We start from the raw sequence: 220952 nt of genomic DNA, 5'->3' as shown, positions 1-220952 counted from the left end.
CCGACCTTGCCGAGGAAGCCCTTGCGCGAGGTGCCGAGGAGCACCGGGCGGCCGAGCGCGACGACGCGCTCGAGGCCGGCGAGGAGCTCCCAGTTGTGCTCGGCGGTCTTCGCGAAGCCGATGCCGGGGTCGAGGACGAGCTGGTGCTCGCCGAGACCGGCCGCGAGGAGGACCTCGACGCGCTGCTCGAGCTCGGTGCACACCTCGCCGACGACGTCGTCGTAGCTCGCCGCCGCGTACATGTCGGTCGAGTGGCCCCGCCAGTGCATGACGACGAAGGGGATGTCGCTCCCGGCGACGACGGAGGCGATCTCGGGCTCGGCGAGCCCGCCGCTCACGTCGTTGATGACCGCGGCACCGGCCTCGACCGCAGCAGCCGCGACCCGCGTGCGCATGGTGTCGACCGAGACCGCGACGCCCTCGTCGGCGAGGCGGCGCACGACGGGCACGACGCGGCGCACCTCCTCGTCCTCGTCCGGGCGGTGCGCGCCCGGACGGGTGGACTCACCGCCCACGTCGACGAGCGTCGCGCCCTGCGCGACGAGCTCGAGCCCGTGCGCGACCGCGGCGTCCTCGTCGTACCACCGTCCCCCGTCGCTGAAGGAGTCCGGGGTGACGTTGACGATCCCCATGATCGCGGGGCGCTCGCCTCGCTGCAGGAGCACGGTCAGCGAGCCCCCATGAGCAGGGACATCGCCTCTGCACGGGTCGCGGGGTCGCGCAGCTGGCCGCGCACCGCCGAGGTGAGGGTGCGCGCACCCGGCTTGCGCACGCCGCGCATCGACATGCACAGGTGCTCGGCCTCGACGACGACGATGACGCCGGTGACGTCGAGGCACTCGACGAGCGCGTCGGCGACCTGCGAGGTGAGGCGCTCCTGCACCTGGGGGCGGCGCGCGTAGACGTCGACGAGCCGGGCGAGCTTGGACAGCCCGGTCACCTGGCCGCTGCGCCCGGGGACGTACCCGACGTGGGCGACCCCGTGGAAGGGCACGAGGTGGTGCTCGCACGTCGAGTACAGCGGGATGTCACGGACCATGACGAGCTCGTCGTGGTCGATGTCGAAGGTCGTCGCGAGGATCTCGGCCGGGTCCTGGTGCAGCCCGGCGAAGGTCTCCGCGTAGGCCCGGGCGACCCGCGCGGGGGTCTCGAGGAGCCCCTCGCGGTCGGGGTCCTCCCCAACCGCGATGAGGATCTCGCGCACCGCGGCCTCGATCCGCGGCAGGTCCATCGCCGCGGCGACCGGGCCGGTGCCCGCCCCGGCCTCGAGGGCCTCGGCCTCGTGCTGGCTCATCGTCACCTCAGTGACGGCCGTCGGGGTCGACCTGGCCGCCGTCGGGCACCTCGCGGACCTCGGCCGCCGGGTGCTCCTCCGGGTAGGGGGTAGCCCCCTCCTCCGCCGCCTTGTCGATGGCGGCCGCCGTGCCCGGGTCGCCCGGCTGGGCGCCGACACCGGCCGGCGGGGCGCCGGTCGGGCTCGGGGCCGGTGCCGAGCCGTTCGAGCGGGCCGCGAGTGCGGCCTCCTCGGCGGGCGTGAGGACCGGGGGCTTGTCGGAGATCGTGCGGTTCTCCGCGGAGAGCCACGTGGGGCGGCGCGGGCGCTTGCGCACGTCGGCGAAGACCGCCGCGATCTCCTTCGGGCCGAGCGACTCGTGCTCGAGCAGCTCGAGGACGAGACGGTCGAGGACGTCGCGGTTGTCGTTGATCGCGTGCCAGGCCTCGTCGTGGGCGGCCTCGATGAAGCGGCGCACCTCGTCGTCGACGACGCTCGCGATCTCCTCCGAGTAGTCGCGCTGGTGACCCATGTCGCGGCCGAGGAAGACCTCGCCCTGGCTCTGGCCGAGCTTGACCGCACCGATGCGCTCGCTCATGCCGAACTCCGTGACCATCTTGCGGGCCATCGCGGTGGCCTTCTCGATGTCGTTGGCCGCGCCGGTCGTCGGGTCGTGGAAGATGATCTCCTCCGCGACGCGGCCGCCGAGCGCGTAGGCGAGCTGGTCGAGGATCTCGTTGCGTGACGTCGAGTACTTGTCGTCGGTCGGCAGCACCATCGTGTAGCCGAGCGCGCGACCGCGGGGCAGGATCGTCACCTTCGCGACGGGGTCGGTGTGGTTCATCGCCGCGGCGACGAGCGCGTGACCGCCCTCGTGGTACGCGGTGACCTTGCGCTCCTGGGCGCTCATGATCCGGGTGCGCTTCTGCGGACCGGCGATGACGCGGTCGATCGCCTCGTCGAGGACGTGGTCGTCGATGAACTGACCGCCCCCTCGGGCGGTGAGCAGCGCCGCCTCGTTGAGCACGTTGGCCAGGTCGGCGCCGGTCATGCCGGGGGTGCGACGGGCGACGGCGAGCAGGTCGACGTCGGGGGCCATGGGCTTGCCGGCCGAGTGCACCTCGAGGATGCGGTGGCGGCCGATCATGTCGGGGTTCTCGACCCCGATCTGGCGGTCGAAGCGGCCCGGTCGCAGCAACGCCGGGTCGAGGATGTCGGGGCGGTTGGTCGCCGCGATGAGGATGACGTTGGTCTTGACGTCGAAGCCGTCCATCTCGACGAGCAGCTGGTTGAGCGTCTGCTCGCGCTCGTCGTGACCGCCGCCGAGACCCGCACCGCGGTGGCGACCCACGGCGTCGATCTCGTCGACGAAGACGATGGCGGGCGCGTTGGTCTTGGCCTGCTCGAAGAGGTCGCGCACGCGCGAGGCACCGACACCGACGAACATCTCGACGAAGTCCGAGCCGGAGATCGAGTAGAAGGGCACGCCCGCCTCGCCGGCGACGGCGCGCGCGAGGAGGGTCTTGCCGGTACCGGGCTGGCCGTAGAGCAGCACGCCCTTGGGGATCTTCGCGCCGACCGCGAGGAACTTGCTCGGCTCCTTGAGGAACTCGACGATCTCGTGCAGCTCCTCGACGGCCTCGTCGGCACCGGCGACGTCGGAGAAGGTGACCTTCGGCGCCTCCTTGCTCGCGAGCTTGGCCTTGGACTTGCCGAACTGCATGACGCGGTTGCCGCCCTGGGCCTGGCTCATCATGAACCAGAAGAGGCCGACGAGCAGGAGCAGCGGGAGCAGCGAGAAGAGCAGCGAGCCCCAGATGCTCGGCTCCTCGATCGTGTCGTTGATCGTGCCCGGGACCTTCTCGTCGACGAGGGTCACCATGTGCTCGGCACGCGCCTCGACGAACTCCGTCTCGACCTGCTTGGCGTCCGTGACCGCGTCGCCGTCGGAGTAGGTCTGCCCGTCCTTGAGGTCGAGCTGGAGGGTGTTGTCGCTCGTGAAGTGCGCCTCCTGCACCTTGCCGTCGTCGATGAGCTTCTCGGCGGCGGAGGTGTCGATGCGGGCGTAGTCACCCCCGCTGCCCAGCTGGAAGACGAGCATGAAGATGACGAGCAGTGCGAGCGCCCAGAAGAGCGGGGCGCGGAAGAGCTTCTTGGCGTTCATGCGGCTTCGGGTCTGCCCGATCTTCCTGGTCGACGACGGCCGCCCCTCGGGCGGCAGGATCAAGAGACGAAACTACCCGACCACGAGGTCAGGATCCGTCCCACCTCCAGGGCCAACGCGCGGGCCGACGGGGGTGTTCCCCACCCCCTCGCCGTCCCCCTTCGCCGGAGGTCAGCTGTAGACGTGCGGCGCGAGGGTGGCGACCTCGCGCAGGCCGCGGTAGCCCTCGGCGTAGTCGAGGCCGTAGCCGACGACGAACTCGTTGGGGATGTCGAAGCCGACCCAGCGGGTCTCGACCTCGACCTTCGCGGCGTCGGGCTTGCGCAGCAGCGTGAGGACCTCGACCGACGCGGGCGAGCGCGAGAGGAGGTTGGTGCGGATCCACGACAGCGTCAGGCCCGAGTCGATGATGTCCTCGACGATGAGCACGTGCTTGCCGGTGATGTCGGCGTCGAGGTCCTTGAGGATCCGCACGACGCCCGAGGACTTCGTGCCGGAGCCGTAGGAGCTCACCGCCATCCAGTCCATCGGCGCGGAGCCGGGCAGGTGGCGCATGAAGTCGGCCATGACCATGACCGCCCCCTTGAGCACCCCGACGAGGAGGAGGTCCTCGCCCTCGTAGTGCTCCCAGACCTCCTGGGCCAGCTCGGCCAGGCGCTCCTGGATCTGCTCCTCGGTGCACAGCACCCGTACGAGATCGGCCTCGATGCTCTTGGCGTCCACGGGGCTATCAGACCAGACCTGCACCGGTGATGGACAGCCGGGCCTGCCGACCGGTGCCCAGCCGGGTGACCTCGACCCCCGGCAGGTGCAGCGGGCCACGACCGCGCGGAGCGGTGACGAGGGCGTCGACCGCGGCCAGATGAGCGGCGGAGAGGTCGCCCGGGCGGGCGCCACCGGCGAGCAGGAGCCGGCGCAGGACGCGGGTGCGCAGAGCCGTCGGCAGGGCGGCGAGGTCGGCGGTGCGCGGCTCGGCGACGGCGGCGAAGGGGGCGGACGCCTCGTCGGCGAGGGCGTCGAGGTGGTCGGCGTCGGCGCGCAGGAGGTCGGCGGTGCGGGCGAGCGCCTCGGGCAGACCGGGCCCGAGGTCCTCGGCGAGGGTCGCGAGGACCGCTCGCGCCCGGGAGCGGGCGAAGGCGGGGTCGACGTTCGTCGGGTCGTGCCAGGGGTCGAGGCCGGCGGCGGCGCACGCCGCGCGGGTCGTCGCCCGGTCGACCTGAAGGAGCGGGCGGGCGAAGGGGACGCCCCCTCGCGTCGTCGTCGCGGGCATGCCGGCGAGGGAGCGGGCGCCGGAGCCGCGCAGGAGTCCCAGGAGGACCTGCTCGGCCTGGTCGTCGCGGGTGTGGCCGAGCAGCACGAGGGCGGCGTCGAGGTCGCCGGCCGCGGCGGCGAGCGCGGCGTAGCGGGCCTCGCGGGCGTCGGCCTCGGGGCCGGCGCCGGTGCTCGCGACGCGGACCCGGCGCACGTCGACGACCTCGTGGGCGCGACCGTCGGGGGTGCGCATCGCCCGGCACTGCTCGGCGGCACGCGCGGCGACCTCGGCCGACCCGGGCTGCAGGTCGTGGTCGACGACGACGACTCCGGTGCGGGCGGGTCCCCCTTCGTGCAGGAGGGCATGGGCGAGGGCGAGGGAGTCCGCTCCCCCGCTGACGGCCGCGAGGACGAGGGTGTTCGGGGCTTCGGTAGCGTCGTGCCCGGCCACGCAGGTGCGCACCGCACGTCGGAGCGCTGCCTGCGCCGGATGTCCTGCTGCCACCGCCCCATGATGACCCGTCACAGTGAAGGCCTGCCGATGCGCGTCCGTCCCCCCTTCGTCCTCGTCCTCGCCGCTCTCGCCCTCGCGGGCTGCGGCACGGACGACCCGGCCCCCGCCGCGACGGGCTCGTCGAGCAGCAGCTCGACGACCTCGGCGTCGAGCAGCTCGTCCCCCGCGGCCGACGAGGACCACGAGGGCGAGGAGGGCCACGAGCACGAGGGCGAGGACGGCCACGAGCACGAGGGCGAGGACGGCCACGAGCACGAGGGCGAGGAGGGCCACGAGCACGAGGGCGAGGACGGCCACGAGCACGAGGCCGACGACCACCTCGACGTCGCGTGCGAGGCGGAGCTGTCGCAGATGCAGGGCGAGGAGGGCTCGGGGCAGGTGCTGTCGGCCTCGGTGGAGCCCGATCTCACCTGCGCGCAGGCGGTGCCCGTGGTGACCGCGATCAACGCGCTGCACCCCGTCGGCGAGGCCCCCGCGACGCTCACGGCGCAGGGCTTCGAGTGCGAGGTCGAGCAGGACGACCCCGACGGGATGCAGGTCGAGGTCTTCCGCTGCACCGACGACCGCGGTGTCGTCGTCTGGGCCCGCACCGCCTGATCCCGCCGCCTCAGCTTTCCCGCCCAGGGCGGGAAAGCTCGACCTCGGGAAAGAAATGTTCCTTCCCGAGGTCGCATGTTCCCGCCCTGGGCGGGAAAGTGGAGACAGGGGCGAAGGGGGTCAGCCGTGGACGCGGCGGACCCAGGCCCCGGGGTCGGTGATCTCGGCGGCGCGCGGGAGGGTGTCGGGCGAGGTCCAGATCGCGTTGAAGCCCTCGACGCCGACGCGCTCCTGCACCCCCCGCACGAAGGCTGCGCCGTCGCGGTACTGGCGCATCTTGGCCTCGAGCCCGAGCAGCCGGCGCAGGACGCGGTCCACCGACCCGGCGCCCTGCCGGCGCACGTCGAACTTGCGGCGGATCTCCTCGACGCTCGGCACGTGCTCCGGGCCCACGTCGTCCATGACGACGTCGGCATGCCCCTCGAGCAAGGACATCACCGCGGTGAGCTCGGCCATCTCGGCCCGCTGCTCCGGGGTGGCGAAGACGTCGGTCAGCCCCGCGCCGTCCCCGCGGAAGGCACGCGGCAGCTCCTTGGCGAGCTGCTCCAGGCGGGTGCGCACCGAGTCGACGTCGGGCACCATGTCGCTCGCCAGCGCCTGAGCACGCTGGACGACGTGGTCGCGCAGCCACGGCACGGCCGTGAACTGCACCCGGTGGGTCTCCTCGTGCAGGCACACCCAGAAGCGGAAGTCGGTCGGGTCGACGCCGAGCTCGCGCTCGGTGTGGACGAGGTTCGGGGCGACGAGCAGCAGCGACGGGGTGCCGCCCGGCGCGAGGTCGTACTGGCCGAGGACCTTCGTGCTGAGGAAGGCGAGCAGCCCGCCCGCCTCGGCACCGGTGACCTTGCTGCCGATCGCCTGCGCGACCGGGCCCGGCGCCTGCTTCTGCCGGGCGCTGATCCGGGCGACGACGGGGTCGAGCATCGCCGACATGGAGTCCGCGTTGACCGCGATCCACGTGGGGCGGTCGACGACGACGGGCGGCGGGGCGTCACCGGGCGCGCGCAGCCGGGATGTCTCGGCCACCGGCTCGACCGCCCGGGCGGCCAGCGAGCGGATCTGCTCGACGATCTCGACGGCCTCGGCCGCGGAGACGTCGGGCCCGGAGGGCGCGAGGCGGGCCCCCGTGCTCGTCGCGAAGCTCCAGTCGACGTACTGGGTCATCAGTGGCCCTTCCGTGGTGGGGACGTGGCGGTGCCGCGTCGGTCAGCGGCACCCGCACGTCGTGAGGGTGCCGACGATCTCGTCCAACACCGCGCGGGCCCCGAGAGTTCCCGTCGTGCTCGGCACCTGGTCGGCGAGCAGGACGTAGGTGAGCACGCGGCCGTCGGCGGTCGTCGTCGTCCCGGCGAGACCGGACACCCCGGTGAGGGTGCCGGTCTTGGCCCGCGCGACGCCGACGGCGGGCACGGCCTCGGGCTCGGTGAAGCGCTCGTGCAGCGTGCCGGTGAAGCCGGCGACGGGCAGGCCGAGGAGCACGCCGCGCAGGCTCTTCGCGCTGCCGGTGATGCCCAGCTGCATGACCTCGCTGATCGTGTCGGCCGGCACCCGCTGACCGCGGCTCAGCCCGGAGGCGTCGAGCAGCCGCGTGCCGGACATGTCGACGCCGGCGTCGGTGAGGGTCGAGCGCACCCACCGCGCGACGTCCTTCGCGTCACCGCTGCGCGCGCCGTCGGCGAGCGCCGCCTGACGGGTGAGGTTCTCGGTGAGGGCGTTGTCGCTGCTCGACAGCGCCTCGGCGAGCACCTCGCCGAGCGGCGCCGACTCGACCGAGCCGAGCTCCGTGGCGCCCTCGGGCGCGGCCGTGCGCCAGGTCGACGCGCTGTCGTCGACGCGCACGTCGAGACCGGCGCGCGTCAGCTCGGCGCGCAGCGCGGAGAGGGCGGAGCGCTCGGGGTAACGGGGCGAGGGCTGGTAGGGCTCGGGGCGCTCCCCCGCCAGGCCGATCATCGTCACGGCCTGGGTGAAGCCGTTCGTCACGTCGGTCGGGTCCCACGTCGAGGGGACGCGAGGTCCGGCCGCGTAGGTCGCGTCGAGGCGAAGGGTGAGCCGCTCCCCCTTCGCCTCCGGGCCGAGCGAGCGGGCGACCTGACGGGCGAGGTCGCGCATGCCGGCGCGGCCCTCGACCGCGGTCGGGTCGCCCGCCCCCTTCGCGATCATCGTGTCGCCCCCGGCGACGAGGACGACCTCGTCGGCCGAGGCGCCGGTGACGACGCGGGTCGTCATCGTGCTCGACAGGTCGCTCGTCTCCGCGACGGCGGCGCCGGCGAGGATCTTCTGCGTCGAGGCGGGCACCATCGGCGCGCTGCCCCGGTGGTCGTAGAGCACCTCGCCGGTGAGCGCGTCCCGGACGACGACGCCGGCGCGGCGGCCCAGCCAGGCGTCCTCCACGAGGGGGTCGAGCTCGCGGGCGAGTGTGCCCGCCGACGGGCGGGGGGCCTTCGTCGAGGCGGCAGGGGCGACCGCGCCCACCGGGCCGGGCTGCGGGCCGGGGGTGATCTGGGCCACGTCGGCGGCCACGTCACGGGTGAGCACACCGGGCACGACGTCGGCCACATCGGCTGCGCCGTAGGCGATCGCGCCGACGACGACGACGCCGGCGGCCGCAGCGAGTCGGCGCACGTTGACTCCCCCTGGTGCCGGAGCGGTCGGTGATGGTGGAAACTGATCCCCGAGCCTAGGTCATCCACGTGAAGGGGCAGTTCATGGAGTTCGACGTCACCATCGAGATCCCGAAGGGTCATCGCAACAAGTACGAGGTCGACCACGAGACGGGTCGCATCCGTCTCGACCGCCTCCTCTTCACCGCGATGTCGTACCCGAGCGACTACGGGTACATCGAGGACAGCCTCGGCGAGGACGGCGACCCGCTCGACGCGCTCGTGCTCCTCGACGAGCCCACGTGGCCCGGCTGCCTCGTGCGCGCGCGGCCGATCGGCATGTTCCACATGCGAGACGAGGCCGGCGGCGACGACAAGATCCTGTGCATCCCCGCGGGCGACCCGCGCAAGGACCACATCAAGGAGCTCGAGGACATCTCCGAGTTCGACCGCCTCGAGATCCAGCACTTCTTCGAGACCTACAAGGACCTCGAGCCCGGCAAGTCCGTCGAGGGCGCCCACTGGGCCGGCCGCGTCGAGGCCGAGGCGACGATCGACGAGGCCATCCAGCGCGCGACCGACGCCGGCATGAGCACCGCGCGCTGGAAGGCGCCCTTCAGCGCCGCCGCCCAGAGCGTCGCCCGCTCCGAGGAGGACCACGCGGTCGCCTCGCAGCGCGCGCGCGAGGAGCTCGCGACGAAGGACAAGCCGCTCTCCGACGACTGAGACGTCCGCCGCGGGCCACCGCGGGACGACGAAGGGGTGCCGACCAGCTGGTCGGCACCCCTTCGCGCGTCGGTCGGCAGGTCGTCAGGCGGCGAGGTACTCGCCCAGCCCCCGCGCCCCGCCGCGCATCATCGCATCGTGGTTGGCCCGGATGACGCGGACCCCGAGGACGGGGACCGCGGCGACGAGCTTGAAGAAGGGGTGCGCGATCGAGACCTCTTGCGTGTACGCCACGCGGCACCCGCCGGGGACGGCGGCCACGTGCCACTGGCTCCACCCCCGCAGGTCGCCCTGCACCCGCACGCGCAGCAGCCCGATCTCGGGCAGCTCGGCCTCGCGGGTGATCGTCATGCGCAGGCTGATCGGGATGCTCGAGCACACCCGCAGCTGGCCGTGCTCGGCGTCGACGCGCTCGATCTCCTTGATCTGGGGCCACCACCGCATGTACGAGTCGACGTCCGCGAGCACGCGCAGGACCTCGTCGGCGGGGTGCTCCATCTCCCAGGCGTCGGTGAAGGCCAGGCGGGAGATCATGAGGGCAAGGGTGCCTCACGCGAGGGCCGATCTGTACGTTGAGCGGGTGCGCTACTTCTCCCGTGACGGGCTGACCTTCGACCTCGACGACTCGGCCGGCGACGACGCCGGTGCCGTGACCGACGGCCAGGAGGTCGTCGTCCTGCTCCACGGCTGGCCGCAGGACCGTCGCGCCTGGCGGGGCATCACGCCGGCGCTCGCCGACGCCGGCCTGCGCGTCCTCGCCCCTGACCTGCGGGGATACTCCCCCGGCGCCCGTCCTCCTCGGGCCGCCGACTACGTCATCGGCGAGTCCGTGGCCGACGTCATCGCCCTCGCCGACGCCGTGGGCGCGCAACGCGTGCACGTCGTCGGTCACGACTGGGGCGGCGCGCTCGCGTGGACCGTCGCGTCGCGACACCCCGACCGCGTGGCCAGCCTCACGGTGCTCTCGACGCCGCACCCGACCGCGATGGCGTGGGCCTTCAAGCACGGCGACCAGGCTCGGCGCAGCGCCTACATGGCCTTCTTCGCGCTGCCCGTCGTGCCGGCTGCTCTCTTCCGCCGGCTCACCCGGCCCTTCCTCGTGCGCACCGGCCTCCCGGAGGACCTCGCGCAGCAGTACGCCGACCGGATGGCCCAGCCTGGCGCGGCGCAGGCGAGCCTCAACTGGTACCGCGCCGCGCTGCCCCTCAAGCACATGGTCGCCGAGCGGGTCCGCGGGTCGAAGAGCCCGGCTCGCCCCGAGCGCGTGCGCACCGCGGCCGACGTCGTCCCCACGACCTTCGTGTGGGGCTCGCGCGACGCCGCGCTCGGGCGGGCCGCGGCAGAGCGCACCGGCGTCGTCGTGCGCCGGGCCGCGGAGAAGGCCGGCGTCGACCCCGGCGCGGCGTACCGCTTCGTCGAGGTGAGCGCCGGGCACTGGCTGCCCGAGAAGCGGCCGCAGGAGGTCACCGAGGCGATCCTGTCGCGGGTGCGCTCGGTCTCGTCCTGACGAGCCCTTGTCAGGCCCTGCCCGATCGAGCACCCTTCGGGCCATGAGCCTCATGCGCAGCAGCACGATCGACGGTGTCGTCCGACGCAGCGCCCGCGCCTTCGGCGACCGGGTGGCCCTCGTCTTCGGCGAGCGGGAGTGGACCTACCGCGAGCTCGAGGAGGCGACGAGCCGGGCGGCCGCGGCGCTGCTCGCGCAGGGCCTGACGAAGGGGGATCGCGTCGCCGCCTTCGGGCGCAACAGCGACGCGTACCTGCTCGGCTTCCTCGCGTGCGCCCGCGCCGGGCTCGTCCACGTGCCGCTCAACTACAACCTCACCGGCTACGAGCTCGAGTACCTCGTGACGCAGTCCGGCAGCTCGCTCGTCCTCGCCGACCCCGACCTCGTGCCCCGGCTCGACGGCCTCGAGGCGCCGGTGCCCTCGCTCCCCCTTCGCGACGCCGAGGGCTCGCTGCTCGACGCGGCCCGCTCCGGCGAGGTGCCGGAGGTCGACGTCGAGGTCGCCGACGACGACCTCGCCCAGCTGCTCTACACCTCGGGCACGACGTCGCGGCCCAAGGGCGCGATGATGACGCACCGCTCCCTCGTCGCCGAGTACCTCAGCTGCGTCGTCGCGCTCGACCTCGCGCCGGACGACGAGCCGCTGCACGTCATGCCGCTCTACCACTCGGCGCAGATGCACGTCTTCCTCCTGCCGTGGCTCGCGGTCGGCGCCCGGAGCACGCTGCTCGAGGTGCCCGACCCCGGCGAGATCCTCGCGCGCATCGAGCGCGACGGGCACCGGGCCTTCTTCGCCGCCCCGACGCTGTGGGTGGCGATGACGAACCACGCCGACTTCGCCGGGCGCGACCTGGCCTCGCTGCGCAAGGCCTACTACGGCGCGTCGATCATGCCCGGCCCGGTCGTCGAGCGGCTCCAGGCGAAGATGCCCGACCTCGGCCTGTACAACTGCTTCGGTCAGTCCGAGATGGGACCGCTGTGCACCGTGCTGCGGCCCGAGGAGCACACCGAGCGACCGGACTCGGCGGGGCGCCCGGTGCTGCTCACCGAGATGCGCGTCGTCGACGGCGAGGGGCGCGACGTGGCGCCGGGCGAGATGGGCGAGGTCGTCTACCGCTCCCCCCAGCTGTGCCTGGGCTACTGGGACAAGCCGCAGGAGACGGCAGAGGCCTTCGTCGACGGGTGGTTCCACTCCGGCGACCTCGTGCGAGTCGACGAGCAGGGGTACATCACCGTCGTCGACCGGATCAAGGACGTCATCAACTCCGGCGGCGTCCTCATCGCCTCGCGCGAGGTCGAGGACGCGCTCTTCAGCCACCCCGCCGTCGCCGAGGCCGCCGTCATCGGCACCCCGGACGAGCGCTGGGTCGAGGCGGTGACCGCGGTCGTCGTGCTGCAGGACGAGGTGAGCACCGCCGACCTGCTCGAGCACGCCCGCACGAGGCTCGCGGGCTTCAAGGTGCCGAAGTCCGTGCACGTCGTCGACGCGCTGCCGAAGAACACCTCCGGCAAGATCCTCAAGCGTCAGCTGCGCGACGAGCTGGCCTGACCGAGGCTACCCGGCAGCAACGGGACTCCCGGGTCGTCGCCCGGCATATACGGGGGCAGCGCCTCCACGGGTCCCGTCGGTGCCGGCGGCCGCATCAGATCCGGACCTGAGCCCGCCGCTGGCCGTGCGCCACGGCGGCGGCGACGAGGCCGGCGGCGACCGGGACGAGCAGCCCGGCCCGCAGGCTGGTGAGGTCGGCCACGGACCCGATGGCCGGGGAGGTGACGAGGAAGCCGATCCGCATGAGCCACCCGAGGACGGCGATGCCGGTGCCCTCCGGCAGCCCCGGGACCCGTCCCGCGGCGGCGAAGGCTGCCGGCACGAGGGTCGCGCTGCCGAACCCGGCGACCGCGAAGCCGCCGAGCGCGACGACGTACGTCGGGGCGAGGACGACGAGCAACGAGCCCGACGCCACGAGCAGACCGCCTGCGCGAGCCACGGCGATGCGGCCCCACCGGTCGGTCATCGGGTCTCCGAGGACGCGGCCGACGAACTGCGCGCCGAGGGCGGCGCTCAGCCCGAGCCCGGCGACCGCGGTCGGCGCGGCGACGACGTCACCGAGGTAGAGGACGGCCCAGTTGTTCGCGACGTCCTCGACGAGGGTGCCGCAGATGGCGAGCACGACGAAGGGGACGAGCAGGCGCCAGGCGTGCCGACGCACCGAGGAGGACCGGCCCGCCGCGGCATCGGCATCGGGGGCGGCCTCTGCAGCGCGCAGCTGCGAGCGCACGTGCTCCGGCACCACCGCGAGACGGCACGCGACGAGCGCCACGACCACCCAGACGGCCCCGTTGACCACCATCTGCGTCGAGATCGAGACCCCGGCGGCAGCCGCCGTCGCGCCGACGAGACCACCGGTCGTGGCTCCGACCGACCACAGGGCGTGGAAGGAGTTCATCGCCGACCGACCACGCCACTGCTCGACGAGGACCCCCTGGACGTTCTGGGCCGCGTCGACGAGGGCGTCGACCGCGCCCGCGAGGAGCAGCATGGCGGCGAAGGACCACACCGAGCCGCTCGCCGCCGCGATCGCCAGTGCGACGGCGAGGAGCACCGAGCCGACCGCGTTCGTGCGCAGGACGCCGAGCCGGCGGATGACCCGCCCTCCGAGACCGGCGGCGACGAGCGCCCCCATGGGGAAGGCGACGACGAACAGCCCGAACTGGCTGTTGGTGAGGTCGAACGCCGCCTTGATCTCCGGGTATCGGGGCAGGAGGGCGCTGAAGAGCACGCCGTTGGTGAGGAACATCAGCGAGACGCCGGTACGGGCACGCGCCGGCGAGGCGGGACGGAGCAGGAGGCTGGGCACGGCGGTGACCGTAGGTGCTTGGATGATCACGTGCAACGATCACGACGACACTGGATGATCATCCGGGCGGTCGAGTCCGGGGCGACCATGTCCGTCGAGGCCCTCAGCGAGCTGACCGGCGCATCCGCCGTCACCGTCCGCCGGGACCTCGCCCAGCTCGACGCGCAGGACGCGGTGCGGCGTGTGCGGGGCGGGGTCACCCGGGCGCACGCCCGGGGCGCGCCCATGCCCTTCGCCGTCCGACTCGACGAGGACCGCGACCGCAAGGCCGCCCTGGCCGCGGTGGCCGCGTCCCTCGTCGAGGACGGCTCCTCCCTCGTGCTCGACAACGGCACGACGTGCTACGCCGTCGCGACGCACCTCGCCGGGCGCCCGGTGACGGCGCTGGCCCTGTCGTTGCACGCGGCCGCGGCGATGGCGACGCTGCCCGGCGCCTCCGTCGTCGTGCCCGGCGGGCCGGTCGAGAACGACACGCTCGCCTTCACCGGCCACCCGCCGGTGCGGGCCCTCGAGGACACGCACGTCGACGTCTCGATCATCGGCACGTGCTCCGCGCGCCCCGGCTTCGGGCTGACCTCGACGACGTACGAGGACGCCCAGGTCAAGCGGGCCTGCCTGGCCGCGGGCGCGCGCCGGGTCCTCGTCATCACCCCCGAGAAGCTCTCCCGGACCTCGACCTTCCGCTTCGGCGAGATCGCCGACCTCACCGATCTCGTGACGACGGCGGACGCCGACGGCGCGGCGCTCGCCCAGGTCCGCGCCGAAGGGGTGAGCGTCCACCTCGTCGAGACCGGCCCCGCCCCGCCGGCGCAGACGTGACAGCGACCCCACCCGACCGGAGACCCAGACTCACAAGACCCTGCTGGCTGTCTCTTGATGTGCCAGGACCCCTTCGAAAGGCACCTGGCACGACGAAGGGCAGCCAGCAGGGTCTTGTACGACCCCGGGGCAGCACGAAGGCCCCCGGCCGGAGCCGGGGGCCTTCGTCGTGCTGTCCTGCGTGGAGCCGCCTGTCGGAGTCGAACCGACGACCTATTCATTACGAGTGAATCGCTCTAGCCGACTGAGCTAAGGCGGCGGGTGCGCCATGGGATCGCCAGGACGCGAGTGCGAGTATACGGACGGCCCCCGGCCGCGCGAAATCAGGAGCAGGTGATGTCCTGCTCGGGCAGCTCGCCCGTGAGCCAGAAGTCGTCGACGGCCGAGTCCACGCACGAGTTCTGCCGCATGTACGCGGTGTGCCCGTCGCCCTCGTGGGTGACGAGACGGCTCTCGTCGAGCTGGTCGTGCAGCCGCTCCGCCCACTCGTACGGCGTCGCCGGGTCGCGGGTCGTGCCGATGACGAGGATCGGGGCGGCCCCCTTCGCCGAGATCGTGTGCGGCTCGACGACGGGCTCGTAGGGCCAGCTCGCGCACGGGCCGGACCCGCCGGCGATGACCTCTCCCCAGATCGGGGCGTCCTTCTTCGCCTGCTCGATCATCTGCTCGCGTTCGTCGCCCTCGGGTTCGGGGTGGTCGAGGCAGTTGACCGCGTAGATGACCTCCATGATGTTGCCGGCGTACTGCCCGTCGGCGTTGCGGTCGGCGTACTGGAAGGCGAGCTGCATGAGGTCCTTGCCGTCGCCGCTCTGCACCGCGACGAGCGCGTCGGTCAGCGTGCTCCACGCGCCCTGGTCGTACATCGCCTGGGCGATGCCGAGGCTGGCCCAGCCCTCGGTGAGCTCGAGGTCACCGGCGCCGGGGATCGGGGACTCGTCGAGGTCGTCGAGGATGCCCTGCATCGTCTCGATCACCTCGTCCTCGGTGCTGCCGAGGGCGCAGTCGTCCTCGGCGCACGAGCGGGCCCATGCCCGCGTCGCGGTGTCGAAGCCCTTCGCCTGGCCGATGTTCATCTCCGCCGTCGTGAGGTCGGGGGCCACGACGCCGTCGAGGACGAAGCGGCCGACCTTGTCGGGGAAGAGCTCGGCGTAGGTCGCGCCGAGGTAGGTGCCGTACGACTTGCCGAGGTAGGTCAGCTGGCTCTCGCCGAGCGCGGCCCGCAGCACGTCCATGTCACGAGCCGCCTCGGGGGTCGACACGTGCGGGGCCACGGTCCCGGACTTCTGCTCGCAGCCCTGGCCCATGGCCTTGCCCGAGTCGACGAGGGCCTGCTCCTCGGCGGCGTCGTCCGGCGTCGGGTCCTGACCGAGGAAGTCGTCGAGCGCGCCGTCGTCGAGGCAGTCGACCGGCGCCGAGCGCCCCACGCCACGCGGGTCGAAGCCGACGACGTCGAAGCGGTCGCGCACGTCGCCGCTCACGACGTAGTCGGCATAGCTGGCGTACTCGGTCCCCGACCCGCCGGGACCGCCCGGGTTGACGACGAGGCTGCCCTGCTTCTTGCCCTTCGCCGCCACCTTGAGCACCGCGATCTTCAGCGTCTCGCCCTCGGGGTCCTTGTAGTCGACGGGCACCTCGAGCTCGGCGCACTCCCCCTCGGCCCCGCCCTCGCAGTCGCCCCACGACAGGTCCTGCTCGTAGTAGCGGGCGAGGTCCTCCTGCCCCTGCGGCGGCACGGTCGCGCTCGGGTCTGCCGCCGTGGGCTCGTCCTGGCCGGGCAGGAAGGAGCAGCCCGACAGGAGCAGCGCGGACGCGGCGCCCGTGGCGACGAGACGGGCGAGGAGGGGGCGGCTCATGCGAGCACGCTACCTAAGGCAGCGTGAGGTCGATCGCCATGGCCTCGAGCGCGAGCAGGGGCGCGACGTTGGCCTCGATCCGCCGGCGGGCGACGCCGATCGCGTCCATCGCGAGGAGCAGCCGCTCGGCGCTCAGCGCCCGCGCGACGTCCTCGACGACCTCGCGCGAGTCCTCGTTGACGAGCGCGACGGCCTCACCGGTGCGCAGGACGAGCGCGTCGCGGTAGACCGAGAGGAGGTCGGTGAGCGAGCGGTCGATCATGTCGCGGGTGAAGCGGGTGGCTCGCGTCTTCTGCGACTTCTCCAGACCGGAGATCTGCGAGCGGACGTGCGGGGGCTGGGTGCGCGCCCCCGCCTCGGCGCCCAGGGTGGCGAGCAGCTTGGCCTTCTCCTCGGCGTGCCGGTCGACGAGCACCTTGTCGCGCTCCTCCTCGGCGATGCGCACGAGGTCGGCGGCCGCCGAGACGGCGTCGGCGACCCCGCGGATCCGGGTCGTCAGCGAAATCGTGTCGTACCGGCGGGTCCGGGTGCCCTCGTCGGTCGCGAGCCGGCGAGCCATGCCGATGTGGCTCTGGGCCGCTCGGGCGGCGTGGACCGCGGCCTGGCGCTCGACGCCGTCTCGGCGCACGAGCAGGTCGGCGACGTCCTCGACCGACGGGGTGCGCAGACGCACGTGCCGGGCACGCGAGCGCACGGTGACGAGCACGTCGTCGGTCGCCGGCGCGCACAGCAGCCACACCGTGCGCGGCGTCGGCTCCTCGAGCGCCTTGAGCAGGGCGTTGCCGGACTGCTCGGTGAGCCGGTCGGCGTCCTCGACGAGGATGACCCGCCAGCGCCCGACCGAGGGCGAGCGCCCGGCGAGCTGGACGAGCTCACGGGCCTGGGCGACACCGATCGACAGCGCCTCGGTGGCGAGCACGTCGACGTCGGCGTGGGTGCCGTCGAGCGCCGTGCGGCACTCGCGGCACTCCCCGCACCCGCCGGCGGCGCACATGAGCGCCCCGGCGAAGGCGCGGGCGGCGACGGATCGTCCCGACCCGGGCGGCCCGGTGAAGAGCCAGGCGTGCGTCATCGCCGCGTCGTCCGAGACGGCCCGGCGCAGGACCTCGAGCGCCGGCTCCTGCCCGACGACGTCGCGCCACACCCCGGGCGCCGCCCCGGTCGTCACGCTCACGCCGTCACCAGCCCGACGGCCAGCCCGCGCTGCTCGAGCGCGGCGAGCACCTCGCCGTGGACGTCCTGCGGGTCCTGCCCGCCGTCGACGACGACGTAGCGCTCGGGCTCGCCCTGCGCCATGGCGAGGAAGTGCGCGCGCACCGCCTCGTGGAAGGCGTCGCCCTCTGACTCGAGCCGGTCGTGCACCTCGCCGCGTCGAGCCCTGCCCTGCTCGGCGGTGACGTCGACGACGACGGTGAGATCGGGCAGGAGGTCGCCGACGGCCCACATCTGCACGGCGTGGACCTCGTCGTGCCGCAGCTCGCGCCCAGCCCCCTGGTAGGCGACGGAGGAGTCGGTGTAGCGGTCGGTGACGACGACCTCGCCCCGCTCGAGGGCCGGACGGACCACCTCGGCGATGTGCTGGGCCTTGTCGGCGGCGAAGATCAGCGCCTCGGCACGGGCGGCCATCGCCGAGCCGTGGAGCACGAGGTCGCGCAGCTGGGAGCCGAGCGCCGTGCCCCCGGGCTGACGGGTCGTCACGACCTCCCGGCCGGCGGCACGCAGCGCCTCGGCGAGCAGCGCGACCTGCGTCGACTTGCCGGCCCCGTCTCCCCCTTCGAAGGCGATGAAGAGGCCAGGTCGGGTGGGGTCGCTCACCCGGCCGAGCCTAGGCCACGGGGCCGACGGCCCACGGATACCGTGGCGCCATGCCCTTCGCCGACACCACCGCCCGCTCGCTCGACCTGCTCGCCCACGACGCCCAGCGCGACGGGCGCGTGCCCGGGCTGGCCGCCGGGGTGGCGCGCGCCGGGCAGCTGCAGTGGTTCCGCGGCATCGGCACCACCGACCTCGAGCAGCCCGACGCGACGCCCGACGAGGACACCCAGTACCCCGTGGCGAGCAACAGCAAGACCTTCACCGCGGTCGCCGTCATGGCGCTGCGCGACGAGGGCCGGCTCGACCTCGACGACACGGTCGACGCGCACGTGCCCGGCAGCACCCACGAGCGGGTGACGATCCGCCAGCTCCTCTCGCACACCTCGGGGATGCAGCGCGAGCCCGTCGGCGGCGTCTTCGACACGATGGTCATGCCCGAGCGCGACGAGCTCGTCGCGGGCTGGAGCCAGGCCGAGCGCGTCGGCCGCCCGCACGACCGCTGGCACTACTCGAACCTCGGCTACTCGCTGCTCGGAGAGATCGTCGCCCGGCTCGACGGCTGCGAGTGGCACGAGGCGATCCAGCGCCGCATCCTCGACCCCCTCGAGATGCGCCGCACCTCCACGCGCGGCAGCGGCCGCCGGGCGAAGGGGTACTACGTGCCGCCCTTCACCGACGTGCCGCTGCCCGAGCCCGACTTCGACGCGAAGGCCCTCGACCCCGCCGGCGGGCTGCGCTCGACGGCCGCCGACCTCGCCCTCTGGGGCGGCTTCGTCGCCGACCCCGTCGAGGAGGTGCTCTCCCCCGACACGATGGAGGAGATGTGCCAGCCGCAGACGATGGCCGACCCCCGCGGCTGGACCCTCGCGTGGGGCCTGGGCTGGATCCTCCAGCGCCACGAGGGGCGCACGTGGGTCGGTCACACGGGCGGCTGGCCGGGCTCGGTCACCGGGGTCTTCACCGAGCGCGAGAGCGCGACGACCGGCGTCGTCCTCATGAACAACACCGCCCCGGTCTCGCCCTCGGTCGCCGCGATCGGCATGGGCACCCGGGCGGTCGAGCTCGAGCCGGTGGCCCCGAAGGCGTGGGTGCCCAGCACGAGCGTGCCCGAGCAGCTCCTCCCGCTCCTCGGCCACTGGTTCTCCGAGGGCAGCGGCTTCGTCCTCTCGGTCCGCGAGGGGGCGCTCGAGGCCCAGGCCGTGGGCGCGCCGAAGGGGACCCCGCCCTCGGTCTTCGAGCCCGCCGGCGAGGACTCCTACCGGACCGTCTCGGGCCGCGAGCGCGGCGAGCGCCTGCACGTCCACCGCGACGCGTCCGGCGGCGTCAGCCACCTCACGTGGGCGACCTACCGCTTCACCCGCGAGCCCCTCGCCTTCGGGCAGTGGCTCTGACCGCTCGCCCGAGCGAGGCATGACGAAGGGGGCCGTCGCGACGGCCCCCTTCGCGCACCCCCGGCTCAGACGAGGGCGGGCATCTCGCTCTCTCGCGAGTCCAGCCCGATGCGCAGGCGAGACCAGTCACCACGGGTGAAGTCCGGGACGGTCACGGGGTCTCCGCCGGCCTCGAGCGAGCGCACGCTGAGCGGCACCGGTGCGCACCACGTCACCGAGTCGTACACGTCGATGTCGGGCACCAGCCCCGCGCGCATCTGCTGGATGATGCGCCACTGGAGGATGTAGTCCATCCCGCCGTGACCACCGTTGGCCTCGGCGTCATCACCGACCTTCTGCCACAGCCAGTGGTCGTACTTCTTCAGGTACGGCGCGAAGTCCGCCCACGCGTGCCCGCCGTGGTCGGGCTCGAGGTAGACCCGGGTCGGGTAGTCCTCCATGATCCCGCGCGAGCCGGCGATGCTGTTGATCCGGCTGTACGGGCGCGGCGAGCTGACGTCGTGCTCGGCGCGGATGACCCGACCCTTGTCGGTGTCGATGAGGCAGGTGACGAGATCGCCGTTGACGTAGGTCTCGCGCCAGCTGGGGTGGCCGGCGGGCATGTGCCGCTTGCGGTAGTCGGCCAGCCCCTTCGCCGCGGTCGCGGTTGCCCGCAGGGTCGTGAAGCGGTCTCCGCGGTTGATGTCCATCGCGGCGGCGATTGGGGCAAGACCATGCATCGCGTAGAAGCTCGCGGTGCTGCGGGTGTGCCACTTCCGCCGCCACGAGTCGGTGTAGTACGTGTCGCTGAAGAGCAGCTCGCGCAGGTCGTGCAGGTAGCCGCCGTGCCCGTTGGTGATGTCGCCGAAGACGCCGTCGTGCGCCATCCTCAGCATCGCCAGCTCGTTGCGCCCGTAGCTGCAGTTCTCCATGAGGAAGCAGTGCCGGCGCGTCTTCTCCGAGACGTCGACGAGCGACCACAGCTCCGCGAGCTCGGTGGCGACCGGCAGCTCGATCCCGACGTGGGCTCCGGCGAGCATCGCGGCCCGACCCTGGCGGTAGTGGAACTCCCACGGCGTCGCGATGTAGACGAGGTCGAGGTCGGCCTGCTCGAGCATCTGCAGGTAGGAGTCGCGCGACCCGCCGAACTCGGCCGGGCGACGCCTGCCCTTCGCGACCGCGCGGTCGGCCGCCCAGGTGGCGCGGTCTGCGCGGACGTCGCAGACCGCGGCGACCTCCGTGCCGGGCACGGCAAGCCAGCCGTCGAGCATGCCCTTGCCGCGGTTGCCCAGGCCGATGAGGCCGATCCGGACGACGGAGTGCTTCTTGAAGGGGACGCCCATCATCGACGAGGCCCCCCGAGGCCGCTTCGGGTCGGGCTTCCCGGGCGGTCCCGGCCGTGCCTGGGCCCCCGTCGGGACTGCCGCGACGAGTCCCGCTGCCGCGCTCGAAGTGAGGAGGGTTCGACGTGTCGTGCCGCTCATCCGGATGTCTCCTTTGACGTGTGGACGGTGCGCCGACCGTAACCACACCCCATCCGACCCGCAACATATGAGCGATATTGAGCGGTTTCGTGCACAAACGCGCACCGTTCCCGCGCCACAGGCCCTGGGCGCCCGGGATCGAGGTATCCGGCGTCGCCGGGGCGTGCGTCATCACCTCGACCCGAGAGAGCGAGGACCGGAGGGCGTGGCTCAGGCGAGGCGCTCGCGCAGCTCGCGCGCCAGGACCTTGCCGGTGGCGTTGCGCGGCAGCTCGTCGACGAGCACGACGTCGCGCGGCACGCAGTGGCGGGCCCGCTCGGCGCGCACCATGGCCCTGACCTCGTCGGCGTCGATCGAGTGGCCCGGCCGCACGGCGACGAAGGCGGCCAGGCGCTGGCCGAAGTCGGGGTCGGGCACCCCGACGACCGCGACCTCGCGCACCGCCGGGTGCTGGACGAGGAGCGACTCGACCTCGCTGGGGTAGACGTTCTCGCCGCCGCTGACGATCATGTCGTCGTCTCGCCCCGCCACGAAGTAGAGCCCGTCCCTCACCGAGCCCATGTCGCCGGTGGAGACGAGGCCGTGGAGGCGCTCCTTGGTGCGGCCGTCCGTGTAGCCGTCGAAGACGAGCTCGTTGCCGGCGAAGATCCGCCCCGTCTCCCCCGGCGCCACCTCGCGGCCGTCGTCGTCGAGGACGAGGACACGGGTGCCCAGCGGCGGGGTGCCGGCCGTGTCGGGGTCGCGGCGCAGGTCCTGCGGGGTCGCGATGCACACCCACGAGGCCTCGGTCGACCCGTAGAGGTTGTAGAGGACGTCGCCGTACTCGTCCATGAAGGTCGTCGTGAAGCCGCTGGGGTAGGCCGACCCCGACGTCGCGACGACCCGCAGCCGCCGACGCTCGCGGGCCCCGGGGTCGGGCGGCAGCTCCATCATCCGCTGGAGCATCACCGGCACGGCGAACATCGCGTCGACCTCGTGCTCCTCGAGGGCGGCGCGGGCCGCCTGCGGGTCGAAGCAGCGCTGGAGGACGATCGTCGCCCGCATCGCGACGGAGAGCTGCATCGCGGCGTAGCCCCACGTGTGGAAGAGCGGCGCGGAGACGAGGATGCGGTCACGCGCCCGCAGCGGGATGCGCTCGATGATCGAGATGAGCGGGCCGAAGCCGCCCGGGGTCTTGCGGGCCGCTCCCTTCGGCGTCCCGGTCGTGCCCGAGGTGAGGATGATCGTGCGGCCGCCACGCGCCGGCGGACGAAGGGGGGCCGGCTGCGGCGTGCGCTCGACGAGCGCCTCGAGCTCGGACTCGCCGATCCGCTCGACCTCGGCGCCGAGCCCCGTGACGCACTCTGCGAGGTCGTCGTCGTGCACCACCCCCCGCACGTCCTGCTGGCCGGCGACGAGCGCGAGCTGCTGCGGGGGCAGGCCGGTGTTGCCGAGGACGACGTCGACCCCGATGGCGGCGGTCGCGCACATGACCTCGATGGCCCCGACGTGGTTGCGCGCCAGGAGGAGCAGCCGGTCGCCGGGCCCGTAGCCGCGGTCGAGCAGCACCGCGGCGACGCGCTCGGAGCGGGCGAGCAGCTCGGCGTAGGTCACCGCCCCGCGGCCCTCGTCGACGACCGCGACGACCTTCGGGCTGCGCGCGGCGGCCTGGCGCAGCTCGCCGGCCAGGCCGAAGCCCCAGCGCCGCAGCGCCGCGAGCTGGGCCACCTGGTGGTGAGGCGGCCCCGGCGCGAGCATGCGGCGGCGGGCCATCGTGCTGACAACGGTCAGGGAATTCATCGGTTCACCTTCGAGTCGACGACCGGGCCGACCTTACCGGCCGGTAGCCGGCTCACCCCTCGCCCGTAGCGAGCATCACGCCTTCTTCGCGGTCGCCTTCGTGCGGGTCGACGTCTTCTTCGCGGCGGTCTTCTTCGTCGCCGCCTTCTTCGTCGTCGCCTTCTTCGTCGTCTTCTTGGCCGCCGACTTCTTGCGGGTCGTCGGCCCCTTCGCCCGCTTCTCCGCGAGCAGCTCGAAGGCGCGCTCCTGGGTGATCGTCTCCGGCTCGTCGTCGCGGCGCAGCGTCGCGTTCGTCTCGCCGTCGGTGACGTACGGGCCGAAACGACCCTCCTTGACGACGACCTTCTTGCCGCTCGCCGGGTCCTCGGCGAACTCGCGCAGCGGGGGCTTCGCGGCCGCCCGGCCACGCTGCTTGGGCTGGGCGTAGATCGCCTCGGCCTCGGCGAGCGTGATGTCGAAGAGCTGCTGCTCGCTCGTCAACGAACGGCTGTCCGTCCCCTTCTTGAGGTACGGGCCGTAGCGGCCGTTCTGCGCGGTGATCTCGACCTGCTGCTCCGAGGTCGAGCCGTCGTCACCGGTCACCGTCTCGGTGACCGTCCCGACGACGCGCGGCAGCGAGAGCAGGCGAAGGGCGGTCGGCAGCTCGATCGTCGCGATGTCCATGTCGGCGAAGAGCGAGGCGGTGCGCGGCTTGACCTTCGCCTTGCCCTTGAGCTCGGCCTCCTCGTCGGTGAGGACCTCGGTGACGTAGGGCCCGTAGCGCCCGGCCTTGGCGACGACGACGCGACCCGACTCGGGGTTCGTGCCGAGCTCTCGGCCGTCCTCGGCGGACTGGGCGAGCAGCTCGCGCCCCTTCTGCGGGGTCATCTCGTCGGGGGCGATGTCCTCGGGGACGTTCGCGCGCCGGGGCTTGTCCGCCTCGCCGTCGGGCAGGCTCGCACCCTCGGCGACCTCGCCGGTGCTCGGGTCGACGCCCTGCGGCGCGACCTCCTCGACGTACGGGCCGTAGCGACCGACACGCACGACGACGCCGTCGCCGATCTCAATCGTGCTGATCCCCTTCGCGTCGATCTCACCGAGGTCCTCGACCATCTGACGCAGGCCCTCGGCGTCGCCGTCGCCGTCGTAGAAGCGGGCGAGCCAGGCGACGCGGTCGGCCTGGCCGGCCGCGATCTGGTCGAGGTCCTCCTCCATGCGGGCGGTGAAGTCGTAGTCGACGAGACGGGGGAAGTGCACCTCCATGAGGCGCGTCACGGCGAAGGCGAGCCACGTCGCGACGAGTGCGGAGCCGACCTTGCGCACGTAGCCGCGGTCCTGGATCGTCGCGACCGTCGCGGCGTACGTCGAGGGCCGGCCGATGCCGAGCTCCTCCATCCGCTTGACGAGGCTGGCCTCCGTGTAGCGCGGGGGCGGCGAGGTCTCGTGGCCGGCGGCCACGGCGTCGAGGACGTCGAGGGCGACGCCCTCGGACAGGCGCGGCAGACGACGCTCCTCGTCCTCCGCGGCGCCGCGGCTCTCGTCGCGACCCTCCTCGTAGGCGGCGAGGAAGCCCTTGAAGGTGATGACGGTGCCGGAGGCCGTGTACTCGGCGCTGCTGCCCGCGGGGCAGCCGGTGATGTCGGCGACGATCTTGATCGTCGCGGTCGACCCCTTCGCGTCGGCCATCTGCGAGGCGATGGTGCGCTTCCAGATGAGCTCGTAGAGACGGAACTCGTCGCCGCGCAGCTCGCCCTGGACCTGCGCCGGGGTGCGGAAGCGGTCGCCGGCGGGGCGGATCGCCTCGTGCGCCTCCTGGGCGCCCTTGGCCTTCTTGCCGTAGACGCGGGGCGACTCGGGCACGTAGTCCGCGCCGTACATGTCACGCGCCTGGCCGCGGGCGGCGCTCACGGCCGACTGCGACAGGCTGGTGCTGTCGGTGCGCATGTAGGTGATGTAGCCGTTCTCGTACAGCCGCTGGGCCACGCGCATCGCCTCGCGGCTGCCCAGGCGCAGCTTGCGCGAGGCCTCCTGCTGAAGCGTCGAGGTGGTGAAGGGGGCGTACGGGCGGCGGGTGTACGGCTTCTCGCTCACCGAGGCCACGCTCGCGCTGGCGGCGCTCGTCGCGCCCGCGACGGCCGTCGCGGCGGCCTCGTCGAGGTGGACGACGTCGCTGCGGCGCAGCGTGCCGTCGTCGGCGAAGTCGCGACCGCTCGCGACGCGCGAGCCGTCGACCGCCGAGAGCCGCGCGGAGAAGTCCTCGCGCGAGCTCGTCGGGGTGAAGCTGCCGGTGACGTCCCAGTAGCTCGCGGAGCGGAAGGCCATCCGCTCGCGCTCGCGCTCGACGACGACGCGGGTCGCGACGCTCTGCACGCGGCCGGCGGACAGGCCCTGCTTGATCTTGCGCCACAGCACGGGGCTGATGTCGAAGCCGTAGAGACGGTCGAGGATGCGCCGCCCCTCCTGGGCGTCGACGAGGTCCATGTCGATGTCGCGGGTCGACTGCACCGCGCGCTGGATGGCCTCCTTGGTGATCTCGTGGAAGACCATCCGCTTGACGGGGACCTTGGGCTTGAGCGCCTCGAGGAGGTGCCACGCGATGGCCTCGCCCTCGCGGTCCTCGTCCGTGGCGAGGTAGAGGGTCTCGGCGTCCTTGAGCAGACGCTTGAGCTCGGTGACCTTCTTCTTCTTGTCCGCGTCGATGACGTAGTACGGCTCGAAGGAGCGGTCCTCGACGTTGACGCCGAAGCGGCCGAAGGGGCCCTTCTTCATGTCGGCGGGCAGCTCGCGCGGCTGCGGGATGTCGCGGATGTGACCGACCGAGGCCTCGACGACGTAGTCGGGGCCGAGGTAGCCGGCGATGGTCTTGGCCTTGGCCGGCGACTCGACGATGACGAGGTTGGGGGCGCTCATGGGGGACTCCTTGCCTCGCGCCCCGTGCCGCGGATTCGTCGCGGCTCTCGGCGGGGTGCGCGATCCGAACCGTAGCCCACGGCGGGGACGGGCCCGCAGCCGAGGTCACGGCGCGGGACAGGGTTGTTGTTTTAACTTGATGGGTCAACTATTCTGCCGTCATGACCGCTCCCGTCCTCTACCTCAGCCACGGCGCCCCTCCCCTGGCCGACGACGCCCGCTGGACCCAGCAGCTCGCCGACTGGTCCTCGAGCTTCACGAAGCCGACGAGCATCCTCATGATCTCGGCGCACTGGGAGGACGTGCCGGTGACGGTGAGCCCGACCCAGCGCCAGGTGCCGCTCACCTACGACTTCTACGGCTTCCCGCAGCACTACTACGAGGTCGAGTACGCGCCCCCGCTCGCCCCTGCTCTCGCCGACGAGGTGACCGGCCTGCTCGGCGGCCGTGGCCTGGAGGTGCGCCGCGACGAGACGCGCGGCCTCGACCACGGGGCCTACGTGCCGCTCGTGGAGATGTACCCCGACGCGGACGTCCCCGTGCTGCAGATGTCGATGCCGACCCTCGACCCGACGACCCTCTTCGAGATCGGGCGCACGCTCGCCCCCCTTCGCGACCAGGGCACGCTCGTCGTCGGCTCGGGCTTCACGACGCACAACCTGCGGTGGTTCGACCCCCGGGCCGGCGCCGACGCGCCCCCGCCGGCCGCCTCCGCCGAGTTCGACCACTGGGCCCAGGAGGCGGTCGAGGCGCAGGACGTCGACGCCCTCGTCAACATGCTCGACGTCGCCCCCGCCGCCCACGAGGCGCACCCGCGCACCGAGCACTGGGCGCCGCTCTACCTCGCCCTCGGCGCGGCGCACGCCTCCGGCGCGACGGACGTCGAGAGCACGGTCGACGGCTTCTGGTACGGCCTGAGCAAGCGGTCCTTCACCTTCAGCTGAGCCGCCGCGGGAATGACGAAGGGGGACCCCGTCCGGGGTCCCCCTTCGCGCTGCCGGCTCGGCGGCCGGCTAGTGGTCGCGCTGCTTGCGCCGCGGTGCGGGCCGGGTCGGGTCGTCCCCGGCCGGCTCGACGTGCTCCGGCACGATGATCGGACGCAACCGCGCCCAGCTGATGAAGGCGATGCCGATCGCGAGGAGGGCGAGCCCGGTCCAGAGGTTGGCGTTGATGCCACCCGTCTTCTCGAGCTCCTTGTCCCCGAAGATCCCCATGAGGGTGAGGATGAGGCCGTACAGCCCGAGCAGGGAGCCGATGAAGGTCCGGATGTCGAAGGCGCCGGCGGTCTTGCGGCCTGCGGTGTCTGCCATGACGATCAGCGCTCCTTAGAAGGCGAAGTTGAGGACGACGACGATGAGCAGCGCGATCCCGGCGAGCGGGACGGTGCGCTGGTAGAAGGGACGACCGGCCTCGTGCGGGTCGACGAGGTCCTCCTTCGGCGTCTCCGAGTAGACCAGGCCCTTGAGCTCGCTGGCCGGCTTGGGCTTGGTCACCATCGTCACCGCGACGCTGACGACGACGTCGACGACGAAGGCGGTGCTCGCGGCGGCGAAAGCCAGGCCCTGCCCCGGCAGCTCGAAGAGGGCGAGCATGTCGGGGTTGCCGCAGACCCACAGCGCGACGGCCGAGAGGGTGCCCGCGACGAGACCGGTCCAGCCGGCCGTCGGGGTCATCCGCTTCCAGAACATGCCGAGGATGAAGGTCGCGAAGAGCGGTGCGTTGAAGAACCCGAAGAGCGTCTGCAGGTAGTCCATGATGTTGGAGAAGCCACCCGCGATGGACGCCGTGAAGATCGCGATGATCGTTGCCGCGACGGTGGCCAGACGCCCGATCCGCAGGTAGTAGTCGTCGCTGCGGTCCTTGCGGACGTAGCGCTCCCAGATGTCGTAGCTGAAGACGGTGTTGAAGGCCGAGATGTTGGCCGCCATGCCGGCCATGAAGGCCGCGAGCAGACCCGCGATCGCCAGGCCGAGCAGACCGTTGGGCAGCACGTCGCGCATGAGGAGCAGGAGCGCGTCGTTGTACTTGACGTCGCCGCTCGCCCCGCCGGTCGGCGTGCCGCCGTTCTTGAGGTCGATCATCTCGGTGACGAGCACCGCCGAGACCATGCCGGGGATGATGACGATGAAGGGGATGAACATCTTCGGGAAGGCGCCGATGATCGGCGTCTTGCGGGCCGAGGAGATCGAGTCCGAGGCGAGCGCGCGCTGCACCTCGACGAAGTTCGTCGTCCAGTAGCCGAAGGAGAGCACGAAGCCCAGGCCGAAGACGATGCCGATGACCGACAGGATCGGCGAGTCGAAGCCGGACAGCGCCTGGCCGGGCCACGAGTCGAGCTGCTGGCTCGCGGAGGCGACACCGGCGTCGGACGGCGCGTTCTGCGCGGCCGCCGTGATCTTGTCGTTGAGCCCGCCCCAGCCGCCGACGCGGTGCAGGCCGATGAGGGTCAGCGGGAGCAGCGCGGCGACGATGACGAAGAACTGCAGGACCTCGTTGTAGATCGCCGCCGACAGCCCGCCGAGGGTGATGTAGGACAGGACGATCGCGGCCGCGACGATGAGCGCCACCCACAGCGGCCAGCCGAGCAGGGCCTGGACGATCGAGCCGAGCAGGTAGAGGTTGACGCCCGCGATGAGCAGCTGGGCCAGCGCGAAGGAAAAGGCGTTGACGACGTGCGCACCGGTGCCGAAGCGGCGGTACATGAACTCGGGGACCGAGCGGACCTTCGAGCCGTAGTAGAAGGGCATCATCACCACGCCGAGGAAGAGCATGGCGGGGACCGCGCCGACCCAGAAGTAGTGGAAGGTCGGCATGCCGATCTCGGCGCCGTTGGCCGACATGCCCATGATCTCGACGGCACCGAGGTTGGCCGAGATGAAGGCCAGGCCGGTCACCCAGGCCGGCAACGAGCGGCCCGAGAGGAAGAAGTCGACGGAGTCGCTCACCGAGCGACGGGCCATGATGCCGACGCCGAGGACGAAGGCGAAGTACAGGGCGACGAGCAGGTAGTCGACGGCGTTCGCGTCGATGAGGGTGTCTGCAGCCGGCGGCATGAGCGCCGGCAGTGACGTCAGTGGCGGCGTCATGGGTCTCCTTCCAGGTCGCGTCCCCGGGGGGACGGCCCTGGCAACCTACGCCCATGACCCGGTCCCGGCGACCGGGGAGTCCTCCCCAGTTACCGCGGGCCGGATCGTGGCTATCCTCGCCGCAGACCGGCCGCCGTGGCCGGTGACGAGACAGGGGTATGACAGCGATGACCAAGACGATGATGACCGCCGGCCTCGGTGCCGTGCTCGCCCTCGGCCTCAGCGCCTGCGGCAGCGGCGACGGCCCGGAGGACGCGGTCGAGGAGTTCGCGAACGCCGCGGCGGACAAGGACTACTCGAAGGTCTGCGAGATGCTCGACCCCGAGTTCGTCAAGACGGTCGAGTCGGCCGGCGAGGGCGACTGCGCCGAGACGATGAAGAAGTCCGTCGAGGAGGGCGGCGGCGGCGACGAGCTCGTCGCCGACCCCGACAAGCTCGACATCGGTGACGCCACCGTCTCCGAGGACGGCAACAGCGCGACGGTCAAGACGACCTACGACGGCAAGGACAGCGACGTCAAGCTTATCAAGGTCGACGACGCCTGGAAGATCACGCTCGGCATGTGAGCGACCGGTGGGCGTCGGCACCGCGGGTCAGACCACGGAGCCGGCGCCCACTGCTGCGTCCGGGTCGACCGCCCCGGAGAACTGCGCCGCGTAGAGCGCCGCGAAGGCGCCGCCGGCGGCGAGCAGCTCGGCGTGCGAGCCCTGCTCGACGATGCGCCCCTCCTCCATGACGAGGATGAGGTCGGCGTCGCGGATCGTCGAGAGACGGTGGGCGATGACGAAGCTCGTCCGGTCGCTGCGCAGCGCGGCCATCGCCTGCTGCACGAGCAGCTCGGTGCGCGTGTCGACCGAGCTCGTCGCCTCGTCGAGGATGAGCAGCGAGGGCTGGGCGAGGAAGGCCCGCGCGATGGTGACGAGCTGGCGCTCCCCCGCGCTGAGGTTGCCGGCCTCGGCGTTGAGGACCGTGTCGTAGCCGTCGGGCAGCGCGTGCACGAAGCGGTCGACGAAGGTGGCCCGGGCCGCCTCGAGGACCTCCTCGTCGCTCGCCCCCGGGCGCCCGTAGGCGATGTTCTCGCGGATGGTCCCGGCGAAGAGCCAGGTGTCCTGGAGCACCATGCCGATCCGGCTGCGCAGGCCCGTGCGCGTCAGCTCGGTGATGTCGACGCCGTCGAGGGTGATCCGCCCGCCGTCGAGCTCGTAGAAGCGCAGGACGAGGTTGACGAGGGTCGTCTTGCCCGCGCCCGTGGGGCCGACGATGGCGACGGTCTGCCCCGGCTCGACGACGAGGTCGAGGTGCTCGATGAGCGGGCTGCCCGCGGTGTAGGAGAAGGACACGTCCTCGAAGGCGACCCGGCCGTGCGGGTCCTCGATGCTCGTCGGCGTCCGCGCCTCGGGCTCCTGCTCGGGCGCGTCGAGCACCGCGAAGACGCGCTCGGCGGACGCGACCCCGCTCTGCATGAGGTTGGCCATCGAGGCGACCTGGGTGAGCGGCTGGGTGAACTGGCGCGAGTACTGGATGAAGGCCTGCACGTCGCCCAGGCTCATCGTGCCGCTGGCCACCCGCAGCCCGCCGACGACGGCGATCGCGACGTAGTTGAGGTTCCCGATGAACATCATCGTCGGCATGATGACGCCGCTGATGAAGGAGGCCCGGAAGCTCGCGTGGTGCAGCTCGTCGTTCTTCACGGCGAAGTCGCGTGCCGACTGCTCCTGACGACCGAAGACCTTGACGAGCTCGTGCCCGGTGAAGGTCTCCTCGACGACGGCGTTGACCTCGCCCGTGCTCTTCCACTGCTGGACGAAGTGTCGCTGGCTGCGCTTGCCGATGGCGGCGGTGACGAGCATCGTCACCGGGATCGTCACGAGCGCGATGAGCGCGAGCAGCGGCGAGATCCACAGCATCATCGACACGACGGCGACGACGGTGAGGAGCGAGGTGAGCAGCTGGCTGAGGGTCTGCTGCAGGCTCTGCGCGACGTTGTCGATGTCGTTGGTCACCCGGCTCAGCAGCTCGCCGCGGGGCTGGCCGTCGAAGTACGGCAGCGGCAGCCGGTGCAGCTTGTCCTCGACGTCCTCGCGCAGCCGGTAGATGGTGCGGTTGACCGCCCCGGTGAGCAGCCGGCCCTGGACGAGCTGGAGCGCGGCCGCGACGACGTAGATCGCGAGGACGCCGAGCAGCACCCGGCCGAGCGCTCCCGTGTCGACGCCCTGCCCGGGCACGACGTGGTCCATCGCGGCGAGCACGTCGGCGACGCGGTCCTCGCCACGGGCCCGGAGCTGCTCGACGGCCTGCTCCTGGCTGACCCCGGCCGGGATCTGCCGCCCGAAGGACCCGGCGAAGACGAGGTCGGTCGCGCGGCCGAGGACCTTCGGCCCGATCGCGTTGAGCACGACGCTGCCCACGGCGAGGACGACGGTGGTCCACACGACGAGCCGCTCGGGACGCAGCAGCCCCAGGATCCTCCGGGCGCCCGCGACGAAGTCCTGCGAGGTGTCGGTCGGGACGCCGATCGCGGCGTGCGGGGGGCCGCCGCGGTGGGCCGACCCCGGTCCGCGCCGCTCCTTGGCCGCCCGCTCCTCCGCGGTGCCGAGCTCGCTCATGCTGCCTCCTGCGTCGCCTGCTGGCTCGAGACGATCTCGACGTACGTCGGGCACGAGCCGAGCAGCTCGTCGTGCGTGCCCTGCCCGACGACGACCCCGGCGTCGAGGACGACGATCGAGTCGGCGTCGACGATGCTCGACACGCGCTGCGCGACGACGAGGACGGTCGCCTCCCGGGTGACCGGGCGGAGGGCGGCGCGCAGGCGGGCGTCGGTCGCGACGTCGAGGGCCGAGAAGGAGTCGTCGAAGAGGTAGACCGACGGGCGGCGCACGAGCGCGCGGGCGATCGCCAGGCGCTGGCGCTGGCCACCGCTGACGTTCGTGCCGCCCTGGGCGATCGGGGCGTCGAGGCCCTCGGGCAGCGCCCGGACGAAGTCCTCCGCCTGGGCGACGCGCAGCGCCTGCCACAGGTCGTCGTCGGTGGCGTCGGGGTCGCCGTGCCGCAGGTTGCTCGCCACGGTGCCGGTGAAGAGGTAGGGGCGCTGGGGCACGAGGCCGAGCCGGCTCCACAGGTCCTCGGGGTCGGCGTCGCGCACGTCGACCCCGCCGACGAGCACCTGGCCCCCGGTGACGTCGTGCAGCCGGGGCACCAGGCCGACGAGAGTCGTCTTGCCGGCGCCCGTCGAGCCGACGACGGCGGTCGTCGTGCCGGGTCGGGCGACGACGCTGATCTCGCGCAGCACGGGCTCCTGCGCCCCCGGGTAGGCGAAGCTCACGCCGCGCAGCTCGACCCCGACCGGCCCTGCGGGCAGCGCCACCGGCTCGTCCGGGGCGCGCACCGTGGGCTCGGTCTCGAGGACCTCGGTGATGCGCCCGGCCGAGACCGCGGCGCGCGGCACCATCATCGCCATGAAGGTCGCCATCATCACCGACATGAGGATCTGGATGAGGTAGGCCATGAAGGCGGTGAGCGCCCCGACCTGCATCTGACCGCTGTCGACCCGCATGGCGCCGAACCAGATGACGGCGACCGTCGAGGCGTTGAAGATCACCATGACGAGGGGGAAGGCGAGCGCCATGAGCCGCCCGACCGCGAGCGCCGTGCCCGTGTACGTCTCGTTGGCCCGCGCGAAGCGATCTCGCTCGACGTCCTCGCGCACGAAGGCCCGCACGACCCGCACGCCGGTGATCTGCTCGCGCAGGATGCGGTTGACCGAGTCGACGGCCCGCTGCATCGCCTGGAAGTGCGGGATCATCCTCGCGATGATGACGCCGATGGCGACGGCGAGCGCCGGCACGGCGACCGCGACGAGCCAGGACAGCCCGGCGTCCTCGCGCAGCGCCATGATGATGCCGCCGACCATCGTCAGCGGTGCCGTGACCATCATCGCCAGCGCCATGTAGACGACCTGCTGCACCTGGGTGACGTCGTTGGTGCTGCGGCTGATGAGCGTCGGCGCCCCGAAGCGCGAGAGCTCCTGGGCGGAGAAGGCGCCGACCCGGGCGAAGACCGAGGCTCGCACGTCACGCCCGAGCGAGGCCGCGGTCTGCGCGCCGATGCGGGTGGCCCCGATCGTCGCGACGACCTGGACGAGCGAGACGACGAGCATCGCCGTGCCGGCGGCGAGGATGAAGCCGGTGTCGCCGACGGCGACGCCCTCGTCGATGATCCGGCCGTTGAGGCTCGGCAGGTAGAGCGAGGCGAGGGTGCCGGCGAGCTGGAGGCCGAGGAGGAGCACGAGCACCGCGGCGTAGGGCCGCAGGTGGGTGCGCACGAGGCGGACGAGCGTCACGAGGACCTCCGGGTGCCGTCGAGGACGACGTCGACGATCTCGGCCGCGTCGAGGCGCCGGGCCGACATCAGCGGGTGGACGCTCGACAGCGCGAGCAGCTGGAGCAGCCCGACGACCTCGTCGACGGGCTTGCGCAGGGCGCCGGCGTCGTCGCCGACGAGAGCGGTGAAGGCCGCGTCGAGGGCCGGGTCGCCCGGCCCGCGGTGCCGGGCCTTGTCCACCGGCGGCACGACACCGGCGTGGTGGAGGACGGAGATGAGCGCGACGACCTGCTCGACGTGGCGCTGCACGACGGCCACGCCGGCGACGAGCCGGTCGTCGAGCGGCAGCGACGGGTCGACCTCGCCGAGCTCGGCGACCGCTGCCGCCGGGTCGAGGACGGCCGTCGCGCAGGCCTGGACGAGCTCGTCCTTGCTGCCGAAGGCGCGGAAGAGCGTGCCCTCGGCGATGCCGGCCGCCTCGGCGACCTGCCGGGTCGTCAGACCCGGGCCGTGCTCGCGCAGCAGGGGGATGGCGACGTCGACGATGGCCGCCCGCCGGTCGTCGGGGCTCATCGCGGGGGCACGGGGGGTCACCCGGTCGACGATAGATGAGTGAGTGCTCACTCACAAGCGTCGAGCCCACGGCGGTCAGCGCACGAGCAGCCCGTCCGCCACCGCCTCGCGCACGAAGGGCACGACCTCCGCGCGCACCGCGTCGGGGTCGAGGTCGAGCAGCCCGGCGATCGCCCCCGCGGCGACCCCGGCGGTGAGCTCGCCGTCGCACACCGACACGAGCGCCGCGGTCACCGTGCTCAGCTGCATGACCCGCCCCAGACCGCCGCCCTGGCGCAGGACGATGACCGTCGGGTCCGCCTCGCCCGGCCGGGTGTGCCGCTCCTCGGTGACATCGGTCGGGCAGCTCCACGCGACGTCGAGGACGGCGGCGTCGTCGTGCTCGGCGAGCCAGGTCCGGGCCCGCATCCCGGCGAGCACCGACGCACCCATGGGCGTCGCGACGGGTCCGCGGTGGTCGACGAGGTCGCGGAAGGTCGGACGCTCCCCCACCGGCCGCTGGAGGGTGATGACGCCGAAGCCGACCCGCTCGACCCCCCGGGCCGCGAAGTCCTCGAGCCAGGCCAGGCTCATCCCTTCGTGCTCGGGCGTGCCCGCACGCTGCCCGCCGTCGCGCGACCACGTCGCGGCGTACTCGGCGGGGTCCTGCTCCTCGCGCTGGACGACCCAGGCGTCGACGGGATGACCGGCCGCCTCGGCGGCGTCGAGCCAGCCACCGACGACGTCGCGCCAGTCCTGCCCCTCGCGCACCTCCCAGTTGCCGAGCAGCTGGGCCAGGCCCCCCGGCTCGAGGTGCACGCCGAGGTCGCGCACGAGCGAGGCGACGACCTCGTCGCCGACCGCCCCGCCGTCGCGGTACTCGTAGAGCGGCACGTCGGCACGTCGGGGGGTGATGACGAAGGGGGGGTTGCTCACGACGAGGTCGAAGCGCTCCCCCGTCACCGGCTCGAGCATCGAGCCCGCCCGCAGGTCGAGGTCGAGCCCGGCGAGCGCGGCGTTGACCGCGGCGTACCCGAGGGCCCGCTGCGACAGGTCGGTCGCGACGACCTCGTCCACGTGGGTCGACAGGTGGAGCGACTGCACGCCGCAGCCGGTGCCGAGGTCGAGGGCACGGCGCACCTCCGGCCGAGGGGTCCACGCGGCCAGGGTCGTCGACGCGCCACCGATGCCGAGGACGTGGTCGACGGGCAGCGAGGTCCCCAGCGCCGTCTCGCCGTGGTCGGACAGGACGTACCAGGTCCGGCTCTCGTCGCCGTAGGGGCGCACCTCGGCGGTCGAGCGCAGCGAGGTCCCGTCCTCCCGGGCCAGACCGAGCTCGACGAGACCGGCGGCGGTGAGGGTCGGCAGCAGCTCGTCGACCTCGGCGGGGTCGACCGGGTCGCCGAGGGTGAAGAGGCGCACGAAGGTCGCGAGCGAGCCGTCGACCTCGCGCAGCCGCCACCGGGCGGGCAGCGGGTCCTCGCGGTGCAGCGCGCCGGAGGCGACCGGCCCGAGCAGCTCCTCGAGGGCGTCGACGTCGACGCCCGCCTGGTCGAGGTCGGCGCGCAGCCGGCCGAGCAGCTCGGGGTCGAGGGCGGGCGCGGGGTGGTCGGGGGTCATCGGCGCGGCGGACGTCACGACGACCCAGCCTACGGGCGCGGCGGGCGCTCCCCCTTCGCCGCGGGACCGGGCGAAGGGGGACCCGCTCAGGCCTGCGTGGGAGCGGCGTAGACCTCGCGGCCGTCGTCGTCCGGGGCGTCGTCGCCGGCGATGGCCAGGTCGCGCCGCTTGGTGATCATCAGCGCGACGACGATGATCGCCAGCGCGACCCCGGCGATGAGCAGGCGCGCCCACGTCATCGGCTCCTCGCGCACGGTGAGCACGACGATCGCGGGGGCGATGAGCACCGAGACGAGGTTCATCACCTTGATGAGGGGGTTGATCGCCGGTCCGGCGGTGTCCTTGAAGGGGTCGCCGACGGTGTCGCCGATGACGGCGGCCGCGTGGGCGTCGGAGCCCTTGCCGCCGTGGTGCCCGTCCTCGACGATCTTCTTCGCGTTGTCCCACGCCCCGCCGGAGTTGGCGAGGAAGACCGCCATGAGCGCGCCGCACGCGATGGCGCCGGCGAGGAAGCCGGCGAGCGCCCCGATGCCGAGGCCGAAGCCGACGACGACGGGGGTGAGGGCGGCGAGCAGGCCGGGGGTCGCGAGCTCGCGCAGCGAGTCCTTGGTGCAGATGTCGACGACCCGCGCGTACTCGGGCTTCTCCGTGCCCGCCATGATGCCGGGGTGCTCGCGGAACTGACGGCGCACCTCGAAGACGATGGCACCGGCGGCGCGGGTCACCGCATTGATGGCCAGGCCGGAGAAGAGGAAGACGACCGCCGCGCCGAGGAGCAGCCCGACGAGCGTGTGGGGGCTGACGATCTCGGAGGCGGCACTGACGTTGAAGTCGTCGATGCTCTGCTGGATGCCGGGGATGGCGCCGGCGTCGATGGACCCCTGGGAGATCTCGTCGCCGAGCGCGGTCGCGGTGGTCTCCAGCTGAGCGCTCCAGGCGTCGGTGTAGGACCCGAAGAGAGCCGTGGCGGCGAAGACCGCGGTGGCGATGGCGATGCCCTTGGTGATCGCCTTCGTCGTGTTGCCGACGGCGTCGAGCTCGGTGAGCACCTGGGCGCCCTCCGCGTCGACGTCCCCCGACATCTCCGCGATGCCCTGGGCGTTGTCCGAGACCGGGCCGAAGGTGTCCATCGCGACGATCACGCCGACCGTCGTGAGGATGCCGCAGCCGGCGAGCGCGATGAAGAAGAGCGAGAGCGTCACCGACCCGCCGCCGAGGAGGAAGACGAGGTAGATGGCGATGGCCATCGTGGTGACCTTGTAGACCGCCGACTCGAGGCCGAGCCCGATGCCGGAGAGAACGACCGTCGCGGCGCCGGTGAGCGTCGTACGGGCGACGTCCTTCGTCGGGCGCTTGTCGGTGCCGGTGTAGTAGCCGGTGAGCCACAGGATGACGGCGGCCAGGACGATGCCGAGGAGCACCGCGAGGAGCGCGGCGAGCCGGGGGTCTCCGGACATCGCGGCGATGTCCTGGTTGCGGCTCCCGAGCTCGGCGTAGCTGCTCGGCAGGTAGACGAAGGCGACGACCGCGGTGAGCACGGCGGAGATCGCGGCGGTGATGTAGAAGCTGCGGTTGATCGCCGCGAGGGCGTCGCCCCCGGGTGCCGCCCTGGTGATGAAGACGCCGAGCAGCGCGGTGAGGGCGCCGACGGCGGGGATGAGCAGCGGGAAGACGAGCCCGCTCTCGCCGAAGGCCGCCGAGCCGAGGATGAGGGCGGCGACGAGCATGACGGCGTAGGACTCGAAGAGGTCCGCGGCCATGCCCGCGCAGTCGCCGACGTTGTCGCCCACGTTGTCGGCGATCGTCGCGGCGTTGCGCGGGTCGTCCTCGGGGATGCCGGCCTCGACCTTGCCGACGAGGTCGGCGCCGACGTCGGCGGCCTTGGTGAAGATGCCGCCACCGACGCGCATGAACATCGCGAGGAGCGCGGCGCCGAAGCCGAAGCCCTCGAGGACCTTCGGGGCGTCACCCTGGTAGGCCATGACGACGACGGCCGCGCCGAGCAGGCCGAGCCCGACGGTGAACATGCCGACGACGCCGCCGGTGCGGAAGGCGATCCGCATGCCCTCGTCGCGCCCGGAGGTCCGGGCGGCCTCGGCGACGCGGACGTTGGCCTTCACCGCCAGGGACATCCCGAGGTAGCCGATCGCGGCGGAGAAGCCGGCGCCGAGGAGGAAGAATCCGGAGCGCCCCCAGCGCACCCCCGCGGAGTCCGCGGGCAGGGCGAGCAGGAGCACGAAGACGATGACGACGAAGACGCCGAGGGTGCGGAACTGCCGGCGCAGGTAGGCGTGGGCGCCCTCCTCGACGGCGGCGCCGATCTCGCGCATGCGCTCGGTGCCGGGGTCGGCGGCGAGCACCTGGGAGCGGAAGACCAGCCCCATCGCGATGCACACGACGCCGATGAGGGCGACGCCGGCGGTCAGGTAGAGGTTGCCGCTCGACAGGTCGAGCGTGTCAGCTGCTACGGCGTAGGGGTAGACCGCCATCCCATCCTCCTCGATGGTTCGCGCGCACGAGCGCCCACCGGCTGAGGTGGGCGAGTGGCCGTCACCCTACTCCGAGGTCACCCCGTCGTCTCGGCGGCGGCGCGAGCCGCGTCGGCGGGGTCGCGGTAGAGCACGAAGACCTTGTCGAGACCGGTGATCTCGAAGACCCGGCGCACCCGCTCGGCGGTCGCGGCGATGGTCAGCGTGCCGCCCTCGCGGCGCAGCGTCTTCAGCCGGCCGACGACGACGCCGAGACCGGTCGAGTCCATGAAGCTCACGCCGGTCATGTCGATGGCGACGCTGCGGCTGCCGCCGAGGATGACCTGCTGGACCGCGTCGCGCAGCTGGGACGCGGTGGACACGTCGATCTCGCCGGTGCAGTGCACGACGACCGCTCCATTGCTGTTGCTGGTGCTGATCGTCAGAGCCACTGGTACCGCCTCCTGGCCAGGGCGCCCGGGTGGGCGCCTCACGTACGGACGTCTGCGCAGGTCGCGCGGGGTGTCGGTCCCGCCCTGCTCGTCCGCGCTTACCGTAGACCACCGTGAGCGGCAGCACCGAGCCCAGAGCGCAGACGGGCGGCCCCTGTCCAGGGCGAAGGGGGACCGCGCCCGGTCCCGCCGACGTCGGCGCGGCCCGGCAGGACGGGCGTCTGCGTGCCCTGGAGAGCCGGCTGCCCGGACGGGTCCGCCATGCGGAGCACCTGCCGGCCCGGGCGGCCCAGCACGCACCGATGCCGGAGTGGGTCGCGCCGGCCGTGCGCGGGGCGCTCGCGAGCGCCGGGGTCGAGCAGCTGTGGTCGCACCAGGAGCAGGTCGCCCAGCTCGCGCACGCCGGTCACGACGTCGTCGTCTCGACGGGCACGGCCTCGGGCAAGTCGCTCGGCTACCTGCTGCCGGCGCTCACCGCCGCGATCGAGGGACCGCCGAGCGGGCGGCACTCGATCCGCGGGGGGACGACCCTCTACCTCGCGCCGACGAAGGCGCTCGCCGCCGACCAGCTGGCCCGGGTCGAGGCGATGGCGGTGCCCGGTGTGCGGGCGGCGACCTACGACGGCGACACCCCGACCGACGAGCGGCGCTGGATCAGGGAGCACGCCCAGATCGTGCTCACCAACCCCGACCTCGTGCACCACTCGATGCTGCCCGGGCACCGCGGGTGGGCGCCCTTCTTCCGGTCCCTGTCCTACGTCGTCGTCGACGAGTGCCACGCCTACCGCGGGGTCTTCGGCACCCATGTCTCGCTCGTCCTGCGGCGCCTGCTGCGCGTGGCCGAGCGCTACGGGGCGCACCCGAGCGTCGTCCTCGCCTCGGCGACCGTCGCCGAGCCCGCCCGGCACGCGCACGCCCTCGTCGGTCGCGAGGTCGTCGCCGTGACCCACGACGGCTCCCCGCGCGCCGGCCGCACCTGCGTCCTGTGGGAGCCGCCGGAGCAGGCCGACGGGTCGCGCCGCTCGCTCACCGCGGAGGCGGCCGACGTCGTCGCGGCCCTCGTCGGCGACGACGTGCAGACCCTCGCCTTCGCCCGCTCGCGGGCCGGCGTGGAGTCGCTCGCCGCGCAGGTCAGCGACCGTCTCGAGCTCGCCCGCCCCGACCTCGCCGGGCGGGTGGCGGCCTACCGCGGCGGGTACCTGCCGGAGGAGCGCCGCGAGCTCGAGCAGCGGATGCGCTCGCGCGACCTCATGGCGGTCGCCGCGACGAACGCGCTCGAGCTCGGCGTCGACATCACCGGCCTCGACGCCGTCGTCGTCGCCGGCTGGCCGGGGCGCCGGGCCTCGTGGTGGCAGCAGGCCGGACGAGCAGGACGCGACGGGGGCGGCGCCGGGCGCGACGCGCTCGTCGTCTCGGTCGCCGCCGACGACCCCCTGGACAGCTGGGTGCTCCAGCACCCCGAGTACGTCTTCGGCGACCCGGTCGAGGCGATCGTCATGGACCCGGGCAACGTCCACGTGCTCGCGCCGCACGTGGCCGCGGCCGCCGCCGAGGTGCCGGTCACCCTCGAGGACGAGCGGTGGTTCGGGCCCGGTCTCGCGGGCGTGCTCGAGGTGCTCACGGACCGCAAGGTGCTCCGCCGCAGACCCGCGGGATGGTTCTGGGCCCGGGAGGACCGCCCGGGCGACCACCTCTCGCTGCGCGGTGCCGGCCCGGTCGTCAGCGTCGTCGAGGGGCGCACGGGCCGGGTCGTCGGCACGGTGGACGCAGCCGCCGCGCACACCTCCGTGCACACCGGCGCGGTGCACGTGCACCAGGGGCAGACCTACGTCGTCACCGATCTCGACCTCGACGGCTCGACCGCCACCGTGGTGCGGGGCGACCCGGGCTGGTCGACGACGGCGCAGTCCCGCTCCTCCTTCGACATCGTCCGCGAGGAGTCCTCGGCGGCCTACGGCCGGATGCGGCTGTGCCGCGGGGTCGTGCGGGTGCGCCGCCAGGTCACCTCCTTCGTGCGGCGGCTCCCCGGCGGCGAGATCATCGGCACTCACCAGCTCGAGCTGCCCGAGCAGGTCCTCACGACGCGCGGCGTGTGGTGGACGATGACGCCCGACCTGCTCGCCGAGGCAGGGGTCGACGAGGCCGACGTCCCCGGCGCCGCCCACGCGGCAGAGCACGCCGCGATCGCGACCCTGCCCCTGCTCGCGACGTGCGACCGGTGGGACATCGGCGGGGTCTCGACCGACGTCCACCCCGACACGGGGCTGCCGACGGTGCTCGTCTACGACGGGTACCCCGGGGGCGCGGGCTTCGCGCACCGGGCGCACGACATGGCGCCGACGTGGTGGCGCACCACCCTCGAGCTGGTGCGTGACTGCCCGTGCGAGCGGGGCTGCCCGCGGTGCGTGCAGTCGCCCAAGTGCGGCAACGGCAACGAGCCCCTGGACAAGGATGCTGCCGTCGCGCTCCTGGGCGCGATCCTTGCCGAGCGGGGCTAGTGTGCTCGACGCACCGCCCGCACGACGGCCCCCGGTCCCGGGAGGCCGACGCCTCCCCCGAACGGAGCTCTCGTCATGGTCGTCCTGGGTCTGATCATCCTCGTCGTCGCGATCCTCGTCGGTGTCGTCCTCGTCATGGGCACGGGCTCGCCCGACGTCGCCGGCCAGAAGGTCGACATCTCGCTGCTCGACACCGTCACCGTCTCGCTCAACCCGCTCGCGCTCGTCGTCGCCGGCATGGCCGTGATGTTCCTCGCCTGGCTCGGTCTGGTCCTCATGCGCTCGGCCCTCGCCCGCAAGGCGCGGCTGCGGCGCGAGCGCAAGGACCTCGAGCGCGAGGCCCAGCAGCGTCGCGCCGAGGACGAGGCCGCCCGGGTGCGCGAGCGCGAGGAGCTCGACCGTCAGCACGAGCGCGAGCTGCACGACCAGCACCTGGCGACCGAGACGGCGCGCGAGCGTGCCGCGGTCGCCGAGGAGGACGCCCGCCGCGGCCGGCCCGACGGCGGGCTGCCGCCCCGCGCCTGAGCACGGGGCGCAGGACGTCGTCACCGCTGCCCCTGCGCCGGGCCGGCTCTGGCCCGTCCCGGCATCGTGCGTGGCGTGACCCCCGCGACGTGGAGAGGGACGGCGACGACGACCTCGACGTCCACCACACCGTCGGGCCCCACCACGCACGACCGCAGCGTCGCGCCGTTGACGCGCGCGAGGTCTGCGGCCACCCCGCAGGCCGCTGCCGACGACGCCCCGTCGACCGCCTCGCCCGCGGCCGCGAGCGCGCTGAGGTCGGCCGCCCCGCGTGCGTGGTGGGCCGCCGTGAGCGCGCCGGCGAGGACGAGGGTCGCGGTGAGCACGACGAGCACCGCGGCGACCATGCCGAGGACGAGGACGCTCCCTGAGCCCCGCTCCCCCGCACCGCGACGCCCCTGCATCAGGTGACCTCCTCGACCCGCGCCGTCGACGAGCACCGCGGCCCGGACCCCACCCCGATGCTGCGCAGGGCGGACGGCGGCGGGACGCTCACGACGACGACGACCTGGTCGCCCGACCGGCTGGCCGTCACGCTCGACCCCCGTGGCAGCGCCCGCCGGGCGTCGGAGACGGCCCGCTGCTCGCTCTCGCCGCGGGCGAGCTCGCGCGCGCCGACGCGGGCTGCGTCGTGGCAGCGCACGGAGTCGGCGCCGAGGGCGATGCCGGACAGCGCGAGCGAGAGGACGAGGACGACGGCCGGGACGGCGACCGCGATCTCCGCGGTGACCGTCCCGGCGGCGCCCCGCCACCGCTCAGCGCAGGCCCAGCGCCTCGGTGATGACACCGGCGAGCCCGGACTTCACCGCGCCGGACTTCACCACGGCGAGCAGGACGAGGGCGAAGGTCACCGCCGCCAGGGTCCCCACCGCGTACTCCGCGGTGGTCATGCCGGCCTCGCAGGCCAGCCGTCCGCGCCGCACGGCGCGGGTCAGTGTCGCTCTCATGTCTCCTCCATCGGGTCGCGCGGCGCCTGGTGCGCCGCGGCACCTCCAGCGAAGTCGGTGCGCCGCGGCGACGCCGCTCTCGCCGCGCTCCTGTGGACCGGGGCCCGCGCCGAGCACGGGGTGTGGACGGCGCACCCCGGTGCCGGCACCCGGTCGAGGTGATCGGGCGTGCCCTGGCTCCCCCGGGCACCCCGAACCGCGCGAGACCTGCGGACGACCCGCGAGGCGAGGGGTGGGCGCCGGCTCAGCGCAGGCTCTGCCCGAGCAGGACGAGGAGCATCGGCACGACGGCCATGGCGACGAAGGCGGGCAGGAAGAACAGCCCGAGCGGCACGACGAGCAGCACGCCGGCGCGCGCAGCCGCGGCCTCGAGCCGGCGGGCCTCGCCCTCTCGGATCCGCGCCGCCGCCCCGGCGAGCACCTCGCTCGCGGGGGCCCCGCACTCCGAGGAGACGACGAGCGCCGTGGCGACCGGGGCCCAGCCCGGGCTCGCGTAGGACCATGCGGCGCGCATCTCGCGCCCCCACCTCAGCGCGGCGCCCACCCGTCGGAGGTCGAGCGCCACGGCCGGTTCGCTGACGTCGGCGACGGCGTCGAGCGCCTCGGTGATGCCGCGGCCGGCGACGAGCGAGAGCGCGAGGAGGTCGGTCGCGTCGGCGACCTGGGAGAGCAGGGGCGACGGGGCGTCGTCACCCGGGCGAAGGGGTCCGGGCGCGGCCCGCGCCCGGGGCGGCCACACGAGGGCCGCGGCGAGCACGAGGGCCACGAGCGCGGGTGTCACGCCGATCTCGGTCTCGTCGCGCGACGCAGGACGGCCCGGCTCGTGGCCCAGCCGAGCACGGTGAGCACCACGCCGGTCGCGAGGCTGACGAGGGCCGCGGGCGAGCCGAGCAGCGCCGCCGGCGAGACGCCGAGGGCCAGCCCCGCCAGCAGGCCGACGACGGGCAGCAGGGTGAGCAGCCCCATCGTCGCCCGGGCACCGGCGCTCGCGGCGTCGAGCCGGCGCCGGGCCGACAGGGCCGCTCGTGCCGAGCACGCCGCCTGCTCCAGCGCAGGGGCGAGCGGCACGCCGCACCGCTGGCTCAGCCGCCAGGCCGAGGCGCACGGTGCCAGCGCCGGGTGCTCACCGGCCCACCTCGCCCACGTCTGCTCGCCGGTCCGGCCCGCGGCCAGCTCACGGCCCAGCTCGTCGAGCAGGACCCGAGCGGCGTCCGGGACGTCCGGGGCGACGACCTCGACGACCCGGGCGGGCGCTCCCCCGCTGCGCAGGCCCATCGCGAGGAGCTCGGCGAGCGCTGCGGCCTCCTCGAGGCCGAGCTCGTCGCGTCGGCGCACCCGCCGCAGGCCCGCCGCCGACCACGTCCGCCCGCCCGGCGTCGCCCGGCCCGGCCAGGTCAGCGCCGCGAGGACGAGCAGGACGACGACGGCCGGGGTCATCGGCCGACGAGGTCGCCCATGGCGACCACCTCCTCGACCCGGCGTCCCCGCGGGCCCCGGCGCAGGTGGACGACGAGGTCGACGGCGAGGGCGACCTGGGCGCGCGTCACCTCGGGTGCCATGCCGGCGAGGGTCCCGAGCGCCTCGAGACGGGCGGGCACGTCGGCCGCGGCGTTCGCGTGGACGGTCCCGCAGCCGCCCTCGTGGCCCGTGTTGAGCGCCATGAGGAGCTCGCGCACCTCGGGGCCACGCACCTCGCCGACGACGAGCCGGTCGGGCCGCATCCGCAGCGCCTGGCGCACGAGCTCGTCGAGACTGACCCGCCCCACGCCCTCGGTGTTGGCGCTGCGCGACTGCAGCCGGACCGTGTGCGGGTGATCGACGCTCATCTCCGCGACGTCCTCGACGAGCAGGATCCGCTCGTCGGCGGGCACGCAGGCGAGCATCGCGGCGAGCAAGGTGGTCTTGCCGGTGCCGGTGCCCCCGCTGACGACGACCGAGCGACGCTGCGCCACGGCCTGGCGCAGCCGCTCGGCGGTCTCGTCGTCGAGCATGCCGGTGCCGACGAGGTCGTCGAGGTCGCGGTGGCGGTGGCGCGGGATGCGCAGGCTGACGTGGGCTCCCCCGTCGACGAGCGGCGGGAGCACGGCGTGCAGGCGGGACCCGTCGGGCAGCAGGCCGTCGACCCACGGCTGGGCGTCGTCGAGACGTCGGCCGGCCAGCCCGGCGAGACGGGTCGCCAGGCGCCGCACGTCGACCGGGTCGCCGACGACCACCGGGGCGCGCTCCACCCCTTCGCCGCGGTCGACCCATACCTGACCGTCGCCGTTGACGAGGACGTCGGTCACCGAGGGATCGGCGACCACGGGCTCGAGCGGGCCGAGCCCCACGAGGGCCGAGCGCAGCTCGTGCTCGCGACGCCGCACGCCCCGGTCGCCCAGGCGCACCGACTCCGCGCGCGCGACCTGCCCGATCGTCGGGACGCTCGGCGTCGCCCCGCGCCGGATGAGCTCGTCGGGCGTGCCCGACCCGCTCAGCCCGCCCGGCGCAGCCATCGCAGCTCTCCGCTCCCGTCCGCCCCGGGCACGACCTCGCCGATCTCGCGGGCGACCCGTCCGAGCGGACCGCGGGCCCGCGGGGGGCAGCCGGCACCCTCGTCGCGCGGCACGCCCGGGTGGTCCTCGAGGTGGTCGAGCCAGGGCGCCTGCAGGTGCCCTGCGACCTCCTGTCCCGCCGGCTCTGCACGGCGCGAGCCCCGGGTGACGAGATGGGCGTCGAGGCCGTGCTCGCGCAAGGACCCGACGACGGCCGCCGCGTCGCGCACCTGTCGCGGGCGCAGGCCGCAGAGCACCACGGCGACGTCGGCGACGGCGAGCCATGGCTCGGCCCGGTGGACGGCCGCGGGCAGGTCGACGACGACGGGGGCCGCCTGGCGCAGGGCGGCGAGCGCGCACCGCACCGCGTCCGGCCCCACCCGGCCCGGGCCGGCCGCCGAGAGCACGGGTGGCCTGGAGCCGGGCAGGTGACGCACGAGCCGGGCGGGGTCGACGTCGCCGTCGAGACCGGCGAGGTCGGGCCAGCGCAGCCCGGGCTCGTCCTCGAGCACGAGGGTCGTGTCGGCGCCGGACCCGTCGAGCAGCCCGTCGACGAGCGTGCCGTCGAGCTGCTGGGCGAGGACCGCCGCGAGCGTCGAGGCGCCCAGACCGCCCGAGGCGCCGATGAGCAGCAGGACGGGATGCATGCCCGACACGCTCCCCCGGCCGCCGCAGGCCCCGCGCGCCCGCCGCCGAGCCTGTGGACGGCGGACGCGGCGCCGTCGCCCCTGTGGACGAGCCGGTCGAAGACGCGGCACGTCGGCAGGGGGCAGACATAGCGGTGGCCCCGGTCGGGGGGGATCGACCGGGGCCACCTCACGCGCCAGACCCCGGGGGGAGGGAGCTCTGGTGCGCTCGCCGCTACGACCTCCGAGGAGGGAGCGACGTCATCGACTCTACATTCGCAGAAGGATCCGCATCAGAGAGGGGCACAATCCGTTTGTAAGGCTTTGGTAAAGCCGCTGTCACACAAGGCGACCCGCGCGCACGGAGTCCGCGACCCGGGCCCCCTCCTGGGCGGCCTCGACCATCGAGTCGCCGCAGTGGCGCAGCCACAGGCGCACCCCGTCGCTGCCGCCCTGGGCGTAGCCGGTGAGCGAACCCAGGTAGGCCGGCCCGCCCTGCGAGCCGTGACCGGCCTCGGGCACGGCGACCCCCGTCGGGTCGAGCCCGGTGGCCCGCACGAGCACCCGCTCGACGGCGCGGGCGACGAGGGCGTTGCCGACGACGAAGGGGCGGATCGTCGCGATCTCGGCATGGACCACCGCGGCGACGACGAGCGCGGGCGCCTGGTCGGCGCTGCTCATGAGCTCGACGACGCCCGCCAGGCGCACCCGCAGCTCCTCCCCCTGGGGGGCGGGGCCGAGGTCGACGAGCTCGTCGCAGCCCTCGTCGGCGCGCCGCGGCCGGCCGAGCTGCTCGCGGTCCGTGACGAGCTCGGCGGCGGCGACGGTGTGCAGACGGGCCAGCACCTGACCGGGCGCGGAGAGGGCGAGCGAGCCGAGGTGCTCGGTCTCCGCGGTCGCGGCCATGGCGCCGTGGATGACGCGCTCGGCGGGGTCGGGCTGCGAGGAGCGCTCCCGGGCACCGCGCATGAGGTCGCGCACGATCGTGGCGCTGGAGCGTGCCCCGTCGAGCTCGGCGCTCGCCCAGGCCCCGCGCACCCGCGACTCGGCGGCGGCCTCCGGGGTGCGGCGGCGCAGGCCCTCGTGCCAGCGCAGCGCGGTGCACGCCTCGCGGGCACGCTCGCTGGCCGCCGCGACGTCCTCGAGCTCGGCGAGACGATGCAGGGCAGAGACGATCTCGGGCACGACGCACACCCTACGGTGGGCTCGCCCGTAGGCTGTCCGCCCATGACGGGGCTCGACCTGCCGACGGCGCTCGTGGTGGCCGCGGCGGCCGCCGCGCTCGTCGCGCTCGTCACGCTGTACCGCGCCCGCTCGAAGCCCCGCGGCTTCATCTCCGTCGGCGACCAGGCCACCTACGAGACCCTCCACACCGCCTCGTTGGCCGCTCGTCATCTCGCCGACGGCCTCACCGACGACGGCTGCACCCGGGCCGCGCCCTTCCTCCGCGCGCTCATGGCCACCCCGGCCCTGGCGATCTGCGACCGGACCTCGGTCATCGTCTGGGAGGGCGAGGGCCGTCATCACCTGCCCGCCGTCGTCGACCAGGCCGCGGCAGCCCTGTCCGGGCGCACCGTCGTCCTCGGGCCCGACGAGGTGACGTGCACCTCGACCGAGTGCCCGGTCCGGGCCGCCGTCATCGCCCCCATCCAGCTCGACACCGGCGTCGTCGGAGCCCTCGCGGTGTACGCGCCCCGCACCTCCGCGGGGCTGACCCGCGCGGTCGAGGAGCTCGCCGGGTGGGTCGCGACGCAGGTCGAGCTCGCCGAGCTCTCCTTCGAGCGCACGCGGGCGATGGAGGCCGAGCTGCGTGCGCTGCGTGCCCAGATCAGCCCGCACTTCATCTACAACTCCCTGGCCGCCATCGCCTCCTTCGTGCGCACCGACCCCGCCCGGGCGCGCGAGCTGCTCCTCGAGTTCGCCGACTTCACCCGCTACGCGCTGCGTCGCGGCGGCGCGTACACGACCCTGCAGGAGGAGCTGCGCAACGTCGAGCGCTACCTCGTCCTCGAGCAGGCACGCTTCGGCGAGCGCCTCGGGATCACCCTTCGCGTCGCCCCCGAGGTGCTCCCGGTGCAGCTGCCCTACCTCGCGATCCAGCCGCTCGTCGAGAACGCCGTCCGGCACGGCCTGGCCGCCAAGGACGGGCCCGGCACGGTGACCCTGTCGGTCGCCGACCTCGGCTCCGAGGCCGAGATCAGCGTCGAGGACGACGGGGTCGGGGCGGACCCCTCGGCCATCCGCAAGATCCTCGACGGGCAGAGCCGCAGCGACTCCGTGGGCCTGGGCAACGTCGACGCCCGCCTGCGCCAGGTCTACGGCGAGGGCTACGGGCTCGTCGTCGAGACGGCCCCCGGTGCCGGCATGCGCGTGTCCTTCCGGGTGCCGAAGTTCTCCCCGGCCGTCACCGGCTCGTCCTAGGGTGACACCCATGGCCGGAGGGAGCGAAGCACCTGGCGACGGCCTCGTCGTCCTCGTCGTCGACGACGAGGCGCCTGCTCGCGGCGAGCTCGCGTGGGTCCTCGACCAGGACCCGCGGGTGTCCCGTGTGCTCGCAGCCCCCAGCGGCACCGCCGCGCTGGCGGCTCTCGAGCACGAGAGCATCGACGTCGTCTTCAGCGACATCTCCATGCCCGGGCTCGACGGCATGCAGCTCGCGCGGGTCATCAAGCGCTTCGCCGACCCGCCCGCCGTCGTCTTCGTCACCGCCCACGACGCGCACGCGGTGGACGCCTTCGACCTCGACGCCGTCGACTACGTCATGAAGCCGGTGCGCCAGGAGCGGATCGGCGAGGCCGTGCGCCGCTGCCTCGTGAGCATCGAGCGGGCCGACCGCACGGGCGAGGACGACGACGAGACGATCCCCGTCGAGCTCGGCGGGGTCACCCGCTTCGTCTCCCGGGCCGACATCCGCTACGTCCAGGCCCACGGCGACTACGCGCGGCTGCACACGGCGACCGGGTCGCACCTCGTGCGCGTGCCCCTCGCCTCGCTCGAGGAGCGCTGGTCCGAGGCCGGCTTCGTGCGCATCCACCGCAGCACGATCGTCTCGACCCGCCACGTGACCCAGGTGCGCATGGACCAGGGCCGGTGCACCGTCGTCGTCGACGGCGACGTCGAGCTGCAGGTCTCGCGACGTCACACCCGTGCCCTGCGCTCGACCCTGCTGCGGCTCGGCGAGCGGCCGTGACCCACCCTCCCCAGCGGGTCCGGGTCACCCGGACCCGCACGGGTGACACCCGGCCGCGCCGGCCCTCCCTCCACGAGGAGATCGGGCAGCAGAGCCCGCTCGGCGCGGCCTACCTCGACTCCCTCGTGCGCGCGCAGCTGCGCCTGGCCCTCACCGTCGTCGCCAGCCTCGCGCTCGTCCTCGGCCTGCTGCCGGCTCTCTTCGCCCTCGTCCCTGCGGTGCGCGGCGCCCAGGTCGCCGGTCTGCCGCTGCCGTGGCTCGTCCTCGGCCTGCTCGTCTACCCCGCGGCGGTGCTCTCGGCGCGCCAGTACACGCGGGCCGCGGAGCGGATCGAGGCGCAGTTCGCCGACGTCGTCGCCGACCGGTGAGCGGGGGCGACGGGGTGGTGCGGTGCGCCTGACCGAGGTGGCGACGGGGGCGAGCCTGCCCAGCGTCGGCGCCATCGTCCTCGTGTGCGTCGCGACGCTGACGCTGGGCGTCCTCGGCATGCGCCTGGCCCGCGGCACGAGCGACTTCTACGTCGCGGGGCGGGCGGTGAGCCCGTGGCGCAACGCGAGCGCCATCGGCGGCGAGTACCTCTCGGCCGCGAGCTACCTGGGGGTCGCCGGTCTCGTCTACACCCAGGGCGCCGACATGCTGTGGCTCCCGGTCGGCTACACCATCGGCTACCTCGTCCTCCTCGTCCTCGTCGCGGCCCCCCTTCGCCGGTCGGGCGCCTACACGCTGCCCGACTTCGCCGAGGTCCGGCTGCGCTCCCAGCCCGTGCGCCTGCTGAGCGCCGGTCTCGTCGTCGGCATCGGCTGGCTCTACCTCCTGCCGCAGATGCAGGGGGCCGGGCTCGCGCTGCAGCACGTGAGCGGGCTGCCGACGTGGGTCGGCGGGGTCGTCGTCGCCGCCGTCATCACCGCGGGCGTCGTCGGCGGCGGCATGCGCTCGATCACCCTCGTCCAGGCCTTCCAGTACTGGATCAAGCTCTCGGCGATCGCCGTGCCCGCCTTCGTCCTCGTCTTCGTCTGGCTGCGCGACGGCGCCCCCTCCCCCGTGGCGGACGACCACTGGTGGGAGCCGCTCACCGGCCCGCGCGAGGACCACCGGCTCTACACGACGTACAGCACCCTGCTCGCCCTGTGCCTGGGCACGATGGGTCTGCCCCACATCGTCGTGCGCTTCTACACCAACCCCGACGGCCGGGCCGCCCGCCGCACGACCGTGGCCGTGCTCGCCCTGCTCGGCCTCTTCTACGTCTTCCCACCGGTCTACGGCGTGCTGGGCCGCGTGTACCTGCCGGCCGGCGGGGTGCGCGCGGACGAGGTCGTCCTCGGCCTGCCCCAGGCCGTCGTCCCGGGCCTGAGCGCCGACGTGCTCACCGCGATGCTCGCCGGCGGGGCCTTCGCCGCCTTCCTCTCCACCGCGTCCGGGCTCGCCCTGTCCGTCGCCGGTGCCCTCGACCAGGACGTCCTGCGCCGCGTCGTGCTGCGGCGCACCGCCGGTGACGCGCACCCGGTCCAGACCTTCCGCGTCGCCGCGGTCGTCGGCGTCCTCGTGCCGCTCGTCATCAGCCAGCTCGTCGACCCCGTCGGCATCTCGCTCGCCGTCGGCCACGCCTTCGCCATCGCCGCCTCGACCTTCGCCCCGCTCGTCATCCTCGGTGTGTGGTGGCGCCGGCTCACCCCGCCCGGCGCGGCCGCCGGCATCCTCGTCGGCGGCGCCTGCTCGATCGGTGCGGCGAGCCTGAACATCCTCGGGGGCGGCACGAGCGGCTGGTCGGGCCCCCTGCTCGAGGCGCCCGCGGCGTGGTCCGCTCCCCTGGCGGTCGTCGTCATGATCGGCATCTCGCTGGCGACGCCGCGCTCGGTGCCGACCGCGACGGCGTCGGTCATGGCCCGGCTGCACACCCCCGAGGCCGTGCTCCCCGACCGCTGAGCGCGTCGGACCGACCGCTCGTCGCCGGCCCACCAGCCGCACGGCGTGCGGCGGCGCCCACCGGGCGCGCCACGCGCCGCAGCAGGAGACACGGACCTGCCCTCGCCGTCAGGGTGAGCCCAGCCGCGCACGCCGATGTGCGCGCGTCACCCACACCCGGAGGTGATCCCCATGAGCAACGAGGCTCATGATCTCGGCGAGCGCTACATCGCCGTCCAGGAGTCGAAGGAGTTCGCCGACCTGCGGCGCAGCTTCCGAGGCTTCGTCTTCCCCGTCACCGCGTTCTTCATCACGTGGTACTTCGCCTACGTGCTCCTGTCGATCTTCGCCCCGGGCTTCATGGGCACGAAGGTCGCCGGCAACGTGACGATCGGCCTGATCTTCGGCCTGCTCCAGTTCGTCACGACCTTCGCGATCACCTTCGCGTACGCCCGCTGGGCCAACCGCACCTTCGACCCGAAGGCCGACGCCGTCGGCGCGATGATGGAGCAGGGCGCGAGCCGCGACTTCGAGGGCTCGGGCGACTGGGCCCCGGGTGACGTCGAGCGCGCGCTCGAGGCCGAGCGCCTCGACGACAAGGACCGCAGGTGAGCACCGTGATCGCACTGACCCCCGTCGCCGCCACCTCGGTCGGCAACCCGACCCTCAACATCTCGATCTTCGCCGTCTTCGTCCTCGTGACGCTGACCATCGTCATCAAGGTCGCGGGCGGCAAGAAGACCGCCGGTCAGATGTACACCGGCGGCGCGTCCTTCTCGGGTCGCCAGAACGGCATCGCCATCGCCGGTGACTACCTCTCGGCGGCGTCCTTCCTCGGCATCGCCGGCGCCATCGCGCTGCAGGGCTACGACGGCTTCCTGTACTCCATCGGCTTCCTCGTCGCCTGGCTCGTCGCGCTGCTGCTCGTCGCCGAGCTCATGCGCAACACCGGCCGCTTCACCATGGCCGACGTCCTGTCCTACCGCCTGCGCCAGCGCCCCATCCGGGTCGCCGCAGCCACCTCGGTGCTCGCGGTCTCCTTCTTCTACCTCCTCGCGCAGATGGCCGGCGCCGGCGGCCTCGTCTCGCTCCTCCTCGGCGTCGACGGCGCGGCCGCGCAGAACATCGTCATCGCCGTCGTCGGCGTCGTGATGATCGCCTACGTGATGATCGGCGGCATGAAGGGCACCACCTGGGTGCAGATCATCAAGGCCGTCCTGCTCATCACCGCGACGGCGATCATGACCGTCTGGGTGCTCGGCAAGTTCGGCTTCAACCTCTCCTCGCTCATGCAGCAGGCCGTGGACCGCAACCCCGCGGCCGGCGAGAAGCTCCTCACCCCGGGGCTGAAGTACGGGATCAACACGACGACGAAGATCGACTTCATCTCGCTCTCGCTCGCCCTCGTGCTCGGCACCGCGGGTCTGCCGCACGTCCTGCAGCGCTTCTACACCGTCCCGACGAGCCGCCAGGCCCGCAAGTCGGTGGAGTGGGCGATCTGGCTCATCGGTGGCTTCTACCTGCTGACGCTCGTCATCGGCTACGGCGCCGGCGCCCTCGTCGGCCCGGAGGAGATCGCCAACGCCCCGGGCAAGGCCAACGCGGCGGCACCGCTGCTCGCCAACGCCCTCGGCGGATCGGTCCTGCTCGGCATCGTCTCGGGCATCGCCTTCGCGACGATCCTCGCGGTGGTCGCCGGTCTGACGATCACGACGAGCGCGACCTTCGCCCACGACCTGTACAACCAGGTCTTCAAGAACGGCAAGGCCACCTCCGAGCAGGAGGTCAAGGTGGCGCGCTACGCGGCCCTCGGCGGCGGCATCATCGCGATCCTCGGCGGCATGCTCGCCAAGGACCAGAACGTCGCCTTCCTCGTGGCGCTGGCCTTCGCCGTCGCCGCGAGCGCGAACCTCCCGACCATCCTCTACAGCCTCTTCTGGCGTCGCTTCAACACCCGCGGCGCGCTGTGGTCGATGTACGGCGGTCTCATCTCCGCGATCGGCCTGATCGTCTTCAGCCCGGTCGTCTCCGGCAAGCCGGTCGACCCGCTGACGGGCAAGAGCCCGTCGATGCTCCAGGGCGTCGACTTCCACCTCTTCCCGCTCGACAACCCGGGCCTCGTCTCCATCCCGCTGGGCTTCTTCCTCGGCTGGCTGGGCACGGTGACGAGCCGCGAGTTCAACCGCGCGAAGTACGCCGAGATGGAGGTGCGCAGCCTCACCGGTCACGGCGTGGCCGAGGCGATCGAGCACTGATCGGCCCTGCGTCGACCGGCGAAGGGGGAGGCCACGGCCTCCCCCTTCGTCGTGCCCGCGGCAGGTCGGGCGGGTCAGTCGTCGCCGATGCCGCGGGCGTGGAGGGCCTCGCCGGTCGCGTGCGCGTCGGCGACGACCCGGACGACGAAGGGGGTGAGCCGGGCGCGCAGGTCGCGCTCGAGACCGCGGGCGAGGGCGGCGTCGCGGGTCTCGTGGGCCAGGTCGACGATCGCGGGGACCGCCCGGAGCACGAGCGAGCAGGCGAGGGCGACCCGCTCGGCGTCGACGCCGAGCGGGCGAAGGGGGCGCAGCACCCGGACGAGGGTGTCGAGCATCGCGTCGACGGGGGTGGTCGTCGTGAGGACCCCGGCGAGGACGACGAGGGCGAGCAGGTCGCCGACCGTCTCGACCGCGCGCGGCCACCCGGACTGCACGACGAGCCAGCCACCGAGCAGCACGGCGACGAGGACGAGGCCCCGCAGGCTGCGCCCGAGCTCGCGCAGCGGGGTGCGCGCGAGCACGGCGAGGGCCAGCGCGACCACGAGCGTGACCACCGCGAGCTGCCAGCTGCGCACGACCGCGAGGACGAGGCTGACGACGACCAGGGCGAGCAGCTTCGCGCCCGCCGGGGTCCGGTGGAGCACGGTCCGGCCCGGGCGGTGCGCCCCGAGGAGCAGAGTGCTCACGCGGTGCGCCGGTAGTGCTCGACGACCTCGGCCGCCTCGCCGTCGGCGGCGACCCGCCCGTCGCGCACGAGCAGGGCGCGGTCGCAGCGCGCGGCGAGCTCGAGGTCGTGGGTGACGAGCAGCAGCTGCTGCGGCAGGCCGAGGAGCACCTCGGCGACGTGCCGGGCGTTGCCGAGGTCGAGCAGGGTCGTCGGCTCGTCGGCCACGAGCACGTCGGGCCGGGTCGCCAGGACGCTGGCCAGGGCGAGCAGCTGGGCCTGGCCCCCGGAGAGGGCGTGGACGCTGCGGTCGTGCAGGTCCTCGAGACCGAAGCCGCGCAGCGCCTCGCGCGCCGCCTCGGCCCGGGCGTGCTTGTCGCGGTGCGAGCGGCGCAGCGACAGGGCGACGTCCTCCCCCGCCGTCGGCATGACGAGCTGGGCCCGCGGGTCGGTGAAGGCGAAGGCCACCCGGCGCCTCACCTCGCGGCCGTGCTCGGCGACGTCGAGGTCGTCGACGCGCACGGTGCCGCTGCTCGCGGGGACGAGACCGTTGACGAGCCGCGCCATCGTCGACTTGCCGGCGCCGTTGGGCCCGACGAGCGCGACCCGGCGCTCGGCGAGCACCACGCTCGTGTCGTGCAGCGCGACGATCTCGCCGTCGGCGGTCGTGCGCCGCACGCTCACCCCGTCGAGGGTGATGCGGGCCATCAGGCGCCGCGGCGCAGCAGCGCCGGGAAGGCGCGGTGCACGGCGGCCGCGACGAGCGCCGTCGCGACGAGCTTGACGAGGTCGCCGGGCACGAAGACGACGTCGACGGCGGCGGCGGCCGACCAGGAGAGGTCCGCGCGCAGGTGCAGCCCGACGATGCCGAGGACGTGGAGGACGACGAGGGCGGGGATCCCCGCGGCGGCGACGAGGACCGGCTGGGTCGCGCGCCCGCGACGGGCGAGGCGCTCGACGAGCAGACCGCAGGTCGCGACGGCGAGGACCATGCCGACGAGGTAACCGCCGGTGGGCCCGGCGAAGACCCCCAGCCCCGCCTTGCCGCCCGCGAAGACCGGCATGCCGATCGCGCCGACGGCCATCCACAGCAGGACGGCGAGGACACCGCGCCGGGCCCCGAGCACGGCACCGGCGAGCAGGACCCCGAAGGTCTGCAGGGTGATCGGCGCGAAGGTCGAGACGTTGATCGCCGGGAGGATCGAGCACACCGCGACGAGCGCGGCGAAGGAGGCGACGAGCGCCAGGTCGACGGTGGTGGAGCGCGCCTGCACCGGCGACTTCGAGAGGGTGGTCATCATCTGCCTGTCGGTTGGCTGAACGGCGTTCAGTCGGGGGTGAACGGCGTTCAGGCTAGAGTCACCGGAGCGCGGCGTCAACGCGGCGCGCACCCGCCCGCGACCCAGCCGAAGGGGGACCCGTGCCCGCAGCGACCCGACGCCCGGTCCGTCGCCGCGCCGACGTCGTCGCCGCGGCGCTGGACCTCCTGGCCCGGGTCGGGCTGCCGGACCTCACGATGCGCGCCCTCGGCGCCGAGCTCGGGGTGCAGCAGAGCGCGATCTACCACCACGTCGAGAGCAAGCAGGCCCTCCTCGGCGCCGTCGCCGACGAGATCCTCGCCCGCGGGCCCCGTCGACGTCCGCGGGCCGACGACGGGCCGCTCGACGTCCTGCGGCTGCGCTGCGAGGACGTCCGCGCCGCGGTGCTCGCCTACCCCGACGGCGCCGACGTCGTCATGAGCATGTGGGCCTTCGGCCTGGGCGGGCGCTCCCCGGTCGCCGAGGTCGACGCGCTGCTCGAGTCCGCGGGCGTGCCGGCCGAGCACGTGACGACGGCCGGGCGCACGGTGCTGCACTTCGTCTACGGGCACGCCTACGACGAGCAGTCCCGCGCCCAGGCGGCCCGGGCCGGCATCGTCACGGCCGACGCCCCGGCCGACTTCGCCACCGGCCTGGGCATCGTGCTCGCCGGGGTGCGGGCGCTGGTCGAGGACGGCCGAGCGGGCGGGTCTCAGCCGGGCTGATCGCCCTCGTCGCCCTCGACGGGGCGGGCCTCGTGACCGGCCTTCCCGTGGGTGCGCCGGTCCTCCTTCATCTCCGCCTCGAAGAGGTGCCGCCGCCCCTCGACGAGCTCCTCGCGCAGCTCGCGCTCGACCCGGCGGAAGGTCTCGTAGTAGCCGTCGTCGTACTCCTCGACGATCTGGAAGCTCCAGCGCCCGTGGAGCACGTTGCGCCCGACCATCTCGCGCTCGACCCGGTCGGCGAGCTCGCCGTGACCGGCCTCGCGCAGCGCGTCCACCCCTTCGCCGAGGGTCAGGTCGGCCGTGCCGCTCATCCGGTGGAAGGTGTAGAGGTGGCCGCGGGCCACCTCGACGGCCTCGAGCGCCTCGGAGATCTTGCCCAGCGCCGTGACCGTCGCGTCGTCGACGCCCTCCGGCCGCTCGTGCTGCGGGTCGGGGCGGTCCTCGGCGCTCGTCATAGCACCAACCTAGGCGTGCGCGACCTCTCCGAGCAGGCCTCGGCGCCGGGCTTCTGCACGCAGCCGCTCGCACGCCTCGTCATCGGCGCTGTCGAAGAAGGCACCGACGACGTCCTCGAGGTGACCGAGGTCGTGGGCGGCGAAGAGGACCGGCTGGTAGGCCGTGATGTCGTAGTTCAGCGTGCCCATGTCGGCGAGGTCGAGCTCGCGGATCTCCATGTGCGCGTACTCGTCCATCTCGCCGTAGCTCGACAGGATCCCGGCGCCGTAGGCCTTGAGGTCGCCGTCCTCGTGCATGACCCCGAACTCCATGGAGAACCAGAAGACGTCGGCGACGAGCTTGGCCGCGGTCTCGCTCTCCATGCGCGTCAGTGCCGCGCCGGCCGCCTGCGTGATCGCGGCGAAGCGGGGGCTGGCGAGCTGGTTCCCGTGACCGATGACCTCGTGGATGATGTCCGGCTCGGGCGTGTAGAGCGGGCGGCTCGCGTGGCGCAGGTACTGCGTCGAGCTGAAGGTGCTCCGACCGAGGTCTCCGTAGAAGTCGCGCAGCGGCACCAGACCGGGGGCGGCGATGTAGGACCAGCCGGTGAGCGGCTCGAGCCGCTCCCCCACCTCGTGCAGCTGGGGCACGTGGTCGGTCGGCAGGCCGAGGGCGGACTTCGCCGAGAGGTACTCGGAGTGCGCGTGACGCTCGTGCTTCGCGGCGAGCTCCGCGCTCACGACGCGCCAGATCTCGTGCTCGGCGTCGGTGTAGTCGATGGTGGGCAGCGGCGCACCGCCGGCCCGGTCCCAGGTGAGCGCGGCGGCGGCGATCTCGCCACGGCGCCGCAGGTACTCGGGGTCGTCCTTGCCCGGGTGCGAGTCGGCGAGGTGGACCTCGACGCTCCCGTCGTCGTGCATCGTCACGGGCGAGTACAGCTGGCCGTCCTCGAACATCGCAGTCCTCCTCGCCGGTCACGCCGTCGTGACCTCATCGGTGGGGTGCACCGTGCCACTCCTGGACGATCTGCGCGAGTGTGCGCGAGTTCGGTGGTCAGGTTGACCAGGGTGGGGCGAAGGGGGAGCCGCTGCGGCTGGTCACGGTGACCAGGCCGGGTGGCGTGCGCGCCCGGACGCGCGCGGACCCGCCGCAGACCGTCCCTGCGACGGGTCCGGGCGTGACCGCGTGCCGGCTACCACGCAGTACTGGTCGTGATCACGACCAGTACTGCGCCGTAGCTCGCGCTCTGCGATCTCAGACGTGGACGGCGAGCACCGGCACGGTCGCGTCGAGCAGGATGCGCTGCGAGACGCTGCCGAGGACGAGCTTGCCGACGGGGGTGCGCCGGCGCAGGCCGATGACGACGAGCTCGGCACCGAGCTCGCGAGCACGGTCGACGACGATGTCGGCCGGGTCGCCCGAGAGGTCGCGCTCGATCTCGTGCTCCACCCCGGCCTCGGCGAGGCGGGCGTCGAGCAGCGGCGCGTCGCTGTCGGAGAGGTAGCGCGGGTCGACGAGCGCCTCCCCCTTCGTCGCGTTGACGACGACGAGGCGGGCCGAGCGCAGCCCGGCCTCCTCGATGGCTCGCTCGAGGGCGGCCTCGCCCTGCTCGTTGGGGGTGTAGGCGACAACGATGGTGGGCATGGGGCCTCCTCAGGCCTCGGTGGTCGGACGACGACGGCGGCTGAGCACGACGGGGATGACGAGCAGCAGCGCGATGGCGATGTAGACGACGACCGCGACGGGCTCGCCGACGAGCGTCCCCCAGTCACCGCCGCTCAGCTGGAGCGACTTGCGCAGCTCGAGCTCGAGGCGAGGGCCGAGGATGACACCGATGATGAGCGGCAGCACGGGCAGCCCGAAGCGGCGCATGAGCAGCCCGAGCAGACCGAAGACGAGCAGCAGCGCGAGGTCGAAGGCCTGGAGGTTGACCGCGTACGCGCCGAGCGAGGCGAAGAAGAGGATCCCCGCGTAGAGGTAGGGCCGGGGGGTGCGCAGCAGCTTCGCCCACACCGGCGCGAGCGGCAGGTTGAGCACGAGCAGCATCGTGTTGGCGATGAAGAGCGAGGCGATGAGGCCCCAGATGAGCGTCGGGTTCGAGGTGAAGAGCCCCGGCCCCGGCTCGATGCCGTAGCTCTCGAGGGAGCCGAGCATGATCGCCGCGGTCGCGTTGACCGGCAGGCCGATCGCGAGCATCGGGACGAGCGTGCCCGCCGCCGACGCGTTGTTCGCGGCCTCGGGGCCGGCGACGCCCTCGATGGCGCCCTTGCCGAACTCCTCCGGGTGCTTCGAGAGCTTGCGCTCGGTGATGTAGGACAGCAGCGTCGGCACCTCGGCACCACCGGCGGGCAGCGCGCCGAAGGGGAACCCGAAGGCGGTGCCGCGCAGCCACGGCTTCCACGAACGGGCCCAGTCGCTGCGGGCCATCCAGGGGCGTCCGACGGGGATGATCTCCGCCGGCGCCCGGCGCAGGTTGGCCGCGACCCAGAGCATCTCGCCGACGGCGAAGATCGCCACCGCGACGACGACGATGTCGATGCCGTCGCTCAGCAGGGGCAGGCCGAGGGTCATGCGCGACTGGCCGGTGAGCTTGTCGACACCGACGAGCCCGATCGACAGACCGAGGAAGAGCGAGGTCATCCCGCGCAGCTTGCTCGCGCCGAGCACCGAGGTCACGGCGACCATCGCGAGCACCATGAGCGCGAAGTACGAGGGCGAGCCGAGGTTGACCGCGACCCGGGCGATGAAGGGCGCGCACAGGACGATGAGCAGGGTGCCGATCGTGCCGGCGAGGAAGGAGCCGATCGCGGCGGTCGCCAGGGCCTGGGCGGCGCGGCCGGCCTTGGCCATCTTGTTGCCCTCGATCGCGGTGATGACCGAGCTCGACTCACCGGGGGTGTTGAGCAGGATCGAGGTCGTCGAGCCGCCGTACATGCCGCCGTAGTAGATGCCGGCGAACATGATGAGCGCGCTCTCCGGCGCGACGGAGTAGGTGACCGGCAGGAGCAGCGCGATCGACATGGCCGGGCCGATGCCCGGGAGCACGCCGACGGCGGTGCCGAGGAGCACGCCGATGGCGGCGTACATGAGGTTCTGGGGCGTCAGCGCGGTGCTGAAGCCGTCCATGAGCAGGTTGAGGGTGTCCATGCGGCGTCCTGTCAGAGGATCCCGTCGAGCACACCGGGGGGAAGCGGCACCCCGAGCCCGACGTAGAAGGCGTACCAGGAGCCGACCGACAGGACGGCTCCGATGGCGAGGTCACGCACCGGCGTGCGGGACCCGATGATCCACGCACCGCCGGCGAAGAGCAGGGCGCCGGTGATGGCCCAGCCCAGGAAGTCGATGAGCAGGACGTTGAGTGCGACGAGGGCGACGAGCTGGACGACCGTCGGCCAGTGCGCACCGCCCTCGAGGTCGACGTCCTCACCGGCCTCCTCCTCGCCGCGCTCGCCGCGCAGGATCGAGACCGTGTAGAGGGCGGCGAGCACGAGCAGGCCGATCCCCACGAAGAGGGCGAAGAAGCGCGGGCCGAGGGGGTCTCCCCCTTCGAAGCCGGCGACGACGTCCCAGGTGCTGATGATCATGTACAGACCGAGGACGACGAGCACCGCCACGACGACGAGCTGGCCGAGGTCACGCTCCCCCGTCCGCGCGGGCTGCTCGGACGTCGTCGTGACGTCCGCCGGGTCGTTCGTGCTCATACCAGCCCCAGTTCCTTGAGGGTCGTCTCGACGCGGGTGTCCTGCTCCTGCAGGAAGGTGCCGAAGTCGTCGCCGGTGACGAACCGGTCGGTCCACTGACGCAGCTTGAGCACCTCGCCCCAGGCGGGCTCGTCGTGCATCGTCGTGAGCAGCTCGATGAACTCCGCCTGGCGGTCGGCGGGCAGCCCGGGCGGGCCGATGATGCCGCGCCAGTTGGTGAACTCGAGGTCGATGTCGCTCTGCTTGAGGGTCGGGGCGTCGAGACCCTCGACGGCCTTCGCGCCGGAGACGGCGAGGACGCGCAGCTGCCCCTCCTCGACCTCCTTGTCGAACTCGGTCGCGCCGGAGGCCGCGATGTCGACCTTGCCGCCGAGCAGCGCCGGGAGCATGTCGCCGCCGCCGTCGTAAGGGGTGTAGCTCACCTGGCGGGCGGGGATGTCCAGCGCCTGGGCGAGCTGCATCGGGAAGAGGTGGTCCGGGCCACCCGGCGAGGAGCCGCCGCCGACGCTGACCTTGCCCGGGTCCTTCGTCCACGCCGTGACGAGGTCGTCGATGGTGGCGAAGGGGGAGTCCGCCGGCACGTAGATGGCCTCGGCGTCCTCGATGAGCTGGGCGATGGGGGTGGCGCGACCGACGGTCGCGTCGGACTTGTTCGTCCGCACCGCACCGACGACCCCGAGGCCCATCGTCATCATGAGGTCGGTGGCCTCGGCGTTGTTGATGAGCTGGGCCATCGCCACGGTGCCGGAGGCACCGGTGACGTTGAAGACCTCGAAGCGCGCGGTGAGATCGGCGTCCTCCAGGGTCTTCACCGCTGCGCGACCGGTCTCGTCGTACCCGCCTCCGGGCTTGTTGGGGATCATCATCCGCAGCCGCTCGGGGCCGCCCTCCTCGCGGCGGGTGACCCCGCACGCCGCGAGCGGCGCAGCGAGTCCTGCAAGCAGGAGGCTGCGTCGGGCTATCTGTCCAGACATGCGGGACATCGTGCACCAAAGGGTGACCCCCGTCACCTCGAGTCCACGCCAGTGGCAACCCCCCGGTCACATGGTCGAGATGTGCCCCCGAGCCCCGGCCTGCTCACCGGTCGAGGTGCGAGCGCCGGCGCCGTCTTCGCTGGTCGAGGTGCGAGCGCCAGCCCTGTCCTGAGGTGCGACGAAGGAGCCTCGAAGGGGAGCCTCGAGACCACCCCGACGGGGCGTCAGGGCCGCTGGGCGCGCCGGGCGGTCCGCCCGTCGCCCGGGGCCGAGACCGTGTTGTGCGCTCGCCGGGAGGCGCGGCAGGGTTAGGCCAGCACACTGACGCCGTGCCGACCGGGCACGGGACTCAACGAGGAGGACACGTGTCGGACAGCTACGCACCGAGCGCAGAGCTCACCGCGCAGGCCAACGGGCAGGCGGACCTGTTCGATCAGGCCGAGGCCGACTTCGAGGGCTTCTGGGCCGCGCAGGCCCGCGAGCGGATCACCTGGTCGAAGGACTTCGACCAGACCCTGGACTGGAGCGGCGCCCCCTTCGCGAAGTGGTTCGTCGGCGGCGAGCTCAACGCGTCCGTCAACTGCGTCGACCGGCACGTCGACGCGGGCAACGGCGAGCGGGTGGCCATCCACTTCGAGGGCGAAGGGGGAGACACCCGCACGATCACCTACGCCGACCTCCAGCGCGAGGTGGCCAAGACCGCCAACGCGCTCGTCGAGCTCGGCGTCGGCACCGGTGACCGGGTCGCGATCTACCTCCCGATGATCCCCGAGGCCGTCTTCGCGATGCTCGCCTGCGCGCGTCTCGGCGCCCCGCACTCGGTCGTCTTCGGCGGCTTCTCCGCCGAGGCCCTGCACACCCGCATCGCGGACGCCGACGCCCGCGTCGTCATCACCGCCGACGGACAGTTCCGCCGCGGCAAGCCCGCGCCGCTCAAGGCTGCGGTCGACGCCGCGATCGACCACGGCGACGACGAGAGCCCGGTCGAGAAGGTCCTCGTCGTCCAGCGCACGAAGGGCGACGTCGAGTGGACCGAGGGCCGCGACGTGTGGTGGCACGAGCTCGTCGAGCGCCAGGCCGACACCCACGAGGCGCAGGCCTTCGACTCCGAGCACCCGCTCTTCATCCTCTACACCTCGGGCACGACCGGGAAGCCGAAGGGCATCTTCCACACGACCGGTGGCTACCTCACCCAGGCGGCGTACACGAACTCCGTCGTCCACGACCTGCACCCGGAGACCGACGTCTACTGGTGCACCGCGGACATCGGCTGGGTCACCGGCCACAGCTACATCGTCTACGGGCCGCTCGCCAACGGCGCGACCCAGGTCATCTACGAGGGCACCCCGGACACCCCGCACCAGGGCCGCTGGTGGGAGATCGTGCAGAAGTACGGCGTCTCGATCCTCTACACGGCGCCGACGGCGATCCGCACCTTCATGAAGTGGGGCGACGACATCCCCGCGAGCTACGACCTCTCCTCGCTGCGCGTCCTCGGCTCCGTCGGCGAGCCGATCAACCCCGAGGCCTGGCGCTGGTACCGCGAGCACATCGGCGGCGGCTCGGCCCCGATCGTCGACACGTGGTGGCAGACCGAGACGGGCGCGATCATGATCAGCCCGCTGCCGGGCGTCACCTCGCTCGAGCCCGGCTCGGCGCAGCGTCCGATCCCCGGCATCAGCGCCGAGATCCTCGACGACGAGGGCAAGCCCTTCACCGAGCCCGAGAAGGTCGGCTACCTCGTCCTCACCAAGCCGTGGCCGTCGATGCTGCGCGGCATCTGGGGTGACGAGGAGCGCTACAAGGAGACGTACTGGAGCCGCTTCGGCCCGAAGTACTACTTCGCGGGCGACGGCGCGAAGTACGACGAGGACGGCAACATCTGGCTGCTCGGCCGCGTCGACGACGTCATGAACGTCTCGGGCCACCGCCTCTCGACGGCCGAGATCGAGTCGGCGCTCGTCTCGCACCCCGCGGTCGCCGAGGCGGCGGTCGTCGGCGCCAACGACGAGACGACCGGCCAGGCCCCCGTCGCCTTCGTCATCCTGCGCGGCGACGCCGCTCAGCGCGCGGAGGAGGAGGGCGACGCCCTCGTTCAGGAGCTGCGCAACCACGTCGGCAAGGAGATCGGGCCGATCGCCAAGCCGCGCCAGGTCCTCGTCGTGCCCGAGCTGCCCAAGACCCGCTCGGGCAAGATCATGCGCCGCCTGCTCAAGGACGTCGCCGAGAACCGCGAGGTCGGCGACGTGACGACCCTCGCCGACTCCTCGGTCATGGGCCAGATCCAGGACGGCCTGAAGAAGTAGCCCCGCCGAGGTATGGCAGAAGGCCCCGATCCGTCACCGGGTCGGGGCCTTCTGCCATACCTCGCGGGTGCTCGGGGGCGGGTCAGGACGGGTGGGCCTCGGGCCCCTCCGGCGCGCTCTCGTCGTCGGCGTGCTCGGAGTACGAGGTCTCGGCCCGGGTGGGCTGGTCCTCGCCCGGACCCGGCTGCGGCGGCTGGGGTGCCTCCGTGTCGTCCGCGTGCTCGGAGTAGGCGGTCTCGTGCTGCTCGGGGCGCTCGCTCATGGCGCTCTCCTGCCGTCGGTGGGTGGTCTCGTCAGTCAACCACCGCCACGACGGGGTGGTCCGTGCGAGCAGGTGCCGAACCCTGGGTGAACTCCTCGGTGACCGAGGGCGAAGGGGTGGCGCCTCCCCCTTCGCGCCCGGGAGCATGAGTGCCATGAGCGGCCTTGTCCCGCGGTACGGAGATCAGCACGCCCCCCTGACGATCGCGCACCGCGGGGGCGCCGCGCTGGCCCCCGAGAACACCCTCGCCGCCTTCGGCCGCTCCGTCGCGCTCGGCGTGCGTTACCTCGAGACCGACGTGCGGCTCACCGCCGACGGCGAGCTCATGTGCTTCCACGACGAGGGCCTGCAGCGCGTGACGACCGGCTCCGGCCCCTTCGCCCAGCGCACCCGCGCGGAGCTCGACGCGGTGCTCGTCCGCGGCGCCGACGGCACCCTGGCCCACATCCCCTCGCTGGCCGAGGCCCTCGAGGCCTTCCCCGAGGCGTGCTTCACCGTCGACCTCAAGGACCGCGCGGCGATCGCGCCGATGGCGCGGCTGCTGCGGCGCGAGGACTACGGGCGGCGCGTGTGCGTCGCCGGCGCCTGGGACGGCTGGCTCGAGCTGCTGCGCTCGCAGGCGCCGCACGTGCAGACTGCGCTCGGGTGGCGCTCGCTGACGACGCTCATCTCGACGAGCCGCGCGGGCGCCCCGGTCCCCGCCCGGCTCGTCCAGGGACGCTTCGCCCACGTGCCGCTCCACCTCGGCAGGGTGCCCGTCCACTCCGCCGCGCTCGTGCGCCGCGCCGCCCGCCTCGGCGTGCGGGTCGTCGTGTGGACCGTCGACGACCCCGCGCAGATGCACCACCTGCTCGACATGGGTGTCGACGGGCTCATCAGCGACCGCCCGGACGTGCTCCGCGAGGTGATGATCGAGCGCGGGTCGTGGCCGGGAGAAGGCCGGATCGGCTGGCCCGACGAGGTGGGGGCTCGCGGGTAGGGTTGCGCCGAAGACAGGACGGACCGCGGTCCGTCGCACGCACGACCTCACGCCAGGAGAGAGCCTTGGGCACCCTCGACCGCATGGACCACGATCGCCACGAGACCATCGACCGCTCGGCGCGTCGGCTCGTCGGCGAGCCCGCCCCCGGTGAGGGCGAGCGCACCGTCGGCCAGCTCGTCGCCGACGTCAGCCACGACGTCTCCGCCATCGTGCGCAACGAGATCCAGCTCGCGAAGTCGGAGGTCACCGCCGGCCTGAAGATCGGCGGCAAGGGCGCCGGCCTGCTCGGCGCGGCGGCCTTCATCGGCCTGCTCGGCCTCATCTTCCTCTTCCACACCATCGCCCAGGTCATCGCGATCTGGCTGCCGGTGTGGGCGGGCTACCTCATCACGACCGCGCTGCTCTTCGTCGTCGCCGGGGTCCTCGGGCTCGTCGGCTACAAGACGGTGACCAAGGCCAAGCCGGTGCCGAAGAAGGCGATCCGCAACGCGCAGGAGACCGTCGAGGCGATCAAGCCGGGGCGCTGAGCACGCCTGACTCCCAGGCGGCTCTCGTCGAGGGTCCCTGGGAGCACCGCTTCGTCGCCGCCAACGGCGCGCGCTTCCACCTCGCCGTCGCCGGGCGCGGGCCCCTCGTGCTGCTCCTGCACGGCTTCCCGCAGTTCTGGTGGGCCTGGCGCGCGCAGATCCCGGCGCTGGCGCAGGCCGGGTACCGCGTCGCCGCGCTCGACCTGCGCGGCTTCGGCGCCTCCGACAAGCCACCCGGCGGGTACGACCCGCTCACCGTGTGCGACGACGTCGCGGCCGTCATCCGCTCTCTCGGGGCGTCGGAGGCGGTGATCGTCGGTCACGGTCTCGGCGGCAGCATGGCCTGGTCGATGCCGGGCATGCACCCCCGCGTCACCACCGCCGTCGCCTCGCTCGGCATGCCCCACCCCGCGGTCTTCCGGGCCGCCGCGTGGCGGATCGGTCGTCACCGCCAGGCGACGATCTACGCCCGGGCGCTCGGCTCCCCCTTCGCCCCCGACCGGTGGATCTCGGGCACCCGGACCGTCGAGCAGCACCTGCGCCAGTGGTCCGGCCCGCAGCAGGACTGGCTCGACGACGAGGTCGTCTCCCGGTGCGCCGAGATGATGACCCTGCCCTTCGTCGAGCACGCCGCTGACGAGTACCACTCGTGGATGGTGCGCTCACGGGTCACGCCGAACGGCTGGCGCTACATGCACCGCATCAAGGCGCCGATCACCGTGCCGGTGCTCTCGGTGCACGGGCAGGAGGACCCCGCGGTCCTGCCCTCGCTCGCCAACGACAGCGCCCGCTTCGTGCGCGGGCCGCTGCAGCTCGTCACCGTGCCGGGCGCGGGGCACTTCGTGCACGAGGAGCGGCCCGCCGAGCTGACCGCCACCCTGCTGTCCTGGCTGGCCGCGGTGCGCCCGCCCGAGCCCGCCTGACCCCGAGGCCTCGTGCCTCGGGCGAGGTCAGGCGCGGCGCTCGACGAAGGGGCGCAGGTACTTCCACGGCAGCGGTCGCACGACCTCGGCGTCCCAGTCACGGGTCTGCCGACCGGCCGTGAGGAGCATGTCGAGCAGGTGGGCGGTGAAGCCCCACACGTAGAGGTCGTGGACGCCGAATCCGAAGCCCTCGTACTCGTCGCCGACCCGGACGGTGAAGCGGTTGGCGGGGTCGACGAGGTCGGCGACGGCGACGCGCTCGATGCTCGCGACCTCGACCGGGGACGCGACGTGCAGCTCATGCGGCTCGCGCCACCAGGCGAGCACCGGGGTCACGGAGTTGCGGCTCGGCGTGAGGTAGAGCGGGGGCAGGGTGCCGACGACGTCGACGCTCGCGGGGTCGAGGCCGACCTCCTCCTGCGCCTCGCGGATGGCCGCAGTCGGGGCGTCCTCGCCGGGGTCGACCTGCCCGCCGGGGAAGGAGACCTGGCTCGCGTGCGACCGCAGCTCGGCGGAGCGCTCGGTGAGGACGACCTCGACGACCGGGTCGTCGGGGTCGCTGCCGGGGCGCGGGCCGAGGAGCATGAGGACCGCCGAGCTGCGGCCGGGGTCGTCCGGCGGGGCGAAGCGGGTGAACCACTCGGGCAAGTCGTCCAGGATGCTCGGGACGATCTGCTCGACCCATGCGGGGGGCCGGCTCATGCGTCCTTCTTCGGGGCGAGCTCGTACTTGAGCAGCTTCTCCGCCTTCGCCGGGTCGGTCTCGCCGTCGCCGTAGGACGGGCAGATGCGCGCGACGGGGCAGGCCCCGCACGCGGGCTTGCGGGCGTGGCAGGTGCGTCGGCCGTGGAAGATGAGGACGTGGCTGAGCATCGTCCAGTCGCGCCGGGGGAAGATCGCGCCGATCTCCTGCTCGACGACGACGGGGTCGCTCTCGTCGGTCCAGCCCAGCCGCCGGGCGACCCGGCCGAAGTGGGTGTCGACGGTGATGCCCGGCACCCCGAAGGCGTTGCCGAGCACGACGTTGGCGGTCTTGCGCCCCACGCCCGGGAGCTTGACCAGCTCGTCGAGCCGCCCGGGCACCTCACCGCCGTGGTCGGCGACGAGCGCCTGGCCCAGACCGATGACGGAGCGCGTCTTGGCCCGGTAGAAGCCGGTCGGGCGCAGGATCTCCTCCATCTCCTCCGGGACGGCCGCAGCGAGGTCGGCAGCGGTCGGGTAGCGGCGGAAGAGCACCGGCGTCACCTTGTTGACCCCGACGTCCGTCGTCTGCGCCGAGAGGATCGTCGCGACGAGCAGCTGGAGCGGCGTCTCGAAGTCGAGCTCGCAGTGGGCGTAGGGGTATCGGTCGTGGAGCAGGCGGTACCCCTTGCGCGCGCGGCGGGTCCGGGCGAGGGGCGTCTCGAGGGGCGCAGACACATCTCGCACACTACGGGCCGCCACCGACGGTGCATGGCACACTGCCCGGTGTGGACCTCGAAGCAGTGCGACGCGCCCCTCTCTTCGCGACCCTCGACGACGAGGCAGCCCGCGAGATCATGTCCTCGATGGACGCGTTCCGGATGGAGCGCGGCGACGTCCTCTTCCACGAGGGCGACCAGGGCGACCGGCTCTACGTCATCACCGAGGGCAAGATCAAGCTCGGCTGCACGAGCACCGACGGCCGCGAGAACCTCCTGGCGATCCTCGGCCCCGGCGAGATGTTCGGTGAGCTCAGCCTCTTCGACCCCGGCCCCCGCACCGCGACGGCCACGGCGGTCGCCGAGACCCAGCTCATCGGTCTCGGCAACGACCAGCTGCGCCAGCTGCTCGGCAACCACCCGCGCATCGCGGTGACCCTCCTCGCCGCGCTCGCCCGTCGTCTGCGCCGCACGAACGAGAACCTCGCCGACCTCGTCTTCACCGACGTGCCCGGTCGTGTGGCCAAGGCGCTGCTCGAGCTGAGCCAGCGCTTCGGCCGCCCCGTCGAGGAGGGCGTCATGGTCGCCCACGACCTCACCCAGGAGGAGCTCGCCCAGCTCGTCGGCGCCTCCCGCGAGACGGTCAACAAGGCCCTCGCCGACTTCGCCTCCCGCGGCTGGCTGCGTCTCGAGGCCCGCGCCGTCCTCCTCCAGGACGTCGAGCGCCTCAAGCGCCGCGCCCGCTGATCGGTCGTCCCTCGCTGGTCGAGGTGCGACGAGTCCTTCGCTGGTCGAGGTGCGACGAAGGAGCCTCGAGACCACGTCGCCCGCTCGCACCCCTTCGCCACCCCCGCTGACACCCCCTTCGTGACCCCCGCCTACCCACCCGTATGTGGGGTGATCACCCCACATACGGGTGGGTAGGCGGGGTCGAGGGGGGCGGGGTCCGGCGAGCCCGAGCGGGGCGAAGGGGGACCAGCCCTGCGCTACCGCCCCTGCAGGTAGGCGAGCTGAGCCAGGACGGACATCCGCGCGGCGGGCCACACGGACCGGTCGACGTCGGCGTAGACCCGCTCGACGACCGCGTCCGCGCCGTCCGCCCCGTCGGCGAGCGCCGCCCGCACCTGCTCGAGCCGCTCGGCACGGTGCACCCGGTAGAAGTCGACCATCGCCGACGCGTCGGGCACCGTGGGCCCGTGCCCAGGCAGGATCGAGGTCACCGCTCCCCCGCCGGTGAGCGCCGCGATCCGCTCGAGCGACCCGAGGTAGGCCTCGAGCTCTCCGTCGGGGTACGCGACGACGGTGGTGCCCCGGCCGAGCACCGTGTCGCCGGTGAGCAGCGCATGGTCGGCCGCGAGGGCGAAGGACACGGAGTCCGAGGTGTGCCCGGGGGTGGCGACGACGCGCAGCTCGACACCACCGGCGTCGAGGACGTCTCCGTCGGCGAGGTCGTCGTGCCCTCTCCCGACCGCCCGCACCCCCGCTCCGGTGAGACGGGCGAGCCGCGGCGCCCCCTCGCTGTGGTCGTGGTGGCCGTGCGTGAGCACGACCTGCGTGATCCGGGCACCGAGCGCGGCGACGTGGTCGACGACGCGCTGCTGGTGGGCCGCGTCGTCCTCACCGGGGTCGACGACGAGCGCGCTGCTCGACCCGGGCGCCATGACGACCCAGGTGTTCGTGCCGTCGAGGGTCATCGGCCCGGGGTTGCCCTGCAGCAGGCAGTACGCGTGAGAGCTGACCTGGCCGCCGGTCCACTGCCCGAAGGGGGCGGAGGGCTGCGGCGCGGTGGCGCTCACGGCAGCTCGGCGCGCATGACGGTCCCGGCGCCGGTGTCGACGAGCACGGGCATGACCGGCGCGATCGCCGGCCGCTCCCCCAGCGCCCGCGAGACCGAGCCCGCGGCCTGCAGCTGCTCGAGGCACACGATCGTCGGCGGCATGAGCCGGGCCTCGCCCGCCTCGGCGGCGGCGAGGACGTCCTGCGGTCGCACCCACTCGGCGCGGTCGGCCTCGGTCGTCTCGCCGTCGGGCTCCTGCCCGGGCGGCACCTCGGCGACGAAGAAGCGGGTGTCGTAGCGCCGGGGCTCGATCTCGGGCGTGATCCAGTGCGCGCGGTACCCGAGCAGGTCGGAGCGCAGCCGCAGACCGGCCCCGCCGAGCAGCTCGGCGAAGCTCAGCTCGCGCCCGACGAGGGCCTGGCGGGCCCGGGCCGCCGCGTCGGCGCCGCCGAGCCGCTCGACCGGGTCGGACCCCTCGTCGTCACCGGCGAGGAGCACGCCCGTCTCCTCGAAGACCTCGCGCGCCGCGGCCGCGACGAGCGCGCGCACCTCGTCGGGCGGGCAGTCCATCGTGCGGGCCCAGTCGTCGACGTCCGGACCGGCCCACGGGAGGTCGTCCGTCGCGTCGCGCAGGTCGACCCCACCGCCGGGGAAGACGTGCATCGACGGCGCGAAGGCCATCGTGCTCACCCGCCGCAGCATGAAGACCTCGAGCCCGTGCGCGCCGTCGCGCAGGAGCATGACGGTCGCGGCCTGGCGCACCGGGGCCGGGTCGACCGGCACCTCGAGCAGCTCGCGACCCGCGGCGAAGGGGAAGTCCCGGGTCGTCATCGACGGCTCACGAGATGCGCACGCAGACCTCGACCTCGACGCTGGCGCCGAGCGGGAGCACGGCGACCCCGACCGCCGACCGGGCGTGCCGCCCGGCGTCGCCGAAGACCTCGGCGAGCAGGTCGCTCGCGCCGTTGACGACCCCCGGCTGCCCGGTGAAGCCGGGATCGCTCGAGACGAATCCGACGACCTTGACGACCTGCTCCACCCGGTCGAGGTCGACGACGGAGGCGACGGCCGCGATGGCGTTGATCGCGCACGTGCGCGCCATCTCCTGCGCCGCGGCCGGGCTGACGAGCCCGGCGCCCTCGCCGACCTGACCGGTCTGCGGCAGCTCGCCGCCGACGACGGGCAGCTGACCGGAGGTGTAGACGTGCTCGCCGCTGATGACGGCCGGCTGGTAGGAGCCGGCGGGCGTCGCGGCCTCGGGCAGGTCGATGCCGAGCTCGGCGAGGCGGTCGGCGACCCGACCCATCACTGGCCCTTGGGTCGCTTGAGGTAGGCCACGAGACCGTTGCCGTCGGGGCCGGCGACGACCTGGACGAGCTCCCAGCCGTCCTCGCCCCACTGGTCGAGGATCTGCTTGGTGGCATGGATCATGAGCGGCACGGTCGCGTACTCCCACTGGGTCATGCCGCCACCCTAGCGACGCCCTCGCGCCGTCTACGCTGCGGAGGTGCCCTCGAGACCGCAGCGACCTCAGGTCGGCCTGCACGTCGTCACCGGCAAGGGGGGCACCGGCAAGTCGACGACCGCCGCAGCCCTCGCTCTCGCCCTGGCGAAGGGGGGTCGCCGGGTCCTCGCGGTCGAGGTCGAGGGACGTGACGCCCTGGCCCGCCTGCTCGACGTCGCGCCCGGCGAGGGCGAGCGTCCGGCGCTGACGACGGAGGCCGGCGGATCGGTGCACGTCCTCGACGTCGACGCCCGCACCGCGCTGCACGACTACCTCCGCCTCAAGGTGCGGGTGCCCGGGGCCGCGCGCGTGCTCACCGCGGTCGGGGCGGTCGACTTCGCGACCGCGGTCGCCCCCGGCGTCCGCGACGTGCTCGTCCTCGGCGCGATCCACGAGGCCGCCGGGCGCCAGCGGGCGGGGCGGGACGGCCCCCACTACGACGTCGTCGTCCTCGACGCCCCGCCGACCGGTCGCGTCGCGCGCTTCCTCGGCGCACCGGGGCAGACCACCGTCATGGTGCGCAGCGGCCCGGTGCGGCGGCAGGCCGAGCGCGTGCTCTCCTGGCTGCGCGGCCCGGGCACGCAGGTGCACCTCGTCGCCCTGCTCGAGGAGCTGCCCGTGCAGGAGAGCCTCGAGTCCGGCGCCGAGCTCGCCGCAGGGGGCTGGCCGCTCGGCTCGGTGCTCGTCTCCCGCTGGCAGGACCCCGTCCTCGACGAAGGGGGACGAGCCGCCGCCCGGTCCGACGCGGCCGTGGGCGAGCTCGCCGACGACCTGTCCAGAGCAGGTCTCGACCTCGGCGCAGGCGCGGTGAGCGCCCTGCACCGCGAGCTGCTGGAGCGCGTCGAGCGCGACGAGGACCGGGTCGCGCTGCGCGCCCGGCTCGACGACCTCGGGCGCGAGGTGATCCCCCTTCGCCATCTCGGTGAGGAGGTCGAGCGCGACGACCTCGACCGGCTGGTCGACGACCTCGAGGTGCTGACGTGAGCGGACCCCTCGGCGACGTCCTCGAGGACCCGTCGGTGCGCGTCGTCGTGTGCTGCGGGGCCGGCGGCGTCGGCAAGACGACGACCGCCGCCGCCCTCGGCGTCCGGGCGGCGCGGCAGGGACGTCGGGTCGTCGTGCTCACCATCGACCCCTCGCGACGGCTCGCCCAGGCCCTCGGCGCCGACCCCTCGAGCAGCGAGCCGCACCCGGTCACCGGGCTCGTGGGCGACGGCTCCCCCGGCAGCCTCGACGTGCTCGTGCTCGACATGCGCCGGACCTTCGACGACCTCGTGCGCCAGCACGCGGGTCCTCACCGTGCCGCCGCGATCCTCGGCCACCCCCTCTACGAGAGCCTGTCGACCTCGCTCGCCGGCACGCAGGAGTACATGGCCGTCGAGCGCATCGGGCAGCTGCGCGAGGAGATGACGCGCACCGGGCGCTGGGACCTGCTCGTCGTCGACACCCCGCCGTCGCGCTCCGCGCTGGAGTTCCTCGACGCGCCCGCGCGGCTCGGCCGCTTCCTCGACGGCCGGCTGCTGCGGGTGCTGTCCGCCCCCGCGCGAGCCGGCGGCCGTCTCGGCCGGAAGGTCGCCGGGCAGGGCATCGCGCTCGGACGCGGGGTGGTCTCCGCGGTGCTCGGCCCCTCGCTCGTCGGTGACGTGCAGACCCTGCTCGGGGCGCTGGACACGGTGCTCGGCGGCTTCCGCGAGCGCGCCGACGCGACGTACGCGGCGCTGACCTCGCCGACGACCGCCTGGGTCGTCGTCGGGGCACCCGACGACGCCTCCGTCGTCGAGAGCCGCCGCCTGCTCGCCCGGCTGGCCGACGACGAGGTGCGACCGCGGGCTCTCGTCGTCAACCGGGTCGTGCGCGCCACCTCGACGGTGGGCACCGGAGAGGCGCTCGTCGCCGCTGACGCGGTCGAGACCGATCTGGGCCGGGCCGCCCTCGCGGTCCACGTGGAGCGGACCCGGAGGGCGCGGCGCCACGCGAGCGTCCTGCGCACGCTGCGAGACCTCGTCGCGGACGAGCAGGTGCCGGTCGTCGTCGTCCCCGACTCCCCCCACGACGCAGATGACGTCCAGGCCCTCGACGAGCTCGCTCACCACCTGGTGCGCTGACCCGTCGGGGTCCTGGACGTCATCGGAGCCGGTCGATCACCGGCTGACGGCGGCCCCCCGAGCTGCGCTCTGGAAGAGGTCGGACCAGCTGGCCACATCCGGGCGACGACGCAGCAGCGCTCGGCGCTCCCGCTCCGTCATCCCGCCCCAGACACCGAACTCGGTCCGGTTGTCCAGAGCATCCGCCAGGCACTCCGCCACGACGGGGCATCCCCGGCACGTGAGCTTGGCGGCCCGCTGGTCCTTGCCCTGGACGAAGAGAGCGTCGGGGTCCATCCCCCGGCACCGACCCTCCTTCGCCCAGTCGTCGGTCCAGCTCATCGTTCGCTGCGCTGCGACGGTCATCCCCACTCCTTGACTTCACACTGGCTCTTACTCCCCGGTACGAGCCGGATTCATGGTAGGCACCGGAACGGTCCGAGATACATGGCCCGAAAGGACTACTTCTTGACCATTTCTTGACCAAACTTGAACCAACGCCTAACTGAGCCGTCGACGGCCGTCCTCCGCGGGCCCCGACCGGCCGTTCCGTCAGCCTCCCTGGCGCTCTCAGGGGGCGCCGTTACCCTGGAGGACATGTCGCGATCTGCCATGCCCAACCTCGTCCGGCTGCTCGGGGCCTTCGTCGCCGTCGCGGTGGGCATGGGGCTCATCAGCGCCGGGCTGCTCATGCCCTTCGCCGGCGCGTCCGGCAGCGCCGCACGCGGCACCGTCGGGGCCTTCGAGGACCTCGACGGCGAGTTCACCGCGATCTCGCTGGCGCAGCAGTCGAAGATCTACTCGGCCGACGGCAAGGTCCTGGCCACGCCCTACGACGCCAACCGGATCATCGTCCCGATGAGCAAGATCAGCAAGAACATGATCAACGCCCAGCTGGCGATCGAGGACAGCCGCTTCTACGAGCACGGCGGGATCGACGTCCGTGGCACGAGCCGCGCGTTCTTCTCGAACCTCTCCAGCGGGTCCACCCAGGGTGGCTCGTCGATCACCCAGCAGTACGTGAAGATCATGCTGCAGGAGAAGGCCCTGCGCGCCGACGACCAGGAGGGCGCGACCGCGGCGACCGAGCAGACCTACAGCCGCAAGCTGCAGGAGATGAAGTACGCCCTCGACGTCGAGAAGACCCACACCAAGGGCCAGATCCTCAACGGCTACTTCAACATCGTCTACTACGGCGACCAGGCCTACGGGGTCGAGGCAGCCGCCCGTCACTTCTTCTCCACCTCGGCCAAGAAGCTCACCGTCGGCGAGGCCGCGACCCTCGCCGGCGTCGTGCAGTCCCCGAGCCGGCTGAACATCCGGACCAACCCCAAGGAGGTCCAGGAGCGCCGCGACCTCGTCCTGGACCGGATGCTCTCGCTCGGCGACATCAGCGAGTGGCAGCACAAGAAGTACACGAAGCAGAAGGTCTCGGACATGGTCCGGATCAAGGAGAGCGAGGGCGGCACCTGCACCAAGGCCGTCGACCCGTACTTCTGCAACTACGTCATGGAGTACCTCAAGACGATGCCCGAGCTCGGGCCCGACCCCGACGCCCGGCTCCAGGCGGTCAACACCGGCGGTCTGAAGATCAAGACCACGCTGCGCCGTGACTGGCAGAAGAAGATGCACGAGGAGCTGACGAAGAAGGTCCCCAACGGCGACCCGAAGGTCGGCGCCGGCGCCGCGATGGTCGAGCCCGGGACGGGCAAGGTGCGCGCCATCGCGCAGACCTCGCGCTACAAGGTCGGCCTCGACCGGGCGACGACGACCTACTCCGAGCAGGCCTGGACCTACCCCACCCGCTACGGCGGCACCAACGGCTTCGCCATCGGCTCGACGGCGAAGATGTACGTCCTCGCCGCGGCCCTGGCCAACGGCAAGCCGATGAACGGCACCGTCAACGCCCCCACCGCGGCCCCCGGCAACCAGCACGCGTTCCCCAAGACCGCGTTCAACCCCGGCTGCACCGTCGGCGAGCCCACCTGGAAGGTGCAGAACGACTTCCTCACCGGTGGCGTCATGACCCTGCGCAAGGCCACCGCGCAGTCGATCAACACCGCCTTCGCCCAGCTCGCCTCCGACATCGGCTCGTGCAAGATCCCCGGCGTCATGGCCAAGATGGGCCTGTCCGACGGCAACGGCCAGACCTACGGGCTGTCGATCGACTACTCCACGGGCAAGAAGATCAAGGACGACTACGCGATCTCGAACATCGTCCTCGGCTCGGACTCGACCTCGCCCCTGCAGCTCGCCTCGAGCTACGCCACCCTGGCCGCCGACGGCATGTACTGCCCCCCGACGCCGATCGAGTCGATCACCAAGGCCAACGGCAAGCAGATCAAGATCAAGCCCCCGAAGTGCACCCGGGCCCTCGAGACCGGCGTCGCCCGCGGCGTGACCTACCTCCTGCGCGGCACCCTCGAGGACCAGGGCGGCACCGCGGCCACCCAGCGCCTGGCCGACGGCCGCGTCGCGGCGGGCAAGACGGGCACGACGGAGAACCACGGCGAGTCCTGGTTCGCCGGCTTCACCCCGCAGCTCGCGACCGCGGTCTGGGTCGGCACGCCGCTGGGTGACGGCCCGAACATGGAGATGGACAACATCACCATCGGCGGCCAGTACTACCCCAGCGTCTTCGGCGGCACCATCGCCGCGCCGCTGTGGAAGCAGATCATGGACGACGCCAGCGAGGGGATGCCCAAGAAGGCCTTCCAGGCGCCCAGCGGCAAGGTCGTCGACGGCGACTACGTCGACCTGCCCTCGGTCATCGGCAAGACCCCGGCCGAGGCCGACTCCATCCTCAAGGGCGCCGGCTTCGACCCGCGCAACGCCGGCGTCACCTCCAGCACCGCGCCGGCCGGGACCGTCGCGAGCACCTCGCCCTCGGGCAAGGCGATCAAGGGAGGCCTCGTCGAGTACTACGTCTCCAACGGCGTCGCACCGGTGACCGCGCCCCCGGCGCCCACCCAGACCCAGGCGGCTCCCCCGAGCACGACCACCCGGGTCCAGGCCTCCCCGCCCTCGCCGACCTCCACGTCGACGACGGCGCCGCCGCGCACCAAGGGCCCGGAGAACCCCAAGACGAACGGCAAGCCGAAGAACACCGGCGACAAGCCCAAGAAGAACAACGGCTGAGCTCAGCCCACCGACGACGAAGGGGGTGACCCACCAGCTGGTGGGTCACCCCCTTCGTCGTGCTCGGGCGATCAGGAGCCGAGGCGCGCCTTGACCATCGCGGCGACGGCACCGCCGTCGGCCCGGCCGGCGACCTCGCCCTTGGCGACCTTCATGACCTGACCCATCTGGGCCATGCCCGTCGCGCCCGTCGAGGCGATCGCGCGGTCGACGATCTCGGCGAGGGCGGCGTCGTCGAGCTGCTCGGGCAGGTAGCCCTGGAGCACCTCGAGCTCGGCGTCCTCCTTCGCGGCGAGCTCGGGGCGACCGGCGTCGGTGTAGGCGGTGGACGCCTCGCGGCGCTTCTTGGCCTCCTTGGCCACGACCTTGAGCGTCTCGTCCTCGGAGAGCGTGCGGGCGGTGTCGCCCGAGACCTCCTCGGTGGTGATCGCGGCGAGGACCATGCGCAGCGTCGAGGAGCGCACCTGGTCGCGCTGACGCATCGAGTCGTGCAGGTCGTGCTGGATCGTGGCCTTGAGCGTGTCGGTCATGGCGACATTCTCCCCCGCCTCCCCGGCGGGGGCGACCAGGTATCCCGCAGGCCGTGGGCGACAATGGCGGCGTGACCCACCCCCTGACGCGCAGCGCCCTCGCCCTGACCGCGACCGGAGCGGGTGCGCTGGCCTACGCCGGTGTCGTCGAGCGCCAGCTCTACACGCTGCGACGGTGGACCCTGCCGGTGCTGCCGGAGGGCGCCCGCCCGCTGCGGGTGCTCCAGGTGAGCGACATCCACTTCGTGCCCGGCCAGGAGCGCAAGGCGCGATGGATCCGCGACCTCGCCGGGCTGCGCCCCGACCTCGTCGTCGACACCGGCGACAACCTCAGCCACGAGCAGGCCGTGCCGGGGGTCCTCGACGCGCTGCGCCCGCTGCTCGAGCTGCCCGGGGTCTTCGTCATGGGGTCCAACGACTACTTCGCGCCGGCGCCGAAGAACCCCGCGCGCTACCTCACCCCGCGCTACGGCGAGGCCCCCCGCACCCGTGTCGAGCTGCCGACGGACGAGCTGCGGGACGGCATGCTCTCCGGCGGCTGGGCCGATCTCGACAACGCCCGCACGACGCTGCAGGTCGGCGACCTCGCGCTCGACCTCGTCGGGGTCGACGACCCGCACATCGGCCGCGACCGTTACGACGACGTCGCCGGACCGCGCGCGGACGGGGCCGACGTGCTCCTCGGCGTCGCCCACGCGCCCTACCAGCGCGTCCTCGACGCCATGCACGCCGACGGGGCGTCGCTCGTCCTCGCCGGCCACACGCACGGCGGCCAGCTCTGCGTCCCCGGCTACGGGGCGCTCGTCACCAACTGCGACCTCGACCGCCGTCGGGCGAAGGGGGTGTCGCGCTGGTGGCCCGGCGCGGCCGACCGCCCCGACGTGGAGGCCCCGCAGGACGCGTCCTGGCTGCACGTCTCGGCCGGGCTGGGCACCTCCCGCTTCGCACCGGTGCGCTTCGCCTGCCGCCCCGAGGCCAGCCTGCTCACGCTCGTCCCCGCCGTCGGGCGTGCGGCATGAGGGTCGTCGAGGGCGTGGCCCTCGCCCTCGCGGGCATCTTCGCCACGGGCACCTCGGTCGTCGCGCTCGGGCTGGGCCAGGAGCCCGTCGCGGTGCCCGCGCCGGCGACGACGAGCTCGAGCACCGCCACCTCGTCGACGACGTCGCGGACGACGACCCGCACGCGCAGCAGCACGACGAGCTCGACGACGACCTCCAGCACGACGACCCCGCTCCCGACCCCGACACCCACCCCCACGACGACCGAGCCGACGTGGACGCCGGAGCCGACGAGCACGACCACGGCCCCGACGTGGACCCCGACGCCGACGTGGACGCCGGAGCCCACCTGGACCCCGACGCCGACGTGGACGCCCACGCCGACCTGGACCCCTCCGCCGACCGTCGACGAGACGCCCGACGAGAGCCCGGAGCCCGACCCGTCGAGCACGAGCCCGACGCAGACCTCCGACGACCCGGGCACGCAGGACCCCGGCACGGGCACGCAGACGCCATCTCCACGACCGACCGGCAGCCGGTCCTCGGGCCCGATTGTGGGCAGCGCCGGGGACTGAGTTATCCTCACGTGTCGCCGTCCTCGAGACGGCGTCAGCCACGGGGTGTGGCGCAGCTTGGTAGCGCGCTTCGTTCGGGACGAAGAGGCCGCAGGTTCAAATCCTGTCACCCCGACCACCGCGAGGAGAGCCCCCGGACCACCGGTCCGGGGGCTCTCGTCGTCTCCTCACCCCTGACCCGGCCGCGCACCCCCGTCGTCGCGCCTCCCAGGCACCGGCGAGGTCTCTGCCATATCCTCAGCCGACCCCACGAGGACGAGGACGGCCATGACAGACACCACCATCACCACCCGCGAGGCGGAGGACCCCCACGAGCGGGCCGCCGTGCGCCGGGGCTGGCAGGACGTGCAGCACCTCGAGGACCTTCGCGAAGGGGCCGCCCGTCGCCTCTTCGCGCACCGCTGGGACGCCGAGCGGGCGCGCGCCAAGGAGTGGTTCGTCTCCCCGCCCGACGAGGGCCTGCTCGGCTCCTTCCGGGCGATGTACGAGTCGCCGTCGAACATCACCCGCTTCCGCCGCACCCTGGACTTCATCACCCCGGGCGAGAGCGTCTTCGAGGTCGGCACGGGCAAGGGCTTCCTCGCGACGCTGCTCCTGCGCGACGGGCAGGTCGGCGGCTACCGCGGGGGCGAGCTCGTCCCTGCGTACGCCCGGACGACCCGCGAGCTGCTCGGGGTCAACGGCTTCGGCGACCGCGCCGACGTCACCGAGCTCGACCTCTACGACCTCACCCGCGAGCGGGTCGGCGACTCCGACCTCGTCATCTGCTGCGAGGTCATCGAGCACGTCCCCGACGCCGAGGCGGCCCTGCGCGCCCTCGCGGACGCCCTGCCCGACGACGCCGACCTCCTCTTCTCCACGCCCCTCCTCGGGCGCCTCGAGGGCATCTGGGGGCACACGGCGATCTTCGGCGTCGAGCGGCTGCGCGCGATGATCGAGTCCGCCGGGCTCGTCGCCCACCACGTCGAGGCCGTCGACAACACATGGGTGCTCGTCCTCGCCTCACGCGGCACGGCGCCCTCCCCTCGGGCCCGGGCGGCGGCCGCCGCCGTCACCGACCCGACCGCGGTCCAGGAGCGGGACCCCTACCGGGCCCGCCGGGTGACCAACGTCGACCCCCACGACCTCGAGCAGGTCAAGAGCATCTGGAACAAGCGGATGGACCTCGGCACCGAGCACGTCGTCTCCGAGGACGAGGAGCTCGGAGACGTCACCGGTCTGCGCATCACCGGCACCCCGCGCCCGGACCGCACCGGCCCGCAGTACTTCGGCCTGGCCTTCCCCATCCCGCCGGAGCACCGGCCCACGCTCGGCGTGCGTCTCGAGCTCGAGGTCCCCCACCCGGAGCAGGTCGAGAAGATCTCCGTCGAGTTCACCCGCGAGGGCGAGGCCGTCGCCCGCTGGAGCTGGAAGCCGCAGGAGCACCGGCCGAAGCGGGCGCGGCCCACCTTCGTCCTGCGGGAGGGCTCGAAGGGGACGTACTTCACCCCCTCGCCCGTCGACGGCGACATCCGCACCGCCGACCGCGTCGAGATCTACGGCGCCGTGACCAAGGGCCACGAGCTGGACGTCTCGCTGCTGCGGTGGGGCTGGATCAGCTGATCTGTCCGAGGTCGTCGAGCAGCTCGGCGAACCACGGCGCCTCGACGTCGAAGGGGCGTCCGCCGGCGACCCGGTCGAGCTCGATGGCGCGCAGCTCGCCGCCGCGCTCCTCGTCGTGGCCGACGAGCCCGGAACCCCCGGACAGGGCGGTGTCGACGGCGAGCTCGACGCACTCGCGGATGAGCGCGAGGTCCTCGGGACCGGCGGCGGCCGAGCGGGCGAAGTAGCCCGACTTCTGCACCATGACCTTCTCGGCGCCGACGAGCTCGGCGAAGCGTCCGGCGAACCACTGCCCGGGGTTGACCTTGTCGAGCTGGACGTGGCCGAAGGGGTCGCGCGGCACCTCGGCGCCCGTCGCCTCGAGGTCGGCGACGACGTCCTCGAGGCCCGCCCCCTCGCTGAGGAAGACGGTGACGCAGCCGATCTCGTCCATCGTCGCGCGGAGCCGCTCGGCCTCCGCGGCGAGGTCGACGTGCCGCTCGGGCACGTAGACCGCGTGCACGTCGAAGCGTCGGCGGTCGGCGCCCATCGCGGGCGCCCAGTCCTGCTCGGCGACCCACGCGTGGTAGCGCCGGGCGGTCTCGGCGGTGAGCCAGCCGGAGTGCCGACCCATCACCTCGTGGATGACGAGCATCCGCGGGTTCGACGAGGTCTCGGCGACGACGTTGCGGGCGAAGATCGCGCCCTGCTCCGCCGCCGTCCACGCCCCCAGGCTCTGCCGCACCGGGACGATGTCGTTGTCGATGGTCTTCGGCAGCCCGACGACGCGCATCTCGTGGCCGTGCTCGTGCAGGTAGGCCGCGAGGTCCGCCGCCGTCGTGCTCGTGTCGTCGCCGCCGATCGTGTGGAGCACGTCGACGCCGTCCCTGGCGAGCTGCTCGGCGGCCACCTGCAGCGGGTCGGAGCCCTCGGGCACGAGCCCGCGGCGCACCGCGTCCTCGACGTTGGTCAGCTTGACCCGGCTGTTGCCGAGCGGCGTCCCGCCGAGGTGGTGCAGGCGTGAGGCCTCACGGCGGGCCTGCTCGCTCACCTCGACGGAGCGTCCGGTGAGCAGGCCGGCGTAGCCGTCGAGGTAGCCGATGATGCGCACGTCCGGCGCGATCTCGGTGTACCTCTCGACGAGGCCGCCGACTGCTGAGGACAGGCATGGGGCGAGACCGCCCGCGGTGAGCATGGCGACGGTCTGCACTGTCATCGGGCTTCGCAGGGCCTCTCGATGTGGTCCGCGGGTCGCACGTAGGGCGTGACCTCGGGGATGTCGCTGGCGGGGACGAGGTCACTGTATTCATTGCCGAGCACGAGGTCGATGCTCATGCCCTTGCGACCCTCGACGCGCTGCAGCTCGGCGCCCTCGACGTGGTCGGCCAGGCGCTTCGCGGCCTTCTGCCCGTCCGGGCCGTAGCGGATGACCGCGGCCTCCTCGGGCAGGAAGGCGCCCGAGGGGTCGTTGCCGGTCTCGCCGGTGCGGAAGCCTCGCGAGCGCAGGTCGGCGGCGACGTCCGCCGCCAGCCCCTCGCGGAAGGTCGTGTTGTAGACCGACACGCGGATCTCGCTCGGCGCGGGCGGCGGGGGCTCCGGCTCGTCCTTGAGGTCCTTGTAGCCGTAGCCGAGGACGACCTGCACGTCCTTGCCGCCGCGGCCGTCGGACCACATCTTCGAGCCGGGGATCTGCTGCTGCACGAGCAGCGCGTTGTCGCGGCTGTCCGGCCCGTAGTAGATCGTCGCGGCGCTCTTGACGTAGACGCGGTCGTCGGCGTTGCCGATGTCGGCGATGACGAAGCCGCGCTCCTCGAGGGTGCGGCCGACGTCGCGGGCCAGGCCCGCGGTGCTGTTGGAGTTCTGCAGGTCGATCTCGAAGGAGTCGCGCTGCGGGGCCTCGACCCGCTCGGGGATGCACACGGGCTCGGGCGCGCCGATGAGGTTCGCGCTGTAGGCAGCGGCCACCGTCGCGGTGCCGAGGAGCAGCCCGGGGAGGGTGACGAAGAGGATCGCCCGCCGACGTCGTCGCCGCGCGAGCACCCGTCGGGTGTCGTCGTCGAGCTCGTCGACGCGCAGCACCTCGTACCCCGCCGCCGGACGTGAAGTCCAGCGCCCGTCCCCATCGGCCATCTCGAGCTCCTCACGCCCGGTCATCAGCTGTCCCCCAGATTGTCACACGAACCACAGTCGTCACATGAGTCACATTTGTCACAAGAGGGCATCGCTGCCCGGCCCTCTCCCGTTCATGACGCCGCAGCCAGGTGTCCGGTTGCTGACGCCGGGGTCACCGATCGGTCACGACCCGGCGGGCGGTCACGCCGGTGACCCGGTCCCCGCGAGCTGACCGGCGATGTCGAGCATCGCCCCCGCGCCGCGGCGCACCGTGTCCGAGCTGAGGAAGAGCTCGACGTTGTGCCGCAGGCCCTCCGGCTGACGGATCCGCCCGACGAAGCGCGGGTCGATCCCGACGACGTCGACCGGGGTCGGGACCTCTCCCCCGACCGGGGTGTCGACGACGACGAGCGCCGGTGCCTCGGTGAAGACCCGGGCGACCTTGTCCGGGTGGACCGGTCGAGCGAGCCGGGCGTGGATCGACATCGAGTGCGCGGAGACGACCGGCACCTGCACGAGCGTGGCGATGACCGGCACGTGGGGGATGTCGAGGATCTTGCGGATCTCCGCCTCGAGGGCGCGCTCCGCCGTCGTCCAGCCGTCGCCGGCCGGGCGGCCCACCCACGGGATGACGTTCATCCCCAGCGGCGCGGGGAAGGGCGATGTCGGCGGCAGGTCACTCGTGGCCGCCCGGACGTCACCCGGCGACAGGCCCACCTTCGGCGCGTCGGCGAGCGCCGAGAGCTCCGAGCGCAGGCGCGAGACTCCCCCTTCGGCCCGGCTGTCGGCGGCGATGAGGCCGGTGACGGTGAGCAGCTGCAGCTCCCACGCCCGGTGGAGGACGTGGGCCGCGTCGACGAGCGCCCAGGTGATCGGGCCCGGGATCGCGACGACCCCGGTGGGGCGGTGGGCGAGCGCGGCGTCGTTGATGCCCGGCACGACGAGCGGCACGTCGTCGTCGAGACGGTGCGCGCCGCTGGCGTCGACGACGGTCGCGCCGGCCGCGACCGCGCAGCGCGACCACGGCCGGGTCTGGTCGGTCGGCAGGTTGAAGAGCGCGATGTCGACGCCGTCGAAGGAGTGCTCGGTGAGCACGTCGATCTGCTGCTCACGCCCACGGACGGGCAGGGTGCTCGTCGTCAGCCGTGGGGAGAGCAGCCGGATCTCGCCCCACGGGTCGTCGTGCAGCGCCATCGCGGCGACGAGCGCCCGCGCGAACCGCCCGGTCGCGCCCACGACCGCCAGCGTGGGGCGGTCGTGGGTGCGCGCGTCGGGGGGCGAGGTCGTCATGCGGGTCTCAGCGGCCGGTGCCGCCGTAGACGACCGCCTCTCCCTGGCTGGAGTCGAGCCCGAAGGCGCTGTGGACCGCGCGGACGGCCTCGTCGAGCTGGTCGCCGCGGGTGACGACGGAGATGCGGATCTCGGAGGTGGAGATCATCTCGATGTTGATCCCGGCCTGAGCGAGAGCACGGAAGAAGGTCGCGGAGACACCCGGGTGGGTACGCATCCCGGCGCCGACGAGGCTGACCTTGCCGATCTGGTCGTCGTACTGCAGCTGGGTGAAGCCGACGCCCTCCTGCAGGCGGGTGAGCGCCTGGATCGCGGTCTGGCCGTCGGTGCTCGGCAGGGTGAAGGAGATGTCGGTCAGCCCGGTCTCGGTCGCGGAAACGTTCTGCACGATCATGTCGATGTTGATCTGCGCGTCGGCGACGGCCTGGAAGATCTCGCTCGCCTTGCCGGGGCTGTCGGGCACGCCGACGACGGTGATCTTGGCCTCGCTGCGGTCGTGCGCCACGCCGCCGATGATCGGGTCTTCCACGCTGTCTCCTTCGGGGTTGCTACCACCGACCCACGTGCCCTCCTGATGGGAGAAGGAGCTGCGCACGTGGATGGGCATGTCGAAGCGGCGCGCGTACTCGACGCACCGCAGGTGCAGGATCTTCGCGCCGGACGCCGCGAGCTCGAGCATCTCCTCGTGGGAGATGTGGCCGATCTGACGGGCGGCGGGGACGATCCGGGGGTCGGCGGTGTAGACGCCGTCGACGTCGGTGTAGATCTCGCAGACGTCCGCGTCGAGCGCCGCGGCGAGGGCGACGGCGGTCGTGTCCGAGCCGCCGCGGCCGAGGGTCGTGATCTCCTTGCTCCCCTGGCTCACGCCCTGGAAGCCGGCGACGATGACGATGTGCCCCTCGGCGATGGCGGAGGTGATCCGACCCGGCGTGACGTCGATGATCCGCGCCTTGCCGTGGGTGTCGTCGGTGATGACGCCGGCCTGCGAGCCGGTGAAGGAGCGCACCGTGCTGCCGAGGTTGGCGATCGCCATCGCGACGAGGGCCATCGAGATCCGCTCGCCCGCGGTGAGCAGCATGTCCATCTCGCGCGCGGGCGGGAGCGGGCTCACCTCGTTCGCGAGGTCGAGGAGGTCGTCGGTGGTGTCGCCCATGGCCGAGACCACGACGCACACGTCGTGACCGGCCTTGCGCGCGTCGACGATGCGACGGGCCACCCGCTTGATGCTCTCGGCATCGGACAGGGAGGACCCGCCGTACTTCTGGACGACCAGACTCACCACACACTCCTGACAGGACGAGGCAGGACGCCCGGTCGGGACCGGGCGAGGACCGCAGCCCAGGGTAGTCGGTGGCGCGCAGGCACCGGTCGGCGTCTCAGCGAAGGGGGACCGCGCGGGCTAGCCTGCCCACCATGACGCAGCAGGTGGGGATGTCAGGGGGTCCGGGCGCGCCCGGGCCGGGGAGCGGGCCGCCGGTCGGCGGGGTCGTCGTCCAGGGGGTGCGCCGAGCCTTCGGCCAGGTGCTCGCCGTCGAGGACATGACGTTGCACGCGAGGCCGGGCGAGATCACCGCGCTCATCGGCCCCAACGGGTCGGGCAAGACGACCCTCATGCTCATGCTCGCGACCCTCCTCGTGCCCGACAGCGGCAGCGTGCGCGTCGACGGCTACGACCCGGTGACCCAGCCTCGCGAGGTCCGGGCCCGGCTGGGCTGGATGCCCGACGGCTTCGGCACGTGGGATGCCCTCAAGGTGCGCGAGGTCCTCGAGATCATCGCCAGCGCCTACGGGCTGCGCGGCACCGCGGCCCAGCAGCGGATCGCCGACCTCCTGCGGCTCGTCCACCTCGACGACCTCGCCGACCGCCCGGCGCGGGTGCTCTCCCGCGGCCAGAAGCAGCGCCTCGGCCTGGCCCGCGCGCTCGTCAACGACCCGTCCGTGCTCGTCCTCGACGAGCCGGCCAACGGCCTGGACCCCCGCAGCCGGATCGAGCTGCGCGACATCATGCGCGACCTCGCCGCGCAGGGCCGGACCATCCTCGTGAGCAGCCACATCCTCACCGAGCTGCAGGAGATCGCCGACCGGGCGGTCATCGTCGCGCGCGGCCGCACGATCGAGGGGCAGACCCTCTCCCCCGCGACCACGTCGACGGCCTACCGGCTCGCGTCGTCCGACCCCGCCGCGCTCGTGTCCGCGCTCACAGAGCTCGGGATCCGCAGCACCCGGGCCGGCACCGGTGTCGAGGTGCACGTCGCCGGCGAGGGCGCCGCGACCGACCTCCTGCGCCGGCTCGTGCGCGCCGACGTGCCGCTCACCGCCTTCGCCCCCGCCCAGGGCGCCCTCGAGGCCGCCTACCTCGCCGTCACGGAGGACCGCCGATGAGCGTCCACGGAGTCCTCACCATCGCCCGCCTCGAGCTGCTCCAGCGTGTGCGCGGCGCCCGCTGGGTCGTCGTGCTCGTCGCGTGGGTGTGCGTCATCGCCGGCGTCACCGGGCTGTCGTGGCTGGGGCTGCGCAAGGCCGGCGACGAGCAGCTCGGCTCGACCGTCTACGACGTCGTCCTCTTCTTCGTCCTCGGGCTCGGCATGCTCGTCATGCCCGCCCTCACGTCGACGTCGGTCAACGGCGACCGCGACCAGGGCGTCCTCGCGACGCTGCAGACGACCCTGCTCAGCGCGGCCGACATCGTCCTGGGCAAGCTGCTCGCCGCGTGGCTCATCGCCCTCGCCTTCCTCGCCACCGCGCTGCCCTTCCTGCTCTTCGGCTACGTCAAGGGCGGGGTCGACCTGCTCGGCGCGCTGCGCTCGCTCGTCGTCATCGTCGTCGTGCTCGCCGTCGTGTGCGCCCTGGGCCTGATGTTCAGCACCCTCACCGCCCGGCCCGTCGGCTCGGCGGTCCTCACCTACCTCACGGTGGCGGGCCTGTGCTTCCTCACGACGATCGTCTTCGGGATGCTCGCCTTCCTCGTCTCCGGCGAGGAGGAGCGTCAGGTCTACGGCGTCGACTACGCCACCGAGGGCAGCGCGACCGACACCCAGCCCCGGTGCACCACCCGCACCGAGGTCCGCGAGACGGTCCACACCGAGCGGATCTGGCCGGTGCTCGCCCTCAACCCCTTCGTCATCGTCGCCGACGCGGCCCCGCAGGGGGACGACGAGGCCGAGGGGATGAGCGGCTTCACGCCGCTGCGCTGGATCTCTCAGGGTGCTCGGCTGGCCAAGGCCGGGCCGCAGGAGACGATCGACGAGTGCTGGACCGGTGACGCCATGCCGGCTGACTCGCTCACCGAGGGCGCGGACGACGCCGGGCCGGTCTGGCCCTTCGGCATCGCCTTCCTCGTGCTCATCGGCGGGGGCGCGACCGCGGTCGCCGTGCAGCGCACCCGCACCCCCGTGCGCCGGCTGCCGTCGGGCACCCGCATCGCCTGACCCGGGGCCGGGCGAAGGGGGCCTGCGGTCACCGACCCGCCCGGACTCCCCCCTTCGGCCGGCTGGCGACCACTTCGGGAAGGAAGCTTCGACTTCGGGAAGGCAATGTTCCTTCCCGAGGTCGAACTTTCCCGCCCTGGGCGGGAAAGCTGTGACCCGGGCGAGGCGAAGGGGTCAGGAGTGGAGGGCGTCGAACTCCGCCTCGGCGACCTCGTCGGCGTCGGCGTCGAGACGCACGTGCGCGAGCAGGCCGTGGAGGACGCGGACGGCCATCGCGGCGCGCTCGCCCCAGGCGGAGAGATAGCTGAACTGCCACCACCACAGCGCCTCGGTCGTGCGACCGGCGGCGTGGTGGGCCAGGCCGTGGGTGAGGGACTCGGTGATGATCGCGAGGTCGTCGGCGAGGCTGCCGGAGGTCACCTCGACGGAGGTGACGGGGTCCTGGAGGTCGACATAGGAGTCGAGCCCGTCGAAGAGGCGCCCGATGCCCTCGCGCAGGGGCTCCACCTCGACCTCCGGGCCGGTGTCGGGCTCGAAGCGCTCGGCGGGCAGGACGTCGGCGATCGCGCCGAGCCGCGACCCCATGAGCTGGACCTGGCTCGTCGCGAGCAGGAGCAGCGGGATCGCTGACTCGGGGGCGGCGCCGGAGGCGACACCGGCGAGGGTCTCGACGAAGGTGCGGGCCTCGGCGGCGCACTCGTCGGCGAGCAGCCGGGTCGGGTCGGTGGTGTCAGGCATTGAGCAGCTTCCTCCCCTCGAAGGCGCGGCCGAGGGTCACCTCGTCGGCGTACTCGAGGTCGCCGCCGACGGGCAGGCCGGAGGCCAGGCGCGTCACCCGCAGGTCGAAGGGCTGCAGCAGCCGGGCGAGGTAGGCCGCGGTGGCCTCGCCCTCGAGGTTGGGGTCGGTCGCGATGATGATCTCCTCGATCTCGCCGCCGGAGAGCCGCGCCATGAGCTGGGGCAGGCGCAGGTCGTCGGGACCGATCCCGTCGAGCGGGCTGATCGCCCCGCCGAGCACGTGGTAGCGACCGCGGAACTCGCGGGTGCGCTCGATGGCGACGACGTCCTTGGGCTCCTCGACGACGCAGATCGCGCTCTGATCACGGCGCGGGTCTGCGCAGATCCGGCACTGGCTGCCCTCGGCGACGTTGCCGCACGTCTCGCAGAAGGACACCTTGGCCTTGACCTCGGTCAGCGCCTGGACGAGCCGCGCGACGTCCTGCGGGTCGGACTGCAGGAGGTGGAAGGCGATGCGCTGCGCGCTCTTGGGCCCGACGCCGGGGAGGCGGCCGAGCTCGTCGATCAGGTCCTGGACCACGCCTTCGTACACGTCAGCGACCCTACGCCCGAAGGCGGGTGCGACCTACTCGCACCGCCCGTCAGGCTTGGTCCTCGCGGATGACCGTGCCGCCGAGGATCCGCTCGACGACCGCGGGGCCGGCGTCGCCCGCCTCGACGATGTCCTCGTCGTCCTCGCTCACGCCGTACTCGTCGAGCGCACCCCGGCGCAGCGGCGGGCGCGGCGCGTGGGCGGCCTCGGAGACCTCCTCGCGCGTCTCGACGCCGACCGGCGACGAGGCGCCCGAGGTCGGGTCGGGGGCGGGTGAGTCGTCACGGGCGGGCGCAGGTGCACCACCACCGGGGCCGAAGGGGTCGGCAGTCGCCCAGCTCGGCGCCGACGACGGGTCGGCCGGGGCGCTCGACCAGTCGGGTCGGCCGTCCGAGGCGGGCACCGAGGAGGGGACGCCGAGGTCGGCCGACGCGGCGCGAGACGGAGCGGGGTCCTGAGCCGAGGGTCGCTGGGCCGCGCGGGCCGGCGCCGGGGTGGGTGCCGGGCCGAGGCCGGACCCGCCGCTCGACGGCGGCGGCGTGGCCTGCACCGGCGGGGAGCCCTCGGGGGTCGGGATGCCCTCGACCATGGCCTCGACGCCGAGGGCGTCGATGAGCGCCTGGCGCACGACGTCGGCGTGCGAGCCGGCGCGGAAGGCGTTGGCCAGCCCGACCGTGCTGATGCCGATGATGAGCCGGCGCCCGTCGTAGGTGAGCACCTGGCCGTGCTCGGACAGGAAGGTCCACGTCGCCCGGCGCATCTGGTAGATCCGGCCGAGGACGTCGGGCCACGACCGACGCAGCGCCTCGACGTCGATCGTGCCCGGCGTCGGGGTCTCGGGCGCCTGAGGTGCGGCGGCCGGAGGTGCCGCAGCGGCCGCGGGTGCGCTCTCCCGCGCGGCGGCGGGTCGCTCGGGGTCGCGCCGCTGCTCCGGCTGGTGGGGCTCGGGCTGACGCTGCGGCTCCGGCCGACGCTCCGTCTGCTGGCGGTCGGGCTGGCGCTGCGGTTCGGGGGCACGCTGTGGCTCGGGGGCGCGCTGCGGCGCTGCCTCCTCCTGCTGCGGTCCCCGCTCGGGCTCCGGAGCCGGCGGGACGGCTGCGACGACCGGGGAGGGGGCATCCCCCTTCGCCTGGGTCGGGACCCCGCCGACGTCCATCCGACGCTCGAGGCGGTCGAGCCGCGCGGCGTAGCCGCTCTCCCCCGCCGCGCCGGGCAGGAGCACCCGGGCGGCGATGAGCTCGAGCTGCAGCCGGGGCGAGGTCGCCCCGGACATCTCGGTGAGACCCTCGTTGACGATGGAGGCCGCCCGGGTGAGCGACGCGCCGCCGAAGGCCGCGGCCTGGGTGCGCATGCGCTCGACCTGGTCCTCGGGCAGACCGCGCAGGATCGCCCGCGCGCCCTCGGGCGCGGCGAGCACGACGATGAGGTCGCGGAGGCGCTCGAGGAGGTCCTCGACGAATCGACGCGGGTCCAGTCCGGTCTCGATGACGTCGTGGAGGTGGCGGAAGACCGCGCCCGCGTCGCCCGCGCCGAAGGCGGTGACCACCGCGTCGAGCAGCTCGACGTCGGTGAAGCCGAGCAGCGAGGACGCGCCCTCGTAGGTCAGCCCCTCCGGACCGGAGCCGGCGATGAGCTGGTCGAGCACCGACAGCGAGTCGCGCACGGACCCGCCACCGGAGCGCACGACGAAGGACAGGACGCCGGGCTCGACCCGGACCCCTTCGCGCTCGCAGAGGTGCTCGAGGTAGTCCTGCAGCCGGGCCGGCGGCACGAGGCGGAAGGGGTAGTGGTGGGTCCGGCTGCGGATCGTGCCGATGACCTTCTCGGGCTCGGTCGTCGCGAAGATGAACTTCACGTGCTCCGGGGGCTCCTCGACGATCTTCAGCAGGGCGTTGAAGCCCTGCGGCGTCACCATGTGCGCCTCGTCGATGATGTAGATCTTGTAGCGGCTCTGCGCCGGCCCGAAGGACGCCCGCTCGCGCAGGTCACGGGCGTCGTCTACGCCGCCGTGGCTCGCCGCGTCGATCTCGATGACGTCGACGGTGCCCGCTCCCCCGCGGGCGAGCGCGACGCAGCTGTCGCACTCGCCGCACGGCTCGGGAGTCGGGCCCTGCTCGCAGTTGAGGCAGCGGGCGAGGATGCGCGCGCTGGTCGTCTTGCCGCAGCCGCGCGGGCCCGAGAAGAGGTAGGCGTGGTTGACCCGGCCGGTGCGCAGCGCCTGCATGAGCGGCTCGGTGACCTGCTCCTGCCCGATGACGTCGGCGAAGGTCTCGGGCCGGTAGCGGCGGTAGAGGGCGGTGCTCACAGGGCGAGGCTATCCGGGCGGGCCGTCAGCGCCGCGGGCTCATGCACGCAGCGTGGAGACGGCCGCGCCAAGCTTGGCGACGGCCTTGAGCAGGATGCGCAGCTCCTTCGCGCGGCGCTCCGCCGGCACGAAGGTCTGCTCGTCCTCGAAGTCGCCGTGCAGCGACAGCGAGATCTGCGAGCGCACGACGTGCACGTGGACCGCCGGGAGGATCGTGCGCCACTGCTCGACCGCACGCGTGCCGCCGTCGTAGCCGTACGCGAGCACGCCCGCGGCCTTGTGGTTCCACTCCGGCCAGATGACGTCGACCGCGTTCTTCAGAGCGGCGGGCACCCCGTGGTTGTACTCGGGGGTGACGAAGACGAAGGCGTCGAGGGAGTCGATCTTCTCGCTCCACCGACGCGTCTTCTCGCTCGCGTACTGCCGCTTCGCGCCACCGGGCACGGCCGGGTCGTCGAGCAGGTCGAGGTCGTAGTCGGCGAGGTCGACGAGCTCGAGCTCGACGTCTCCGAGGTCGGCGGCCTGCCCGGTGTCGTAGGCCCACTGCGCCACCTGGGCGCCGAGCCGACCCGGTCGGGTGCTGCCGACGATGATGCCGATCTTCATCCGTGCCTCCTTGCGGCGGTGCGCCGCGTCGCTGGTGGGGCCATCGTGCCGCAGGACCGGGGGGTGGGCCCACCTGGCCCCGGACGTGCCTCGGCCCGCCGCGGGTGGGCGGCGGGCCGAGGGCGAAGGGGGATCAGCGCGGCGTGCCGTCGTCCCGGTGCCGCAGGTCGTCGACGCCGTCCTTGATGCGCTCGCCGAGCCCGCGGTCGTCGTGCCCGTCGGCCGCGTGCCGGCCGTGCTCGTCGCGGCGCAGACCGTCCTCGTCGCGGCGCAGGTCGTGCTCGTCGCGGCCGAGGTCGTGGTCCGCGGGGGTGCCCGAGGGAGCCGTCGCGTCGCTCGTGCGGGTGACGTCGTAGCCCTCCTCGCGCGGGGGCGGCGGCGCCTCGCCCTGGCCGGGCGGGGGCGGCGGCGGGCCGTCCTGCACCGGCGGGGGCGCGTCATGGGTCGCGGGCGGGGGCGGGCCGTCCTGGGCTGCGGCCCTGTCCTGGACCGGCGGGCCGTCGACGCGCTGCTCGTGGTCGGCGGTCCAGGTGTCGGGCCCGGACTCGCCGGTCGCGGCGGTGGTCGGGCCCGCGGCAACGCCCGTCACGCTGGCGGCGCCGGCCGTGCCGGCACCCGGCCCGCGGCGGTCGTCGGCGAGGTCGGCCCGGTGGGACGTGGAGTCGGACGAGGAGTCGTCGGCGTAGGAGTCCTCGCTCTCGACGACCCTGTCGCGGTAGCCGTCGCCGTCCCGGTCGTCGTCGCGACGCCCGTCGGCGGCCCCGTCGTCGACGCGGTTGCCGTGCTTGTCGGTGCGGACGTCCGGGTCGAGGGCGTCGGCCCGACGCAGCTCCTCGTCGCGCGCCTCCTGCAGCACCGAGTGACGGTCGCCCTCGTCGGCGGCGCGCCCCTCGAGACGCTCGGCCTCGACGCGCTGGCGCTCGGCCTCCGCAGCCTTGAGCTCGGCGTCGGCGCGAGCGGCCTGGGCCTGGGCCTGGGTGTGCGCGGCGGCGGCCTGCTGCTCGCGCAGGTCGATCTCCTGGTCCGCGGCCCGGTCCCGGATGCGGGCGGCCTCGTGACGCTTGGCCTCGGCCTGCTTCTTCTTCGCGCTGGAGACGACGAACCCGATGATGACGAGCACGGCGAGGATCGCCAGCCCGATCAGAACCCATCTCATGACCTGCTCCGTCCCGGGCGGCCGGACGGCCACCTCGTGATCTGCCACGCTAACGAGCAGGAGGCCCGAAGGACGGGCGAGCGTCACCCCGTTTCGCGCACCCCGGCGCGGCCTCGACCGGGGAGGGTCAGCGTGGCGACGAGCCCGCCGCCCTCGGGCGACGCGAGCGCGACCGAGCCGTGGTTGCGGGCCGCCAGCTCGGAGACGATTGCCAGCCCGAGCCCGGTGCCCGGCACCGCGTCACGCTCGGCCACCGGGGCGCGGTAGAAGCGGTCGAAGGCGTGCTCGAGCTCCTCGGGTCGCATGCCGGGCCCGGTGTCGCTGACGACGACGCCCACGGTGCCGTCCTCGTGCTCGACGGTGCGGGTCGTCACCCTCCCCCGGGGCGGGGTGAACTTCACCGCGTTGGCCAGGAGGTTGGTGAGCATCCTCGTGAGGTCGTCGGGGTCAGCGTGCGCCGTCCCCGCGCACCCGGCGACGTCGAGCGTCATCTCCTTGCGGTCGGCGAGCACCCGGACGTTGCCGAGCACCTCGGTGACGAAGGGCCCGAGCTCGATCTCCCGAGGCTCGACCCCGTCGCGGTCGGCCGCGATCTGCCCGATGGCGAGCAGGTCCTCGACGAGGGCCGAGAGCCGGTCGGCGTTGCGCGTGACGACCTCGAGCCACCCGCGCTCCCGGTCGGTCAGGCGCGGCGAGTCCTCGAGGAGCTCGACGTAGCCGACGATGCTCGCGATGGGGGTGCGCAGCTCGTGGCTCGTCGTGGCGACGAAGTCCTCGCGCTGGCGCTCGAGGTCCGCCCGGGTGACCCGGGCGGCCTGCTGCTCCTGCTCGGCGGCCAGGGTCGCCGCCTGCATCCGCAGCGGCTCCGTGACGTCGACGAGCTGGACGGAGAAGTGGTCGGGCTCGTCGGGCACGAGGTTGGCGGCGACGGTGAGGGTGCGCTCGTCGAGCTCGACCGTCACGGGCTCGCCGGAGCGCAGGGCCTCGTCCGCGGCGTCGGCGAGCGGGCCCTGCCAGGACCTCTCGGCGCCCTCGCCCACGAGGGCCGCCGCCGTCGGGTTCGACCAGCCGACCCGCACGCGGCCGTCCGCACGCCGCTGCGCGATGGCCAGCCCGACCGATGCCTCGAGGAGGCTGCCCGAGAGCAGCCGCGAGGTCGCGGCGAGCCGACGGGTCGTGTCGCGCAGCTCGTACTGGGCTGCGCTGATGACGACGGAGAAGCCCGCGAAGGTCACGAGGAAGGTCTCGGCGAGCGCGGCGCGCACGGCGAGGTCGAGCCCCTCGTGGTTGAAGGGCCCGCCGCCGGCGATCGTGAGCCCGAGGATGGCGCACGACGCGAGCAGCGTCTGCACGGCGACGACCCGGACGGGGAAGCGGAAGGCCGCCCACGCCAGCACCGGGTAGGGCAGGAAGGCCAGCGGCAGGTCGGCCCCGTCGCGGAAGACGAGGGCGATGACCGCTGCGAGGGCGACGGCGTGCAGCGCGAGCTCGAGCCGGCTGGCCCGCACCGGCACCCGCCGCGGGAAGAGGGCGAAGGGGGCGATCATGACGACTGCCGCGGCATGGGAGGCAGCGACGTAGGCCGCCGTGGACCAGAAGGCCCCGTCCTCCAGGCCGGCGATGGTCGCGCCCGCGAGGAGGCCGACGACGACGGCGCCGGCGACGACGGCGAGGCAGAAGTAGATCGCCGAGGCGAGGCTGCGCAGCTCGAAGCGCGGCCGGCCGCGGCGGGCGAGCAGCGCCGTCACGACGAAGGCCTCCGCCGCGTTGGCCACCCCGAAGCACAGGGCGGCCAGCGGGGGGCGCCCGCCGATCGCGTTCGCCAGAGCCGTGGCGCCGAGGACGAGGAGCAGCCCCGCCCACCGGCGCCGGGGCTGCGTGAGCACGAGGAAGAGGACGGCGATCCCGGCAGCCGGCCACCAGACCGCGACGCGGCTGCCCTGCGGGGCGAGGCCGACCCCCACGACACCGGCCACGACGACGAGCAGCGCGACGACCGGCCAGGACCACAGCGGCAGGTACCGGGGCCGCGCCGGGGAGTCGAGGGGCCGGAGAGCGCTGGCTCCCGGCGCGAGAGCCGTCATAGGGGAGAAACTAGGCGCCGCGCGGCGATGTCGCGCGGTGACGCGCTCCCCCTTCGGGCTCCGCCCAGGGTGACGTGACCCACCCGAGCCCCCGGCGGACGTCCCCGGACATGAGAAGACACCCCACGTACCTGGAAGAGCTCACCTGCCCTTGCTGCGTTCCCGCCCTGGGGGAGTTCAGTGAGGTACCACCACGTGGGGTGCCGCGCCCACTCTAACCCGAGCGGGGCGTGCGGACCCAGCCGCCGTCGGCCGGGGGCGGTCCGGGAGGATGGGGGGCGTGCACCTGCCCTCTCCCCTGCGCCTCTTCCGGATCGTCGCGACCGCCGAGGCGGTGACGTGGACCCTCCTCGTCGTCGGGATGGTGCTCAAGTACGTCACGAAGACCACCGAGCTCGGCGTGCGCGTCGGCGGGATGCTCCACGGCGTCGTCTTCATCGCCTACGTCCTCACCTGCGTGGCCCTGTGGGTCGACCAGCGGTGGAGCCCCCGGACCGCCCTCACGGCGCTCGCGAGTGCGATCCCGCCGTGGCTCACCCTGTGGTTCGAGCGCCGCGTCGAGCGCGACCACCTCGTCGGGCAGCAGTGGCGGCTCGGGGCGGGCGGCCAGCGCCCGACCTCCGCCCCCGAGCGGGTCCTCGCCGCCGCGCTGGCGCGCCCCCTCCTGGGTCTCGTCGTCGCGCTCGTCGGCATCGCCGCGGTGACCGCGGTCCTGCTCCTCGTCGGCCCTCCGGTCCCGAAGAGCTGAGCGGACCCCCTTCGCGAAGGGGGGCGCTCAGGGCGGCGAGGACGCGCTCGCGAGGCGCCCGGAGAGCTCGGCCGCGGCGAGCCGCAGCGGCTCGGGACCGACGACGGCGAAGGGGGCGTCGAACTTCAGGACGTGGGCCAGCAGACCCGTCCACGACCACGACCCGACGGTGAGCAGTGTGCGTGTCGGCGACACCGCCTCGACCTGCCCGTCGCCCGCCCACCGGGCCACCGCGGCCAGCGGCAGGTCGACGAGGACCTGCCCGCTGCACGGCCAGACGTCCTCGGTCTGCGCCCCCTTCGCCCGGGCCTGGACGAAGGTCGAGGCGTCGCCGGTGGGGATCGCGCGCGGCACGAAGCGAGCGCCCGCCGGGGAGCGGGGCTCGAGGTGGTCGAGACGGAAGATGCGCCAGTCCGCCACGTCGAGGTCCCACGCGACGAGGTACCAGCGGCTCCCCCGGACGACGACCGCGTGCGGCTCGGCACGCCGGACCTCCAGCGCACCCCGGTACCGCATCCGCAGGACCCGCTGCTCCCGCACGGCGACGCTCACCGCCTCGAGCACCGCGGGCGCGACCTGCGCACCCGGCCCGACACCGTCGAAGCGGATGCCCTCCACCCGGTGGCGCAGCCGCGCGGGCATCACCTGCTGCACCGTCGCGAGCGCGCGGGCCGCGGCCTCCTCGAGGTCGACGCCCGTCGTGGCGGCGGCGCGCAGGGCCACGGCGACGGCCACGGCCTGCTCGTCGTCGAGGAGCAGCGGCGGCATCTGGGAGCCCGCTGCGAGGCGGTATCCCCCGTCCGGCCCCTTCGTCGCGGAGATGCGGTAGCCGAGGTCGCGCAGCCGGGTGACGTCGCGGCGCACCGTGCGAGGGGTGACGCCCAGCCGCTCGGCGAGCGCCTGCCCCGACCAGTCGCGACGGGTCTGGAGCAGCGAGAGCAGGGACAGCATCCGAGAGGGGCTCGCGGTCATGACGCCATCCTCGCGCAGGTAGCGGACCGGATCTGACCTCTACCCCTGGCACCGTCGTCCTCGGCGGCAGGTCGCCGCCACCACGACCAGACGGAGGACGGGCATGACCCTCACCACCACGACCCATCTCAACTTCCGGGGCACCGCGAGCCAGGCCCTCGACTTCTACCAGGAGGTCTTCGGCGGCGAGGTCACCCGTGCGACGTACGCCGACACGGGGATGCCGGTAGGGGCACCTGGCGCCGACAAGGTCGTCTTCGGCCAGCTCGACGGGCCCGTGCGGCTCATGGCCTACGACATCCCCGGGCAGGACAGCACCGACGTCGCGCCGACGGCGGGCACGACGACGCGCGAGGACGGGGCGACCGTCACCGACCGCACGTTCTTCCAGTCGGTGCGCGGCGGCACGCTCGAGGAGGTCACGACGTGCTGGGAGGCGCTCGTGCAGGGAGCCGAGGTGATCGAGCCCCTCGCCGAGTCCGCGTGGAGCCCCGGCTTCGGGATGCTCACCGACCGCTTCGGGGTCACCTGGGTGGTTGACGTCGCCCCTGCCCGGGGCTGACCGCGGAGCAGGTGGGCCCGTGTCGAGCCACGGGCCCACCTGCTCCCGGGGGGAGGGTCCCGCCGCAGGTCGGCTCGTGAGCACCCACGAAAGGATTGGACAAAGATAGGACAGGACGGCGGTCGTGCGGGACCCCCTCGGCCCACCTTTTTCGTCGCCAGGATCCACCACCCACCCGCGCCGACATGCCCCGTCACCGGCCCGGTCGGCGCAGGCCGCGCACCACGGCAGCGTCTCGCGAGAGCACGCGGTTCGGGTCGGACTCGACCGGGGCGAGGCGGTCGGCGGCAACGACGACGAGGCGCAGCTCGCCCCCGTCGACGACCACGACGAGCGCGAGCCACCTGCCCCGCGGGCGGTCTCGCTCCCACCGCAGGAGCAGCCCCTGGCGCGGCTGCGCCCCAGGCTCGCCGGAGGGGCGGACCCACACGTGCCGGGGGCGCTGCGGGGGCCACTGCTCGTGCCACCGCGCCCTGCTCATCGCCCGATGCTCCCACACCCTGTCGAACACGTGTTCGACTGATCGTCGGCCGGGCGCACGACCAGGCGGACGAACCGGCCGGACGCGTGCCCCTCCCCCGCGCCGCACGCGCAAGACTGCGCGCATGACCGGCACCGCACCCGCCGACGAGGCCACCGAGACCGCGCGCAGCCACGCCCTCGTGGCCGGCGTCGTCTGCGGGCTCGTGGGCTACACGAGCTCCTTCGCCGTCGTCCTCGCCGGTCTCAGCGCGGTCGGCGCGAGCCCCGCCGAGGCGACCTCCGGCCTCACCCTGCTCTCGCTGACGATGGGGCTGGGCTGCGTCGTCTTCAGCTGGCGCACCCGGATGCCGATCACCCTCGCCTGGTCGACCCCGGGGGCCGCCCTCCTGGCCAGCGCGGCCGTCCCGGCGGGCGGGTGGCCGGCAGCCGTCGGGGCCTTCCTCGCCACCGGCCTGCTGCTCGCGCTGCTCGCCCTCGTGCGCCCGCTGGCCCGGCTCGTCGCGGCGATCCCCACCGAGCTCGCGAGCGCGATGCTCGCCGGGGTGCTGCTCGTCCTGTGCGTCGCCCCCTTCCGTGCCCTCGCCGCCGACCCGGCCGTCATCGCCCCCGTCGTCGTGGTGTGGGCGCTCGCCCTCGTGCTCGTGCGCCGGTGGGCGGTGCCCCTGGCCCTCGTCGCCGCGGTCGTCGTCGTGCTCGTCGCCGGGTCGCCCGGCGACCTCGACATGCACGACCTCGCCCCGGTGCTCACCTGGACCACCCCGGTGCTCGACCCGGGCGCCCTGCTCGCCATCGCCGTGCCGCTCGTCGTCGTCACGACGACGAGCCAGAACCTGCCCGGCCTGGCCGTGCTCCGCTCCTTCGGCTACGAGCCCGACCCGCGCCCGCCGCTCCTCTACGCCGGCGTCGCGACGGCGGCGGCCGCGCCCTTCGGCGCCCACGCCATCAACCTCGCGGCGATCTCCGCCGCCCTGGCCGCAGGCCCCGAGGCCGGGCCAGACCCCCGTCGACGCTGGCCCGCCGGTGTGGCGTGCGGCGTGACCTATCTCGTGTGCGGGGCGCTGACCCCCTTCGTCGTCGCCGTCGCCTCCGCCTCCCCCGCCGGGCTGCTCGAGTCGATCGCCGGGCTCGCCCTGCTCGGCACGCTCGCCGCCTCCGGCGCGGCCGCCCTCGGGCCGACCGAGCACCGCGAGGCCGCAGCCCTCACCCTCGCGGTCGCCGCGTCGGGGGTGAGCATCGCCGGGATCGGCGGCGCCTTCTGGGGCCTCGTCGCCGGCGGCACGCTGCTCGCGCTCGTGCGGCTGCGGGGACGGCGGGCCCGCGCGGCCTGAGCGAGACGGCCAGGCCCGGGCAACGAAGAGCTCCCCGGCCCTGGAGGGGCTCGGGGAGCTGGTGGCGGAGGATATGGGATTTGAACCCATGAGGGGTTTCATCCCCAACACGATTTCCAATCGTGCGCACTAGGCCACTATGCGAATCCTCCACCGGGGAGGGTACCCGACCCTCGCGTCGCGACCGAATCGAGCCCGGGCGTCCTCCAGGGCGGGCTCAGCCGATCTCGTAGAGCGCGTCGCCGCGGGGTGTCGTCGCGACCTTGACGACCCCCAGCGAGGAGGTCGGGTAGAGGTCTCGACCCCACACCGGGGTGGCCGCGGAGCCGCCGGTCGCCGAGACGTAGAGCTTCGAGCGGGCGAGCATCCCCGCCGGCGTCACCCAGCTGCGGGTGAGGGCGCACGGGATCATCACCGAGAGGACACGCCCAGGCCGCAGCTCGTGCTCACCGGTGCGCGTCGTCACCGAGCGCGCGAGCCGGTGGTCGCGCTTGCGCGCCTTGGTCTGCCAGTCGACGTCGCTCGTCACGAGCGCCTCGGGCACGAGGACGGCGGGATGGCCGTAGACGTCGTCCTCGAGCAGGACGCTCACCGCGTGCCGGCTGACGAAGGCCGCCTCGCAGGTCTGCCCCGTCCAGGGGACGTCCTCCACCGCCCGGCCCGCCGACGCGGTCGCGCCGAGGGCCGCCGTGGCCACGAGGGTGGCCGCGGCGCACCGGGCCGCCCACGAGGTCCGCGTCGTCGTCACGACCCCGATCGTGCCACCTGGGCGGGGGGCGCGCCCGCGGAGCGCAGGTGCACCTCGTGGTGCGGCAGCTGGTGCGTCCGCCAGCGAAGGGCGAGCAGCCGCGCCCCGTCGAGGGCGTCACCGTCGGCCGGTCGCAGGACCCGTCCGTGACGCGCCACCTCCTCCTCGAGGGCGGCGCGGACCCGGGCGGCGCCGAGCAGCCCGCCCACAGCCGTGAGGGGCACGTCGGGCAACCCGGCCGCCGCGTCGAGGAGCGAGCAGGCGAGCGCGGTGCCGGCCCGGGCGCACAGCTCGGCCGCGACCTCGTCACCCCCGTCCGCCGCAGCCGTGACGGCCGGCGCCATCGAGCCGAGCAGCGCCGGGGCGTGGGGTCCGGTCATCGTCTGGCGGGGCCAGGTCGCGGGGTCCCCGAGCAGCTCTCGGGCGGCGTCGAGCAGTGCGCGCGAGCCCCCGGGCCGGTCGTCGACCGCACGCAGCGCCGCACGCATCCCGGCCAGCCCGAGCCATGCCGAGGAGCCCTCGTCGCCGAGCACGTGCCCCCAGCCGTCCACCCGGCGCCAGGTCGCGTCGAGGTCTGTCGCGAAGGCGACCGCACCCGTGCCGGCGGCGACGACCGCGCCCGGCTCGACCGCTCCGAGAGCACCGACGAGCGAGCCGACGGCGTCGCTGACGATCGCGACGTGCCCGCAGCCGGCGCGCGCGACGAGCATCTCCCGCAGCGGCCCGGGGTCCTGGAGCATGAGACCCCGGGTCGACCACACGAGGCGGTCCACCCCTTCGCCCCGTCCGTCGTCGACCTCGCCGGCGAGCGACAGGGCGCGCTCGACGAGGTCGGCCGAGTCGATCCCCGTCGGGCCGAGCCGCACTCCCCCGGACCGGCCCACCGGTCCGGGGCGCTCCCCCGCCCACGTCACCCGCAGGCCGGAGCCGCCGACGTCGACCGCGAGGCACCTCATGGCGCGCAGCGGATCACTTGCTCATGCCGGCGGTCAAGCCGGCGACGATCTGCTTCGTCGCGACGAGGAAGAGGATGATGAGCGGCACCGTCGTGATGACCAGCCCGGCGAAGACCGCGGCGAAGTTCGTCGCGTTCTCGCCGAAGAACTGGGTCAGGCCGACCGGGAGCGTGTACTTCGCCTCGTCGCGCAGGAGTACCAGCGGGAAGAGGAAGTCGTTCCAGATCGGCACGAAGCGGAAGACCGCGACGGTGGCCACGGCGGGCTTGACGAGCGGCACCATGATCCGCCAGAAGGTCTGCCAGGCGTTCGCCCCGTCGAGCCGCGCGGCCTCCTCGAGCTCCTCGGGCAGCTGCCGGAAGAAGGTCGTGAGGACGAAGATCGAGAAGGGGATGCCCGACGCGCCGTACATGAGCGACAGGCCGAGACGGGAGTCGACGAGCCCCACCGAGTCGAAGAGGTAGAAGATCGGCAGCAGCGCGAGGTGGATCGGCAGCATGAGGCCGGAGATGAAGAGCGACTCGACGGCCTGCATGACCCGCGAGCGCGAGCGCGCCAGCCCGTAGGCGGCCATCGTGCTCACCGTCGTCGAGACGACGACCGCGCCGATGGTCACGGCGAGGCTGTTGCCGAAGTACGTCGCGAAGCTGCCGGTGGTCCACGCCTCCTTGTAGCTCTCGACGGACAGCGGCCACGGGATCCCGATGGGGTCGCGGATGAGGTCGCCGTTCGTGCGGAAGCTGCTGAGCAGCATGATGACGAGCGGCAGCAGGGCCAGGGCGGCGTAGGTCCACAGCAGGACCGACGCCACGGGGCCCCCGACGGCGCGGCCCCTCATGCGCGCATCCTCCGCTCGTGCCGGCGCAGGACCGACGTCGCGAGCATCGCCCCGCCGAAGATCACGAGGAAGAGCACGGTCGCCAGCGCCGAGGAGGTGCCGATCGAGTCCGTCGCGCCGGAGTCGAAGGCCGTGCGGTAGAAGAGCAACGAGACGAAGTCGGTCGAGCGCGCCGGGCTGCCCGTCGACCCGCCGAAGGCGTACGGCAGGGCGAAGGCCTCCATGGCGAAGATGAAGGTCAGCACGCTCACCGTGCCGATGGCCGGCACGAGGAGGGGCAGGGTCACCTTGCGGAAGGCCTGCCAGTGGCTCGCGCCGTCGACGCGTGCCGCCTCGCCGAGCTCCTCGGGGATGCCGCCGAGCGCCGCGCCGTAGAGCAGCACCGGGAAGCCGATCCACTGCCACACGCTGACGAGCACGACGACCCACAGGGCCGTGTCGGGGTCACCGAGCCAGGGCCGCGCCCAGCTCTCCAGACCCACCGCGTCGAGGAGCGTGTTGACCGGTCCGAAGGCCGGCGAGAGCAGCAGGGTCCACAGGTAGCCGATGACGATCGGGCTGACGAGGTAGGGCATGGCGTAGAGGGTCTGGAGCATGCGCCGGGTGCGCTCACGGGTGTGCAGGAGCACGGCGATCCCCAGACCGACGGTGTTCTGCAGCAGCATCGTCCCGGCGAAGAAGATGAGGTTGTGCGACAGCGCGCGGGGCAGGTCGGTGCGGAAGGGCTCCCTGGTGACGAGCGCCTGGAAGTTCGTGATCCCCGCGAAGCCGACCTGCCGCGTCCCCTCCCACGAGTAGAAGGCGTAGGAGAAGGCCGTGACCATCGGGTAGAGGACGAAGACGCCGAAGACGAGCAGGGCGGGGGTGACGAAGAGCAGCGAGGTGCGTCGCCTCATCGGGCGCTCCCGAGGAGGCGACGCACGCGCGCGGCGACGGGGGCCGCGATCACTTCTTCGTCGGCTCGAACCAGGACTTCACGCCCTTGTCGAGCTCGGAGCTGACCTGGGTCGCGTCCTTGTCGCCGAGGAGCATCTCCTGGATCCCGGTGCCGAGCAGGTCGGTGCCGGCGGGCGAGCCGTAGCGGAAGTCGGTGAGCAGCAGGTACGGCGAGGGGTTGGCCTCGTAGCTCTTCGCCATCTCGCCGAGCACGGGATCGCCGTAGGTGACGCCGGGGACGGCGGAGAGCTGCTTGACCTCGTTGGCGACCATCTGGCCGAACTCCTTCGTGGCCATCCAGCGCACGAGCTCCATGGCCTCCTCCTGGTGCTCGGACTTCTTCGACACCGCGAAGTTGCCGTCGGACCAGCCGGCGGTCGTCGCCTCCGAGCCCTCGGGCGAGCCGGGGGGCGCGGGCACCTGGAAGGTGCCGATCTCCATCTCGGGGTTGCCCTTCTGCAGCACGGCGAGGTCGAAGGACCCGCCGGGGATCATCGCGGCCTGCTCGGAGGTGAACATCGTCTGGGCGTCGGTCGCGGCCAGACCGGTGACGTCCTTGGGCATGTACTTCTTGAGGTCGCCGACCACCTGGACCGAGGCGACCCAGTCGGGGTCGGTGAAGTCCTTCTCGCCGGTGGCCACGGCGTCCTGGAAGTCCGCCCCGCCGAAGCGCGCCGCGGCGAGCACCTCGTGGACGATCGGCAGGGTCCAGTCGTCCTTCGCCCCGACGGCGATCGGGGTGATCTCGTCGGCCAGGAGCGCGTCGTTCATCGCGACGAAGTCCTCCCACGACGTGGGGACCTCGAGGCCCTTCTCCTCCAGCAGACCCTTGTTGTAGAACATCTGGACCGTCTGGGTCGCGAGCGGCACGGAGTACAGGGAGCCGTCGGTCCCCTTCGCGCTCGCCACGGCGTTGTCGTCCCAGCCCTCGAGGTCGATCTCGTCGTCGAGGGGGACGAGCGAGCCGGAGGCGATCGTCGGCTGCAGCTGCCCGTAGGAGCGCACCTGCGGCACGTCCGGGCCGTCCGAGCCCGAGAGGCCGGTCGCGAGGATCTTGTTGTACTCCGTGGCCTTGAAGGTCTTGAAGTCGACGGTCACGCCCTCGTTCTTCGCCTCGTAGGCGTCGAAGATCTTCTCGTAGGCCGCCTGGTCCTCGACGCGCCACGACCACACGGTCAGCGTCGTCTCGCCCCCTTCGCCCCCGCTGCCGCTGCCGCTCTCCGAGCTCGAGGGGGCGCAGCCGGCGAGGCCGATCCCCAGACCGAGGGTGGTCGCGAGAGCCAGGGCCCGTCCGCGCTGACCGATCATGGCGTGTCTCCGTTCCTAGTGATGCTGTCCGTGGTGCCCGTCGCGGCCGTGCCGGACGTCGTCGTGGGGCCCGCTGCGGGGCCGGTCGCCGAGGGGTCGAGCCGGCGCAGGGCGTCGGCGAGCACGCCCTGGGCCTCGTGGAGGGCGTCGCGGGCGGTCGGCAGGTCGACGTCCGCGAGCAGGGAGAGCAGGGCCGGCTTGAGCTCGCCGTCGGCCTGGGCGAGACGCTCGCGGGCCTGCTCGGGCGAGGCGCCGGTCGACTCGACGAGGATGACGACGAGGCGCCCGCGCAGCTTCGCGTTCGTCGCGACGACGTCGACCATGAGGTTGGACCAGGTCCGGCCGAGCCGGACCATGACGGCCGTGGAGAAGGCGTTGAGCACGAGCTTGAGCGCCGTGCCCGCCTTGAGCCGGGTCGACCCGGAGAGGGCCTCGGGCCCGGTGTCGGGGGCGACGACGTGGTCGACGAAGGGGGCGAGCTCGGCCTGGGGGTTCGAGGTCACCAGGGCGGTGACGGCGCCGACCTCACGGGCCCGGCGCAGCGCGCCGGCGACGTAGGGGGTGCGCCCGGAGGCGGTGAGGCCGATGACGACGTCGAGACCGGTGGCCCCGGCGAGGTCGGCCGCCCCCTGCTCGACGTCGTCCTCGACGTTCTCGACCGCGCGCAGCAGGGCCGACGGGCCGCCGGCGTGATGGGCGACGACCATGCCGTCGGGGGCGTTGAAGGTGGGGCGCAGCTCGGCGGCGTCGAGGACGCCGAGCCGGCCGGAGGTGCCGGCACCGACGTAGTGGACCCGCCCGCCCGCGCGGATCGCGGCGACCGCGGAGTCGACGAGCACGGAGAGCTCGGGGAGGGTCTGCGCGACCGCGGGGGCCACCATCGCGTCCTGGGCGTTGAGGGCCTCGAGGAGCGCGAGGGTGCTCATCGTGTCGAGCCCCACCGTGGCGGGGTTGCGCCCCTCGGTCGGGGAGATCACCGTGACGTCGCTGTGCACACGAGCAACGTAAACGATTTACATCGAGGCGGCAACAGATGTAAATCAGTTGCGGATGTGCCGGCGGGCGACCGCCTGCTTCGTCTCCTCGACGGCTCGGCGCGCGCGACGCAGGTTGCGCTGCGCGACGAGGATGTAGAGGCAGTCGACGACGGTGAGCGCGGCGATCCGGCTCGCGGTCGCGCCCGAGCGCAGCTCGGTCTCGCGGGCCGCCGTCGTGAGCACCACGTCGGCCGCCCTGGCGAGCGGGCTGCCCGGGTGGTTGGTCACGGCGACGGTGCGCGCACCACGCTCGGCGGCGGCGCTCAGCACGTCGTGGACCTCGACCGTCGTGCCCGAGTGCGAGATGCCCACAGCGACGTCTCCGCGGCCGAGGAGCGTCGCGCTCGTCAGGGCGAGGTGGGGGTCGAGCCAGGCGAAGGCGGGGATGCCGATGCGGTGCAGCTTCTGCTGCAGGTCCGCGGCGACGATCCCCGAGGCGGCGATGCCGTAGACGTCGACCCGGCCGGCGCCGGCGATCGCGTCGGCGGCGGCGACGAGCGAGGCCTCGTCGAGCTGCTGGACGGTCTCCTCGACGGCGAGGGTGTCGGCGTAGGCGACCTTCGCGATGACGTCCTGCACGGTGTCGCGCGCGCTGATGTCGCCGGTGCCCACCCCCTTCGCCGGGGTGCGGGCCGACTCCTCGGCGAGGGCGAGCCGCAGCTGCGGGTAGCCGCGCAGACCGAGCCGCCGGCAGAAGCGCAGGACGGTGGTCTCCGACGTCCGGGCCTGCCCGGCAAGCTCGGAGATCGTCAGGCCGGCGACCGCGCGCGGGTCGGCGAGGACGAGCTCGGCGACCCGGTCCTCGGCGGGCGAGAGACCGGGCCGCGCCCCGCGCAGGCGCACGAGCAACGAGGTCCCGAGGTGGTCGTGGTCCTCGGGCCGTCGCGTCATGGCCATACGCTACGACGCCGCGCCGCGGGTCTCCGCGTCCTGGGCGGTGTAGCCCGGTGGGTCGCTCGCACGCCGCGCCGACGGCAGCGGCTCGCGGCCCTGGGCGAGGGCCAGACCACGCGCCCACGCCTGCCGAGCGGGGTTGACGCTCCCCCACGACCGCGACGGGTGCACGCGGTTGGTCAGCAGGATCGCGAAGGACTGCGAGGAGAAGTCGACGACGAGCGAGGTGCCCGTGTACCCGGTGTGCCCGGCGGTGCGCGGGCCCGACAGGGCGTCCATGTACCAGGGCTGGTCGAGCTCGAAGCCCAGCCCGTGCGCGTTGCCGGGGAAGGCGGCGTTGTAGTCCGTGACGAGCAGCTCGACCGAGCTCGGGCGCAGGATCCTCCCGCGGCGGTAGCTGCCGCCGTTGAGCAAGGCCTGCGCGAGCACGGCCAGGTCGTCGACGGTGGAGAAGACGCCGGCGTGCCCGGCGACGCCGCCGAGCGACCACGCGTTCTCGTCGTGCACCTCGCCGCGGACCATCCCGCGCGGCGGCGAGGCCTGGTACTCGGTCGCCGCGCAGCGAGACGCGCGCCGGGGGGTGTAGCCCGTGCTGCGCATCCCGATCGGGCGGGTGATGCGGTCACGGACGACGGCGTCGAGGGGCCTGCCCCGGAGCCGCTCGACGAGCACGCCGAGCGCGATGAGGTTGAGGTCGGAGTAGCGGTAGACCGTGCCGGGCGGGTCCTGCGTGGGCTGGCGCATCACCGCGGCGATGCGCGCGGCGCGGTCGGGGTGGGCGCTCCACAGCGGCAGCCACGCGACGAAGCCCGACGTGTGCGTCAGCAGGTGCTGGACGGTCACGCCCTCCTTGCCCCCGGCGGCGAACTCGGGCAGGTAGCGCGCGACTGGTGCGCCGAGCTCGACCCGACCCTCCTCGACGAGCTGCACGGCCGCGATCGAGGTGAAGAGCTTGCTCACGGACGCGAGGTCGAAGACCGTGTCGCGGCGCATCTCGACCCGCTCGCGCGGGGGCAGCTCGGTCGTCGCGTCCGCGTAGCGCACGGCGTCGCCGCACACCTCGACGGCGACGACCCGGGCGCGGTGAGCCATGAGGCCGACGGCCCCGGGGTACATCGGGTAGCCGTTCGCCTGCGGCTCCAGGTACCCGCGGATCGCCGCCCGGGCCGCCTCGATCGGCGCCGGGTCGAGCCCGACGTGGTGAGGGTGCCCGGGACGCAGCACCTCCGGCCGACGCCCCCCGCCGGCGAGGGAGGGCCCGGCGCCGAGGAAGGTCACCCCTGCGCCGCCCATCGACGCGAGCACGGCGCGCCGGCCGACCGCTGCCATCTCAGCGCCCCGCCCGACGCGGGCCCGGGTAGAGCAGCACGGGCTGACGGCGCCGCTCGAAGTCGGCGAGCTCGGAGCGCCACGCGGCCATGACCTCGCGGGCCGAGGACCCGGCCGTCACCATCTCGCGCAGGCGGGTCGAGCCGGTGAGCTTGTCGATCCAGTACGGCCGGGCGGTGTCCCAGCTGTCCTGGCGCCACGCGAAGTCGGGGTAGAGGGCCCTGAGGGCGACGAGCATCTCGACGCCCACCCGGATGGGGTCGACCTTCGCGGCGTCGGTGATGTGCACCTGGACACCGCCGCAGACGGCACCGGAGTGCTTGGAGAAGGTCGGGGTGAAGTACGCCTCGCGGAAGAGCACGCCGGGGACGTCCGCCCGCTCGAGGCGCTCGGCCCAGCGGTGGTCGACGTAGGGCGCCCCGACGAGCTCGAAGGGGCGGGTCGTGCCGCGGCCCTCGCTGAGGTTGGTCCCCTCGAACATCCCCGTGCCCGGGTAGAGCAGGGCGGTGTCGGCGGTCGGCATGTTCGGGCTCGGCATGACCCAGTGCAGTCCGGTGTCGGCGTGCAGCATGTCGCGCCGCCACCCCGTGCACTCGACGACGTCGAGGTCGGCGAGACGTCCCCCTTCGTCCTCGTCCATGAAGTGACGGTTCGCGTACCGCGCGACCTCGCCGACGGTCATGCCGTGGGCCTGGACGACCGCCTCGGCGCCGACGCCCGACGTGTACTTCTCCGTCATCATCGGACCCCGCGCTACTCCGCCGATCGGGTTGGGCCGGTCGAGGACGACGAAGCGGGCGCCGACGCGGTGGGCGGCGCGCATGCCCGTGTACATCGTCCAGATGTAGGTGTAGAAGCGCGAGCCGACGTCCTGGATGTCGAAGACGACGGTCTCGACGCCCGCGGTGCGGAACATCGTCGTCAGCGCGTCCGGCCCGGCGCCGTACGCGTCGTAGACGGTGATGCCGGTGCGGGGGTCGACCGAGGTGCCCTCGGACTCGCCGGCCTGCGCGGTGCCGCGGAAGCCGTGCTCCGGGCCGAAGACGCCGACGACGTCGACCTGCCCCGACTCGTGCATGACGTCGACGATCGAGCGCAGGTCCGCCGTGACCCCCGTCGGGTTGGTGATGACGCCGACCTTCTGGCCGCGCAGGGTCGACCACCCGCTCGCGGCGGCGATGTCGGCGCCGGTGCGCACCCGGCGCCCGCCGGGGCGGCCGTGGGCGGCCGCGGGGACCGCGCCCGCGGTGGCGGCGACGGCGGTGCCGCCGGCGCCGGCCATGAAGAGTCGTCTGCTGGGGGTGCTCATGACGTGCTCCTGATCAGTAACGAAGGCCGTGGCCGAAGGGGTAGAGGACGGTGCCGGGGTCGTCGGCGGCGGGGATGTCGACGGGCAGGGTGCCGGTGGGCTCGACCTCGCCGGTGAGCACCCGCACGAGGGCTCCCATCGCGACGGCGTTGTAGGCGTAGGTCGCGAGGTAGGTCGGGACGTCACCGAGGTGGGCGATGTCGTAGGGGTCGCGCACGGCGACGACGACGGTCGGCACGCCGCTGGCCTGCAGCGCGGCGACGAGCTTCTGCTGACCGCGGGTCTTGTCGGTGACGGCGGTGTCCCAGGCCTTCATCGTCAGCACGACGACGGCGTCCTTGCCGCGCGCCGCCGCGACTGCGGAGGCGATCTGCGCGTCGGTGGGCGAGGCACCCGTCGTCGACAGCGTCGTCGTGGCACCGGCCGCCGTGAGCTCGTCGGCAACGGTCTTCGTCGTCGTCGCCCCCCACCCGGTGACGAGCACCGTGGACCCCGCCGCGGTCATCGGCAGCACGCCGTCGGCGTTGGTGACGAGGGTCGTCGTGCGGTCGGTGATGGCGTCGGCGGCCGCGAGGTTGCGCGGGGTGCCGACGACGGAGGAGAGACGGGCGGGGTCGGCGTACGGGTGCTCGACGACGCCCCGGCGGGCCTTCATGAGCAGGACGCGGGTGACCTTCGCGTCGAGCTCGCGGCGGCTGATCCGTCCACTCTCGACGGCGGCGACGACGGCCGGGAGCGCCTTCTGCAGCGCGGGCGACATGAGCAGCTGGTCGGCGCCGGCCTCGAGGGCACGGACCGCGACCTCGGCGTCGCCGTACTTCTGGCGCACGCCCTCCATCTCGAGGGAGTCGGTGATGATGACGCCCTCGTAGCCCAGCTCCTCGCGCAGCAGACCGGTGAGGATCGGCCGGCTGAGGGTGGCCGGGTCGCCCGAGTCGTCGAAGGCCGGCATCGCGAGGTGCGCGGTCATGATCATGTCGATGCCCTCGGCGATCGCGGCGACGAAGGGGGGAGCGTCCAGCTCCTCCCACTCCTCGCGGCTGTGCGTGATGACGGGGAAGGCGACGTGGCTGTCGGTCGCCGTGTCGCCGTGGCCCGGGAAGTGCTTGCCCGAGGAGGAGACCGAGCCGTCGCGCTGGTAGCCGCGGACCTGCGCGCGCACCATCTCGGCGGCGAGCTCGGGGCGCGAGGAGAAGGAGCGGGTCCCGATGACGGGGTTGAGCGGGTTGACGTTGACGTCGCACACCGGGGCGAAGTCGGTCGTGATGCCCATGGCCCGCAGCTCGCGGCCGGTGATCGCGGCGGCCGTGCGGGCGTCGGTCGCGCTGCGGCCCGCGCCGAGCGCCATGGACCCGGGCAGCTGGGTGGCCGGCGGGCCGATGCGCGTGACGACGCCCTGCTCCTGGTCGACCGAGATCGTCAGCGGCACACGTGCGCCCTTGCCGCGGCCGGGCCCGCCCCTGCCGTGGCGGTCGGCGCCGAGGGCGGCTCGCTGGAGGCCGTTGGACAGCCCGAGGATCTGCTCGGGGTCGCGCACGCTGTCGGTCCACGCGAAGTAGCAGACGCCGCCGAGGTGGTAGCGGCGGATGACATCGGCGGGGGCGGCGACGCCGTAGAGCGGCACGTTGCGCTGGTCGGGGGTCGTCGCGTCCGAGCCGTAGACGTGCTGGACGAAGAGCTGGCCGACCTTCTGCTCGAGGGTCATCTCGCGCAGGGTCTTGCGGGCCCAGGCCCGGTGGCGGCCGTCGCCGTGCCCGGGGCCGCCCGGCCCCGGCGAGGCGACGGCGTGGCCGACGGGGGTGGCCGCGGCCAGGACGGCGGCGGCGCTCCCCGTGACGACGGTGCGGCGGGACGGTCGGTACTGGCTCATGACGCCTCCTGGGGGTCTTCGTCGACCGGGTGGGTGCGTGAAAATTTCACGCGTCATACGTCTTCGATGGAAGTTAGTCACAGCACAGCGGGCCCGCAACCGGAGCGGCGCGGGGCCGGGGCAGGATGGGTGCATGCAGTCCATGACCCTGGACCAGGCCGCATCGCTCGTCGAGGCACGAGGGGCTGCCGAGCCCCGGGTCGTCGCCTCGGGCAACTTCGCGACACCCGTGCCGCTCGTCGAGGCGGTGCTCGCCCGCCTCCCCCGCGCCCGCCTGCACCTGCTCAACGCCCAGCCCGGGCTGCCGGTCCACGACGGGGTCGTGCCGGAGACGACCTTCGTCGGACCGGGCTTCCGGCGCCATCCCCGCCTGTCCTACGTGCCGAGCCGGCTGTCGATGGTGCCGCGCCTCTTCCACGGCGCGCTGCGGCCCGACGCCGTGCTGCTCCACACGACCCCGCCCCGCGACGGCCGCGTGAGCCTGGGCCTCGAGTGCAACATCCTCCCCGGCGCGGTCGAGGCGGCCCGGGCCGTCGGTGCCCCGGTGGTCGCGATGGCCAACCCGCGCATGCCGTGGACCTCCGGCGACGCCGAGCTGTCGGTCGACCTGCTCGACGGCCTCGTCGAGGTCGAGGCACCGCTGCTCACCCACCCGGCTCGCGCCGGGGTCGACGACGCGTCCGCGGTCATCGGCGCGCGGGTCGCCGCCGAGATCCGCGACGGCTCGACCCTCCAGGCCGGGATCGGCGAGGTGCCCGACGCCGTGATGGCCGGCATCGCGCAGCGCCGCGGCCTGCGCGTGTGGACCGAGATGTTCGGCGACGGCGTGCTGCGCCTCGAGCAGGCCGGCGCGCTCGACCCCGACGTCCCCCTCGTCACCTCCTTCGTCTTCGGCACCGCCGAGCTCTACGCGTGGGTGCACGACAACCCGCGGGTGCGGCTCACCCGCACCGAGACGACGAACTCCCCCGCCCGCATCGCCCAGCAGCCGCGGATGACCTCGGTCAACACGGCGCTGCAGGTCGACCTGCTCGACCAGGCCAACGCCTCGCGGATCCGGGCGCGCATCTACTCCGGCTTCGGCGGGCAGACCGACTTCACGGTCGGGGCGTCGCACAGCGAGGGCGGCCGCGCCTTCATGGCGCTGCGCAGCTGGCACCCACGCGCCGACGTCTCGACGATCGTCCCGCTCGTCGACGAGCCGGTGACCTCCTTCCAGCACAGCGCCGTCGTCACCGAGCAGGGCGTCGCCTGGATCGCCGGCCACGACGAGCGCGCGCAGGCGCGCCACCTCATCGAGGAGGCGGCCCACCCGAGCGTGCGCGACGAGCTGTGGGAGGAGGCGGCCGCCCTCGGGCTGGCGTGACGGCCCCCTTCGCCGCGTGCTGAGATAGCGCCCGTGCCCTCCTCCATCGCCGCCGAGCTCGTCGCTGTGATCCTCAGCGTCGACGAGGGGAGCCCCCGCGTGCTGGCGTCCGGCGCCCCGCCGGCCCTGCCCCACGGACCGCTCGAGCCGGAGCATCGTTCCCTCCAGGCGGGTCTGCGGGCGTGGACCCGCGAGCGCGAAGGGGTCGAGCTCGGCTTCGTCGAGCAGCTCTACACCTTCGCCGACGTCGGCCGCTCGGGCCGGGCGGGGCGCACCGTGGCCATCTCCTACCTCGGACTGACGCGGGCGAAGGGGGAGCGCGGCTGGCTCGACGTCTACGACCTGCTGCCGTGGGAGGACGCCCGGGACGGCGTCCCCGAGCTCGCCCGCGAGCTCGGCGAGCGCGCGCTGCGCTGGGCCGGTGACGACGCCGAGCGGCTCGAGCGTGCCCGGCACGCCTTCGGCATGGCGGACTGGGCCTGGCGCCCCGAGCTCGTGCTCCAGCGCTACGAGCTGCTCTGGGAGGCGGGTCTCGTCGCCGAGTCCGGCGATCGCGACGGCGACGGCGACGGCCTCGGGCCGGCGATGCTCCACGACCACCGCCGCATCCTCGCGACGGGCCTGGCCCGGCTGCGCTCGACGCTGCAGTACCGACCGGTGATCTTCGAGCTCATGCCCCCGGACTTCACCCTCGGCGGGCTGCAGGCGACGGTCGAGTCGCTCGCGGGCCAGCGCCTGCACAAGCAGAACTTCCGGCGGACCGTCCAGGACCAGCTGGGTCTCGTCGAGCCCACCGGCGAGACCGAGCGCGACACCGGCGGCCGCCCCGCCGCGCTCTACCGCTTCCGCAGCGAGGTGCACGCCGAGCGCCGCCACGTCGGCACGAAGCTCCCCCGCCCCCGCACCCGCTGACCCCTCCCCCTTCGCCCCCCTCTCGCCGACCCACCCCTCTCGCCGACCCACCCTCTAGAAGCTGGCACCCGCGCCAGTCACAACCCGCGCATCTGCCAGCATCCCGGACCCCTCCCCCGAGACGTTGGCACCCGCGCCAGTCACAACCCACGCATCTGCCGACATCCCGGGTCTCACCGGCTTGCCGCGGCTCGCCTCCCCTGCTTATGCTCAACCTGAGCATGTGCTCATAGTCAGCAGAAGGAGCTGCAGATGTCCGTCACCAGCCTCCCCACCCCGGGGACCCGTCCCGTGCACGACGCCGTCGAGGCGACCCGCGACGTCTACGAGCGGGTGCGGCACGTCATCCCCGAGACGGAGTGGGCGACCTTCGCTCAGGACGTCGTCGCGATCCAGGGGCTCAAGCGCTCGAAGCGGGCCGTCGTCCTCGCGCACAACTACCAGACGCCGGAGATCTTCCACGGTGTCGCGGACGTCGTCGGCGACTCGCTGCTCCTCGCCCAGCGTGCCCAGGACGTCGACGCCGACGTCATCCTGCTCGCCGGCGTGCCCTTCATGGCCGAGACGGCGAAGCTGCTCAACCCCGCGAAGACCGTGCTCGTCCCCGACATCACCGCGGGCTGCTCGCTCGCCGACGGCATCACCGCCGAGGACGTCCTCGCCCTGCGGGCGGAGCACCCGGGCGTGCCGGTCGTCACCTACGTCAACTCCAGCGCCGCGGTGAAGGCCGTGAGCGACATCTGCTGCACCTCGGGCAACGTCGAGCGGGTCGTGCGCCACCTCGGCGTCGACCGCGTCATCCTCATCCCCGACGAGTACCTCGCCCGCAACGTCGCACGGGCGACCGGGGTCGACGTCATCACCCACCCGACCCGCTGCGAGGTGCACGAGCGCTTCGACGTCGCGCAGGTCGAGCAGCTGCGGGCCGAGACCCCCGGGCTCACCGTCCTCGCCCACCCAGAGTGCTCGCCCGAGGTCGTCGCCGCCGCCGACATCGCGGGCTCGACGGCCCAGATGATCGACTACGTCACCACCCACCGGCCGCCGCACGTCGCGCTCATCACCGAGTGCTCGATGGCCGACAACATCCGCGCGGCCGACCCCGGGCTGCACTACGTCCAGCCGTGCAACATCTGCCCGCACATGCGCCGCTCGACCCTGTCGACGATCCGCCTCGCCCTCGAGACGGGCGGCCCGGAGATCGTCCTCGACCCGACCACCGCCGCGGCCGCCCGCCGCGCGGTCGAGCGCATGCTGGAGCTGTCGTGAGCGCGCGCGTCGTCGAGACCGACGCCTCGGTCGTCGTGGGGTCCGGGCTCGCCGGGCTGAGCGTCGCCCGTCACCTCGGCGGCCCGTGCGTCGTCGTCGCCCCCGCCGGCCTCGGCGAGGGCACGGCGAGCGCCTGGGCGCAGGGCGGCATCGCCGCGGCGGTGGGCCCCGGGGACGACCCGCAGCAGCACGCGGACGACACCGCGCGGGCCGGGTCCTTCGCCGGTGACACCGCGACGATCGCCCGGATGACCCAGGCCGCCCCCGCTCTCGTCGCCGAGCTCGTGGCGGCCGGCGTCCCCTTCGACCGGGACGCCTCCGGTGAGCTCTCCCTCGGGCGCGAAGGGGGCCACGGCCGGCACCGGGTCTGCCACGTCGGGGGCGACCGCACAGGAGCAGCGGTCGTCGACACCCTCGCGCCGCAGGTCGCCGCCGCACCCGACGTCACCGTCGTCCACGGGCGAGCGCTGGAGCTGCTCGTCGACGACGACGGCGTCGCCGGCGTCCTCGTGCTGGATCCTGACGGTCCGCTGGAGCTGCGGACCCGCCGCGTCGTGCTCGCGACGGGTGGCGGCGCCGCCCTCTACCGCGACACGACGAACCCGCTCGGCTCCTGGGGCAGCGGGGTGGTCCTCGCCGGACGTGCCGGGGCCCGGCTCGCCGACCTCGAGCTCGTGCAGTTCCACCCCACGAGCCTCGACGTCGGCGGCGGCTCGGGGGCTCCCCTGCCGCTGGTCACCGAGGCGGTCCGTGGCGCCGGCGCTCACCTCCTCTCCGACGGGCGACGCTTCGTCGACGAGGTGAGCCCGCGCGACGTCGTCGCCGCCGCGGTCCACCGCGAGCGCGTGCTCGGGCGCCAGGTCGCGCTCGACTGCCGCCACGTCCCCGACCTGCTCGAGCACTTCCGCGGCCTCGCGCAGCGGTGTGCCGACATGGGGCTGGACCCCGCACGCGACCTCCTGCCGGTGCGCCCCGCCGCCCACTACCAGATGGGCGGCGTGCTCACCGATGCCCGCGGCCGTACCGACGTGCCCGGGCTCTGGGCGTGCGGAGAGGTCGCGTGCACCGGTCTGCACGGGGCCAACCGGCTGGCCTCGAACTCGCTGCTCGAGGCGGGGGTGATGGGCACTGCGGTCGCGCAGGACGCCGCCTGCTGGCCCGGGCGGACCGCCTCATGGGCCACGGACCGCGTCGACCCGGTGCCGCCCGAGCGGACGACCACCCTCGCGCCCGTCGACGGACGACGCGGCTCGCCCACGTCGCCGGAGATCGCCTCGGTCGAGGTGCGCGCCGTGATGTCCGACCTCGTCGGTGTCGTGCGCGACGCCGACGGCCTCGCGCAGGCCATCGGCCGGCTCGACGACCTGCCCGGCGACGACGCCCTCCTCGGCGGGCTCGTCGCCCGCCGGGCTCTGGCCCGCCGCGAGAGCCTCGGGGCCCACCTGCGCGCCGACGCCCCCGCCCCGGCGGTGGCGTGATGACGGCCCCCCGCGACGTCGCGCCGCTCGTCCGGGCCGCTCTCGACGAGGACCTCGGCACGCTCGGCGACATCACCTCGCTCGCGACGATCGCCCGCGACGCCCGCGGCGAAGCGACGCTCGTCGCCCGGGCCGACGGGGTGGTCTCGGGCACCGACTTCGTCGTCGAGACCTACGCGCAGGTCGACCCGCAGGTGCGGGTGCGGCTCTCGTCGGAGGACGGCGACCGGGTGAGCGCCGGCGACGTCGTCGCGCACGTCGAGGGACCGTCACGCTCGCTGCTCACGGGCGAGCGGGTGGCGTTGAACTTCGTCGGCCTGCTCAGCGGGGTCGCCACCGCCACCGCCCGGCTCGTCGACCTCGTCGAGGGCACGGGCGCGGTCGTCGTCGACACCCGCAAGACGGTGCCGGGCCTGCGTGCCGCGCAGAAGCGGGCCGTGCGCCACGGCGGTGGTGCCAACCACCGCCTCGGGCTCGACGACGCGGTCATGGTCAAGGACAACCACCTCGGTCTCGCCGGCGGTCTCGCACCCGCGCTGGAGCGGGTGCGTCGACGCCCGGGCCCGGTGGGGCACATGACGCGGGTGGAGGTCGAGGTCGACTCCCTCGACCAGCTCGACGAGCTCCTCGCGATCGAGTCCGAGCAGGTCGCAGCCGGCGCTCGACCGGTCGTCGACGTCGTCCTGCTCGACAACATGGGGCCCGACGAGGTCCGAGCGGCGGTGGCGGCGATCCGCTCCGCGCGCAGCGGTCTGCTCGTCGAGGTCTCCGGCGGTGTCACCGAGACGAGCATCCGCGCGCTCGCCGAGGCCGGTGCCGACGTCATCTCCGCGGGGGCGCTCACCCACAGCGCCCCGTGGCTCGACGTCGCGCTCGACCTGTAGCGCCCGGCCTCGGCCGTCAGCGGCGGCGGCGCGAGGTGCCGAAGAGGGAGCGGGTGATCTCGCGCCCGATGACGGTGCCGGCCGAGCGCAGCGCGGAGCGGAAGGCCGAGGACTGCACGACCTGCTCGACCACCCCGGGCTGCTCCTTGGGCGCCCGGCCCCGGGGTGCGGGTGCCGGCGGGGCGCCCTGCGGCGCCGGCGGCTGGGTGGGAGCCGGCGCCGGCGCCTGCTCGGGGGTCGGCGCCTTCGTCAGGCGGGCGGCGAGCAGCTCGTAGGCCGACTCCCGGTCGACCGGCTCGGCGTACTTCGGGGCGAGGGCCGAGCCGGCGATCGCGCCGTCGACGACGCCCTCGGCGCTGGGAGCCATGAGCGACTCGGGCGCGCGCATCTTCGTCCACGCGACGGGGGTGGGAGCGCCCCGCTCGGAGAGCACGGTGACGACGGCCTCGCCGGTGCCGAGCGTCGTCAGCAGCTCGGCGAGGTCGTACTCGGTGTGGGGGTAGGTCGAGACCGCGGCCTTGAGCGCCTTGCTGTCCTCCGGCGTGAAGGCGCGCAGCGCGTGCTGCACACGGTTGCCGAGCTGGGCGAGCACGCCCGAGGGCACGTCCTTCGGGCTCTGGGTGACGAAGAAGACGCCGACGCCCTTGCTGCGGATGAGCCGCACCGTCTGCTCGATCGCGTCGAGGAAGGGCTTGGACGCGTCGTCGAAGAGCAGGTGCGCCTCGTCGAAGAAGAAGACGAGCTTGGGCTTGTCGACGTCGCCGACCTCGGGCAGGTCGTGGAAGAGGTCGGCGAGCATCCACATGAGGAAGGTCGAGAAGAGCTGGGGGCGGTCCTGCACCGCGGGCAGCTCGAGGCAGGTGACCATCCCGCGGCCGTCCGGCGCGACCCGCAGGAGGTCGGCCGTGTCGAGCTCGGGCTCGCCGAAGAAGACGTCGGCGCCCTGGTCCTCGAAGGCGATGAGGTTGCGCAGGATGACCCCGGCCGTGGCCTTCGACAGGCCGCCGAGAGACTTCAGCTCCTCCTTGCCCTCGTCGGACGTGAGGTGGGTGATGACCGCCCGCAGGTCCTTGAGGTCGAGCAGCGCCAGGCCCTGCTTGTCCGCGTAGTGGAAGACGAGGCCGAGGCTCGACTCCTGGGTGTCGTTGAGCCCGAGGACCTTGCTGAGCAGCGTCGGCCCGAAGGACGTGATCGTCGTGCGCACGGGGATGCCCTTGCCCATGCCGCCGAGCGAGAGGAACTCGGTGGGGAAGCCCGCTGCGGTCCACGTCTGCCCGACCTCCGCCGCGCGCGAGGTGAGCTTCTCTCCCCCTTCGCCCGGGCTCGCCAGACCGGAGAGGTCGCCCTTGATGTCGGCGAGGAAGACGGGGACGCCCTGGGCCGCGAGCTGCTCGGCCATGACCTGAAGCGTCTTGGTCTTGCCGGTGCCGGTCGCGCCCGCGACCAGCCCGTGACGGTTGAGCACCGACAGCGGGATGCGCACGGGGGTGTCGGCATGGGTCGCGCCGTCGACGACGGCGGCGCCGAGCTCGAGCACCGGCCCGTCGAAGGTGTAGCCGGCGCGGATCTGGTCGAGGAGCGGCGTCGTCGTCACCCGCCCGAGCGTAGGACACGGCGGCGGGCGAAGGGGTGGTGACGAGTCGGTCACGGCGCCCCGCCCCGGGTGGGCGCTGACGGGTCGTGCCCCTATCGTGGCGGCGTGATCTTCAAGGCCGTGGGCGACTCGCGCCCGTACCCCGACCACGGGTACGACTCCGCCCGCGACTGGGCGCAGATCCCGCCGCGGATGATCCGTCTGGACCTGCTGACGACGACGCGCAGCTCGCTGGACCTGCACAACCTGCTCGCCGAGGACTCGACCTTCTACGGCGACCTCTTCCCGCACGTCGTGTCCTGGCGAGACCGGCTCTTCCTCGAGGACGGGCTGCATCGCGCGGTGCGCGCCGCGCTGCAGCAGCGCCCGACGATCCACGCACGGGTGCTGGAGCTCGAGGGCTGACGATGGCGCGGGGGGACCACGAGGAGGCCGACCGGGGTCGGTCGCAGGGGCGACGCACCTTCGTCACGGTGCTCGTCGTGCTCCTCCTGCTCTTCTTCGCCTTCTGGTACGCGATGAGCTACATCCGCGCCGACGAGGAGGGCCGTCGCCAGCCGGGCGCGTCGGCGTCGACGAGCTCGGTGTGCGCGATCCACCCGAAGGACGTCGTCCTCAACGTCTACAACGGCACCGGCCGAGACGGGCTCGCGGCATCGGTCGCGCGCGACCTGCGCAAGCGTGGCTTCCAGATCCGCAAGATCGAGAACTACCACGGTGGGCGCGTCGGCGGGGTCGGGCTCATCCGCTACGGCGACAAGGGCGCCCCGAAGGTCAAGGTCGTCGGGCGGCACGCCGGCGCGATGCAGAAGGTCCGCGACAAGCGCGTGCGCTCGATCATCGACGTCGTCGTCGGCAAGGACTTCGAGGACCTCGAGCCGCTGTCCGTCGCCCGCCGCTGCTGAGAGCGCCGGGGTCAGCGCACGCGGCTGATGGTGAAGTCGAGCGAGCCGTCGCCCACGGCGCGGCACTCGACCGAGCTGTCCCCGACGGAGACGCTCTGCCCCTGCTCGCAGGTGTAGGTGCCGCCCTCGGTGCCCCCGGCGGAGAAGGTGGCGGCTCCCCCTTCAGCGGCCGACTCGAGCCGGAAGCGGTCGCCGACGCTGCCGAGGACCGGTCCGGAGACGGGGAAGGGCAGGTCGTTGAACTTGCTGCCCGAGACGGAGATCTCGCAGCTGCGCAGCTGGGTGTCGGTCGTGCACTTCTCCGACCACGTGTCGACCTGGCAGCCGGCGAGCGCCGCGGTCGTCAGGGCGAGGGCCAGGAGGGATCCGGTGGCTCGTGCGCGCATGGCCCCACCCAACCAGAGCGGCCCCGGCCGCGCGAAGGGGAGCCCTCCCCGGCCCTACCGGCCGGTGGCCGCCGCGAGCGCGGCCGCGAGGTAGCGGTCGGTGATCGCGGCCTGCACCCGACGGGAGACGAAGGGGGCGACCCGGCTCCCGACGAAGGCGGGCCGGCTCACGGCGGAGATCTCGACGCGTGCGCCGTGCTCGTCGCGCACGACCTCGAAGCGCTCGACCCCGGTCTCGGGGTGGCCGGGCAGGGTCGTGTACTCGAAGCCGACGCGCCCGTCCTCGCGCACGACGGAGGTGACGCGGCAGGGCGAGACGGCGACGACGGGGCCGAGCCGCAGACCGAGGACGACCGTCGCGCCGAGCTCCACCTCACGGTCGGCGAGGACCTGCAGCCCGGCGTCGTGGTGCATCCCCCAGGACATGAGGGCATCGGCGCAGCGGTCGACGTCCGCGCCGGCCGGCAGCGGCTGGACGCGCTCGACGTGATGGGTCCTCGGCGGCGGTGCCGTGAGCCAGCCCGCCACCCCCGGTGCGGGCTGCTCCGTGGCCGCCCGTCGCAGGGCGGAGGGGAGGTCGGGCCGCAGGGTCATCACGGGTCCATCATGGCGGCCGGGCGGCCGGCCGGGCGGGCCGCGACGCCGTCGTCGGACCGGGGCTGGCTCCGCGTCGGTACCGATTCGGAGCAATAGTTCAGGACGGCCTGTCAGATCGTCCTGGACCGTCTAGGTTGAGCCCCGCCACCCCCCTTCGCCCGCCACGGCCTGTCCCCTCCGGAGACCTCCTCATGCCCTCGCGCACCCGAACTGCCGCCACGCTCATCGCCTTCTCGGGGCTGACGCTCGGGGCGCCGGTCGCCGCCGCCCACGCCGCCGACCCGGTGCCCGTCACGGCGGCCACACCCGTCGTCTCGGACCAGACCTGCGGTATCAGCCAGGACACTGTCCTCATCCCGGAGACGGAGGGCGTGACCTACTCCTTCACCGCAGAGCGAGAGCGGGTCATCCTCCCGGAGGGGGTCGAGCTGCCCGGCGCGCTCGTGGCCCTGGCCTCCAGCGGTTCTGAAGAGGACCCCTTCGCGATCTGGGATGACGAGGTATCCGTGAAGCTCGATGTGACCGCGGACGAGGGCTACGTGCTCGCGACAGACACTCCCACCACGGTTGTGGTGACTGTTGACGCCGCCGGCTGCCCGCAGGTGGAGCAGCCGTCCGTCGAGGTGAGGAGCGACGAGTGCGAGAGTCTGACCCTCACCAACCCGTCAAGCAGCGAGGTAACCGTCACGCTCAATGACTGGTCCAGCTGGGAGCCGACGGGTTACATCGAGGAGACCCTTGCGCCTGGAGCTACGTCGACTCTCACGATGGTTGAGGGCGAGTACGAATGGTTCGGTGTGGACTCGCGCGCGGCGAGCCCGTGGCTCACCGGCGATCTCGAGGAGGGCGAGCGCAAGAGCTCTGCGACGGGGACCAGGTTGACGGAGAAGTCCGTCAAGAGCGCCTTGAAGAAGCTCCCCCGAGCACTCGGCGGCCGAGTCGCGGATCCGGACGACTACGTCATCACCGACCAGGAGCTGCAGCTGATCAGCGAGCTGGGGGTGATCATCGACGGCTTCGACTCCGGGGAGTTCTTCTTCGGGGAAGGGATGATCTATGTCGAGTTCTGCGACAACGCGACGTCAGAGCCGACGCCGCCGGTCACCCCGGTGGACGTCGACGGCGCGCCGGGCACGGTCGACCCGGCTGACGAGGCCCCCCGTGTGCCCGCCGTGGTCCAGACCGACGGCGGCTCGCTCGACCGCAGCCCGGTCGGCGGGCTCGTGCTCGTCGGCGGGCTCCTCCTGGGCGCCGGCGCCGTGGTGCGCCGCGTCGTCCGGGGCTGAGTCAGGCCCGACACGGATGAGGCGAGGTCCCGCGATGAACGACAGGCGGCGCGAGCGCATCACCTGGTCGCGATGAGCGGCCGCCGCCGCTGACGAGATCGCCCGCCCCCTTTCGCCGCCGACGAAGCCCGGTGGACCACGACGGTCTACCGGGCTTCGTCGGCGTTAGAGGCGACCTAGGCGGCCTCGGTCCCGTGCTTGCGGCAGGAGGGCAGCACCACCTGCACCGCGACGGGAGCGACGTACAGCCCCCAGTAGAGCGGGCCGGAGACGTAGCCCGCCGCCCCGGCGGCGACCACGCTGAGGAAGACCAGCCCGAGGACGACTGCCAGGACTCGTCGACGACACAGAGTGCCGTCGGGGTGCCTGAGCAATGAGGTCGACATTGCCGCTCCGATCAGGAGGGGGTGTCTGCGGAGCGTAGGGCTCGGCGCTCCCCTGCGCACGCCGGTCCTGCTGGCACGCCGGACGATCTCGGTCGAGAGCCGTGGACGTCGTCTCCCCGACAGGGCTGTGCCGCCTCAGGAGATGCATCCTGAGGCGGCACCTTCCTCCCGAGGGAGACCGGTCGAGCGGAGTCGCCGGTCCCCCCGGGCGCTCGGGGTTGCTGCGCCGGTGTCACGCGGAGCTGCAGCCACCCTCGAGCACGGGTGGTCGTCACCACCCGGGGTACGCGCCGACCTAGCGGTCGGCAGGTCGGACGGCGACGACTGCCTCGATCTCGACGAGCGCGTTCGCGGGGAGCACCGGGGCCGCGAGCGCGGTCCGTGCGTGCGTGCCGGCCTGCCCGAGGACGTCGACGAGGAGCTGGGAGGCTCCGTCGATGACGGTCGGCTGCTGGTAGAAGTCGCCGGCGCTCGAGACGTACCCGTTGAGCTTGAGGACCTGCTGCACGGCGTCGAGGCCGACGCTCGCGTCGATGCGTGCGAGCAGGTTGAGGGCGCAGATTCGGGCGGCCTCGACCCCCTCCTCGACGCTCGAGGTCTCGCCCAGCCTCCCGGTCAGGGTGCGACCGTCGGCGGTGCGCGAGATCTGCCCGGAGACGTAGAGCAGGTCATCCACCCGGGTGGTGGGCACGTAGGCGTACGCCGGCGCGGGCAGGTCCGGCAGCTCCAGACCGAGTGCTCGGAGCTGCTGGTGGGGGGTGGTGTCGGTCGTCATGTCGTCCTCGCTCACATCGAGGTGATGTAGGTGCGGTCGCGGCCGAGGTACCACATGTCCTCGGCGCCGATGCCGTACCGGCCGAAGGCCCACTGGATCTCCGCGGCTCCGAGCGAGCGGGCGGGCAGCGCGATGTCGTGCCCGGGCTTGAACTCGATCCCGAAGGACTCCTGCTTGCCCATGAGGTGGCCGACGTTCCGCTTGCGGTACTCGGCCGCGAAGTCGATCTCAGGGTCGAGCAGCTCGAGGTCGATCAGGCGGTCGCGGTTGTCGAGGATCGCGCTCACGGCGTCGGCGTGGACCTGATCGCACAGGCGCCCGGCCTCCAGCGTGGAGATGATGTCCTCGCGCACGACCTTGAGAAAGAACTCGTACCCCTCGCGACCTTCGTCGGTGGTCAGCAGGCTGCGCGCCATGTCGGAGGTCGCCAGCACGACGCCGGAGGCGGTGACCTTCAGACCGGCGTCGAGCTTGACCGACCCGGTCGTCGAGGTGATGAGGTGATCGGTCGGAGGCCCGGGGTAGAGGCTGCGGTCGGACGCGTGGAGGTTGACGAAGAAGGGCTCGATCCCGAAGGGGATGTCGTGCTCGATCCGGAACTCGTGGATGAGCTCGCGGTAGCGGCGGTGCACCTCTCGTTCGCTGACCTGCCCGACGGTGTCGAGCTGCTCGCGGGCGTAGGCGAGGGAGCCCTCGATGCAGTAGCGGCTGGCACGCGCGGCGATGATCTGGAAGGGGAGGTCCTCTGCGTCGCGGTGGTCTCGCCACGCCCCGAGCGCCATCGACCCGGCGATGAGCACGCGGCCCCCGGCGCTCAGGCGCTGGGCGATGTCGGTGTCGAGCCAGTGCTCCTCGACACCGAGCGCACCGTCTCCGGCCAGAGCGGTGACGGCGGCCGCGAGGTCGTCGAAGCGGCCTGCGGGGCGTCCTTCGACCCCGTAGGTCTCGTCGGGGGTCAGGACGTGCAGCTGGCCGGTGTCGCGGACCCACAGCACGTAGGTGCCCGGGGCAGGCGGTGTGGCGGTGAGCTCGGAGAAGTTCGGCGGGGCCGAGGACAGCAGAGCGGTGATCCCCAGCTCGGCGGCGAGCTTCTCCAGGGCTGAGAAGCGGGTGTCGACGTCGGTGACGAACTCCTCGGCGAGGCCGGCGAGGTGGGGCACCGCGGAGATGACGCGCGCGGCGACCTCGGGGCCGGCCGCTCGGAGGCGGGCGAAGGTCTGCAGGACGGAGTCCGCATCGAGGGTGTGCGCGACGTACGCGCCGTGCAGGTAGGCCTCGGCATCGTCGCGGGGGTCGACCTCGACGTCTCGCTCAGCGGCGAGCGCGAGGTAGCGCGACCACGGGAAGCCGGCGTCCACGTGCACCGGCCCGGAGGGCGCCAGCTCCGCGACGGCAGCGGCGAAGCTCGCAGCGGAGGAGCGCTGGCGCAGGCTGGGGTCGAGGGTCACGTAGCCCTCGAAGAGCGTGATCTGCTCGGAGGGGATGCCCTGGGCGAGGAGGTTGCCGAGCTCCTGCTGGCGGGTCAGGACGTGCTCGTCGCCGTCGTCGGACCGGGCGATGACGGGGGTGGCCATCTTCGGTGCGTCGAGCCGGATGTTGGGGATGAGCAGGTCGCTGATGGGGTCGAAGCCGTAGTGCTCGCGCAGGTAGGCGAGGTCGGAGATGAGGCGCATGTCAGCGCTCCTTCGTCGTCGAGGTGGTGAGGTGGCTGGTGCAGTGCGCGCTGCGGCTGCACCGCGCCGTGGTGGTGGGTACGGGTCGGTGGTGGGTACGGGCCGGCGGTGGCAGATCAGGCGATGGACTCGCTGGCGCCGATAAGAGCGGAGATCTCCTGCTCGTACTCGTAGAACTCCGGTGTGTAGCGCTGGGCCTTCGTCCGCGGCTGGGGCAGGTCGATGGCGATGTCGGCGATGATGCGTCCGGGGCGTTCGCCGACGACGACCACGCGGTTGCTGAGGAAGACCGCCTCGGAGACGCTGTGGGTGACGAAGAGGACGCTGCGCCGCGTCTCGCGCCAGATGCGCAGCAGCTCGAGGTTCATGGTGTCGCGCGTCATCGCGTCGAGGGCGCCGAAGGGTTCGTCCATGAGCATGATCTCGGGGTTGGAGACCAGCGCACGGCAGATCGCCACCCGCTGCTGCATGCCTCCGCTGAGCTCGTAGGGGTGGCGTCGTGCCGCGTCCTTCAGACCGGCCATGTCGAGCAGTTCATGAGCGTGCTCGCGCATCTCGGCGGTGACCTTGCCGCGGAACTCCATGGGGAGCAGGACGTTGGCGAGGTTGTCGCGCCAGGGCAGCAGGACCGGCTTCTGGAACACCATCGCGAGCTCGTTGAGGGAGTCTCGGACGGGGCGCCCGTGGACCTCGACGCTCCCCTCGGTGGGCTCGAGCAGGCCGGAGATGATGCGCAGCAGGGTGGTCTTGCCACCTCCGGACTGGCCGACGACGGAGACGAACTCGCCGCGCCCGATCGTGAGGTTGCAGCCCTTGAGCACCGTGTTGCTCTCGCGGCGGCTCGAGTAGGTCATGCCGATGTCGCGGAGCTCGATGACCGGCGTGCTGTCCTTCGTCGCCGTCTCGGTGGAGACGTTCGTTGTGCTCGTGTGCGGGCTCACTGCTTCGGCTCCTCGATCTGGGTCTGGGTGGTGATCTCGGGCAGGAATTCGTTGGTGTAGACGTCCGCGGTCGAGATGTCGGTGGAGTCGACGTCGAGGTAGGTGCCGACGAGGTCGAAGACGTGCTCGGCTCCCTCGTCGTCCATCGACCCCAGGCTCGCCCCGTCCGGGGCGTCCTTGGGCCACAGCAGTCCGCAGGCCTGCTCCACACCGGCCGTGGCGGCCTTGGAGTCCATCTCCCGCACGCTGTCCATGAGGGACTGCACGGCCTGGTCCTGGTTCTTGCAGGCCCAGGTCACGCCCCGCATCGTCGCCCCGACGAAGGCCTTGACGCGCTCGGGGTCGTCCGCGACGGCCTTGTCCGAGGTGATGAGCCCGTTGCCGTACATCGAGATGTCGAGGTCGCTCCACTTGAGGACCACGGGCTTCTCGCCCTGGGCGATGAGGACCGGTGCGTCGGAGATGTAGAAGGCGAGCGTGGCGTCCCACTGCCCGGTCAGGAGGCCGGTGATCTTGGCCTGCCCGCTGGACGCGACGACCTCGACGTCGTCCTTGTCCAGCCCGGCCCGCTCGGCGGCCAGGGGCCACATCGCGGTCATCGCCCCACCGGCCTCGGTGGCGACCTTCTTGCCGACGAGGTCGTCCCAGTCGTCGATCCCACTCTTGGAGGTGGTGACGGTGGCGTACGCGGTCTCGGACTGGATGAGGCCGAGCTGGGTGACCCCCGCCCCTTCGGAGCGTGCCAGGACCGACTGCCCGAAGTCAGCGAACCCGAAGTCGGCTCGCCCGGTCGAGACGGCCAGGGACGTGTCCTTCGAGCCCGTGCCGGGGAGGATCTCGACGTCGAAGCCGGCATCCTCGTAGAAGCCGTGGTCGACCGCGGCGTAGAAGAGGGCGTGCTTGGGCAGCAGGCCCACGTCCATCATGAAGGTGACCTTCTCGCCGGAGGCGGAAGACTCCCCCGAGCCGCCGCAGGCGGCGAGCGGCAGGGCCAGCGACAGAGCTGCCGCTGTGAGGAGCATCTTTCGGTGTGTCATGGCGTCGTTCGTCCGATCGTGAGATGTGGGAAGTGGTGCGGGAGGTGGTGACGGGCTACTTGGAGGTGGCGACGTTCCACGGCAGGAGGAGTCGTCCGAGGACGTCGACGACCATGAAGAGGACGAGCGACATCACCGCCAGGCAGATGAAGGCGGCGAACATCGTGCCGAGGGCGACCTGGCTGTTGGCGACCAGGACCACGTAGCCCAGCCCCGAGTTGCCGGCGATGAACTCACCGACGACGGCGCCCCCGACGGCCATGGAGATCGAGATCTTCATCCCGGTGAAGATCGAGGGGAGCGAGTGGATGAGCTCGATCTTGCGCATCTGGTCCCACGTCGAGGCCCGGTTGATCCGCGCGAGCTCACGCAGCTCGGAGGGCACGGAGGCCAGGCCGTCGAAGGTGCTGATGACCAGGGGGAAGAAGGCGATGGTCAGCGCGACGAAGACCTTGCTCTCCAGGCCGAAGCCGAACCACACGATGAAGAGCGGCGCCAGTGCGACCTTCGGCACGGTGTTGATCGCGATGAGCGAGGGGTAGAGCACGTGGCGGATCGCGGGGACGTAGTACAGGGCCACCCCGAAGCCGACGCCGAGCAGTGCGCCGAGCACGAAGCCGAGGACGGAGGCCTGCAGCGTCATCAGGCTGTGCTCCCAGAAGTAGCTGGGATCGGAGGTGAGCTCGGTGACCGCCGCCCACGGCCCGACGAGCAGGTAGCCGGGGACGTCGAAGACCCGGACCACCGCCTCCCACAGCGCCAGCAGTGCGGTGATCCCGACCACCGACATCACCATGGGCGCTCGTGCCCACGACCGGGCGCGCCGACGTCGGGGTGGGCTCGGCGCCCGGGTGCTCACCGCGTCTGCGGGAGGCGCCGCCGGTGCCGGCGCCAGCTCAGTCGTGTCTCTCATCTCGAGCCTCTCTGCAACGTCACCTGACGCCTGCGGCGGCGCCGTCGCGGGTCTCGATGGTGAGAGCGCGCATCTGACGTCGTGGGCAGACCGTGGGTGCGAGTGATGATCGCGTCTGTTCACCATTTGGTGAACGACGGCGACACTAACGCGGCTCGAAGCGTCGTGTCCATGACCTAGGGACATGATTTTTGTTGAATGGAACTTCTCGTGCAGTCGGCGAGCATCGACGCCAGATCTGGCAGAGGGAGCCGATCTGGCGCGCACCATCGACCAGCTGCGGTCCCGCGTTGTATGGTCCGGAAGCAGAGATCGGACCAGCCCGTATGATCTCTGGCCATAGTCACCAACCGGTGATCACACGGAGAGGCGGCGTCAACAGCGCATGCGCCACGAGCGACGGAGACGACGTTGACGGACACGACCCAGGCACGCAGACGAGGCAGTCAGAAGCGCCATGACGTGCGCGCTGACATCCTCAAGGTGGCCACCCAGGAGTTCGCGGACAAGGGGTTCTCCGGGGCCCGGATGGACGACATCGCGCACCGGACGCAGACGACGAAGAAGATGATCTACTACTACTTCGGCGACAAGGAAGCCCTCTACCGCACCGTCCTCGAGACCTCGATCAAGGCCTTGCGCGCCGAGGAGCAGCTCGTCCACGTCGACGACCTCGACCCCGTCTCAGCGCTCCGCAGGGTGGCCGAGCTGACCTTCGACTACCACGAGCAGCACCCGGACTTCATCCGGCTGATGGCCGGGGAGAACATCCTGCAGGCCGAGCACCTGCGCACATCGGGGGCCCGAGGCGACCTGGCCGCCCCCGCACTGGCACTGCTCAACCGCATCGTCGAGCGAGGGCTCGACGAGGGGGTCTTCCGCCACGGCGTCGACGCCGTCGACCTGCACTTCACCATCACGAGCTTCAGCTTCTTCAGGGTCTCCAACCAGTACACCTTCGACTGGATCTTCCAGCACAACCCCGTGGCACCGGAGCACCGCGAACGGATGCGCAAGATGCTCGGCGACCTCGTCGTCGGGTACGTGACCAACCCGTCCGACGCCTAGGTGTAGTCGGCCGGTCGCACCTGTCGGGTGTGCCCTGGCGCACCCCATCCGTCACCCCGCTCCCTGAGCCGCCACCCGAGGACTTCCCCCCCCCCAACCCCTCCGCCGCTCCTGCGGCACGACGAAGCCCGGTGGACCGTGATGGTCCACCGGGCTTCGGCGGTGCTGGCGGTGGCGGTGGGATTTGAACCCACGGTGGGCGTGAACCCACACGCGCTTTCGAGGCGCGCTCCTTAGGCCGCTCGGACACGCCACCGCCGGTGACTCTACAACGGGGCGTCGGCAGCGAAAAATCAGCGTCGCTGCGAGAAGAAGTCGACGAGCAGCCGCGAGCACTCCTCCTCGAGCACCCCGCCGACGACCTCGACCCGGTGCGGCGAGCGCCGGTCGCGCACGACGTCCCACACCGAGCCGCACGCGCCGGTCTTCGGGTCCCATGCGCCGAGGACGACCCGGTCCACCCGCGCGAGCATGCTGGCCCCCGCGCACATCGGGCACGGCTCCAGCGTCACGACGAGGGTGCAGCCGTCCAGACGAGAGGTGCGAAGGGAGCGTGCAGCCTGCCGCAGCGCCGTCATCTCGGCGTGACCGGTCGGGTCTGACTCGCCCTGACGGGTGTTTCCCCCTTCGCCGACGACTGCGCCCTCGGGGTCGAGGACGAGAGCACCGACCGGGATCTCGCCACGCTCCCCCGCGGCGGCGGCGAGCTCGAGCGCGCGACGCATCCACTCGGCCTCCGCATCGCGACCGGGACGGGCAGGATGTGCCGAGCGCGTCATGCCCACAGTCTCTCCCGAGGAGGACCCATGCTCGACAGCTTCCCTGACGACCCCTTCGCCACGACGGTCGTCGTCATCATCGCCCTCGGCTTCGTGCTCGTCATCGGGATCCTCCTCACCGCGGTCGTGCGGGGCTCGGTGCAGTGGAGCCGCAACAACGCGTCGCCGGTCGAGACGCTGACCGCCCGCGTCACCGGCAAGCGCACCTCCGTGAGCGGCGGTCACGGGGACTCCTCGGCGTCCACCTGGTACCACGCGACCTTCGAGCTGCCCGACGGCCGACGTGACGAGCTCGCGATCTCGGCGAAGGACTACGCCCAGCTCGCCGAGGGCGACCGCGGGCAGCTGACCCGCCAGGGCACCCGCTTCAAGGGCTTCCGGCGTGATGGCGTGAGCGGCTCCGCGCGGTAGGTTCGGGGCCATGCGCGTCCTGACCGCCGACCACCCGCTGATCGCTCACAAGCTGACCTACCTGCGCAAGAAGGACACGGACAGCCCGACCTTCCGCCGGCTGGCCGACGAGCTCGTCACCCTCCTCGCCTACGAGGCGACGCGCGAGGTGCGCACCGAGCCCTTCGACATCGAGACCCCGGTCTCGGCGACCCAGGGCGTCAAGCTCTCCTCTCCCAAGCCGCTCGTCGTGCCGATCCTGCGCGCCGGCCTGGGCATGCTCGACGGCATGGTGCGGCTGCTGCCGACGGCTGAGGTCGGCTTCCTCGGCATGCTGCGCGACGAGGAGACCTTCGAGGCGAAGACGTACGCGAACCGCCTGCCCGACGACCTCTCGGGCCGCCAGTGCTACGTCCTGGACCCGATGCTCGCGACCGGCGGCACCCTCGCGATGTCGATCCGCTACCTCGTCGACCGAGGCGCCGACGACATCACCGCCGTCACCCTCCTCGCCGCGCCAGAGGGCATCGAGGCCCTGGGCGAGCAGATCGCCGATCTCGACGTGCCCGTCACCCTCGTCACCGGCGCCGTCGACGAGCGGCTCAACGAGCAGGGCTACATCGTCCCCGGCCTCGGCGACGCGGGCGACCGCCTCTACGGCGTCGTCTGATCCCCCTTCGCCGTGGGTCACTGCCCCGGCGTGTCGGACGACCGGCCCCAGAAGTCACATCTGCCACACTGACCTCAGGCCGACGCCCGGCCCCTGGTCGTCGACCCCTGCTGCGGAGAGAGAGTCATGTCCACGCCACCGATCAAGAAGATCCTGCTCTGGCTGCTCACGATCTTCCTCATCTACGCGATCCTCACCTCGCCCAGCGAGGCTGCCGACATCGTCGGCACCGCGGGTGACGTCATCGGCAACGGCGTGACGAACATCGGCCGCTTCTTCGACTCGCTGATCGCGAGGTAAGCCCGATGGAGGAGGTCGCCCACCGGGGCCTGCGGCGCTATCTCCTCCCCGGCGAGACCCCGGTGGCGGAGATCCGTCACCACGCGATCGTCCTGCTCAAGCCTGCCCTCGCCGTCGTCGGGGCCACCGCGGTCGCCGGCTGGCTCGACGTCTCGACCTCCGACTCGGGCAGCCGGGTGCTGTCCTTCGTGTGGCTGGTCTGGCTCGCCGTCGTCCTGTGGGCGCTGTGGCAGTGGGTCGAGTGGCGGCACACCCGGGTCGTCGCGACCGACAAGCGCGTCGTGCTCTTCGAGGGGTGGATCAACCACAAGGTCTCGATGATGCCGTTGAAGAAGGTCACCGACATGGGCTACGAGCGCTCCCTGGTCGGGCGCCTCCTCGGCTACGGCACCTTCATCCTCGAGAGCGCCGGCCAGGACCAGGCCCTCTCCCGGATCGCCTTCGTCCCCGACCCCGACGAGAACTACCGGGCGATCTGCTCGGTGGTCTTCGGCGTCGTGCCGGGCGAGGAGGACGAGGACGAAGGGGGCGACGACCGGGCCTGGGAGACCTCGCAGGACTACGCGACCCGCCTCGGCGTCGTCGACGGCCGCTACGTCGGCACCGCGCCGCACCCGGCGCCGCACCACGAGCCGATCTACCGCAGCTCCGACCTCGTGCGTCGCACCCGCGACGACGACACCGGCGAGCTCCCGCCGTACGACCCCGACGCCTACTGAGCCGACGGCCGGCGGCCCCCGCTGCGCGTCGAGCCGTCGCGGACGAGCCAGGCGCGGCGGACCGAGGCGACGGCGTCCCACCCGCAGATGACGACGATCCCGACGGCCACGGCGGGGTAGGACACCGACCAGTCGAGGTCGGTGCCGAAGCGCTCGGCGAAGACCGACGGCAGGTCCGTGAGCAGCTGGTCGCTGAGCAGCAGCCAGACGAGGAGCACGGCGGAGACGACGTTCGCGAGGACGTTGACGGCCGTGAGGGTGGGCGTCCAGCGCCCGACCCGCCAGGCGGCGAGCGACACGGCGGCGTCGAGGACGAAGAGGCCCACGAGGACGAGCTTCCACACGAGCGGCAGCTGCGGGTCGAGCACCTGCACGCCTCGCTCCCCCACCCCGGAGAGCTGCCAGACGAGCAGGACGACCATCGCCGCGCTGAAGCTGACCTCGGCGGCCATCTCGCCGAAGCGGGGCGCACGCCACGGCGCGTCGCCGGGCAGCTGGCCGGGGTCCCACGGCGTGATCGGGGCGTCGCGCTCGGACTCGCTGCGGCTGCGCTCGATGATGACGAAGACGAGGGTGGTCCAGAAGACGAGGTGCACACCGGTCTGCAGCACAGCCCCGATCGTGCGGCCGAGGACGTCGCCGAAGCCCCGGTCGGTCGCGAGCGACTGGGTGATGAGCACCCCGAGGACGACGCACGGCAGGACGACGGCGAGCAGCACCTTGAGCAGACGGACGTAGTCGGCGTAGACGGCCGGCCCGACGAGGTGCTGCGGCCGGCCCCCGTACTCGCGGGCCAGGACGTCCGGGTCGCCGAGCTCGGCGACCGCGGCCCGCTCGGCGGCGCTCGGGTCCTCGCCCGCGGCGACGCGGTCCTCGACGGCCTCCTCGAGGGTGACGCGCAGCTCGCGGGCGACGTCGGGGCCGCTCTCCTGCGGCAGCTGTCGGGTGACCGTCCAGATGTAGCGGTCGGTGAGGGTGCTGGGACTCATGGCGTCTCCGTCTCCAGTGCGTCGATCGCGCGGTCAAGCGACCGCCACTCCTGCATCAGGTGGGCGCGCACCCGCGCGCCGGCCGGGCTCGTGCGGTAGAACTTCCGCGGCCGGGCCTCGTCGGTGTTCCACTCGCTCGTCAGCAGCCCGTGCTTCTCCAGGCGCCGCAGCAGCGGGTAGAGCGTGTTGCCGTCGACGGCGAAGCCTCCGGCGTCGAGCGTCTCGAGCAGGGCGTACCCGTACCGGGGCTGCTCGAGGACCGCCAGGCACGCGAGGACGACCGTGCCGCGCCGCAGCTCCTGCACATGCCCCGCCAGCAGTTCGTCGTCCATGCGTCACACCATAGTGTGCGTCGCACACCATTGTCTATGGCACATGCTCACCTGCCCCCACTTTCCCGCCCAGGGCGGGAAAGCTCGACCTCGGGAAGGAAATGTCCCTGCCCGAGGTCGAACCTTCTTGCCCGAAGGGGGACCGGTCCCCCCTTCGCACGCCGTCCACAGACGACGCGCTGTAGGAGCGGCCATCCACAGGACGGGGACACCCCCGCGACGCACGCCTGCGAGCAGCAGACCCTCGTGCATGCGCACTCTCCCCGCCGAGGTCGTCGAGCTCGCCCACGGTCAGCGCGGTGCCCTGACCACTGCCCAGGCCCGTGTCCTGGGCCTCCTCCCGAGCGACCTCGTCGAGCTCGCCGGCCACCGGCAGCTGGAGCACCCCTTCCGGGGCGTCTACACGCTGCCGCCTCCACCCGGCGAGGACGCCGAGGGCCGGCACCTGAGGCTGTGCGCAGCGCTGCGGCTGCTGTACCCCCAGGGCGCGCTCACCGGCGTCAGCGCGGTCCTCGCGCACGGCGCGGCCGTGTCTGGTGCGGATCTCAGCCGGCCGGTCCTGCGGTGGTCCAAGGACCGCGGCACCGGGGTCAAGGGAGCCGTCTTCCGACGCTCCACCGGCCCTGTCGTCGAGACGTCGCTCGGCCCGACGACCGCGCTCCCCCAGGCGCTCGTCGAGGTGGCGATGGACTCCGGACCGGTCGCCGGGGTCGTCAGCGCGGACCACGCCCTGCACTCCCGGGCGGTCACTCTCGAGCAGCTGTCTGCTGCGCTGGACGACGTCCGCCGGTGGCCCCGCGCCGGCCGGGTCCGCTCGATGCTGGCGCTCGTCGACGCTCGGTCCGAGTCCGTCGGGGAGAGCCAGACCCGCTGCCAGCTGAGCATCGCCGGGATCGTGGCGGTGCCGCAGGTCGAGATCCGCGACGAGGACGGCGAGCTCGTCGCCCGGGTCGACCTGCTCGTCGACGACTGGGTGGTCGTCGAGTTCGACGGCCGCATCAAGTACGCCGACGGCGACCCCTCGGTGCTGTGGCGGGAGAAGAAGCGCGAGGACGCGCTGCGCCGGCTCGGCTACGTCGTCGTCCGGATGACGTGGGCGGACCTGCGGGTCCCCGGCAAGGTCGCCGCCATGGTGCGCCGAGCACGCCAGGACGTCCGCCCCGCCTGACCTCGGGCAAGAACCTTCGACTCTGGGAAGGACATGTTCTTGCCCGAGGTCGAGCTTTCCCGCCCTGGGCGGGAAAGCTGGGCCGGGGCGAAGGGGGTCAGAGGGCCTTGAGGATGTCGGAGACCCGGTCCTTCGCGTCCCCGAAGAGCATCTGGGTGTTCTCGCGGAAGAAGAGCGGGTTCTGCACCCCCGCGTACCCCGTCGCCATGGAGCGCTTGAAGACGACGACGTCCGCGGCGTTCCACACCTCGAGCACCGGCATCCCGGCGATCGGGCTCGTCGGGTCCTCCGCCGCGGCCGGGTTGACCGTGTCGTTGGCGCCGATGACGAGGACGACGTCGGTCTGCGGGAAGTCGTCGTTGATCTCGTCCATCTCGAGCACGACGTCGTAGGGCACCTTCGCCTCGGCGAGCAGGACGTTCATGTGGCCCGGCAGACGGCCGGCCACCGGGTGGATCCCGAAGCGGACGTCCACCCCCTTCGCCCGCAGCCGCGCGGTGAGGTCGGCGACGGGGTACTGCGCCTGGGCCACCGCCATGCCGTACCCGGGCGCGATGACTACCGACGACGCGTCCGAGAGCAGCTCGGCCACTCCCTCGGCGGTGATCTCGCGGTGCTCGCCGTAGTCGCGCTCCTCCCCCGTCACCGCGCCGTCGGAGCCGAAGCCACCGGCGATGACGGAGATGAAGGAGCGGTTCATCGCCCGGCACATGATGTAGCTGAGGTAGGCACCCGAGCTGCCGACGAGCGCACCGGTGATGATGAGCAGGTCGTTGCCCAGCAGGAAGCCGGCCGCGGCCGCCGCCCACCCCGAGTAGCTGTTGAGCATCGAGACGACGACGGGCATGTCGCCGCCGCCGATCGAGGCGACGAGGTGCCAGCCGAGCCCGAGGGCGAGCAGGGTGATGACACCGAGGATGCTCTGGCGCAGCGCGTCCTGGTCGTGCGGGACGACGACGTAGAGCACCGTGAGCAGCACGAAGGCGACGAGCACCCCGAGGTTGAGCACGTGCCGCGCGGGCAGCACGAGCGGCGAGCTCTTCATCCGCCCCGACAGCTTGAGGTAGGCGACGACCGAGCCGGTGAAGGTCACGGCGCCGATGAAGACGCCGACCGCGACCTCGCCGTCGTGGATCTTCGGGTTCGCGCTCGCCTCGTAGGCGGAGTTCCACCCGACGAGGACGGCGGCGAGCCCGACGAAGGAGTGGAGCAGCGCGATGAGCTCGGGCATGCCGGTCATCTCGACCCGGCGGGCCCGGGCGACGCCGATCGCCCCCCCGATGCCCATCGCGAGAGCGATGAGGACGAAACCGGCCACACCGGCGCCCTCGTCGACCTCGAGACCCCCGACGGAGGTGCCGACGGTCGCGGCGAGGACGGTGACGACGAGCGCGATCGCCATGCCGGCGACGCCGAAGCGGTTGCCCGATCGAGCGGTCTCGTGCTTGCTCAGACCGGACAGCGCGAGGATGAAGAGCAGCCCGGCGACGATGTAGGCGCCCTGGACGAGGGTGAGCGGGATCGACATCAGGCGTCACCCTTCCGGAACATCTGGAGCATCCGCGCGGTGACCGTGAAGCCGCCGAAGACGTTGATGCTCGCGAGGAGGATGGCGACGAAGGCGAGCGCCGAGACGGCCACCCCGCCGTCGTGCCCGACCTGCAGGAGCGCACCGACGACGATGATCCCGCTGATCGCGTTGGTCACCGACATGAGCGGCGTGTGCAGCGCGTGGTGGACGTGGCCGATGACGTAGAAGCCGACGACGACCGCGAGCATGAAGACCATGAAGTGCCCGAGGAAGGGCGCCGGGCTCACCGCGGCGACGAGCAGGAAGAGCAGCGCGCCCGCCCCGCCGAGCGCGAGCCGGGTCGTCGGGCTCATCGGCTGCTTCGGCGGCGGTGGTGGGGCCACCTCGGTCGAAGGGGGTGGGGCCGGGGCGGCCGAGACCTGCACCGGCGGCGGGGGCCACAGCGTCTCACCGTCGCGCGCGACGGTCATGCCGCGCACGACGACGTCGTCGAGGTCGAGGACCAGCTGCCCGTCCTTGGCAGGGGTGAGCAGCTTGAGCAGGTTGACGACGTTCGTCCCGTAGAGCTGGCTGGCCTGGGTGGGCAGGCGGCCGGCGAGATCGGTGTAGCCGATGATCTTCACCCCGTGGTTGGTGACGACCATCTCGTCGGGCACCGAGCCCTCGACGTTGCCGCCGTTGCTCGCGGCCATGTCGACGACGACCGATCCCGGCCGCATCGCGTCGAGCATCTCGGCGGTGATGAGCCGGGGCGCGGGCCGTCCGGGGATGAGGGCCGTGGTGATGATGATGTCGACGTCGCGGGCCTGCTCGAGGTACAGCGCCGCGGCCGCGCGGTCGAAGTCCTCGCCGGCCTCCTTCGCGTAGCCGTCGCTCGAGCGCTCGGTGACGACGTCGACGGTGAGGAAGTCCGCGCCCATCGACTCGACCTGCTCGGCGACCTCGGGCCGCACGTCGAAGGCACGCACGATCGCGCCGAGGCTGCCCGCGGTGCCGATCGCGGCGAGCCCGGCGACGCCCGCTCCGCAGACGAGGACCTTCGCCGGGGGCATCTTGCCCGCGGCCGTCACCTGACCGGTGAAGAGGCCGCCGTACTCGCCCGCGGCCTCGATGACGGCGCGGTACCCGGCGATGTTGGCCATCGAGGACAGGACGTCGAGCGACTGCGCGCGCGAGATGCGCGGGACCGCGTCCATCGCGAGCGCGGTGATCCCGGCCCGGGTGACCCGCTCGACGGCCGCGGGGTCGATCGCCGGGGCGAGGAGGCTGGCGAGGGTGGCCCCGGGCCGCATCATCGCCAGCTCGGCCTCGGTGGGCGCGTTGACGCGCACGACGACGTCGGCGGCCCAGGCCTGGGCGGCGGTGCCGATCTGCGCGCCCGCCTCGGCGTACGCCTCGTCGGGGTACGAGGACCGGGCACCGGCCCCGCTCTCGACGACGACGTCGTAGCCGAGGGCGACGACCTGCCCCACGGTCTTCGGTGTCGCGGCCACCCGGGTCTCCCCGGGCCTGGACTCGGCGGGTACTCCAACCTGCATCGGCGATCCTTCGCGAAGCGCTGGGGGCAGGACGCACGCGGGCGCCCTCGGCTGGCCCGAACCTATTGCCTCGCCGCCGACGACGCCCGACTTTGTGACCGCACCGATAGACGCACGCCCGTCCGCGCCTCACATGGTGAGACGCGGTGGGCCGCGGCGTCGCTCAGGCCCGGCGGAAGCCCGCCCGCTCGGCGGTCGCGGCGTCGGCGAACCACACGTCGACCGTCGTCTCGTCGTACCAGGGGCTGCCGGGCTCGTGGTACTGCATCCACTCGCGGTGCCCCTTGACCGGGTGACCCGGGGGCATCGAGCCGTCGGCGAAGGGGGCGGCCGAGCCCCACCCGTAGCCGCCGTCGACGACGGCGCGGGCCGGCGGGGTGGTGTCGTCGTCGGCGAGCGACTCGGCCCGCCGCTCGCGCTCGACCTCCTCGTCGTCCCAGTACGTGTGGCCCGGGTCGTCGGTGACGGCCGGCGCGGGGGCCGGCGGCGGCTCGACCGGGTCGGGGGCCGACGGGTGCGCGACCGGCTCGGGGGCGGGGGTGGGTTCGGGGGCAGGCTCGGGCGACGGGGTCGCCGCGGGCGAAGGGGGCGGCGGGGTGCTCGAGGTGGTGCCCGCCGAGGAGCTGAGGTCCTCGACCGGTCGGGGCGAGCTGCGCGAGATGCGCACCGTCTGCTCGACGTCGTCGCTCGGCGCGTGCACGGTCGGCGCCTGCTGCGGGTCGGTGCCGGCTGCAGTCGGTGCGCTCTCGGTGGTGGCGCTCGCCGGATCAGTGCTGCTCGTCGACTCGGTGCTGCTCGTCGGCTCGGTGCTGCTCGCCTCGAAGACCTGCGTCGGCTCGGTCGAGGTCCCCTCCGGTGCTGCGGCGCTCTCGTCGGAGCCCTCCCAGACCCCGGAGGGCGAGGTGCTCTCGTGGGGCGCGACATAGGGCGCGGTGCCGCTCGATCGGGTGTGCGCACCGGGCGTCTGCTCGGCGGCCGCCTGACGGATCGCGTCGTACGAGGGGATCGCGCTCTCCTGCTGCTTCGAGCGGCGCATGAGCACGAAGGCGACGACGGCGGCCGCGATGACGACGAGCACGCACACGACACCGATGAGGGCGAGCAGGACATCGACAGCCACAGGGACCTCCGGCAGACGCTGGTGACGACCCCGGCGGCCGTCGCGACGACTCTAGCGGCGAGCAGGCCCCCGCCTGCCCTGGACGACCGCCGCCGGGCAGGCGAGGATCACGTCATGAGCGACCCGAAGCAGACCCTGTCCACCGCGGAGGTCGTCGAGTCCGGCCTCGACGACTGGCGCCAGCTCCTGGGGGTGATCCGGGCTCGCTACCGCACCGGCGACTTCGCCACCGGCCTCGCCCTCGTCGACCGGGTCGGAGCCCTCGCCGAGGCAGCCGACCACCACCCCGACATCACCCTCACCTACCCCGAGGTGGTCATCTCGATGTCGAGCCACGACGTCGACGGCATCACCAGCCGCGACATCGACCTCGCCCGCGAGATCTCCGCCGTCGCCCGCGAGCTCGGTGTCACCGCGGACGTCGCCGGCCTCACCCAGCTCGACATCGGTCTCGACACCGACGACGGCAGCACGCACGGCGCCTACTACGCAGCGCTGCTCGGCAGCGACCTCAAGGACGGCGAGCCGGTCGACCCCAGTGGCCAGGTGCCGACGATCTGGTGGCAGACCCCGGGCGACGCCGACCCCGGCGACCCGACCCTGCCGCCGCCGCCCGTCGAGCAGCGGTGGCACCTCGACGTGTGGGTCCCCCACGACGACGTCGAGCGCCGGCTCCAGGCCGTGCTCGACGCGGGTGGTCGGCTCGTCAGCGACGCGGCCGCCCCCTCCTTCTGGGTCGTCGAGGACACCGACGGCAACCGCTCCTGCATCTGCACCGCGACAGGGCGCTGAGGCTCCCCCCTTCGAGGCTCTGCGTCGCACCTCAGGACGACGCCTTCGAGGCCCCTGCCCGCGACGCGCCGATGGACGAAACCCGGGCGCGGCGCCGGCGGGGGCCCTGCGAGGATGCGGGCATGCGCCCGATCCGCCAGTCCCTCAAGCTGCAGCACGTCCGCTACGACGTCCGGGGACCGATCCTCGCCGAGGCCCAGCGGCTCGAGGCCGAGGGCCACAAGGTGCTCAAGCTCAACATCGGCAACACCGCCCCCTTCGGCTTCGAGGCGCCGGAGGCGATCGTCGCCGACATGACCCGGCACCTGCCCGACGCGCAGGGCTACGTCGACAGCAAGGGCATCTACTCGGCGCGCACGGCCGTCGCGCAGTACTACCAGTCGCGCGGCCTGCGGGAGACGACCGTCGAGGACGTCTACATCGGCAACGGCGTCTCCGAGCTCATCTCGATGGTGCTCCAGGCCTTCGTCGACGACGGCAACGAGATCCTCGTGCCCGCCCCCGACTACCCCCTGTGGACCGGCGCCGTCGCGCTGGCCGGCGGCACCCCCGTGCACTACCGCTGCGACGAGAGCAACGGGTGGGACCCCGACCTCGCCGACATCGAGGCCAAGATCACCGAGCGCACCCACGCGATCGTCATCATCAACCCCAACAACCCCACCGGCGCCGTCTACAGCGAGGCGACCGTCCGGGGGCTCGTCGACATCGCCCGGCGCCACGACCTCGTCGTCATGGCCGACGAGATCTACGAGAAGATCATCTTCGACGACGCGGTCCACCACCACGCCGCGTCCTTCGCCGGCGACGACGTCCTGTGCCTCACCTTCTCGGGGCTCTCCAAGGCCTACCGGGTGTGCGGCTACCGCGCGGGCTGGGTGATGATCTCGGGCCCGAAGCACCTCGCCGAGGACTTCCTCGAGGGGCTCACCCTGCTGGCGAACATGCGCATGTGCGCCAACGTCCCCGCGCAGCACGCGATCCAGACCGCGCTCGGCGGCTACCAGTCGATCACCGAGCTCGTCGAGCCGGGCGGGCGCTTCTACGAGCAGGCCAAGCTCGCCTCGAGGTTGCTCAACGACATCCCCGGCGTCAGCTGCGTCGAGCCGCGCGGTGCCCTGTACTGCTTCCCCCGGCTCGACCCGGAGGTCTACCCGGTCGCCGACGACGAGGCCTTCGTCATCGACCTGCTGCGGGCCAAGAAGATCCTCGTCACCCACGGCACCGGCTTCAACTGGTTCGAGCCCGACCACTTCCGCGTCGTCTGCCTGCCCGACGAGGAGCTGCTCACCGAGGCCATCGGGCGGATCGGCGACTTCCTCGAGTCGATGCGGGCGTGAGCACGAAGGGGGCGACCCCCGCCGCGCCCGCCGCGGCACCCCCTCGCGCCGAGATCGGCGCCGTCGCGCTCGGCGGCGCCCTGGGGTCGGCCGGCCGGTGGCTCGTGAGCCTCGCCCTGCCCGGTGCGGCCGGCGGGCTGGCCTGGGCGACCCTCGTCGTCAACCTCAGCGGAGCGCTTGCCATGGGGCTGCTCGTCGCGTGGCTCGAGACCCGTCGCTCCACGCACCCGCTTGTACGCCCCTTCGCCACGGTCGGCCTGCTCGGCGGGTGGACCACCTACTCCACCCTCGTCCTCGACGTGCGCACGACGCTCGCCGACGGCCGCGCGGGCGAGGCGCTCCTCTACGTCGCGCTGACGCTCGCGCTCGGCGTCGGTGCCGCCGTGGCGGGTCTCGCGCTCGGCCACCGGTGGTTCGGCGGCGACGACGCCCACGCCGGGTCGGTCGTCGAGGAGGACGAGCTGTGAGCGGGCTCGACCTCGTGCTCGTCGCCCTCGGAGGTGCCGCCGGGGCGAGCTCGCGTCATCTCGTCGTCGGGTGGGCGCAGCGGGCGCTCGGGGCGACACCCACCGGGGGCACGGTGCTCGTCAACGTCGTCGGGTCCTTCGTCCTCGGGCTCGTCGCCGCGGTCGTCGCATCCGGCGGCCCCGGATGGGTGCTGGCGCTCGTCGGCGCCGGCTGGTGCGGCGCCTTCACGACCTTCAGCAGCCACGCGGTCGAGGTCGCGGCAGCGCTGCGCGCCGGCCGCGCCCGAGTCGCGGTGGTCAACCTCGCGGTGAGCCTGATCGGCTGCCTGCTCGTCGTCGTCCTCGGGTGGACGCTCGGCAGCGCCCTGGCCTGACCCCCTTCGCCGCCCTCCCTCCCCGCAGGACGGGGCCGGTCGACCCGGCCCCGTCCTCGGCAACCGGCGAAGGGGGAGTCTCAGGCGGCCTGCGGGACGGACAGCGCTCGGCCGGCCTCGCGCGCCGAGGCGAGGGCGCCCGCGTGCATCTCGGCGGCGAGATCGGTGAAGTCGTCGAGCGCGGGGTTGACCCCGACGAGCGTGAAGTCCCGCTCGACGACGGTGAGGTCGGCGCCCCAGACGTCGGCGACGATGCGACGCAGGTAGGACGTCGCGTGGTCCCAGCCCTCGCGCGGGGTGCCGGCGCCGTAGGCCCCGCCGCGCACGGTGCACAGGACGACCTTCGTGCCCGCGAGGAAGGGCGGAGCGCCGGCGGCGGCGCGCGGGTCCGTGATGACGAGGTCGACCCACGTCTTCACGTGCTGGGAGACGCCGAAGTTGTACAGCGGGACGGCGAGGAGGATCGCGTCGGCGGCGACGAGCTCGTCGACGAGCTGAGCGGCGAGGGCCGCGGCGGCCCGCTGCTCCTCGGTGCGCTCCGCCTCGGGGGTCTGGCTCGCGGCGACCGCGTGGCCCCAGGCGTCGGCGGGCAGGACGTCGACACCGATGTGCCGACGCTCGACTGTGTCGCCGGGGTGGGCTGCGAGCCACTCGGACTCGACGACGTCGGCGATCTCGCGGCTCGTCGAGCCGTCGGTGCGGATGCTGGCGTCCAGGCGGAACAGGGTCATGCGGTCCTCCGATGTTGGTGCTTCAAGGTTGAAACCATCGTTCGTCACTTCACGCTTGAAGTCAAGTGAGGTCCACGTCGTAAGGTGTCGCCATGCCCGTCGCCCCGCCGCCCGCCGACCCGGAGGCCCCGCGCTGGCTGTCCGAGGAGGAGCAGCGCGCCTGGATCGCGGTCGCCCGGCTCGTCCTGCAGCTGCCGGGCGCGCTGGACGCGCAGCTGCAGCGCGACGCGGGCATCAACCTCTTCGAGTACCTCGTCGTCAGCCGGCTGTCGATGGCGCCGGAGCGGACACTGCGCATGGGCGAGCTCGCGGACATGACCGGGGGCTCGCAGTCGCGCCTGTCGAACGTCGTCAAGCGCCTCGAGCACCGCGGCCTCGTGCGACGCGAGCCCGACCCCGCGGACGGGCGCTACACCCTCGCGATCCTCACGGAGGTCGGGTGGTCGACGGTGGTCGCCGCGGCCCCGGGCCACGTCGACGCCGTGCGCCATCTCGTGCTCGACCCCTTGGACGCCTCGCAGATCACCGCGCTCAGCGAGATCGGCGAGCAGCTGCGCACGCACGTGCGCAGCGAGTGCGACGCCGCCGCCCACTGGTCGGGCGGCGCCCTGGCCGGCACTCCCGACGACCTCAGCGGCTGCGACGCGTCATGACCCGGGTCAGTGGGTGACCGGAGCGACGCAGCGGTACTCGCCGGGCGGGCCGGTGCCGTCGACCTCGAGCGAGACGCGGCGCTGCGTGACGGCTCCGACGAGGCAGGTGCGCGGGCCGGTGGCGATGCCGACGAGCACGCCCGGGGTCGCCGCCGGGTCGCCGAGGTGCTCCTGGATGTCGATGACCTCGACGTCGTCCTCGCCGTAGCCGAGGCCGAGCACGGTCGCCCGCGTCTCGTCGACACCGATCTCGCCGCGGCGACGCTGGGTCTCCAGGGCCGAGCGCACCGTGGGCAGGGCGGCGCGGGCAGCGCTCGAGTCGCTCGGCGAGGGGTCCTGCCGACGCGTGGCCGCGGCGTTCTCCTCGTGGTGGGGAGCGACGAGGTCGGAGGTCGGGTCCGGCGTCGCGCCCGACGTGCTGCTCGGCTGCGGCGTCGAGGTCGAGGACCCGCCGGGACCGGCCGGCACTCCCCCGCCGCACCCGGCGAGCACCGTCACGGCAGCCACGCACCCCACGACACGTGACGCGACCCGCATGCCCATGACTCCCCCTTCGCTCCGTCCCATCGCACCACAGCGGACCGGTCCGCGCCCGCTCAGCAAGACAAACCCCGGCTTCGCAAGAGTTTCTTACTCATGCTCACCCGGGGTTTATCGGGTGACCCGAGAAACTTGGGGCTCGAGGGACTCGCCAGCCTCACCCGAGCTCGAAGTCCCCTGCACCCGCCCGCATCCGGGCGAGGACCTCCACGAGGGTCGTCGTGTCCTGTTCCGAGAGGCCGAGGGCGCCGAAGACCTCGTCGTTGAGCCGCCGGGTGCACTCCCGCGCGACGCGGGCGCCCTCGGGGGTGATGCCGACGAGCACGGTGCGGCGGTCCTGCGGGTGGGGGCTGCGGGCGACGAGCCCGGCGGCCTCGAGCCGGTCGACCGCGTTGGTCACGCTGCTCTGGTGGACCTGCAGGCGCGAGCTGATCGCGCGCATCGGCAGGGCGTCGTGGCGGGTGAAGCCGAGGAGCATGAGCACCTCGTAGCGCGCGAAGGTCACCCCGCTGCCCTGCAGGGCCGTGTCGACCCGGCGCATGAGGATCGCGTGCGCCCGGATCACCGAGGTCACCGCGGCCATCCCGTCGGCGGCCTCGACCCAGCCGCGCTCCACCCACTGGGTGCGCGCCGCGTCGATCGGGTCGAAGGAGAGCACGGCAGCACCTTACATTGACGCGCAATATTTGGACGTCCTACTGTTTGAGGCGACACCGACGTCCTACAGGAGCTCAGTCATGTCTTTGCACACGCCCACCCACCCGGTGCGCTTCGTCACCGCGTCCGCCCTCTTCGACGGGCACGACGCGTCGATCAACATCATGCGGCGCATCCTCCAGAGCCAGGGGGCCGAGGTCATCCACCTCGGGCACAACCGCTCCGTCGCCGAGGTGGTCCAGGCGGCGATCGACGAGGACGTCCAGGGCGTGGCGATCAGCTCCTACCAGGGCGGGCACGTCGAGTACTTCGAGTACCTCGTCCAGCTGCTCCGCGAGCGCGGCGCCGGGCACGTCCAGGTCTTCGGCGGCGGCGGCGGTGTCATCGTCCCCGCCGAGATCCAGCGCCTGCGCGACGCGGGCGTGCGCATCTTCTCGCCCGAGGACGGCCAGCGCCTCGGCCTGCCGGGCATGATCAACACCCTCATCGAGACGTGCGACGTCGACCTGTGGGAGCAGGGGCCGGCCGACGTCGACGCCGTCCTCGCCGGCGACCGGGCGGCCGTCGCCCGGGCGATCACCGGAGCCGAAGGGGGACGCCTCGACGAGACCTTCCTCGCCCGCATCCGCGAGGCGGCTGCCCAGCACGCCGCCCCGGTCCTCGGGCTCACCGGCACCGGCGGCTCGGGCAAGTCCTCGCTCACCGACGAGCTCGTGCGCCGCTTCCGCGTCGACCAGGAGGACAAGCTGCGGGTCGCGGTCATCGCCGTCGACCCCACCCGCCGCAAGGGCGGCGGCGCCCTGCTCGGCGACCGCATCCGGATGAACTCGATCGGCGACGACGGCGCCAGCCCCGTCCTCTTCCGCAGCCTGGCCACCCGTGGGGCGCACGAGATCCCCGAGCACCTCAGCGCGGTCATCGACATCGCCAAGGCCTCCGGCCACGACCTCGTCCTCGTCGAGACCCCCGGCATCGGCCAGGGCGACGCGGCGATCGTCCCCTTCGTCGACCACTCGATGTACGTCATGACGCCGGAGTTCGGCGCGGCCAGCCAGCTCGAGAAGATCGACATGCTCGACTTCGCCGACACCGTCGCGATCAACAAGTACGAGCGCCGCGGCGCCGCCGACGCGATGCGCGACGTGGGCCGCCAGCTCGTGCGCAACCGCGAGGCCTTCGGTGCCCAGCCGCACGACATGCCGGTCTTCGGCACGAGCGCCGCGACCTTCAACGACGACGGCGTCACCGCGCTCTACCAGCACCTGCGCGACGCGCTCGCCGAGCACGGGCTGCCCGTCACCGAGGGCACCCTCCCCCGCGTCGACACGCGCCACTCCACGCGGATCGGCCAGGTCGTGCCGCCCGAGCGCGTGCGCTACCTCGCCGAGATCACCGCCACCGTGCGCGGCTGGCACGAGGAGACGCGGCGCCTGGCCGCCGCGGCCCGTCGCGTGCAGCGGATCAGCGCGGTCGCGCAAGAGCTGCCCGAGGGGCAGGGCGCCGACGACGTGCGCCGGCTGCTCGAGCAGGCCCGCGCCGACCTGCCCGCCGAGGTCACCGAGCTCGTGCAGGGCTGGCCCGCCGTCGTCGAGTCCTACTCGGGCGACGAGCAGGTCGTGCGCATCCGCGACCGCGAGATCCGCACCCGCCTCACCCGCGAGAGCCTGTCGGGCAACCGGATCAGCCGGGTCGCCCTGCCCCGGCACACCGACCACGGCGACCTCGTCACCTTCCTGCGCAGCGAGGGGCTGCCGGGCGTCTTCCCGTACACGGCGGGCGTCTTCCCCTTCAAGCGCGAAGGGGAGGACCCCGCCCGGATGTTCGCCGGCGAGGGCGACCCCTTCCGCACGAACCGACGCTTCAAGCTGCTCTCCCAGGGCCAGAGCGCGACCCGGCTGTCGACCGCCTTCGACTCGGTGACCCTCTACGGCCGGGACCCCGACGAGCGCCCCGACATCTACGGCAAGGTCGGCACGTCGGGCGTCTCCGTCGCGACGCTCGAGGACATGAAGCAGCTCTACGACGGCTTCGACCTCGTCGACCCGACGACCTCCGTGTCGATGACGATCAACGGCCCCGCACCGACGGTCCTCGCCTTCTTCCTCAACACCGCGATCGACCAGCAGCTCGAGGCCTTCCGCGCCCGCGAGGGCCGTGAGCCCACCGGCGCCGAGGCCGATGAGGTGCGCACGAGCGCGCTGCAGCAGGTGCGCGGCACGGTCCAGGCCGACATCCTCAAGGAGGACCAGGGGCAGAACACCTGCCTCTTCTCCACCGAGTTCTCGCTGCGGATGATGGCCGACATCCAGGAGTGGTTCATCGAGCAGGGGGTGCGCAACTTCTACTCGGTCTCGATCTCCGGGTACCACATCGCCGAGGCCGGGGCGAACCCCATCAGCCAGCTCGCCTTCACCCTGGCCAACGGCTTCACCTACGTCGAGGCCTACCTCGCGCGCGGGATGGACATCGACGACTTCGCGCCGAATCTGTCCTTCTTCTTCTCCTCCGGCATGGACCCCGAGTACGCCGTCCTCGGCCGGGTCGCCCGGCGGATCTGGGCGGTGACGATGCGCGAGCGCTACGGCGCCAACGAGCGCAGCCAGAAGCTGAAGTACCACATCCAGACGAGCGGGCGGAGCCTGCACGCGCAGGAGATGGACTTCAACGACATCCGCACGACCCTGCAGGCGCTCAACGCCCTCTACGACAACGCGAACTCCCTGCACACGAACGCCTACGACGAGGCGGTGACCACCCCTTCGCCCGAGTCGGTGCGCCGGGCGCTCGCGATCCAGCTCATCATCAGCCGCGAGTGGGGCCTGTCGATGAACGAGAACCCGCTCCAGGGCTCCTACGTGATCGACGAGCTCACGGATCTCGTCGAGGAGGCCGTGCTCGCCGAGTTCGACCGGATCAACGAGCGCGGCGGCGTGCTCGGCGCGATGGAGACCGGCTACCAGCGCGGTCGGATCCAGGACGAGTCGATGCTCTACGAGCACCGCAAGCACGACGGGAGCCTCCCGATCGTCGGGGTCAACACCTTCCTCGCCGAGCGCGGTGACGACGAGGTGCCCGTCGAGGTCGAGCTGGCCCGGGCGACCGAGGAGGAGAAGGAGTCCCAGCTGCGGCGCGTGCGCGCCTACCAGGAGGCTCACCGCGACGAGGCGACCGAGGCGATCGACCGGCTCAAGGCGGCCGCGGCCGGCACCGAGAACGCCTTCGCCGTCCTCATGGACGCCGCCCGCGTGTGCACCCTGCAGCAGGTCACCGACGCCTTCTTCGAGGTCGGCGGCCAGTACCGGCGCAACGTCTGAGCCGGCGGGGTCGTCAGTACGGTGAGCGGGTGAGCGCGCGCGAGAGGTGGCCGGCCCGGGTCTACGGCGAAGGGGACGAGCCGGACTACCGCTTCTCCCTCGCCAACGAGCGGACCTTCCTCGCGTGGCTGCGCACCGGCCTCGCGCTCCTCGCCGCCGGTGTCGCCATCGACGTCCTCGACCTCTCGCTCGGCGAGAACGAGACGCGGGTGGCCGCGGTCGTCCTGCTCGTCCTCGGCGTCCTCGCACCGGTGCTCGCCTGGCTGCGCTGGGCGGCGGCCGAGCGCGCCATGCGCCGCCGTGAGCCGCTGCCCGGTCTCGGCGTGGCGGCCGGCGGGGTCGCCGGCTTGCTCCTGCTCACCGCCGTCGTCCTGCTCGTCCTCGTCGGGCTGTGAGCGGCGAGCGGTGAGCACCGACGCGGCGACCAGCCCGCCCACCCCCGGGGCGCAGCCGGAGCGCACCGCGCTGGCCTGGCAGCGCACCGCCCTGGCGGCGGCCACCGGAGCCGCCGTCGTCGGACGCCTCGCGCTCGTCGACCTCGGACCCCTCGCCGTCGTCGTCATGACCGCGAGCCTCGTCATGGCCCTGGCCGCCTTCGTCCTCGGCCGTCGGCGCTACCTCGCCCCGCACGAGGAGCCGAGCCGGCGCCGGGACGGCCGCGCCCCGGCGCTGCTCGCGCTCGCCGTCCTCGCCGTCGGCGTCACCGAGCTCGTCGCGCTGCTCAGCCGGTAGCCTCGCCGCGATGACCCGCTCGCTGACCGACGACCTCGGCACGGTCCTCGACCTGCCCGACGCACCGGCCCGGGTCGTCTCCCTCGTCCCCAGCCTCACCGAGGCCGTCGCCGCGACCGCGCCGGGCCTGCTCGTCGGCGCGACCGACTGGTGCACGCACCCGACGGACCTCGACGTCACCCGCGTGAGGGGGACGAAGAACCCCGACCTCGCCGCCGTCCGGGCCCTCTCCCCCGACCTCGTCGTCGCGAACAAGGAGGAGAACCGCGAGCTCGACGTGCGCCGGCTGCGCGAGAGCGGGGTCGCGGTGTGGGTCACCGACATCGAGACCGTGCCGCAGGCCCTGGCCTCGATGCGGCGGCTGCTCACCGGCCCGCTCGCCCTCGGCGCGCCGACCTGGCTCGACGAGGCCGACGAGCTGTGGGGCGGCCCGCCGCCCCCGGTCCGCGACCGCGTGGCCGTGCCGATCTGGCGCGACCCGTGGATGGTCGTCGGCCCCCGCACCTACACGACCGACCTGCTGCGGAGGATGGGGCACGACAACCCCTTCGCCCACGGCACCGCGCGCTACCCGGCCGTCGAGATCACGCAGGTCGACGCCGACGGCGTCGACGAGGTGTGGCTGCCCGACGAGCCGTACGTCTTCACCGCGCAGGACGGCCCCGAGGCCTTCACCCGCACGCCGACCCGGCTCGTCTCCGGGCGGCTGCTCACCTGGTACGGCCCGGCGATGGTGCAGGCCCACCACGAGCTGCGCTGAGCCGCCCGGAGGGACGACGAAGGGGGACCGGCCGCCGTGGCGACCGGTCCCCCTTCGGCGTGCTGACGGGTCAGCGGTTGAAGGTCACCGCGTTGTACGCGTTGACGATCCCGTCGCCGTAGAAGCCGTTGAAGCCCGGCTTGCTGACGCACGTCGCGGTGAACTCCGCGTCGCGGCCCTCGTTGGTGTACTCCTGCACGCCGCCCTCGGGGCAGGCGTGGTCGGCAGCCGACTTCTTGAGCACGTAGGCGACGTCACGCGAGTCGTGGCCGAACCACATGCCCTTGCCGGAGCCCCGTGCGCTCACGATGAGCGCGGCGACGCCGGAGGCGTGCGGCGCGGCCATCGAGGTGCCCTGGAGGTACTCGTAGTAGCCGCACTTGTTGGCGCCCTTGCTCACCGGCGTCGTCGAGCACTGCTTGATGACCCCGGCGTCCTTGCCGTCCTGGGTGATGTAGCCCCACTTGCTCACGAGGCCCTGCTCCTGCAGGTAGCGCTGCGAGGCCGTCGAGAGGATGAGGTTCTCGTTCGTGCGGAAGGTGTCGGTCCCGAAGCCGTCACGGAACCAGCCACCGGGGGCCGAGACCTCGATCTCGCCCGAGCTGAGGTCGGTCGCCCAGTTCGAGTAGTCCGCCTTCTTGCCCGACGGGCCGACCGCGGAGGTGCCGATGACGTTGGCGCCCTCGGTCGGCAGGTCGAAGCAGGTGGCGTTGTCGATGGTGCGCTCGTGCGAGACGCCCTCGGGGAAGTTCGGGCTCTCGAGGTCGTTGCGCGGGTTCGACAGGTCGTCGTGCCCGTTGCCGAGCGCGGCGACCATCGTCACGTCGCGGCGGTGGGCGTAGTCGAGGACCCGCTCCATCGTCTCGATCGTCACGTCCTGCTGAGCGGCCTGCTCCGGGGTGTCCTCCGGGGCTCCCCCGCGGCAGTTGAAGGCCCACGGGTCGACGTAGAAGGACATGTTGACGACGTCCATCCGCTTGTCGGCGGCCCAGGTGATGGCGTTGGCCACCGGCCCGAGGAAGAAGTAGCCGCTGTCCTGGCCGGCGCGGACGTTGGCAAGGACGACGTTCGGCGCGACGCCGGAGACGCCGAAGCCGTTGGCCTTCGCCGCGATGGTGCCGGCGACGTGGGTACCATGACCGCCGTGGTCGACCGTCGCGGGGTCGACGCAGCCGTCGTACTCGCAGTCGCCGTCGATCGCGGGGATGTCGCGGGTGAAGTTCTTCGACAGGGCGGTGCTGAAGTTGCCCGCGATGTCGGGGTGGTTGGCCTGGACACCGGTGTCGATGACGCCGACGCGCACGAGGCGGTTGCCCGGGTTGACCGCGCGCGCCTTGAAGGAGTCGACCATCTCCAGGCCCCACAGCTTGGAGTCCAGCGGGTCGCCCTTCGTCGCGGCCGCGCTCTTCGAGCCGGCGACGGAGCGCTGCGTGCTCTTCTTCGCGGCCGCGCTGCGCTGGTGCTCCCGGAGCACCTGGTCCTTGGTGACGACGCTCTTCGGCGAGCGGCCGACGGAGATCTCGGCAGCGGCCTGCTTGACGCCGGCCAGGCCGCGGGCCTTCGAGGCGAAGCCGCGGTTGCTCGAGTCGACGGTGATCATGCCGATCTGGCGGTTGATCGAGGTGACCGTGCCGCCGGCGGCCTTGACCCGTCGCACGACGGAGTCGATGTCGGCGCCCTTGTCGGCGAGGACGACGTAGGCGCCGCTCGTCATCGACGGGCCCGAGGGCTGCGCGGCGACGGCCGGCGCCGAGACAGGTGCTGCAGGTGCTGCGGCGGTGGCGGTCGTGGCGCTCGCCAGGCCGGTGACACCGAGGGCGGTGGCCCCGACCAGTGCCATGAGCTTCGTGTGACGCATGGATGTCCTCCCGATGATCCTCGGCAAGGAGCCGAGAGGCGTCAGGCTAGGGGGCGAGTCCGCACGCTGGGAAGACCCCGAAGGTCTGCATTCGGTCAGGACGTGCGAGGGCGGCGACGCCCCGCGTCGCCGCCCGCGGTGCCCGGGTCGGGCCCAGCCGGGAGCTGGCTACTTCAGCTCGCGGCTGGAGTAGCCGAGCAGCCGGCGGGCGATGACGAGCAGCTGGATCTGCTGGGTGCCCTCGAAGATGTCGAGGATCTTGCTGTCGCGCGCCCACTTCTCGAGCAGCTCGGTCTCGGCGTAGCCGGTCGCGCCCGCGAGCTCGACGCAGGCGAGGGAGACCTCGACGCACGTGCGCCCGGCCTTCGCCTTGGCCATCGAGGCCTCCATCGAGTTGGGCTTGCCGTTGTCGGCCATCCAGGCCGCACGAAGGGTGAGGAGGTAGGCGGCCTGGTAGTCGGCCTCCATCTGGAGCAGCCGGGCGGCGGCCGCGGGCTGGGTGGCCGCCGGCCGGTCCGGGTCGGGCACGACGCCGGCGTCGGCGAGCAGCTCGGTCGTGCGGTCCAGGCTCGCGCGGGTCAGGCCCAGGGCCATCGCGGCGACGAGCGGCCGGGTGTTGTCGAAGGTCTGCATCGCGCCGCCGAAGCCGCCCTCGATGCGGATCTCCGGGTCGCCGAGGAGGTCCTCGGCGGGCACCCGGCAGTCCTGGAGGCTGAAGGCGGCGGTGTCGCTCGCCCGGATGCCGAGCTTGTGCTCGAGCCGCACGAGCCGCATCCCGGGGTTGTCACGGCGCACGACGAAGGACTTGATCGCCTGCTTGCCCAGGCTGCGGTCGAGGGTCGCCCACACGACGACGAGCTCGGCCCGCTCCCCCGCGGTGACGTAGATCTTCTCGCCGTTGATGACGTACTCGTCGCCGTCCTTGACCGCCGTCGTGCGGATCGCCCCGGAGTCCGAGCCGACCTCGGGCTCGGTGATCGCCATCGCGGCCCACTTGCCCGCGTAGCGGGCCTTCTGCTCCTCGGTGGCGACGGCCGCGATCGCGGCGTTGCCCAGGCCCTGGCGCGGGATCGACAGGGTGAGCCCGACGTCGCCGCGGCAGGTCTCGAGGATCGAGAGCACCGAGGAGAGATTCGAGCCGTTCCTGTTCTCCCGCTCCCCCTTCGCCCGCCGACCGGACCCGACGGCGGCGACGTCGCCCTCGGTCGCGCCGTCGTCCTTCGCCCGGGTCGAGGAGGACGCGCCGGCGCCCTGGCCGGCGCCCGAGTCGCTCAGCCCGTCGATGACGGCCGAGACGAGGTCGAGCTCGGCCGGGTACTCGTGCTCCGCGCGGTCATACTTGCGCGAGATCGGCCAGAAGACCTCCTCGGCCATGCCGCGGGCCTGGGCGACGAGCGGGCGGAACTTCTTCGGGACCTCGAGGTCGATCATGTCGGCAGTCCTTGTCGTGTCGGGGGACGAAGGGGGATGAGCGAAGGGGGGACGAACGGCCCGCTCAGACGAGCAGGGTGCCCTCGAGCAGCCCGGCACCGCGCAGGTCGCGGTACCAGCGCTCGTTGTCGAACTCCTTGACGAAGCCGTGGCCGCCGAGCATCTGCACGCCGTTGCTCCCGACGAGGGTGAGGTGGCGGGTCGTCAGCGCGCGGGCCTGGGCGATCTCGGCGGACGCGTCCTCGCCGCGGTCGAGGCGAGCGGCGGCCTTCCACACGACGAGGCGCAGGGCGGCGATCTCGACGGCCATGTCGGCAACGGTGAAGGCGACGGCCTGGCGGTGACCGATCGGCTCGCCGAAGGCGGTGCGCTCGGTGACGTACTGCGAGACCTGGTCGAGCACGGCCTGGCCGGTGCCGACGGCGGCGGCCGACCACGCGAGCCGGGCGCGACGCACCGCGTCGAGGTGGTCGTCCGTCGTGCCGAGGAGGTGGGCCGAGGGGACGCGCACGCCGGTGAGGTGCAGGCGCGAGGTGCGCGCCGCGCGCAGCCCCATCGCCGGGTCGTCCTCGACCTCGACGCCGGGGGTACCGGGCTCGACGAGGACGAGCCGGGCCTGGCCGTCGACGCTCGCGCTGACGACGAAGAGCTCGGCCCGGTCGGCGCCGGGCACGAGGGCCTTGACCCCGTCGAGCACGACCTCGTCGCCCTCGGTGCGGCCGGTGGTGCGGGGCGAGAGCGGGTCGAAGAGCGGCTGCGGCTCCATGAGCGCGAGCGCGGCGACCGGCGGGTCCTCCCCCGTCAGCTCCGGCAGGTAGGTCACCTGCTGGTCGGCGTCGCCATAGCTGGCGATCGCGGTGGCGACGGCCGCCGGGGCCATGATCGCGGTGGCGATGCCCATGTCGCCGCGGGCGAGCTCTTCGAGGACGAGCACGGCGGTGACGGCCGAGCGCTCCTCGGCGATGCCGTCGAGCTCGGCCGGCACGCCGATGAGGTGCAGACCCACCTCGGCGGCGGCGCTGCGCACCTCGGCGGGGACGGCGCGCTCGGCGTCGGCCTGCTTCGCCGCGGGCCGCACGACCTCGTCGGCGAGCTCGCGCGCCACCGACTGGATCATCTGCTGGTCCTCGGTGGGCGTGAGGTCGAACATCTGGCGGGGGCGCGCGTGTGCGGTGCGGGCGGCCTGGCCTGAGCCCTTCTTCTTCGCGAAGGCGCGACCGGCGGCGGTCTGCGCGCGGAAGCTCGTCACCGCGCCCTTGTAGAGGTACCGCTCGACGGTCGCCCGGACCTTCGGGTCCTTCAGACCGGGCAGACCGCCCGCCTTGGCGATGAGGCGGAGCCCGAGACGCTGCCCCTTGTCGGCCAGCGACGTGGATTCGGTGGTGGCCATGCGGCATACCCCTTCGTGACGCTCGTCGGCGACCGGTCGCGCAGGGCGACGTCGGCCAGGTGGGCGATACCGACAGTACCTGCTACCGCGCGTACCGGTAACCCCGCGTCTCAGGTGAGGCCCACCACAGCCCCGACGTCACACGCCGCCGGCTGGCTGCGGCCCCGCCTCGTCGACCGGCGCCGCCCCACCGGCGACCTTGCCCCGGCGGTTGATCCGGCGCTCGAGGTAGCCCGCGAAGGTCGTCAGCGAGAAGTTGAGGACGATGAAGATCAGCGCGGCGACGACGAGGGGCTGCAGGGTGTTGCCGCCGGCGGCGAGGTTGCGCGCCTGACGAAGCAGCTCGGGGTAGGTGATGATCGCGCCGAGCGCGCTGTCCTTGAGGATGACGACGAGCTGGCCGACGAGCGCGGGGAGCATCGCCGTGATCGCCTGCGGCAGCTGGATCGCGCGCAGCGTCTGCCCCGGGGTGAGACCGATGGACAGCCCCGCCTCGCCCTGGCCGGCGGGCAGCGAGCCGACGCCCGAGCGGACGAGCTCGGCGATGACGGCGCCGTTGTAGAGCGTCAGCGCCGCGACGACGGCGACGAAGGGGTTGGTCTCGGGTGCGAAGACCCCGCGCAGCGCGAGGAAGTAGAAGAAGGCGATCATCATGATGAGCACCGGCACGCCGCGGAAGAACTCGACGACGATGCCGCTCACCCATCGCACGGCCCGGTGCTGCGAGAGCCGCCCCATGCCGAAGACGAAGCCGAAGACGAGGGCGAGGACGACGGCGACCGCCGCCGAGCGCAGCGTGCTGATGATCCCGGGGACGAAGTAGAACTCCCAGGACTGGCGGGTGAACATCGCCGTCCACTTCGCCGCCTCGAGCTCTCCGCGCTCCTGGAGCCGGCTGAGGGCCACGTAGACGAGCCCGGCGAGGACGAGCGCGGAGAGGATCGTGAGGATCAGATGACGCCGGCGGGCCTTCGGGCCGGGGGCGTCGAAGAGGACCGAGGTGCTCATCGGCGCACCGCCACCTTCCGCGAGAGCGAGGTCAGCCCGACACCGATGGGCAGGGTGAGGGCGAGGAAGAAGAGGGCGATGAGCCCGAAGAGCTGCCACGTGAGGTCAGGGCGGAACTCCAGCCCCTCCGCCATGAAGTACGAGGCCTGCGCGACGCCGATGATCGACGCGACCGTCGTGTTCTTGATGAGCGCGATGAGGACCGACGCGAGCGGCGCGACGGCCCCGCGGAAGGCCTGCGGCAGCACGACGTGGCGCAGCGACTGGCCGAAGCCCAGCCCGATGGAGCGGGCCGCCTCGGCCTGACCGGGCGGCACGGTGTTGACGCCGGAGCGCAGCGCCTCGCACACGAAGGCCGCGTGGTAGACCGACAGCCCGAAGATCGCCCAGCGCACGGCCTCGTCGACGAGCGCCGTCTGGCTGGTCTGGTCGACGATCGAGATGCCCAGACGGGTGCCGAGCACGGTGAGCGAGAAGAGGACGACGAGCGTCAGCGGGGTGTTGCGCACGACGTTGACGTACGTCGTGCCGACCCCGCGCAGCACGGGGATCGGGCTGACCCGCATCACCGCGAGGAGCGTGCCGAGCAGGCTCGCCCACAGCGCCGACCACAGCGAGAGCTTGATGGTCATCCAGAAGTAGGACCAGACCGGGAACTGGTCGAAGAGCTCACCCATGCTCGGGGCGTTCCTTTCGCTGCGGCGGAGAGGGGGTCGGGACGGGACGAAGGGGGCGCGGCAGCCGCGCCCCCTTCGTCACCGCGTCGAGAGGGTCAGGCGCACTCGTCGACCTTCGGCGGGTTCACCGAGTCGTCGACCTCGAAGCCGGCCGGGCCGAAGTTGTCGTCGACCGCCTTCTGCCAGGCGCCGTCGTCGACCATCTTCGTGAGGGCCTCGTTGATCTGGTTGCACATCTCGGTGTCGCCCTTCGTGATCCCGACGCCGTAGCGCTCCTCGGAGAAGGTCTTGCCGACGACCTTGAGCTTGCCCTTGTAGGTGTCCTGCGCGGCGTAGCCGGCGAGGATGGTGTTGTCCGTCGTCAGGGCGTCGAGCTGGCCGTTGACGAGGCCGTCGAGGCACTCGGAGTAGGTGTCGAACTCGCGCAGCTGCACGCCTGGCACCTCCTCCTTGACGTTCTCGGCGGAGGTCGAGCCGGAGACCGAGCACAGGCGCTTGCCGTCGAGGTCGTCGACGCTGGCGATGTCGGAGTCGTTGGCGACGAGGAGGTCCTGACCGGCGATGAAGTACGGACCGGCGAAGGAGACCTTCTCCTTGCGCTCGTCGGTGATCGAGTAGGTCGCGAAGATCATGTCGACCTGACCGGTCTCGATGAGGGTCTCGCGCTGGGGGCTGGGGGCCTGGACGAACTCGACCTCCTTGCCCATCTCCTTGGCGACGTAGTTGGCGACGTCGACGTCGAAGCCGCTGTAGGTGTCGCCCTCCTTGAAGCCCAGGCCGGGCTGGTCGAACTTGATGCCGACCTTGACGGTGTCGCCGGAGCCGCCGCCGTCGCCCCCGGCGTCGCCGCCCGAGTCGCCGCCGCAGGCGGTCAGACCGAGGGCCAGGGCCGCGGCGGAGCCGATGGCGAGGATGCGTCGCTTGCTCATGATTTCTCCTTCGTCGGGGCCGCGGTCACGGCCCGTGGTGGGTCGGTCGAGGTGGGTCAGTGGGTGAGGATCTTGCCGAGGAAGTCCTTGGCCCGGTCGCTCGTGGGGTTCGTGAAGAACTCCTCGGGCGTGGCCTGCTCGACGATCTCGCCGTCGGACATGAAGACGACGCGGTCGGCGGCGCGGCGGGCGAAGCCCATCTCGTGGGTGACGACGATCATCGTCATGCCGGTCTGCGCGAGCTGGGTCATGACGTCGAGGACCTCGTTGATCATCTCCGGGTCGAGGGCCGAGGTCGGCTCGTCGAAGAGCATGATCTTCGGGTCCATCGCCAGGCTGCGGGCGATGGCGACGCGCTGCTGCTGACCGCCGGAGAGCTGGGCCGGGTACTTGCCCGCCTGGTGGCCGACGCCGACCCGCTCGAGGAGCTCCATGGCGCGCTTGTTCGCCTCGGCCTTCTTCTTCCCGCGGACCTTCATCGGGCCGAGGGTGACGTTGTCGAGGATGCTCTTGTGCGCGAAGAGGTTGAAGGACTGGAAGACCATGCCGACGTCGGCGCGCAGCCGCGCGAGCGCCTTGCCCTCCGAGGGCAGCGGCTCGCCGTCGATGGTGATCGTGCCGGACTCGAAGGTCTCGAGCCGGTTGATGGTGCGGCACAGCGTCGACTTGCCCGAGCCGGACGGCCCGATGACGACGACGACCTCGCCGCGACCCACGGTGAGGTCGATGTCCTTGAGGACGTGGAGGTCGCCGAAGTGCTTGTTGACGCCGTCGAGCACGACGAGGGGATCAGCCATGCCGGGCAACCTAGTCGCTGCGGGGCGGCCCGCCCCCTCCCCCGGCGCGGCCGTTGCCAAAGGGTGACCCGCCCCCTTCGCCTCGACCGGTCGCCGTCGACGAGCGGTCACGTCCTACGCTCAGGCCATGGCCAAGCACATCCCCAAGGACCGCACCGGGCTGAGCCTGGGCTACCGGGCGCTGTGGCGCACCCGATACGTGCTCTACACCTTCTTCGGCCCGGCGACCCAGAGCGGGATGCGCGACCCCCACTACCGGATGCGCGCCGAGCGCCTCGAGCGCGTCAACGCCGCCCGCGCTGCCCAGGGCCTCGAGCCCGTCGAGGACGTCGACCCCCGCACCCGCTGACGGGCACGCTCGGCGAGGTGGGGCTCGCGCCTCGCACCCCCGGCGACGCACGAGACCCGCGCACCCGGTGGTCGGGTGCGCGGGTCTCGTCGCTGCGGCGAAGGGGTGTCAGCCCTGGAGGTCCTCGAGGTCCTTCGCGACCCGGCGGTGCGCCTGCCAGATCTGCTCGGGCAGGTCGTGGAACTGCTGGAGGTGCTCCTCGCGGTAGCCCATCTCCTCCTGCCAGCGCGCCTTGTCGATCGTGAGGACGGTGTCGAGGTCGGCGAGCGCCTGCTCGTCGAGACCCTCGAGCAGCAGCTCGTCACGGGTCGGGATGACGCCGACCGGGGTGCGCTGGCCGGTGACCTCGCCGGCGCGGTACTGCATGAGCCACACGAGGGGCCGCAGGTTCTCGCGGTAGCCCGGCCACAGGAAGCGGCCGTCCTCGCCGCGCTGGAACCAGTTGACGTGGGCGAAGACGGGCTGGTTCTTCGCCTGGCCGACGACGTCGAGCCAGTGCTGGGCGTAGGCACCCTCGCCGTAGCTCATGAAGGGGCGCATCGACATCGGGTCGTAGCGCAGCACGCCCTCCTTGCCGTCCGCCGCCGCGGTCGCCTCGGCGCCGAGCGTCAGGCCGTCGTAGACGCCCTCTGCGAGGTCGTCGATGGCGCGGATGAGCGGCTCGCGGTCGCGGGTGCGGCCGCCGAAGATGATGCCGTGGATCTCGACACCGCGGGGGTCCTCGTAGTCGTCGGCGACGTTGGGCACCTGCGACAGGACGGTCGTGAAGCGCGAGTTCGGATGCGCCCAGGGGGCGCCCATCTCGTCCTCGGACCGGTCGGCGATGCGCTCGCCCTTCCAGTCCAGCCAGCCGTCGAGGTCGCTCGGGCGCTCGCCGCGGCCCTCCCACCACACGTCGCCGGTCTTCTCGTTGTAGGCGACGTTGGTGAAGATCGCGCCGGAGCCGGGCTGGATCGACTCGATCGCCGTCGGGTTGGTCTTCTCGTTCGTGTCCTTGGCGACGCCGAAGACGCCGTTCTCGGGGTTGAAGCCGCGCAGGACGCCGTCCTCGTCGACCCAGATCCACGCGATGTCGTCGCCGTAGAACTCGACGTAGTAGCGGTCACCGAGGGCGTCGGGCGCCAGGGTCATCGCGAGGTTGGTCTTGCCCGAGGCGCTGGGGAAGCCGCCGGCGATGTTGTACTTCTTGCCGGTCTGCTTGTCGGTGATGCCGAGGAGCATGAACTGCTCGACGAGGAAGCCGTTCTTCCACCCGTCGTAGGAGCCCTGGCGCAGGCCGTGGGCGATCTTGCCGAGCAGCGCGTTGCCGCCGTAGGAGCTGCCGAAGTGCAGGATCGTGCGCTCGTCGGCGACGGTGACGAAGTTGCGCATGTCGTCGGGCGTGCCCTGCTTGAGGTTCTCGAGGTCACCGGTGACGTGGACGGCGCGCACGAAGTCGTCACCCATGTCGTTGATGTACTCGACGCCGACGCGGGCCATGCGGATCATCTGCATGACGACGTTGCGGTTGTCGGTGAGCTCGACGCCCGCCGCGAACTTCGCGAGGGCGGACCCCTTCGGCGCCATGAGGTAGGGGATGACGTACATCGTCTTGCCGGCGAGGGCGTCCTTCATGTGGCCCTCGACGACCGGGCGCACCTCGGAGGCCGGCTTCCAGTTGTTGTACTGGCCGCGGTCGGCCTCGTCGCTCGTCGCGACGATGGTGCGCTCCTCGGAGCGGGCAGTGTCCTTGCTGAAGGAGCGGGAGTAGTACATCCCCTCGCCCGCCGGCTTGAGCTCGCCGGCCTCGAGCGCCTCCTGCACGAGGCGCGCGTCGTCAGCAGCGCTCACGACCTCGATCCGCTCTGCACCGGTGTGCTCGGCCCACTGGCGCACGAACTGCGCCACGGACTCGTTGGTCAGACCTGCCGCCTCGAGCGCCTGGTCCACATCGGCCGTCGTCGTGATCACGCTTCTCCGCCCTTCGATGACACCCCGGCGCGTCCGCGCCGGGACCGCAGGACGTCGTCGGGTGACTCGTCTCGTCACCACGGGCGACGGCGTCCGCGGGCCCACCTAACCACGCCTGGGACCCCCGCTAGACCACCCGGCCGGGGATCGCCAGGAAAGTGTGAGCCACTCGTCACGAGCCTGCTGACCAGGCCTGATGCCGGGCAGAGAACGGCCCCGAACTTGCAACGTCCTGCAAGAAACGAGCCCGACCGAGGTCCGTCAGCCGAGCAGGCCGAGCCGCTGGTAGAGAGGGTGCAGCACCTCGAAGCGCGCGCGGGCGTCGCAGCGCCCACCTCCGCCGAGGTGAGAGACGAGGTCCTCGACGTGCACCTGGTCGCCCGCCGCGTAGGCGGCGACCTGGTCGAGCGGGACGCCGTGGTCCTCGACGACGAGGTGGGTGCACTCCCCTTCGACGTCGAGGCTGATCTCGAAGCGCCCGTCGGGCTGGTCCGGGGTGCTCGTCTCGATGACGAGACGCTCGCGCGGTCGGCACTCTCGCACCCGGACCATGCCCTCCCAGCCGGTCGCGACGAAGCGGGCACTCAGCTCGCCCCCTTCGCGCAGGTCCCCGTCGACCTCGCCGAGCCACGCCGCCAGGCGGTCACGACCCGTGAGCGCCGACCACACGTCGTCGGGCGCCGCCCGGACGCGGTCCTCGAGACGCACCACGCCGCGGCCGTCCTCGGCGCGCAGGCTGCCGAGCACCCGAGCGCTCTCGTGCTCCTCGGGTGTCGTCACGCCGAGCGCCCCCGTCGGGCGGCGCCCTCGAGGACGAGTCCGGCCAGCATCAGCACCCTGCTCATGCCCGCGAGCGTAGGCGAGCCCGCTGCCCGGCGGGAGGCGTCGGTGGGAGCATTCGACATGGCCACTCCCCCGCTCGTGCGTCCGGCCGTGCTCGACGGCCCCGATGCGCTCGGCGTCTCCGCGCTCCTCGCCGACTACCACTCCCAGACCGAGTCGGAGAAGTCAGCGCACGGTCTCGCCGAGGCGGGCGACCTGCCGCAGCGCTACTCCGCGGAGGTCCGCGACCCGGCCGCCGCGCTCGCGCACGGCGAGATCCTGGTCGCGGAGCAGGAGGGTGAGCTCGTAGGGATGGTCGTCCTGCACCGCACGGGCGACGACGTCGAGATCAAGCGGCTCTGGGTGGCTGCGGCGCACCGCCGGTCCGGGGTGGGCGGCGCGCTCATGGCGGACGTGGTCACGCGGTCGGCGGCGAAGGGGGCGGCCGGGCTGCGGCTGTCGGTGTGGGACTGGCGCGTCGCCGCCGTCGAGCTCTACCGGACGCAGGGCTTCGTCGACGCGCCGTCCTGGGAGTCGCGCGAGCGCCTCGTGTGCCTGCGCCGGCCCTGCCCCGCCGGGTCCGCGCGGGACGACCGGAGCGCGTGATGGGGACGGGCGACGCCGTCGGGGGCGTCGAGGTCCCGCCCGGTCTCGCGTGGCACTACACGGACGGGCCAGGCCTCGTCGCGATCCTCGCGAGCCACACCCTGTGGGCGACGGCCGCGCCCTTCCTCAACGACCGGCAGGAGGTCGCCCTCGGCGGGCGGATGATCGTCGAGCGGATCCTCCAGCTCGCCGCCGACCGCGACACGGAGCTGGCCGCCACGCTCGCGGACCGGGTTCGTGAGGCCACCGAGCACGGGCAGGGGCCGGGCGCCGCGAGCGCCTACATCCTCAGCGCCAGTCGCTCGGCAGACTCCTTGGCGATGTGGCGGCTCTACGGCGGGGCGCACGAGTCCTACGCCATCGGTCTCGACCCGACGGTCGACCTCGTCGCGCTGACGAGCAGAGAGGTCGAGCTGCCGCTCGGCCGAGCCGACGGGGTGTACCTGCGCCGGCACGGCTGGCGTCCGGTGCGTTACGCCCGCGAGGAGCAGGTCGCTCTCGTCGACTCGGCCCTCGAGCTGCTCGGCGACCTCCCCAGCGCGCTGTCCGGGCTGGCACGGCCCGCGGCCCGGACCGAGCCCGCTCCGGGCGACCCCGGTCGTGTCGAGGACTGTCGGGCCGCCGACGCGCGAGCCGGGCTGGGGTCGAGCCTCGAGCCGTTCTTCGAGGCGCTGCACGAGGCGCTCATGCTCATCAAGCACGAGGGCTTCGTCGACGAGCGGGAGATCCGCTACTCGGCCCTGCTGCTCACCCGACCCGACCTCGCCGGTCGCTCGGCCGAGGCCTCGCTGCTCTCCTACCGGTCCTCCGCGTACGGCATCGCGCCCTACCTGCGTCTCACCGGGCCCGAGCCGCAGCGGCCGGAGGCGGTCGTCACGGCACGTCCGTCGCCCCTGCCCGTCCGCGCGGTCGCGGTCTCCCCGTCGCCGAACGGGCCGGAGGCGTCGACCTCGGTGCGTCAGCTGCTCCTTCGCCACGGCTACGACGTGCCGGTGGTCCGCTCCGCGATCCCCTTCCGGGGCTGAGGACCCCCGGGGACACGACGAGGGCCTCGGCCGGCGCATCCGCCGGGCCGAGGCCCTCGTCCCTCTGTCTCAACACAGAGTGCGCCCGAAGGGATTCGAACCCCTAACCTTCTGATCCGTAGTCAGATGCTCTATCCGTTGAGCTACGGGCGCGTGTCTCCCGGCGTGACGCCTGGCGACGAGGGCCGACTTTACCCCGTCCGTGCCGAGCAGACGAAATCGGCCGTCGCGCACCTCTGCTCAGCGCGTCGCGGCGCCCGCCCAGCCCGCTCCCGGAGGGAGCACGACCGGCTCGTCCGGCAGGGATCGCAGCACCTCGAGCATCGTGCGCACGGCCGGGCTCGGCTGACGCCGCGGGTCGGTGAGGACGCCGACCTGACGGCGCACGACCGGGTCGACGAGCGGCACGGGCACGAGCTCGGCGAAGGCCATGAGCGGCACCACGAAGCCGGGCACCGCGGTCACGCCGAGTCCCGCAGCGCACATGCCCGCGACCGTCGCGACGTTGCGCGCGGTGAGCCGCCGACGCGGCTCGACGTCGCACTCGGCGAAGGTCGCGTCCGTGATCGCCCGGATCGAGCTCGCCTCGTCGAAGGAGATGAAGGGCTCGCTGGCCAGCTCGGCCCAGGCCAGCTCCGCGCGACGGGCGAAGGGGTGACCTCGCGCGACGAGGCACACGAGGTCGTCGCCCGCGACCACCTCGAAGTGCAAGGGGTCATCCCCCTTCGCCCCGGGCAGGCCACCGGTCTCGGCGGTGAGGGCGAGGTCGACCCGGCCGGCTCGCACGGCCGCCGCGAGCTGGGCGGCGAGGGAGTCCTCCAGCTGCACGTCGACCCCCGGCAACGCCTCGCGGAAGCGGTCGACGACCTGCGGCAGCAGCGTCGCGGCGAGCGACGGGAGCGCGGCGACCCGCAGCACCCCCCGCTGGCCCTCGAGGTACCCGCCGAAGTGCGCCAGCTCCTCGTCGTAGACCCGCAGGATGCGCTCGGCCATCTCGACGAAGGCGACCCCCTCGGCGGTCGGCGCGACGTGCCGGGTCGTGCGCGCGAAGAGCTGCACGCCGCACGCCCTCTCGACCTCCGCGACCGTGCGGCTCAGCGAGGACTGGGCGACGTGCAGCCGGCGGGCCGCCTGGCTGAAGCTGCGATGGCGCGCCACGGCGACGACGGCGCGGCACTGCGCGAGTGTCGGGTTGATGCTCACAGCCGATTAATCTATCGAGAAGAGGTGTTGGACACGCATAAGTAGGCGCCGACACACTCGGTCGGTCGGCGCCGACGCCTCGGGGCCGATCCGTCCCCACGGAGGTCTCGTCATGCTCGCCGTCCTCGGATTCGCCACCGTCGGCGTCTTCCTCGCCCTCACCTTCACCCGCAAGGTGTCGGTGCTGCTCGGGCTCGTCCTCGTGCCCGTCGTCTTCGGGGTCCTCGGCGGCTTCACCGGCGAGCTCGGCGAGTTCATCGCGAAGGGCCTGCTGACGGTCGCCCCGGTCGCGATCATGATCGCCTTCGCGATCCTCTACTTCAGCCTCATGGTCGACCGCGGGCTCTTCGACCCCGTCATCCGGGTCGTCCTGCGCTGGGCCGGTGCCGACCCGATGAAGATCGCGCTGGGCACGGCGGTCATCACCCTCATGGTCGCCCTCGACGGGGACGGCGCCTCGACCTTCCTCATCACGGTCTCGACCTTCCTGCCGATCTACCGCCGTCTCGGGATGAGCCCGCTCGTGCTCACCTGCGTCGTCGGCCTGGCCGCCGGTGTGATGAACATGATCCCGTGGGGCGGCCCCACCGCCCGGGCGATGGCCACCCTCGACCTCGACAGCAGCGAGATCTTCGTGCCGGTCATCCCGGCGATGGCCGCCGGCATCATCTGGGTCCTCTTCGCCGCCGCCTTCATCGGGCGACGCGAGCGCGACCGCATCCGGGCGAAGGACGCCGAGGACGGCGTCGACCGCTCCGACATCACCGCCCTGCTCCAGCTGCCCGAGCGCCCGCAGGTCGGCCGTCAGGCGCGCTGGGTGCAGACGGTCAACGTGCTCCTCACGCTCGGCCTCGTCGTCATCCTGCTGCTCCAGCTGCTCGAGCTCCATGTCGTCTTCGTCGTCGCCTTCGCCATCGCGCTGCTCGTCAACCTGCCGCGGTGGGAGGACCAGCAGGCGCTCTTCGAGCGGCACGGCGGCAACGTCGTCATGGTCGTCGCGATGATCTTCGCCGCGGGCGTGCTCACCGGCATCCTCAACGGCAGCGGCATGATCACCGCGATGGCCGAGTCGCTCGTCTCCGTCATCCCGACCTCCGCCGGGGGCTCGCTGCCCGTGCTCACCGCCATCACCTCGATGCCGGCCAGCCTCGTCTTCACCCCCGACGCGTACTACTTCGGCGTGCTGCCCGTGCTCGCGGAGACGACGACCTCGCTCGGCGGCGACCCCGCGGAGATCGGCCGGGCCGCGATCCTCGGCCAGATGACGACCGGCTTCCCCCTGAGCCCGCTCACGGCCGCGACCTTCATCCTCGTCGGGATGAGCGACGTCGACCTCGGGGCCCACCAGCGCCGGCTCTTCGGCTGGGCGCTCGGCACGACGCTCGTCATGACGACCGTCGCCCTGCTCACCGGGGCGATCAGCTGGTGAGCACCGTCGACCGCACCCACGTCCGCATCGGCAGCGGCGCCGGATTCGCCGGTGACCGCATCGCCCCCGCCGTCGACCTCGTGCGCGACGGGCAGCTCGACGACCTCGTCCTCGAGTGCCTCGCCGAGCGCACCATCGCCCTCGGTCAGCGGCGACGCCGCGCCGACCCGACGACCGGCCACGACGACCGCACCTCGCGACGGCTGCGCGCGCTCCTGCCCGAGGCGCTCCCCCGCGGCACGCGCATCGTCAGCAACCTCGGTGCCGCCAACCCGACGGCCGCCGCCCACGAGACCGTCGCGGTCGCCGAGCAGCTCGGGCTGCGCTGCCGGGTCGCTGCCGTCACTGGTGACGACGTGCTCGCCGGGCTCGACCTCGAGCAGCCCTCCCTCGAGCACGGCCGCCCGCTGTCGTCCTACGGCGAGATCATCTCGGCGAACGCCTACACCGGCGCCGCCACGCTCATGGCCGCGCTCGACACCGGCGCGGAGGTCGTCCTCGCCGGCCGCGTCGCCGACCCCTCGCTCTTCGTCGCCCCGCTCGCCCACCGGCTCGGCTGGGACCTCGACGACCCGGCCCTCGCGGCCCACGGCACGCTCGTCGGCCACCTCCTCGAGTGCGGCACCCAGGTGAGCGGCGGCTACTTCGCGGACCCCACGTCCCCCTTCGGCGCGAAGGGGGTGCCCGACCTCGCCCACGTCGGCCTCCCCTGGGCCGACGTCAGCGCGGACGGCACGGCGACCCTGGGCACGGTCGACGGCACCGGCGGCCGGCTGGACCGGGCGACCGTGCGAGAGCAGCTGCTCTACGAGATCAGCGACCCCGGCGCATACCTCACCCCCGACGTCACGCTCGACCTCTACGGCGTGCGGCTCGAGACGGCCGGGCCGAACCGCGTGCGGGTCAGCGGCGCCCGCGGACGTCCCGCCCCCGAGCAGCTCAAGGTCAGCGTCGGGTACGCGGCCGGCTACCGCGCGGAGGGCGGCATCTCCTACGCGGGGCCCGGGTGCGTCGAGCGCGCCCGGCTCGCCGGTGAGGTGGTCGCGACGCGGCTCGCCGCGCTCGGCATCACCCCGCGCGTCGACGTCGTCGGCGCGGGCACGGGCGTCGACCTCTCCGACACCCGGCTGCGAGTGGCCGCCACCGCGCCCGACGCCGACACCGCTCGTGAGGTGTGCGACGAGGTCGAGGCGCTCTACGTCAACGGCCCGGCCGGTGGCGGTGGCGTGCGCACCCGCGTCGAGGAGGTCATCGGCATCGTCTCGACGCTCGTCGACCGCTCTGCCGTCCGTCCCCACGTCGACGTCCTGGAGACCCGATGACCGACGTCCTGCTCCACGAGCTCGCCCACGCCCGCGCCGGCGACAAGGGCGACACCTCGATCCTGTCCGTCTTCCCCCTCGACGACGCCGACTACGGGTGGCTGTGCGAGGTGCTCACCGTCGAGCGCGTCGTCGAGCACCTCGGCGAGCACCTGCGCGGTCACGTCACCCGCTACGAGGTGCCGCTCGTCCAGGGCGTCCAGCTCGTCTGCCAGCACGCGCTCGACGGCGGCGTCACGACGTCGCTGGCCGTCGACACGCACGGCAAGGCGCTGAGCAGTCGGCTGCTCGCCATGCGCGTCCCCGCCCCGACGCGGTGACCCGGCAGCAACGGGACCTGCGGGGGCATTTCCCGCTCCATGCGGGGGCAGCTACCCCACGGGTCCCGTCACTGCTGGGTAGCCTCGGTCAGCCGCGTCGGACGGCCTGCAAGGTGTACGTCAGCGGCAGCCGGTCGTCGCCCTCGGCCAGGCGGTACTCCCCCGGCAGCTCGGGGTCGGCCACCATCTGGTCGCCGAGCGCGAGGTAGGGCACGGTGCGGTGCTCCTCGAGCGAGACGACGTCCATGCCGTGACGGGTCAGCGCTGTGAAGATCTCGCCCAGACCGTGGTTCCACTCGTGCGTCACGGTGGCGGTGATGCCCCCGTCGCTCCCCGGCGCCGGCTCGACGTAGGTCGAGGCGTCGTCCCACACCGTCGGCTCCGGCGTCTCGAAGTAGGGATACGCGAGGACGACGAGGCCGTCCGGGCGCGGGTCGTCGCACGCCCACAGCACGGGGTGCCCCTCACGGATGAAGAGCCGGCCGCCGGGCCGCAGCAGCGCGGCGACCGTCCGGGCCCACCGGTCGATGCTCGGCAGCCAGCCGAGCGCGCCGATCCCGGTGTAGACGAGGTCGAAGGGAGCGTGATCGGCGAGCGCGCTCGGCGCCGAGTAGACGTCGGCCTCGACGTACTCGACGTCGGCCCCGGCGTCCGCCGCGAGGCGACGTGCCGCGGCGAGCGAGGAGGGCGAGAGGTCGAGCCCGACGACCCGCGCCCCGAGCCGGTGCAGCGACAGGGTGTCGGTGCCGATGTGGCACTGCAGGTGCACCGCGCGCAGCCCGCTGATGTCGCCCAGGCGCGGGCGGTCGAAGGCGACGACGTGGCTCAGCTCGTGCTCGCCGGACAGCAGGCGCTCGCGGTCGTAGCCGGGCGAGTGCTCGTGGATGCCGGCCCGGTCGTCCCAGTTCGCGCGGTTCACCGCGAGGTAGTCGTCGCTCACGCCGCGAGTGTGCCACCGGCACATACCACCGGCAGATCCTGAACAAACCCAGACCAAGAGGTGATGCGCCTCATACCGCTTCCTGGATTGACTGACCGCACCGTGCAGCCGCCCCTACCGGGGCCGACCAGGGAGCATCCATGACCAGACACCCACGCCGTGGGCTGACCACGTCGGCAGCAGTCGCCGCCTCAGCAGCCCTCGTCTTCGCGATGGCCGTCGACGGGGCTAGTGCCGCCCCGAGCGCACCGCCCTCGCCCTCCACGCCGACCGGGGTACCGGCCGCCGGGGACGAGCACGCGCACGACCTCCTGCCCGACGTCGACAACCGCAAGGGCACCGCCAAGCCGTCGAGCGCCCAGCGCTCCGCCGGCAAGGGCCTGTCGGTCAAGAGCGCCACCGCCCGCTCGGCCACCTCGGAGCCGGTCGTCACGTGGAACCGCTTCGGCTCCGTGGACACCGTGACCCCGACGTCGGCGAGCTCTCCCCTGGCCACCGGTCTCGGGTCCGACCCGGTCGACGCAGCTCGCGCCTACCTCGAGGACAACGCGACGGCCTTCGGGCTCACCTCGGCCGACATCTCGGCGATGGAGCACGTGACGACCAACGAGGTCGGCAAGAGCTCGGTGGTCATGCTGCGCCAGGTCATCGACGGCGTGCCCGCCGGCATCGACGGCATGGTTGTCGTCGCGGTCGACAAGGGCTCGGTCCGCTACGTCAGCTCCACCCTCGCCCCCGTCGACGGCGCCACCGGTGCCCGCAAGGCGGCCGCGCTCACCCCGGAGGAGGCGCTCGGCAAGGCCGCCGAGGACGTCGGCGCCGACGCGAAGGGGATCAAGCGCGCGGGCTCTGCGAAGCGCAGCTCCGGCAAGGGCTGGACCGACATGACGGCCTCCGGTCTGCACGGCACCCAGCAGGCCAAGCTCGTCGCCGTCCCGGTGCCGGGCGAGGACGCCCGCCAGGCCTACCAGGTCGTCGTCCGCGAGGACCAGGACAGCGGCTACTCCGTCTACGTCGACGCCCAGAGCGGCGAGACGATCGCCCGTGAGGCCCTCGTCGACTTCGACTCCGACAACCCGCGCTGGAAGGTCTTCACCGGCACCCCCAGCGGTGTCGAGGGAGCCCCCGACACCCGCGTCGAGTGGTGCTGGACGGCAGCCGCCGGCTGTGCCGAGACCGTGGCCAACCCCGCCTCCCCGCTCGCCTGGGACGTCGACCCGGCCACGAAGCTCAGCACGACGACGACGAGCGGCAACAACACCTTCGCCGGCGAGCGCTGGCTGGGCACGGGCCCCGTCACCCCCGCCGCGCTGCGCGGCGACCGCAGCTACGTCTACAGCTGGACCAACCAGTGGGCGAACAGCAAGTGCGACCCGGCGAGCTACACGAGCGCGGCCCGCAACGACATCGACGCCGCGACCGCGAACCTCTTCGGCATGCACAACCGCATGCACGACTGGGCCTACAACCTCGGCTTCACCGAGAAGGCCTGGAACTTCCAGCGCGACAACTACGGCAAGGGCGGCATCGGCAACGACCCGACCCTCGGCTACTCCCAGTCCGGTGCGCTGCGCGGTGACCGCAACAACGCCAACTTCGGCACCCCGCCGGACGGCGTGAGCGGCTACAGCAACATGTACCTGTGGCAGCCCCTCGCCGGCGCCTTCTACGCCCCGTGCGTCGACGGCGACTACGACATGTCGGTCATCGGCCACGAGTACGGCCACGGCATCAGCAACCGCATGGCGGGCGGTCCCGACATGGGTCTGTCCGGTCTGCAGGCCGGTGCGATGGGCGAGAGCTGGTCGGACCTCATGGCGACCGAGTACCTCCAGGAGTGGGGCTACGCGCCGGTCGGCCCGAAGGCCACCCCGATGGGCTCCTTCGTCACGGGCAACCCGGACCGCGGCATCCGCAACTACAACTTCAGCGACAGCCCGCTGAACTACAGCAACGTCGGCTACGACCTCACCGGCCCGCAGGTGCACGCGGACGGCGAGATCTGGTCGGCCACGCAGGGCGACATCCGCAGCGCCTTCATCGGTCGCTACGGCGCCGGCACGGCCGAGGAGCAGAAGGCGTGCGCCTCGGGCGCGAAGGCCGTCAACACCTGCCCGGGCAACCGTCGCTGGATGCAGCTCGTCTTCGACGCCTGGCTGCTCATGCCGTCGGGCTCGGTGAGCATGATCGACGCGCGCAACGCGATGCTCGCCGCCGACCTGCTCCGCTTCGGCGGGGCCAACCAGGACCTGCTGTGGGACGGCTTCGCCGGTCGCGGCATGGGTGACGGGGCCTCGTCGCGCAACGCGGCCGACTCCGACCCGGTGCCGTCCTTCCGCTCCCCGTACTCCCGCTCGGCCACGCTCACCGCGGCGCCGACCGACGAGGACGGCCGTCCGGTCCCCGGGACGAAGGTCTTCGTCGGCGAGTACACCGCTCGGTCCACCCCGGTGGCCGACACCGACCCGGCGACGGCCCTGCCGGCGACCTTCGAGATCGGTGCCGGCGAGCGCACCTACACGGTGACCGCACCGGGCAAGGCGCAGACCCGCGTCACCTTCTCCGCCAAGGCCGGTCAGACCCGCAACATGCCGGTCAAGCTCATCGACAACCTCTCCGACACCACCGCCGGTGCCACCATCACCGGTGAGGGCACCGCGGTGCAGGCGATGGCCGACGGCGACGAGGGCACGACGGGCACCACCGTCGCCACCCCGACGGCGGCTCAGCGCGCCTTCACCATCGACCTCGTCGGTGGCCGCCAGCAGGTCCGCAAGGTCCAGGTGAGCGCTCTCCCGCAGCCGGGTGTCGCCGGTCGCTTCCAGAACGTGCGTCAGTTCAAGATCTCGACGTGCGACGCCAAGGGTCGCGTCACCTGCTCGCAGGACGCCGACTTCAGCGAGGCCTACACCTCGCCCGCGGACGCCTTCCCCGGGGACGCCCCGCGGCCGGTCGCCCCGGAGCTGAAGATGCGCACCTTCGAGATCCCGCGCACCCCGGCGACCCACGTCAAGGTCGAGCTGGTCACCAACCAGTGCTCGGGCGGGCCCGCCTTCCAGGGCGAGCAGGACAACGACCCGAACAACGCGACCGACTGCACCACCGCGTACTCCGGTGCCGCGAAGATGGCGGTGACCGAGGTCCAGGTGCTGCGTCGCTGACGCCGATCCGCATCGCATGACCGGGCGCGCCCGGGCCGACTCGGCCCGGGCGCGCTCGTGCGTCGCACCGGCGGGGCGAAGGGGGTGCACGCCGGGTCGTCCTCGACGGGCCTCGACGCGCTCGCCGCGCTACGTTCGAGACATGCTCGCCGGGCTGCCCATCTCGACCCGCACCGACATCTCCGTCGACGTGCTGGGAGGCGCCGACGTCGTCGATCACGGTGACCACCTCGTCGTGCGCACGCCGAGCGCGCCCGACTACCACTGGGGGAACTTCATCCAGGTGACGACGGGCGACCCCGATGACGCGGCGACATGGCTCGCGCGGTTCGCGGGTGAGTTCCCCCGGGCACGTCACCGCGCGATCGGCCTGCCGCAGCCGTCCTGCGCGAGGGCCTGGCGCGAGGCGGGGCTGCGGCCCGACGTCGTCGAGAGCCTGACGAGCGAGATCGCCCCGCCGACGACACCGCTCCCGACGGGCTACCGGGTCACCTCGCTCGAGAGCGACGCCGACTGGGGTGCCCGGCTCGTCGCCGAGCTCGAGCACAACGCCGAGACCGGTGAGCACCCAGCGCAGGAGTACCGGGCCTTCGTCATGCGCCAGACGGTGATCCGGCGGCGCCTCGTCGCCGACGGCGACGCGGCGTGGTTCGGCGCGTTCGACGAGGACGACCGGCTGGCCGCGTCGCTGGGCATCGTCGTGCTGCGTGACCTCGAGCCGACGACCGCGCGCTACCAGTCCGTCCTCACCGGCTCCGCCCACCGTCGGCAGGGTCTGGCCCGGCACCTGCTCGGGGTCGCGGCCCGCTGGGCGGTCCGGCGAGGGGCACGCGAGCTCGTCATCGTCGCCGAGGACGGCACCGCCGCCGCCCGTCTCTACGCCGAGGCCGGCTTCACCCCCGGTGACCACGCCTACGGCTGGTACTCGCCCGGCAGCTGACCGCCACCGACGACGTGGTCTCGAGGCCGAGGGCTGACCGCGCACCCCGGCCCGGACCGGCTGACCCGCTGCTGACCGAGACACGTCCCGGCCCGTCTCGGGTATCCCGGCCCGTCTCGGGCATCCCGGCCCGTCTCGGGTGTCCCGGCCCGTCTTGGGTTCCCCGGCACGCGCCGGGTCACCCGGGCCGGGAGACCCTCGCCCCTCGGCCGGCGAGATGCTCGTCATCCAGGCCGGCGGTCCTCGCACCTCGACCCTCGACGCTCGCGCGGGTGGCGGCGACCGGGGGCTTCCTGCCCGACCACGACGGGCGGCGCAGAGCAGGTGCGGTCGACGGAGTCGTGGGCGTGGTCGTCGTGTCCATGACCGAAGGCTCACCGGCTCGGCTGTGGCGGGACTGTCCCTCCCCCTTCGCCGGGCTGAGGCTCCCCCCTTCGTCGCCCACAGGAATCGCACAGGTGAGCCATAGCGCACGCCCGGACCCCAGGTGTCTACTGGCCGCATGACGAGCTCCTCCGCCGCCCCGCGACTCACCCGACCCGACGGCTCTCCGGTGCGTGTCCTCGTCGTCGACGACGAGGCCAACCTCACCGAGCTGCTGTCGATGGCGCTGCGGTACGAGGGCTGGGATGTGCGCACGGCCGGCACGGGGACCGCGGCGGTGCGCGCGGCCAAGGACTTCGGGCCCGACGCGGTCGTCCTCGACATGATGCTGCCCGACTTCGACGGCATGGAGGTGCTGCGCCGGATGCGCGAGCACGACGAGGCGGTGCCGGTGCTCTTCCTCACCGCGAAGGACGCCGTCGAGGATCGTGTCGCCGGGCTCACCGCCGGGGGCGACGACTACGTGACGAAGCCCTTCAGCCTCGAAGAGGTGGTCGCGCGGGTCCGGGCCCTCATGCGCCGCACCGCCGTGAGCACCGGAGAGGGCAGCCCGCTGCTCGTCGTCGGCGACCTCACCCTCGACGAGGACAGCCACGAGGTGACCCGGGGCGGCGAGGAGATCTCGCTCACCGCGACGGAGTTCGAGCTGCTGCGCTACCTCATGCGCAACCCCCGCCGGGTGCTCTCGAAGGCGCAGATCCTCGACCGCGTGTGGAGCTACGACTTCGGCGGGCAGGCCAACGTCGTCGAGCTCTACATCTCCTACCTGCGCAAGAAGATCGACGCGGGCCGCGACCCGATGATCCACACGATGCGTGGCGCCGGGTACGTGCTCAAGCCGGTCGGATGACCACCGCCCGCCCCGGTCGCGGGACCTCGCTGACGACCCAGCTCGTCGCCTCCGTCGTCGCCCTCTTCGTCGTCGTCACCATCGTCACCGGCACCGCGACCGTCCTGCTCATGCGCCACCAGCTCATCGCCCAGATCGACGAGCAGGTCGCGACCCAGGTCGACACGCTGCGCCGCGAACCGCCGTACGAGGACCGTGACGGCGACGGCGACGGCGCCTACCCGGCCCCGTGCACCCGTGGCGGCCCTGGTCGCGGCGAGGGCTCGGTCCTCGTCTGCCTCGTGGACGGCCAGGCGACCGGGTACGTCGTCCGGCAGGGCGAGCGGGTGGCGCTGCCCAGCGCGGCGCTGTCCGCCGTGGCCGACGCCGGGATCGCCCCGGCGCCGCGCACCGTCGACGTCTCGGGGCTCGGCGACTACCGGATGGTTGCGCTGCGCACCGCGAGCGGGGCGACGGTCGTCACCGGCCAGCCGCTGGCCCCGGCCACCGACGCGACCCGCAGCCTCCTCGTCGTGCTCGGCTCCGCCTCGCTCGCCGGGCTGCTCGCGACGGTGGCGGTCGGCAGCTGGCTCATCCGCCGCTCCCTGCTGCCGCTGCGCCGCGTCGCGGCGACGGCCACGCAGGTCTCCCGGCTCCCCCTCGACTCCGGCGAGGTCGCCCTCGCCGAGCGGGTGCCCGAGGAGGACACCGACCCCCGGACCGAGGTGGGCCAGGTCGGCCACGCGCTCAACTCGATGCTCGACAACGTCGCCGGGGCCCTCGAGGCGCGCCAGCGCTCGGAGTCCCGGGTGCGGCAGTTCGTCGCCGACGCGAGCCACGAGCTGCGCACGCCCCTCGCCTCGATCCGCGGCTACGCCGAGCTCTCCCGGCGCGAGAGCGAGCCGGTGCCGACCTCGGTGCGCCACGCCCTCGGCCGGGTCGAGTCCGAGGCGCTGCGGATGCAAGGTCTCGTCGAGGACCTCCTCCTGCTCGCGCGGCTCGACGCGGGTCGGGCCCTCGAGCGCGAGCCAGTCGACCTCACGATGATCGCGATGACGGCCGTCGGCGACATCCACGCGGCCGCTCCCGAGCACCGCTGGCGCCTCGACCTGCCCGACGAGCCGGTCGAGGTCGTCGGGGACGAGGGTCGCCTGCGTCAGGTGCTCGTCAACCTCCTCGCGAACGCCCGCACGCACACCCCTGCGGGCACGACGGTGACGACGAGCCTGCGAAGGCAGGACGGCGAGGTCGTCCTCGTCGTCACCGACGACGGGCCCGGGGTCCCCGAGGAGCTGCAGCCCGAGGTCTTCGAGCGCTTCACCCGGGGAGACGACGCGCGCAACCGCGCCGGCGGGTCGACCGGGCTCGGCCTGAGCATCGTCGAGTCGGTCGTCGGGGCGCACGGCGGCCGCATCGAGCTCGCGTCGCGCCCGGGGCAGACCTCCTTCGCCGTGCACCTGCCCGACTGACCCTCGACCTGAGGTTGCAGGTGCGTCTGTAGAGTCACCTTTATGCCGCATCTGCGTATCCATGAGGCCGCCGACTTCCTCGCCGTGAGCACCGACACCATCCGACGGATGGTCGATGCGGGCACGCTCGTCGCCGGCGAGGACGACGGCGGTCGCCGCACGGTCGACGCGGTCTCAGTAGCGCACCACGCCCGTGAGCACCTGCGCGCGCTGCCCGACCCGGTCGGGCGGCACACGTCGGCGCGCAACCGGCTCGTCGGCATCGTCACCGAGGTCGTCGCCGACACGGTCATGGCTCAGGTCGAGCTGCAGTGCGGCCCCTTCCGCGTCGTCTCGCTGCTCAGCGCCGAGGCCGTGCGCGAGATGGGTCTCGAGCCCGGCGTCGTCGCGGTCGCCGTCATCAAGTCGACGCAGGTCGTCATCGAGACCCCGGACGGCCGGGCATGACCCGCGCCGGCCTTGCGGCCCTGGCCGTCGTCGCCCTCGGGCTCTCGGCGTGCAGCGGGGGTGACGCCGACGGCGGGTCGAGCGAGCTCACCGTCTTCGCCGCCGCCAGCCTGCAGCGCCCCTTCGAGCAGATCGCCGACGACTTCGAGGCGGACCACCCGGGCGTCACGGTGCGCTTCTCCTTCGCCGGCTCCTCGGACCTCGCCGCCCAGCTCGTCGACGGCGCGCCCGCCGACGTGCTCGCGACGGCGGACGAGCGGACGATGGGCACCGTCGAGGACGCCGACCTGGTCTCCGGCTCGCCGCAGACCTTCGCGACGAACTCGATGACCGTCGTCGTGCCGAAGGACAACCCCGCGAAGATCACCTCGCTCGCCGACCTCGAGGGCGACGTCGACCTCGTCCTGTGCGCCCCGCAGGTGCCCTGCGGGGCGGCCGCGGAGCGGGTCGAGGAGGCGTCGGGCCTCACCTTCGCCCCCGTCTCCGAGGAGGCCAAGGTCACCGACGTCCTCGGCAAGGTCGCCAGCGGCGAGGCCGACGCGGGCATCGTCTACGTCACCGACGCCCAGAGCTCGGACGACGTCGGCACGGTGGAGATCCCGGACGAGGACAACACGACGACGACCTACCCGGTCGCCACGCTCGCCGGCAGCGAGTACCACGACCTCGCCGACGAGCTCGTCGCGGCCGTGCTCGCGGACGCCGCGGGGGATGGAGCGGGGCACCTGGAGGCGGCCGGCTTTGCCGCGCCCTGACGTCGCGACCGTGCCGCGCTGGGCGCTGCTGCCCGCGGTCCTCGGCGCGCTCGTCCTCGCCGCGCCCGTGGTGGGGATGCTCGCGAGCGTCGACGTCGCCGGGCTGCCCGCCCTGCTCACCTCGGACCGCGCGCTCGACGCCCTGTGGCTCAGCCTGCGCACCTCGAGCGCGTCGACCGTGCTCTGCCTGCTCCTCGGGGTCCCGCTCGCCCTCGCGCTCGCCCGGCTCCGGCTCTTCGACAACGTCGCCGTGCGCACCCTCGTGCTCCTGCCGCTCGTGCTCCCGCCGGTCGTCGCGGGCATCGCCCTCGTCACCCTCCTCGGGCGGCAGGGTCTGCTCGGGTCGCACCTGGACGCGGTCGGCATCCGAGTCGCCTTCACGACGGTCGCCGTCGTCATCGCGCAGACCTTCGTCTCCCTCCCCTTCCTCGTCGTGAGCCTCGACGGGGCGTTGCGCTCGGTCGGCGGCCGGCACGAAGGGGTGGCCGCCACCCTCGGTGCCTCACCCTCCGTCGTCTTCCGACGGGTCACCCTCCCGCTCGTGCGACCGGCGCTCGTCTCCGGCACCGTCCTCGCCTTCGCCCGCTCGCTCGGCGAGTTCGGGGCGACCCTCACCTTCGCCGGGTCCCTGCAGGGCACGACCCGGACCCTGCCGCTGCAGATCTACCTCGAGCGCGAGAGCGACCCCGACGCTGCCGTCGCGCTCTCGGTCCTCCTCGTCGTCGTCGCCGTCGTCGTCATGGCGCTCGCCCGGCCGGACGTGCGCCGATGAGCACGTCCGCCGGCCTCGAGGTCGAGGTCCGCGACCCCGACCGCGGGGTGGACGTGTCCTTCGTCGTGCCCGGGGGGCAGACGACGGCGCTGCTCGGACCCAACGGGACCGGCAAGTCGACCGTGCTCGCGACGATCGCGGGCGTGCACCGTCCCGCGGGGTCGAGCGTGCTGCTCGACGGTCGACGGCTCGACCACCTCCCGCCCCATCGTCGCCGGGTCGCGCTGCTGTCGCAGGACCCGCTGCTGCTGCCCCACCTCAGCGCGCTCGACGACGTCGCCTTCGGTCCGCGCGCGGGCGGTGCAAGCCGGCGCGCGGCACGCGCGTCAGCGGCCCGCTGGCTCGAGCGGGTCGGCGCGGGGCACCTCGCCGACCGCCGTCCGGGCACCCTCTCCGGCGGCCAGGCCGCACGTGTGGCGCTCGCCCGGGCCCTGGCCGCCGAGCCCGACGTGGTGCTCCTCGACGAGCCGCTCTCCGCGCTCGACGTCGACGCCGCGCCCCAGGTGCGTCACGTCCTGCGCGAGGTGCTGCGGGGGAGGACGGCCGTCGTCGTCACCCACGACGTCGTCGACGCAGCGTTGCTGGCCGATCACGCGGTCGTCGTCGACGGCGGGCGGGTCGTCGAGCAGGGCCCGGTCCGCGACCTCGTGAGCGCCCCGCGCTCCCCCTTCGCCGCCCGGCTGGCCGGGGTCAACCTCGTCAGCGGTGTGCTCGGACCGCCTGGCGAGCTGCGGACCTCTGGCGGCGTCCTGCACGGGCTGCCCGTCGACGCGCCGGAGGGCACGCGGGCCGTCGCGACCTTCCGCCCTGAGACGGTCGCCGTGCACCGCCGTCCGCCCGGAGGCAGCCCGCGCAACGTCGTCGCCGGCACGGTCGTGTCCGTCGAGCCCTCGGGCTCGGCGGCGCGGCTGCGTGCGACGACGAGCCTGGGCCCCCTCGTCGCCGACCTCACCCCGGCCGCGGTGGCCGACCTCGGTCTCGGGCCGGGCGAGACCGTCCACCTCGTCGTCAAGGCGGCAGCGGTGCGGCTCGACACGGTCTGACGGCGCGGCGGACCGCGTCAGGGCAGCGGCGTCAGCCAGGTCGCGAGGACCGCACCGCAGAAGAGCAGCAGCGACACGACCCAGAGGCCCTGGCCGACCCGCAGGTCACGCCGCGCCCCGACGACCCGGCGCAGGTACCGCTGCGGGGTCGCCTCGTGCCCCACGAGCTCGCGCAGCCAGGTCGGGCCGTTCGCCGCGTTGACGAGCAGGAAGAGAGCGACGAGCGCGCTGACCAGCGACCCCCCGATGAGTAGCATGAGCGCGACACGGGTGTCTCCGGTGTACTTCATGAAGCCCTCGCCCGGCTTCACGGCGAGGCTGGCCAGGACGAGCGTGAGGGTCGCCCCCACCCCGTTGCGCCACCCGTCAGCGCGCTTGCGCACCGCCTGGAGCATCGCCTCCGCCTCCTGCACCGACGGCTCGTACGTCATCGTGCCGATGAGCACCTCACCGCGCTCGGCGAGCTCCTCCGACATCGTGAGCACCTCGCGGTCCGCCCGCTTCCCCGGCACCTTCATCACCGTGTCCCCCGCTCTCGTCCCCCGAGCCATGACCGCCCCAGGCTAGGGCCGCCATCCGGCGGTGGCGAGGACCGTGCGCTCAGCGAAGGGAGTCCCTGCACCGCCGGCGGCGTGAGGCAGTCAGGAGCGCACCTCAGGACCGCCACAGGCCGACCACAGCGGCGGGCTCGAGCGTGTCGGCATGCTCTCGACAACCCTCCCCCGCACCGCCGACGGCGCCGCCGGCTCTCCCTTCGCCCGCCAGGTCGGCACCCGGCCGGCCGCGGCCCGCCACCGCCTCGCGCGGATGTGGCGCGGCCCGGCCGACGACCCGGCGTGGGCCCGCCCCGCCCTCGTCGCCCTGCTCGCCCTCACCCTCGCGACGTACAGCTGGCAGCTCACGGCGAGCGGCTGGGCGAACTCCTTCTACTCGGCGGCCGCGCAGGCCGGGAGCCAGTCGTGGGAGGCCTTCTTCTACGGGGCGTCGGACGCGAGTGGGTCGATCACCGTCGACAAGCCCCCGGCCGCGTTGTGGGTCATGGCCCTGTCGGTGCGGCTGCTCGGGCTGAGCAGCCTGAGCATCCTGCTGCCGCAGGTGCTCATGGGCGTCGCGACGACCGGTGTCGTCGCCGTGACCGTCAAGCGGGTCAGCGGTGCATGTGCCGGCCTGCTCGCGGGCGCCGTCCTCGCCCTCACCCCGGTCGCGGTGCTCATGTTCCGCTTCAACAACCCCGACGCCCTCCTGGTGCTCCTCATGGCGCTCTCCGCCTGGGCGACCGTCCGTGCCGTCGAGCGCGGCTCGGTGCGGTGGATCGGCCTCGTCGGCGTGCTGGTCGGCCTGGGCTTCCTCACGAAGACCCTGCAGGTCCTGCTCGTCGTCCCCGCGCTCGGGCTGGCCTGGCTTCTCGCTGCCCGGACGAGCGGACGGCGGCGTGCCCTCGGCGCGCTGGTCGCGTCGGCAGCCGCCGTCGTGTCCGCGGGGTGGTGGGTCGCGGTCGTCGAGGTCGTGCCCGCGAGCATGCGGCCCTACATCGGCGGCAGCCAGACCAACTCCTTCCTCGAGCTGACCTTCGGGTACAACGGCCTGGGCCGGATCAACGGCGAGGAGACGGGCTCGGTCGGGGGCGGTGGTGGGTGGGGCGAGACCGGCATCGGTCGCCTCTTCTCCTCGAGCATCGGCGGGCAGATCTCGTGGCTCGTCCCCACCGCGCTCGTCCTGCTCGTCGCCGGGCTGTGGCTGCGGGGACGCGCCCCGCGCACCGACCTGCGTCGCGCCGCCTACGTCGTGTGGGGCGGCTGGCTCGTCGTCACCGCCCTCACCTTCTCCTTCATGGCCGGGATCTTCCACGAGTACTACACCGTCGCTCTCGCCCCGGCCGTGGCCGCTCTCGTCGGCATGGGCGCCGCGGACGTGTGGTCGGCTCGTGGACGCCTGGGGGGCAGGCTCGTCCTCGCCGGCGCGACCGCCGTCGGAGCGGCGTGGTCCGCCGTCCTGCTCAGCCGCACGACCGCGTACGGCGACTGGCTGCGGGTGAGCGTCCTCGTCCTCGGCCTCGCAGCCGCCCTCGGTCTGCTCCTCGCCGACCGGATGAGCCGCCGGGCAGCCGCGGCCGTCGCGAGCGCCGCCGTCGTCGCGCTCCTGCTCGGCCCGACGGCCTACTCCGCGACGACGATCTCGCAGGCGCACACCGGGTCGATCGTCACGGCAGGCCCGAGCACCGCTGGCCGGGGCGGGCCCGGGGGTCAGGGAGGTCCGGGCGGGCAGGGCGGACCTGGGAACCCGGGAGGTCCCGGGGGCCCGGGAAGACAGGGCGCTCAGCCTCCCCAGGCCATGCCCGGGCAGGGCACCGCGCCGGGTGCAGCACCAGGCGGCGCTCCGGCCGGTGGCGGTGCCGGTGGCATGGGTGGGCTGCTCGACGCCAGCACCCCGAGCACCGAGGTCGTCGCAGCCCTCTCCCAGGACGCGTCCCGCTACCGCTGGGTCGCGGCGGCGGTCGGCAGCCAGAACGCCGCGGGCCTGCAGCTCGCGACCGAGCTGCCCGTCATGGCGATCGGAGGCTTCAACGGCTCAGACCCGAGCCCGACCCTCGAGGAGATGCAGCAGCTCGTCGCCGACGGCGACATCCACTACCTGCTCGCCGGCAGCGGGATGGGTGGGTCGGGCTCGGGGTCGGCCGCGCAGATCCTCGAGTGGGCCTCGAGCCGGTACGAGCAGGTGAGCATCGACGGGACGACCTTCTACGACCTCACCGCGCCGCTCGCCACGACGCAGGCGGCGTCATGAGCACCCTCGTGCGCACCGAGCCGACACCCGAGGTGACAGGTCCCCCCTTCGCCCCGGCGACGACCCCCGACCCGGTGACCCGGGTGCAGCAGGAGCGCCCCGGGCCGTCGCCCGTGCTCGACGTCGTCGTGCCGGTCTACGACGAGGAGGCCGCGCTCGCGGCGTGCGTGCGCCGGCTGCACGCGCACCTGCGCGACACCTTCCCCTATCCCTACCGGATCACCGTGGCCGACAACGCGAGCACGGACCGCACGTGGCAGGTCGCGCTGGACCTCGTCGAGGAGCTGCCCGAGGTCGCCGCCGTATACCTCGACGCCAAGGGGCGTGGACGCGCGCTGCGTGCTGTGTGGGCGTCGTCGGACGCCCCTGTGCTCGCATACATGGACGTCGACCTCTCCACCGATCTCGACGCGCTGTGGCCGCTCGTCGCGCCGCTCATGTCCGGGCACAGCGATCTCGCGATCGGCACCCGTCTGCACCGCACGAGCCGTGTCGTGCGGGGGACGCTGCGCGAGACGACGTCGCGCGGGTACAACCTGCTGCTGCGGGCCGGTCTCGGGGTCGGGTTCAGCGACGCCCAGTGCGGCTTCAAGGCCGTGCGCGCCGACGTCGCCGCCGAGCTGCTGCCGCTCGTCGAGGACACCGCGTGGTTCTTCGACACCGAGCTGCTCGTCCTCGCCGAGCGCTGCCGCCTGCGCATCCACGAGGTGCCCGTGGACTGGTGGGACGACCCGGACAGCCGGGTCGACGTCGTCGGTACGGCGCTGGACGACCTGCGCGGGATGCGCCGGGTCCATCGGGCGCTGCGTCGCGGCGAGCTGCCGGTCGAGCAGATCCGGGAGCGGGTCGGGCGCAACGCCCCCGTGGGCGGTGTCGTCGGCGGGCAGGTCGTGCGCTTCGCGCTCGTCGGGACGACCACGACGCTGCTCCACCTCGCGCTCTTCGCAGTCCTGGCGACAGCCTTCGCGCCGCAGCCGAGCAACCTGCTCGCCCTGCTCGTCGCGACCGTCGTCAACACCTCGGCCAACCGGAGGTGGACCTTCGGCCTGTCGGGGGCGAGGGGTGCCCTGCGCCACCAGGCCCAGGGCCTGGCGATCTTCGGTGCGACGTGGGCCATGACCGCAGGAGGGCTCGCCGCCCTCGGGGCGGTCCTGCCGCACGCGCCGACGCCCCTGCAGACTCTCGTGGTCGGTGGGTGCACCGTCGCGGCGACCGTGGCCAAGTTCGCCCTCATGCGTCGCTGGTGAGCGAGCGCGAGGCGCCCCTTGCGGGTCACCGCACATGACGAAGGGCCCCGCACCAGTGGTGCGGGGCCCTTCTGCTGCGGAGGCGGAGGGATTTGAACCCTCGATGGGCGGTTAGCCCAAACCGCATTAGCAGTGCGGCGCCATAGACCGGACTAGGCGACGCCTCCAGACAACCCGCACACACTAACCGGCCGAGTGCGTGGTCTCCAAAGTGGTCAGCCGCAGATGTCCTCGGTGGCCGTGCGCGCGGTGATCTTGCCGGGCGCCGGGGGCGCGGAGACCGTCGGCGCCGGGATGTCCTTCGTGCCCGTGCGTCCCTCGACCTCACGGGCCGTCGGCGCACCCATGCCGAGCACGAGGACCACCGCGCCGGTGGCGCTGTCGTCCTCGACGAGCTTGGCCCCCGGGTAGGCGGCGGCGACGGTCCGGGCCGCCTCCTTCTCGCCCGGGGCGTACCGCACCTGGACGCCGGTGACCCGCCCGGTGGGCCCGGTCCCGGCGACGGTGGCCTCGAAGCCCTGGACGCCGAGCGCCGTGGACTCCTGGGTCGCCAGGCCCTCGGCGCTCGTGTCGTTGACGACCGAGACCGAGATCTCGTCGGGGGTGACGGTGAGCGGCGTGGCGGGCGTGGTCTTCTTCTTCGCGCCCGGCAGCTCGGTGTCGTCGCGCACGGCGTCCCACAGCTCGGCCGCCGGCTTCTCCTGCCACTGCACGCGGTTGGAGTCGGCCGGGTAGGGCTCGGTCGGCACCGTGACGAAGGAGAGGTTGTCGATGCCGAAGCCGCGCAGGCTGCTCGCGATCTCGCGCAGGACGCCGAGGGAGAGGTCTTCGTCAGCGGTCATCGACTCCGTCGCGGCGTCGAGGAAGGAGTAGAGGCGGTCGGGGCGCAGGAGCAGCGAGCTCTTCGTCGCCTCCTGGGCCATCGAGGACATGAAGGTCTGCTGACGCTCGATGCGCCCGAGGTCCGAGCCGTCGCCGAGAGACTTCCGGGCGCGGACGTAGCCGAGCGCCTCCTTGCCGTCGACCTTCTGCCGCCCGGCAGGCAGCGTGACGTGCGCGTCGGAGTCCTCGAGCGGCTGGGGCAGGCACACCTCGACGCCGCCGAGCGCGTCGACCATCTTCTGGAAGCCGGAGAAGTCGACGACGACGACGTGGTCGACGTACACCCCGGTCAGACCCTCGAGGGTCTTGACCGTGCAGGCCGGGCCGCCCTTGTTGAAGTTGTAGTTCCACTGCCGCATCTCGCCGTTCTCCACGGTCGAGGCGGGGTCCTCGCAGTCCTTGGGCGCCATCGTCATCGAGTCGCGCGGGATGGAGACGACGAAGGCGGACCTGCGGTCGGCGGAGATGTGCACGACGAGGTTGGTGTCGGAGTGCGCCCCACCCTCGACGGTGTCGGTGCCGTACTCGGTCGTGCCCAGCCCCTGGCGGGTGTCGGAGCCGATGACGAGGATGTTGAGCGGGCCCGCGGGTCCGCCGCTGTTCTCGGGGCGGGCGGTCGAGCCGGTGCCGATGTCGACCCGGGTGATGTTGCCGTTGAGGCGGTAGCCCGCGACTGCCACGCCGGCGCCGACGAGCCCGACGACGCAGGCGACGGCGATGCCCGCGACGCGGAGACGACGGCGCCGCCTGCGGCGCCGCTGGAGCCGCTCCTCGAGGCGCCGCGAGCGGGTCGCGGCAGCCGACCCCTCGGACTCGGAGCCGTGGCCCTCGTGCTCGCCCTCGGGCTGCGTCAGCTCGCTGTCATCCGTCATCGCCCGGCGACGATATCAACCCGTGACCATCCAGCCCGAATGCTGCGGGACGCAGACCGAGGCCCCCGGCAGTGCCGGGGGCCTCGGTGTGGTGCTGGTGGCGCGCTGCGCGCGCCGTACGTCAGATCCTCAGACGGGACGGACGCGGTCGGCCTGGGGGCCCTTGGGACCCTCGGTGACCTCGAACTCGACGCGCTGCGCCTCTTCGAGGCTGCGGTAGCCGGTGGTGTCGATGGCGGAGTAGTGAACGAACACGTCCGGGCCACCGCCGTCCTGGGCGATGAAGCCGAAGCCCTTTTCAGCGTTGAACCACTTAACGGTGCCCTGTGCCATGGGGTGAATCTCTTTCGTGTGATCTGTGGAGCAGGTAGCTCCTTGTGCTAGCTGCAAAGATCCCCTACCCGCGACAACAGACCGACTGGTGGGCCGGACCCGCGACAACGTGCGAAGTCGTACTGCAACTCAGCGCCGACGCTATCAGCAATGCCGCTGACGTGCGCGCCCTGAGCGGAGCCGGTGAGATGGAACCGGCTCAGGCCGGGGGCCCGGACGGGGCTACCCGGGCGCGGATCGCGTCGAGCGCCTCGAGGTACCCGGCGGTGCCGCGCCCGACGATCACGTCGTCTGCGATGTCGGAGATGTAGGAGTGGCTCCGGAAGGCCTCGCGGGCATGGATGTCGCTGATGTGGACCTCGACGACCGGGCCGCTGACGTTGGTGAGCGCGTCGCGGATGGCCACCGAGGTGTGGGTCCACCCGCCGGCGTTGATGACGACGCCGACGGCGTCGTGACGGACCTCGTGGACGGCGTCGATGAGGACGCCCTCGTGGTTGGTCTGGCGGAAGTCGAGCGCCCACCCGAGCTCGTCGGCCCGCGCGGCGCACATCGCCTCGACGTCGGCCAGCGTCTCGTGCCCGTAGATGTGGGGCTCGCGCTCGCCGAGGAGGTTGAGGTTCGGCCCGTTGAGGACGACGACGGCGCGCCTGCCCGTCTGCGTCTGCCCCTGCTCGCTCACCCGGGCACCCTACGACTGCCCGACGGCGGGCTCGCCCGGCGGCTCGCTCTGCGGACCGCCCGCGGCGATGGTGCGGTCGAGGAGCGCTCGGGTCGAGGGCGGCAGCACCGGCTCGGGGACCTGCACGTCGAGCGGAGGCTGGTCGCAGGAGAGCCCGTAGCAGAAGGAGTCCGGTCGGCTCGGCTCGGCGGCTGCGTAAACGGCGAGCTCGGGGTCGGCGAGCAGCGACGCCAGCGCGGTGCGGTCGTCGTCGGGCAGCTCGCCGAGGGTGACCGTGCGCCGACGCACGAGGCCGGCGACTCCCCCGGACCTGGTGAGCGTGAGCTCCGTCGTGTGGGTCGGCGCAGGCTGCTGCCCGCCCGCCGGCTCGTCCGCAGGCCCCTGGGTGCCCTCGCCCTCGGCCGGGACGACACCGACGCCCTGCCAGGCGGCGAGCACCTGAGCAGCGACCTCGTCGTCGTAGCGGGCCCGGGCGGCGACCACGGTGAGCGCGGCGAAGCGGGCGAAGTCGCAGTCGGCCCGGATGTCGCCGAGGATCGTGTCGACCCAGATCTGGCCGGCGCGCTCCCACGCGGGCCCGCCCAGCGCTGTGGCGAGCAGGTAGAAGGCGCGGTTCGGGATGCCCGAGTTGATGTGGACGCCGCCGTTGTCGGCGCTCGTCACGACGAAGTCGTCCATGTGACCCGGCTGCGGGTCCTTGCCCATGCGGGGGTCGTCGTAGGCCGTGCCCGGCTCCGACATCGAGCGCAGCGCCCGACCCTGCACCCCCGGGGCGAGCAGCTCGGCACCGACGAGCCAGTCGGCCGCGTCGGCGTCCTGGCCGAGGTGGTGCTGCTTGACGAGCACCCCGAAGACGTCGGAGACGTGCTCGTTGAGCGCACCCGACTGGCCCTGGTAGACGAGGCCGGAGGTGAGCTCGGTGACCCCGTGGGCGAGCTCGTGGCCGATGACGTCGAGGCTCGCGGTGAAGCGGGTGAAGATCACGCCGTCGCCGTCGCCGAAGACCATCTGCGAGCCGTCCCAGAAGGCGTTGTCGTACTGCTGCCCGTAGTGGACGGTGCCGACGAGGCCCATGCCGCGCCCGTCGAGGGAGTCACGGCCGTACACCGACCGCCAGAAGTCGCGGGTCGCGCCGAGACCGTCGTACGCCTCGTCGACGGCCGCGTCACCCGTCGCGGGGTCGCCCTCGCCGCGCACGAGGTCACCGGGCAGCTGCTGCTCCCCCTTCGCGTCGTGGACGCTGCGGGCGCCGCCCCCGGCAGGTGCGTCCGGGGTCGCCCCCTCGTCCGGGAGCGCGCCTCGCGTGCGCCGGGCCCGGCGCAGCTCGGCGTCGACCGCCCGCACGTGCCTCGCACGGGCGGCCAGCTCGGGGTCGCCGGAGGCGGCGAGGGCGTCGAGGAGGTGCGGCGGGACGATCGCGCAGGGGCTCATGGACCCATGTAACTCCCGTGCACCGACAGCCACAACAGGGACGAATGGATTACTGCACCGACCAGTCGGTATAGTAATCGGATGAGCACCGTCACGCCCCTCTCCCCCCGACGCCGCTGGGCGGCGCTGTCCGTCCTCGTCGGGGCCGTGCTGCTCCTCGCGATCGACAGCACCGTCCTCTACCTGGCGGTGCCGAGCCTGACGCGCGACCTCGCCCCCAGCGGGACCCAGGTCCTGTGGATCGGCGACATCTACTCGCTCGCCCTCGCCGGGCTGCTCGTGACGATGGGCACGGTCGCGGACCGCTTCGGCCGGCGCCGCACCCTGCTCGTGGGCGCGACTGCCTTCGGGGCGGCCTCGGCCGCCGCAGCATTCGCCCCCACCGCAGGTGCCCTCATCGCCGCCCGCCTGCTCCTCGGCGTCGCCGGGGCGACGATCATGCCGAGCACGCTGTCGATCATCCGAGACCTCTTCGTCGACCCGGTCGAGCGCAGCCGCGCCATCGCCGTCTGGGCCGCGGCCTCGGGCGGCGGTCTCGCCCTCGGCCCCCTCGTCGGCGGCGTGCTGCTCGAGCGCTTCTGGTGGGGCTCGGTCTTCCTCATCAACGTGCCGGTCGTCCTCGCCATCGTCGTCGGCGGCCTGCTCCTGCTGCCCGAGTCGCGCAACCCCGCACCGGGTCGCTTCGACCTCGTGAGCGCCGCGCTGTCGGCCGTGACCGTGGTGCCGGTCGTCTACGCGGTCAAGCACGCCACGACGCACGGGCTCGACCTCACCACGGTCGGGCTCGTCGCGCTCGGCGTCCTCGCCGGTCTCGCCTTCGTCAGCCGGCAGCGCCGCAGCCCCGACCCGACGATCGACGTCAGCCTCTTCCGCAACCCGGCCTTCACCGGCGCGGTGCTCGCGACCCTCATCTCGATCTTCGCCCTCACCGGGCTGCTCTTCTTCTTCTCGCAGTACCTGCAGCTGGCCCGCGGGATGCGCCCGCTCGTCGCCGGGCTGGCCGAGATGCCGGCGACCCTCGCGTCCATCGCCGTCGTCGTGCTCGTCGGCGCGGCCCGACGCCGCCTCGGCATGGGCCGCGCCATCGCCGCAGGCCTGGCCGTCGCGTCCGTCGGCCTCGTCGCGGTCGCGGTCGCCGAGGCCGCCCCCGGGTACCTCTGGCTCGGCCTGGCCCTCGTGCCGATCGGGCTCGGCGTCGGGCTGGCGATGACGCTCGCGACCGATGCCGTCGTCTCGGCGGTGCCACGCGCCCGGGCCGGCGCCGCGGCGTCGGTGTCCGAGACGGCCTACGAGCTCGGGGTCGCCCTGGGCATCGCGGTGCTCGGGTCCGTCGTCACCCTCGCCTACCGCTCCGGCCTGCACCTGCCCGGCGAGATCACCCCGTCGGCCCGAGCCACGGCGCAGGACTCCTTCGCCGGGGCCACCGGCGTGCTCGAGGCCGGCTCGCCCGCGGGCGAGGCCGCGCGCGAGGCCTTCGTCGGGGCCATGCAGGTGGCCTCGCTGTCCGCAGCAGCCATCATGGCCGTGGCGGCGCTCGTCGCCTGGCGCACCATCCCGTCCGAGACGGCCCCCGAGGCCGCACCCGTCCCCGAGCCCCTGGAGACCCGAGCCTGATGCCCCGCACCGCCGGCCGCAGCCCTGAGCAGACCCGACGTCTCGTGCTGGACGCAGCCGCCGCCGTCGTCCGTCGCACCGGCCCCGGCGCCACGCTCGACGCGGTGGCGGCCGAGGCGGGCCTGTCCAAGGGCGGGCTCGTCTACCACTTCGCGAGCAAGGAGACCCTCCTGCTCGCGCTCGCCGAGGACCAGACCGAGCGCTTCCGGGCGGCGGTCGAGGCCGCGGACGACCCCGACGACGGGGCCCCGGGCCGGCTCACCCGCGCCTACGTCCGCACGTGCCTCGACGAGCCGCTCGACCCGCACGGGCTGCGCGACGACATCCTGCTCACCGCCCAGCTCATGACGATCCCCGCGGTGCGCGAGCTCGCGCACGCCGACCAGCTGCGCTGGGAGCGGGACCTCGCTGCCGACGGCCTCCCGCAGGACGTCGTCGAGCTCGTGCTCGCCGCAGCCGACGGGGCGAGCGCGGCCCTGCTGTGGGGCGGCGAGGTCGACGCGGCCCGTCTGCGCCGGCTGCAGAGCCGGCTCGTCGAGATGACGCGCGAGCCGACCCGGTGGAGCGCGCCGTAGGACCTGGCGTCGAGCCGGCCCGTCCAGGGCGGCGGGTGTGGGATTTGAACCCACGAGGGGTCTCCCCCTGGTCGCTTTCAAGGCGACTGCACTCGGCCACTATGCGAACCCGCCAGAGGCCCCACGAGGGGGCCGCCGGGGCTCACCGTAACCCGAGGCGGCGGGTAGTGTCGCAGCACATCCGAGCGGGCCCCGCCCGCCCGGGAGCGACGAGAGGACCTGCATGGCCAAGCTGACCTTCATCGCCGGTGCCGCGGCCGGGTACGTCCTCGGCACCCGCGCCGGACGAGAGCGCTACGCCCAGATCAAGGCCGGCTCCGGCCAGCTGTGGCGCTCACAGCCGGTGCAGCGCCAGGTCGCCTCCGCACGCCACGTCGCGAAGACCCGGGTCGCCCCCGCCGCGCTCGACGCCGTGAGCACCGCGGCCACCGCCGCCGGGGACCGCCTGCGCGAGGGCGCCGGCCGGATCAGCGCCGACTCCGAGCGCGACGTGCGCTCGAGCGTCGAGCGCTAGCCCGGACGCAGACCCGCCCCACGCACGACGAAGGGGGTGCGACCAGGTGGTCGCACCCCCTTCGTCATGCCTCGTGACGGTCCTCAGATGAAGATCGCCGGGTCGAGGAAGGGCAGGTCGAGCGGGTCGACGTCACGCTCGGTGACGGCGCGCTGCTCCTCCACCTGCGGGAAGCGGTAGACCGCGGGCACGCCCGTCGCGACCGCGCCGGTCGGCACGTCCTTGACGACGACCGAGTTGGCGCCGACCTTGACGTTGCTGCCGACGTGGACCGGGCCGAGGATCTTCGCCCCGGCGCCGACGAGCACGGAGTCGCCGAGCGTCGGGTGCCGCTTGACCCGTGCGTGCGACGTCCCGCCGAGCGTCACGCCGTGGTAGAGCATGACGTCGTCACCGATCTGGGCGGTCTCGCCGATGACGACACCCATCCCGTGGTCGATGAAGAAGCGGCGCCCGATGTGCGCCCCCGGGTGGATCTCGACCCCCGTCACCGCCCGCGAGACGTACGCGAGCAGCCGCGCCGGCCACCTCGTCGCGGGCCGCTGCCACCAGCGGTGGGCGATCCGGTGCAGCCAGATCGCGTGCAGCCCGGCCGAGGTGAGCAGGACGACCAGCCGCGACGTCGCCGCGGGGTCACGCCGCATCGCCGCGTCGACGTCCTCACGGACGGTCATCCACGGGGTCGGGTGATCCGGCATCGGCGAAGGGGGAGCGAGCAGGTCCATGGGGTCAGTCGAGCAGATCCGAGAAGAGGATCGTCGACAGGTACCGCTCGCCGAAGCTGGGGATGATGACCACGATGGTCTTGCCGGCGTTCTCCGGGCGCTTCGCGAGCTGGTCGGCCGCGGCGAGGGCGGCACCGGAGGAGATGCCGACGAGCAGGCCCTCGTCGGTGGCGGCCTTGCGGGCCCACTCGACGGAGGTCTCGGCGTTGATGTCGATGACCTCGTCGTAGACCTCGGTGTCGAGGATCTCGGGGACGAAGTTCGCGCCGATGCCCTGGATCTTGTGCGGGCCGGGCTGGCCGCCGTTGAGGATGGCGGACTCCTCGGGCTCGACCGCGACGATCTGCACGCCGGGCTTGCGCTCCTTGAGGACCTGACCGACACCGGTGATGGTGCCTCCGGTGCCGATGCCCGCGACGACGATGTCGACCTGACCGTCGGTGTCGGCCCAGATCTCCTCGGCCGTCGTGCGGCGGTGGATCTCGGGGTTGGCCTCGTTGGCGAACTGGCGGGCGAGGACTGCGCCCTCGCGCTCCGCGGCGACCTCGTTGGCCTTCTCCACCGCGCCCTTCATGCCCTTCGGGCCCTCGGTGAGGATGAGCTCGGCGCCGTACGCGCGCAGGAGCGCGCGACGCTCCTTGCTCATCGTCTCGGGCATCGTCAGCACGACGTCGTAGCCACGGGCGGCGCCGACCATCGCCAGCGCGATACCGGTGTTGCCGGAGGTGGCCTCGACGATGGTGCCGCCGGGCTTGAGCTGACCGGACGCCTCCGCGGCGTCGACGATCGCGACGCCGATGCGGTCCTTGACCGAGCTCGCGGGGTTGTAGAACTCCAGCTTCGCCGCGACGGTCGCGTCGCTGCTGATGATCCGGTTGATCTTCACCAGCGGGGTGCGGCCGATGAGCTTGGTGACGTCGTCGTAGATGGGCACGGCGGTCCTTCCGGGAGGGGTCGGTGATGCTCGTCGCCATAACGAACATCGCGTTATGGCTATTCCAACACCCTGTTATTGATCGCGACAACCTGGTCCGGCCCCCAAGACTGCGGCCCGGCAGGCCGTCGGCGTCGAGCCCCGAGCCGGCCGACGCCGGCCACGCCGGGGGCGGCGAGCAAGGTCACAGCCGGGGCGACGAGCCCGTTACCCGCCCGTAGGATTCGCGACATGTCCGCTCTGGAGATCGTCGCCCTCGTCATCGGGCTGACCGTGACCGTCGTCGGGTGGGCCATGCTGGCCCGCGCCGTGCGGCACTTCGTCAGCACCTTCAAGCTCGGCCAGCCCGACTCGAGCCGCACGGACCGCCCCGCGGTCCGCACGACGACGCTCTTCCGGGAGTTCCTCGGGCACACCCGCATGGCCCGTCTGCCGGTCGTGGCGATCGCCCACTGGGTGACGATGCTCTCCTTCGGGATCCTCTTCCTCACCCTCGTCCAGGCCACCTTCCAGCTGGCCGACCCCCACTTCGTGCTCCCGCTCATCGGGCACTTCTGGCCCTACGAGTGGGTCACCGAGCTCTTCGCCGTCGGCGGCCTCGTCGGCATCGTCGCGCTCATCGCGATCCGCCAGAAGAACCACCCGCGCTCGGCGGCGGGCGAGGACGGCCGCCGCTCGCGCTTCTACGGCTCGACCTTCTGGCAGGCGTACTACGTCGAGGCGACGATCCTCGGCGTCGCGCTGTGCATCACCCTGCTGCGCGGTCTCGAGTACGCGCTCCTGCGCAGCACGGGCGAGACCGAGCAGGCCACGCTGCTGCACTTCCCGCTCACCGCATGGCTCGGCGCGATCTTCGGCGGTCTGTCCGTCGGGGCGCTCGAGGCGGCGATCGTCGTCGTCGCGCTCGTCAAGCTGCTCATCTCCTACGCGTGGATGATCACCGTCTCGCTCAACCCGACGATGGGCGTCGCCTGGCACCGCTTCCTCGCGTTCTTCAACATCTACTTCAAGCGGCACGCGGACGGCGCGACCTCGCTCGGGGCGCTCCAGCCGATGACGGTGGGCGGCAAGCCCTTCTCCATGGAGGTCATGGAGGAGATGGAGGAGACCGAGGACGAGATCAGCCTCGGCGTCGGCAAGGTCGAGGACTTCACGTGGAAGGGCCTGCTCGACTTCTCCACGTGCACGGAGTGCGGTCGCTGCCAGAGCCAGTGCCCCGCGTGGAACACCGACAAGCCGCTCTCGCCGAAGATGCTCATGATGACGCTGCGTGATCACGCGCACGCCAAGGCCCCCTTCGTCGCCGCCGCCCGCGACGTCTCCGGGATCATCTCGAGCGGCTCGGCCAGCCCGCAGACCGCGAAGGGGGCGATCCCCGCCTCGGCCTTCGCCACCGGGGCGGGCGAGACGGCCACCGACGGTGGGTTGGTCGCCACGGCGACCGCGATCGACTGGGACGCGATGTCGCTCGTCGGCCAGACCGGCTACGACGTCGACAACCCGCTGTCGGCCTACAACCCGCACGGGCCCGACGCCGTCATCGACGAGGACGTCCTGTGGTCGTGCACGACGTGCGGCGCGTGCGTCGAGCAGTGCCCCGTGGACATCGAGCACGTCGACCACATCGTCGACATGCGCCGCTACCAGAACCTCATCGAGTCGGCCTTCCCGAGCGAGCTCGGCGGCCTCTTCAAGAAGCTCGAGAGCAAGGGCAACCCGTGGGGCATGGGCGCGAAGGCGCGCATGGACTGGGCCAAGGATCTGCCCTTCACCGTCAAGGTGCTCGGCGAGGACGTCGAGTCCGCCGACGAGGTCGACTACCTCTTCTGGGTCGGCTGCGCCGGCGCATACGAGGACCGCGCGAAGAAGACGACGCGCGCCGTGGCCGAGCTCTTCGACATCGCCGGGGTGGACTTCGCCGTCCTCGGCAACGGCGAGACGTGCACCGGTGACTCCGCCCGCCGCGCGGGCAACGAGGTCCTCTTCCAGATGCTCGCCGAGCAGAACGTCGCGACGCTCGACGAGGTCGGCGCGACGAAGATCGTCGTCACCTGCGCCCACTGCTTCAACACCATCAAGAACGAGTACCCCCAGCTCGGCGGCACCTACGAGGTGCTCCACCACACCCAGCTGCTCAACCGTCTCGTCCGGGAGAAGAAGCTCGCCCCGGTGCGCCGCCCCAGCGCCCCGGAGAAGTCGAGCCTGAAGAACGTCGCCTCCACGGGCACGAGCGTGACCTACCACGACCCGTGCTACCTCGGTCGGCACAACCAGGTGTACGCCCCGCCGCGGGAGCTCATCGGGGCCCTGCCCGGTGTCGAGCTGCGCGAGATGGAGCGCACCAAGGAGAAGTCTTTCTGCTGCGGCGCCGGTGGCGCGCGCATGTGGATGGAGGAGCAGCTCGGCTCGCGGATCAACCTCAACCGCACGGAGGAGGCCATCGCGACCGGTGCCGAGCGCATCGCCGTCGGCTGCCCCTTCTGTCGCGTCATGCTCAGCGACGGCCTGACGGCCAAGCAGTCCGAGGGCGCGAGCGAGGACATCGAGGTCGTCGACATCGCCCAGATGCTCCTCGCCTCGGTCCGTGAGGCACCGGAGACGGCGGGGACGACGGAGTCGCAGGAGCAGGCGCAGGCCGAGCCCAAGACGGCCGTGCCCGCCCCGCAGGACGGCCAGGACGCGAAGGGGGCGACCCCCGAGCCCCCGAGCGCGGCCGAGACCGCCGCGACGGCGGCAGCCGTCGAGGAGGCCGGCGAGGACCCGGAGGCCGTCGAGGGTCGCGAGACCGTCACCGACCAGAACTCCGCCCCGTCGTGGGAGTCCGAGGGTGCCGCGTCGGCCAATGCCGCTCCGTCCTGGGAGAGCGAGACCCCGCAGGCCGCCCCGGCCGAGACGAAGGAGGAGCCGGCCACGGCTCCCTCCGACGCTGCGGCCGCCAACGCCGCACCGTCGTGGGAGTCCGAGGGCGCCGCATCGGCCAACGCCGCACCGTCGTGGGAGTCCGAGGGCGCCGCATCGGCCAACGCCGCACCGTCGTGGGAGTCCGAGACCCTGCAGGCCGCCCCGACCGAGGCGAAGGACGAGCCGGCCAGGGCGCAGTCCGACGCTGCGGCAGCGAACGCCGCACCGTCGTGGGAGTCCGAGACCCCGCAGGCCGCCCCGACCGAGGCGAAGGACGAGCCGGCCACGGCACCGTCCGACGCTGCGGCAGCGAACGCCGCACCGTCGTGGGAGACCGAGACCCCGCAGGCCGCCCCGACCGAGGCGAAGGACGAGCCGGCCACGGCGCAGTCCGACGCTGCGGGAGCGAACGCCGCACCGTCGTGGGAGACCAGCTCGCTCGCCCCCACCGGCGGGGGCGAGCCGGAGTCCCCGGCCGCAGGTGAGGCCAAGGAGCCCGAGGTCGGCGGTCAGGAAACCGTCACCGGCTCCGAGGAGCCCACCCAGGGCGAGGTCACCCCGACCGAGCCCGCGGCGGACCAGCCCTCCCCTGCGAGTGACCAGGCCGCGGCCAACGCCGCCCCCTCATGGGAGACCGAGGTCGCCTCGGCGAACGCCGCGCCGTCCTGGGAGACCTCCTCCCCCGCCCCGGCCGCCCAGCCCGAGCCGGAGTCCCCGGCCGCGGGCGAGGCCACGGAGCCCGAGGTCGGCGGGCAGGAGGCCGTCACCGGCTCCGAGGAGCCCACCCAGGGCGAGGTCACCCCGACCGAGCCGGCGTCAGATGCGCCGACCCCGGCCGGTGACACGGCGTCGGACGGCGACCTCGCGGCGCAGAACGCCGCCCCGTCCTGGGAGACCTCCTCCCCCGCCCCGGCCGCCCAGCCCGAGCCGGAGTCCCCGACCGCGGGCGAGGCCACGGAGCCCGAGGTCGGCGGGCAGGAGACCGTCACCGGCTCCGAGGAGCCCACCCAGGGCGAGGTCACCCCGACCGAGCCCGCGGCGGACACCCCTTCGCCCGCTGAGCCGTCCGCCACGGCCACGTCCGAGGACACCGATCTCGACGACCTGCGCCAGCAGAACGCGAAGCCCTCCTGGGAGTGACCACCCGATGACGAAGGGGGACTCGCGGATCGGCGGGTCCCCCTTCGTCATGTCTGCGACCCGGCCGGCCGGCACCCGATAGCGTCGTCGGGTGCCCATGACCCTGCGCAGCATCCGTCGCTACCCGGTGAAGTCGATGGGCGGCGAAGACCTGCAGCACGTCGACGTCGACCGACGAGGCCTCGTCGGGGATCGCTGGTACGCGGTGGTCGACGACGACGGCAAGCTCGCGTCGGGCAAGAGCAGCCGCCGCTTCCGCCGGCGCGACGCGGTCTTCGAGCACCGGGCCACCACGCGGTCCGACGGCACCGTCGAGGTGTCGTGGGGTGGTGGGTCCGCGTCGGCCGAAGACCCGGTCCTCGATGCTCACCTCAGCGAGGCGATGTCGGCGATCGTCCGGGTGCTCCCCGAGACGAGCACCCCGCACTTCGACTCGGGTCACGTCTCCCTCGTCGGGACCGCCACCCTTGCCTGGTGCGAGGAGCGCTGGGGGGTGGCCGCCGACCCGCGTCGGCTCCGGGCCAACCTCGTCGTCGAGACGGACGAGCCCTTCGTCGAGGACGACTGGGTCGGCCGCCCGGTCGCCGTCGGCGAGGTCACCCTCGTCGTGGCCGAGCGGATCCCCCGGTGCCGCATGATCGACATCGACCAGGACGGGGCGATCGCGCCCGGCGACGGATGGCTCAAGCGCCTGGCCGCCGAGCGCGAGACGTGCGCAGCCGTCTACCTCGACGTCGAGCGCGGCGGGGTGCTGCGGGTCGGCGACGAGGTCGTCGTCGGCCCGCTCGGGTGAGCGCGCGGGTCCTCGTCAGCCGAGGTAGGCGGCGACCTGCTCGGGGGTGACGTCCTCGACCCGCTCGTGCTGCCAGTGGGGGGTGCGGTCCTTGTCGACGAGCTGGGCGCGGACCCCTTCGGCGAAGTCGGAGCCGTCGAGCATCGCCGCGGCGAGGGCCGCGTCGGCGTCGAGCACCTCGGCGAGCGAGCCCGCCGACGCCGCGCGGCGCAGGTGCGCCAGGGTGATGGCGACGGCGAGCGGAGATCGCGACCGGATGACCTGCGCAGCCTCATGTGCCGCCTCGACGCCGCTCTGCTCGAGCCGGGCGACGACTGCAGAGGCGTCGTCGCCCGCGTAGCACGCGCGGGTCCAGCTGCGCTGCGCGTCGAGCGACGACGCGACCTCGCCCGTCGCCGGGACCTTGACGGGCGCTCCGTCGGCGATCGAGGCCAGCAGCCCCTCCACCTCACCGGAGTCGACGACGACGTCGGCGAGCCCGAGCACGACGGCGTCCGGCCCGTCGAAGGTGGCGCCCGTCAGAGCCACGTGCGTGCCGAGCTCGTCGGGCGAGCGCGACAGGCGGTAGGTCGCGCCGACGTCGGGGAAGAAGCCGATCCCCGTCTCGGGCATGGCCATCCGCGTGCGCTCGGTGACGAGCCGCAGGTCGGCGTTCATCCCAAGCCCCACGCCGCCGCCCATCGTGATGCCGTCCATGACGGCGACGACGGGCTTGGCGTAGTCGGCGAGGGCCAGGTCGACCGCGTACTCCTGCGCGAAGAAGGCGGCCGCGTCGTGGCCGTCGAGGTGGGCCTGACGCACCGCGCGGACGTCGCCCCCCGCGCAGAACCCCCGCTCCCCCGCCCCGACGAGCGCGACCGCGTGCACCGCGTCGTCGTCACGCCACCGGTCGAGCACCTCGGTGACCGACTGCATCATCGACAGGTCGAGCGCGTTGATCGCGCGCGGCCGGTTGAGCGTGATGACGCCGAGGACACCTCGGACCTGCGTGAGGACCGAGGGCTCGCTCACGCGAGACCCTGCTCCTCGAGGAAGGCCTGCGCGACGTCCTTCGGGTCCTCCTTGTCGATGTCCGTGCGCTTGAGCAGGTCCGCGACGACCTCGGTCGTCAGCTTCTCCGAGACCGCGTTGAGCGTCTCGGCGACGGCCTCCTCCTGGTCCTTGCGCACGAGCGGCACGATGTTCTGGCTGCCGTAGAGCTTCTTGTCGTCCTCGAGCACGACGAAGTCGTTCTCGGCGATCGAGGGGTCGGTGCTGAAGATGTTCGCCGCGTCGACCTGGCCGTTCTTCAGCGCCTGCACCGTGGCCTGACCGGGCTTGAGCGGCCGGAAGCTGCCGAAGGTGATGTCGTAGGTCTTCTTCAGCCCGGGGATGCCCTGCGCGCGGCTCTTGAACTCCGGCGGCGCGGCGAGGGTGAGGTCACCGGCGATCGGCTGGAGGTCCGAGACCTTCGTCAGCGACTTGCTGTCCGCGGTCTCCTTGGTGACGACGATGGAGTCGTTGTCCTCGGCGGCCGACTTGTCGAGGACGGCGAGGGTGTCGGGCAGGGCGGCCTCAAGCGCCTCGTAGGTCTTCTCCGGGTCGGTCTCGGCGAAGTCCTTGTCGTAGTACAGGGCGAGCGCGCCGGTGTACTCGGGCACGACCTGGACCGAGCCCTCCTCGAGCGCCTTGAGGTAGACCTCGCGGGCGCCGATGCCGGTCTTCGTCGAGGCGTCGACGCCCTTGGCCTTGAGGGCCCCGGCGTAGATCTCGGCGAGCAGGATCGACTCGGAGAAGTCGGCGGAGCCGACGACGACGCTGCCCGAGCCGCCGCCGCCCTCCTGCGAGGTGGACGAGCTGGCCAGCGGGTCGTCCCCGCCGCCGCAGGCGGCGAGTCCGGTCAGGGCCGCGAGGCCGGTGAGGGCGAGGGCCGATCGGCGGGTCACGGTGCTCATGCGATGTCTCCTGTGGTGGGTGCCGTCGAGCGGCGAAGGGGGGTGCGCCGATGGGTGGCGCGGGTGGGGTCGGCCCGAAGGCCTGGTGAGACGACGAGCCGGCCGACGCTCGAGGCGACGAGGTCGAGCAGCACGGCGAGGAGGGCGACGAGGACGGCGCCCCCGGCGGTCTGCGCGTAGTCCTGGACGGCGAGGCCGTCGATGATGAAGCGGCCGAGACCGCCGAGGCCGACGTAGGCGGCGATGGTCGCCGTGGCGACGACCTGGAGCAGCGCGGAGCGCAGCCCGGACAGCATGAGCGGCAGCGCGCAGGGGATCTCGACCTGGCGCAGCACCTGCCCGGAGGACAGGCCGACCCCCTTCGCCGCGTCGCGGGCAGCCGGGTCGACGGCCTCGACACCGGCGTAGGTGCCCGAGAGCAGCGGGGGCACGGCGAGCAGGACGAGCACGATGACGCTCGGCAGGAGGAAGTACAACTCACCGCTCAGCCGCGGTCCGAGCCACAGCACGAGCGCGAAGAGCAGACCGAGGGTCGGCACGGCGCGCAGCGCGTTGGCCAGCGACACGAGCCACCGGCCGCGGCCGGTGTGCCCGACCCACAGACCGAGCGGGATGGCGATGGCGGCCGCGAGGACGAGGACGATCGCCGTGTACATGAGGTGCTCGAGCAGACGGGCCCCGATGCCGCCGTCACCCTGCCAGGACGACGCGCTCGTCAGCCACTCGATGATCGAGGAGGTCATGCGCGCGCCCCCTTCGTGCTCTGGCGCCAGGGGGTGAGCAGTCGCTCGGCGAGGCGGATCATCGCGTCGAAGAGCAGGGCGAGCACGACGCAGCCCAGCACGCCGGCCACGAGCTCGCCGCCGATGGCGCGGTTGAAGCCGTCGACGAGGAGGTCGCCGAGCTGGGAGACGCCGACGAGCGAGGCGACGCTCACGATGCTCACGTTGCTCACCGCGGCGACGCGCAACCCTGCGGCGATGACCGGCACGGCGAGCGGCAGCTCGACGGAGAGCAGCCGGCGCACCCGGCCGTACCCGATCGCGGTGGCCGCCTGGGTCGCCTCGGCGGGCACGGAGTCGAGCCCGTCGACGACGGTGCGCACGAGGAGGGCGATCGTGTAGATCGTCATCGCGACGACGACGTTGACCGGCGAGAGGATGCTCGTGCCGAGCAGCAGCGGCATGAGCACGAAGAGGGCCAGCGACGGGATCGTGTAGAGCAGCCCGGAGCCGGTGAGCGCGACGGCGCGCAGCCAGGACAGCCGGTGGGCGAGCCAGCCGAGGACGAGCGAGATGGCCAGGCCGATGATCAGAGGCAGCCCGGCGAGCCAGGTGTGCCGCAGCGCCAGCCGGGCGATGTCGTCAGGATGCTCGAGGATCCACTCCATCGTCGCCTCCCTCGGGACGCTCCTGCTCCTCGATGACACGCACGACCTCGGGTGCCCGGCACGTGCCGACGAGCACGCCGTCGGCGTCGACGACGACACCGCGCCGGCTCGGCGAGGACAACGCCGCGTCGAGCGCGGAGCGCAGCGAGCCACCCTCGCGGGCGAGGGTGCCGCCGAGCGCGAGGTCAGTCTCGACGAAGGAGTCGCCGAGACGCTCGGGCTGCACCCAGCCGAGCGGGCGCGACTCCTCGTCGACGACGAGCGCCCAGCCCCCGACACCGACCCGGCGAGCCGCGTCGCCGGAGTCGCCGAGGACGACGCTCGCCTCGTCGTGCAGCGGGATGCGGGCCCCGTCGAAGCCGAGCGCGCGGTAGCCGCGGTCCTTGCCGAGGAAGTCCGCGACGAAGGCGTCGGCCGGGTGGGTGAGCAGCTGGTGGGGCGTGGCGAGCTGGGCGATCTGCCCGCCGACCCGCAGCACGGCGATGTGGTCGCCGAGCTTGATCGCCTCGTCGATGTCGTGGGTGACGAGGACGATGGTCTTGCCGAGCTCGTCCTGCAGGCGCAGGAACTCCTCCTGCAGCTGCTCGCGCACGACGGGGTCGACGGCGGAGAAGGGCTCGTCCATGAGCATGACGGGCGGGTCCGCGGCCAGGGCGCGGGCGACCCCGACCCGCTGCTGCTGGCCGCCCGAGAGCTGGCTGGGGTAGCGCTTGGCCAGCGAGGCGTCGAGACCGACGAGCTCCATGAGCTCGCGGGCGCGGCTCAGCGACTGACGCTTGTCCTGCCCGAGGAGCATCGGCACCGTGGCGATGTTGCGCTCGATGGTGCGGTGCGGGAAGAGGCCGCCGTGCTGGATGACGTAGCCGATGCCGCGGCGCAGCTCGGCGGCGTCCATCGACATGATGTCGGCGTCACCGACGGTGATCGTCCCGCTCGTCGGGTCGATCATGCGGTTGATCATCCGCAAGGTCGTCGTCTTGCCGCAGCCGGACGGCCCGACGAGGACGGTGATCTTGCCGGTCGGGGCGACGAGGCTGAGGTCGTCCACCGCGGTCGTGCCGTCCGGGTACTGCTTGGTGACTCCGTCGAGCCGGATCATCTTCAGGCCTCCTGCCGTTGGCTCGCCAAACTTAACCGAGGACCACCGACAGCGCCCCGCGCATGTCGAGGCTCTTTGCCCAGGTCAGTCCTGGATCCGGGCGAAGGGCCGAGCGGCCTCGATCTCGAAGGCGAGCTCGAGCAGGAGGCGGTCTGCCCCCCGCCGCGCCTGGACCATGACGCCGATGGGTGTGCCGTCGTGCGTGCGCCCGAGCGGCAGCGAGATCGCGGGGGCCCCGGTGACGTTGTGCAGGGGGGTGAAACCGACGTACGCGGAGACCCGCTCGAGATGGGTCTCGAAGTCGAGGTCGGCCGCGAGGTAGCCGATCGGCGGGGTCGTGTGCGTGAGGACCGGGCTGACGACGACGTCGACGTCGCCGAAGGTGCGGTCGTAGACGGCGCCCGCCGCGGCGACGCGGGCCAGCGTGTACGGCGTCTGCCAGATCTTGCGGGCGAAGCGGCGCGACAGCCCGAGGGTGAAGGGGTCGAGCCGGTCGCGGTCGAAGCCCGCGCCGAACATCCGCGGCCCGTTCCGGTGGATCCCGAAGGCGAGCATCGACCAGTAGTGGAGGAAGTCCTCCTTGAAGCGCAGCGGCACCGCGGCGTCGTAGTCCTCGACGTCGTGCCCGAGCCCGGCGAGCAGCTCGCCGGTCGCGCGCACCGCGGCCGCCGTCGGGGCGTCGGTCGCTGGTGCGAGCGGGCTGTCGACGAGCACCCCGACGCGCAGCCGTCGCTCGACCGGCCCCTCGACGAGCCCGACCGGCTCGAGCGAGCGCGGGGGACGGTGCCGCTCGGCGGCGGCGAGGTAGCGCGCCGTGTCGCGCACGGTGCGGGTGAGGACGCCGTCGACGACGATCGGGACGGGCATCCCCTTCGTCGTCTCGTCGCCGGCCAGCCGGCCGCGGGTCGTCTTGAGACCGACGAGACCGCACGCGGCGGCGGGGATGCGGATCGAGCCGCCGCCGTCGTTGCCGTGGGCGAAGGGGAGCGCCCCGGACGCGACGAGCGCGGCGGTGCCCCCAGACGAGCCGCCGGACGACAGCGACGTGTCCCAGGGGTTTCGTGTGACGTCGGCGATGCGCTCGGTCGTCGCGGTCCAGCCGAAGGGAGGGCACGTCGTCTGCACGACGGGGACGGCCCCGGTCGAGAGCAGCTGCGTCACGACGTCGCCGTCCCGGCTGCTGCGGCGCTCGGGGACCGCGTCGGAGCCCATCCGCAGGGGCAGGCCGGTGGCGACGACGTTCTCCTTGATCGCCGTCGGCACGCCGTGGAAGGCGCCCGGCCCACCGGCACCGATCGCGTCGGCCCGGCGGCGGGCGCGCTCGTCGTCCCACTCGGCCACGGCGCCGAGCACCTCGACCGAGCGGATGCGCTCCACCGCGGCGTCGACCGCCTCGCGCGGGGTGATCTCGCCGGAGCGCACGCGAGCAGCCACGCCCGTCGCGTCGTCGTCGCGCAGCGCGTCGTCGGCGAAGGCGTGGACGCGGGTCTGGGTCGCGGACGTCGTCATGACCACCACGTTACCCGCGGGTAGGAGCGCATGATGGTCGTCGTGACCGCGCCCTCCCCCGAGCTCGTCAGCCGCACCTCGGCGCAGGGACGGCTCGCGCTCACCGCCGTGACCCTGGGCTCGGGCATCGCCCTGCTCGACGGGACGATCGTCGGCATCGCGCTGCCGACGATCGGGCGCGGCCTCGGCAGCAGCCTCTCCGGCCTGCAGTGGGTCAACAACGGCTACATCCTCGCGCTCGCCTCGCTCATCCTGCTCGGCGGCAGCCTCGGCGACCGGCTCGGCCGGCGCCGGGTCTACCTCGTCGGCGTCGTGTGGTTCGCCCTGGCCTCCCTGGGCTGCGCGCTCGCCTGGTCGACCGAGTCGCTCGTCGTCGGGCGGGTCGTCCAGGGCATCGGCGCCGCGCTGCTCACCCCGGGCGCGCTCGCGATCATCCAGTCGAGCTTCCGCCCCGAGGACAGGGCGCGGGCGATCGGCACCTGGGCCGGCGTCTCGGGCATCGCGACCGCGATCGGCCCCTTCCTCGGCGGATGGGTGCTCGACCACCTCAGCTGGCACTGGCTCTTCGCCATCAACGTGCCCCTGTGCGTCCTCGTCGTCGTGCTCACCCTGCGGGCGGTGCCGGAGAGCCGGGGCGTCTCGGTGACCGGCGGCTTCGACGTCGCCGGGACCGTGTACGGTGCGGTGGCGCTCGGGGCGACGACCTGGCTGCTCATCAGCGGTCCCGAGGCGAGCGCCGCCCTCGTGCTCGGCGGGCTCGTCGTCGCCGTCGGGTCGGCCGCTGGCTTCGTCGTCGCCGAGCGTCGCGCCGCCCAGCCACTCGTCCCCTTCGGCCTCTTCGCGTCGCGGGTCTTCGCGACGGCGAACCTCATGACCTTCCTCGTCTACGGGGCGCTCGGCGCCATCATGTTCGTCCTCGTCGTGCAGCTGCAGACCTCCGCCGGGTGGTCACCCCTCGAGTCCGGTCTGGCGACCCTGCCGGTCACGGTGCTCCTGCTCGTGCTCTCACCACGCATGGCCGAGCTCGCGCAGCGCACCGGTCCTCGCCTGCCGATGTCGCTCGGGCCGCTGCTGTGCGCCGCCGGCGTCCTCGTCCTGTCGGCGATCGAGCCGGGCGCCGGCTGGGGTCTCGTCCTCGGCGGGATGGTCGTCTTCGCCCTCGGCCTGGCCACGCTCGTCTCCCCCCTCACTGCGGCCGTGCTCGCGGCGGCGCCGGACCGGCTCGCCGGGTCGGCCAGCGGCATCAACAACGCGGTCGCGCGCACCGGCACGCTGCTCGCGGTCGCGGCCATCCCCCCGCTCGTCGGGCTGTCCGGCGACGACTACACGGACCCGACGGCGATGACGCAGGGCTACCGGCTGGCGACCTTCGTCGTCGCGGGGCTGCTCCTCGCCGGCGGCCTCGTGTCGTGGTTCGGCCTGGCCGGCACCCGCGGCACGACGACGCAGCGCTGACTCCCACGTCGCTCAGGCGACGATCGTCCCGCCCTCGAAGGTGCCCTCCCACTGGCCGTCGCTGCGCTGCTGCACGTGACCGGTGGGGTAGCCGTAGCGGCCGACGTGGCTGCGCGCCGCCTTCCACGCGTCGAGGACGGGGCCGTAGACCGCCCACGCCTCGCCGGTGCCGAGCGACCAGGTCTCGCCGCGCTGGAAGCGCTGGCGTGTGCCGCGCGCGAGCGTCGAGACATCGGTGGTCGGCATGCCGAGCGCCGTGCCGGCGCCGCGCCCGAAGGTCGTCCACGCGGTGAAGTGGACGCCGGTGACCGCGCGGGTCTCGCCGCCCGACCAGTTCTGGCACACCGCACCGCGCTCGAAGATCTGCTGGTAGCCGTTGGCGACGGCCTGCCGTCCACCGGTCGGGTAGCCGAGCGTGCCTCCCGCGCGCCCGAGCCGCTCCCAGACCTCGTACGCGGTGCCGTGGACGGCGACGAGGGGCTTGCCCTTCGGCGCGGTGATCGCGCCCTTCTGGAAGCGCTGGGTGCTGCCCGTGCTGCCGATGAACTCCGTCGCCACCGGGTAGCCGAGGGTCGGGATCGAGCCGACGGTCGACATCGCCTTGACGACCGCCTCGCGCACCGGGACCGCCGCGGCCTTCGAGGTCGCCTGGTAGATCCGGCCCCCGCTGTAGCGCACGAAGCGGCCGGTGCCGACGCCCCCGGGACGCACGGGGCCGATGGAGTAGCCGAGGTAGGACTTCTGCTCGCCCATCGCGAAGTACTTCGCGCTGATGGCGCCCCACTGGGGCAGCTTGTCCGAGCTGTGCTCGGAGGTGCGGTTGTCGACGAGTGAGAGCGAGGTGCAGCTCTCCCACTCGTAGGGCGGGGTGCAGCTGACGAGGCGGCAGCGCACGCCACCGCTGCAGGCGACGTGGGTGTTGCACTGCCCGTAGCGGAAGGCGCTGCAGCAGTTGCGGCGGTCGTCGCAGCTGCCCGAGACGCCGTGCGAGCACGAGCAGTTCCAGCACTTGCTGTCGCAGATGCCGTCGGAGCAGCCGGTCGTGCACTTCGTGCACCGGGCGTTGCAGTCGACGATGTAGCGGTAGCGCCCGCCGCACCACGACGAGTCCGCGGCCTTCCACCACCCGGCGGCGAAGCTGCCCTCGGGGCAGGCGTTCTTGCCGTTGTTGATGCTCGCGCAGAAGACGGTCCAGCCCGCGCCGGGGCCGGTGCCCGGGCCGCAGATGGAGGCGTAGGCGGTCTGCGGGCGCAGCACGTACCCCTTCGGGTCGGTGGCGATCGCGCTGCCGGCGACGGCCGTGCCGAGCAGGACGCTGCGCCGGTCGACGCCGCGGCCGCCCAGGCGGCGGGCGATGGCCTCGACGACCCGGACGCTCGCGGGCTGGCGTTCGGCGCTCATGAGACCACCGCGCGGATCTTCAGCGTCGAGGCGACGCGCGAGAGCCGGGGCACGGTGACCATCCGGCGCGAGTGCGAGCCGACGACGGCGTAGAGGCAGAAGCCCCGGCCGCCGGCGGTGAAGAACTTCTGCGAGGCGCTGCGACCGGGCACGTAGCGGGCCATCCTGTTCTGGGCGAAGTGGGACGGCGCGAGGGTCGGCACGCCACGGGCGGCGAAGAGCGCGGTGTCGGCGCACTCCTCGCCGTAGTCGACGAGGGCGAGGAAGACGTCGTCGGCGCGCATGCCCGGCACGACGTCGCCGCCGAAGTCGGACAAGGCGCTCGGCAGGGCACGGTTCGACACGTGCAGGACGGGGCGGCTGACGTCGCGCGCCCCCGGCGCCGCGCGCCCGTCGGTCATCGGTGCGGGCTGCAGGACGGGTCGGCGCTGCACGCGGCCGTCCCAGTCGTCGGGGAGCTGGAGCTCGATCCCGTGACGGTCGATGGACCTCATGCGGGGACCCCTGTCAGTGCGGCGGCGAGCAGGACGGCGCCCGAGAGGACGAGCGCGATGGCCGCGACCCTAGCAACGGGCTGCGCCCACCGCCTCAGGGTACGGAAGGTGTCGTGGAGGTCAGAGGGGGTCTGCGCCCGACGGACCCGCAGCAGCGGGAGCGCCCGCACGAGCCCGAAGATCAGCCCGACCAGCCCGCCGGCCCACCACGTCGAGGCGAGCAGCGCGAAGAGGTAGACGGCGTACGTCGTCGTGCTCGTGATGATGGTGACGAAGCCGAGCCCGAGCTGCGCCCCGAAGCCCACCCCCGTGACCCACCCGCGGTAGCGCCCGATCCACGCCTCGTCGACCTGCCGGCGCCAGGACGGCACGGCGTGACCGCCGGCGCGCAGGTCGAGGACAGCACCGAGCAGGAGCAGGAGCGCGAGCAGCCCGAGGACGGCCGGCGAGCCGAGCACCCCGTCGGGCACGACCGAGCCGAGCGTCCCGAGGAGCACTCCGACGAGCGCGCCGGCGAGCGCGGAGGAGATGACGTAGGCGGCGGCCGTGACGGACCACCGGGAGGCGCGTCCCCGCTCACCGAGCGGGGTGATGCTCGAGAGCATCGACTCGCCTCAAGGCGACCACGTGGCGCGCACGGCCGCGACGATCGCCACCGGCACCCCGAGCGCGAGCCCGAGGAGGGTGGGGTCGGGGCTCACGCGCCGTCCCGCCCGGAGGGGTCGGGGTAGAGGCTCGGGTGACCCGGGCCGAGACCGGCGGCGCGCAGCTCGGCGTCGACGGAGGTCGGGTCGTCGCGCTCGCCGCGGTCCTCGAAGGGGGCGGCGGTGCGGTGCTCGTGGTCGGCGACGGCCTGGCCCATGAGGTCGCTGACCTGCGGCCAGGACGAGGCCGAGCCCTCGCCGACGATGTCGCCGTCGACGAGGTAGACGAAGTACGGCGAGCCCGGGACGACGAAGTCGTCCCACGCGGCCGAGGAGCGGACCAGCTCGGCCCCGCCCTCCGCTAGATCGGCGAGCGCGCTCGGGGACTCGCCGTCGTCCCCCTTCGCCACGACGAGGAGGCGGGCCTGACCGGGCACCTCGGTCTCGGTGCGGAAGGCCTGCCAGAAGGCACCGCACACCGTGCACCCGGTGCTGAGGAAGGCCAGGAGGTAGCGACCGCTCGTGAGGTCGACCTGGGCGGGGGCGCCGTCCAGGGTCGCGCCGGAGATGCCGGCGACCCGCACGTGCTGGGAGCGGGCGGGGGCCATGACACCGCGCTCGATCTCGACGGGGACCGGCCCGCCGGCGCCCCCCTCCGCGCTCTCCCGCTCGGCCTGGCGGTCGAGCTCGAGGCCGGCCCCGAGGTCGTGCAGGGCCTTGAGGATGAGGGCGTGGCTGCGCAGCAGGCCGAGGACGAGCATCCCGAGGAGCACGACGGCGATGAGCAGGACGACGACGAGGGTCGTGAGGACGGGGGTGCTCATGAGATGGATCTCCCGGCGGATCGGGCAGCGGCGGCGGTGGCGGTGGGCAGGACGGCGATGACCTGCCAGAGCAGGAAGCCCAGGACGGCGGCAAGCACGACGACGAGCACGGGCTGCACGGACCACCAGGCCTGGGCGGGCGGGGAGACGGCGAGCGCGGCGGCGGCGAGGGCGACGAGGCCCGTCGCCACGGCGTGCGCCCGGGTCGGCGGGGTGTCCGCGCGGCCGAGGCAGCCGCACGACTCGACGACGCCGCCGCGGGCGAGCGCGAGCAGGACGAAGCCGGTGAAGCCGGCGTAGAGCAGGGCGACGGCGGCCGCGGCCGGACGGCTCGGGCCGACGAGGGCGGCGATGCCCGCGACGACCTCGACGACGGCGAGGACCCGCACGAGCGCGGGGCTGCCGGGCAGACCGGCCGAGCGCAACCCGCGCACGGTGTCGGCGGGGTCGAGCACCTTCGGCGCCCCGGCGACGACGAGGAGCACCGCGGCCGCGAGGACGAAGGGGACGAGCGCGTCGGTCATGGGGTGAGACCGCTGCGGTGGAACTTCTCGAAGCTGCGGCTGGCGGTCGGTCCGCGCTGGCCCTGGTAGTGCGACCCGAAGGTGGCGCTGCCGTAGGGCACCTCGGCGGGCGAGGTCAGCCGCATGAAGCAGAACTGGCCGATCTTCATCCCCGGCCACAGCATGATCGGCAGGGTCGCGACGTTGCTCAGCTCGAGGGTCACGTGCCCGGAGAAGCCCGGGTCGACGAAGCCCGCCGTCGCATGGGTCAGCAGACCGAGCCGGCCCAGGCTCGACTTGCCCTCGACCCGCGCGGCGAGGTCGTCGGGCAGGGTGATCGTCTCGAGCGTCGAGCCGAGGACGAACTCGCCCGGGTGCAGCACGAAGCCCTCGGCGGGGTCGACCTCGACGAGCCGGGTGAGCTCGGGCTGGTCCTGCGCGGGGTCGATGACCGGGTACTTGTGGTTGTCGAAGAGCCGGAAGTACCGGTCGAGCCGCACGTCGACGCTGCTCGGCTGGACCATCGCGGGGTCCCACGGGTCGAGCACGACCCGGCCCGCGTCGACCTCGGCGCGGATGTCACGGTCGGAGAGCAGCATGGCGCACACCCTAGTTGGCGCCCTGACGGCCGGCACCGGACGGCCGGGAATCCCCGACGCCCCTGCGCGGTTACGCCCTGGGTGAGACCCGTGCGACGACCCGCTGCCGCGTCGTCGACCCCCGACATCCCCCCTTCGCGAAGGAGGCTCTCGTGAGCCGTACCCCCTCCCCCTTCTCCCCCGTCACGATCGGTCGCTGGGACCTGTCCAACCGTCTCGTCATGGCGCCCCTGACCCGCAACCGCGCCGGCGAGGGCCAGGCCCCGACCGAGCTCAACGCCCGCTACTACGGGCAGCGCGCGAGCGCCGGTCTCATCATCACCGAGGGCAGCCAGCCCAGCGCCGTCGGCCAGGGCTACCTCGCGACGCCCGGCGTCCACAGCGAGGAGCAGGCGAAGGGGTGGCGTCTCGTCGCCGACGCCGTCCACGAGGGCGGCGGCCACGTCGTCGTCCAGCTCATGCACGCCGGTCGCGTCGCCCACCCGGACAACAAGGACGGCCTCGAGACGGTCGCGCCGAGCGCGGTCCGTGCCCCCGGTGAGATCGTCACCGCCGACGGCTCGAAGCCCTTCGCCGAGCCGCGTGCCCTCGAGACCGACGAGCTGGCGAGCGTGCGCGACGAGTTCGTCGCCGCCTCGCGCCTGGCCGTCGACGCCGGTCTCGACGGGGTCGAGCTGCACGCCGCGAACGGCTACCTCCTCCACCAGTTCCTCGCGCCGAGCACGAACCAGCGCACCGACTCCTACGGCGGCTCCCCCGAGGCCCGCGCCCGCTTCGTCGTCGAGGTCGCCCAGGCCGTCGCCGACGAGATCGGCGCCGACCGCGTCGGCATCCGGATCAGCCCCGGGCACCCGGCCAGCGGTATCGAGGAGCCCGACGCCGCAGACCTGCGCGCGACGTACACCTCGCTGCTCGAGCAGCTCGCCCCGATGGACCTCGCGTACCTGTCGATCCTCGCCTTCGACGCCGCGTCGATGGCGCTCACCGGTGAGCTCGCCGAGATCTTCGGCGGCCCGGTGCTGCTCAACACCGGCTTCTCGAAGATCACGACCTACGCCGAGGTCGAGGAGCTGCTCGCCGGCGGCGTCGCGGACGCCGTCGTCGTCGGCCGCCCCTTCCTCGCCAACCCCGACCTCGTGCGGCGCTGGCGCGAGCACGGCGACGACGCGCAGCTCAACACCCCGGACCAGGCCACCTTCTACGGCGGTGGCGCCGAGGGCTACACCGACTACCCGACGCTCGAGGAGATCGAGTCGCAGGAGGGTCGCACCGCCTGAGCGGTCGACGGGCATGGCGAAGGGGGAGGGCAGGTGCCCTCCCCCTTCGTCGTCGGCTCACCAGTTGGTGACGAGGAGGATCAGGACCGGCTCGGTCGGCACGGAGTCGAAGGTGAGGTACTTCAGCTCGCTGCCCGGTCCGTCGACGTGCTCCGCGGTGATGCGTGACTGCGGGTAGGCCGCGGCTGACTCGTCCTCGTACTCGTTGATGATCAACCCACGAGCGGGGTCGATCTTCCAGGCCCGCTCCGTGCGCCAGTCGCCGGGCTCTCCGTCGTCGCCCCAGAAACGCACCGGGATCCCCTCGGCGTTCGTCGCCCGGGTGAGGGTGCCGAGATCCAGGCCCTCGAGGCTGACGTCGATGCGCACCCGCCCGTCGGGGAGGCGCTCGACCCGCTCGGAGCGGTACTCCGCGAGCCTCGCCGTCTCCTTCGCCCCGTAAGGCTCCCAGATGCGACCGGTCGCGTAGGGGGTCGGTGCAGCGCTCGTCGTGCTCGTGCCCGTCGTGGCGGGGGCGGCTCCCTCGTCACGGGTGAGTGCCGGGATCGCGGCCAGCGCCGCGACGAGCGCGGCGGCTGCGGCGACGGAGACGAGCAGCGCGGCGCGGCCGTGACGCCGGGGTGGCTGCGCGGGCGTGACCGACGCGAGCTGCCACCGCTCGTGAGCGGCACGTCGCTGGTCCTGCGTCGGTCCCTCCACGTCCGCGCGCATCTCGCGCAGCGCGCGCAGCTCCGGTGCGTCCTCGATGTCCAGGTCCATCACTGCTCCCCCTTCGGGTCGTCGGTCGACAGCGCCGCACGCAGGTCGCGGCGGGCGCGGTGGAGACGGGAGCGCACGGTGCCGACGGGGATGTCGAGCGCCTGCGCCACCTCGGGGTACGACAGCTCGGCCAGGGCGACGAGCAGCAGCACGTCGCGGTCGCCGTCCGTCATCGCCGCCAGGGCGCTCGGCAGGCCGCTCGCGCGACGGCCGGCGTCGACGCGGGCGTCGACGTGCTCGGTCTCGTCACCTGTCGTGACCGGGTCGACCCCGGTCCGCGCCCAGGCCCGGTAGGCCCGCACCTCGTCGCGGTGGTGCCGCGAGAGCAGGTGGGTGGCGATGCCGAAGACCCAGGCTCGCGCGCTCCCCCGCGCCGGGTCGAAGCCGCCAGGTCGGGCGGCCGCCTGCGCGAAGGTCTCGCTCGCCAGGTCCTCCGCCACGGCACGCGGCACGCGTCGCGCCAGGTAGCGGTAGACCTCGGCGTAGTGGCGCTCGAAGACCGCTGCCAGCGGGTCCGCGCCCAGAGCCAGAGGCGGGCTGCTGCTCGCTGTCATGACGAGTCCTCGTCTCCCCTCGGGTGTCCTCACACCACTAGTTGCCCGAAGCGGACCGAGGGGTTCACGAGACGGGTCAGCGGGTCGTCGTACTCGACACCTTGCCCCACGTCGAGGGGGTGTCGGCGGTGACGACGCGCCACGAGCGCGCGGTCGAGGCGTAGGCGGTGAGGGTGACGACCCCCTTCGTGCTCGTCGTGCCGGCCTTGACCGGGGTCCACGCGCACGTGGAGCACTTGCGCGACTCGAGGGTGGCCTTCGCGCCGGCCCACGGGCGGAAGGCGGAGGCGCTCCACGCGTACCGGCTCGTCGTCGCGGTGACGGAGACGGTGCTGCCGGAGCGGGCGCTCGTCACGGCGGTGCGTGAGGCGAAGCGGACCGACATCGAAGTGGAGTTCTGCGGGACGAGGTTGTGCGCCTCGTCGTACGCCTCGTCGGCCTGGACCTTGAAGGTGCCGGTGCGGTTGTCGTCGTACCACTCGATGGTGTCGGTCCGGGCGCCGTCGAAGTGGAACATGTCGGCGTACTCGCCCGCGGGCGTCATGACGCCCCACCACGCGTCGACGGCGTACTTCGAGCAGCCGGCGCTGAAGGTCGCGGTCAGGTCGCGCGTCGGCGAGCTCACCGAGACCTTGCTCGGCACGGAGATCGAGCAGCTGCCGGCGGCCTGGGCGGGCGCTGCGACGGCGAGGGGGACGAGGGACACGGCGGCGAGGGCCGCGAGGCGCGTGAGCATGAGGGTCCTGTCGGGCGAAGGGGGTTCAGACCCCGGCCCAGCACCGGTGGCTAGCGCAACCTAGCGCCGATCTGCCTGCGGCGGAGGCGGATCGGCAACATACGGGGTCGGGGTTCGAAGAAGGATCGTCACCTCGAGGTGACGATCCTTCTTCGAACCAGCGGGCTCCCCCGTCAGCGCTTCGTGTAGCTGGAGGCTCGACCCCAGGTGGAGGAGGTGTCGGAGGTGACGACGCGCCAGTAGCGGCTCGTCGACGCGTAGGCCTTCATCGTGACGACGCCCGAGCCGTTGGTGGTGCCGCTCTTGACGTACTTCCAAGAGCACGACGAGCAGGACTTCATCTGGAGGCTGGCCTTCGCGCCCGACCAGGGGCGGTAGCCGCCAGCGGCGGGCGAGTAGCGCCTCGCCGTGCCCTTGACGGTGACGTACCTGCCGGAGCGGGTGCTGCTCGCGGTCGTGCGCGAGCCGAGCTTGACGGTCATCGTCGTGGAGTTCTGCGGCAGGTCGTCGTAGTCGTCGTCGTACGCGCCCTCGGGCCGGATCTTGAAGGTCCCCGTGCCCTCGAAGTCGTACCAGTCGATCGTGTCCGTCGAGTGGGTCCCGTCGTAGTTGAACCCCCCGGAGTAGCCCTGGGTCGGGTGGACGATGTCCCACCACGCGTCCTGTGCGTACCTCACGCAGCCGGCGCTGAACTTCGCGGTGATCTCGCGGTACGGCGAGTAGATCGACACCTTGCTCGGCACGCTGATCGAGCAGCTCCCGTAGGCCTGAGCCGGTGCGACGGCGACCGCCGTGGGGACGAGAGAGATGGCGGCGACCGCCGCGACGCGCGCGAGCATGGCAAGTCCTTCGTGAGTCGTGGATGCCGCGACCCTGCACCGCGACAGGTGCACCGTAGCGACCACCACCCACCTCCCGCACCGCTTCGGCAGAACCCGCACCGCTCGACCGGCACCTGAGAGACTGCCCACCCACGACACCGCGAAGGGAGGAACCCGTGCCGATGAGGACCGGGCTGGCGCTGCTCCTCGCGGCGGCAGTCACCAGCGCGTGCGGCGGCTCCTCCCCTTCTCACGGCGACGACATCGTGCTGACTGGCGAGTCGGACGCCGGTGAGCTGTGCCTGCCAGGCAGTACCGAACCGCAGGACATGTCGTTCGGGATGGAGACCGTCACCGTCGCCGGCACCGAGCCGGTGGAGCTCGTCGCCGTGAACCTCGTCGACGCCGAAGGTCTCGACCTGGTGCAGGCTTACGTCGCGCCCGAGCCCGTGCGGGGCGACTTCGGTGGCCTGACGGGCTGGCCGGGCCACGCCGTGTCGAAGCGCACCCAGGAGGCGCTGCTGCCCGTCCCGGGCGCAGTCGTCCTGCCCGCCGCCGACGTCCGCGAGGGCGAGAAGCAACCGGGCCTGGTCCTGCACCTGCGGGGAGCGGACGGGGCGAGATTCGAGGGGCTGACCGTCGACTATCGCGTCGAGGGCAGCGCTGACGTCCTGCGCACCGACCGCTCCTATCTCCGCTTCGCCGTGGGGACGGCCTGCACCGGGTGAGGCACCTGGTTTGAAGAGGGATCGGCACCTCGAGGTGACGATCCTTCTTCGAACCACCGGGCTCGCGGGGGCGGGGACGGCGAAGGGGAGGTGGCCGGTGGCCACCTCCCCTTCGCGCTGCTGAGCCGGTGACGGGAATCGAACCCGCGTGTCCAGCTTGGGAAGCTGGCGCTCTACCATTGAGCTACACCGGCGCGCACCCGACCAGCGGGTGCGGCGGCCATCGTAACCCACCCCCTAGCGCCCCCCGGACCCCAGTCGCGTCCCGGCGGACAGGAGCGTCATGAGCACCACCGACCTGACCACGGAAGACTTCGAGAAGACCATCACGAGCAACGACATCGTGCTCGTCGACTGGTGGGCGGAGTGGTGCGGACCGTGCAAGCAGTTCGCCCCGGTCTACTCGAAGGTGAGCGACGCCCACCCCGACGTCGTCTTCGGCAAGGTCGACACCGAGGCCGAGCAGGAGCTCGCCGCCGCCGCGTCGATCACCTCGATCCCCACGACGATGGCCTTCCGCGACGGCATCCTCGTCTTCTCGCAGCCGGGTGCCCTGCCCGAGGCCGCGCTCCAGGAGGTCATCTCGCAGGTCCGCGACCTCGACATGGACGACATCCGTCGCCAGCTGGAGACCCAGCAGCAGCAGTGACCCTGTCGGCGCGGCGACCTCGACGTCGCCGCGCCGATATCGTGGCTCGATGAGCCCGACCACGGCGAGGTCGCCGGCCCTGCCGCGCTTCGCCCGCACGACCTTCCCGCACCCCCCAGGTCGTCGCCCGCTCGTGGGCGACCTCAGCGGGCTGCCCCGTACGCCGGTCCAGACGATCCTGCGCGGAGTGGAGGGGCTCGGCGACATCTGCGAGTTCAAGGCCTTCCGCAACCGCTTCGTCCTCGTGACGACCGGCGAGCTCATGGCCGAGCTGTGCGACGAGCGTCGCTTCGTCAAGGCGCTCCCGCCCGGTCTCGTCGCCCTGCGCCGCAACGCCGGCGACGGGCTCTTCACCGCCTACAACGACGAGACGAACTGGCGGCTCGCGCACGACCTGCTGCTCCCCGCCTTCGCCCGGCCCGCGATGCTGCGCTACCACGCGACGATGCTCGGCGCCGCGGACGAGCTCATCTCGAAGTGGGACGCCGCGGCCGCCGCCGCCGAGCCCGTCGACGTCCCCGGCGACCTCACCCGGCTCACCCTCGAGACGATCAGCCGCTGCGCCTTCTCCAAGGACATGGGCTCCTTCACCTCGGCGGAGGTCCACCCCTTCGTCCAGGGCATGGTGCGCACCCTCGGCGCGGGTCAGCGGATCGCCGCCGTCGGCTCCCTCCCCCTCGTCGGCCGGCGTCTCGCCGACCGGGTCGACGCGCGCATGTCGCAGCACCGGGAGGAGGTGCACGCGATGATCGACGGGTGGGTCGCCGAGCGCCGCACGTCCGGCGAGGTCGACGACCGTGACCTGCTCGGCATCATGCTCGGCAGCGCCCACCCGGAGACCGGCGCGATGCTCGACGACGAGAACATCCGTCACCAGATCCAGACCTTCCTCGTCGCCGGCCACGAGACGACCTCCGGCGCGCTCTCCTTCGCCCTGCACTACCTCTCGCGGGACCCGCAGGCCCTGGCCGCTGCTCATGCCGAGACCGACGCCGTCCTCGGGCCGGGCCGCGACGCCCGGCCGACCTTCGAGCAGGTGCCGAAGCTGAGGCACCTGCGCCGCTGCCTCGACGAGGCGCTGCGGCTGTGGCCGACCGCCCCCGCCTTCGCCCGCGGGCCGCGCGAGACGACGGTGCTCGGCGGGCGGTGGCAGATGGAGCCCGGTGACTGGGCGATGGCGCTGCTCCCCGCGGTGCACCGCGACCCGGCGGTCTGGGGAGACGACGCCGAGGAGTACCGCCCCGACCGCTTCCTCCCGGTCGAGGTCAAGGCCCGCCCCGCGCACACGTACAAGCCCTTCGGCACCGGCGAGCGCGCCTGCATCGGGCGGCAGTTCGCGCTCCACGAGGCCGTCCTCGTCCTCGCGCGCGTGCTCCACCGCTTCGAGATCGAGCCCGACCCGGGGTACGAGCTGGAGATCACCGAGCGGCTGACGCTCATGCCGCAGGACCTGCGGCTGTCGCTGCGGCCGCGCTGACGTCGGGCGAAGGGGGGAGGTCGGGTCGTGGTCTCGAGGCTCGCTGGCGCTCGCACCTCGACCATCGAGGGGTCGGGTCGTGGTCTCGAGGCTCGCTGGCGCTCGCACCTCGACCATCGAGGGGGGCCGGGTCGTGGTCTCGAGGCTCGCTGGCGCTCGCGCCTCGACCATAGAGGCGAGCCCGTGTGCGCCACATCACCAGGCCCTGCCTTGCAGCAGCGCGGGCCTCGGACGGACCATGGCGGTAGGTAAGCAAGCGCTCACCTACCTCACGTCCCCGAGCACGTCCAGGAGCACAGCCCGCGATGGGTCACTACAAGAGCAACCTCCGTGACATCGAGTTCAACCTCTTCGAGGTCCTGGGCCGCGACGAGGTCCTCGGCATCGAGCCCTACCAGGTGGACGGCGAGACCGCCCGCGACATGCTCAAGGAGGTCTCCCGCCTCGCCGAGAACGAGCTCGCCGAGTCCTTCGCCGACGCCGACCGCAACCCGCCCATCTTCGACCCGACGACGTCGTCGGTGACGATGCCGGGCTCCTTCGCGAAGAGCTACCAGGCCTACACCGAGTCCGGCTTCTGGTCCGTCGACGTGCCGGCCGAGCTCGACGGCACCCCGGCGCCCCCGTCGCTGAAGTGGGCGATGAACGAGATGGTCCTCGGTGCCAACCCCGCCATCGGCATGTTCTCGGCGTCCTACTCCTTCGCCAACCTCCTCTACATCCTCGGCACCGACGAGCAGAAGAAGCTCGCCCGCTGGATCATCGAGCGCGGCTGGCACTGCACGATGGTCCTCACCGAGCCCGACGCGGGCTCCGACGTCGGCGCCGGCCGCACGAAGGCCGTCGACGCCGGGGACGGCACGTGGCACGTCGAGGGCGTCAAGCGCTTCATCACCTCGGCAGAGTCCGACATGACCGACAACGTCATCCACTTCGTCCTCGCCCGCCCCGAGGGCGCCGGCCCCGGCACGAAGGGCCTCTCCCTCTTCATCGTCCCGAAGTACCACGTCGACCTCGAGACCGGTGAGCTCGGCGAGCGCAACGGCGCCTACGTCACCGGCCTCGAGAAGAAGATGGGTCTGAAGGTCTCGACGACCTGCGAGGTGACCTTCGGCGAGAAGGAGCCGGCGATCGGCACCCTCCTCGGCGGCACCCACGACGGCATCGCGCAGATGTTCCGCGTCATCGAGAACGCCCGGATGCTCGTCGGCACGAAGGCCATCGCCACCCTGTCGACCGGCTACCTCAACGCCCTCGAGTTCGCCAAGCAGCGTGTCCAGGGCGCCGACCTCACCCAGATGAGCGACAAGGCCGCGCCCCGCGTGACGATCACCCATCACCCGGACGTGCGCCGCAGCCTCATGCTGCAGAAGTCCTACGCCGAGGGCCTGCGTGCGCTCGTGCTCTTCACCGCCACCCAGCAGGACGTCGTCGACCTCGAGCAGCGTCGCACCGGCGCCGAGCAGATCGCGCCCGACTCCCCCGCCGCGATGGCCGGCCGGGTCAACGACCTGCTCCTGCCGCTCGTCAAGGGTCTGGGCTCCGAGCGGGCCTGGGTGCTCCTCGGCACCGAGTCGCTGCAGACCTTCGGCGGCTCGGGCTACCTCCAGGACTACCCCGTCGAGCAGTACGTCCGCGACGCGAAGATCGACACCCTCTACGAGGGCACGACCGCCATCCAGGGCCAGGACTTCTTCTTCCGCAAGATCATCCGGGACCAGGCCCAGGCCCTCGGCCACCTCGCCACGCAGATCCAGCAGTTCGCCCAGGACGTCGACGCCCAGGGCGGTCGGCTCAGCCAGGAGCGCCAGCTCCTCGCGAAGGCGCTCGAGGACACCCAGGGCATCCTCGGCGCGATGGTCGGCCCGCTCACGGCGTCCGACCCGCGCCAGGAGGGCGGCGACGTCACCAACCTCTACAAGGTCGGCCAGAACACGACGCGTCTGCTCCTCGCCGCCGGTGACCTCGTCATCGGCTGGCTGCTCCTGCGCCAGGCCGCCGTCGCGGTCGACGCGCTCGAGAGCGCGCAGGGCAAGGACGTCGACTTCTACACCGGCAAGATCGCGGCCGCCCGCTTCTTCGCCACCCAGGTGCTCCCGCGCCTGGCCTCCGAGCGCGCCATCGCCGAGGCGACGGACAACGCCCTCATGGAGGTGCCCGAGGCGGCCTTCTGAGCCAGCTCGCCCCACGACGAAGGGGGTGCCGCCGGGTCGACCGGGGGCGCCCCCTTCGTCGTCCCCCGGCACCGGGCGAAGGGGGACCCCCTCTCCCGCGTCACATCTCGCCCGCCGCGTGCGTCATCAGGGCATGAGACGAGACGATGAGTGGATGGACACGACGGCGGCGTTCGAGGCGGAGCGGCCCCGGCTGCAGCGCATCGCGACGAAGGTGCTCGGCGACCCGGGCGAGGCCGAGGACGTCGTGCAGCAGGCGTGGCTGCGACTGCACGGCAGCGCAGCCGAGATCGAGAGCCTGCCCGCGTGGCTGACGACCGTGACGACCCGGCTGTGCCTGGACCGCCTGCGCGCCCGCACCCCGGTGCCGGTCGAGGACCTCGGCGTCGCCGACGTCGCGCCCGACCCCGCCGACGACGTCGCGCTCGCCGACACCGTCGGGGTGGCCCTCCAGGCGGTGCTCGACCGGCTCTCCCCCCGCGAGCGGGTCGCCTTCGTCCTGCACGACAGCTTCGCCGTCGACTTCCCCGTGGTCGCCACCATCCTCGGCACGACGCCCGCCGCGGCCCGTCAGCTCGCGTCCCGGGCCCGGGCGAAGGTCAGCCGGCCCGCACCCGCCGACCGGCTCGACGACTGGCAGGTCGTCGACGCCTTCATGGCGGCGGCACGCGAGGGTGACTTCGCCGGGCTCCTGCGCCTGCTCGCGCCCGACGCCGTCGTCGAGGGCGACGCGGCCGCGGTGCTCGTCGGCACGCCCGCGCGGATGTCGGGGCGCGAGAGCGTCGCCGGCTTCTTCGACGGCAGCGCCCATGCTGCCCTGCCCGCGCTCGTCGAGGGCCGCCCGGGGTACGCGTGGTACCACCGGGGCGCGGCCATGGTCGCCTTCGACTTCACCGTCGTCGACGGCGTGGTGACGCGGGTCGACTTCCGGGCCGACCCCGACGTCCTCGCCGCGGTGGTGCGCCGCGAGGAGGACCGGGAGCGATGACCTGTCACACCTGCGCGATCCCGCTCGTCATCTCGACGACGGACCCCACCCACAGGAGGAGCACGAGATGAAGACCATGACCTGCAGCCAGCTCGGCGGCCCGTGCGACCTCGCCCACCGGGGCGAGAGCGCGGACGACGTCATCAACGCCCAGGACCAGCACCTCAAGGAGATGGAGCGGGCGGGCGACGCCGCGCACCAGCCGGCCCGCGACGACATGAAGGGCCGCTGGCGCCACCCGAAGAAGTCGCTCGGCTGGTACCGGGAGATGAAGCAGACCTTCGCGGACCTGCCGGAGAGCTGAGCGGCACGGCGGGGCGAAGGGGGCGGGGAGACGCGAGTGTCCTCGCCCCCTTCGTGCGTGCCGAGGACGGTTCGTCGCAGGGGAACGTCGTCCCTGGGGCGCCTGCTTCCACTCATAGCGTCACGCGCACCCACTGGACGAAGGAGTTCTCATGGTGCGCGCACCGCATGACCATCACGACCACGGAGCCGAGTGCCTGTGCGACCGGCTGCCGGTCGAGGCGGTGACGAGCGAGCGTGACGAGGCGATCGACCAGGCCCGCTCCGGGCTGTCGCTCTCTCGACGCAGCATCGTCGCCGGGGTCGGCCTGGCCGCCGCGGGCGCCGCCCTCGCCCCCGCTGCCGCGGCGAGCCCGGCGCACCGCCCGCCCGCCGCCCCGGGCACGCGGGGTCTCGAGCTCGTCCTGCTCGGCACGCGCGCCGGCCCGCCGGTCGACCTGCACCAGGTGGGCGCCGCGACCGCCCTCGTCGTCGACGGCCAGACCTACGTCGTCGACTGCGGCCGCGCCTCGGTGACCCAGTTCGTCAAGGCCGGGCTGCGGCTGGACTCGATCCGGGGCATCTTCCTCACCCACCTGCACGCCGACCACATCGCCGACTACTACAACTTCTTCATGCTCGGCGGGCACATCAAGAACCAGAACGGCGACCACATCGAGCGTCGGGTGCCGGTCCTCGGCCCCGGCCCGGCCGGCGGCCTGCAGCCCAAGTTCGGCGGCGGCACCGCACCCACGGTCAACCCTGCCGACCCGACGCCGGGCACGGAGCAGATGACCGAGTCGTTGCACGCGGCGTACGCGTACAGCATGAACGTCTTCCTGCGGGACATGAACGTCGTCGACATCCGCACGCTCATGGATGTTCGCGAGATCCAGCTGCCCGGCACCGTGACGGCCGACTACCTCAACACCTCGCCCGACATGTCCCCCTTCGAGATCTACCGAGACGACAAGGTGACGGTCACCGCGACGCTCGTGCCGCACGGCCCGGTCTTCCCCGCCTACGCCTTCCGCTTCGACACCGCGTACGGGTCGGTGACCTTCTCCGGCGACACCCGCTACTCGACCAACCTCGTCGAGATGGCCCAGGACACCGACATCCTCGTCCACGAGGCGATCGGCGTGGAGGGTGCCGGCCTGCCGGACGCCACCCTGGACCACATGCTCCAGTCGCACGTCCTCACCGAGAAGGTCGGCGAGGTCGCCCAGCAGGCGCACGCGAAGCACCTCGTCGTCTCGCACTACGCCGACCTCGGGGCACCCGAGGTCGACGTGCGGCGGTGGACGCGACTGGCCCAGCGCGGCTACCGCGGCCGCACCACGGTCGGCCGGGACCTCGACCGCTTCACGCTCGGGCGTCGCCCCGGGCGTCGCTGAGCCGAGCTGCGCGGGACTCGTCTCGACATGCGGGCCGGCGTGGGCCTCCCTATGGTGGTGCGCACGCCGGCCCGACGCGCCGGTGACGGACAAAGGAGTCTGACCGCATGAGCATCTTCCATTCGATCAAGGCCAAGCGCGCCGCCGCCTCCGCGGGCAAGTACTACATCCGCATGTACCCGGTGTGACCGACGCTGCCCGAGTCCCGGCCGGCCAGTCCTCCACGGACGGGTCGGCCGGACCTCTTCCTGGGGTCCACGTCGACGGGGGTCCTCGCCTCTCCCCCAGCCGCGACCCGGCGGCGTACCTCGAGGCCTGCGCCGACCGCTACGGCGATCTCTTCGCCCTGACCCCTCAGCACATCCAGGTCTGGGACCCGGCCGGGGCTCGCGACGTGCTGCGGCGGGAGGACGACTTCGCACTGGCCCCGGCGGCGGTCCGCACGTCCCGGACCTCGGTGCAGGTCGACAGCTCCGACCGCTGGCATCATGCTCGCCGATACGCGTGGGACCACCTGGCCACCAGCCCCGGACGTGCCCCGGAGATCGCCGCCCGCTGGGCCGGAGCTCTGCCTACCGCCCGGCGACTCACGGCGTCCACCCAAGTCGTCGACCTCACCGCGCGGGTCGTCTGGCCAGAACTCCTCGACGACATCGGCCGGGGTGAGGCCGACCACCTCGCCGACACGCTCTCGCGCACCTCCCACGCCCGTCAGCACTCGAAGGGGCTCCGCGCACCGATGTGGGAGCGGCGCCTGCGCCATCAGTTCGACGAGGTCATCGGCGGCTTGATGTCCCTTGTGGCGAGACGACGCCACGAGGCACCACGCGGTGACCTCCTCGACGCACTGCTCGCCGGAGACGCGCCACCTCTCGACGACCTCGAGGTGGCCCAGACCATGGCCATCGCCCTCGACAGCGGGATGCAGACGACAGGCGCAGCGGTGGCCTGGGTGCTGACCACGATGGGCGGGATGACGTCTGACGACCAGGCTGCGTGCGAAGACCGCCGGACGGCCGAGCACGTGATCAAGGAGGTCCTGCGTCACACTCCCGTCATCGCCGGGTTGAACCGGATCGCCGCGCACGACACGACACTCGGGGGATGCTCTGCCCCGCAGGGCACCGAGCTCGTCGTCGCAGTCGAGGGGATGCACCGTCGAGCGTCGTTGTGGAGCGAGGACCCCACTGTCTTCGACCCCACCCGCTGGGCTCGACCGCGGCCGCACACTCGGGGCGCGTACCTCCCCTACGGGGCGGGTCCACGGGTCTGCCTGGGCATGCACCTCGCCAACACCGTGCTCGTCGAGCTCGTCACGCTCCTGGGCCGCTGGTACGAGGTCGACGCCTCGGTCTCTCCCCGACCGCGCCGAGACAACCTGTGCTGGCCGAGGGGCTACCCGGTGACGATCACGCCGCGGGCCTCGGCCTGACCGGTCGCTCCACGGACGCCGTCGTCTCCCGGCCCGCCGACGAGGGCGATGCGCACGAGGACGAAGACGAGGACCACGACGAGGGCGAGCAGGGCCTGCCACAGGACCCGGCGCTCTCGGCGCCGGTCGGCCTCGATCTCCCGCTCGCCGGCCTCCACGTCGAGATCGCTCATCCGAGCACCCGTCCCGTCTTCTCGGTCTTGTCCCACACCATGGCCGCCCCGCGCCACTCCTTGACGTAGGAGTCGAAGGTGACCGCGCACAGGATCGGTCCGTACCCGACGACGTAGACGTAGAGCGCCATGAGCCAGCCCGGCGCCCCCGCGTCGTCGAGGCGCTTGGCGCCCCACGCCCCGATCATGCAGACGGAGATCCAGGCGTAGATGGAGATGTACCAGATGTCCACACCGACGTCGAGCATCCGCATGCCGAACAGGGCGGGCACCCGCTCGGTGAAGAGCCCCGGAAAGAACGCCGAGAGCATGACGATCATCGAGACGATCCCCGGGAAGAAGAGCACCTCGCGCCAGGCGGATCGTGCCGTGGCTGGGTCGAGCTGTACGGAGAGCACCACCGTGTAGATGTAGGAGCAGCCCACGACGATCCACATCGAGCGGAAGATCAGGCTCGAGAGCGGCGACTCCATGAGGTAGAGCGAGATGAGCCCGGTGGACGCAAGGATCATGAAGACCGGCAGGAGGAAGACGCCGAACCACGTGAGGCCGAAGGAGATCGAGCCCAGGCGGTGCGCCCGGGACGGTCGGAACCACAGGTGCCGGAAGCGCTTCGTCAGCTGGACGTTGCCCCGGGCCCATCGCAGACGCTGCTTCCACAGGGCACCGACGCGGTGCGGCTCCTCCGCGAGGACGACCGCTGCCGGGTCGAAGACGACACGGCGGCCGGCGAGCTGCGTCTCGAAGGTCGTCACCGTGTCCTCGGCCAGCGACGTCGTGTCGATCTGGCCGCCGAGGTCCTCGATGTTGCGGCGGGTGTGGAGCTGGGCCCCCCCGGCCAGGCATGCCATCGCGCCGAGGACGTTCTGGGCACGACGGCTGCCGAGCTGCGAGAGGACGTACTCGAAGGCGATGAAGCGGCTGAGGTAGCTCTTCTTCGCGCTGCCCTCGCGGATGTACGCGGTGACCGCGCCGACCTCGGGGTCGGCGAAGTGCCGGGTCATCTTGCGCAGCGAGTCGGGCAGGTAGATGACGTCGGCGTCCATGATGAGCATCGCCTCCATCCAGTCCTCCGCGAGGATGTGGCGGATGCCGTGGTTGAGCGTGTGCGCCTTGCCCTCGCCGCCGACCTCCCGGCGCAGGTGGTAGACCGACCCGGGGTACTCACGCTCCTTCGCCCGCACGACGTCCGGGGTGTCGTCGGTCGAGGCGTCGTCGACGACGTACACCCGCAGCTGGCCGCGCGGGTACTCCAGGCTCATGAGGCGGTCGATCGAGGCTCCGATGACCAGACCCTCGTTCCACGCCGGCACGACGACCGCGACCCGCGGCGTGAGCGGAGCGGCCCGGCGGTAGTGGTTGCGCAGGCCGTGGAAGGGCACGAGGAGGAACTGCATCGCCATGATGAGCGCCGGCACTGCACCGACGAGCGCCAAGATCGTCAGGACGACCGCAAGGCTCGTGCCGGCGACCGAGGCCGCGTCGGGTCCGCTCACCGACGCGCCCGCGCGTCGCCGGCCCGGTCGAGGATCTTGACCACCCGGTCGTACCGCCCGACGTCGCGGGCGTGGTGCGCGTCGGTGGACGCGACGACCTCGGCGCCCTCGGAGCGCAGGGCCTGCAGCGCCCGGGTACCGGGGCAGGCCCACTTCTCGTTGACCTCGACCCGGGTGCCGGTGCCCGCCGCCGCGCGCGCCCACCGGACGAGGGCGTCGTCGTCGACGTCGTCCTCGCCCAGGCCGATCTTGGGCAGGATCGAGAAGGGGTGCGCCAGCTGCGCTCCCCCACCGGCGCACTCCATCGCGGCGATCGTGCCGGTGAGAAGCATGTCGACGGCCTCGGCCGGGGTGAGGCCGCCGGCCAGCGCCTCACGAGTCCGGGTCGGGCTCCAGGGCCCGTCCGGCCCGGGCATCTGATGGTCGGCGATGACGATGCCGTCGATGCCACCGGCTCCGACGACGAGGTCGGGGGGCACGTCGAGGGTCCCGGACACGTCGAGGACCTTCGCCTCGACCCCGGTGCGGACGCGCAACGACCCCGGGACGTCGAGCGCGCTCACGGCCGTCAGGAAGTCCGGGACCCACGCGGTCGTCGTCCGTACGTGCTCCGTGAGACGGATCTCGCGCAGCCCGGTGGAGACCGCCGCGTTGACGTTGTCCTGCAGCGGGCTGTGCGCGTCGTCGGAGAAGGTCGAGTGGACGTGCCAGTCCCCGTCGAGCTCGGGGTGAGCGGAGGTCATCGCTGCGCCTCGACGCCGTCGAGGACCTGATCGACCGGGACGAAGACGTCCTCGAGGTAGCGCACGTTGGCGATCTCGACGAAGTCCACCCGGTCGGGCACCGGGCGGTCGAGGGCGAGGTCGACAGCCAGCGAGGGCATGTCGACCCCTGCCGCCACGGTGAGGGGCATCGACCCGGGGAAGCGTGGGTTGATCTCCAGCAGCGCCGGGACCCCGTGGCTGTCGTAGCGCAGCTGGACGTTGCAGACCCCGACGAGGCCCGATGCCGCGGCGCACGCCTCGGCGGTGCGCTCGAGCTCGTCGCGATGGACGGTCCGGCCGGCGATGGCGACACCGGAGTCGACCCGGGCCCGCAACCGGGGCACAGCGGCGATCGCCGTGCCGTCACGCCCCATGAGGGTGTCGACGGAGAACTCGTCACCCGGCAGGTGCTCCTGGATGATCCACCCGTCGTCGAGACGCTCCGCCTGCAGCGCAGCGCGGTCCTCGACGAGGTGCACCCCGCGGGACCCGGCGCCGCTTCGCGGCTTGACGATGACGGGGAAGACCCAGTCCAGGGCGATGCCGGCCTCGTCGAGGAGTGCGGTGCGGGGCACCCGGGCATGGGGGGCGCACGTCTGGGCGAGCTGCCACTTGTCGAGGCAGGTGGTCAGCGCGGCCTGCGAAGGGGCGGCCAGCGGCGCCCCGAGCTCCTCGCGGCGCGCGCTGAGCGGGACGAGCTCGACGTCGACGGTCGAGACGACCAGGCCGATGCCGTCGGAGGCGACCATCGCGATGATCGCGTCGACGAAGTCCTCCCGCCGGCCGGGCGGCACGATCCGCCGGTGATCGGCATCGACGAGGTAGAGCCCGCTGGCCCAGCCGTCCATGTCAGCGGCGAAGACCTCGAGGTCGTCGCGTCGCAGGAGGGAGCGCAGCACGGCGACACCGGCCGGGCCCCCGACACCTGTCACCAGCACCCGGGTGGTCATCGTCGTCCCTGCCTGTCCGTGTCGGTGGAGGCGTCGGCCCGCTCGGCCGACGACGGGGTGATGCCGCTCGCGTCACGGACGACCTCGAGCGGCTCGACGTGCCGTCCGGTGCCGAAGCGGGACCAGTACCGAGCGGTCGCGAGCACGAGCTCGGGCTCGAGGTAGTCGCGGACCTCGGTCTGCGAGGCGAAGCAGCCCAGCAGCTCGAGCTTGGCCTGCGTGAAGCCGTCGATCGACACGAAGCGTGTCGGGCAGAACTCGATCGTCGCCGAAGGGCTCTGGTAGCACGCGACGTGCTGGACCCTGCGGGTGGCGACCATCGCAGCGTCGTGCACCGCGCGGTGGTCCTGGTGCCGGTCGTGGCGGGAGTGGACGTAGACGGTGGTCGGCCTGACCTCGGCGACGACGCGCTCGACGATCCCGACGGTCGGGTCCGACACGGGGATCTCGGTGTCCGTGAGGTCCTCGAGGAAGAGACGAGCGCGCAGGAGGTCTGCGGAGGCCAAGGACTCCTGCTGGCGGTCGTCGGCCACGCCGCCCCGTGCGCCACGCGAGAGCGTGAGCACGGTGATCGGGTCGCCGGCCTCGGCGTGCGCGGCGAGGATGCCGCCCACCCCGATCTCGACGTCGTCGGGGTGCGCTCCGATCGCCAGGACGCTGCGGCCCCGACGCGACTCACGGGTCCGACGGTAGGAGGAGCCGAGCCGGCTCACCGCGGCCACCAGCTCGCGGGAGTCCAAGGGCTTGGCGAGGAACTCGTCGGCGCCCCCACGCAGCGCCGTGATGGCGTACTCCGCGGTGCCGTGCGCCGTCATGATGATGACGGGCAGGTCGCGGTCGATCTCGCGGGCGCGCAGGAGCACGTCGAGACCGGTCCCACCGGGCATCTCGATGTCGGTGACGACGACGTCGGGGACGAAGTCACGGACGAGCTCGGTGAACCCGTGCGGGCTCGGGAGCACTCGGACGTCGCACTCGAGCCGCATCTCGAGGATGAGCTGGACGTACTGCGCCACGTCGGGCTCGTCGTCCAGCACGACGACCCGGAGGGCTGTGGGTTCCATTGCAGCGCAACGCTATCGCTAACGCTGTGCATGTGCGCGTGCCGCCCCGCCGGCTGCGGTACGACCCTCTCCGGGGGATCGACACCACGGTCGGGACGCCCCGCGCTAGGACGCAAGAAACGCCCCGGCGTGACCATGAATGGTCTCGCGGGGCGTTTCTTGTCCACCCGCAATTGGGGGTGGTGAATGGTTGTCCGGCTGCGTCCTACTCTCCCACACCGTCACCAGTGCAGTACCATCGGCGCTG

General features: G+C 72.9%; 214 protein-coding genes, 8 tRNA genes, 1 other RNA gene and 1 pseudogene (1 of these 224 running past the window's edge). 87 read left to right on the top strand and 137 right to left on the bottom strand.

Annotated elements, in window-relative coordinates; genetic code table 11:
- From folP to tilS, 5 genes are all read right to left on the bottom strand, one after another.
- On the bottom strand, positions 1-632 hold the 5' portion of the coding sequence (folP, locus tag LIV55_RS13145; protein WP_123091571.1) for a dihydropteroate synthase. Its footprint begins 166 nt before the window's first position; the window shows 632 of its 798 coding nt (coding positions 1-632); the start codon lies at positions 630-632; its stop codon lies beyond the left edge, outside the window.
- Positions 633-667: 35 nt separating this feature from the next.
- On the bottom strand, positions 668-1231 hold the full coding sequence (gene folE / locus LIV55_RS13140) for a GTP cyclohydrolase I FolE (RefSeq protein WP_224767024.1): 564 nt from the start codon (positions 1229-1231) through the stop codon (positions 668-670).
- Between the two features lie 70 nt (positions 1232-1301).
- The gene (gene ftsH / locus LIV55_RS13135) at positions 1302-3437 is read right to left on the bottom strand and encodes an ATP-dependent zinc metalloprotease FtsH (RefSeq protein WP_123091313.1); all 2136 of its coding nucleotides are present in this window, start codon (positions 3435-3437) and stop codon (positions 1302-1304) included.
- A 171-nt stretch (positions 3438-3608) separates the two neighbouring features.
- Entirely contained in the window at positions 3609-4160 is a 552-nt protein-coding gene (gene hpt / locus LIV55_RS13130) for a hypoxanthine phosphoribosyltransferase (protein ID WP_068273010.1), read from the bottom strand.
- 7 nt (positions 4161-4167) lie between these two features.
- Positions 4168-5193 (bottom strand): tRNA lysidine(34) synthetase TilS, encoded by a 1026-nt coding sequence (gene tilS / locus LIV55_RS13125; protein WP_229300535.1) that lies wholly within the window; start codon positions 5191-5193, stop codon positions 4168-4170.
- 36 nt (positions 5194-5229) lie between these two features.
- Here tilS and LIV55_RS13120 point away from each other — a divergent pair, with 36 nt between their 5' ends.
- Positions 5230-5799: a hypothetical protein gene (locus LIV55_RS13120; protein WP_229300533.1), complete on the top strand. Its 570-nt coding sequence runs from the start codon at positions 5230-5232 to the stop codon at positions 5797-5799.
- Positions 5800-5919: 120 nt separating this feature from the next.
- Here the strand turns inward: LIV55_RS13120 and LIV55_RS13115 are convergent, their stop codons facing one another.
- Both LIV55_RS13115 and dacB read right to left on the bottom strand, forming a co-directional pair.
- On the bottom strand, positions 5920-6963 hold the full coding sequence (locus LIV55_RS13115; protein WP_068273002.1) for an Rv3626c family coenzyme F420 biosynthesis-associated protein: 1044 nt from the start codon (positions 6961-6963) through the stop codon (positions 5920-5922).
- A 42-nt stretch (positions 6964-7005) separates the two neighbouring features.
- The gene (gene dacB / locus LIV55_RS17245; RefSeq protein WP_229300531.1) at positions 7006-8421 is read right to left on the bottom strand and encodes a D-alanyl-D-alanine carboxypeptidase/D-alanyl-D-alanine endopeptidase; all 1416 of its coding nucleotides are present in this window, start codon (positions 8419-8421) and stop codon (positions 7006-7008) included.
- 83 nt (positions 8422-8504) lie between these two features.
- Here dacB and LIV55_RS13105 point away from each other — a divergent pair, with 83 nt between their 5' ends.
- Positions 8505-9125: an inorganic diphosphatase gene (locus LIV55_RS13105; protein ID WP_285838423.1), complete on the top strand. Its 621-nt coding sequence runs from the start codon at positions 8505-8507 to the stop codon at positions 9123-9125.
- Between the two features lie 84 nt (positions 9126-9209).
- Here the strand turns inward: LIV55_RS13105 and LIV55_RS13100 are convergent, their stop codons facing one another.
- Entirely contained in the window at positions 9210-9659 is a 450-nt protein-coding gene (locus tag LIV55_RS13100) for an SRPBCC family protein (RefSeq protein WP_229300529.1), read from the bottom strand.
- Positions 9660-9705: 46 nt separating this feature from the next.
- Here LIV55_RS13100 and LIV55_RS13095 point away from each other — a divergent pair, with 46 nt between their 5' ends.
- Together LIV55_RS13095 and LIV55_RS13090 are read left to right on the top strand one after the other, a co-directional pair.
- Complete coding sequence (locus LIV55_RS13095; protein WP_229300528.1) at positions 9706-10632, top strand: alpha/beta fold hydrolase; 927 nt, start codon at positions 9706-9708, stop codon at positions 10630-10632.
- 43 nt (positions 10633-10675) lie between these two features.
- Entirely contained in the window at positions 10676-12181 is a 1506-nt protein-coding gene (locus LIV55_RS13090; RefSeq protein WP_229300526.1) for a fatty acyl-CoA synthetase, read from the top strand.
- Positions 12182-12275: 94 nt separating this feature from the next.
- On the opposite strand, the gene LIV55_RS13085 is transcribed toward LIV55_RS13090, so the two are convergent.
- Positions 12276-13490, bottom strand: coding sequence for an MFS transporter (locus LIV55_RS13085; protein WP_229300524.1), 1215 nt, complete (start codon positions 13488-13490; stop codon positions 12276-12278).
- A gap of 54 nt (positions 13491-13544) precedes the next feature.
- Between LIV55_RS13085 and LIV55_RS13080 the strand changes: the two genes are divergently transcribed.
- On the top strand, positions 13545-14309 hold the full coding sequence (locus LIV55_RS13080) for a DeoR/GlpR family DNA-binding transcription regulator (protein ID WP_229300523.1): 765 nt from the start codon (positions 13545-13547) through the stop codon (positions 14307-14309).
- Positions 14310-14491: 182 nt separating this feature from the next.
- Here LIV55_RS13080 and LIV55_RS13075 read toward each other — a convergent pair.
- The 4 genes from LIV55_RS13075 to tmk all read right to left on the bottom strand — a co-directional run bounded on the left by LIV55_RS13075 (position 14492) and on the right by tmk (position 17977).
- A tRNA-Thr gene (locus LIV55_RS13075) sits at positions 14492-14568 on the bottom strand.
- A gap of 64 nt (positions 14569-14632) precedes the next feature.
- Entirely contained in the window at positions 14633-16162 is a 1530-nt protein-coding gene (locus LIV55_RS13070) for an alpha/beta hydrolase (RefSeq protein WP_229300521.1), read from the bottom strand.
- Between the two features lie 13 nt (positions 16163-16175).
- Entirely contained in the window at positions 16176-17336 is a 1161-nt protein-coding gene (locus LIV55_RS13065) for a DNA polymerase III subunit delta' (RefSeq protein ID WP_229300520.1), read from the bottom strand.
- Entirely contained in the window at positions 17333-17977 is a 645-nt protein-coding gene (tmk, locus tag LIV55_RS13060) for a dTMP kinase (RefSeq protein ID WP_229300518.1), read from the bottom strand. The genes LIV55_RS13065 and tmk overlap by 4 nt, the downstream gene beginning before the upstream one ends.
- A 50-nt stretch (positions 17978-18027) precedes the next feature.
- Between tmk and LIV55_RS13055 the strand changes: the two genes are divergently transcribed.
- Positions 18028-19368, top strand: coding sequence for a serine hydrolase domain-containing protein (locus tag LIV55_RS13055; protein ID WP_229300517.1), 1341 nt, complete (start codon positions 18028-18030; stop codon positions 19366-19368).
- Positions 19369-19433: 65 nt separating this feature from the next.
- Here the strand turns inward: LIV55_RS13055 and LIV55_RS13050 are convergent, their stop codons facing one another.
- The 3 genes from LIV55_RS13050 to topA form a co-directional block, all read right to left on the bottom strand.
- On the bottom strand, positions 19434-20693 hold the full coding sequence (locus tag LIV55_RS13050) for a Gfo/Idh/MocA family protein (protein ID WP_229300515.1): 1260 nt from the start codon (positions 20691-20693) through the stop codon (positions 19434-19436).
- 348 nt (positions 20694-21041) lie between these two features.
- Complete coding sequence (locus LIV55_RS13045; protein WP_229300514.1) at positions 21042-22610, bottom strand: AMP-binding protein; 1569 nt, start codon at positions 22608-22610, stop codon at positions 21042-21044.
- Positions 22611-22685: 75 nt separating this feature from the next.
- Entirely contained in the window at positions 22686-25499 is a 2814-nt protein-coding gene (gene topA, locus LIV55_RS13040) for a type I DNA topoisomerase (protein ID WP_229300513.1), read from the bottom strand.
- A 161-nt stretch (positions 25500-25660) separates the two neighbouring features.
- Between topA and LIV55_RS13035 the strand changes: the two genes are divergently transcribed.
- The gene (locus tag LIV55_RS13035; protein ID WP_229300511.1) at positions 25661-26443 is read left to right on the top strand and encodes a dioxygenase family protein; all 783 of its coding nucleotides are present in this window, start codon (positions 25661-25663) and stop codon (positions 26441-26443) included.
- Positions 26444-26512: 69 nt separating this feature from the next.
- Here the strand turns inward: LIV55_RS13035 and LIV55_RS13030 are convergent, their stop codons facing one another.
- Together LIV55_RS13030 and LIV55_RS13025 are read right to left on the bottom strand one after the other, a co-directional pair.
- On the bottom strand, positions 26513-26809 hold the full coding sequence (locus LIV55_RS13030) for a hypothetical protein (protein ID WP_229300509.1): 297 nt from the start codon (positions 26807-26809) through the stop codon (positions 26513-26515).
- Between the two features lie 15 nt (positions 26810-26824).
- Positions 26825-28585, bottom strand: a complete 1761-nt coding sequence (locus tag LIV55_RS13025; RefSeq protein ID WP_229300508.1) for a sodium:solute symporter family protein — start codon at positions 28583-28585, stop codon at positions 26825-26827.
- Positions 28586-28743: 158 nt separating this feature from the next.
- Here LIV55_RS13025 and LIV55_RS13020 point away from each other — a divergent pair, with 158 nt between their 5' ends.
- Positions 28744-29151 (top strand): nuclear transport factor 2 family protein, encoded by a 408-nt coding sequence (locus LIV55_RS13020; RefSeq protein ID WP_083968506.1) that lies wholly within the window; start codon positions 28744-28746, stop codon positions 29149-29151.
- Between the two features lie 27 nt (positions 29152-29178).
- Here the strand turns inward: LIV55_RS13020 and LIV55_RS13015 are convergent, their stop codons facing one another.
- From LIV55_RS13015 to LIV55_RS12990, 6 genes are all read right to left on the bottom strand, one after another.
- Positions 29179-31191, bottom strand: coding sequence for an ABC transporter ATP-binding protein (locus LIV55_RS13015; protein ID WP_229300506.1), 2013 nt, complete (start codon positions 31189-31191; stop codon positions 29179-29181).
- Entirely contained in the window at positions 31188-32924 is a 1737-nt protein-coding gene (locus LIV55_RS13010; protein WP_229300504.1) for an ABC transporter ATP-binding protein, read from the bottom strand. Before LIV55_RS13010 ends, LIV55_RS13015 begins: the two co-directional genes overlap by 4 nt.
- Entirely contained in the window at positions 32921-33499 is a 579-nt protein-coding gene (locus LIV55_RS13005; protein ID WP_191680662.1) for a TetR/AcrR family transcriptional regulator, read from the bottom strand. The genes LIV55_RS13010 and LIV55_RS13005 overlap by 4 nt, the downstream gene beginning before the upstream one ends.
- Positions 33500-33553: 54 nt before the next feature.
- The gene (locus LIV55_RS13000; RefSeq protein WP_308012914.1) at positions 33554-35095 is read right to left on the bottom strand and encodes a DUF7059 domain-containing protein; all 1542 of its coding nucleotides are present in this window, start codon (positions 35093-35095) and stop codon (positions 33554-33556) included.
- A 68-nt stretch (positions 35096-35163) separates the two neighbouring features.
- The gene (locus LIV55_RS12995; protein ID WP_229300502.1) at positions 35164-37566 is read right to left on the bottom strand and encodes a sodium-translocating pyrophosphatase; all 2403 of its coding nucleotides are present in this window, start codon (positions 37564-37566) and stop codon (positions 35164-35166) included.
- A gap of 77 nt (positions 37567-37643) precedes the next feature.
- A complete protein-coding gene (locus tag LIV55_RS12990) occupies positions 37644-37997 on the bottom strand; it encodes an STAS domain-containing protein (protein ID WP_068272960.1) in 354 nt (117 codons plus the stop codon).
- A 113-nt stretch (positions 37998-38110) separates the two neighbouring features.
- Here LIV55_RS12990 and sftH point away from each other — a divergent pair, with 113 nt between their 5' ends.
- Together sftH and LIV55_RS12980 are read left to right on the top strand one after the other, a co-directional pair.
- The gene (sftH, locus tag LIV55_RS12985) at positions 38111-40495 is read left to right on the top strand and encodes a DEAD/DEAH box helicase (protein ID WP_308012913.1); all 2385 of its coding nucleotides are present in this window, start codon (positions 38111-38113) and stop codon (positions 40493-40495) included.
- Positions 40496-40570: 75 nt separating this feature from the next.
- Positions 40571-41020, top strand: a complete 450-nt coding sequence (locus tag LIV55_RS12980) for a hypothetical protein (RefSeq protein ID WP_191563073.1) — start codon at positions 40571-40573, stop codon at positions 41018-41020.
- A gap of 20 nt (positions 41021-41040) precedes the next feature.
- On the opposite strand, the gene LIV55_RS12975 is transcribed toward LIV55_RS12980, so the two are convergent.
- The 8 genes from LIV55_RS12975 to LIV55_RS12940 form a co-directional block, all read right to left on the bottom strand.
- Positions 41041-41424 (bottom strand): Rv3654c family TadE-like protein, encoded by a 384-nt coding sequence (locus tag LIV55_RS12975; RefSeq protein ID WP_229300501.1) that lies wholly within the window; start codon positions 41422-41424, stop codon positions 41041-41043.
- Positions 41424-41807, bottom strand: a complete 384-nt coding sequence (locus LIV55_RS12970; RefSeq protein WP_229300499.1) for a TadE family type IV pilus minor pilin — start codon at positions 41805-41807, stop codon at positions 41424-41426. Before LIV55_RS12970 ends, LIV55_RS12975 begins: the two co-directional genes overlap by 1 nt.
- On the bottom strand, positions 41776-41967 hold the full coding sequence (locus LIV55_RS12965) for a DUF4244 domain-containing protein (protein ID WP_068272951.1): 192 nt from the start codon (positions 41965-41967) through the stop codon (positions 41776-41778). The genes LIV55_RS12970 and LIV55_RS12965 overlap by 32 nt, the downstream gene beginning before the upstream one ends.
- 244 nt (positions 41968-42211) lie before the next feature.
- Positions 42212-42748, bottom strand: coding sequence for a type II secretion system F family protein (locus LIV55_RS12960; protein WP_163562483.1), 537 nt, complete (start codon positions 42746-42748; stop codon positions 42212-42214).
- On the bottom strand, positions 42745-43404 hold the full coding sequence (locus tag LIV55_RS12955; RefSeq protein WP_229300498.1) for a type II secretion system F family protein: 660 nt from the start codon (positions 43402-43404) through the stop codon (positions 42745-42747). Before LIV55_RS12955 ends, LIV55_RS12960 begins: the two co-directional genes overlap by 4 nt.
- Entirely contained in the window at positions 43401-44459 is a 1059-nt protein-coding gene (locus LIV55_RS12950; protein ID WP_229300497.1) for a TadA family conjugal transfer-associated ATPase, read from the bottom strand. Before LIV55_RS12950 ends, LIV55_RS12955 begins: the two co-directional genes overlap by 4 nt.
- Positions 44438-45145, bottom strand: coding sequence for a CpaE-like family protein (locus LIV55_RS12945; protein WP_229300496.1), 708 nt, complete (start codon positions 45143-45145; stop codon positions 44438-44440). The genes LIV55_RS12950 and LIV55_RS12945 overlap by 22 nt, the downstream gene beginning before the upstream one ends.
- 318 nt (positions 45146-45463) lie before the next feature.
- Complete coding sequence (locus LIV55_RS12940) at positions 45464-46309, bottom strand: Fic family protein (protein ID WP_229300495.1); 846 nt, start codon at positions 46307-46309, stop codon at positions 45464-45466.
- Positions 46310-46351: 42 nt separating this feature from the next.
- On the opposite strand from LIV55_RS12940, the gene LIV55_RS12935 reads away from it, so the two are divergent.
- The 6 genes and pseudogenes from LIV55_RS12935 (at position 46352) to LIV55_RS12910 (ending at position 52471) form a co-directional block, all read left to right on the top strand.
- A complete protein-coding gene (locus LIV55_RS12935; protein WP_123091344.1) occupies positions 46352-47545 on the top strand; it encodes a sensor histidine kinase in 1194 nt (397 codons plus the stop codon).
- Between the two features lie 10 nt (positions 47546-47555).
- Positions 47556-48314 (top strand): LytR/AlgR family response regulator transcription factor, encoded by a 759-nt coding sequence (locus tag LIV55_RS12930; RefSeq protein ID WP_123091345.1) that lies wholly within the window; start codon positions 47556-47558, stop codon positions 48312-48314.
- Entirely contained in the window at positions 48311-48682 is a 372-nt protein-coding gene (locus tag LIV55_RS12925; protein WP_068272935.1) for a hypothetical protein, read from the top strand. The genes LIV55_RS12930 and LIV55_RS12925 overlap by 4 nt, the downstream gene beginning before the upstream one ends.
- 22 nt (positions 48683-48704) lie before the next feature.
- Positions 48705-50237 carry a sodium/solute symporter gene (locus tag LIV55_RS12920; protein WP_308012912.1) on the top strand — a complete coding sequence of 511 codons (1533 nt, stop codon included), beginning with the start codon at positions 48705-48707 and terminating at the stop codon, positions 50235-50237.
- A gap of 171 nt (positions 50238-50408) precedes the next feature.
- Positions 50409-50738, top strand: a pseudogene (locus LIV55_RS12915) (DUF485 domain-containing protein); the annotation flags it as partial.
- 95 nt (positions 50739-50833) lie between these two features.
- Complete coding sequence (locus tag LIV55_RS12910) at positions 50834-52471, top strand: monocarboxylic acid transporter (RefSeq protein WP_229300970.1); 1638 nt, start codon at positions 50834-50836, stop codon at positions 52469-52471.
- A gap of 74 nt (positions 52472-52545) precedes the next feature.
- On the opposite strand, the gene LIV55_RS12905 is transcribed toward LIV55_RS12910, so the two are convergent.
- From LIV55_RS12905 to LIV55_RS12895, 3 genes are read right to left on the bottom strand one after another with little or no spacing between them, the layout of a single operon-like run.
- Positions 52546-53157, bottom strand: coding sequence for a CbiQ family ECF transporter T component (locus LIV55_RS12905; RefSeq protein ID WP_229300493.1), 612 nt, complete (start codon positions 53155-53157; stop codon positions 52546-52548).
- The gene (locus LIV55_RS12900) at positions 53154-53843 is read right to left on the bottom strand and encodes an energy-coupling factor ABC transporter ATP-binding protein (RefSeq protein WP_123091346.1); all 690 of its coding nucleotides are present in this window, start codon (positions 53841-53843) and stop codon (positions 53154-53156) included. Before LIV55_RS12900 ends, LIV55_RS12905 begins: the two co-directional genes overlap by 4 nt.
- A complete protein-coding gene (locus LIV55_RS12895) occupies positions 53843-54436 on the bottom strand; it encodes a biotin transporter BioY (protein ID WP_123091347.1) in 594 nt (197 codons plus the stop codon). The genes LIV55_RS12900 and LIV55_RS12895 overlap by 1 nt, the downstream gene beginning before the upstream one ends.
- Before the next feature lie 119 nt (positions 54437-54555).
- On the opposite strand from LIV55_RS12895, the gene LIV55_RS12890 reads away from it, so the two are divergent.
- On the top strand, positions 54556-55158 hold the full coding sequence (locus LIV55_RS12890) for a TetR/AcrR family transcriptional regulator C-terminal domain-containing protein (RefSeq protein WP_229300491.1): 603 nt from the start codon (positions 54556-54558) through the stop codon (positions 55156-55158).
- Here LIV55_RS12890 and LIV55_RS12885 read toward each other — a convergent pair.
- The 6 genes from LIV55_RS12885 to LIV55_RS12860 all read right to left on the bottom strand — a co-directional run bounded on the left by LIV55_RS12885 (position 55146) and on the right by LIV55_RS12860 (position 60268).
- Positions 55146-55613, bottom strand: a complete 468-nt coding sequence (locus tag LIV55_RS12885; RefSeq protein WP_229300489.1) for a hypothetical protein — start codon at positions 55611-55613, stop codon at positions 55146-55148. The two genes, LIV55_RS12890 and LIV55_RS12885, sit on opposite strands and share 13 nt — an antisense overlap.
- A gap of 9 nt (positions 55614-55622) precedes the next feature.
- A complete protein-coding gene (locus LIV55_RS12880) occupies positions 55623-56549 on the bottom strand; it encodes a phenylalanine 4-monooxygenase (protein WP_201465429.1) in 927 nt (308 codons plus the stop codon).
- Between the two features lie 298 nt (positions 56550-56847).
- Positions 56848-57237, bottom strand: a complete 390-nt coding sequence (locus tag LIV55_RS12875) for a universal stress protein (protein WP_068272911.1) — start codon at positions 57235-57237, stop codon at positions 56848-56850.
- Positions 57238-57246: 9 nt separating this feature from the next.
- Entirely contained in the window at positions 57247-58740 is a 1494-nt protein-coding gene (locus LIV55_RS12870; protein WP_068272908.1) for a tripartite tricarboxylate transporter permease, read from the bottom strand.
- Positions 58741-58751: 11 nt separating this feature from the next.
- The gene (locus LIV55_RS12865; RefSeq protein ID WP_123091352.1) at positions 58752-59294 is read right to left on the bottom strand and encodes a tripartite tricarboxylate transporter TctB family protein; all 543 of its coding nucleotides are present in this window, start codon (positions 59292-59294) and stop codon (positions 58752-58754) included.
- The gene (locus LIV55_RS12860; protein ID WP_229300487.1) at positions 59291-60268 is read right to left on the bottom strand and encodes a Bug family tripartite tricarboxylate transporter substrate binding protein; all 978 of its coding nucleotides are present in this window, start codon (positions 60266-60268) and stop codon (positions 59291-59293) included. The genes LIV55_RS12865 and LIV55_RS12860 overlap by 4 nt, the downstream gene beginning before the upstream one ends.
- 365 nt (positions 60269-60633) lie before the next feature.
- Between LIV55_RS12860 and acs the strand changes: the two genes are divergently transcribed.
- Positions 60634-62574 carry an acetate--CoA ligase gene (gene acs, locus LIV55_RS12855; protein ID WP_229300485.1) on the top strand — a complete coding sequence of 647 codons (1941 nt, stop codon included), beginning with the start codon at positions 60634-60636 and terminating at the stop codon, positions 62572-62574.
- 82 nt (positions 62575-62656) lie between these two features.
- Here the strand turns inward: acs and LIV55_RS12850 are convergent, their stop codons facing one another.
- Positions 62657-62836, bottom strand: coding sequence for a hypothetical protein (locus LIV55_RS12850; protein ID WP_123091354.1), 180 nt, complete (start codon positions 62834-62836; stop codon positions 62657-62659).
- A 154-nt stretch (positions 62837-62990) separates the two neighbouring features.
- Here LIV55_RS12850 and LIV55_RS12845 point away from each other — a divergent pair, with 154 nt between their 5' ends.
- The 3 genes from LIV55_RS12845 to LIV55_RS12835 all read left to right on the top strand — a co-directional run bounded on the left by LIV55_RS12845 (position 62991) and on the right by LIV55_RS12835 (position 65268).
- On the top strand, positions 62991-63815 hold the full coding sequence (locus LIV55_RS12845) for a glycerophosphodiester phosphodiesterase family protein (RefSeq protein ID WP_229300483.1): 825 nt from the start codon (positions 62991-62993) through the stop codon (positions 63813-63815).
- 83 nt (positions 63816-63898) lie between these two features.
- Positions 63899-64345: a phage holin family protein gene (locus LIV55_RS12840; protein ID WP_083968659.1), complete on the top strand. Its 447-nt coding sequence runs from the start codon at positions 63899-63901 to the stop codon at positions 64343-64345.
- Between the two features lie 107 nt (positions 64346-64452).
- The gene (locus tag LIV55_RS12835; RefSeq protein ID WP_229300481.1) at positions 64453-65268 is read left to right on the top strand and encodes an alpha/beta fold hydrolase; all 816 of its coding nucleotides are present in this window, start codon (positions 64453-64455) and stop codon (positions 65266-65268) included.
- 27 nt (positions 65269-65295) lie between these two features.
- On the opposite strand, the gene LIV55_RS12830 is transcribed toward LIV55_RS12835, so the two are convergent.
- Positions 65296-65970, bottom strand: coding sequence for an NUDIX hydrolase (locus LIV55_RS12830; RefSeq protein ID WP_068272891.1), 675 nt, complete (start codon positions 65968-65970; stop codon positions 65296-65298).
- Positions 65967-66686 carry an endonuclease III gene (gene nth / locus LIV55_RS12825; protein WP_224766759.1) on the bottom strand — a complete coding sequence of 240 codons (720 nt, stop codon included), beginning with the start codon at positions 66684-66686 and terminating at the stop codon, positions 65967-65969. The genes LIV55_RS12830 and nth overlap by 4 nt, the downstream gene beginning before the upstream one ends.
- A 50-nt stretch (positions 66687-66736) precedes the next feature.
- Here nth and LIV55_RS12820 point away from each other — a divergent pair, with 50 nt between their 5' ends.
- Positions 66737-67414: a Crp/Fnr family transcriptional regulator gene (locus tag LIV55_RS12820; RefSeq protein WP_068272886.1), complete on the top strand. Its 678-nt coding sequence runs from the start codon at positions 66737-66739 to the stop codon at positions 67412-67414.
- Between the two features lie 239 nt (positions 67415-67653).
- Here LIV55_RS12820 and LIV55_RS12815 read toward each other — a convergent pair whose 3' ends face one another.
- The 4 genes from LIV55_RS12815 to sp36 are packed head-to-tail and all read right to left on the bottom strand — an operon-like array spanning position 67654 to position 69908.
- Complete coding sequence (locus LIV55_RS12815; RefSeq protein ID WP_372456521.1) at positions 67654-68463, bottom strand: MBL fold metallo-hydrolase; 810 nt, start codon at positions 68461-68463, stop codon at positions 67654-67656.
- The gene (locus LIV55_RS12810) at positions 68460-69275 is read right to left on the bottom strand and encodes an NUDIX hydrolase (RefSeq protein WP_229300479.1); all 816 of its coding nucleotides are present in this window, start codon (positions 69273-69275) and stop codon (positions 68460-68462) included. Before LIV55_RS12810 ends, LIV55_RS12815 begins: the two co-directional genes overlap by 4 nt.
- A gap of 7 nt (positions 69276-69282) precedes the next feature.
- The gene (locus LIV55_RS12805) at positions 69283-69750 is read right to left on the bottom strand and encodes a RidA family protein (protein WP_229300477.1); all 468 of its coding nucleotides are present in this window, start codon (positions 69748-69750) and stop codon (positions 69283-69285) included.
- Positions 69750-69908, bottom strand: coding sequence for a Sp36 family protein (sp36, locus tag LIV55_RS12800; RefSeq protein ID WP_123091359.1), 159 nt, complete (start codon positions 69906-69908; stop codon positions 69750-69752). The genes LIV55_RS12805 and sp36 overlap by 1 nt, the downstream gene beginning before the upstream one ends.
- Positions 69909-69951: 43 nt before the next feature.
- Here sp36 and LIV55_RS12795 point away from each other — a divergent pair, with 43 nt between their 5' ends.
- Both LIV55_RS12795 and LIV55_RS12790 read left to right on the top strand, forming a co-directional pair.
- Positions 69952-70932: an ArsA-related P-loop ATPase gene (locus LIV55_RS12795; RefSeq protein WP_229300476.1), complete on the top strand. Its 981-nt coding sequence runs from the start codon at positions 69952-69954 to the stop codon at positions 70930-70932.
- The gene (locus LIV55_RS12790) at positions 70929-72053 is read left to right on the top strand and encodes an ArsA family ATPase (RefSeq protein WP_229300474.1); all 1125 of its coding nucleotides are present in this window, start codon (positions 70929-70931) and stop codon (positions 72051-72053) included. Before LIV55_RS12795 ends, LIV55_RS12790 begins: the two co-directional genes overlap by 4 nt.
- A gap of 36 nt (positions 72054-72089) precedes the next feature.
- Here LIV55_RS12790 and LIV55_RS12785 read toward each other — a convergent pair whose 3' ends face one another.
- Positions 72090-72398, bottom strand: a complete 309-nt coding sequence (locus LIV55_RS12785; protein WP_083968493.1) for a WhiB family transcriptional regulator — start codon at positions 72396-72398, stop codon at positions 72090-72092.
- 231 nt (positions 72399-72629) lie between these two features.
- Here LIV55_RS12785 and LIV55_RS12780 point away from each other — a divergent pair, with 231 nt between their 5' ends.
- A complete protein-coding gene (locus LIV55_RS12780) occupies positions 72630-75170 on the top strand; it encodes a transglycosylase domain-containing protein (RefSeq protein WP_229300472.1) in 2541 nt (846 codons plus the stop codon).
- Between the two features lie 71 nt (positions 75171-75241).
- Here LIV55_RS12780 and LIV55_RS12775 read toward each other — a convergent pair whose 3' ends face one another.
- Complete coding sequence (locus LIV55_RS12775; protein WP_229300471.1) at positions 75242-75700, bottom strand: GatB/YqeY domain-containing protein; 459 nt, start codon at positions 75698-75700, stop codon at positions 75242-75244.
- 71 nt (positions 75701-75771) lie between these two features.
- Here LIV55_RS12775 and LIV55_RS12770 point away from each other — a divergent pair, with 71 nt between their 5' ends.
- On the top strand, positions 75772-76719 hold the full coding sequence (locus LIV55_RS12770; RefSeq protein ID WP_229300469.1) for a metallophosphoesterase: 948 nt from the start codon (positions 75772-75774) through the stop codon (positions 76717-76719).
- Here the strand turns inward: LIV55_RS12770 and LIV55_RS12765 are convergent.
- Positions 76685-77182 carry a hypothetical protein gene (locus LIV55_RS12765; RefSeq protein WP_229300468.1) on the bottom strand — a complete coding sequence of 166 codons (498 nt, stop codon included), beginning with the start codon at positions 77180-77182 and terminating at the stop codon, positions 76685-76687. The genes LIV55_RS12770 and LIV55_RS12765 overlap by 35 nt on opposite strands.
- Before the next feature lie 132 nt (positions 77183-77314).
- On the opposite strand from LIV55_RS12765, the gene LIV55_RS12760 reads away from it, so the two are divergent.
- A tRNA-Pro gene (locus LIV55_RS12760) sits at positions 77315-77391 on the top strand.
- A gap of 149 nt (positions 77392-77540) precedes the next feature.
- The gene (locus LIV55_RS12755) at positions 77541-78875 is read left to right on the top strand and encodes a methyltransferase domain-containing protein (RefSeq protein WP_229300467.1); all 1335 of its coding nucleotides are present in this window, start codon (positions 77541-77543) and stop codon (positions 78873-78875) included.
- Here LIV55_RS12755 and LIV55_RS12750 read toward each other — a convergent pair.
- From LIV55_RS12750 to LIV55_RS12735, 4 genes are all read right to left on the bottom strand, one after another.
- Positions 78868-80070, bottom strand: a complete 1203-nt coding sequence (locus tag LIV55_RS12750; protein WP_229300465.1) for a pyrophosphate--fructose-6-phosphate 1-phosphotransferase — start codon at positions 80068-80070, stop codon at positions 78868-78870. The two genes, LIV55_RS12755 and LIV55_RS12750, sit on opposite strands and share 8 nt — an antisense overlap.
- Positions 80067-81008, bottom strand: coding sequence for a LytR C-terminal domain-containing protein (locus LIV55_RS12745; RefSeq protein ID WP_229300463.1), 942 nt, complete (start codon positions 81006-81008; stop codon positions 80067-80069). Before LIV55_RS12745 ends, LIV55_RS12750 begins: the two co-directional genes overlap by 4 nt.
- A 159-nt stretch (positions 81009-81167) precedes the next feature.
- Entirely contained in the window at positions 81168-82256 is a 1089-nt protein-coding gene (locus tag LIV55_RS12740) for an aspartate-semialdehyde dehydrogenase (protein WP_229300462.1), read from the bottom strand.
- Between the two features lie 7 nt (positions 82257-82263).
- A complete protein-coding gene (locus tag LIV55_RS12735) occupies positions 82264-83535 on the bottom strand; it encodes an aspartate kinase (protein WP_068272844.1) in 1272 nt (423 codons plus the stop codon).
- A 134-nt stretch (positions 83536-83669) separates the two neighbouring features.
- Between LIV55_RS12735 and LIV55_RS12730 the strand changes: the two genes are divergently transcribed.
- The gene (locus LIV55_RS12730; protein ID WP_229300460.1) at positions 83670-84638 is read left to right on the top strand and encodes an ABC transporter ATP-binding protein; all 969 of its coding nucleotides are present in this window, start codon (positions 83670-83672) and stop codon (positions 84636-84638) included.
- A complete protein-coding gene (locus LIV55_RS12725; protein WP_229300459.1) occupies positions 84635-85684 on the top strand; it encodes an ABC transporter permease in 1050 nt (349 codons plus the stop codon). Before LIV55_RS12730 ends, LIV55_RS12725 begins: the two co-directional genes overlap by 4 nt.
- A 174-nt stretch (positions 85685-85858) precedes the next feature.
- Here the strand turns inward: LIV55_RS12725 and LIV55_RS12720 are convergent, their stop codons facing one another.
- From LIV55_RS12720 to ffs, 7 genes are all read right to left on the bottom strand, one after another.
- Positions 85859-86422, bottom strand: a complete 564-nt coding sequence (locus tag LIV55_RS12720) for a DUF5063 domain-containing protein (protein ID WP_229300458.1) — start codon at positions 86420-86422, stop codon at positions 85859-85861.
- Entirely contained in the window at positions 86415-87014 is a 600-nt protein-coding gene (gene recR, locus LIV55_RS12715; RefSeq protein ID WP_191563054.1) for a recombination mediator RecR, read from the bottom strand. The genes LIV55_RS12720 and recR overlap by 8 nt, the downstream gene beginning before the upstream one ends.
- A 49-nt stretch (positions 87015-87063) precedes the next feature.
- On the bottom strand, positions 87064-89319 hold the full coding sequence (locus LIV55_RS12710) for a DNA polymerase III subunit gamma and tau (protein WP_229300456.1): 2256 nt from the start codon (positions 89317-89319) through the stop codon (positions 87064-87066).
- A gap of 39 nt (positions 89320-89358) precedes the next feature.
- Positions 89359-89925, bottom strand: a complete 567-nt coding sequence (locus tag LIV55_RS12705; protein WP_123091374.1) for an NADPH-dependent FMN reductase — start codon at positions 89923-89925, stop codon at positions 89359-89361.
- A 133-nt stretch (positions 89926-90058) separates the two neighbouring features.
- Complete coding sequence (locus LIV55_RS12700; RefSeq protein WP_229300455.1) at positions 90059-91081, bottom strand: hypothetical protein; 1023 nt, start codon at positions 91079-91081, stop codon at positions 90059-90061.
- 83 nt (positions 91082-91164) lie between these two features.
- Positions 91165-93165, bottom strand: coding sequence for an ATP-binding protein (locus tag LIV55_RS12695; RefSeq protein WP_229300454.1), 2001 nt, complete (start codon positions 93163-93165; stop codon positions 91165-91167).
- A gap of 111 nt (positions 93166-93276) precedes the next feature.
- Positions 93277-93373: signal recognition particle sRNA small type (ffs, locus tag LIV55_RS12690), an RNA gene on the bottom strand.
- Between the two features lie 63 nt (positions 93374-93436).
- Here ffs and LIV55_RS12685 point away from each other — a divergent pair.
- Positions 93437-93913, top strand: coding sequence for a DUF3817 domain-containing protein (locus LIV55_RS12685; RefSeq protein ID WP_372456520.1), 477 nt, complete (start codon positions 93437-93439; stop codon positions 93911-93913).
- Between the two features lie 27 nt (positions 93914-93940).
- Here the strand turns inward: LIV55_RS12685 and LIV55_RS12680 are convergent, their stop codons facing one another.
- Positions 93941-94885, bottom strand: coding sequence for a helix-turn-helix transcriptional regulator (locus LIV55_RS12680; protein ID WP_229300453.1), 945 nt, complete (start codon positions 94883-94885; stop codon positions 93941-93943).
- Positions 94886-94988: 103 nt separating this feature from the next.
- On the opposite strand from LIV55_RS12680, the gene LIV55_RS12675 reads away from it, so the two are divergent.
- Positions 94989-95447: a VOC family protein gene (locus LIV55_RS12675; protein WP_229300452.1), complete on the top strand. Its 459-nt coding sequence runs from the start codon at positions 94989-94991 to the stop codon at positions 95445-95447.
- 193 nt (positions 95448-95640) lie between these two features.
- On the opposite strand, the gene LIV55_RS12670 is transcribed toward LIV55_RS12675, so the two are convergent.
- Complete coding sequence (locus LIV55_RS12670) at positions 95641-95928, bottom strand: hypothetical protein (protein ID WP_148041546.1); 288 nt, start codon at positions 95926-95928, stop codon at positions 95641-95643.
- A gap of 124 nt (positions 95929-96052) precedes the next feature.
- Here LIV55_RS12670 and LIV55_RS12665 point away from each other — a divergent pair, with 124 nt between their 5' ends.
- Positions 96053-97258: a benzoate/H(+) symporter BenE family transporter gene (locus tag LIV55_RS12665; protein WP_229300451.1), complete on the top strand. Its 1206-nt coding sequence runs from the start codon at positions 96053-96055 to the stop codon at positions 97256-97258.
- A 62-nt stretch (positions 97259-97320) separates the two neighbouring features.
- Here the strand turns inward: LIV55_RS12665 and LIV55_RS12660 are convergent.
- From LIV55_RS12660 to LIV55_RS12605, 11 genes are all read right to left on the bottom strand, one after another.
- A tRNA-Ser gene (locus LIV55_RS12660) sits at positions 97321-97410 on the bottom strand.
- A gap of 65 nt (positions 97411-97475) precedes the next feature.
- Entirely contained in the window at positions 97476-98006 is a 531-nt protein-coding gene (locus tag LIV55_RS12655; RefSeq protein ID WP_229300450.1) for a hypothetical protein, read from the bottom strand.
- Positions 98003-98962 (bottom strand): N-acetylglucosamine kinase, encoded by a 960-nt coding sequence (locus LIV55_RS12650; protein WP_229300449.1) that lies wholly within the window; start codon positions 98960-98962, stop codon positions 98003-98005. Before LIV55_RS12650 ends, LIV55_RS12655 begins: the two co-directional genes overlap by 4 nt.
- A gap of 13 nt (positions 98963-98975) precedes the next feature.
- The gene (locus LIV55_RS12645) at positions 98976-99800 is read right to left on the bottom strand and encodes a carbohydrate ABC transporter permease (RefSeq protein WP_123091384.1); all 825 of its coding nucleotides are present in this window, start codon (positions 99798-99800) and stop codon (positions 98976-98978) included.
- Positions 99797-100696 carry a carbohydrate ABC transporter permease gene (locus LIV55_RS12640; protein ID WP_123091385.1) on the bottom strand — a complete coding sequence of 300 codons (900 nt, stop codon included), beginning with the start codon at positions 100694-100696 and terminating at the stop codon, positions 99797-99799. The genes LIV55_RS12645 and LIV55_RS12640 overlap by 4 nt, the downstream gene beginning before the upstream one ends.
- A gap of 49 nt (positions 100697-100745) precedes the next feature.
- The gene (locus LIV55_RS12635) at positions 100746-102044 is read right to left on the bottom strand and encodes an ABC transporter substrate-binding protein (protein WP_229300448.1); all 1299 of its coding nucleotides are present in this window, start codon (positions 102042-102044) and stop codon (positions 100746-100748) included.
- Positions 102041-103039 carry an N-acetylmuramic acid 6-phosphate etherase gene (gene murQ / locus LIV55_RS12630; RefSeq protein ID WP_205473743.1) on the bottom strand — a complete coding sequence of 333 codons (999 nt, stop codon included), beginning with the start codon at positions 103037-103039 and terminating at the stop codon, positions 102041-102043. The genes LIV55_RS12635 and murQ overlap by 4 nt, the downstream gene beginning before the upstream one ends.
- A 45-nt stretch (positions 103040-103084) precedes the next feature.
- A complete protein-coding gene (locus LIV55_RS12625; protein ID WP_083968653.1) occupies positions 103085-103972 on the bottom strand; it encodes a MurR/RpiR family transcriptional regulator in 888 nt (295 codons plus the stop codon).
- A 9-nt stretch (positions 103973-103981) separates the two neighbouring features.
- The gene (locus LIV55_RS12620) at positions 103982-105304 is read right to left on the bottom strand and encodes a serine hydrolase domain-containing protein (protein WP_229300447.1); all 1323 of its coding nucleotides are present in this window, start codon (positions 105302-105304) and stop codon (positions 103982-103984) included.
- A 1-nt stretch (position 105305) separates the two neighbouring features.
- Positions 105306-106613: an exo-beta-N-acetylmuramidase NamZ family protein gene (locus tag LIV55_RS12615; protein WP_267493008.1), complete on the bottom strand. Its 1308-nt coding sequence runs from the start codon at positions 106611-106613 to the stop codon at positions 105306-105308.
- A 13-nt stretch (positions 106614-106626) separates the two neighbouring features.
- Positions 106627-108483, bottom strand: a complete 1857-nt coding sequence (locus LIV55_RS12605; protein WP_229300446.1) for a glycoside hydrolase family 3 protein — start codon at positions 108481-108483, stop codon at positions 106627-106629.
- A gap of 133 nt (positions 108484-108616) precedes the next feature.
- Here LIV55_RS12605 and LIV55_RS12600 point away from each other — a divergent pair, with 133 nt between their 5' ends.
- The 5 genes from LIV55_RS12600 to nadC all read left to right on the top strand — a co-directional run bounded on the left by LIV55_RS12600 (position 108617) and on the right by nadC (position 114392).
- Positions 108617-109849 carry an acetyl-CoA hydrolase/transferase family protein gene (locus tag LIV55_RS12600; protein WP_123091390.1) on the top strand — a complete coding sequence of 411 codons (1233 nt, stop codon included), beginning with the start codon at positions 108617-108619 and terminating at the stop codon, positions 109847-109849.
- Positions 109850-109882: 33 nt separating this feature from the next.
- Positions 109883-110761: an NUDIX hydrolase gene (locus tag LIV55_RS12595; RefSeq protein ID WP_123091391.1), complete on the top strand. Its 879-nt coding sequence runs from the start codon at positions 109883-109885 to the stop codon at positions 110759-110761.
- 252 nt (positions 110762-111013) lie between these two features.
- Positions 111014-112030 (top strand): quinolinate synthase NadA, encoded by a 1017-nt coding sequence (nadA, locus tag LIV55_RS12590; RefSeq protein ID WP_229300445.1) that lies wholly within the window; start codon positions 111014-111016, stop codon positions 112028-112030.
- Positions 112027-113508 (top strand): L-aspartate oxidase, encoded by a 1482-nt coding sequence (locus LIV55_RS12585; protein WP_229300444.1) that lies wholly within the window; start codon positions 112027-112029, stop codon positions 113506-113508. The genes nadA and LIV55_RS12585 overlap by 4 nt, the downstream gene beginning before the upstream one ends.
- Positions 113508-114392, top strand: a complete 885-nt coding sequence (gene nadC, locus LIV55_RS12580) for a carboxylating nicotinate-nucleotide diphosphorylase (RefSeq protein WP_123091394.1) — start codon at positions 113508-113510, stop codon at positions 114390-114392. Before LIV55_RS12585 ends, nadC begins: the two co-directional genes overlap by 1 nt.
- 16 nt (positions 114393-114408) lie before the next feature.
- Here nadC and LIV55_RS12575 read toward each other — a convergent pair whose 3' ends face one another.
- The gene (locus LIV55_RS12575) at positions 114409-115986 is read right to left on the bottom strand and encodes a helicase HerA-like domain-containing protein (RefSeq protein ID WP_068272773.1); all 1578 of its coding nucleotides are present in this window, start codon (positions 115984-115986) and stop codon (positions 114409-114411) included.
- Between the two features lie 105 nt (positions 115987-116091).
- Between LIV55_RS12575 and LIV55_RS12570 the strand changes: the two genes are divergently transcribed.
- Both LIV55_RS12570 and LIV55_RS12565 read left to right on the top strand, forming a co-directional pair.
- Positions 116092-116391 carry a type II toxin-antitoxin system VapB family antitoxin gene (locus LIV55_RS12570; protein ID WP_068272770.1) on the top strand — a complete coding sequence of 100 codons (300 nt, stop codon included), beginning with the start codon at positions 116092-116094 and terminating at the stop codon, positions 116389-116391.
- A gap of 2 nt (positions 116392-116393) precedes the next feature.
- A complete protein-coding gene (locus LIV55_RS12565; protein WP_229300443.1) occupies positions 116394-116891 on the top strand; it encodes a LytR C-terminal domain-containing protein in 498 nt (165 codons plus the stop codon).
- 11 nt (positions 116892-116902) lie between these two features.
- On the opposite strand, the gene LIV55_RS12560 is transcribed toward LIV55_RS12565, so the two are convergent.
- A complete protein-coding gene (locus LIV55_RS12560) occupies positions 116903-117277 on the bottom strand; it encodes a hypothetical protein (RefSeq protein WP_191565064.1) in 375 nt (124 codons plus the stop codon).
- A gap of 54 nt (positions 117278-117331) precedes the next feature.
- Entirely contained in the window at positions 117332-117871 is a 540-nt protein-coding gene (locus tag LIV55_RS12555; RefSeq protein ID WP_191565065.1) for a DUF1990 domain-containing protein, read from the bottom strand.
- 194 nt (positions 117872-118065) lie between these two features.
- On the opposite strand from LIV55_RS12555, the gene LIV55_RS12550 reads away from it, so the two are divergent.
- Positions 118066-119160 carry a hypothetical protein gene (locus LIV55_RS12550; RefSeq protein ID WP_229300442.1) on the top strand — a complete coding sequence of 365 codons (1095 nt, stop codon included), beginning with the start codon at positions 118066-118068 and terminating at the stop codon, positions 119158-119160.
- A gap of 176 nt (positions 119161-119336) precedes the next feature.
- On the opposite strand, the gene LIV55_RS16980 is transcribed toward LIV55_RS12550, so the two are convergent.
- From LIV55_RS16980 to LIV55_RS12525, 6 genes are all read right to left on the bottom strand, one after another.
- Positions 119337-119459, bottom strand: a complete 123-nt coding sequence (locus LIV55_RS16980; RefSeq protein WP_267493007.1) for a hypothetical protein — start codon at positions 119457-119459, stop codon at positions 119337-119339.
- Positions 119460-119841: 382 nt separating this feature from the next.
- A complete protein-coding gene (locus LIV55_RS12545; RefSeq protein ID WP_229300441.1) occupies positions 119842-120321 on the bottom strand; it encodes a RidA family protein in 480 nt (159 codons plus the stop codon).
- Between the two features lie 11 nt (positions 120322-120332).
- Positions 120333-121994 (bottom strand): Xaa-Pro aminopeptidase, encoded by a 1662-nt coding sequence (locus LIV55_RS12540; protein ID WP_229300440.1) that lies wholly within the window; start codon positions 121992-121994, stop codon positions 120333-120335.
- Between the two features lie 116 nt (positions 121995-122110).
- On the bottom strand, positions 122111-122935 hold the full coding sequence (locus tag LIV55_RS12535; RefSeq protein ID WP_229300439.1) for an ABC transporter ATP-binding protein: 825 nt from the start codon (positions 122933-122935) through the stop codon (positions 122111-122113).
- Positions 122932-123972 carry an ABC transporter substrate-binding protein gene (locus tag LIV55_RS12530; protein WP_229300438.1) on the bottom strand — a complete coding sequence of 347 codons (1041 nt, stop codon included), beginning with the start codon at positions 123970-123972 and terminating at the stop codon, positions 122932-122934. The genes LIV55_RS12535 and LIV55_RS12530 overlap by 4 nt, the downstream gene beginning before the upstream one ends.
- Before the next feature lie 55 nt (positions 123973-124027).
- Positions 124028-124768, bottom strand: coding sequence for an ABC transporter permease (locus LIV55_RS12525; protein ID WP_229300437.1), 741 nt, complete (start codon positions 124766-124768; stop codon positions 124028-124030).
- Positions 124769-125347: 579 nt separating this feature from the next.
- Here LIV55_RS12525 and LIV55_RS12520 point away from each other — a divergent pair.
- Positions 125348-125953 carry a TetR/AcrR family transcriptional regulator gene (locus tag LIV55_RS12520; RefSeq protein WP_229300436.1) on the top strand — a complete coding sequence of 202 codons (606 nt, stop codon included), beginning with the start codon at positions 125348-125350 and terminating at the stop codon, positions 125951-125953.
- A gap of 166 nt (positions 125954-126119) precedes the next feature.
- Here the strand turns inward: LIV55_RS12520 and LIV55_RS12515 are convergent.
- Positions 126120-126209 (bottom strand) — tRNA-Ser (locus LIV55_RS12515).
- A gap of 37 nt (positions 126210-126246) precedes the next feature.
- The gene (gene tadA, locus LIV55_RS12510; protein ID WP_229300435.1) at positions 126247-126732 is read right to left on the bottom strand and encodes a tRNA adenosine(34) deaminase TadA; all 486 of its coding nucleotides are present in this window, start codon (positions 126730-126732) and stop codon (positions 126247-126249) included.
- Between the two features lie 27 nt (positions 126733-126759).
- Here tadA and LIV55_RS12505 point away from each other — a divergent pair, with 27 nt between their 5' ends.
- The 4 genes from LIV55_RS12505 (at position 126760) to LIV55_RS12490 (ending at position 128811) form a co-directional block, all read left to right on the top strand.
- On the top strand, positions 126760-127143 hold the full coding sequence (locus LIV55_RS12505) for a DUF2500 domain-containing protein (RefSeq protein WP_229300434.1): 384 nt from the start codon (positions 126760-126762) through the stop codon (positions 127141-127143).
- 10 nt (positions 127144-127153) lie between these two features.
- Positions 127154-127792 (top strand): uracil phosphoribosyltransferase, encoded by a 639-nt coding sequence (gene upp / locus LIV55_RS12500; protein WP_123091431.1) that lies wholly within the window; start codon positions 127154-127156, stop codon positions 127790-127792.
- Positions 127793-127918: 126 nt separating this feature from the next.
- Complete coding sequence (locus LIV55_RS12495; protein ID WP_191564115.1) at positions 127919-128092, top strand: hypothetical protein; 174 nt, start codon at positions 127919-127921, stop codon at positions 128090-128092.
- Positions 128093-128097: 5 nt separating this feature from the next.
- Positions 128098-128811: a PH domain-containing protein gene (locus LIV55_RS12490; protein ID WP_201465287.1), complete on the top strand. Its 714-nt coding sequence runs from the start codon at positions 128098-128100 to the stop codon at positions 128809-128811.
- Here the strand turns inward: LIV55_RS12490 and LIV55_RS12485 are convergent.
- Positions 128805-129800: a permease prefix domain 1-containing protein gene (locus LIV55_RS12485; protein WP_191564114.1), complete on the bottom strand. Its 996-nt coding sequence runs from the start codon at positions 129798-129800 to the stop codon at positions 128805-128807. The two genes, LIV55_RS12490 and LIV55_RS12485, sit on opposite strands and share 7 nt — an antisense overlap.
- Positions 129797-130132 (bottom strand): PadR family transcriptional regulator, encoded by a 336-nt coding sequence (locus tag LIV55_RS12480; RefSeq protein WP_191564113.1) that lies wholly within the window; start codon positions 130130-130132, stop codon positions 129797-129799. The genes LIV55_RS12485 and LIV55_RS12480 overlap by 4 nt, the downstream gene beginning before the upstream one ends.
- Positions 130133-130382: 250 nt before the next feature.
- Between LIV55_RS12480 and LIV55_RS12475 the strand changes: the two genes are divergently transcribed.
- A complete protein-coding gene (locus LIV55_RS12475; RefSeq protein ID WP_229300433.1) occupies positions 130383-131300 on the top strand; it encodes a type IV toxin-antitoxin system AbiEi family antitoxin domain-containing protein in 918 nt (305 codons plus the stop codon).
- A 97-nt stretch (positions 131301-131397) separates the two neighbouring features.
- Here the strand turns inward: LIV55_RS12475 and pntB are convergent, their stop codons facing one another.
- The 3 genes from pntB to LIV55_RS12460 form a co-directional block, all read right to left on the bottom strand.
- Positions 131398-132828 carry a Re/Si-specific NAD(P)(+) transhydrogenase subunit beta gene (pntB, locus tag LIV55_RS12470; protein WP_229300432.1) on the bottom strand — a complete coding sequence of 477 codons (1431 nt, stop codon included), beginning with the start codon at positions 132826-132828 and terminating at the stop codon, positions 131398-131400.
- Positions 132828-134369: a Re/Si-specific NAD(P)(+) transhydrogenase subunit alpha gene (locus LIV55_RS12465; protein WP_229300431.1), complete on the bottom strand. Its 1542-nt coding sequence runs from the start codon at positions 134367-134369 to the stop codon at positions 132828-132830. The genes pntB and LIV55_RS12465 overlap by 1 nt, the downstream gene beginning before the upstream one ends.
- A gap of 163 nt (positions 134370-134532) precedes the next feature.
- Complete coding sequence (locus LIV55_RS12460) at positions 134533-135489, bottom strand: sunset domain-containing protein (RefSeq protein ID WP_229300430.1); 957 nt, start codon at positions 135487-135489, stop codon at positions 134533-134535.
- A 114-nt stretch (positions 135490-135603) separates the two neighbouring features.
- Between LIV55_RS12460 and LIV55_RS12455 the strand changes: the two genes are divergently transcribed.
- From LIV55_RS12455 to LIV55_RS12440, 4 genes are all read left to right on the top strand, one after another.
- On the top strand, positions 135604-136281 hold the full coding sequence (locus tag LIV55_RS12455; RefSeq protein WP_123091439.1) for a 4a-hydroxytetrahydrobiopterin dehydratase: 678 nt from the start codon (positions 135604-135606) through the stop codon (positions 136279-136281).
- Between the two features lie 122 nt (positions 136282-136403).
- Positions 136404-137621 carry a pyridoxal phosphate-dependent aminotransferase gene (locus LIV55_RS12450; protein ID WP_191563748.1) on the top strand — a complete coding sequence of 406 codons (1218 nt, stop codon included), beginning with the start codon at positions 136404-136406 and terminating at the stop codon, positions 137619-137621.
- Positions 137618-138088, top strand: a complete 471-nt coding sequence (locus LIV55_RS12445; RefSeq protein ID WP_229300429.1) for a fluoride efflux transporter FluC — start codon at positions 137618-137620, stop codon at positions 138086-138088. Before LIV55_RS12450 ends, LIV55_RS12445 begins: the two co-directional genes overlap by 4 nt.
- A complete protein-coding gene (locus LIV55_RS12440) occupies positions 138085-138462 on the top strand; it encodes a fluoride efflux transporter FluC (protein WP_123091442.1) in 378 nt (125 codons plus the stop codon). The genes LIV55_RS12445 and LIV55_RS12440 overlap by 4 nt, the downstream gene beginning before the upstream one ends.
- Before the next feature lie 80 nt (positions 138463-138542).
- Here LIV55_RS12440 and LIV55_RS12435 read toward each other — a convergent pair whose 3' ends face one another.
- The gene (locus LIV55_RS12435; RefSeq protein WP_229300428.1) at positions 138543-139193 is read right to left on the bottom strand and encodes an FMN-dependent NADH-azoreductase; all 651 of its coding nucleotides are present in this window, start codon (positions 139191-139193) and stop codon (positions 138543-138545) included.
- Between the two features lie 92 nt (positions 139194-139285).
- Between LIV55_RS12435 and LIV55_RS12430 the strand changes: the two genes are divergently transcribed.
- Positions 139286-139846, top strand: coding sequence for a MarR family winged helix-turn-helix transcriptional regulator (locus LIV55_RS12430; protein WP_229300427.1), 561 nt, complete (start codon positions 139286-139288; stop codon positions 139844-139846).
- A gap of 6 nt (positions 139847-139852) precedes the next feature.
- Here the strand turns inward: LIV55_RS12430 and LIV55_RS12425 are convergent, their stop codons facing one another.
- Positions 139853-140353: a hypothetical protein gene (locus LIV55_RS12425; RefSeq protein WP_229300426.1), complete on the bottom strand. Its 501-nt coding sequence runs from the start codon at positions 140351-140353 to the stop codon at positions 139853-139855.
- Positions 140354-140543: 190 nt separating this feature from the next.
- The gene (locus LIV55_RS12420; protein WP_229300425.1) at positions 140544-141044 is read right to left on the bottom strand and encodes a MarR family winged helix-turn-helix transcriptional regulator; all 501 of its coding nucleotides are present in this window, start codon (positions 141042-141044) and stop codon (positions 140544-140546) included.
- Positions 141045-141123: 79 nt separating this feature from the next.
- On the opposite strand from LIV55_RS12420, the gene icmF reads away from it, so the two are divergent.
- Genes icmF through LIV55_RS12400 form a run of 4 tightly spaced genes read left to right on the top strand, consistent with a single transcriptional unit; the run spans position 141124 to position 145849 of the window.
- The gene (gene icmF / locus LIV55_RS12415; protein ID WP_229300424.1) at positions 141124-144357 is read left to right on the top strand and encodes a fused isobutyryl-CoA mutase/GTPase IcmF; all 3234 of its coding nucleotides are present in this window, start codon (positions 141124-141126) and stop codon (positions 144355-144357) included.
- A 29-nt stretch (positions 144358-144386) separates the two neighbouring features.
- A complete protein-coding gene (locus tag LIV55_RS12410; RefSeq protein ID WP_191563741.1) occupies positions 144387-144752 on the top strand; it encodes a YidH family protein in 366 nt (121 codons plus the stop codon).
- A 10-nt stretch (positions 144753-144762) separates the two neighbouring features.
- Complete coding sequence (locus LIV55_RS12405; RefSeq protein WP_229300423.1) at positions 144763-145089, top strand: DUF202 domain-containing protein; 327 nt, start codon at positions 144763-144765, stop codon at positions 145087-145089.
- A gap of 10 nt (positions 145090-145099) precedes the next feature.
- Positions 145100-145849 carry a helical backbone metal receptor gene (locus tag LIV55_RS12400; RefSeq protein ID WP_229300422.1) on the top strand — a complete coding sequence of 250 codons (750 nt, stop codon included), beginning with the start codon at positions 145100-145102 and terminating at the stop codon, positions 145847-145849.
- Positions 145850-145919: 70 nt separating this feature from the next.
- Here the strand turns inward: LIV55_RS12400 and LIV55_RS12395 are convergent, their stop codons facing one another.
- The 7 genes from LIV55_RS12395 to LIV55_RS12365 form a co-directional block, all read right to left on the bottom strand.
- Positions 145920-147707: a S8 family serine peptidase gene (locus LIV55_RS12395; protein ID WP_123091449.1), complete on the bottom strand. Its 1788-nt coding sequence runs from the start codon at positions 147705-147707 to the stop codon at positions 145920-145922.
- 168 nt (positions 147708-147875) lie between these two features.
- Positions 147876-149138, bottom strand: coding sequence for an acyl-CoA dehydrogenase family protein (locus LIV55_RS12390; RefSeq protein ID WP_191563738.1), 1263 nt, complete (start codon positions 149136-149138; stop codon positions 147876-147878).
- A 64-nt stretch (positions 149139-149202) separates the two neighbouring features.
- Positions 149203-150528 carry an acyl-CoA dehydrogenase family protein gene (locus tag LIV55_RS12385; RefSeq protein WP_229300421.1) on the bottom strand — a complete coding sequence of 442 codons (1326 nt, stop codon included), beginning with the start codon at positions 150526-150528 and terminating at the stop codon, positions 149203-149205.
- 138 nt (positions 150529-150666) lie between these two features.
- On the bottom strand, positions 150667-151536 hold the full coding sequence (locus tag LIV55_RS12380) for an amino acid ABC transporter permease (RefSeq protein ID WP_123091452.1): 870 nt from the start codon (positions 151534-151536) through the stop codon (positions 150667-150669).
- On the bottom strand, positions 151533-152213 hold the full coding sequence (locus tag LIV55_RS12375; protein WP_068272654.1) for an amino acid ABC transporter permease: 681 nt from the start codon (positions 152211-152213) through the stop codon (positions 151533-151535). Before LIV55_RS12375 ends, LIV55_RS12380 begins: the two co-directional genes overlap by 4 nt.
- 95 nt (positions 152214-152308) lie before the next feature.
- Positions 152309-153142 carry a glutamate ABC transporter substrate-binding protein gene (locus LIV55_RS12370; protein WP_229300420.1) on the bottom strand — a complete coding sequence of 278 codons (834 nt, stop codon included), beginning with the start codon at positions 153140-153142 and terminating at the stop codon, positions 152309-152311.
- A 56-nt stretch (positions 153143-153198) separates the two neighbouring features.
- The gene (locus LIV55_RS12365; RefSeq protein WP_068272648.1) at positions 153199-153939 is read right to left on the bottom strand and encodes an amino acid ABC transporter ATP-binding protein; all 741 of its coding nucleotides are present in this window, start codon (positions 153937-153939) and stop codon (positions 153199-153201) included.
- 127 nt (positions 153940-154066) lie between these two features.
- Here LIV55_RS12365 and LIV55_RS12360 point away from each other — a divergent pair, with 127 nt between their 5' ends.
- Positions 154067-154288, top strand: coding sequence for a hypothetical protein (locus tag LIV55_RS12360; RefSeq protein WP_068272645.1), 222 nt, complete (start codon positions 154067-154069; stop codon positions 154286-154288).
- 108 nt (positions 154289-154396) lie between these two features.
- Here LIV55_RS12360 and LIV55_RS12355 read toward each other — a convergent pair whose 3' ends face one another.
- Both LIV55_RS12355 and LIV55_RS12350 read right to left on the bottom strand, forming a co-directional pair.
- Positions 154397-156238, bottom strand: coding sequence for a phosphoenolpyruvate carboxykinase (GTP) (locus LIV55_RS12355; RefSeq protein WP_229300419.1), 1842 nt, complete (start codon positions 156236-156238; stop codon positions 154397-154399).
- A 261-nt stretch (positions 156239-156499) separates the two neighbouring features.
- Positions 156500-157018: an SRPBCC domain-containing protein gene (locus LIV55_RS12350; protein WP_229300418.1), complete on the bottom strand. Its 519-nt coding sequence runs from the start codon at positions 157016-157018 to the stop codon at positions 156500-156502.
- A 123-nt stretch (positions 157019-157141) separates the two neighbouring features.
- Here LIV55_RS12350 and LIV55_RS12345 point away from each other — a divergent pair, with 123 nt between their 5' ends.
- Both LIV55_RS12345 and LIV55_RS12340 read left to right on the top strand, forming a co-directional pair.
- Entirely contained in the window at positions 157142-157666 is a 525-nt protein-coding gene (locus tag LIV55_RS12345; protein WP_229300417.1) for a GNAT family N-acetyltransferase, read from the top strand.
- On the top strand, positions 157666-158691 hold the full coding sequence (locus LIV55_RS12340) for a hypothetical protein (RefSeq protein WP_229300416.1): 1026 nt from the start codon (positions 157666-157668) through the stop codon (positions 158689-158691). Before LIV55_RS12345 ends, LIV55_RS12340 begins: the two co-directional genes overlap by 1 nt.
- Positions 158692-158771: 80 nt before the next feature.
- Here LIV55_RS12340 and LIV55_RS12335 read toward each other — a convergent pair.
- Both LIV55_RS12335 and LIV55_RS12330 read right to left on the bottom strand, forming a co-directional pair.
- A tRNA-Arg gene (locus LIV55_RS12335) sits at positions 158772-158844 on the bottom strand.
- 87 nt (positions 158845-158931) lie between these two features.
- On the bottom strand, positions 158932-159894 hold the full coding sequence (locus LIV55_RS12330; RefSeq protein ID WP_191563735.1) for a LysR family transcriptional regulator: 963 nt from the start codon (positions 159892-159894) through the stop codon (positions 158932-158934).
- Between the two features lie 112 nt (positions 159895-160006).
- On the opposite strand from LIV55_RS12330, the gene LIV55_RS12325 reads away from it, so the two are divergent.
- The 3 genes from LIV55_RS12325 to LIV55_RS12315 are packed head-to-tail and all read left to right on the top strand — an operon-like array spanning position 160007 to position 162965.
- Positions 160007-161323, top strand: coding sequence for a CitMHS family transporter (locus LIV55_RS12325; RefSeq protein ID WP_191563734.1), 1317 nt, complete (start codon positions 160007-160009; stop codon positions 161321-161323).
- Positions 161320-162645, top strand: coding sequence for an acyclic terpene utilization AtuA family protein (locus LIV55_RS12320; protein WP_191563733.1), 1326 nt, complete (start codon positions 161320-161322; stop codon positions 162643-162645). The genes LIV55_RS12325 and LIV55_RS12320 overlap by 4 nt, the downstream gene beginning before the upstream one ends.
- Positions 162642-162965 carry an AtuA-related protein gene (locus LIV55_RS12315; RefSeq protein ID WP_191563732.1) on the top strand — a complete coding sequence of 108 codons (324 nt, stop codon included), beginning with the start codon at positions 162642-162644 and terminating at the stop codon, positions 162963-162965. Before LIV55_RS12320 ends, LIV55_RS12315 begins: the two co-directional genes overlap by 4 nt.
- Positions 162966-163053: 88 nt before the next feature.
- Here LIV55_RS12315 and LIV55_RS12310 read toward each other — a convergent pair whose 3' ends face one another.
- Positions 163054-163905 (bottom strand): class I SAM-dependent methyltransferase, encoded by an 852-nt coding sequence (locus tag LIV55_RS12310; RefSeq protein ID WP_224766847.1) that lies wholly within the window; start codon positions 163903-163905, stop codon positions 163054-163056.
- A 140-nt stretch (positions 163906-164045) separates the two neighbouring features.
- On the opposite strand from LIV55_RS12310, the gene LIV55_RS12305 reads away from it, so the two are divergent.
- From LIV55_RS12305 to LIV55_RS12270, 8 genes are all read left to right on the top strand, one after another.
- On the top strand, positions 164046-167066 hold the full coding sequence (locus LIV55_RS12305; RefSeq protein ID WP_191563730.1) for a M36 family metallopeptidase: 3021 nt from the start codon (positions 164046-164048) through the stop codon (positions 167064-167066).
- 142 nt (positions 167067-167208) lie between these two features.
- Positions 167209-168006, top strand: a complete 798-nt coding sequence (locus LIV55_RS12300; protein ID WP_229300415.1) for a GNAT family N-acetyltransferase — start codon at positions 167209-167211, stop codon at positions 168004-168006.
- 502 nt (positions 168007-168508) lie between these two features.
- On the top strand, positions 168509-169240 hold the full coding sequence (locus LIV55_RS12295) for a response regulator transcription factor (RefSeq protein ID WP_123091463.1): 732 nt from the start codon (positions 168509-168511) through the stop codon (positions 169238-169240).
- Positions 169237-170688 carry a sensor histidine kinase gene (locus LIV55_RS12290; protein ID WP_229300414.1) on the top strand — a complete coding sequence of 484 codons (1452 nt, stop codon included), beginning with the start codon at positions 169237-169239 and terminating at the stop codon, positions 170686-170688. Before LIV55_RS12295 ends, LIV55_RS12290 begins: the two co-directional genes overlap by 4 nt.
- A 42-nt stretch (positions 170689-170730) precedes the next feature.
- Positions 170731-171135 carry a TOBE domain-containing protein gene (locus LIV55_RS12285; protein WP_068272616.1) on the top strand — a complete coding sequence of 135 codons (405 nt, stop codon included), beginning with the start codon at positions 170731-170733 and terminating at the stop codon, positions 171133-171135.
- On the top strand, positions 171132-171890 hold the full coding sequence (gene modA, locus LIV55_RS12280) for a molybdate ABC transporter substrate-binding protein (protein WP_229300413.1): 759 nt from the start codon (positions 171132-171134) through the stop codon (positions 171888-171890). Before LIV55_RS12285 ends, modA begins: the two co-directional genes overlap by 4 nt.
- The gene (locus tag LIV55_RS12275) at positions 171847-172662 is read left to right on the top strand and encodes an ABC transporter permease (protein WP_229300412.1); all 816 of its coding nucleotides are present in this window, start codon (positions 171847-171849) and stop codon (positions 172660-172662) included. Before modA ends, LIV55_RS12275 begins: the two co-directional genes overlap by 44 nt.
- Positions 172659-173705: a sulfate/molybdate ABC transporter ATP-binding protein gene (locus LIV55_RS12270; protein WP_229300411.1), complete on the top strand. Its 1047-nt coding sequence runs from the start codon at positions 172659-172661 to the stop codon at positions 173703-173705. Before LIV55_RS12275 ends, LIV55_RS12270 begins: the two co-directional genes overlap by 4 nt.
- Positions 173706-173722: 17 nt before the next feature.
- On the opposite strand, the gene LIV55_RS12265 is transcribed toward LIV55_RS12270, so the two are convergent.
- The gene (locus tag LIV55_RS12265; RefSeq protein ID WP_229300410.1) at positions 173723-174223 is read right to left on the bottom strand and encodes a hypothetical protein; all 501 of its coding nucleotides are present in this window, start codon (positions 174221-174223) and stop codon (positions 173723-173725) included.
- Between the two features lie 184 nt (positions 174224-174407).
- On the opposite strand from LIV55_RS12265, the gene LIV55_RS12260 reads away from it, so the two are divergent.
- A complete protein-coding gene (locus tag LIV55_RS12260; RefSeq protein WP_229300409.1) occupies positions 174408-176489 on the top strand; it encodes a glycosyltransferase family 39 protein in 2082 nt (693 codons plus the stop codon).
- Positions 176486-177736 (top strand): bifunctional glycosyltransferase family 2/GtrA family protein, encoded by a 1251-nt coding sequence (locus tag LIV55_RS12255; RefSeq protein WP_229300408.1) that lies wholly within the window; start codon positions 176486-176488, stop codon positions 177734-177736. The genes LIV55_RS12260 and LIV55_RS12255 overlap by 4 nt, the downstream gene beginning before the upstream one ends.
- Before the next feature lie 77 nt (positions 177737-177813).
- Here LIV55_RS12255 and LIV55_RS12250 read toward each other — a convergent pair.
- The 5 genes from LIV55_RS12250 to LIV55_RS12230 all read right to left on the bottom strand — a co-directional run bounded on the left by LIV55_RS12250 (position 177814) and on the right by LIV55_RS12230 (position 181936).
- Positions 177814-177903 (bottom strand) — tRNA-Ser (locus tag LIV55_RS12250).
- Positions 177904-177951: 48 nt separating this feature from the next.
- Entirely contained in the window at positions 177952-179490 is a 1539-nt protein-coding gene (locus LIV55_RS12245; protein WP_229300407.1) for an LCP family protein, read from the bottom strand.
- Between the two features lie 129 nt (positions 179491-179619).
- Entirely contained in the window at positions 179620-179823 is a 204-nt protein-coding gene (locus tag LIV55_RS12240) for a cold-shock protein (protein ID WP_068272603.1), read from the bottom strand.
- A 199-nt stretch (positions 179824-180022) separates the two neighbouring features.
- On the bottom strand, positions 180023-180505 hold the full coding sequence (gene aroQ / locus LIV55_RS12235; protein ID WP_229300406.1) for a type II 3-dehydroquinate dehydratase: 483 nt from the start codon (positions 180503-180505) through the stop codon (positions 180023-180025).
- Between the two features lie 9 nt (positions 180506-180514).
- A complete protein-coding gene (locus LIV55_RS12230; RefSeq protein WP_229300405.1) occupies positions 180515-181936 on the bottom strand; it encodes a protealysin inhibitor emfourin in 1422 nt (473 codons plus the stop codon).
- A gap of 81 nt (positions 181937-182017) precedes the next feature.
- Here LIV55_RS12230 and LIV55_RS12225 point away from each other — a divergent pair, with 81 nt between their 5' ends.
- On the top strand, positions 182018-183550 hold the full coding sequence (locus tag LIV55_RS12225) for an MFS transporter (protein ID WP_201465224.1): 1533 nt from the start codon (positions 182018-182020) through the stop codon (positions 183548-183550).
- Positions 183550-184125, top strand: a complete 576-nt coding sequence (locus tag LIV55_RS12220; RefSeq protein ID WP_191681640.1) for a TetR/AcrR family transcriptional regulator — start codon at positions 183550-183552, stop codon at positions 184123-184125. Before LIV55_RS12225 ends, LIV55_RS12220 begins: the two co-directional genes overlap by 1 nt.
- 29 nt (positions 184126-184154) lie before the next feature.
- Here LIV55_RS12220 and LIV55_RS12215 read toward each other — a convergent pair.
- Positions 184155-184239: transfer RNA gene (locus LIV55_RS12215), tRNA-Ser, on the bottom strand.
- Between the two features lie 109 nt (positions 184240-184348).
- On the opposite strand from LIV55_RS12215, the gene LIV55_RS12210 reads away from it, so the two are divergent.
- Complete coding sequence (locus LIV55_RS12210; RefSeq protein WP_068272581.1) at positions 184349-184639, top strand: hypothetical protein; 291 nt, start codon at positions 184349-184351, stop codon at positions 184637-184639.
- Positions 184640-184722: 83 nt separating this feature from the next.
- On the opposite strand, the gene cysE is transcribed toward LIV55_RS12210, so the two are convergent.
- Both cysE and cysK read right to left on the bottom strand, forming a co-directional pair.
- Positions 184723-185364 (bottom strand): serine O-acetyltransferase, encoded by a 642-nt coding sequence (gene cysE / locus LIV55_RS12205; RefSeq protein WP_224767028.1) that lies wholly within the window; start codon positions 185362-185364, stop codon positions 184723-184725.
- Between the two features lie 4 nt (positions 185365-185368).
- The gene (gene cysK / locus LIV55_RS12200; protein WP_229300404.1) at positions 185369-186298 is read right to left on the bottom strand and encodes a cysteine synthase A; all 930 of its coding nucleotides are present in this window, start codon (positions 186296-186298) and stop codon (positions 185369-185371) included.
- 231 nt (positions 186299-186529) lie between these two features.
- Here cysK and LIV55_RS12195 point away from each other — a divergent pair, with 231 nt between their 5' ends.
- Positions 186530-190339 carry a heterodisulfide reductase-related iron-sulfur binding cluster gene (locus LIV55_RS12195; protein WP_229300403.1) on the top strand — a complete coding sequence of 1270 codons (3810 nt, stop codon included), beginning with the start codon at positions 186530-186532 and terminating at the stop codon, positions 190337-190339.
- Positions 190340-190436: 97 nt separating this feature from the next.
- Positions 190437-191132, top strand: a complete 696-nt coding sequence (locus LIV55_RS12190; RefSeq protein WP_229300963.1) for an MOSC domain-containing protein — start codon at positions 190437-190439, stop codon at positions 191130-191132.
- A 15-nt stretch (positions 191133-191147) separates the two neighbouring features.
- Here the strand turns inward: LIV55_RS12190 and LIV55_RS12185 are convergent, their stop codons facing one another.
- From LIV55_RS12185 to LIV55_RS12160, 6 genes are all read right to left on the bottom strand, one after another.
- Positions 191148-192143 carry an enoyl-CoA hydratase/isomerase family protein gene (locus tag LIV55_RS12185; protein ID WP_229300402.1) on the bottom strand — a complete coding sequence of 332 codons (996 nt, stop codon included), beginning with the start codon at positions 192141-192143 and terminating at the stop codon, positions 191148-191150.
- A complete protein-coding gene (locus LIV55_RS12180) occupies positions 192140-193066 on the bottom strand; it encodes an ABC transporter substrate-binding protein (protein WP_123091479.1) in 927 nt (308 codons plus the stop codon). The genes LIV55_RS12185 and LIV55_RS12180 overlap by 4 nt, the downstream gene beginning before the upstream one ends.
- Positions 193063-193809 (bottom strand): ABC transporter permease, encoded by a 747-nt coding sequence (locus tag LIV55_RS12175; RefSeq protein ID WP_123091480.1) that lies wholly within the window; start codon positions 193807-193809, stop codon positions 193063-193065. Before LIV55_RS12175 ends, LIV55_RS12180 begins: the two co-directional genes overlap by 4 nt.
- Positions 193806-194456, bottom strand: a complete 651-nt coding sequence (locus LIV55_RS12170; RefSeq protein ID WP_229300401.1) for an ABC transporter permease — start codon at positions 194454-194456, stop codon at positions 193806-193808. The genes LIV55_RS12175 and LIV55_RS12170 overlap by 4 nt, the downstream gene beginning before the upstream one ends.
- Complete coding sequence (locus tag LIV55_RS12165; RefSeq protein ID WP_229300400.1) at positions 194431-195555, bottom strand: ABC transporter ATP-binding protein; 1125 nt, start codon at positions 195553-195555, stop codon at positions 194431-194433. Before LIV55_RS12165 ends, LIV55_RS12170 begins: the two co-directional genes overlap by 26 nt.
- Before the next feature lie 84 nt (positions 195556-195639).
- Positions 195640-197064, bottom strand: a complete 1425-nt coding sequence (locus LIV55_RS12160) for an amidase (protein WP_229300399.1) — start codon at positions 197062-197064, stop codon at positions 195640-195642.
- Positions 197065-197097: 33 nt separating this feature from the next.
- Here LIV55_RS12160 and LIV55_RS12155 point away from each other — a divergent pair, with 33 nt between their 5' ends.
- Positions 197098-198519, top strand: a complete 1422-nt coding sequence (locus tag LIV55_RS12155) for an MFS transporter (protein ID WP_267493021.1) — start codon at positions 197098-197100, stop codon at positions 198517-198519.
- A 12-nt stretch (positions 198520-198531) separates the two neighbouring features.
- Here the strand turns inward: LIV55_RS12155 and LIV55_RS12150 are convergent, their stop codons facing one another.
- The 6 genes from LIV55_RS12150 to dcd form a co-directional block, all read right to left on the bottom strand.
- On the bottom strand, positions 198532-199920 hold the full coding sequence (locus LIV55_RS12150; RefSeq protein ID WP_123091482.1) for an LGFP repeat-containing protein: 1389 nt from the start codon (positions 199918-199920) through the stop codon (positions 198532-198534).
- A complete protein-coding gene (locus LIV55_RS12145; protein WP_123091483.1) occupies positions 199917-200414 on the bottom strand; it encodes a hypothetical protein in 498 nt (165 codons plus the stop codon). Before LIV55_RS12145 ends, LIV55_RS12150 begins: the two co-directional genes overlap by 4 nt.
- The gene (locus LIV55_RS12140) at positions 200411-201019 is read right to left on the bottom strand and encodes a sulfite exporter TauE/SafE family protein (protein WP_229300397.1); all 609 of its coding nucleotides are present in this window, start codon (positions 201017-201019) and stop codon (positions 200411-200413) included. The genes LIV55_RS12145 and LIV55_RS12140 overlap by 4 nt, the downstream gene beginning before the upstream one ends.
- Positions 201020-201111: 92 nt before the next feature.
- Positions 201112-201882 (bottom strand): hypothetical protein, encoded by a 771-nt coding sequence (locus LIV55_RS12135; protein ID WP_229300396.1) that lies wholly within the window; start codon positions 201880-201882, stop codon positions 201112-201114.
- On the bottom strand, positions 201879-202406 hold the full coding sequence (locus LIV55_RS12130; RefSeq protein WP_229300395.1) for a MauE/DoxX family redox-associated membrane protein: 528 nt from the start codon (positions 202404-202406) through the stop codon (positions 201879-201881). The genes LIV55_RS12135 and LIV55_RS12130 overlap by 4 nt, the downstream gene beginning before the upstream one ends.
- On the bottom strand, positions 202403-202984 hold the full coding sequence (gene dcd, locus LIV55_RS12125; protein ID WP_123091487.1) for a dCTP deaminase: 582 nt from the start codon (positions 202982-202984) through the stop codon (positions 202403-202405). The genes LIV55_RS12130 and dcd overlap by 4 nt, the downstream gene beginning before the upstream one ends.
- A gap of 152 nt (positions 202985-203136) precedes the next feature.
- Here dcd and LIV55_RS12120 point away from each other — a divergent pair, with 152 nt between their 5' ends.
- On the top strand, positions 203137-204261 hold the full coding sequence (locus LIV55_RS12120) for an alkene reductase (protein WP_191564493.1): 1125 nt from the start codon (positions 203137-203139) through the stop codon (positions 204259-204261).
- 57 nt (positions 204262-204318) lie between these two features.
- Here the strand turns inward: LIV55_RS12120 and LIV55_RS12115 are convergent, their stop codons facing one another.
- From LIV55_RS12115 to LIV55_RS12100, 4 genes are all read right to left on the bottom strand, one after another.
- Positions 204319-205020: a hypothetical protein gene (locus LIV55_RS12115; protein ID WP_229300394.1), complete on the bottom strand. Its 702-nt coding sequence runs from the start codon at positions 205018-205020 to the stop codon at positions 204319-204321.
- A complete protein-coding gene (locus tag LIV55_RS12110; protein WP_123091490.1) occupies positions 205020-205574 on the bottom strand; it encodes an RNA polymerase sigma factor in 555 nt (184 codons plus the stop codon). The genes LIV55_RS12115 and LIV55_RS12110 overlap by 1 nt, the downstream gene beginning before the upstream one ends.
- Before the next feature lie 76 nt (positions 205575-205650).
- A complete protein-coding gene (locus LIV55_RS12105) occupies positions 205651-206310 on the bottom strand; it encodes a hypothetical protein (RefSeq protein WP_229300393.1) in 660 nt (219 codons plus the stop codon).
- A gap of 173 nt (positions 206311-206483) precedes the next feature.
- Entirely contained in the window at positions 206484-207149 is a 666-nt protein-coding gene (locus LIV55_RS12100) for a hypothetical protein (RefSeq protein WP_229300392.1), read from the bottom strand.
- Between the two features lie 158 nt (positions 207150-207307).
- Between LIV55_RS12100 and LIV55_RS12095 the strand changes: the two genes are divergently transcribed.
- A complete protein-coding gene (locus LIV55_RS12095; protein ID WP_229300391.1) occupies positions 207308-207859 on the top strand; it encodes a hypothetical protein in 552 nt (183 codons plus the stop codon).
- A 123-nt stretch (positions 207860-207982) separates the two neighbouring features.
- On the opposite strand, the gene LIV55_RS12090 is transcribed toward LIV55_RS12095, so the two are convergent.
- Positions 207983-208053, bottom strand: a tRNA-Gly gene (locus LIV55_RS12090).
- Positions 208054-208142: 89 nt separating this feature from the next.
- Between LIV55_RS12090 and trxA the strand changes: the two genes are divergently transcribed.
- The 7 genes from trxA (at position 208143) to LIV55_RS17240 (ending at position 216258) form a co-directional block, all read left to right on the top strand.
- Positions 208143-208508 (top strand): thioredoxin, encoded by a 366-nt coding sequence (gene trxA / locus LIV55_RS12085; RefSeq protein ID WP_068272517.1) that lies wholly within the window; start codon positions 208143-208145, stop codon positions 208506-208508.
- Between the two features lie 49 nt (positions 208509-208557).
- The gene (locus LIV55_RS12080) at positions 208558-209985 is read left to right on the top strand and encodes a cytochrome P450 (RefSeq protein ID WP_229300390.1); all 1428 of its coding nucleotides are present in this window, start codon (positions 208558-208560) and stop codon (positions 209983-209985) included.
- A gap of 305 nt (positions 209986-210290) precedes the next feature.
- A complete protein-coding gene (locus LIV55_RS12075; RefSeq protein ID WP_229300389.1) occupies positions 210291-212159 on the top strand; it encodes an acyl-CoA dehydrogenase in 1869 nt (622 codons plus the stop codon).
- 154 nt (positions 212160-212313) lie between these two features.
- Positions 212314-213147, top strand: a complete 834-nt coding sequence (locus LIV55_RS12070) for a sigma-70 family RNA polymerase sigma factor (RefSeq protein WP_229300388.1) — start codon at positions 212314-212316, stop codon at positions 213145-213147.
- A gap of 67 nt (positions 213148-213214) precedes the next feature.
- A complete protein-coding gene (locus LIV55_RS12065) occupies positions 213215-213451 on the top strand; it encodes a hypothetical protein (RefSeq protein WP_123091496.1) in 237 nt (78 codons plus the stop codon).
- A 151-nt stretch (positions 213452-213602) separates the two neighbouring features.
- Positions 213603-214826: an MBL fold metallo-hydrolase gene (locus LIV55_RS12060; RefSeq protein WP_229300387.1), complete on the top strand. Its 1224-nt coding sequence runs from the start codon at positions 213603-213605 to the stop codon at positions 214824-214826.
- Between the two features lie 184 nt (positions 214827-215010).
- Entirely contained in the window at positions 215011-216258 is a 1248-nt protein-coding gene (locus LIV55_RS17240; protein ID WP_229300386.1) for a cytochrome P450, read from the top strand.
- Here the strand turns inward: LIV55_RS17240 and LIV55_RS12050 are convergent.
- From LIV55_RS12050 to LIV55_RS12030, 5 genes are read right to left on the bottom strand one after another with little or no spacing between them, the layout of a single operon-like run.
- Positions 216222-216431, bottom strand: a complete 210-nt coding sequence (locus LIV55_RS12050; RefSeq protein ID WP_201465177.1) for a hypothetical protein — start codon at positions 216429-216431, stop codon at positions 216222-216224. The two genes, LIV55_RS17240 and LIV55_RS12050, sit on opposite strands and share 37 nt — an antisense overlap.
- Positions 216428-217927: a glycosyltransferase family 2 protein gene (locus tag LIV55_RS12045; protein ID WP_229300385.1), complete on the bottom strand. Its 1500-nt coding sequence runs from the start codon at positions 217925-217927 to the stop codon at positions 216428-216430. Before LIV55_RS12045 ends, LIV55_RS12050 begins: the two co-directional genes overlap by 4 nt.
- On the bottom strand, positions 217924-218670 hold the full coding sequence (locus LIV55_RS12040) for a PHP domain-containing protein (protein ID WP_229300384.1): 747 nt from the start codon (positions 218668-218670) through the stop codon (positions 217924-217926). Before LIV55_RS12040 ends, LIV55_RS12045 begins: the two co-directional genes overlap by 4 nt.
- Positions 218667-219641, bottom strand: a complete 975-nt coding sequence (locus tag LIV55_RS12035; RefSeq protein ID WP_229300383.1) for an ATP-grasp domain-containing protein — start codon at positions 219639-219641, stop codon at positions 218667-218669. The genes LIV55_RS12040 and LIV55_RS12035 overlap by 4 nt, the downstream gene beginning before the upstream one ends.
- The gene (locus tag LIV55_RS12030; protein WP_229300382.1) at positions 219638-220705 is read right to left on the bottom strand and encodes a response regulator; all 1068 of its coding nucleotides are present in this window, start codon (positions 220703-220705) and stop codon (positions 219638-219640) included. The genes LIV55_RS12035 and LIV55_RS12030 overlap by 4 nt, the downstream gene beginning before the upstream one ends.
- Positions 220706-220952: the final 247 nt, after the last annotated feature.

The organism is Janibacter melonis (genome assembly GCF_020567375.1).
Classification (GTDB): domain Bacteria; phylum Actinomycetota; class Actinomycetes; order Actinomycetales; family Dermatophilaceae; genus Marihabitans; species Marihabitans melonis.
The sequence above is the reverse complement of the archived record's forward strand: the minus strand, read 5'-3'. Positions and strand labels throughout refer to the sequence as shown.

Excerpts from the sequence above, each read along its gene's own strand:
- LIV55_RS13105 (WP_285838423.1), top strand. The coding sequence starts at position 8,505 with ATGGAGTTCGACGTCACCATCGAGATCCCGAAGGGTCATCGCAACAAG.
- LIV55_RS13100 (WP_229300529.1), bottom strand. The coding sequence starts at position 9,659 with ATGATCTCCCGCCTGGCCTTCACCGACGCCTGGGAGATGGAGCACCCC.
- LIV55_RS13055 (WP_229300517.1), top strand. The coding sequence starts at position 18,028 with ATGCCCTTCGCCGACACCACCGCCCGCTCGCTCGACCTGCTCGCCCAC.
- LIV55_RS12965 (WP_068272951.1), bottom strand. The coding sequence starts at position 41,967 with ATGAGAGCGACACTGACCCGCGCCGTGCGGCGCGGACGGCTGGCCTGC.
- LIV55_RS12105 (WP_229300393.1), bottom strand. The coding sequence starts at position 206,310 with ATGCTCACGCGCCTCGCGGCCCTCGCCGCCGTGTCCCTCGTCCCCCTC.
- LIV55_RS12190 (WP_229300963.1), top strand. The coding sequence starts at position 190,437 with ATGACCCTGCGCAGCATCCGTCGCTACCCGGTGAAGTCGATGGGCGGC.
- LIV55_RS12210 (WP_068272581.1), top strand. The coding sequence starts at position 184,349 with ATGGCCAAGCTGACCTTCATCGCCGGTGCCGCGGCCGGGTACGTCCTC.
- LIV55_RS12030 (WP_229300382.1), bottom strand. The coding sequence starts at position 220,705 with ATGGAACCCACAGCCCTCCGGGTCGTCGTGCTGGACGACGAGCCCGAC.
- LIV55_RS12850 (WP_123091354.1), bottom strand. The coding sequence starts at position 62,836 with ATGAGCGAGCGCCCCGAGCAGCACGAGACCGCCTACTCCGAGCACGCG.
- LIV55_RS12830 (WP_068272891.1), bottom strand. The coding sequence starts at position 65,970 with ATGAGCCGGCCCCCCGCATGGGTCGAGCAGATCGTCCCGAGCATCCTG.
- LIV55_RS12560 (WP_191565064.1), bottom strand. The coding sequence starts at position 117,277 with ATGCGCGCACGAGCCACCGGATCCCTCCTGGCCCTCGCCCTGACGACC.
- LIV55_RS12720 (WP_229300458.1), bottom strand. The coding sequence starts at position 86,422 with ATGCCTGACACCACCGACCCGACCCGGCTGCTCGCCGACGAGTGCGCC.
- LIV55_RS12455 (WP_123091439.1), top strand. The coding sequence starts at position 135,604 with ATGAGCGACCCGAAGCAGACCCTGTCCACCGCGGAGGTCGTCGAGTCC.
- LIV55_RS12860 (WP_229300487.1), bottom strand. The coding sequence starts at position 60,268 with ATGTCTGGACAGATAGCCCGACGCAGCCTCCTGCTTGCAGGACTCGCT.
- LIV55_RS12300 (WP_229300415.1), top strand. The coding sequence starts at position 167,209 with ATGCTCGCCGGGCTGCCCATCTCGACCCGCACCGACATCTCCGTCGAC.
- LIV55_RS13090 (WP_229300526.1), top strand. The coding sequence starts at position 10,676 with ATGAGCCTCATGCGCAGCAGCACGATCGACGGTGTCGTCCGACGCAGC.
- LIV55_RS12225 (WP_201465224.1), top strand. The coding sequence starts at position 182,018 with ATGAGCACCGTCACGCCCCTCTCCCCCCGACGCCGCTGGGCGGCGCTG.
- LIV55_RS12845 (WP_229300483.1), top strand. The coding sequence starts at position 62,991 with ATGAGCGGCCTTGTCCCGCGGTACGGAGATCAGCACGCCCCCCTGACG.
- LIV55_RS12885 (WP_229300489.1), bottom strand. The coding sequence starts at position 55,613 with ATGACGAGCGCCGAGGACCGCCCCGACCCGCAGCACGAGCGGCCGGAG.
- LIV55_RS12370 (WP_229300420.1), bottom strand. The coding sequence starts at position 153,142 with ATGAGCAAGCGACGCATCCTCGCCATCGGCTCCGCCGCGGCCCTGGCC.
- LIV55_RS12545 (WP_229300441.1), bottom strand. The coding sequence starts at position 120,321 with ATGACGACCGACACCACCCCCCACCAGCAGCTCCGAGCACTCGGTCTG.
- LIV55_RS12685 (WP_372456520.1), top strand. The coding sequence starts at position 93,437 with ATGGGGGGCGTGCACCTGCCCTCTCCCCTGCGCCTCTTCCGGATCGTC.
- LIV55_RS12450 (WP_191563748.1), top strand. The coding sequence starts at position 136,404 with ATGCGCCCGATCCGCCAGTCCCTCAAGCTGCAGCACGTCCGCTACGAC.
- LIV55_RS12175 (WP_123091480.1), bottom strand. The coding sequence starts at position 193,809 with ATGACCTCCTCGATCATCGAGTGGCTGACGAGCGCGTCGTCCTGGCAG.
- LIV55_RS12950 (WP_229300497.1), bottom strand. The coding sequence starts at position 44,459 with ATGGCTGCGCCGGGCGGGCTGAGCGGGTCGGGCACGCCCGACGAGCTC.
- LIV55_RS12245 (WP_229300407.1), bottom strand. The coding sequence starts at position 179,490 with ATGACGGATGACAGCGAGCTGACGCAGCCCGAGGGCGAGCACGAGGGC.
- LIV55_RS12135 (WP_229300396.1), bottom strand. The coding sequence starts at position 201,882 with ATGAGCACCCCCGTCCTCACGACCCTCGTCGTCGTCCTGCTCATCGCC.
- LIV55_RS12880 (WP_201465429.1), bottom strand. The coding sequence starts at position 56,549 with ATGTTCGAGGACGGCCAGCTGTACTCGCCCGTGACGATGCACGACGAC.
- LIV55_RS12895 (WP_123091347.1), bottom strand. The coding sequence starts at position 54,436 with ATGATGACCACCCTCTCGAAGTCGCCGGTGCAGGCGCGCTCCACCACC.
- LIV55_RS12360 (WP_068272645.1), top strand. The coding sequence starts at position 154,067 with ATGGCCAAGCACATCCCCAAGGACCGCACCGGGCTGAGCCTGGGCTAC.
- LIV55_RS12780 (WP_229300472.1), top strand. The coding sequence starts at position 72,630 with ATGTCGCGATCTGCCATGCCCAACCTCGTCCGGCTGCTCGGGGCCTTC.
- LIV55_RS12975 (WP_229300501.1), bottom strand. The coding sequence starts at position 41,424 with ATGCAGGGGCGTCGCGGTGCGGGGGAGCGGGGCTCAGGGAGCGTCCTC.
- LIV55_RS12260 (WP_229300409.1), top strand. The coding sequence starts at position 174,408 with ATGCTCTCGACAACCCTCCCCCGCACCGCCGACGGCGCCGCCGGCTCT.
- LIV55_RS13050 (WP_229300515.1), bottom strand. The coding sequence starts at position 20,693 with ATGATGGGCGTCCCCTTCAAGAAGCACTCCGTCGTCCGGATCGGCCTC.
- dcd (WP_123091487.1), bottom strand. The coding sequence starts at position 202,984 with ATGCTGCTCTCCGACCGTGACATCCGCGCCGAGGTCGACGCGGGCCGG.
- LIV55_RS12115 (WP_229300394.1), bottom strand. The coding sequence starts at position 205,020 with ATGGACCTGGACATCGAGGACGCACCGGAGCTGCGCGCGCTGCGCGAG.
- pntB (WP_229300432.1), bottom strand. The coding sequence starts at position 132,828 with ATGTCGATCCCGCTCACCCTCGTCCAGGGCGCCTACATCGTCGCCGGG.
- LIV55_RS12505 (WP_229300434.1), top strand. The coding sequence starts at position 126,760 with ATGCTCGACAGCTTCCCTGACGACCCCTTCGCCACGACGGTCGTCGTC.
- LIV55_RS12675 (WP_229300452.1), top strand. The coding sequence starts at position 94,989 with ATGACCCTCACCACCACGACCCATCTCAACTTCCGGGGCACCGCGAGC.
- LIV55_RS12365 (WP_068272648.1), bottom strand. The coding sequence starts at position 153,939 with ATGGCTGATCCCCTCGTCGTGCTCGACGGCGTCAACAAGCACTTCGGC.
- LIV55_RS12565 (WP_229300443.1), top strand. The coding sequence starts at position 116,394 with ATGGCGCGGGGGGACCACGAGGAGGCCGACCGGGGTCGGTCGCAGGGG.
- modA (WP_229300413.1), top strand. The coding sequence starts at position 171,132 with ATGACCCGCGCCGGCCTTGCGGCCCTGGCCGTCGTCGCCCTCGGGCTC.
- LIV55_RS12695 (WP_229300454.1), bottom strand. The coding sequence starts at position 93,165 with ATGACGGCTCTCGCGCCGGGAGCCAGCGCTCTCCGGCCCCTCGACTCC.
- LIV55_RS12035 (WP_229300383.1), bottom strand. The coding sequence starts at position 219,641 with ATGACCACCCGGGTGCTGGTGACAGGTGTCGGGGGCCCGGCCGGTGTC.
- LIV55_RS12805 (WP_229300477.1), bottom strand. The coding sequence starts at position 69,750 with ATGGGTCGGGTCGCCGACCGCCTCGCCGAGCTCGGCATCGACCTGCCC.
- LIV55_RS12670 (WP_148041546.1), bottom strand. The coding sequence starts at position 95,928 with ATGAGCAGGGCGCGGTGGCACGAGCAGTGGCCCCCGCAGCGCCCCCGG.
- LIV55_RS12240 (WP_068272603.1), bottom strand. The coding sequence starts at position 179,823 with ATGGCACAGGGCACCGTTAAGTGGTTCAACGCTGAAAAGGGCTTCGGC.
- LIV55_RS12065 (WP_123091496.1), top strand. The coding sequence starts at position 213,215 with ATGAAGACCATGACCTGCAGCCAGCTCGGCGGCCCGTGCGACCTCGCC.
- LIV55_RS12075 (WP_229300389.1), top strand. The coding sequence starts at position 210,291 with ATGGGTCACTACAAGAGCAACCTCCGTGACATCGAGTTCAACCTCTTC.
- LIV55_RS12170 (WP_229300401.1), bottom strand. The coding sequence starts at position 194,456 with ATGGAGTGGATCCTCGAGCATCCTGACGACATCGCCCGGCTGGCGCTG.
- upp (WP_123091431.1), top strand. The coding sequence starts at position 127,154 with ATGCGCGTCCTGACCGCCGACCACCCGCTGATCGCTCACAAGCTGACC.
- LIV55_RS12530 (WP_229300438.1), bottom strand. The coding sequence starts at position 123,972 with ATGACACACCGAAAGATGCTCCTCACAGCGGCAGCTCTGTCGCTGGCC.
- LIV55_RS12555 (WP_191565065.1), bottom strand. The coding sequence starts at position 117,871 with ATGACCCTGCGGCCCGACCTCCCCTCCGCCCTGCGACGGGCGGCCACG.
- LIV55_RS13030 (WP_229300509.1), bottom strand. The coding sequence starts at position 26,809 with ATGGCAGACACCGCAGGCCGCAAGACCGCCGGCGCCTTCGACATCCGG.
- LIV55_RS12220 (WP_191681640.1), top strand. The coding sequence starts at position 183,550 with ATGCCCCGCACCGCCGGCCGCAGCCCTGAGCAGACCCGACGTCTCGTG.
- LIV55_RS12775 (WP_229300471.1), bottom strand. The coding sequence starts at position 75,700 with ATGACCGACACGCTCAAGGCCACGATCCAGCACGACCTGCACGACTCG.
- LIV55_RS12485 (WP_191564114.1), bottom strand. The coding sequence starts at position 129,800 with ATGAGTCCCAGCACCCTCACCGACCGCTACATCTGGACGGTCACCCGA.
- LIV55_RS13070 (WP_229300521.1), bottom strand. The coding sequence starts at position 16,162 with ATGAGCCGCCCCCTCCTCGCCCGTCTCGTCGCCACGGGCGCCGCGTCC.
- LIV55_RS12600 (WP_123091390.1), top strand. The coding sequence starts at position 108,617 with ATGCAGTCCATGACCCTGGACCAGGCCGCATCGCTCGTCGAGGCACGA.
- LIV55_RS12955 (WP_229300498.1), bottom strand. The coding sequence starts at position 43,404 with ATGACCCCGGCCGTCGTCGTCCTGCTCGTCCTCGCGGCGCTGACCTGG.
- LIV55_RS12705 (WP_123091374.1), bottom strand. The coding sequence starts at position 89,925 with ATGAAGATCGGCATCATCGTCGGCAGCACCCGACCGGGTCGGCTCGGC.
- LIV55_RS12980 (WP_191563073.1), top strand. The coding sequence starts at position 40,571 with ATGGTCGTCCTGGGTCTGATCATCCTCGTCGTCGCGATCCTCGTCGGT.
- LIV55_RS12840 (WP_083968659.1), top strand. The coding sequence starts at position 63,899 with ATGGACCACGATCGCCACGAGACCATCGACCGCTCGGCGCGTCGGCTC.
- LIV55_RS12870 (WP_068272908.1), bottom strand. The coding sequence starts at position 58,740 with ATGGACACCCTCAACCTGCTCATGGACGGCTTCAGCACCGCGCTGACG.
- LIV55_RS12325 (WP_191563734.1), top strand. The coding sequence starts at position 160,007 with ATGCTCGCCGTCCTCGGATTCGCCACCGTCGGCGTCTTCCTCGCCCTC.
- LIV55_RS12265 (WP_229300410.1), bottom strand. The coding sequence starts at position 174,223 with ATGAAGGTGCCGGGGAAGCGGGCGGACCGCGAGGTGCTCACGATGTCG.
- LIV55_RS12865 (WP_123091352.1), bottom strand. The coding sequence starts at position 59,294 with ATGAGCACGAACGACCCGGCGGACGTCACGACGACGTCCGAGCAGCCC.
- LIV55_RS12755 (WP_229300467.1), top strand. The coding sequence starts at position 77,541 with ATGACAGACACCACCATCACCACCCGCGAGGCGGAGGACCCCCACGAG.
- LIV55_RS12070 (WP_229300388.1), top strand. The coding sequence starts at position 212,314 with ATGGACACGACGGCGGCGTTCGAGGCGGAGCGGCCCCGGCTGCAGCGC.
- LIV55_RS12475 (WP_229300433.1), top strand. The coding sequence starts at position 130,383 with ATGCGCACTCTCCCCGCCGAGGTCGTCGAGCTCGCCCACGGTCAGCGC.
- LIV55_RS13080 (WP_229300523.1), top strand. The coding sequence starts at position 13,545 with ATGATCATCCGGGCGGTCGAGTCCGGGGCGACCATGTCCGTCGAGGCC.
- LIV55_RS12525 (WP_229300437.1), bottom strand. The coding sequence starts at position 124,768 with ATGGTGATGTCGGTGGTCGGGATCACCGCACTGCTGGCGCTGTGGGAG.
- LIV55_RS12295 (WP_123091463.1), top strand. The coding sequence starts at position 168,509 with ATGACGAGCTCCTCCGCCGCCCCGCGACTCACCCGACCCGACGGCTCT.
- LIV55_RS12195 (WP_229300403.1), top strand. The coding sequence starts at position 186,530 with ATGTCCGCTCTGGAGATCGTCGCCCTCGTCATCGGGCTGACCGTGACC.
- LIV55_RS12465 (WP_229300431.1), bottom strand. The coding sequence starts at position 134,369 with ATGCAGGTTGGAGTACCCGCCGAGTCCAGGCCCGGGGAGACCCGGGTG.
- nadA (WP_229300445.1), top strand. The coding sequence starts at position 111,014 with ATGTCCGTCACCAGCCTCCCCACCCCGGGGACCCGTCCCGTGCACGAC.
- LIV55_RS12430 (WP_229300427.1), top strand. The coding sequence starts at position 139,286 with ATGCCCGTCGCCCCGCCGCCCGCCGACCCGGAGGCCCCGCGCTGGCTG.
- LIV55_RS12650 (WP_229300449.1), bottom strand. The coding sequence starts at position 98,962 with ATGAGGTGCCTCGCGGTCGACGTCGGCGGCTCCGGCCTGCGGGTGACG.
- LIV55_RS12785 (WP_083968493.1), bottom strand. The coding sequence starts at position 72,398 with ATGACCGTCGCAGCGCAGCGAACGATGAGCTGGACCGACGACTGGGCG.
- LIV55_RS12100 (WP_229300392.1), bottom strand. The coding sequence starts at position 207,149 with ATGCTCGCGCGCGTCGCGGCGGTCGCCGCCATCTCTCTCGTCCCCACG.
- LIV55_RS12080 (WP_229300390.1), top strand. The coding sequence starts at position 208,558 with ATGAGCCCGACCACGGCGAGGTCGCCGGCCCTGCCGCGCTTCGCCCGC.
- LIV55_RS12900 (WP_123091346.1), bottom strand. The coding sequence starts at position 53,843 with ATGGCCCGCATCACCCTCGACGGGGTGAGCGTGCGGCGCACGACCGCC.
- trxA (WP_068272517.1), top strand. The coding sequence starts at position 208,143 with ATGAGCACCACCGACCTGACCACGGAAGACTTCGAGAAGACCATCACG.
- topA (WP_229300513.1), bottom strand. The coding sequence starts at position 25,499 with ATGAGCGCCCCCAACCTCGTCATCGTCGAGTCGCCGGCCAAGGCCAAG.
- LIV55_RS12340 (WP_229300416.1), top strand. The coding sequence starts at position 157,666 with ATGGGGACGGGCGACGCCGTCGGGGGCGTCGAGGTCCCGCCCGGTCTC.
- LIV55_RS12375 (WP_068272654.1), bottom strand. The coding sequence starts at position 152,213 with ATGGGTGAGCTCTTCGACCAGTTCCCGGTCTGGTCCTACTTCTGGATG.
- LIV55_RS12605 (WP_229300446.1), bottom strand. The coding sequence starts at position 108,483 with ATGAGCCAGTACCGACCGTCCCGCCGCACCGTCGTCACGGGGAGCGCC.
- LIV55_RS12935 (WP_123091344.1), top strand. The coding sequence starts at position 46,352 with ATGACGGGGCTCGACCTGCCGACGGCGCTCGTGGTGGCCGCGGCGGCC.
- LIV55_RS12730 (WP_229300460.1), top strand. The coding sequence starts at position 83,670 with ATGACGCAGCAGGTGGGGATGTCAGGGGGTCCGGGCGCGCCCGGGCCG.
- LIV55_RS12995 (WP_229300502.1), bottom strand. The coding sequence starts at position 37,566 with ATGGCGGTCTACCCCTACGCCGTAGCAGCTGACACGCTCGACCTGTCG.
- LIV55_RS12050 (WP_201465177.1), bottom strand. The coding sequence starts at position 216,431 with ATGAGCGATCTCGACGTGGAGGCCGGCGAGCGGGAGATCGAGGCCGAC.
- LIV55_RS12700 (WP_229300455.1), bottom strand. The coding sequence starts at position 91,081 with ATGAGATGGGTTCTGATCGGGCTGGCGATCCTCGCCGTGCTCGTCATC.
- LIV55_RS12315 (WP_191563732.1), top strand. The coding sequence starts at position 162,642 with ATGACCGACGTCCTGCTCCACGAGCTCGCCCACGCCCGCGCCGGCGAC.
- sp36 (WP_123091359.1), bottom strand. The coding sequence starts at position 69,908 with ATGACCCAGTGGGAGTACGCGACCGTGCCGCTCATGATCCATGCCACC.
- cysE (WP_224767028.1), bottom strand. The coding sequence starts at position 185,364 with ATGGACCTGCTCGCTCCCCCTTCGCCGATGCCGGATCACCCGACCCCG.
- LIV55_RS12640 (WP_123091385.1), bottom strand. The coding sequence starts at position 100,696 with ATGAGGCGACGCACCTCGCTGCTCTTCGTCACCCCCGCCCTGCTCGTC.
- LIV55_RS12385 (WP_229300421.1), bottom strand. The coding sequence starts at position 150,528 with ATGGCCACCACCGAATCCACGTCGCTGGCCGACAAGGGGCAGCGTCTC.
- LIV55_RS12645 (WP_123091384.1), bottom strand. The coding sequence starts at position 99,800 with ATGAGGGGCCGCGCCGTCGGGGGCCCCGTGGCGTCGGTCCTGCTGTGG.
- LIV55_RS12490 (WP_201465287.1), top strand. The coding sequence starts at position 128,098 with ATGGAGGAGGTCGCCCACCGGGGCCTGCGGCGCTATCTCCTCCCCGGC.
- LIV55_RS12160 (WP_229300399.1), bottom strand. The coding sequence starts at position 197,064 with ATGACGACGTCCGCGACCCAGACCCGCGTCCACGCCTTCGCCGACGAC.
- LIV55_RS12750 (WP_229300465.1), bottom strand. The coding sequence starts at position 80,070 with ATGACAGTGCAGACCGTCGCCATGCTCACCGCGGGCGGTCTCGCCCCA.
- LIV55_RS12930 (WP_123091345.1), top strand. The coding sequence starts at position 47,556 with ATGGCCGGAGGGAGCGAAGCACCTGGCGACGGCCTCGTCGTCCTCGTC.
- LIV55_RS12390 (WP_191563738.1), bottom strand. The coding sequence starts at position 149,138 with ATGATCGACCTCGAGGTCCCGAAGAAGTTCCGCCCGCTCGTCGCCCAG.
- LIV55_RS13035 (WP_229300511.1), top strand. The coding sequence starts at position 25,661 with ATGACCGCTCCCGTCCTCTACCTCAGCCACGGCGCCCCTCCCCTGGCC.
- LIV55_RS12400 (WP_229300422.1), top strand. The coding sequence starts at position 145,100 with ATGACCCGCTCGCTGACCGACGACCTCGGCACGGTCCTCGACCTGCCC.
- LIV55_RS12145 (WP_123091483.1), bottom strand. The coding sequence starts at position 200,414 with ATGAGGTCCATCGACCGTCACGGGATCGAGCTCCAGCTCCCCGACGAC.
- LIV55_RS12380 (WP_123091452.1), bottom strand. The coding sequence starts at position 151,536 with ATGAGCACCTCGGTCCTCTTCGACGCCCCCGGCCCGAAGGCCCGCCGG.
- LIV55_RS12165 (WP_229300400.1), bottom strand. The coding sequence starts at position 195,555 with ATGATCCGGCTCGACGGAGTCACCAAGCAGTACCCGGACGGCACGACC.
- LIV55_RS12275 (WP_229300412.1), top strand. The coding sequence starts at position 171,847 with ATGGAGCGGGGCACCTGGAGGCGGCCGGCTTTGCCGCGCCCTGACGTC.
- LIV55_RS12540 (WP_229300440.1), bottom strand. The coding sequence starts at position 121,994 with ATGCGCCTCATCTCCGACCTCGCCTACCTGCGCGAGCACTACGGCTTC.
- LIV55_RS13025 (WP_229300508.1), bottom strand. The coding sequence starts at position 28,585 with ATGACGCCGCCACTGACGTCACTGCCGGCGCTCATGCCGCCGGCTGCA.
- LIV55_RS12550 (WP_229300442.1), top strand. The coding sequence starts at position 118,066 with ATGCCCTCGCGCACCCGAACTGCCGCCACGCTCATCGCCTTCTCGGGG.
- LIV55_RS12150 (WP_123091482.1), bottom strand. The coding sequence starts at position 199,920 with ATGAGCGCCGAACGCCAGCCCGCGAGCGTCCGGGTCGTCGAGGCCATC.
- LIV55_RS12180 (WP_123091479.1), bottom strand. The coding sequence starts at position 193,066 with ATGAGCACCGTGACCCGCCGATCGGCCCTCGCCCTCACCGGCCTCGCG.
- LIV55_RS12230 (WP_229300405.1), bottom strand. The coding sequence starts at position 181,936 with ATGAGCCCCTGCGCGATCGTCCCGCCGCACCTCCTCGACGCCCTCGCC.
- LIV55_RS12270 (WP_229300411.1), top strand. The coding sequence starts at position 172,659 with ATGAGCACGTCCGCCGGCCTCGAGGTCGAGGTCCGCGACCCCGACCGC.
- LIV55_RS12945 (WP_229300496.1), bottom strand. The coding sequence starts at position 45,145 with ATGCATCCCGTCCTGCTGCTCATCGGCGCCTCGGGCGGTCTGGGCGCC.
- tadA (WP_229300435.1), bottom strand. The coding sequence starts at position 126,732 with ATGACGCGCTCGGCACATCCTGCCCGTCCCGGTCGCGATGCGGAGGCC.
- LIV55_RS12625 (WP_083968653.1), bottom strand. The coding sequence starts at position 103,972 with ATGACGCGACGGCCCGAGGACCACGACCACCTCGGGACCTCGTTGCTC.
- LIV55_RS13015 (WP_229300506.1), bottom strand. The coding sequence starts at position 31,191 with ATGAGCGAGCTCGGCACCGCGGAGGAGCGGGCGGCCAAGGAGCGGCGC.
- LIV55_RS12140 (WP_229300397.1), bottom strand. The coding sequence starts at position 201,019 with ATGCTCTCGAGCATCACCCCGCTCGGTGAGCGGGGACGCGCCTCCCGG.
- LIV55_RS12040 (WP_229300384.1), bottom strand. The coding sequence starts at position 218,670 with ATGACCTCCGCTCACCCCGAGCTCGACGGGGACTGGCACGTCCACTCG.
- LIV55_RS12745 (WP_229300463.1), bottom strand. The coding sequence starts at position 81,008 with ATGACCGGGCGTGAGGAGCTCGAGATGGCCGATGGGGACGGGCGCTGG.
- LIV55_RS13020 (WP_083968506.1), top strand. The coding sequence starts at position 28,744 with ATGACAGCGATGACCAAGACGATGATGACCGCCGGCCTCGGTGCCGTG.
- LIV55_RS12395 (WP_123091449.1), bottom strand. The coding sequence starts at position 147,707 with ATGCGTCACACGAAGCTCATGGCACTGGTCGGGGCCACCGCCCTCGGT.
- LIV55_RS12130 (WP_229300395.1), bottom strand. The coding sequence starts at position 202,406 with ATGACCGACGCGCTCGTCCCCTTCGTCCTCGCGGCCGCGGTGCTCCTC.
- LIV55_RS12290 (WP_229300414.1), top strand. The coding sequence starts at position 169,237 with ATGACCACCGCCCGCCCCGGTCGCGGGACCTCGCTGACGACCCAGCTC.
- LIV55_RS12305 (WP_191563730.1), top strand. The coding sequence starts at position 164,046 with ATGACCAGACACCCACGCCGTGGGCTGACCACGTCGGCAGCAGTCGCC.
- LIV55_RS12255 (WP_229300408.1), top strand. The coding sequence starts at position 176,486 with ATGAGCACCCTCGTGCGCACCGAGCCGACACCCGAGGTGACAGGTCCC.
- ftsH (WP_123091313.1), bottom strand. The coding sequence starts at position 3,437 with ATGAACGCCAAGAAGCTCTTCCGCGCCCCGCTCTTCTGGGCGCTCGCA.
- LIV55_RS13045 (WP_229300514.1), bottom strand. The coding sequence starts at position 22,610 with ATGAATTCCCTGACCGTTGTCAGCACGATGGCCCGCCGCCGCATGCTC.
- LIV55_RS12725 (WP_229300459.1), top strand. The coding sequence starts at position 84,635 with ATGAGCGTCCACGGAGTCCTCACCATCGCCCGCCTCGAGCTGCTCCAG.
- LIV55_RS12615 (WP_267493008.1), bottom strand. The coding sequence starts at position 106,613 with ATGAGCACCCCCAGCAGACGACTCTTCATGGCCGGCGCCGGCGGCACC.
- LIV55_RS13120 (WP_229300533.1), top strand. The coding sequence starts at position 5,230 with ATGCGCGTCCGTCCCCCCTTCGTCCTCGTCCTCGCCGCTCTCGCCCTC.
- LIV55_RS12110 (WP_123091490.1), bottom strand. The coding sequence starts at position 205,574 with ATGACAGCGAGCAGCAGCCCGCCTCTGGCTCTGGGCGCGGACCCGCTG.
- LIV55_RS12875 (WP_068272911.1), bottom strand. The coding sequence starts at position 57,237 with ATGCCCACCATCGTTGTCGCCTACACCCCCAACGAGCAGGGCGAGGCC.
- LIV55_RS12635 (WP_229300448.1), bottom strand. The coding sequence starts at position 102,044 with ATGATCGGTCAGCGCGGACGGGCCCTGGCTCTCGCGACCACCCTCGGT.
- LIV55_RS12155 (WP_267493021.1), top strand. The coding sequence starts at position 197,098 with ATGGTCGTCGTGACCGCGCCCTCCCCCGAGCTCGTCAGCCGCACCTCG.
- LIV55_RS12810 (WP_229300479.1), bottom strand. The coding sequence starts at position 69,275 with ATGACGACCCGGGACTTCCCCTTCGCCGCGGGTCGCGAGCTGCTCGAG.
- folE (WP_224767024.1), bottom strand. The coding sequence starts at position 1,231 with ATGGACCTGCCGCGGATCGAGGCCGCGGTGCGCGAGATCCTCATCGCG.
- LIV55_RS12620 (WP_229300447.1), bottom strand. The coding sequence starts at position 105,304 with ATGGCAGCGGTCGGCCGGCGCGCCGTGCTCGCGTCGATGGGCGGCGCA.
- LIV55_RS12665 (WP_229300451.1), top strand. The coding sequence starts at position 96,053 with ATGACCGGCACCGCACCCGCCGACGAGGCCACCGAGACCGCGCGCAGC.
- icmF (WP_229300424.1), top strand. The coding sequence starts at position 141,124 with ATGTCTTTGCACACGCCCACCCACCCGGTGCGCTTCGTCACCGCGTCC.
- LIV55_RS12495 (WP_191564115.1), top strand. The coding sequence starts at position 127,919 with ATGTCCACGCCACCGATCAAGAAGATCCTGCTCTGGCTGCTCACGATC.
- LIV55_RS12285 (WP_068272616.1), top strand. The coding sequence starts at position 170,731 with ATGCCGCATCTGCGTATCCATGAGGCCGCCGACTTCCTCGCCGTGAGC.
- LIV55_RS13115 (WP_068273002.1), bottom strand. The coding sequence starts at position 6,963 with ATGACCCAGTACGTCGACTGGAGCTTCGCGACGAGCACGGGGGCCCGC.
- LIV55_RS12480 (WP_191564113.1), bottom strand. The coding sequence starts at position 130,132 with ATGGACGACGAACTGCTGGCGGGGCATGTGCAGGAGCTGCGGCGCGGC.
- LIV55_RS12680 (WP_229300453.1), bottom strand. The coding sequence starts at position 94,885 with ATGACCGCGAGCCCCTCTCGGATGCTGTCCCTGCTCTCGCTGCTCCAG.
- nadC (WP_123091394.1), top strand. The coding sequence starts at position 113,508 with ATGACGGCCCCCCGCGACGTCGCGCCGCTCGTCCGGGCCGCTCTCGAC.
- LIV55_RS12060 (WP_229300387.1), top strand. The coding sequence starts at position 213,603 with ATGGTGCGCGCACCGCATGACCATCACGACCACGGAGCCGAGTGCCTG.
- LIV55_RS12345 (WP_229300417.1), top strand. The coding sequence starts at position 157,142 with ATGGCCACTCCCCCGCTCGTGCGTCCGGCCGTGCTCGACGGCCCCGAT.
- LIV55_RS12740 (WP_229300462.1), bottom strand. The coding sequence starts at position 82,256 with ATGACGACCTCGCCCCCCGACGCGCGCACCCACGACCGCCCCACGCTG.
- LIV55_RS12435 (WP_229300428.1), bottom strand. The coding sequence starts at position 139,193 with ATGACCCTGTTCCGCCTGGACGCCAGCATCCGCACCGACGGCTCGACG.